This window comes from Pseudomonas berkeleyensis, assembly GCF_014109765.1.
Classification (GTDB): Bacteria; Pseudomonadota; Gammaproteobacteria; order Pseudomonadales; family Pseudomonadaceae; genus Aquipseudomonas; species Aquipseudomonas berkeleyensis.
Genome location: NZ_CP059139.1, coordinates 56,833 through 281,741, shown reverse-complemented (window position 1 = coordinate 281,741; position 224,909 = coordinate 56,833). Strand labels below are relative to the sequence as shown.

Below are 224,909 nucleotides of genomic sequence, written 5' to 3'. Positions count from 1 at the left end.
ACAGGGCTCATCGTGTTGCCTCGTAGATATCACGGGGCAGCATGACAGTATCGACGACGAAGTCCACGGGCATCGAATAAACCGTCAACACCGGGCAGGCTATCGATGCCCAGCACCAGAGCGTGGTCGGAAAGTACCCGCGATTGTTTTCATCGGCGCCGAACAGAAGGCCAAAGTTGTACGCAGTGCCTGAGTAATATTCTGGCCCGTAATAGCCGCCTGAAGATCGCCCGAACAGGGTGCCGCAACCAGCCAGTGCACTCGCCAGAACGGCCAGCGCGAAGAGTCGATAAATGCGTTTGAGCATGAAAAAGTCCTTTTCCGTTTGAGGCCGTCCTGGCCGCGGCACAGAGTACGCATCCAAGCGCCAGCTCACAACGTCAGCTCGCTCTCCAATAGCGCAGATGCGGCACAGGTCACCCTGCTAACGGGAAAAGGCAAAAATCAAATCACCCCCAACGTCAGCGCCTTCAAGGTCGCCGCTGCGCGCGTCGAACACTGCAGTTTGCGGAACACGCTTTCGACGTGGGTGCGAACCGTGCTCGGGCTGATGCCCAGGTCGCGCGCTACTTCCTTGTTGCTGGCCCCGGTGCTGATGCGTTGGAGAATTTCCGCCTCACGCTCGCTGAGCAGGCCGTTGCCAGGCTTGCTGGGCAGCGGCGCCTGTTCGCCATGCGCGGCACTGATCACGGCCTGGCAGGCACGAGGATCGAAACGACCTTGCTCGGCCTCGGCCTGCAACAGCCGAGCGGCCTGTTCATCGCTGAAGGCGGCGCGCCACGGGCGTTCGCCGCGCAGTGCCAGCCAGGCCAGCGTGGCACTCAGCAGGCGATGCTCGGCGCTCAGCGCATCGCCGCTCAGCGAGCGAAAATAACCGCTGCCGTCCAGCCGCTCGTAGGCATGCGCGGCCAGTTGGCCGGCCTCGTGCAGGCCACCGATCTGGCTGCAGGCGCGATGCGTCCAGTACGGCACCAGGCGTACCGATTCGAGATCCCCCTCCAACAACGGGCCCGGCGTGCTCCAGATTCGATTGGGCACGGCCGCCCGGCCCATGCCGTGGATCAGCGCCGCCTTGGCCAGCAACTCGATGCGCGGCTCGGGCAAGCCCAGAAGCCGACCAGCATCACGCACCAGGCTGGCCGCCTGGCGTGAATAACCAGCCAACCAGGACAGCTTGAGATCGATCACGTCGCCGACCAGGGTCAGGGAAACCTCTGCCCCGGCAGCGGGCGGCATCACCTCTGGCGTGCGCAAGGCTTCCAGCCAATCCGCCGCATGGCGTATGAGCAGGTCAGCGAGCGCCGCGGGATAACGGCGATCACCCTGAGATCCGATCCACTGCAGCGCAGCCTCAAGACCATGCACGCGCGAGAGGATTTCCAGATCGCCTGCCAACACCACGTGATAAACCACGTCGGGAATATCGGGATGACGCAAGCCCTGTGGCCGGCCGCTGCCGTCGAAACATTCGAAGATATGCCGCAGGCCCATCTCGACCGCGGCCGGCAGAGCCAGCGTACGGGCGACCTCGCCCGCGACCTCACAATGCACCTGGGCCAGCGGCGTGGTGCGCAGCATGGCACGCTGGCCGGCGGCATCGAGGGTGTGCGCCAGCATGTCACGGCGGCCGCCCACGTCATCACCGAACAAGCGCATGAAGCCATCGGCGTTGGCGGTACAGCCGGACCAACGCAGCAGCGCCACCTGTCGGGCGGCATTCTCCTGCGCCTGATCGCCGCCACTGGCCTGTACCAGCCATTGCGCCAGGCGTGCAGTGCGCCGCGACTGGTCGATGGGCTGGCCCATGCTCAGGTCGCCGACCATGGCCAGCGCCAGCATGGCGTCTTCGAGCGCGACGGCGTCATTCACCTGCATTGCAGCTCTCCAGTTTTTCGCTGGCCTCGGATAAACGACCGATACCGGGATACCGCCGCATTATCGACACTGAACTCCCCCAAGCACAGGAGATTCAATCATGTTCAATACCAAGCCGCTTATCCTGGCACTCGCCATCGCCAGCCCCTTCTTCGCCACCAGCATCCAGGCTGCCGATGCCAAGCCGTCGGTGGTGATCGTCCACGGCGCCTTCGCCGACGGCTCCGACTGGGCCAAGGTCGTGCCACTGCTGCAGGACAAAGGCATCAAGGTCACCGTGGTACAGAACCCGCTGACCTCGCTGGCCGACGACGTCGCCGCCACCCAACGCGTGCTGAACAATCAGGAAGGCGACGTGGTACTGGTCGGCCACTCCTGGGGCGGCACGGTGATCAGCCAGGCCGGTGCCGACGAAAAAGTGCGTAGCCTGGTCTACGTCGCCGCCTTCGCGCCGAACGCGGGCCAGTCCAGCGGAGAGCTCTACGGTGGCTATCGCACCGCGCCGGGTTCGAGCCAGATTGCAGCCGACAAGAATGGCTTTCTGTACCTGACGCCGCAGGGCATGGCCACCGACTTCGCGCAGGATCTGCCAGCCGAGCAAACGGCGATCATGACGGCCACCCAGGGTCCGATCCGCGCGGCTGCCTTCGATGAGCGCACCAGCGTCGCGGCCTGGACGCAGAAGCCGTCCTGGTACCTCGTCGCCAGTGACGACCGCATGATCGTGCCAGAGATGCAGCGTGACTTCGCCAAGAAGATCGGCGCACAGACCACCGAGATCGCAGCCAGCCACGTGCCGCAGCAGTCGCGCCCGGGCGATGTGGCCAAGGTGATCATCCAGGCGGTGGAGAAGACGCAGGCAGCGCGTTGAACGAGGGAATGAGCGCAGGGCGAGCGGCTGCTCGCCCTGCCGCTCGTCTTACAGGATCGACAGCGGGTAGTTGATGATCAGACGGTTCTCGTGCAGATCCTGGCCCACATCACGGCGCACGTCGGAGTTGCGCCAGCGGATGCTCAGATTCTTCAGCGAACCTTCCTGGATGGTGTAGGCCAGCTCGGACTCGCGGCCCCACTCTTCGGCGTTGTCACGGTTGGCGGTCTTGATATTGTCGCCGCTGACGTAGCGGTTCATCAGGGTCAGACCGGGGATACCGAGGCCGGCGAAGTTGTAGTCATGGCGAACCTGCCAGGAGCGCTCTTCCGGGTTGTCGTAGCTGTTGGTGAAACCGTCGTTGACCAGAGTGCCGCCGCTGGTGCCGTCGATACGCATGAACTTGGTATCACCGCTGAGCTTCTGGTAAGCGACCATGAAGGTGTTGTTGCCGGTCTTGGCAGTGAACGCCCCCTGGTAGACCTTGTTATCCAGGTTACCGGCCTTGGCCGAGCCTTCTTCCTTGCCGGTGACGTAACCCAGGTTGGCGCCGAGCACCCAGTCACCGACCTGCTGGCTATGGGTCAGCTGTACATAGCTCTGCTGATAGACGTTTTCCAGGCGTGCATGCCAGGCACCGACCATGGTGTTGTTGCCGTTGAAGCGGTACTCACCACCGGCGAAGTTGAAGTCATCACCCTCGACGAGACCGGCAGGGGTGCCCGAGTTGAACGCCATTTCTTCGCGGCTGGCATCGTGACGCTGGCTGTTCTTCCAGAACTGGCCGCCGTACAGGGTCAGGCCGTCGATCTCGTTGGAAGTCAGCTGGGCGCCCTGGAAGGTTTGCGGCAGCGAGCGGCCATCGTCGGCACGCAGGATTGGCAGAACGGCGAACCACTCACCGACCTTCAGCTCGGTCTTGGACAGCTTGGCCTTGGCGGCTACGGCAGTACGGCCAAAGTCATCAGCGGCCTGGCCGTCGTCGTGGATCGGCAGCAGTTGGGTGTTGGCGGCGCCACGGTTGCCGTCCAGCTTGATGCTGTACAGGCCCAGCACGTCGAGGCCGAAGCCGACGGTGCCTTGGGTGTAGCCGGAGCGGGCATCAAGGATGAAGCTCTGCGTCCAGCCTTCGGCCTGTCCCTGGCGCTCGCGATTGGTTGCCGGGCCGATCATCGGATCGGTGCCGTTCAGGTAGTTGCGGTTGAAGTAGTAGTTGCGCAGGCCGAGGGTGACCTTGGCATCTTCGACGAAGCCGGCGGCGTGGACACTGCCAAAAGGCAGAGCAGCGATGGCGCTGACCAAGCTACAGGCGGCAAACAGTGGGGTACGGCAGAAAGTAGGTGTCATATCTTGTTGTTGTCTTCGACAGGTTAAAAAAAGCGGTGCCAAAGCACCGCGAGGGATAACGCTGCGCCGGGACGGGCGCAGCATCATGGGGTCGAGCTGAAAGACTCAGCTCAGGGCATCACGGGTGTGCACACCGTCAACCAGGCGCTGGATGCCCAGCGGGTTGGCGTTCTGCAGCGCCTCGGGCAGTACTTCGTCCGGGTAGTTCTGGTAGCAGACCGGGCGCAGGAAGCGGTTGATCGCCAGGGTGCCGACCGAGGTACCACGAGCATCGGAGGTCGCCGGGTACGGGCCGCCGTGAACCATGGTGTCGGACACTTCGACGCCGGTCGGATAGCCGTTGAGCAGCACGCGGCCGGCCTTCACTTCCAGCAGCGGCAGCAGGTCGCGGAAGGCCAGCAGGTCGTCACGCTCGGCAATCAGGGTCGCGGTCAGCTGGCCGTGCATGCTTTGCAGCGCGCGGGTCAGCTCGTCACGATCAGCGACTTCGACGACGATGGTGGTCGGGCCGAAGACTTCTTCCTGCAGCAGGTGGTCGCCTTCGAGCAGCATGCTCACGTCAGCCTTGAACAGCTGCGGCTGAGCCTGGTTGCCGGACTGCTCGTTACCGGCCAGGTGAGTGACCTTGGCATGGGCGTTGAGCTGAGCCAGGCCACCCGCGTAGCTGCGCAGGGTGCCGGCGTTGAGCATGGTCTGCGCCGGTTGAGCGGCGATGGCATCGGCCAGGCCAGCGACGAAGTCATTGAACTCGGCACCACGGATACCGATGACCAGGCCCGGGTTGGTGCAGAACTGACCGCAACCCAGCACCACGGAACCAGCCAGATCCTTGGCGATGGTGGCGCCACGGGCCTGCAGGGCGCCCGGCAGAATGACCACCGGGTTGACGCTGGACATCTCGGCGAACACCGGAATCGGCTGCGGACGGGCAGCGGCCAGGTCGCACAGGGCACGGCCGCCTTTCAGCGAACCGGTGAAGCCCACGCCCTGGATGGCCGGATGCTTGACCAGCGCTTCGCCGACGCCGGAACCGAAGATCATGTTGAACACGCCTTTCGGCATGCCGGTTTTCTCGGCGGCGCGGATGATAGCGTCAGCCACGCACTCGGCAGTGGCCATGTGGCCGCTGTGCGCCTTGAACACCACCGGGCAACCGGCAGCGAGGGCAGAAGCGGTATCGCCACCAGCGGTGGAGAAGGCCAGCGGGAAGTTGCTGGCGCCGAACACGGCGATCGGGCCTACGCCGATCTGGTACTGGCGCAGATCCGGACGCGGCAGCGGCTGGCGATCCGGCAGGGCGCGGTCGATACGCGCGCCGTAGAAGTCACCACGACGCAGCACCTTGGCGAACAGGCGCATCTGGCCACTTGTACGACCACGTTCACCCTGGATGCGGCCGGCAGGCAGCGCAGTTTCGCGGGTGACCAGGGCGACGAACTCATCACCGAGGGCATCGAGTTCGTCAGCGATGGCGTCGAGGAATTCGGCGCGGCGCTCGGCCGACAGGTTGCGGTAAATCGGGTAAGCGGCAGCGGCAGCCTGGGCAGCAGCGTCGACTTCTTCGGCTGTGGCCTGGATGAAGGTGTAGGGCAGCGCTTCACCGCTGCTGGCGTCGAGGCTCTTGTGCACGACGGTGCCGGCGGCGCGGCGCTCACCGCCGATGTAATTGTGGCCAGTCAGACTCAGCATGGCGTTCTCCTGTCAGGTGGGGCGACGGGGTCGCCGCCAGGGACAATGAAAATGAATGAGGCCCCGGCTTTTTGGGCCAGGGATTGGCAACTGGCAATGCAGTTGTCAGACGTATGATAAGTGATAACTCCGGCATTCGTCCCCTTGTGAGGGCGTAATCCGAATCCGCCGAGCGGAATTTCGACCCGACAGCAAGGCTGCCGGGCCTGGCAGATACTTACAGCTGGCGAACACCACCGACCTTTACAGCAGGTGTGTGAACGCTGATACCGTTGCGCAGCGGCTCGCCCAGAGCATCGAGGCTGACCTCGAAAGTGTCGCCCGGCTGCGCCTTGATGCCGTCGGCGAACGACAGGGTGGCGGTGCCGAAGAAGTGCACATGCACATCGCCCGGACGCAGGAACTGGCGGTACTTGAAGTGGTGGTATTCGAGGTTTTCCAGGGTGTGGCACATGTTGTCCTCCCCGGAGAGGAACTCCTTCTCCCACAGCACCTGGTCACCGCGACGGATGCGGCTGACACCGGACAGGTGACGCGGCAGCTCGCCGATCAGCATTTCCGGGCCGAAGGAGCAGAAGCGCAGCTTCGAGTGAGCCAGGTACAGGTAGTTCTTGCGCTCGACCACGTGGTCGGAGAATTCGTTGCCCAGGGCGAAGCCGATGCGATACGGCTGGCCATCGTCGCCAACCACGTACAGGCCGGTCAGCTCGGGCTCCTCGCCGAAGTCTTCGGCGAAGTCCGGTACCGGGAAGTCGGCGCCGGGGCGTACCACGATGCTGCCGTCACCTTTGTAGAACCACTCCGGCTGCGCGCCTTCGCTGCCAGCCGCCGGGCGACCGCCGGCCATGCCCCACTGGAACATCTGCATGGTGTCGGTGAGCTTGCCTTCGGCCTGCTGTGCTTCAACCTGCTGGTGCATCTTGTCACGGGTGGAGGCGCTGCCCAGGTGGGTCAGGCCGGTGCCGGATACCAGGCAGTGAGCCGGGTCGGTGTGATCCAGCGGCGCCAGCACGCGGTTCTGTTCGATCAGTTCGGCGTAGACCGGGCCCTGCTCGACACCCAGGCGCTCGATCTCGGCGATCAGGCCATGGCCGTTGCGGATCGCCTGCAACGCCAGCTCGCGGGTAGTGGCAACGCCCTTGACCACGCTGATGCGCGCGTCACCGACGACGCCAACCTGGCGCTGGCCCTGTTCGTTCTCAAACTGAATCAACCGCATTGCGCTACTCCTGTTGTTCTTGTTCCGCCGCCATTGCGGCGTTGCTTGGCCAGCACTTTAAAAATTGCCCGCAGTGCTGCCTAATGAAAGCTTCTGATTAGGTGATAACTTTTCGTCATCCCCATGCTGCAGCCACTGACCCATATCGTTTCCCGCCTGCGCATCCGCCAGTTGCGGTTGCTGATCGCCCTCGACGAACTGGGCACGCTGCACCGTGCCGCCGAGCGCATCGCCATCAGCCAGCCGGGGGCGACCAAGGCGCTGCACGAGATCGAGACGACCTTCGGTACACCGCTGTTCATCCGCACGGCGCAGGGCCTGCAGGCCAACGACATGGGGCGCTGCGTGATCCGCTACGCACGCCTTATCCACAACGACCTGGCGCACCTGCATGACGAGATGCAGGGCATCCTTCAGGGCCATGGCGGTCACCTGGCCGTGGGCACCATCGCCGGCTCGGTACCGCTGGTGCTGCGCGCCCTGACCGGCTTGCGTCAGGCGCAGCCGGACATTTCCGTGCAGATCGTCGAAGACATCAGCCCGCGCCTGCTCAAGCTGCTCGATGAAGGCCGCCTGGATCTGGCCATCGCCCGCACCAGCGGCAGCCAGCATCCGGACGCCTACGAGTGTCTGAGCCTGCACGCCGAGCGCCTGGCACTGGTGGCCGCCCCGCAGCATCCGCAACAGGGCAATCCCGCGCTGAGCCTGGCCGACCTGAGCGACTGCAGCTGGGTGGTCTACCCCACCGGCACGCCGATGCGCACGGTGCTGGAGCGCGAATTCGGCGAGGCCGGCCTGGAGTTTCCCCGCTACCCGCTGGAAACCTCGTCGACCTTCACCATGCTCAGCCTGCTGCAGGAAGACCCGCAGCTGGTGGCGGTGATGCCCTACTCCATCGCCTGCTCCAGCGAAGGCTTCGGCCTGCTGCGTCGCCTGCCGCTGGAACTGCAGTCGCGCAACGAGCCATGCTCGATCATCCATCGTCGCGGCAGCAGCCTGTCACCGCTGGCGAGCCTGCTGCTGGAACACCTGCGCAACGAACAGGACGCCCTCTACGAAGGCGCCTAAGCCGCCACTCACATGGACTGGCGCAGCAACTCGGCGTAGTCCTCGGCACTCGCCACGCGTGGGTTGGTCTTGTGGCTATGGTCAGCCAGCGCCCCTTCGATGATCGCCGGGAACATCGACTCGTCCACGCCCATTTCAGCCAGGCCCGCCGGCATGCCGAGGCGGCGATTCATCTCGCGGATCGCCGGGATGATTTCCTCGGTGCTACCCAAGCCCATGGCCTGCGCGATGCGCTGCAGCTTCTGCTCGTCGCGTACCGAGTCGGACTGAGCGTTGAAGGCGATCACCGCCGGCAGGAATACCGCGTTGAGGGTGCCGTGGTGCAGCCTCGGGTTGATGCCGCCGAGGGAGTGGCTGAGGCTGTGCACGCAACCCAGGCCCTTCTGGAAGGCCAGGGCGCCCTGCATCGAGGCGCTCATCATGTTCAGCCGCGCCTCCCGATCACCAGGGGTGCGGGTGGCACGCTCGATATGTCGCCAGGCGCGCCACAGGCCATCCAGCGCAATACCGTCGGCTGGCGGGTTGAACGCCGGCGCCATGAAGGTTTCCAGGCAGTGGGCGATGGCATCCATGCCCGTGGCAGCGGTCAGTTGCGCGGGCAGGCCGAGGGTCAGCTCGGGGTCGCAGATGGCCGAGCGCGGAATCAGATAGGGCGAGATGACGCCGACCTTGCGCCCGTCATCGAGAATCAGGATGGCGCCGCGACCGACTTCGCTGCCGGTACCGGCCGTGGTGGGGATGGCGATCACCGGTGCAGTGGCCGCGGTGATACGGGTCAGGCCACCTTCGATCACGGCGAACTGTTTCAGCGGGCCTTCATGGGTGCCGCACACGGCAACGCCCTTGGCCAGGTCGATGGAAGAACCGCCACCGACCGCGATGATGCCGTCGAAACCGCCATCGCGATAACGCGCAGCGGCGGCGCGCACCACGCCTTCGTTCGGGTTGGGCGGCGTCTGGTCGAAAACCTCCGCGACAGCCGGGTCACTCAGCTGCCCCAGCACCTTGTCGACGATACCTGCGGCACGCACCCCCGTATCGGTGACGATAAAGGGCCGGGTGATACCAATGCGCTGACACTCGGCGGCCAACTGGCCGAGGGCGTCATAACCGAACTGGACTTGTGTGAGGTAGTTGATCAGTGCCATGGGGGAGCCTCTGCTTGTTTTTGTAATAGCAGGCAGCGGAAAACGTCGAGTAAGATCACTCGGACATTCTCACGGATAGCCTTGCCGCCCAGGCAAACTATGGGATCGAGGCGCCCCTGACTAATGAGAGGCGCTGATACTGCTATAAGGGAAAGCTATACATGCTGCCATCCGTCTCCTCCATCTTTTCCCGCCTGCGCTTCCGGCAACTGCGCCTGCTGATCGCTCTTGGCGAGCAAGGTTCGTTGATCAAGGCCGCGGAACAGGTGTCGATCAGCCAGCCGGGGGCGACCAAGGCGCTGCAGGAAATCGAGACCACCCTGGGCGCGCCGTTGTTCGTGCGTACCAATCGCGGCCTGGAAGCCAACGAGCTGGGACACTGCGCGATTCGCTACGCCAAGCTGATCCAGACCGACCTGACCCATCTGCGCGAAGAAATGCTCGGCATTCTCCAGGGCCACGGCGGACGCCTGTCCATCGGCGTGATCATGGGCGCGGTGCCGTTCATGAGCGATGCCCTGACGCGCCTGCTGGAGGCGCACCCGGATCTGTCGGTGGAAATCGTCGAGGACACCAGCGCGCGCCTGCTCAGCCTGCTCGACCAGGGGCGCCTGGATCTGGCGATCTGCCGCACCAGCATCAGCCGCCAGCCGGAGCAGTACGACTGCATCGATGTTCGTGACGAAACCCTAGCCGTGGTCGCCAACCGCAACCACCCGCTGGCGGGCAGCGCGCAGCTGGAACTGGCCGACCTGGCCGACAGCCGCTGGGTCGTCTACTCGGCCAACATGCCGATGAGGCTCTCGCTGGAACACGAATTCCAGCAGGCAGGGCTGCGCTTCCCCTTGCACCTGCTGGAGACCACCTCGGCTTTCACCACGCTGTCGCTGCTGCAGAAGAATGTCGACCTGGTGGCCTTGCTATCGACCGATGTGGCGCGCTTCTGCACGGGCTTCGGCATGACCTGCATCCTGCCGCTGAGCCTGAAGAGCCGCAGCGAGCCCTACCAGTTGATCACCCGCCGCGGCGTGAGCCTGTCCTCGATCAGTCGCCTGTTCATGGCGCAGCTCACGTCGGCGCAGGACGAGCACTGATTGCAGCAACGAAGGCCTGGGTCAGCGACGCAGAAGACGAATCGACAGCCGCCTCGCTCGTGGCGCGTCGCGTAACCCACCAGGCTGTAGGCCGCATAGCGCCTATGGTGGGTTACGCCGCCACAGTGGTCGTGTAACGACTGAGCTGCGTGGCAGGCGGCTAACCCACCCTACGCCTAGCCGACCTTACGCCTGTTAGAGCAGGCCGCGCGCCGCCAGGCTGCTCATCAGGGCATTGAGGCCGAACTGCCAGACCGGTGCCTTGTCGCTGTGGTTGACGCGGTTGTGCAAGGCACCCAGCTGTTCGCTGCTGATGATCACGCGATCCGCCAGCTTGTGGGTGAAGCCGGCACCCGGGGCATCGCGGTCTTCGGTCGGGGCGAACAGGGTGCCGAGGAACAACAGGAAGCCATCCGGGTACTGGTGATTGCGGTTGAGCGCCTGCTCCACCAGATCCAATGGATCGCGGCTGATCTTGTCCATCGAGCTGCTGCCCTGCAGCACATAACCGTCGTCCCCCTCGACCCGCAGGCGAACCACGGTGTTGCGTACATCGTCGATGTCGAACGTGTCATCGAACAGGCGGATGAACGGACCGATGGCGCAGGACGCATTGTTGTCCTTGGCCTTGCTCAGCAGCAGTGCACTGCGGCCTTCGAAGTCGCGCAGGTTGACGTCGTTGCCCAGCGTCGCGCCCAGTACTTCGCCATGACTGTTGACGGCCAGCACCACTTCCGGCTCCGGGTTGTTCCACACCGAACCGGGATGGATGCCAATCTCCGCGCCACTGCCCACGGCGGCCAGCACAGGCGCCTTGGTGAAGATTTCGGCGTCCGGGCCGATGCCCACTTCCAGATACTGCGACCACAGGTCTTGCTCCTGCAGCAGCGCCTTGACCTGCTGGGCCTTCTCCGAGCCCGGCTTGATGCTGGCGAAATCTTCGCCGAGTACATCGCGAACCTTGGCCCGAACGCCTTCGGCCAGGCTGGCATCACCACCGGCACGCTCTTCGATCACGCGCTCGATCATGCTCGAAGCAAAGGTCACCCCCGCCGCCTTGAGCACCTGCAGGTCGGCAGGCGCCAGCAGGCTCGGCAACTCGGAATTGAAGTCGGCACCACTGTTGCCCAACAAGGCCTCGACACTGCACAGCGGCGTGCCACGCAGGCTCTGCAACCTGGGCAGCAGGCCCTCCTGCTCGAACAGCCCGCTCAGGGTCGGCGCCAGTGTGGACAGGTCATAGACACCGTCCTCACGCAGCAGGATCGGCGCCGGGCCGGCGTGCTCTCCGGGCAACCAGGCCCGGCCGACGAGGGTTCCGCGCAAGCCATCGGTAGGCAGGGTATTGCTGGGTGTGAGGCTGAGAGCGTAAGGCATGGCGGAGTCCTTCTTCTTATGCGAATGGAAATGCCTGCAAGGCACCCTGGGTGCGCTCAGGCCGGCCGACCTTATCTCTCCATTCGCGATAACCACCAATGACTATTAGTCAGTCCGCGATATGATCCGGTTATCGAGTATTCCTGAGCACTGCGGCCATGAACCAAACCGGCAATCTCCCGACCCTTCACAACTGGCTACGCTTCCGCCACCTGGCGCTGATAGACAGCCTGGCGCGCACCGGCAACATGCACAGCAGCGCGCAGCAGCTGGGGCTGAGCCAGCCAGCAGTGAGCAAGATGCTGCGCGACATCGAGAACCAGTTCGGCTTCACCCTGTTCGAGCGCCTCAACCGTGAGCTGCCAGCCACCGAGCTGGGCGCCGAGGTGGTTGCCTATGCGCAGCGCGCGCTGAATGACTGCCAGACCTTCAGTTATCGCCTGGAGAGTCTGCGCCAGGGCGGCCATGGCTATCTCAAGGTCGGCGCGATCTTCGCCGCCACCGCCCACGCCCTGCCCGAAACGCTGCTGCGCCTGAAAGGCCGGCGACCGCTGCTGACCATCGAGCTGCTGGAGGACACCAGCGATCACCTGCTCAAGCTGCTGGAGCACAAGCAGCTGGATCTGGTGGTCGGTCGCTTCACCGACCATCCGCAGCGCCAGCGTTTCGACTTCACCGCGCTGGCCGAGGAACCCTTCATCCTCATCGCCCGCGCCGAACACCCGCTGTGCAATCGCCAGCAGGTCTCACCCTCGCAGCTGACCGAATGGCCCTGGGTGCTCTACCCGCTCAACACCCCGCTGCGTCAGTCGCTGGAACAATCGTTCAGCGACGCGGGGGTGAATCCGCCGGCCAACGCCATCGAGACGACCTCCGTGCAAACCACGCTGAAGATGCTCTGCAACAGCGACACCCTGGCACTGCTGCCAGAGGCGGTGGTACGGCAGAACCTGCTCGATGGCAGCCTGAAACAGATCCAGACGAGCCTGGCCCCCTCTCCGCTGGCCTATGGCGTGCTGCTGCGCAAGGACGAGCCCATCTCCTCCGCAGCCCGCGACTTCATTGACGCCCTGCGCACCGTCATCCGCGATGAATCCTCAGCGAATAACCCCTAGTTATGACTCGATGAAAAAGCCTCATTAGACACCTCCCCGAGAGTTGCCTAGCTTCGGCCAGGCTTTGATTCCACGCCGTGCCGTCTGCCTGGCCGACTCGTTCAAGCGGAACCTAGCTGCACCTCACTCAAAATAACTTCAATAGGTGAACCTTCATGACCAAGCTAAGCACGCTGCTTCGCCCGCTCAGCCTCGCCCTCGGCCTTTCCCTGCTGGGCGCCCCGGTGGCCGCCATGGCCGAATACCCGAACAAGCCCATCCAACTGATCGTGCCCTGGGCCGCCGGCGGCGGCAGCGACTCGGCTGCACGCGGCATCGCCACCGCACTGGAGAAGGAACTGGGCGTCACCATCAACGTGGTCAACCGCCCAGGTGGCGGCAGCGTGGTGGGTCACACGGTGATGGCCAGCGCCAAGCCCGATGGCTACACCCTGGGCTTCGTGACCGGTGAGCTGAACATGATGCACTGGCAGGGTCTGACCAAGATCACTCACGAAGACTTCACCCCCCTGGCCATGACCAACTATGACTACCCAGGCGTACAGGTCAGCGCCGATGCACCGTACAACAACGTCGAAGAACTGCTGAAAGACATCGACGAGAAGCCTCAAGGCACCTTCAAGGCTTCCGGCACCGGCATGGGCGGCATCTGGCACGTAGCCTTCGCCGGCCTGTTGATGGATCGCGGCATCGAGCCCAACAAAGTCACCTGGATTCCCAGCCAGGGCGCCGCACCGGCCATGGTCGAACTGGCGGCTGGCAGCATCGAACTCGTGCCGTCGTCGGTACCCGAAGCGCGCTCGATGATCGACGCGGGCAAGGCCAAGGGCCTGGCGATTCTCTCGCCTGAACGCAACCCGGCCTTCCCGGATATCCCGACCCTCAAGGAAAGCATCGGCAGCGACTACTCGCTGGGCGAATGGCGCGGCGTAGCCGGCCCCAAAGGCATGGATCCAGCCGTGGTGGCCAAACTCGAAGATGCTCTGGAGAAGGCCTACAACAGCGAGTTCTACCAGGACTTCATGAAGCGCCAGGGCTTTGGCGTGGAGTGGCATAAAGGTGCGGACTTCAAGCAATTCCTCGTCGAGAACAACGCCTATATGGGCGGCATCATCGAAAAGATCGGCCTGAAGAAGTAAGCCGGCCTCCTACAGGCGACGCACCGAAAGGGCGTCGCCTGTCTCCGTTCTGCGGTAAGAGAACTCCCCCATGAAAGACCTAATCCTCGGTATCGTCTTTATCGCCCTGGGTATCACCGTCTGGGTACTGGCACAGGGTTTCCCGGCAGTTCCCGGCATGAAGTATGGCGCCAGCATGTTCCCCAGCATGATTGCAGGCGGCATGGTCATCGGCGGTGCTCTGCTGAGCTTCGTCACCGTGCGCAAGATGCGTCGCACAGCCAGCCCCAATGTCGGTAGCGGTGGCTTTGCCCTCCCCCACATCGGCGTGCTGGTGCCCTGCCTGATGGTGGTGGCCTACATCTATCTGAGCGAAGTGATTGGCGCAGCCCTGACCATGGTGCTGGTCATGCTGGTGCTGCTGTTCCAGGGCGGCGTGCGCTGGCTACCGGCAATACTGATCAGCGTCGTCTCCGCGGCTGTCATCAGCCTCTCCTTCGGGCACATGCTCAAAGTGCCGCTCCCTATCGGGCCTTTCGGTTTCTGAGGCGCAGTCCATGAACGAACTACTCGACGGCATTCTGCTGGTCTTCAATTTCCAGACGCTGCTGGTGATTCTCGCCGCGGCGATCTTCGGCGTCTTCGTCGGCGCCATTCCGGGTCTGTCCGCCACCATGGCCGTGGCCCTGCTGGTACCGGTCACCTTCGCCATGGAGCCGACCGCAGCCATCGCCGCGATCATCACCACCTCGGCGATGGCGATCTTCGCCGGCGACATTCCCGGCGCCTACCTGAACATTCCCGGCACACCGGCCTCGGCGGCCTACGTCAGTGACTGCGCTGCACTTGGCCGCCAAGGTCGTGCCCGCGAGTGCCTCGGCGTCAACGTCACCTGCTCGGTGATCGGCGGCCTGTTCGGCACCACGGTGCTGGTGCTGGTGGCGCCTTCGCTGGCCGAATTCGCCCTGAACTTCAGCTCCTTCGAATACTTCTGGCTGGCGGTGCTGGGCCTGAGCAGCGCGGTATTCATTTCCACCGGTTCGGCGATCAAGGGCTTCCTCTCGCTGATGGTCGGCCTGCTGCTGTCCACGGTCGGCCTCGACCTGGTCACCGGCGCGCCACGCTTCACTTTCGATGTGCCGGATCTGATGGCTGGGATCAACTTCATTCCGGTGATGATCGGCTTCTTCGCCATGTACGAAGTGATGAAGCTGTACAGCAGCCACGAGAAAGGTGACACCAACCAGACCATTCCCAAGCAGCACGGCGACGTCTTCAGCAAGGTGCCGATGCACCTCAAGCGCTACTGGAAGAGCGTGTTCCGTGGCAGCAGCGTCGGCGGTTTCATCGGCATCCTGCCGGGTGCCGGCGCCGATATCGCTGCGTGGATCGCCTACGCCATCAGCAAGAAGCGCTCGAAAGAGCCGGAGAAGTTCGGCACCGGTCACGTTGAGGGCCTGGTCGACGCCGGCTCGGCGAACAACTCGGCGGTCGCCGGTTCCTGGGTACCGGCGCTGGTGTTCGGTATCCCTGGCGACTCGATCACCGCCATCGTCATCGGCGTGTTGTACATGAAGGGCATGAACCCCGGCCCGACCATCTTCATGGACAACAGCGCCATGGCCTACGGCCTGTTCACCGCCTTCTTCGTCGCCAACCTGGTGCTGTTGCCGATCGGTTACCTGGCCATTCGCAGTGCCCACGTGTTCGCCGTGACGCCGCTGCGCGTGCTGATGCCGATCATCCTGTGCTTCTGCATCGTCGGCGCCTTCGCCATCAACAACAGCCTGACCGATGTGTGGATCATGCTGGCCTGCGGCGTCGTCGCCTACCTGATCGCCACCGCCGAAGTGCCGCTGGCACCGGCGATTCTCGGCCTGGTGCTGGGCAACATCCTGGAAACCAACTTCATGACCTCGATGCTCAAGGCCAACGGCAATCTGGGGGCCTTCATCGAACGCCCGATCAGTGCCTGCCTGGCCCTGTTCGTCGTGCTTATCGCGCTGTTCCCGCTGCTCGCCAAGCTGTGGCGCAAGCGCGGCAACGCCCCTCTGGCCCCGAAGGAAGTCATTGAATGAATCGTATCGCCCCGCAAGCGCTGGAGCGCTTCATCGAACAACTGTTCCTCGATGCCAAGGTCAGCCCCGACGTCGCCGCCGTGGTCAGCCGCGTGCTGGTCGAAGGTGACCTGCTTGGCCATCACACCCATGGCGTGAAGCTGGCTCAGGGCTACCTCAAGGATCTGCGCAGCGGCCAGGCCAAGGGCGATGCCGCAAGCCTGCAGATCGTCCGTCAGACACCAGCGGCACGGCTCTACGATGCCAGCTACCTGCTCGGCCCATACTGCGTCGAGCAAGCGCTGGACTTCACCGCCAAGGCCGCGCGTACCTTCGGTATCGGCGTGGCCACGATCCGTCGTTCACACCATATCGCCTGCCTGGCCGCATACCTGCAACGCTACACCGAGCAGAACCTGATCCCGCTGGTGCTGACCTCCGACCCGGCCGTGGCCTCGGTGGCGCCGCACGGCGGCCTCGACCCGGTGTATACGCCCAACCCACTGGGCATCGGCATTCCCACCGGCGAGAAGCCGATCCTCATCGACGTCAGCATGTCGACCATCACCAATGGCCTGGTCAACAAGACCCACCAGGCCGGCGGCCAGTTGGAGCATGCCGCGCTGATCGGCCCGGACGGCCAGCCAACCCGTGATACGGCGGCCTACTTCGGCACACCGCAGGGCGCGATCCTGCCGCTGGGCAGCCTGGAGTTCGGCCACAAGGGCTTCGCCCTCGGCACCATGGTCGAGGCGCTGACGGCAGGCCTGGGCGGTTTCGGCCGCAAGGATGGGGTCAAGCAATGGGGCGCGGCAGTGACCGTGCTGACGTTTGACCCGGCATTCTTTGGTGGCGTCGATGAGCTGAAAGCCGAGATGGATCACTTCGTCGGCGCGTGCCTGGAGAGCCGTCCGCGCCTGGCGCAAAGCCCGGTGCGCATGCCGGGTCACGCCGGTATCGCGCGCAAGGCAAAAGCCTATGAGCAAGGGCTGGAGTTGCCGGACGATGTGCTGGCAGCGCTGCGCGGTGCGGCCAGCGAAGGCGGCGTCGAATACCCGTTCTAAGGACGCCTGAAGCGCAATACCGCTCGGTCAAGAAAAACGCCGCGACTGCTTTGCAGGATCGCGGCGTTTTCTTGCTCGTTCGAAAAGTCGTGAGCCCGTAGCCCGGATGCAATCCGGGGATTTTGCGGCGAGGACTTCCCGGATTGCATCCGGGCTACAGTAGGGTGCGCCACACGCACCAACAGCTCATGCCGTGGGTGGAATCGGTGCGCACGGCGCACCCTACCGGGCTGGAATAAAAAACTGCCTCGCACCTGCGTCATTGGGGAGTGCGAGGCAGTGGGAAAACTAGCTGCGAATCCGTTCCGCCAGGGCGCGCCAGGGCGCTGCATGAATCAGGTCGGGCGTCAGCTCCTCCAGGCTGCTGCAACCGAGCAGGCCGAGAGTGCGGTCCAGCTCGCTGCGCAGAATGCCGATGGCATGCGCAGCGCCCGGGCCCTTGCCGGCCGCCAGGCCATACAGGCCAGCACGGCCGATCAGCACGCCGTTGGCACCCAGCAGCAGCGCCTTGGCGATATCGCTGCCACGGCGGAAACCGCCGTCGAGAAAGATCTCCATGCGCCCCTGATTGATGCGCGCCACTTCCGGCAGCGTCTCCAGCGCCGAGACCGCACCGTCGAGCTGACGGCCACCGTGATTGGACAGCACCACGCCGTCGACGCCGTACTGCAGCGCCAGGCGCGCGTCATCCGGGTGAATCATGCCCTTGACGATCAGCTTGCCATGCCAGATGTCGCGCAACCAGGCGATGTCATCCCAGCTCAGGGTCGGGTCGAGCTCGGCGGCCAAGGCGCTGGCGGCCCCTTTCACCGAGTCCTTGCCGGGCGGCAGCAAGTCACCGAGATTACGAAAGCGCGGCACGCCGTCGGGCACCAGCACGTCCCAGATCCACTCGGGATGGCAAAGCACGTCGAGGCGGTTGCGCAGGTCGAGTTGCAGTGGCTTGGCGTAGTTGCGCTTATCCCACTCGCGGTTGCCGAAGATGGCGCTGTCGGTGGTCACCACGATGGCTTCCAGGTTCAGGCGCTTGACCCGCTCCACCAGCTTGGCCACGTGATCGCGGGTGCGATACAGGTAGATCTGCATCCAGGCGCGGATGCCGTCGACGGCCGCGATGTCCTCGATCGAGGTGGTCGAGGCATTGCTCAGCACGAAGGGAATACCGGCATCCGCCGCGGCGCGCGCCAGGTGCAGATCGCCGTCACGGGTCAGCAGGCCGTTGAAACCGGTCGGGCCGATCATGAACGGCAACTGTGCGCTGCGGCCGAAGAAGCTGCGTTCCAGGCTGCGCTGGCCGACATCGCGCAAGGTGCGCGGTTGCAGGGTCACGCTCTCGAAGATCGTACGGTTGCGGCCCAGGGTGAACTCATCGTCCGCCCCGCCTTCGACGTACTCGAAGGAGAAGTTGGGCAGCCGGCGGCGGGCCATCTGGCGCAGCTCTTCGATGTTCTGCGCACGACGAAAATCGCGCCCCGGATATAGGCGTCGTTGCATGATTCATTCTCTATTCGCTAGATAAACGATCTGCTGCGCGTCGGCCCTACTGCGTTAAAAACAGGTTCGGAGTGCTCATGTACCAAAGTACATTCCGCCTCCTCACCTGTTTTTGCCTTGTATGGCTCTAGCTCGCGAGATCTTGCACAGGCTGTGCGTCGCATATCGCCCTGAAATCAACGGCTCCAGGCAACTACTTCCTGGCACTGCTCACCAAGCCCACTGATACTCAGACGCATGCGGTCGCCAGCCTTGAGGAACTGCGGCGGCTTCATCCCGGCGCCCACACCCGGTGGCGTGCCGGTGCAGATCACGTCGCCCGGGTTGAGCGTCATGAACTGGCTGATGTAGCTGACGATCTCGTCGATGGAAAAGATCATCGTGCGCGTGTTGCCCTGCTGCCGGGTCTCGCCGTTCACGCTCAGGTGCATGTCGAGATTGCGCAGGTCGGCGATCTCGTCGGCGGTCACCAGCCAGGGGCCGATCGGGGCGAAGGTGTCGCAACCCTTGCCCTTGTCCCAGGTGCCGCCCCTTTCGAGCTGGTAGGCACGCTCGGACACATCGTTGACGATGCAGTAGCCGGCAACATGCTCCAGCGCCTGCTCGCGCTCAACGTACTGCGCCTTGCGGCCGATGACGATGCCCAGCTCCACTTCCCAGTCGGTCTTCTCGGAGCCACGGGGAATGATCACGGCATCATTGGGGCCACAGATGGCACTGGTGGCCTTCATGAACAGTACCGGTTCGCTGGGCACCGGCAGGTTGGATTCCTTGGCGTGGTCGGCATAGTTCAACCCGACGCAGATCAGCTTGCCGATGTTGGCGATAGGCGTGCCGATGCGCACGCCTTCCTCGACCTTCGGCAGGCTGGCCGGGTCGAGCACGCGCAGCTCGTCGAGGGCCTTGGGATCGAGCACCCACGGACTGATATCGGGCACATGCACCGACAGGTCGCGCAGGCTGCCATCGGCGGCAACCAGTGCCGGTTTTTCCTGGCCCGGTGGGCCGTAGCGCAGCAGTTTCATGCCTTGTCCTCCTGACGGGCGCTGACCCGCACACCATTGATTTCGCCCAACACGTCGAACAGACGGGGTACGTACTTGTCGCCATGACCGAGCACCTTGGCCAGCATGAACGTCTGGTACACGGCGTCGGAGACGATGCCGGTGGTCGGCGTCAGCTTGGTCAGTTCGGTGTAATAACGCATGTCCTTCTCGCAGTTGCTCAAGGCGAACTGCTGCCCGGAATCATCGCCATTGAGCACGTAGGGAATGATCCGTTCGAAGGTGCGGCTGTAGCCGCCGCTCATGCTGCAAATCTCGGCGAAGGCAGCCAGGTCGATGCCGTTCTTCGCGGCCGTACAGAAGGCCTCGGCGAGAATGGTGGCGTTGCCCTGGGAGATGAAGTTGTGGATCACCTTGGCCTTGTGGCCCGAGCCCAAGGGGCCGAGGTGATGGATGGTCTCGGAGAAGCATTCGAGCACCGGACGTACCGTGTCGAGCACTGCGGCATCGCCACCGGCGAGGACGTTGAGGCGCCCGGACAGGGCATCCTTGGGCGTGCGATTGACCGGCGTGTCGAGGTAATGACCGCCGTGCGCGACCACCTGCGCCGCCAGCTCGGCGGTGCGATTCGGGTCACCGGTGCTGCAGTCGACGACGATCTGCCCTGGCCGCAGGCCGGCAAGAATACCGGTCTCACCCGCCAGGGTCTGGCTGACCTGCGCCGTACCCGGCAGGCATAGCAGCACCACGTCGACGGCGCGAGTCAGCTCGGCGGCATTGGCGTATTCGCGGGCGCCCTTGCTCACCAGATCCTCGACCGGCTGACGGTTGCGGTGCGCCATCACCCCGAGGGCGAAGCCCTGCTTCTGGATGTTGGCGGCCATGGCGTGGCCCATCAGCCCCAGGCCGATGAAACCGACAGTGATAGCTGTCATGAGAATTCCACCTTGCGTGCGAATGCAGCGGCCGCCGCGCCAGCGACGGCCAACTGCGGGGAGGGATTACTGGGCCTGGCGAACCTTGGCGATCTCGGCGTTCATTTCCGCCATCAGATCGGCACCGTATTCGGCGATCAGTTTCTCGGAGCTCGGACGCACCACTTCACGCATGCGCTCGATCTCTTCCGGGGCCACTTCGTTGATCTGCATGCCGTGCTTGGCCAGCGCCTCACGCGAGCTGACATCCATGTCGCGGGAGACCTTGCGCTCGTAGGCCTGGGCTTCCAGGGAAGCGCTGCGTACCAGCTCACGCTCGGTCTCGTTGAGCTTGTCCCAGGTGCGTTTGCTGAAGATCGCCACCAGCGGATCGTAGAAGTGGCCGGTCAGCGACAGGTACTTCTGCACTTCATAGAACTTCGAGGTTTCGATGGCCGCCAGCGGGTTTTCCTGGCCATCGACGGTGCGGGTTTCCATCGCGGTGTACAGCTCGGTGAACGACAGCGGCACCACGTTGGCGCCCAGCGCGCGGAAGGACTCGATGGCAGTCGGAATCTGCTGCAGGCGCAGCTTCAGGCCCTTGATGTCCTCGACCTTGGTCACCGGGTGCTTGCTGTTGGTGACGTGGCGGAAGCCATGATCCCAGTAGCCCAGACCGATGATGCCGTGCGGCTCCAGCTTGGTCAGCAGGTTCTGCCCCGCCGGGCCGTCGAGTACGGCGTCGACCTCGGCGGCGTTCTGGAACAGGAACGGCAGGCCGTACAGACCGAAGCCTTTCTCGATGCCCGAAAGCAGGCCCGGGGTGACCAGGGTCATGTCGACAGTGCCGCCCTGTACCGAGGAAATCACCTGCGCGTCACCGCCGAGGGTGCCGCTGGCGAAGACCATCACCTTCATCTTGCCGTCGCTCTTTTCCTTGATCAGCTCGGCGAACTTCTGCGCCCCCAGACCGTGCGGGTGATCCTTGGCCTGGACGAAGGCGATCTTGAAGTTGTGGCGGTTGATCTCGTCGGCCTGCACATGAGCGGTCGACAGCAGCATGGCGGATGCGCACAGCAGTGAGGCCAGGGCCTTGGGAATGAATGTCATGGTGAAGTCCTCTTGTTTTTATGCTTGCCGTTACCGGCATGGATTCAGGCTCTAAGGCCCCAGGCACCGGCCATCAGGCGATGGCCGGCACGATGTCTTTCGTCAGTACAACCATTGCGCCGGAACGATCAGCAGCTGCGGGAAGGCCAACAGCAGGCCGATGATCAACAGCTCCGCCAGCAGGAACGGCAGCACCCCGCGGACGATGCCGACGAAGCCGACCTTGGAAACCCCGGCCACCACGTTGAGCACCACACCAACCGGCGGGGTGAGCAGGCTGACCGCGCAGACCATCACGAAGATCACGCCGAAGTACACGGGGTCGATGCCGGCCGCGACCACCACCGGCATCATCACCGGGGCGAGGATCAGGATCAGCGGCGACATGTCCATGGCCATGCCGATCACGATGACGATGGTGACGATCAGCAGCATCAGCAGACGCGGGCTGTCCATCAGCGGCTCGAGCAGACCGACCACCGAGCTGGGCAGATCCGCCACGGTGATCATCCAGGCCGCGACCATCGCCGAGGCCACCAGGAACATCACCATCGAGGTGGTCATCACCGAAGCCACCAGTACCTGGTAGAGGGTCTTCCAGGTCAGCTCGCGATACACCAGCACCGACACCAGCAGGGCGTAGACAGCCGCCACCACACCGGCTTCGGTCGGGGTGAAGATACCGGCACGCAGGCCGACGAGAATGATCACCGGCAGCAGCAGCGCCCAGATGCCTTCCTTGAACGCCTTGAGCAGTTCACGCAACGGCGCGCGCTCGGTGGTGGTCAGGGTGCCGCGACGCGACACCAGGAACCAGGCCGCGCACAGCGACATGCCCATCAACAGACCCGGCACGATGCCGGCCAGGAACAGCTTGGTGATGGAGACGTTGGCGGCGACGCCGAACAGGATCAGGCCGATCGAAGGCGGCAGCACTGGCGCGATCACACCAGCGGAGGCCACCAGGCCGGCGGAGGTCTCCCGGCTGTGGCCGACCTTGACCATCATCGGCACCAGCAGCGCGGCCAGTGCCGCAGCATCGGCAGCCGCCGAGCCGGACAGGGCCGCCAGCACGCAGCCGGCGAGAATGGTCACGTAACCCAGGCCACCCTTGATATGGCCGACCAGGGCGATGGCCATGGCGACGATACGTTTGGACAGGCCGCCGGCATTCATCAGCTCGCCGGCCAGCATGAAGAACGGCACGGCCATCAGCGGAAAGCTGTCGGCGCCGTTGACCAAGCCCTGAGCGACGATCTGCGCGTCGAACAGGTCGAGGTGATACATCATGGCCAGCGCACAGAGGATCAGCGCGTAGGAAATCGGCACGCCAATCGCCATGGCGGCCAATAGAGAAATCACGAAAATTGCGATGACGATCATCACAGTACCCCGGTTCTTATCGTTATGAGAGGGCCGAGCGCAGCTGCGCTACGTACCCGTCGCAGCGGCTATTGGTGGATTTCGTCCAGCGGGTCGCGCAGCACCAGCTCACCACCCAGGCTCAGGCGCAGCGCCTCGTAGACGTGGATCACGCAGGCCGAGGCGCCGAAGAACACACCCGCACCGTAGAAGAAGCCCATCGACCAGCCAGACACCGGCGACGGTATGTGCATGTTGATCTGCACCTGCTGCCAGCTGCCCCACAGGAACAGCCCGGAGCAGCCGAGCATCAGCAGTTGGGAAAGGATCATGCAGCCGCGCTCGCTCCAGCTCGGCATGGCGCGCAGCGCCAGATCCACGGTCATGTGGCCGCGCTCGCGCAGCAGGATCACGGCACCGAGGAAGGTCAGCCAGACGAATGCCCAGCGCGACAGTTCCTCGGAGATCAGGATGCTTTCGTTGAAGCCGTAGCGCAGCACCACGTTGCCGAACACCAGCACCACCATGGTCACCAGGCAGATGACCGCAAGCAGCTTGAGCAGGTTGAAGTAGGCATCGACGAGCTTAGTCATGACGAGCTCCCTGCGGGCAGATGGCAGGGCTGTACAGGCAGGCGGTCGGCACGTAACCGACGCGCCCGAGCGGATGGGAACGATCCATCAGGAAAGCCTCACATTGTTGTTTTTGTGTGCTGGCTAGCAGCTGTGTGGCGCCGACACTAACACCGGAATTTATTGCGTGCAATGTTCATTTTTGTCAGTATCGTCGGCAGTCGATCACAACAACAATGAGAACGAGCCATGCAACTCATCACGAATACCCCGACCGTGGTTATCCTCAGCGATCAAGATTCCGTGGCCGTCGCACGCCGTGCTCTGGAACGCGGCAGCCATGTCGAAAGCCTTGCCCTAGACGCTCTGGACGACATTCCCGCCGGCCACAAGATCGCCCGCCGCGCCATCGCCAGTGGCGAAGCCGTGCTCAAGTACGGCCAGGTCATCGGCGTCGCCAGCCAGGACATCGCCGCTGGCGCCCACGTGCACACCCACAACGTGTCGATGCCGCAGAACCACGCCAACAACCAGCTGCCACCGCCCATCGAGCGCACACCGGTACTGCCACCGGAACAACGCCGCCGCTTCATGGGTTATCGCCGTCCGGATGGCCGCGTCGGCACGCGCAACTACATCGGTATCCTGTCGACGGTGAACTGCTCGGCGACCGTATCGCGCGCCGTGGCCGCGCACTTCAACGGTTCGGAACTACTCAAGCGCTACAACATCGACGGCGTGGTCGCGCTCACCCACGGCAGCGGCTGCGCGATCAACACCGAGTCGGAAGGCTTCAAGTTCCTCGAACGCAGCATCTGGGGCTACGCCTGCAACCCCAACATCGCCGGCGCGCTGGTGATCGGCCTGGGTTGCGAGACCAACCAGATTTCCTCGCTGATGAAGCGCTACAACATCAGCGAAGGGCCGAACTTCCGCGTCTTCAACATCCAGAACGCCGGCGGCACCCGCGCCAGCATCCAGCGCGCCATCGAGCAGGTGACCGAAATGCTCGACGCCATCGGCCGCCTGGAGCGCACCTCGGAAAGCGTCGAACACATCATGGTCGGCATGCAGTGCGGCGGCTCGGACGGCTATTCCGGCATCACGGCCAACCCGGCGCTGGGCTATGCCGCCGACCTGCTGGCCCAGCACGGCGGCACCGCGATTCTCAGCGAAACGCCGGAAATCTACGGCGCCGAGCACCTGCTGATCGCCCGTGCGATCAGCCATGAAGTCGGCCAGAAGCTGCTCGACCGCCTGACCTGGTGGGAGGAGTACACGCGCATCAACGGCGCCGAGCTGAACAACAACCCCTCGCCGGGCAACAAGGCCGGCGGCCTCACCACCATCCTGGAGAAATCCCTCGGCGCGGCGGCCAAGGGCGGCACCAGCTCGCTCAATGGCGTTTACGAATGGGGCGAGCCGATCACCGAGCGCGGCTTCGTGTTCATGGACAGCCCCGGCTATGACCCGGTGTCGGTGACCGGCCAGGTCGCCTCCGGCGCCAACATGATCTGCTTCACCACCGGGCGTGGCTCGGTGTCCGGCTTCAAGCCAGCGCCCTGCATCAAGCTGGCGACCAACACCGAGATGTTCCGCAAGCTGGAAGAGGACATGGACATCAACTGCGGCGGTATCGTCGACGGTGAGCTGAGCATCGCCGAAGCCGGGCAGAAGATCTTCGACATCCTGATAGAGATCGCCTCGGGCGAACCCTCGAAGAGCGAGCTGTACAACTACGGCGACAACGAGTTCGTGCCGTGGCAGGTGGGCGCGGTGACCTGATCGTCAGGCGCTGAATGAAAAACGGCCGGGTAATCCCGGCCGTTTTCGTTTAGCTGGACAAGCCTCAGCGAAGCACGCCCAACGGTAGGGTGCGCCGCGCGCACCACAAGCGCCGCAATCACAACGCCCCTATGCACGCGTAGCCCGGATGCAATCCGGGAAATCGCTTGCACGACTTGAGGAGTCGGTGCGCACGGCGCACCCTACACCGGGTAGGGCACGCCGTGAGCACCAGAACCGGACAGCCTAAGAACCTGTTCACGATCTACTGCGCGTCGGCCCTACTGCGTTAAAAACAGGCTCGGAATGCTCATTTACAGCTCGTAAATTCCGCGTCCTCGCCTGTTTTTGCCTTGTATGGCTCTAGCTCGCGAGATCGTGATCAGGTTCTAAGCCTCGATCCGCTCCAGATAAGGCACGGCCTGGATCACGTTCTGCTCGCGGAACTGGGCCAGGCGCTGCTTGACCTTGCGCTCGGCGATCACCAGGTGCTCCTCCATGCTCTGCGCGGCGAGATCGGGGCGACCGGCCTGCAGGTTCTCGAAGATGCTCAGGTGCTCGCGGAAGAACGGCTCCTCATCGGGGAAGTAACTCTTGTCCAGCAGGATGTGCTTACCCGACAGCAGCAGCGAGTGGGTACGCCGCAGTATCTGCAGCATCTGCCGGTTCGGGCAGCGGCCGAGGGTTTCGATGTGCAGGTCGCTTTCCAGGTCATCGAACTGGCGACTGTCCATGTCCGGATAGAGATCCATGGCCTGGTGCAGGCGCTCGATATAGCCCTCGATCTGCTCGGGCTCGATGAACTCCGCCGCACGCACCAGCACATAGGGCTCCAGTCGCCGGCGCACTTCATACAACTCGCCAAGTCGCTCCTCGTCCCACTGCCCGAGCTGCCAGCGCGAGCGCTCGTCGCGCTCGACCAGGCCCATCAGCGACAGACGCGTGAGCACCTGGCTGGAGACCGTGCGGCTGATGCCGTAGTGACGTGACAACTCCAGCTCGTTGATGCGATAGGTGCCGAACAGCGACTGGTGCAGCAGGTCACGCTCGATCTGGTCATAAACCGCCTTCCAGCTCTCGGTCTTGCGTGGCGCCTGGGCGTCGTCCTCGGCCAACTGGAAATCGGCGGGCTCCAGCTGACGGCGCAGCACCTTGCCCGGCTGCGCGCCGACCAGGTAACCACGACCGTCGAAGGTGCAGATCAACCCCGCCTGGTTCAGGTTGAGCAGCGCCTGGCGTACCGGAGAGCGGCTGACGCCGAACAGCTCCGCCAAAGGCCCTTCCAACAGCAGGGTGCCTGCTTTCAGACGCTTCTTCCGGATACTCGTGGCGATGATTTCGAATAACTGATCGTTCAGATGTTTTTTCATCATTATTGTTTTCGAACTGGTCACCTTGTCGGTGTTACGGGCACGGGTGTTGCGATTGGGCCGAGTACAATCAGCCAATCCTTTATTTTAACTTTGCGCGCAATGTACCTTAATAGCGTCATTTCATGGACGCGAAGCGGCGGTCAATTGTAATGGCTTGTCACAGCCGTGGAAGAAACCGCATTCATGGATACGGCCATTGACGATAGCTGAAACTCAGGAAGCCCCGCCGCTATCGGCATGCGTCAACCGGTACTGATTGGGCGAGATACCGAACCAGCGCACACAGGCCTTGTGGAAGCTGCTCTGATCACGAAACCCCAGTTGCGCCGAAATGTACTTGAGGCTGCGTCCGGTGTTGCGCAGAAAGCTCGCGGCCTGGCGTTGACGCGCCTGGTCGAGCAACAGGGTGAAGTTCGCCTCGTCACGCACCAGACCATGCTGCAGACTGCGGCGACTCATGCCGAGCAGGTCGGCCACGTCGCTCAGGCCGGGGCTGATACCCTGGCTCAGTTGCTCCGCGAGGATGCGCCGTACCCTGGCCTCCAGCGAACCATCCACCTGCTCGCTCATTTGCGCCTGGGCGTATTCGACGTGCAGCGTGTGCAGCGCGGCGGCGGCGGTGGGCAATTCGATCGCGCCGTCGTCCAGGCTGAATGTCATGCAATTGCGCCGCGCGGAAAAGTACAGGTTGTTGCCGAACAGGCGGCGCAACTGGCGAGTGTCCAGCGGCTCTGGGTAGGTCAGCTCCAGCATCAGCGGCATCGGCCTTTGAAAGGGCGTCAACCAGTGCACGATGGCGAAGACCAGCGCCGCGCCGGCATCGATGAACGCACGGGGCGCCCGCTGAGCGACGGTGGCGTTCTCCACGCCCACCAGCTTGAGGCGGTCGACATGCCGCTCCAGAAACATGTGCGAACCATCACTGGTCATCGGGTGATAGTCCGCCAGACGTTGCAGGGCCTGCGCCAGCGTCGGGCTGGACATCAGCGCATAGCTCTTCACACCGAGCACGCATGGATGAAAGTGTTCGTAGGCACGCAGGCCGATATCCGCATCACCGCTTTCACTGACCAGGGCGTTCAACAGCCGATACACCTGTATGACCCGAATCGGCCCACCCTCGGCGAGCATCTGATCGAGCCCTGGGAGATGCTTGCCGAGACTGCACCCCTCACTTGCAAATGCCTTGGCCATGATCTGGAAACAGGCACTTGTAATCGTATGCATCTAATAATCCTGAGCATTAACTAATTCATTTCCTCCAAATACCACGCAATAAAAGATGACCGGCTCCTGGGACATACGATTGGTATCCGGGAACACTTCTCACGACATAAAACAGGTGGGAGGATATTAGTGGCGGGGTGCCGGCATCTTCAGATGCCCTTATAAAAATCCGGGAAATTCATCTCCCGATAAAAATCGTTTCGTCAGCAAGACGTTTTTTCATCCCGCTCAAGTGCTGTGATCAATAAGGGCCACTGGCGAATGCTCTGACATTTGCCCAGTTGCCGCCACCATCCGACGCCGCAGCGCGAATTAAGTATTCGATTAGTGATTGCACACCGCCGTATACGGCCGGTGAAGGCATCTCTTTTTTCACTGCCAGTGACCCCACCAGAGGGACAGAGAACGATGTACAGCCCATGGAACCTCGACATCGCCTGGAAGGCCATCACATGAGCATTCACGAGCCATACCTGCGCTCTGTCACCAGCAACCCGCTAAACGACCTGCAACGCGCTCATCTGTTCTATGACGAGTTGCAACGCGGCCGATTCCACCTGGCGTTCCAGCCTGTCGTTGCCACCCATGAGCCGGAGCGGGTGCTGTATCGCGAAAGCCTGCTGCGCCATGAAGGCGACGGCCTTGGTTTCAATCCCTTTCCGCTGCTGGAGCGTCTGCACGTCATACGCCCGCTGGATCACCGCGTGATCGGCACGGTGATGGTGTTGTTGCGAGACAACCCGAACCTGACCCTGGGCTGCAACATTTCCGCACTCAGCACCTTGCTGGACGCGGACTGGGATCAGATGCTCGACCACTTGGCGGCCGACCGCAGCCTGGCCAGCCGCCTGATCATCGAAATCACCGAAAGCGCCGTACCGCCGAGCACCCGCGGCGCGGTGGATCTGGTGCACCGCCTGCGCCATGCCGGCTGCCGGGTAGCTGTCGACGACTTCGGCTCGGGCTTCGGCACACTGGCATTCATCCAGCAAAGCCAGCCAGACATCATCAAGATCGACCAGAGCTATATACAGCGCGCGCGCGATAGTGCCACCGGTGAAAAAACCCTCAAATATCTGCTCGAACTGTGCAAGACCCTGGCGCCCTGCGTAATCGTCGAAGGCATCGAAACTTCCGTTGATCTGCAGTTGGCCGCCAGCCTGGGAAGTACCTGGGTACAAGGTTATTTCTTCGGGCGACCAACCTGTGAACTTGAACATCTTCAAGGTTCATCGCGAATAACCAATTAGCCATCACTCCCCACTACTTGAAAATTGATCGCTCAATCAACTTTCAAGTAGCCCGCCGACTTATTCCGCTGCTGGTAAACGAGGTAGTCATGTTGCTGAGAAAGATGAAAATTGGTTGGCGTGCGGCGGCAAGCTTTGCCGTATTGGCGCTATTGGTATTGCTATTGGGCTGGATCACCATGGCGCAGATGTCGCGCATGGACAATATGTCCGACGCGATCGAAGCCAAGTGGTTTCCTTCCGTGCTGGCCCTGGATGAAATGAACCTGAGCGCCGCTCGAATCCGCGCGCTCACCTTGCGCATTCACATCACCCAGGATGCGCAGAGCCGCAGTACCGACCTGGCCACATTGGATCAGGCCAAGAAAGACCTGGTACGTGTCGAACAGACCTATGTGCAGTTCATCGAGTCCGCTGAGGAGCAGATGGCCTACGATGCGTTCCGCGGTAGCCTGGATCGCTACATGGCCAGCCAGTCCCAGGTAATGGAGGCGATTCTGGCCGGCAACGATGCCCAGGTCAGGCAACTGGTCGGTGGCGTGCTGAGCGAAACGGCCGATGCGTTGACCGCGTCGATGCGGGTACTGATGCAACTCAACAAGACCGGTGCTGCAAACGCCTCGACGCAGAGCGAGGAGGCGTATGACAGCGCCCGGTATATTGTCCAGGCAGCCATCATCGTGGCGATTCTGCTGACGGTCGCACTCGCATTTCTGTTCACTCGCAGCGTAGTCGTCCCCCTGAGCAAGGCGCTGGGCCTGGCCGAGGATATCGCCGCCGGCGACCTCAGCCGTGACGTCACCGACGACGGCCAGGATGAGCCGGCGCAGTTGCTGGCGGCACTCGCCACCATGCGGCGTAGCTTGCGCGACACCATCCAGCAGATCGCCGACTCGTCCAGCCAGCTGGCTTCTGCTTCCGAAGAGCTGCATGCGGTGACCGAAGACAGCACGCGTGGCCTGCATCAGCAGAACAACGAGATCGAACAGGCCGCCACCGCCGTCAACCAGATGACCGCCGCCGTGGAAGAGGTCGCGCGCAACGCCGTCAGCACGTCAGAGGCCTCCCGCGAGACCGACCACACCGCCCGCCAGGGTCAGAGCCAGGTGGGCCAGACGGTCGAATCGATCGGCCTGCTGACGCAGGACATCTCCACCACCAGCGAAGAGATCCGCCGTCTGGCCGACAACGTGCGCAACATCGGTCAGGTGGTCACGGTGATCCGCGCCATCGCCGAACAGACCAATCTGCTGGCGCTCAATGCTGCCATCGAGGCCGCGCGAGCCGGCGAGCAGGGACGAGGCTTCGCCGTGGTAGCCGACGAGGTTCGCGCCCTCGCCCATCGCACCCAACAATCGACCGGCGAAGTCGAGCAGATGATCGATCTTATCCAGAAAGAGACCGAACAGGCCGTGCAGGCGATGGACACCAGCATGCAGCGCGCCGGCTCGACACTCGGCCTGGCTCAATCCGCCGGCCAGGCGCTGGAGGAAATCACCCGCTCGATCGGCTCCATCAACGAACGCAACCTGGTGATCGCCAGCGCCTCGGAACAGCAGGCGCAGGTGGCGCGCGAGGTGGATCGCAACCTGGTCAACATCCGCGACCTGTCACTGCAAAGCTCGGCCGGCGCCGATCAGACCACTGCCGCCAGCCAGGAGCTGTCGATCCTGGCCGTCGGCCTCAATCAGCTGGTGACACGCTTTCGTCTCTGAGCCGGCGGCTCACACCGGCGCGCTGGCTTGCATCGAGGCGCGCTGGGCGAAGGCCTGCTGGAAAGCGGCCAGGCCCGGATGCGCGGCTCGCCAGTCGAGGTCGGCAAAGCGGAAGTCCAGATAGCCCAGAGCGCAGGCAACGCCGATCTGCGCCAGGTCGAGCGGCCCCTGCAGCTGCCCGACCTGGCGCTCCAACTCCGCCAATGCCCGCTGGATCTTGCCCAGCTGCCCCTCCAGCCAGGCAGGCCATTGCAGCTCGGCCGGGCGCGCAGCGCGCTCGTATCGCGCCAACAGCGCAGCATCCATCAGGCCATCGGCCAATGCGGCCAGGCGCAACACCTGCCAGCGCGCGGCACCGTCCGGTAGCAGCTTCGTACCTTGATGCAGGGTGTCGAGGTATTCGCAGATCACCCGGCTGTCGTACAGCGCCTGGCCGTCGTCGGTCAGCAGTACCGGAATCTTGCCCAACGGGTTGAGCGCATTGACCCGCTCGTTCAGCGTGGTCGGCAGCACGGCGGTATCGAACAGCTCGATGCGTTCCAGCAGGCCGGTTTCCGCAGCCAGTACGCGAACCTTGCGGGCGAAGGGTGAGGCGGCGGCGTAGATCAGTTGCATCTGCATGTTCCTGTGTCGTGTTGTGATGAAGCGGGTGGAGGCCTTAGAGTCAGCTCACGATCTCGCGAGCTAGAGCGATACAAGGCAAAAACAAGCGAGGAAGCGCAGTTTACGAGTGGTAAATGAGCATCCGAGCTTGTTTTTAACGCAGTAGCGCCGACGCGCAGCAGATCGTGAACAGGCTCTTAGGCTTGTGCCCACCTCAACCGGCGTAAATATCCCATGGTCATCGAGAAGAAGATCAACACGGCGTCCGTGAACTTGAAGTCGCTGGATCCGCTCGACCATAGCCTCGAGCTGCTGCATTTCGGTTTCCGCGGCCTGACGGTGGAGGCCGACCGTTTTCTGGAGGCGCGCGGGCTGTCCCGTGTGCACCACCGCATTCTGTATGTGATCGCCCGCGCCGATGCAATCAGCATCGGAGAACTGGCCAGCACCCTGGGCGTCAGCAACCAGGCGCTGCATCGTCCGCTGTCGCACCTGTTCGAGCAGACGCTGGTGCAGTACACCCGCGAGCCAGGCAGGCATCGTTTCAAGCTGCTGGCACTGAGTGAAGCAGGTACGGCGCTGGAGGCCGAGGCCACCGAGCTGGAGCGGCGCACCCTGCGCGACGCCTTCGCCACCACCGACACCGACGGTCAGGACGCCTGGTGCCGGGTGATGCTGGCGCTTGCCGAACGCCTCAACTGAGCACGCTCAGGTAATCCGCTCGCGCACCACGATGCATTTGGTCAGCGGCTGAATCAGCGCCTGCGGCGCATCCTCGCAGCCCACCACCTGCGGATTGACCAGCAGCGGATCGCAGCCGCCGCTGTGCACCAGATCCAGCACCCTGGGGATATGTTGCTGCACGCTGCAGGCACCGACCGAGAAGGTGACGTCGCGCAGATACATGTCGAATAGCGGAATCTTCGGGTCATCGAAGATGATGCCGATGCACGAGCAATGCCCGCCGGGCGCCAGCGCCAGCAGCCCACGGCGCAGCACCTGATGATCGCGAGTGGCAGAGATCACCAGGTCATAGCTGCGGTCGAGATCACGCCCCGCCAGGTCGACACCGGCGCCACTGCGTGCGGCAAGCTGCTGGCGCAGCGGATGCTCGTCGAGGTAGTCCACGCTGCCCGCACCGGCCGCCCGTGCCATCTGCACCGCCAGCACGCCGAGGCTTTCCGTGCCGCCGACCACCAATACCCGGGCATCCTGGCGTGTGGCCAGCGGCCGGCTGGCTGCCACCCAGGCATCGGTAAGGTTGTCGCTGGCGCTGGACACGGCCACAGGGTCGAGCCCCGCCGGCAAAGGCACCAACATGGCGTCGGCGAACGGCACCAGCACCATTTCCGAGAACAATCCGCCCCAGTGACCTCCCGCCGGCACACCGTAAGCGGCCATGCGCGGCACTGCGGTACACGCACTGGAGCGCCCGGCCAGACACTGGGCACAGGCGCCGCAGGCGATCTTCCAGGGCACCGAAACCAGATCGCCACGGCGCAGGTTACGCACGGCCGACCCCACCTCCAGCACCTCGGCCACACATTCATGGCCCAGCGCGAACGGCGGCTTGAACGGCGTGGTGCCGGCGATCAGACGCCGATCCAGGTCACAGGAAGCCGAGGCGATGGGCCTGACCAACGCACTGGCCGGGGTGGTGAGCTGTGGATCGGGTGCCTCGACCCAGGCCAGTTGGCCAGGGCTCTGAACGATAAGCTCCTTCATGCCTTGGCCGCTCCGATGACGAAGGTGGTGGTGGCCTTGGCGCACAGCTTGCCCTGCGCGTCGAGGATGTGCGCGTCGCAGATCGCCAGGCTGCGGGTGCGCTCGACCACCCAGCCGCGCACCTGATAGACCTCGCCGGGGCGCAGCGGACGCACGTACTTGACGTTGAGATCCACCGTCGAGTGCGGCACGTCTGCCTCCAGGGTGGAGAACAGCGCCAGCGCCGCGGCGCCGTCCAGGCAGGTGGCGGCGAAACCGCCATGCACGGCGCCGGCCGGGTTGAGATGACGCTGATCCGGACGCCCTTCCAGGGTGATGCTGCCCGGTTCGACCTGCAGCGCATGGATGCCCATGGTCTCGCCGATGGAAGGCGCCGGCAGATCGCCGCGGATCAGCGCTTGCAGGGCCTTCAGGCCGGATGTTGCGGGCAGCGAAGCGAAGTCGTTCATGGCGGTACTCCTCAGACAGGGACGGAACTTGGCGCAGGCGCGGGCCTGTATCGGTGCAGGACTGCTCGTACGGTAGTCCCTGCCCAGCACTCATATCAACATTATTGAAATGACAAACAAGGGGGCATTCCAGACATCGCCGCCTGCCACCAAAGTCGCAGCCACTGTTCACCGCTGCCCCTCGCGGATGCGGCACAATCAGCCATCGCTGGAAAAGGACAACAGGCCGATGCTGATCGATGAAGAACTGACCCTGAAAAAGCTGGAGGTCTTTCTCGCCTTCATGCGCAGTGGCAACCTGGCGCGCGCGGCCAGCGAGCTGCAGACCAGCAACGTCAGCGTGCACCGCGCCATCCACTCGCTGGAAAGCGCACTGCGCTGCCCGCTGTTCAAGCATGAGGGGCGCAACCTGATTCCACTGGAAAGCGCCTACGTGCTGGAAGAGAAGGCGCAGAAGCTAATTCAGGACGCCCAGGAGATGGTGCGCCTGACCCGCGAGGCAGCGGGCTTCGGCGCCGAACGCTTCAAGCTCGGTGCGCTCTACTCGCTGACGGTGAAGACCGTGCCGCAATTGATCATGGGCCTGAAGCTGCGCCGCAGCGAGCTGAACATCGACCTGGTGCTCGGCTCCAACGTCGACCTGCTGTACAAGCTGAAGAACATGGAGCTGGACGCCATCCTCATCGCCCTCGACGACAGCGTCAGCGACCCGGACTGCGAGCAACTGGCGCTATTCTCCGACGACATCTTTCTCGCCGCACCCAACGACTCGCCCTTCGCCGAACATGCCGAGATCGACCTGGCCGACCTACGCGACTCGACCTTCATCACCCTGACCCAGGGCTACGCCACCTTCCGCGATGGCGCGCGAGTATTCCAACAGGCCGGTTTCGAGCCGAAGGTGGCGATGCAGGTGAAGGACATCTTCACCCTGCTCAGCATGGTCAGTTCCGGCGTTGGCTATGCCCTGCTGCCGGGGCGCGTGGCGGCGGTGTACGAGAACCGAGTGAAGCTGATTCCGCTGCAGGCCAAGTACCACCTGCAACAGCATATCGGCGTGGTCTTTCTCAAGGCCAAGGAACGCGACCCGAACCTCCTGGCGCTGCTGGCCGAATGCCGGATGTACAGCCGCCAGTCGTAGAGCACGCGGGGCCGCCCAGGCCGTGCGCACCGAGGCAGGCCACTTATACGCGGTCATTCTGGTGCGCACAGCGCACCCTGCCCATTCGCCGATATCGCCCATACGCCAGCCGTCGCAGGATGGCGCGGGGCCTGAATAAAAAAGCCCGCCATGAAGGCGGGCAAAGGACTCAGCCCAACAAACCTCGCATGATGAAATAGAGCAGTGACGGGCCGAGCAGGCAGCCGAGTGCGGTGTAGAAAGCGGCGGTCAGACAGCCATAGGGCACCAGCTTCGGATCGGTCGCTGCCAGGCCACCGGCCACACCGCTGGACGTGCCCATCAGGCCACCGAAGATCACCGCGCTGCGCGGATTGTTCAGGCCGATATAGGGGGCGACGAAGGGCGTTGCGACCATCACCAGGATTGCCTTGATCAGACCGGCCGCAATGGACAGGGCCATGACGTCGGAGCTGGCACCGATCGCCGCGCCCGTCACCGGACCGACGATGTAGGTCACCGCACCGGCGCCGATGGTGGTCAGGCTGACCACGTCGGTGTAGCCGAAGGCCATGGCTACCGCCACGCCGGCGATGAAGGACGTACCGACGCCGACGAACAGCGCCAGCACCCCGGCGAAACCAGCGCGCTTGAGTTCCTCGACACTGACACCGAAGGCCGTGGCGACGATGGCGAAGTCACGCAGCATGGCGCCACCCAGCAACCCCAGGCCGGCGAACAGCGGAATGTCGACCAGTCCCTTCTGGCCACCGGTGTAGACCCCGCCGATGTACGACAGCACCAGGCCGAGCAGGATGGCGATGGCCGAGCCGTGCAAACGGCCCTTGGTGAACTTGTCGGAGATCCAGTACGACAGCCACATGGTGACACCGATGATGGCGAAACCGCTGAGCATCCCGTAGCCAGAAATGACCTTCATGATGGATTCGTACATGGCAGTCACCGTGGCGCTTTAGTCAGGGAAGGGGCGATTTCGCTGTCGGACTTCTTTTGTCCGATCCGGCTCAGTGCAGGCACCAGAGCGAAACCGATAACGACCGCGGCAGTGCCGGCGAGAATCGCCATGGGGCCGCCGCTGAGGGCGCCGTAGACGTTCTGCTGGGCGGCCATGGCGACCACGATGGGGATGTAGATGGCGCTCCAGAACTCCACGCCCTGTTCCGACTTGCCAGTGAACAGGCCGCGCTTGCTCAGGTAACTGCCCAGGAAGATCAGCAGGATCATGGCGATGCCGACACCGCCGACGTTGGCGGGCACGCCGATGAGTTTACCCAGCAGCTCTCCGATGAAGATGCCGGCCAGGGTGCAGATCGCCAGAAAGGCGACACCGTAGATGATCATTATTGTTGTCCTCGTTGTACGTATCGAAGTTGTTGTTCTTGTGCTTCGGTAAACGCTACGGCTCAGCGGTCGCGGCTTACCTCCTGACGCAACATGGCGTCGAGTGTATCCAGACGGGCACCGCTGAAGGCGATGGCTTGGCCAGGTTCGAAGACGCGCCGGGCCAGGCCAGTCAGCACGCCGCCTGGAGGCAGTTCCAGGTGCAGGCGCACGCCGCGTTCATAGGCGGTGACGAGCGTGGCCTGCCAGTCGACGACGCGACTCATGTTGTAAGCCAGGTCGTCGCAAAGGGTTTCGGGATCACGAATCAGGCGCGCCGAGCTGCTGCTCAGGTAGCGCACCTGCGGTGTAAGTAATTCGATGTCGGCAAAGGCCGCCGCCAACTCGCGCGCCGGGCCGTCGAGTAGCGCACAGTGTGACGGCACGCTCATGGCCAGGCGTTTGGCCATGCCGGCACCGAGGGCGCGAGCGCGCTCGACCACGGCGGCCATGGCCGCGTCGCTGCCGGAGATCACCAACTGAGTCTCGGAGTTGATATTGCCCAGGTACACCGGGCCGTCGGCCTCGCCCAGCAGCCGTTCGACGCTGGCCTGGTCGAGACCGAGGATGGCGGTCATGCCATAGCCGCTGGGGTAGGCGCGCTGCATCAGTTCGCCGCGCAGGGCGACCAGGCGCACGGCATCGGCAAACTCCAGCGCGCCGGCCACAACAGCCGCGGCATAAGCACCGATGGACAAGCCGGCGACATAGTCCGGGCGATGCCCGCGCTCGCCGAGCAGGCGCGCAGTGGCGACGCCGGCAATCAACAGACAGAGCTGCACGGCGCGCGTGCCTTGCAATGCCTCGGCCGAATCCAGCAGGCGCACGTCCTCGTCCAACTCAGCACTGGCTTGTTCCAGGCAGGCCAGTACCAGCGGCACGGCGGGCAATGCCTGGAGCATACCGGGCTGCTGCGCGCCCTGGCCGGGGAAGGCCCAGAGCGTGCTCACGCCGCCACCTGCTGTAACTGCCACGGATCGCGTATCAGCAGCGGGCCGCTCTGGGTTTTCAGCAACACGCGCGGCGCCTCGCTGGCCCACTCACGCAGTGCCACGGCGCCGTAAGGGGTTTCCAGCTGCAAGTCGATACGGCCGGGCGCCTCGTCCAGCACGGCACACAGCGCGCGCGCCCAGTCGCGTGGCAACTGATGAGGGGTTCGCAGTGACAGGTCGAGATCGCTGTCCGGGTGTGCGGCGCTGATGCCGCTGGCCAGTTCGAAGCCCAGGCTACCAGTTACGCCCCAGGCCATACCGAGGGTATCGAGATGCGGCCCCAGCTGGCTCAACGCACGCAACGCCAGCCACTGCGGCTGGGCATGACGGCGCCAGCGCCCGGCCCGCGCCACCGCCTGCGGGCTGACCAGACGACGGATCTCGCTCACACGCATCCAGGTGGCATGCCGCTGTTCACGGGCGGTGCCACGAATACCCACCGCGACCCAGCCGGGCTCGGCCGCCGCACGGCGCACCACCACCGGCACATGCCCGCCCAGGGCGGCACGAGCCCAGGCCGGCGCCTCCTGTGGCAGCTGCTCGGGGCAGAGGCCCCAGAGCAGATCATGTGGACGGGGTGTGGGGTGCATTGATGCGTTCTCTGTAGGGTGCGCCATGCGCACCGTTTCGATTAATGGTGCGCACGGCGCACCCTACGGTGGCCGTGCGCGACCTGTTCACCACTGCGCGCGCAAGGCCTCGCGCACCTGCGAGGAGGCCGCACGATTGGCGGCGCCCAGGCGGTTGCGCAGGTCACGCGGGCTGGCGGCGATATCGCTCAGGGCACGACTCAGGGCGTCCTGCACGCGGGCCAGGTCGGCAGCCGATGGCTGCGTCACCTGCTCCACGTCGAGCACCTCCGACAGCAGGCCGAGCGAGGCGTAGTTATCCAGGTCGTAGGCCATCGGCGGCACGCTGGCAGCCAGCACCTCCAGCTCGTCGACGCTGCGCAGGGTGATGCGCGCGGCGGCGGCCTTGCCCATGGCATGCACCATCACCCCGGCATCGCGCAGGGCGATCAAGCGGTTGGCCTGATAGCCGTGGGCGAGGAAGGCGCCGGACATGGCCTTGCCCACCAGCAGGCCGATCACTGCATGCCCGGCCAGACGAGCACGGGCGTAAGCGTCCACCGCGCCGGCCAGCGCCTGATGAATGCCGTAGGCTTCCTCGCGGCGACCATAGGCCTGGCTCGGCACATCGACGATGGCGATCAGTGCACGCTTGTGCGGGTTGTCGCGATCCGCCTCGATGGCCTCGTCGACCGCCTGTGCCAAACCCCAGCCTTCGAGCAGACCAACCTCGCCGTTGCGAGCGCGGGGAAAAGGATTGTTGGCGTCGGCGATCACGGCGAGATAACGCACCGCCTGGCCCGCCAGTTCGCCATCGGCCACCCGCAGCGAGGCAGGCAAACCTTGCAGCGACTGAGCATCGCCGGCCAGCGCCTGGAACCAGTGCAGGCCGCGTTGTTCCTGTGCAGTTGTCATGTTCATGCTCCCTGGTAGGCGCTGCGCACGGCAGCGGCATCGGCCTGGACGGCGGTGTCGACAGCGCGCAAGCGCTGCAGGAACCAGGCGTGGCGACGGCTGCGTTCCAACGCGGGTTTACCTTTGGCGAACAGGCCATGCAGCTCGCCGCGGATCGCCTCCACGTCGTCGCTGACATAGCCGTCGACCAGACCGCTGACATGGCGTTGCTCGCCGCCGGTCAGGCTCCAGATGAAGGGGCGGTCGCGCGAGTCGTATTCGTCCAGCCCGGCTTCCTGTTCGATCACCTGCGGTCCGTTGAGCCCCAGGCGTGCCTCACGGGTCACCAGCAGGTAGCTGCACAGCCCGGCAGCGATGGACATGCCGCCGAAGCAGCCGACCGGGCCGGCGACCAGGCCGATCACCGGCTGGTACTGGCGTAGATCGACGATGGCAGCCTGGATCTCGGCGATGACCGCCAGGCCCAGGTTGGCTTCCTGCAGGCGTACGCCACCGGTTTCCAGCAGCAACACGGCACGGGTCGGCGTGCCATTGCGGTTGTCTTCGGCGGCCAGCTCCAGGGCGCCGGCGATTTTCGCCCCGCCCACTTCACCCAGGCTGCCGCCCTGGAAGGCACCTTCGATGGCGATCACCACCGCAGGCTGACCATCGATCAGCCCCTTGGCGACCACCACGCCGTCATCGGCCTGGGGCACGATGCCCTGCTTGGGCAGCCAGGGCGACATCAGCCGGGCGAACGGATCGAGCAGCTCGCGGAAGCTGCCGGCATCGAGCAGTGCGCGGGCCCGCTCGCGGGCGCCGAGTTCGGTGAAGCTGCGCTGCGCCAGCAGGCGCGCAATGTTCTGATCAGCCATGGTTCAGTTCCTCCAGGCCCTGTTCCAGGCGCAGGCGCACCACACCCGGCGTGGCACCGAAATCATGAATGGCGATGTTCAACGCGGGCAGTTGCTGTTCGCGGAACATGCGCTCGAAGAGTTGTTGCCAACGCGGCGCGCTGCCGTTCACCGAGGTGACCACCTGGATCGCCAGGGTGCCGGCCTGGCCGGGTTCGAACAGCACTTCCAGGTCGCCGGAGCCGACGCAGCCCACCAGCGCGCGGCCCTGGGCCGGTTGCCCGGCGGGGAATTGAAAAGACAGGGTTTCCATTTCACAGACTCCCAAGCTGCGCCGGCAGGCCATGCTGCAGGCGGTCGAGGAACAGGGTGGCGGCGAGCAGATCGGCAGCGCCGCCAGGCGAGGCGCGTAGGCGCAGCATGTCGCGTTCGAGGTCGCGCAAATGGCGACGGCCGTCGAGGCTGGCGCAGCCGCCGGCAGCGAGCACCGCGCGGGCACCGCTCTGCATGCTGACCAGCCCGGCCATACCGGCGCGATAGAGCACGCAGGTGTCGGCCAGCTGGGTCATGATCGCCAGCAGCGCATCGAGGCGAGCGTTCTGCTCCCCTGCCCCGGCGGCGCGGCTGCGCGCCAGTTGCGGCAGCGCCTGCTGGATCACCGCAGGGAAGCCAAGCTGCGCCTCCTCGCGAGCGCCATGCACACCGTACAGACGGCAAACCTGCGCGCCATGGCTGTCGCCAGTCATGGGAGCAGCGCGGTCGTTGAGCAAGGCCAGGCGTGCGGCGCGCAGGGCGACCTGTGCCGGAGCCAACTCGCTGGCATCCAGCGCGGCAGCGGCGCTAAGCAGACCCAGCGCCCAGATCGCACCACGGTGAGTGTTGACACCACCGGTGACGCGCAACATCTCCACCTCACCTTCGCGGCCAATATGGCCGACCGCTTCACGCAGATGCAGGTCGATCGCGCCGCGTTGCTGCGCGGCCTCGGCCATGGCCTTGAAGCTGGGCCACAGCGCCAGCGCCGAGGCGTGCATCAGACCCAGGTGCAGGTCGGTGTGCGCGCCGCTGCCGCGACGGTCGACAAGCCCCGGCTTGGGCGACAGGTCGGCCTCGTCGATCAGGGCGTCAACGGCGAGGTCGGCCAGCCAATCCCCTAATGAAAGCTGGGGCTGAATTGCAGTCAGTGCATTCATCACCAGCTCCTGAATTTAGCGGGCGGGTTGTACAGGCCGCCCGACCACTCGACCAGCTCGGCGATGCTCTTGGCCGCGAGCAGTTCGCGACTGGCGTCGGTGCGACGGATACCGAGGTCTTCGGGCAGGGCGATCAGCCCTTCGCGGCGCATGCGCGCGGTTTCTTTCGGGTCATGACGCAGGCCGATGGCGGTGACGCCGGCGACCGCGGCGATCATCGCCTGACGCTCTTCCACCGTGCGCGCCTTGTACAGGTAGGCAATGCCTTCCTCGGTGAGCAGGTGGGTGACGTCGTCGCCGTAGATCATGATCGGTGCCAGCGGCATGCCGACCTTCTTCGCCACATCTACCGCATCGAGCTGCTCGACGAAGGTGGGTTTGCCGCCTTCCTGGAAGGTCTCGACCATCTGCACCACCAGTTTCTTGCCACGTTCGAGCAGCGGCGCTTCGCTGTCGCCAGGGCGCATGTCCAGCCAAGCGGGCGTCGAATGACGCCGGCCGCGCGGGTCATGGCCCATGTTCGGCGCGCCGCCGAAACCGGCCAGGCGGCCACGGGTGACGGTGGAAGAATGGCCATCGCCGTCCACTTGCAGCGTGGCGCCGATAAACAGGTCGACCGCGTACTGTCCGGCCAGCTGGCACATCATGCGGTTGGAGCGCATCGAGCCGTCGCGGCCGGTGAAGAACACGTCCGGGCGCTGGGCGATGTAGTTCTCCATGCCGAGTTCGGTGCCGAAGCAGTGCACGCTCTCGACCCAGCCGGTCTCGATGGCCGGGATCAGCGTCGGGTGCGGGTTGAGCGTCCAGTTGCGGCAGATCTTACCCTTCAGGCCCAGCGATTCACCGTAGGTCGGCAGGATCAGCTCGATGGCGGCGGTGTTGAAGCCGATGCCATGGTTAAGCGACTGCACGTTGTGTTTCTCGTAGATGCCGCGGATCGCCATCATCGCCATCAGCACGTGCACCGGCTTGATGTGGCGCGGGTCGCGGGTGAACAGCGGCTCGATGTAGAAGGGCTTGTCCGCCACCACCACGAAGTCGACCCAGGACGCGGGGATGTCCACGCGCGGCAGCTCGTCGACGATCTCGTTGACCTGGAAGATCACGATGCCGTCGCTGAACGCCGTGGGCTCGACCAGCGCCGGGGTGTCCTCGGTGCTCGGGCCGGTATAGATGTTGCCGTGGCGGTCGGCCTGGAAGCCGGCGACCAGTGCGACATTGGGGATCAGATCCACCAGCAGGCGCGAGTACAGCTCGATGTAGGTGTGAATGGCGCCGACTTCCATCTGCCCGTCTTCGAGCAACTGGCCGATGCGCAGGCTCTGCGGCCCGGCGAAGGAAAAGTCGAGCTTGCGCGCGATGCCACGCTCGAACAGGTCGAGGTGCTCGGCACGGCTGACGCTGGGCATGATCATGTGCAGGTCATGCAGGCGGCTTGGATCGGCCTGGGCCAGCGAGCGGGAGAGGAAGTCCGCCTGCTTCTGGTTGTTGCCCTCGAGCACCACACGATCACCGGGGGCGATCAGCGCTTCGAGCGCGTCGACGATCTTGTCGCTGGGCAGTACCACGCCATCGGCGAGGGTGCGCACCTGGTCGAGTCGCCGGGCTTTTTCAGCGCGACGACGCGACCACTGCGGCGGTGGGGATATTGTTGTTGTCATTGAAGACTCCACGAGTTCCGCTGTCGTGGAGGCACATTAGAAGCGTGACCCTCGGGTCATCAATCAAGCAGCTCGCGCTATCGTTACGCTCAGGTTAACGATTGCTCAAGCGCGGGCGTCAGCGGCATCATCCTGCGTCGAACGAGCGGGCGTCCTGGCCACCTCCAGCCGATCACGGCCGCGTTGCTTGGCCTGGTAGAGCAGCTTGTCGACGCTGTTGAGGAAGTCCAACGGGCGGTCGTGGGCACCCGGCACGATGGTGCCCACGCCCAGGCTGATGGTGAGCAGCGACGACACGGCGGAGCGCTCGTGAGGAATGCGCTGCTGGCGCACCTGCTGACGGCAGCGCTCGGCAATATGCAGGGCGGCGGCTTCGTCGGTCTCCGGCAGCACCAGCACGAATTCCTCGCCCCCGAAGCGGCCGACGAAATCCCGTGGCCGGCTGGCCGCGCGGCTCAGCGCCTGGCCGACACTCTTCAGGCAGTCATCACCCTGGATATGGCCGTAGTGGTCGTTGAACTGCTTGAAGTGGTCGATATCCAGCAGGATCAGCGACAGCGGCTGCTGGGTGCGCTGGGCATTGGCCCATTCGCTGGCCAGCACCGTGTCGAACATGCGCCGGTTGGCGACGCCGGTCAGGCCGTCCTTGTAGGAGTATTCCTCCAGCTGCTTCTGCAGGGTCAGCAACTGTTCCTCGGTCTTCTTGCGCTCGCTGATGTCGAACATGAAACCGATCAGCGAATCCACCTCGCCGTAGTCATCGCGTATCACATGCACCACATCGCGAATCCACACGTAATCGCCGGCAGCGGTCAGTGCGCGGTAGTCGGCTTCGTGATCGACGCCGTTCTGCGACTGCGAGATGCAGAATTCCACCACCTTCTCGCGGTCGTCCGGGTGCATACGCATCGCCCAGTCCTCGGCGCTGACCCAGCTCGCCTGCGACCAGCCCAGCAGGCTTTCGATCTGCGGGCCGATGTAGGCGAAGGTCATGGTCTTCCAGTCGATCTTCCAGGGAATCGCCCGGGTGGACTCCAGCAGGGTCTTGTACACCGCCTGATCAGTTACTTCGCTCATGCCCGCCACCTCTGCCCGACTTGCGCTTGGTTATAGCGCAAAAGCGGGCGATCAAGGTGGCGACCTGGCGAATGGCTATCAGGACTCGCTGGCTTTCAGACCGGCGTACAGGCGGGTCAGCTCGTTGAGCTGGCGGAACAGCGAGTCGGTGCTGACGGTGATCACGGTCGGCACGAAGTCCTGCGAGGCGTGCAGGTCGATACCCTTGAGGGTGAAGCCCCAGTGGGCGCGGGCGCGGCGTTGGGCGTTGGCGATCTCTTCGTTCGGCGTGCCGGCCGACTCCAGTTCCTTGAGGATGGTCTCGAAATCGCTCACCGACTTGTCCAGCTTGGCGTCCAGGTCAGGTGCCTGCACGCGCCAGGTCTTGGCCATGTAGAGCATGGCGATGCGCTGGGTCTGCACACGCGCCCAACCGGTGCGGTTGACGGACGCGCCCATGGCCCCCAGGTGGTTGGCCATCAGGTCGGTCACGTTCTGCGTCTGCTGCAGCAGTTGCTCGCTGGTGGCGAGCATTTCCGCGGCCTTGGCCTGCTCCGGCTTGGCTTCCAATTGCTGGCGGTAGGTCGCCCATGTGCCGTCGATCTTGCCCAGCGCCGCCTTGATCTCGGCATTGGGTGCGTAGGCGGTCAGCGCCTTGTGGCTGGCATCGAAACGCTCGATGGTTTCCTGCAGCTGACGCTGGGCGGTGTCCACACGCACGTCAGCACCGAGCATCAGGTAGTTCTTGGCCATGCGCTGGGTCAGCGAACGCTGCAGACCGGCCATGTTCATGGCTTCGGAATCGGACAGCTGCGCCAGGCTGGGCACGCTGACCAGCATGGTGCAGGCAAGCAGGAGGAGAGTCAGGTACTTCTTCAACACGTCGGTACTCCAAAATTCGAGAACAAGGCAATGCACCGGAGCGCGCGCTACCGGTAACGGGTTGAACCCTTGAATACGGGGTTTTTATTGGAATGCGGGGGGCAGATTCGAAGGGCGTGAGGCCCGGATGCTGCGGAAAAGGGCGCGATGATAGCTGCTAAAACGCCATCATTCTGTGCGACCAGTCATGAAGCGGACGACTGGTCGCCAGCGCGGCCCGAACCGAATAAAAAAGCCGCCAGTCGCCATGAAACAAGGGGGAGGGCGACTGACGGCTGAGGAGTCGAAATCTCAGCGATCAGGACAACAGGCTGACCACGCTGGAACGGCTGATATTGGCTTGCGCCACCACGGTCTGGGTCACCGCTGCATAGCTGCTGGGGCTGCGCTGCATCAGGTTGAATACCTCGCCGGCGAAGTCGCGCGCCCACTCGCGCTCGTTCTGCTCGGCATGGCGGGCAAGAAACTCGCGGATTTCTTCCTGGCGGTGGCTGAGCTGCTCGCGCAGCGCACCGATCTTGTCCAGCGCGGCCACCACCTCGTCCAGTGCCCGGCGCAGTTCACGGGCTCCGTCCAGGCGTGCCGCCTCGGGCAGGCGCAGCAGTTGCTCCTCCTGGCTGGCCAATGGTGCCGCATTCTTCTGCGCCAGCTTGCCCTCGCCCTGCACGCGCAGCTCGCCCTTGAGTTGCTGCCATTCGCTTTCACGGGCGCTGAACTTGAGCGCACCACCGTTATCGACCTCGGCACGAATACCTGCCGGGCCGAGGCCGGCATTAAAGCGGCGGAGAATCTGCTGCTCGCTCATGCCCTCGTCGAGCACTACGGCCAGCGGTTCGGCCAGCTTGCGTCCGGCGCTGAACAGCAGGGTTTCCTTGCCGGCCTGCTGTACCGCGGCGATGGAGTCCAGGCCCTGCAGGCTGAAGCGGCTGCGCACCGGCTCGTTGAGGCGCAGCTTGAAGCTGGCGTCCAGCGCCTCGCCGGAACGCTGGCCGCGCTCGGCGAGCAGCTTGCGCACCTGTTCCAGCTCACGCTTGAGACCGTCACGCTCGCCGGCCTGGGCATTGCTCAGCTCGCGGCCGAGGCTGAGCTTGAGCTGCCCCAGACGCCCGGCCAATTCGCCCAGGTAGCTGTCGGCGGCCTGCATCGAGGTCAGCTGCTGGTTGAGCTGCAGGTTGAAGGTGGCGCTCTTGCCGCACGCCTGAACCTGCGCCTGCTCATTGCTCGGCACCGACTTGCGCACACGCTGCGGCGCCTGCTCGCCCTGCACGGGGCGGCGCGCCTGGGGGTCGAGAACCGTAACGACCGGTAGCTGTTTATCGACCTTGATCACCAACGCCACTCCTTACAGCAGGCTGAACAACGACATCTGGTTGATCTTCAGATAGGTCTTCTGCGTCGCGCCCAGCGCCAGCTGGTAGTCGTTCAGGTCGATGGTGGCGCCAGCGTAGTCGAGGCGCGACAGCTCGCCTTCGATCTTCTGGTTGACCAGCGAAACGTCCTCGTTGCTGTCGTTCAGCAGGGTCAGGGCGTTCTGCCGCCCACCGAGCTCGGTAATCGAGCCGAGCACGCGACCGTGGGTCTCGTCGAGGGCATCGAGGGTTGTGGTGATCTGCTGGCGCACGGCCGGATCGGTGACGTCCAGCGCCGGGTCCTGCAGGGTGTTGATCAGGTCACGCAGCTGGTTGAGCATGCCCACGCCGGCACCGTAGACGCTGGCGGCGGTAACGTTCTCGTCGACCAGCACGCCGTTGGCCACGGCGGCCTGACGGTGCTTGTCGTTGCCGGTGAGGCTGTAGGTCTGGGTCGCGGCATCGAAGCTCAGCGCCGGGGTGTCGCTGAGGGTGCCGGAGAACAGGTAGCGGCCCTCTTCGTCGCGCACGTTGGCGAAGCTGAAGATGGTGTCTTCGATGATCGACAGCTCGCCGGCCATGGCGGACAGGTCTTCGCTGGTGTTGGAGCCGTTGGCCGCCCACAGCAGCAGATCGCGCACGTTGAGCATGGCGTCGGAGCTGGACTTGAGGTTGGCCTCCTGGGTCGACAGGCTGCCGGAGACGTTGGCGATGTTCTTGCGGAACTGCTCCAGGCTCGCTTCCTCACGTTGCACGCGCAGCACCCGTACGCTGGCGATGGGATCGTCCGACGGCAGCAGGATGCGCTTGCCGGTGGCCATCTGCTGCATCAGCTTGCCCAACTCGGCGGAACTGGCGCTCATCGAGTTGTGCATCATCGAGGTGATCTGCGAGTTGGTGATGCGCATCATGGCTGAATCTCTCTGAAACCGCGTCAGAACGCGGAAAGCATGTCGTCGAACAACTGGTTGGCGGTGCTGATCACTTTCATGTTGGCCTGGTAAGCCTGCTGATAGGTCATCAGGTTGACTGCCTCTTCATCCAGGCTGACGGCGCTGACGCTATCGCGCTGCGATTGGGCCTGCTGAGTCACGGCAGTGGCGGACTTGAGGTCGGCCTGGTTCTGCCGGCTGTCGCTGGCGACCTGGCCGAGCAGGCCGGCATAAGCGTCGTTGAGGGTGACCTGGCTGCCACCCAGGGTAATGGGCTGGTTCTTCAGGTCGAGCAGATCGAGCAGCACTTCGTTGTTGCCGGTCTCGCCCGCTGCCGAGGAAAACGCCAGTTGCTCGGCGCTCAACGGCTGCACGCGCAGCAGTGCGGTGGTACTGGTGGGGTCGTAGACGAACAGCGGTTGACCGGGGTTGCCAGCTAAGTCGAAGCCGGTGGCGAGCACATCGTTGACCATCTGCGCCAGCTGGCTGGCCATGTCGTGCAGGGCCTCCTGGTTCGGCCGCAGGCTGTTGTACTCGACGTCATAGAGGCCGCCGAAGGCGCCGCCAAAACCATCCTGACGCAGCGGGAAACTGGTACCGGCAAAGGCCAGGCTGACCTCCTGTTCACCGGTCGCGGTCATCGCCACCTTGAGTTGACCCGCTGTGGGACCAGCCACCAGCGGCTGGCCGTTGGACAGGGCGACACTGACCGAGCCATCCGGTACTTCGTTGATGCGCAGCTTGGCGAACTGGCTGAGCTGGCCGATCAGGCTTTCACGGTGATCGCGCAGCGCGGTGCTGTCACCCTTGACCGACTCGGTCTCGACGATCTTCTTGTTCAGCAGCGCGATGTTCTCGGTCAGGCCATTGATCTCGGTGGCCATGGCCGTGCGCTGCTCCTGCAGCGCCTTGACCTGCGCATCGATGTTGCTGCTCAGGCCGTTGAAGCGCTGCGCCAGGTTACCGGCCTCACTGATGATCTGCTGACGCAGGGCGATGGAGCCGGGCGTGGCGCTGGCTTCGCTGAGCGCGGCGAAGAACTGGTCGAGGCCGGCGCTGATGCTCGAACCGGTACCCGACATCAGCGCTTCCAGCGCGGTCAGGTACTGCTGCGAAGCACCGTAGAAGTTCTGCTCGGTGGTCGCGCGCCACAGCTGCTGGTTGTGGAATTCGTTGGTCATGCGGCGGATGCTGATTACCTCGACGCCGCCGCCGACGCTCAGGCCGCCCTGCCCGGCCAGCGACCCGGTGATGGTCTGCAGGCGGCTGAAGCCCGGTGTTTTGACGTTGGCGATGTTCTGCCCGGTGGTGGCCAGGCCCACCTGGCTGGCACGCACACCGCTGTAGGCGATCTGGTTGAGGATGCTCACGAATCAGGACTCCTGACGCTCGAAGCGCATGGGCTGAGCGAAGGCCGCCAGACGCGGGGTACGGGCGTCGTCGGCAGCGAATTGGGCTGTTACTGAAGACAGGGCGACGGAATCCTCGGCGGACTTAAATTCGTCACGCGCCAATACCTGTTTGCCTGCGACCGCACCGAGCAACAGGCCGCTGTCGGCACTCAGGGCGCTGGCCAGTTGCTGACGGGTCTGCGCGCTGAGCGAGGTCTGCTGCACCTCGTCCTTGGCCGGCGCTTCGCGGCTGGCCAGATCACCGAGAATCTTGCGCGTGTAATCGCGAGTTTCCTGGAAGGGAATGCGCTCGATCCAGGCACCCGTGCCGATCTCGCCGCTGCGCGGGTCGCCATTGACCTTCAGCCACTCGTCGACGCGCCCGGGGCCGGCGTTGTAGGCCGCCAGCGCCAGGGCCTGGTGGCCGTCGTAACGCTGCAGCATCTTGTCCAGGTAGGCGCTGCCGAGACGCTTGTTGTAGCTGGCATCGCTGGTCAGGCGCGCCTCATCGAACGGCAGACCGAGTTCGGCGGCCATCTCCCGCGCGGTGTCCGGCATCAGTTGCATCAGGCCACGGGCGCCCTTGGGCGACACGGCATCGACGCGCCCGGCCGACTCCTGCTGGATGACCTTGTCGACCAAGGCGAGAAAGCCCGCCGAGCCCTTGTCCCAGACCTTGCCCAGACCATCGACGCCACGCTGCCAGGTCGCCCGCAGCGGCTCCAGCAGGCTGCTGCCGGAGCGCTGCGGCAGCTCGGCCGACTGCGCAGCCAGCGCCGCGCCCTGCAGATCCGGCGCCTCACCCGCGCGCCCGGACAGCTGCTTGACCAGCATGTCGGCGATACCAGTCTGCTTGCGTCCGGCCAGGGTCTCGGCCAACACCTCGTCGTAGAAGTCGCGCATGGTGTCCATCTCACGACTGCGCATCGGGTTGCCTTCGGCGAGCACGTCGCTGGCCTTGCGCATCTGCTTGAGGATCTGCTGCAGGAACAAGGCCTCGAACTGCTCGGCCGCGGCCTGCAACTGCTGTTCGCGGGCGGTGCCGATGCCGTCGGCGCTGCCGCGGTGGCTGTTCATGTGTTGGGCGAGGGAAACGATGCTCATGGCTCAGATCACGATCAGTTCGGCATTGAGGGCACCGGCCTGCTCCAGCGCCTGGAGGATGCTCATGACATCGTCCGGGGTGGCGCCGAGGCTGTTCACGGTGTTGATGATGCTGTCCAGGCTGGCGCCATCGGGCCACTTGAACATGGCGTTCTTGTCCTGGCTGACGGCGACGTCGGAACGCGGCACCACAGCGGTCTGGCCACCGGAGAAGGCGTTAGGCTGGCTGACCTGCGGGTTCTCGCTGATGGTCACGGTAAGCGTGCCATGGGCCACCGCAGCGGCCTTCACACGCACGCCCTGACCGACCACCACGGTGCCGGTGCGGCTGTTGAATACCACGCGTGGCCGTTCGCGGCCCTCTTCCACCTCCAGGCCTTCGAGCATGGCCATGAAGCCGATGCGCTGGGTGCTGGTGATCGGCGCGCGAATGGAAATCTTGGTCGAGTTCAGGGCACTGGCGGTGCCGCTGCCGAAGCGGCCGTTGACCGCCTCTACCACCTTGGCAGCGGTCTGGAAGCTGGGCTGGCGCAGGTTGAGCATGACCTCGTCACGCGTACTGAAATCGCTGGGAATCATGCGCTCGACAGTGGCGCCATTGGGCACGCGGCCGCTGTTGGCGGAGTTGATCGCCACGCTGGAGCCGCTCTGCCCGGTGGCATTCAGGCCGCCAACGACGATGGCGCCCTGGGCCAGGGCATAGGTTTCACCGTCGACGCCTTGCAGCGGCGTCATCAGCAACTGGCCGCCGCGCAGGCTCTTGGCATCGCCCAACGACGCGACGGTGATGTCCACGGTCTGCCCCGGGCTGTAGGACGGCGGAATTTCCGCGGTCACGGTCACCGCCGCGACGTTCTTCAGCTTGGGGTCGACATTCGGCGGCAGGTTGATGCCAAACTGCTTGATCATGTTGGCCACCGACTGGCTGGTGAAGCGCACCTGGTTCTTGTCACCAGTGCCGTCCAGGCCAACCACCAGGCCATAGCCGATCAGCTGGTTGCCGCGAATGCCTTCGATATCCACCAGATCCATCAGCGGCACGGCCTTGGTCGACAGCGGCCAGGTCAGGAGCAGGGCGACGAGTGAGCGTTTGATCATGATCCAGGCCTCAGAGCGGGAACAGCGGGCTGGTGAAGAAGCGCGTCAGCCAACCCGCCGAGTTGCTGTCACTGAGCACACCGCGACCGGCGTAGGAAATCCGCGCGTTGGCCACGTTCTGCGAGGACACCTGATTGGCGCGGTTGATGTCGTCCATGCGCACCAAGCCGACCAGGCGGATGTACTCGTCACCCTGGTTCAGGCGCAGAGCCTTCTCGCCCTTGATCAGCAGGGTGCCGTTGGGCAGCACCTGGTGCACGGTCACGGCGATGGAGCCACGCAGGGTGTTCTGCTGCGAACTGCGCGCCGAACCGTTGAAGTCGCGCTCGGCCTCGGCGGAGCTTTCCAGACGGTCGTAGGTCTTGCCCAGCACGGTGGGGATGCCGATGGCGGCGCTGGAGGTCTTGCCGAAGCTGGTGCCGGCGCTCTTGCTCGACTGGGTCGACTCGTCGAGCACCACGGTGAGGATGTCGCCGACCCGCACCGCGCGCTTGTCGCCGATCAACGAGCCGCTGTAACCACTGCGAAACAGCCCGCCACCGGTGCTTGGCGGCACGCTGTAGTCAAGTTGCAAGGGTTCGTAATGACTCGAGTCTTCGTCGGGCAGCATCTCGTTGAAGCTGGCACAACCACCCAGAGTCAGCAGCAGAGCGAGCGGGATCAGGCGCTTCATGGCGGTCACACGGTCTGGTTGAGGAACTGCTGCATGCCCGACGCGGCGTCGAGCACCTTGGCGTTGGCCTCGTAGGCGCGCTGGATGGAGATCATCGCCACCATGGCCTCGACCACCTGCACGTTGGAGCCTTCCAGCACGCCCTGCTTGAGGTTGCCCAGGCCCTCTTCGCCCGGTACGCCTTCGACCGGCTCGCCGCTGGCCACGGTCTCGCGGTAGAGGTTGCCGCCAAGGGCTTCGAGGCCACCCGGGTTGGTGAAGTTGACCAGGGTGATCTGACCCAGCTCGGACGGCAGGCTGTCGCCAGCCAGCACGGCGGTGACGATGCCGTCGCTGCCCACGGTGAAGCGGCTGCTGCCGGCCGGCACTTCGATGGCCGGGGTCAGCGGCAGGCCCTGGGAATTGACGATCATGCCCTCGGCATTGAGCTGCAACTGGCCGTTCTCGGTGTAGTAGATGTCGCCGTTGGGCGCCTCTACCTGGAAGAAACCGGCGCCGACAATGGCCAGATCCATCGGCTGGCCGGTGGTCTGGATACTGCCTTCGGTGAACACCTTCTGCGTACCGGCCACGCGTACCCCGCTGCCGAGCTGGATGCCCGACGGCACGGTGTTGACCTCGTCAGCCTGCGCGCCCGGCTGTTTCTCGATGGCGTAGAACAGATCCTCGAACACCACGCGGTCGCTCTTGAAGCCGTTGGTGTTGACGTTGGCCAGATTGTTGGCCACGGCGCTCATGGCCTTGTCCTGGGCGGCCAGGCCGGTCTTGCTGACCCAAAGTGCGGAACTCATGTGCTGTCTCCTTGGTACTGGTAGCCCGGATGCAATCCGGGGAAATGGTTCCCGGATTACATCCGGGCTACTCGTCGTGTTCGGTCACCCGTAGGGTGGGCCGGGCGGCGATCCGCGCTGGTAGGTAGGGTGGGCTTCAGCCCACCATTTCAGAGCAACCAGGTGGGCTGAAGCCCACCCTACGTCCAGCCCCATCAACTACCGCGAATCATCCGGTTGCCGGCTTCGGACAGGTCCTCGGCGGCCTTCATCATCTTCACCTGGGTCTCGAACAGGCGGTTCAAGCTCATGGTCGCCACCAGCTGATCGATGGCGCCGACGTTGCTCGCCTCCAGGTAACCGGAGACCAGCACCGGTATTTCCATGTCCTCGGCCGGTTGCCCGTCGGTGCGCGTCAGCAGGCCGCTGGCGTCCTTGCTCAGATCGGCAGCATCGACATCCACCACGCGGATGCGATCGACCTCGGCGGTGACGAAATCGCCGCGCGGGATCACCGACACGGTGCCGTCACGGCCGATGTGCAGGCTGTCGTACTCGGGCAGCACGATGGGGCCACCCTCGCCCATCACGGCGCGACCGTTGAGGGTCAGGCGCAACTCGGCATCGACCTGCAGCGCACCGTTGCGGGTGTAGCGCTCGGCGCCGTCATCACCTTCGACAGCGAACAGTCCACGGCCCTGGATCGCCACGTCGAGGTCGCGACCGGTGGCCATCAGCTCGCCGGGCGCCAGGTTGACGCCGTTGTTCTTCACGCGCGCCAGGTGCCGGCTGTCGTAGCCGTAGCCTTCCACAGCGACGGCCTGGGCCTGCTCCAGATCGGCCCGGAAGCCGGGCGTGTTGACGTTGGCCAGGTTGTTGGCACGCACCGTGAGCGAGCTCATGGTGCGGCTGGCGGCGGTCATTGCGGTGTAGCCGAGACGGTCCATGGGTCAGCCTCAGATCGCGCCGAACAGCACTTGGGTGAGTTCTTTGTTGGTGGTCAGCACCTTGGTGTTGGCCTGGTAGTTGCGCTGGCCCTCCATCAGGCCGACCAGTTGTTGCGTCAGGTCGACGTTGGAGTTCTCCAGCGAGCCGGCCACCAGCGCGCCGAACGGGCCAACACCGGGCACACCGATCAGCGCGGCGCCGGAGTCGGCGGTCTCAACCCAGGCAGTACCGCTGATGTTCTTCAGGCCGCCGGCATTGGCGAAGGTGGCCAGCGCCACCTGGCCCTGAAGCATGCGCTGGCCGTTGCTGTAGTTGGCGTAAACCATGCCGTCCTTCTCCACCGACAGGCCGGTCTGCTCACCCGCCGCATAGCCGCTGGCACGATTGGTGGTGACGACGAAGTCGGAGCCGTACTGGCTGGAATTGCTGTAGTCGATGGCGATCGCCATCGGGTCGACACCCGGCAGGGCGAAGCCGACGTTGACCGGGCCGGCCGGCGTGGCCAGCGAGCCGTTGGTGCCGAAGGTCAGCGCCTGCGGGCCACCGACGGCGGTGTTGCCCTGGTAGTAGTAGGCATCCCAGGTGTTGTCGCCGGTCTTCACGAAGTACTGGGTGAGGGTGTGTTCCTTGCCCTGGGAGTCGAACACCTTGGTGGTGTAGGTGGAGTTGTAGGTGTTCACGTCCGCCGGGTCGAACGGCGCGGTGGCCGGTACGGTCTGGTTGGAATCCAGGTTCATGACGAAGGCCAGGGTGTCGGTGGCGCGCGCCGGCAGGTTGGCGTTCTGCAGTTGCAGATCGCCCATGGCGCCGACCAGCAGGTTGCCCGCCGCATCCACCGGGTAGCCCTGCAGGGTCTGCCCAGCCGCGTTGACGATGTTGTTGTTCTTGTCGGCGCCGAACACGCCGGCGCGGGTGTAGCTCAGGTCGCCATTGGTGTCGCGGGTGACGAAGAAGCCGCCGCCGGAGATGGCCAGATCCAGGCTACGCCCGGTAGTGACCAGAGAGCCGCCCTGGCTGATGCTCTGGGTGGTGGCCAGCACTTCCACGCCCATCGCCTGGCTATCGGCGTAGATGCTGCCGAACTCGGTACGCGAGGACTTGAAGCCGGTGGTGCCGGCGTTGGCGATGTTGTGGCTGATGGTGTTGAGCTGTTCGTTAACGGCGCTGAGGCCGGTCATGGCGATGTTGAAACTCATGGCGACTGGACCTTTGAATTGAGCGAAGGGGAAGGTTCAGAGCAGACCGGCGGTCTGCGTCTGGCCGAATTCGGTGATGTTGTAGAAGGGCACGGAGCCGACGCCGATGACTTCCAGCACCGGCCCCTCGGCGCTGACGCGCACCTGGGTGACGCGACCCGCCACCTCGACCTTGGGGTACTCGCCGCTGTCGCTCTTGACCTCGACCTTGTAACTGCCCGGTGCCAGCCCCAGCGCCTTAGGATCCAGTTCGAAAGGCACGCGACCCGGCGCCTGGGTGCCGAGGTCGATTTCCTTCTTCACACCGTTGCTGTCGGTGACCACCAACGCCAGCTTGCCGGCGGCATGCTCCAGGTTGATCTCGCCCTTGACCTTGTCCACGCCCAGCTCCAGCTGCTCGGTGGCGACCTTCACTTCCTGGCCGACCAAGCCGGCGGCGGTGAGGGTCTGCAGGTTGTCCAGCAGCACCAGATTGCTCTTGCTCAGCGAGGCCATGTTTTCCAGGCTCTTGACCTGGCTCATGGCGGCGAACTGATTGAGGAACTCGGTGCTGTCCACCGGCTTGGTCGGATCCTGGTTCTGGATCTGCGCGACCATCAGGGTGAGGAAGTTGTTTTCCAGCTGGGTCGCGTCACTGACGTTGACCGACTGCTTCACCGCCTCATCGATGCTGTAGGCGGAAGTGTTCTGGCTGTTGTTGCTGACCGCGGCCATCAGGATTCTCCGAGCTTGAGCAGACCTTGCTGCATGCTTTTCAGGCGGTTGAGCACTTCGACGCTGGTCTCGAAGCTGCGGGTGGCCGACATCATGTCGGTCATCTCTTCGATCTGGTCGATGTCGGCGTAGAACACGTAGCCCTGGTCGTCGGCCAGCGGGTTGTCCGGCTCGTAACGGCGCACCGGCTCGCGCCCGGCACTGACCACATCGAGCACCTGCACATGGGCACCGCCCATGCCGGCGCTGCGGGTCAGCTGGTCGTTGTTGTAGACGGCAGCGAACACCGGCTTGCGCGCCTGGTACACATCCTCGGCGCTGGCTGCGGCCGAGTCGGCGTTGGCCAGGTTGCTGGCCACGGTGTTGAGGCGCACGGTCTGCGCGTTCATCGACGAACCGGCGATGCGGTAGATGGAATCGAAAGCCATGATCAGCGTCCCTCGATGGCCTGTTTCAGGCCGCGGAATTTCATGCTGAGAAAGGTCAGGCTGGTCTGGAAGTCCATGCTGTTCTTGGAGAACGCGGCCTGCTCCACACTCAACTCGACACTGTTGCCGTCCTGCGACGGCTGGGTCGGTACGCGGTACTTGAGATCTGCCGTGCTGGCGGTCAAACCCTGCTGCGGATCGAGCCGCTGCATCTCGCCAGCGAAATCGATGTCGCGAGCGAGAAAGCCCGGCGTATCTTCGTTGGCCAGGTTGGCGGCGAGGATTTCGCTGCGTTGCATGCGCAGCTCCAGCGCTCGCGAATGCAGGCCCACCACGTCATCAATCCGTATACTCATTCACCGGTACCCTTCACCCAAGGTTGTGCCCAAGTGCCTTGAGCACAAAGCGTGCCCAACCTCAAAGAGAGCCGTATTGCATTGATTTATCAGGGATTTATCAGAATTATCCGGGCGCTTTACGTCGCCCTTTTTCCGCATCGCCCGGATCTCGGGAGGAAAAGCGGAAAGGCTTTTTCCGCCTGCGCGTCGCTGCTTTTCCTCCTCGCCGTGCTGTCATCGGTGAGCGCGCAGGCCGAGACGGATGCCGCCAGCCAGATCGACCAGGCCATCGCCGCGCACATGCAGCAGACGCTGGCCGAGGAAGCCAGGCGCCAGGCCTGGCAGGGCCAGCGCCACAGCCTCAACGTCACCTTGCTCAACAGCGCCGAACGCCTGCCAACCTGCACACAGGCGTTGAGCGTGACGGTCAGCAGTGACGATCCCTCCCCCCTCTCACGCCAGCGTCTGGACGTGAGCTGCGCCGATGCTTCCGGCTGGACCGTCACGGCGCTGGTGCAGGCCAGCGTATTCCTGCCAGTGGTACATGCCGCACGGGTGATCGAGCGTGGCCAGACCATCAGCCGCGAGCAGCTGCAAATGCAGGAAGTGAACATCGGCAAGGCGCCGCGGGGCTTCTACAACAGCGTCGACGAGGTACTCGGCCAGGGCGCCAAGCGCCGCGTACGCGCTGGCCAGCTGATCGCGCCGAACCTGCTCACCGCACCGCTGCTGATCCGCCGCGGTCAGCAGGTGACCATCGTCGCCAGCCAGGACGGCATCTCTGCCTCGGCCACCGGCGAGGCGCTGGCCAACGGCCGTGAGGGCGAAGTGATCCGCGTGCGCAACCTCGGCAGCCAGAAGGTGATCGAGGCGCAGGTGGTGGAAGACGGGGTGGTGACCAGCACCTTTCGCTAGAGAGCGCCGAAAGCTCGCAGTGTAGGGCGGGTGCAACCCGCCACCCATCATCAGGCGGGTTTCTCCCGCCCTACGCCCAGCCTTCCAAGCGCATGGTCGCGCGCACCAGGCGCTGCTCTTCCTGCTCGATCTCCTGCAGGTTGTCGCGGATGCTGTTGATGTGATCACGCGCCGCACGCTGTGCCTGCTCGGGCAGACGTTCGATCACGGCGTGGTACAGCCGCGAATGCTGACGGTCGATCTGCCGTTTCTGCGCGGGGCGGTGGTAGAGATTGTTCACCGAGGCGAACACGGTGCTGAGCATCAGGTCGGTCAGCGACTGCAGGGTGTGCACCAGCACCGGGTTGTGCGAAGCCTCGCAGATGGCCAGGTGGAACGCATGGTCGAGGCGCGCATGCTCGCGCGGATCGACCGGTGTCTGCTGGGCATGGGCGGCGAGCATTTCCTCGTAGCGCCGGGTGAGCAGGACGAAATCCGCATCGGTGCCACGCAGGGCGGCCAGGCGCGCCGACTCGCCTTCGAGCAGGCCACGCACCTCCAGCAGGTCATAGAGGGTGCGCGGCTGCGAGTTGAACAGGTGCATCAGCGGGCTGGCGTCACGCTCGCCGCTGAGCTTGGCCACTCGCGAATCACGCCCCTGCGCGGTCTCGATGATGCCGCGCCCACGCAGCACCTTGAGCCCCTCGCGCAAGGCCGAGCGGGAGATGCCCAACTTCTCGCACAGGCGCCGTTCCGACGGCAATGGCTGGCCCACCTTGAGAACACCGTCGACGATCAGCCGCTCGATGCGCTCGGCCACCACGTCGCTGACCTGTCGCCGTGCAGTTTCCGGATTAACCGCCATTTTGCCTCCTCCACCCACTGGTCGTACCAGTTCTTCAACTACCCCTCAGTTCGCCTGATCAAGGCAACTTAGGCCACAGAGCATAAGCCTTTCGGCTGAAATCGTGTGAAAGCCTGGCGAAAGAAACTGGTCATACCAGCACCGAATAGGGTGGACGCAGATGCGCGTGCAGCCCATGGTCGCAGCCTGAGTCTCCATAACAACAACACGAGCCATGAGCCTGCCATGAGCATTCTGTACGACGAGCGCGTCGACGGCGCGCTACCCGAGGTCGACAAGGCCGCCCTGCTGGCCGAGCTGCGCCAGCGCCTGCCCGACCTCGACATCCTGCACACCCAGGAAGACCTCAAGCCTTACGAGTGCGATGGCCTTTCCGCCTATCGCACCACACCGATGCTGGTGGTGCTGCCCGAGCGTATCGAGCAGGTGCAGCAGTTGCTCAAGCTCTGCCACGCCCGTGGCGTGCCGGTCGTGGCGCGTGGCGCCGGCACCGGCCTGTCCGGCGGCGCACTGCCACTGGAGAAAGGCATCCTGCTGGTGATGGCGCGCTTCAACCAGATTCTCGAGATCAACCGCGAAGGCCGCTTCGCCCGCGTCCAGCCCGGCGTGCGCAACCTGGCGATTTCCCAGGCCGCCGCGCCCTTCGACCTGTATTACGCCCCCGATCCGTCTTCGCAGATCGCCTGCTCCATCGGCGGCAACGTCGCCGAGAACGCCGGTGGCGTGCATTGCCTGAAGTACGGCCTGACCGTGCACAACCTGCTCAAGGTGGACATCCTCACCGTCGAGGGCGAGTTCATGACCCTCGGCAGCGACGCCCTGGACGCGCCAGGTTTCGACCTGCTGGCACTGTTCACCGGTTCCGAAGGCATGCTTGGCATCGTCACCGAGGTGACGGTCAAGCTGCTGCCCAAGCCGCAGGTGGCCAAGGTGCTGCTGGCGGCCTTCGACTCGGTGGAAAAGGCCGGTCGCGCCGTGGGCGACATCATCGCCGCCGGCATCATCCCCGGCGGCCTGGAGATGATGGACAATCTGGCTATCCGCGCGGCGGAGGACTTTATCCACGCCGGTTATCCGGTGGAGGCCGAAGCCATCCTGCTCTGCGAACTGGACGGCGTGGAAGCCGACGTCGCCGACGACTGCGAGCACGTGCGTGGCGTACTGGAAAAGGCCGGCGCCACCGAAGTGCGCCTGGCCCGCGACGAGGCCGAGCGGGTGAAATTCTGGGCCGGGCGCAAGAACGCCTTCCCCGCAGTCGGGCGCATCTCGCCGGACTACTACTGCATGGACGGCACCATCCCGCGCCGCGAGCTGCCCGGCGTGCTGCGCGGCATCGCCGAGCTGTCCGAGGAGTACGGCCTGCGCGTGGCCAATGTGTTCCACGCCGGCGACGGCAACATGCACCCACTGATTCTTTTCGATGCCAACTTACCCGGCGAGCTGGAGCGGGCCGAAGCCATCGGCGGCAAGATCCTCGAACTCTGCGTCAAGGTCGGCGGCAGCATCACCGGCGAGCACGGCGTGGGCCGCGAGAAGATCAACCAGATGTGCGCGCAGTTCAACAGCGACGAAATCAACCTGTTCCACGCGGTGAAGGCGGCGTTCGATCCGGCCGGCCTGCTCAACCCGGGCAAGAACATCCCCACCCTGCACCGCTGCGCCGAGTTCGGCGCCATGCACGTGCACCACGGCCAACTGCCCTTCCCGGAACTGGAGCGCTTCTGATGTCGCATGATTTCGATGCCAGCGCCGCGCTGCTGGAACAGGTCAACCACGCGCTGAATAGCGCCACCCCGCTGCGCATCCAGGGCAGCGGCAGCAAGGCCCACCTGGGCCGCGCCACCAGCGGCGAAGTGCTGGATACTCGCCAGCATCGCGGGATTGTCAGCTACGACCCCACCGAACTGGTACTCACTGCCCGCGCCGGCACGCCGCTGGCCGAGATCGAGGCCGCGCTGGAGGCCAACAACCAGATGTTGCCGTGCGAGCCGCCACACCTGGGCGACGGCGCCACCCTCGGCGGCATGGTCGCCGCCGGGCTATCCGGCCCGCGCCGCCCCTGGGCCGGCTCGGTGCGTGACCAGGTGCTCGGCACCCGCGTGATCACCGGCCAGGGCAAGCTGCTGCGCTTCGGCGGCGAGGTGATGAAGAACGTCGCCGGCTACGACCTGTCGCGCCTGATGGCCGGCAGCTTCGGCTGCCTCGGCCTGCTCGCCGAAGTCTCGCTCAAGGTGCTGCCCAAACCGCGCCAGGTGCTCAGCCTGCGCCTGGAAGTGGACGCCCTGTATGCCCTGAACAAGCTCGCCGAATGGGGCCAGCAGCCGCTGCCGATCAGCGCCGCCAGCCACGACGGTGCAGCTTTGCACCTGCGCCTGGAAGGTGGCGAGGGCTCGGTGCTGGCCGCGCGCCAGCGCCTGGGCGGCGAAGAGATCGACAACGCTTACTGGCATGAACTGCGCGAACAACGCCTGCCGTTCTTCAGCGCCAGCGGCACGCTGTGGCGCCTGTCGCTGCCGGCCAATAGCGGCCTGCTCGATGTACCCGGCCGCCAGTTGATCGACTGGGGCGGCGCGCAGCGCTGGCTGAAGACCGACGCCGACGGCGAGCTGATCCAGCGCGTGACGGCCAAGCTCGGCGGTCATGCAACCTGCTTCGCCGCCGGCCAGACGCAACCCTTCCAGCCGCTGGCAGCAATGCTGCTGCGCTACCAGCGCCAGCTGAAGAACCAGCTCGACCCCCAGGGTATTTTCAACCCTGGCCGCATGTACGCCGAGGTCTAAGACGTGCAGACCAATTTGAGTGAACAGGCCAAACTCCTGCCGCGCGCCGAGGAAGCCGAACGCATCCTGCGCTCCTGCGTGCACTGTGGCTTCTGTAATGCCACTTGCCCGACCTATCAGCTGCTCGGCGACGAGCTGGACGGCCCGCGCGGGCGTATCTACCTGATCAAGCAGATGCTCGAAGGCAACGAGGTCACGGCCAAGACCCAACAGCATCTGGATCGCTGCCTGACCTGCCGCAACTGCGAGACCACCTGCCCGTCCGGCGTGCAGTACCACAACCTGCTGGATATCGGCCGCGAAGTGGTCGAGCAGGCGGTGCCACGACCACTGAATGAACGCCTGTTGCGCCAGGGCCTGCGCGCCGTGGTACCGCGCCCGGCGCTGTTCAAGGCGCTGACGCAGACCGGCCTGGCCATGCGCCCGCTCTTGCCGGCCGCACTCAAGGCCAAGCTGCCGCGCGAAGTTCGCCCGGCCAAAGCGCGACCGACCACGCAACATGCGCGCCGCGTGCTGATGCTCGAAGGCTGCGTGCAGCCGGGGCTGTCGCCCAATACCAATGCCGCCACCGCGCGCGTGCTGGATCGCCTGGGCATCAGCGTCACGCCGATCCACGAAGCCGGCTGCTGCGGCGCCGTCGACTATCACCTCAACGCCCAGGAAGCGGGGCTGCAACGCGCGCGACAGAACATCGACGCCTGGTGGCCAGCTATCGAAGCCGGTACCGAAGCTATCGTGCAGACCGCCAGCGGCTGCGGCGCCTTCGTCAAGGACTATGGCCACCTGCTCGCAGGTGACCCGGCCTACGCGGCCAAGGCGGCGCGGGTCAGCGCCCTGGCCAAGGATCTGGTCGAGGTGTTGCAGGGCGAGGCGCTGGAACAGCTGCAGGTGCGCGCCGAACAGCGCCTGGCCTTCCATTGCCCTTGCACCCTGCAGCATGCGCAGAAGCTCGGCGGCGCGGTTGAAGGCGTCCTGACGCGCCTCGGCTTCGGCCTGACCGCCGTGCCGGATGGCCACCTGTGCTGCGGCTCGGCCGGCACCTATTCGCTGACCCAGCCGGAGCTGTCCAGGCAACTGCGCGACAACAAGCTCAATGCCCTGGAAAGCGGCAAACCCGACGCCATCGTCACCGCCAATATCGGCTGCCAGACCCATCTGGACGGCGCCGGACGTACGCCGGTGCGGCACTGGATCGAGATCGTCGAGGAGGCGATGGCGTAAAAGCCTGAACCCTCTCCCCCGGCCCCTCTCCCATGAATGGGAGAGGGGAGAAAACCAAGAACACGAGGTATGCCATGCAACACAAAGCCGTACTCAGCCAGAGCGAAGTCAGCCAGATCATCCAGGCGGCCCGTAGCGAAGCGCAGCAACAGGGCTGGGCCGTGGCCATCGCCGTGGTCGATGACGGCGGCCACCCACTGGCCCTGGAACGTCTCGACGGTTGCGCGCCCATCGGTGCCTACATCGCCACCGAGAAGGCCCGCAGCGCCGCCATCGGCCGCCGCGAAACCAAGGGCTACGAGGACATGGTCAACGGCGGTCGTACCGCCTTCGTCAGCGCGCCACTGCTGACCTCGCTGGAGGGCGGCGTACCGGTGCTGGTGGACGGCCAGGTGATCGGCGCCGTCGGCGTGTCCGGGGTCAAGGCCGACCAGGACGCGCAGGTGGCGAAAGCCGGGATAGCAGTGCTGTAAGCAGCGCGCATCGTTTTCTCCCCTCTCCCGCTTGCGGGAGAGGGGACTGATCGAGGCGAGACGAAATTCATAGGCATCCCAGGCAACCGGATGCAGACAGGAGAACAGAAAAATGACCGAACGCGTGCAATGTCAGCGCCTGCAGGTGGCCGCCGAACTCAAGCGCTTCATCGAAGACGAAGTGCTGCCCGGCAGCGGTATCGAGGCCAGCGCCTTCTGGAGCGGCTTCGACGCCTTGGTGCATGACCTGGCGCCGCGCAATCGCGACCTGCTGGCCGAGCGCGACCGCCTGCAGACCGAGCTGGATACCTGGCACCGCGCCCATCCCGGGCCGATCACCGATATGAACGCCTACCGCGCCTTCCTCGGCGCCATCGGTTATCTGCTGCCGCAACCGGAGAAGGTCAGCGCGACCACTGCCAACGTCGACAGCGAGATCACCAGCCAGGCCGGCCCGCAACTGGTGGTGCCGGTGATGAACGCACGCTACGCGCTGAACGCCGCCAACGCCCGCTGGGGCTCGCTGTACGACGCCCTGTACGGCACCGATGCGATCAGCGAAGCGGGTGGCGCCAGCAAAGGGCCGGGTTACAACGAGGTGCGCGGCGCCAAGGTGATCGCCTTCGCCCGCGCCTTCCTCGACCAGGCCGCGCCGCTGGCCAAAGGCTCGCACGCCGAGGCCAGCGCCTATGCGATCCGCGATGGCCGCTTGCAGGTCACCCTGCACGGCGGCGATGTCGTGGCCCTGGCGCAACCGGAAAAGCTCATCGGTTACCAGGGCAACGCCAGTGCTCCGTCGGCCGTGCTGCTGAAGAACAACGGCCTGCACTTCGAGATCCAGATCGACGCCAGCAGCCCCATCGGCCGCACCGACGCCGCCGGCGTGAAGGACGTACTGATGGAAGCGGCGCTGTCGACCATCATGGATTGCGAAGACTCCGTCGCTGCCGTCGACGCCGCCGACAAGGTGCTGATCTACCGCAACTGGCTGGGCCTGATGAAAGGCGACCTGGCCGAGGAACTGGACAAGGGCGGCAAGCGCATCACCCGCCGCCTCAACCCGGATCGTGCGTACACCGCCGCCGATGGCAGCGAACTGACCCTGCACGGGCGCTCGCTGCTGTTCGTGCGCAACGTCGGTCACCTGATGAGCAACCCGGCGATTCTCGATGGCGAAGGTCGTGAAATTCCCGAGGGCATTCTCGATGCAGTGGTCACCAGCCTGATCGCCCTGCACGACCTCAAGCGTCGCGGCAACTCGCGCACCGGCAGCGTCTATATCGTCAAACCGAAGATGCATGGCCCACTCGAAGTGGCCTTCGCCAACGAGCTGTTCGGCCGCGTCGAGCAACTGCTGGGCATGCCGGCCAATACCCTGAAAATGGGCATCATGGACGAGGAGCGGCGCACCAGCGTCAACCTCAAGGCCTGCATCGAGGCGGCCAGCGCGCGGGTGGCCTTCATCAACACGGGCTTTCTCGACCGCACTGGCGACGAGATGCACACCGCCATGGAAGCCGGCGCCATGCTGCGCAAGGGCGACATGAAATCCAGCGCCTGGATTCAGGCCTACGAGCGCAACAACGTGCTGGTCGGCCTGGCCTGCGGCCTGCGTGGCAAGGCACAGATCGGCAAGGGCATGTGGGCCATGCCGGATCTGATGGCGGCCATGCTTGAACAGAAGATCGGTCACCCGAAAGCCGGCGCCAACACCGCCTGGGTGCCGTCGCCAACTGCTGCCGTGCTGCATGCCCTGCACTACCACCAGGTCGACGTGCAGGCGGTGCAGAGCGAGCTGGAGCTGATCGACCTGGCCAGCCAGCGCGACAGCTTGCTCAATGACCTGCTCAGTGTGCCGGTCAGCGCCGAGCGGCCGTGGAGCGCCAGCGATATCCAGCAGGAGCTGGACAACAACTGCCAGGGCATCCTCGGTTACGTGGTGCGCTGGGTCGAGCAGGGCGTCGGCTGCTCCAAGGTGCCGGACATCCATAACGTCGGCCTGATGGAAGACCGCGCCACCCTGCGCATCTCGGCTCAACACATCGCCAACTGGCTGCACCACGGCGTGGTCAGCGAGGCCCAGGTGCGCGAGACGCTACAACGCATGGCACAGGTGGTCGACGGGCAGAACGCGGGCGATCCGGCCTACCGCCCGATGGCCCCTAACTTCGAGCGATCCCACGCCTTCCGCGCCGCCAGCGACCTGGTGTTCAAGGGCCGCGAGCAGCCGTCCGGCTATACCGAGCCACTACTGCATGCCTGGCGTTTGCGCTTCAAAGAGGAGGTTTGAACGACTGTGGGAGGGGCTTCAGCCGCGAGCTTTCTATCGCTTGCATGTCGCGGCTAAAGCGGGATGCCGCCCAGCCGCTCCCACACAAAGCGAGTTCGCAGCCGTGGATGGCCTGAAAGCCTCCACCGAGCAGTAACAAGCCCTGACGGTTTCTGGCCGTCGGGGCTTTCGGGCATGAGCGCGGCGGTGGGTGATCCCTGCCGCCGCTGCTCGCGGAAAGGTCAGTGCCGTGGCGCCCGGCCCTTCCAGATGCGTGGCGCCGGGTTATCCCCGGAAAATTCTGGTTCACAAGAAAAAGAAGGAACCAACCCATGAGTCAAACGCTGCTGTCCATCCTGGCCTTCGTGCCACTGGTGCTTGCGGGTGTGCTGCTGATCGGCTTTCGTTGGCCGGCCAAGTACGCGATGCCGCTGGTGTTCGTTCTCACCGCCCTGATCGGCCTGCTGGCCTGGGACATGTCGCTCAACCGGGTCATTGCCTCCAGCTTGCAGGGGCTGATCCTCACCGCCGCGATCCTGTGGATCATCTTCGGCGCCATTCTGTTGCTCAACACACTCAAGCATTCCGGCGGCATCACCGCGATTCGCCGGGGTTTCTCCAACATCAGTCCGGATCGGCGCGTGCAAGCGCTGATCGTCGCCTGGCTGTTCGGCTGCTTCATCGAGGGCGCCTCCGGTTTCGGTACCCCGGCTGCTGTGGCCGCGCCGTTGCTGGTAGCACTGGGCTTCCCGGCGCTGGCCGCCGTGGTGCTGGGCATGCTGGTGCAGTCGACACCGGTGTCCTTCGGCGCGGTCGGTACGCCGATTCTGGTGGGCGTCGGCGCCGGCCTGGACAAGAGCGGCATCACCGCACAACTGGCCGCAACCGGCGATACCTGGGACACCTTCTTCCATCTGATCTATTCGCGGGTGGCCATCACCCACGGCCTGATCGGCCTGCTGATGCCGCTGATCATGGTGATGATCATGACGCGCTTCTTCGGCAAGAATCAGAGCTGGAAGGAAGGCCTGGCCATCGCGCCGTTCGCCATTTTCACCGCCTTCGCCTTCTCCCTGCCGTACATGGCCGCTGGCGTATTCCTAGGCCCGGAATTCCCCTCGATGATCGGCGCCCTGGTTGGCCTGGCCATCGTCATCCCGGCTGCCAAGGCTGGCTTCCTGCTGCCCAAGGACACCTGGGATTTCGCCGACGCCAAGGACTGGCCGGCCGAATGGATGGGCAAGATCGAGATGAAACTCGACGAGGTGGCCGGCAAGGCGCCGATCTCGGTGCCCATGGCCTGGGCACCCTATCTGCTGCTGGCGATCTTCCTGGTGGTGTCGCGCACCTTCCCGGAGGTCAAGGCGGCGATGCTCGGCCTGAGCTTCGGCTGGAGCAACATCCTCGGTGAAACCGGCGTGTCCGGCACCATCGAGCCCCTGTACCTGCCCGGCGGCATCCTGTGCATCGTGGTGCTGATCACCTTCTTCCTGCATCGCATGCGCTTCTCCGAGCTCAAGGCCGCCGTCGGCGAGTCGAGCAAGACGTTGCTCGGTGCCGGCTTCGTGCTGATCTTCACCATTCCCATGGTGCGTATCCTGATCAACTCGGGGGTCAATGGCAGCGACCTGGTGTCGATGCCGGTGGCCATGGCGCAACTGGTGGCCGAGAGCGTCGGCAGCGTCTATCCCTTCTTCGCCCCGGCTGTGGGCGCGTTGGGTGCCTTCATTGCCGGCTCCAACACCGTGTCCAACCTGATGCTGTCGCAGTTCCAGCTCAACGCGGCGGAGCTGATCGGCGTCTCCGGGGCAATGATGGTCGCGGTGCAATCGGTCGGTGCGGCGGCGGGCAACATGATCGCCATCCACAACGTGGTGGCGGCCTCGGCCACGGTCGGCCTGCTCGGGCGTGAAGGCATCACCCTGCGCAAGACCCTCCTGCCGACCCTGTACTACCTGATCATGGCTGGTGGTATCGCGCTGCTGGCCATGTACGTAATGGGCGTCAGCGATCCGCTGATGAACGCTGGCTGACCCGACTTTGGTTGGCCCCTGGCGGGCGACGATCGTCGCCCGCCCGCTTGGCGCACCGGTTCAATTACGGTAGCGTTCGTCGCGCACTACCGTGAGATACGCCTGAGGGTTATATGAAGAAGTGGCAATGCGTGGTCTGTGGACTGATTTACGACGAGAGCCAGGGCTGGCCGGATGACGGCATCGCCCCGGGCACCCGCTGGGAAGACGTGCCAGAAGACTGGCTGTGCCCCGACTGTGGCGTTGGCAAGATGGATTTCGAGATGATCGAAATCGGCTGATCACGCTTCGTTTCCAGCAAAAACGGCGACCCTCGGGTCGCCGTTTTTGTTTGGCACGACGCCCGTGGGGTACGCCGCGCGCATCAGGAGTCGCCAGTACCACAGCCGGTGCACACAGCGCCCCTACGCACGGCAGTTCGTGCCATCGCCGCAGCTGCAGCAAAAAATTCTGCCAACGCCATTTAATCAGCGCCAGAAGCCGGTCGCCCTTCACTTACAGCAGGCAATCACAGCCAGCTTCACTCAACTGAAGGAATACCACCATGGCTCTGTCGATTCATACCAACTACTCCTCGCTGATCACTCAGACCAACCTGTCCAAGACCAACAACGCGCTGGGCACCAACCAGCAGCGCCTGGGCACTGGCTTCCGCATCAACTCCGCTGCCGACGACGCCGCTGGCCTGCAGATCGCTACCCGTCTGAACGCTCAATCGCGTGGTATGGACGTAGCCATCCGCAACACCGGTGATTCCATCTCCCTGCTGCAGACCGCCGAAGGCGCGCTGACCGAGATGACCGACATCGTCCAGCGCATGAAGGATCTGGCTACCCAGGCCGCCAACGCCACTGCCAGCGAGAAAGACCGCGACGCGCTGCAGTCCGAATACGACCAACTGGGTCAGGAACTGGGCAATATCATCAAGAACACCAAGTACGCTGGCGAGAACCTGTTCAGCGACGGCACCACCACCGACGGTTCCGCTGGCAAATTCGGCGCAGCCATGGACTTCCAGATCGGCGCCAGCGCCGCTGAAACCCTGACCCTGGACGTCAGCACCCCGCTGGGTGACCTGGCCACCGCCCTGGACGGCCTGTCCGCCCAGTACGCCACTCCGGACAGCACCACGCCGGGTACCGAGATCGCTGGCGCCGACGGTAGCGCGGCCAACGGCATGATCGACACCCTGAGCGACGCGCTGGACAGCATCGGCGAACTGCGTGCCCAGTTCGGTGCAAACATCAACCGCCTGAACCACACCGCCAACAACCTGAACAACATGAAGGACAACACCGACATGGCCAAAGGTCGCATCATGGATGCCGACTTCGCCAAGGAAAGCGCCAACATGAGCAAGAACTCCATGCTGATGCAGTCGGGCATCTCCATGCTCAAGCAAGCCGGCCAGATGCCGGGCATGGTCATGTCCCTGCTGGGCTGATCCCGCGTCATCCAGGCGCAATGGATTGCGCCACCCCCTCAACGTCCCGCCTCTGCGGGGCGTTTTGCATGGCCGCTCGGCCACCCCTCCCTGCATCGAACCGCTGATCAACCGTCATATTCACCACCCATGATCGGGCGGCTACGCTGATACTCACTGCACTCGTCAAAGTGCCATACAGAACGGCAAGTATCAGCCGATAGCACATTCGGCATCGTGACGAGAGCCGCGCTCCGCTGGCACAAGACTTGCCACTGAATTTCCCTGGCGCCAGAATGCCGACCACTTATCGCCCCGGAATGTTCCCCACGGGAATACCGTTCGTTTCAAGGATCGCATGAACTCCAGCCCCGATATGCCGCCCGCCGAGTCGGGAAGCAGCAACGCCTGTCCGGTCATCAAGACCGGGCGCAGCGACTGCTATGCGCACTTCTATCCGGCGCTGTATCAACTCACGCTGGTGAAGAACGGTATCGAGGAGAAGATCGACCTCGGCTACTCCGGCAGCCGTCTGCTCGAACGACTGCTGCAGAAACCCGGCGAGGTGGTGTCGCGGGAGGAACTGATGAGCCATGCCTGGGCTGATCGGGTCGTCGGCCAGGGCAGTCTGAATCAGCAGATCTACACCTTGCGCCAGGTGCTCGGAGACGAGAAGAACCGCGAGATCATCCAGACCCTGCCCCGCCGCGGCTACCTTCTCAACCCCAACCACCTGGTCTACCCGGCGAGCATCGACGACATCGATGACGTGACCGAGCAGGTCGAGTCGAGCGCTCCCCAACCAGCCTTCCTGCGCCGTCATGGTCGCCAACGTGCCTCCTGGGTCATCCTCCTCTCGCTGTTCAGCGTGATCGGCATCGTGCAGTTCTTCTTCCTGTACCAGATCAGCCAGCCGGAAGACCTGCACAGCAGCGAGATGAACCTGGGCACGCTCAACGTGCGCTACATCGACCAGCAGCCGCAACGACTGCAACAGCTGATCCTGCAAACACACGGCCTGACCAGCCGCCTGACAGCGCTGGCCGACAAGCCGGCCAACCTGGTACTCAGCCTGCGCGGTGATTTCTACGAGCTGCTGTGCCTGCAGAACAACGGCACGGTGCGTTCGCTGATGCTCCACGAAAGCCAGCTCAACCAGGTGGCGGACGCCCAACTGAGCAGGTGCCTGCCATGAGCCAGTGCATGCAAAACGGGCTCAGCCGGGGCTGGCTGCTGGCCGTCCTGGCCGCAGCCGTACTCATGCTGTTGAGCATGCTCGGGCTGTGGCTGAGCTTCCTCTCCAGCGCCGAACTCAACGGTCGTTATCAATCCAGCGGCCAGGTGCAGCTGAGCAACGGCCAGGTGCTGGATATCAGCCACAGCCTGCAGGTCAGCGACGGACGCTTCTACGCCATGACCCGCCAGGGCGCCAGCATTCTGGAAACCTCGGGCGTGGTGGATTACGGCTTTCTCGGCAACTACCGCCTGCGCGTCGAAAGCGGCCAGATCACCGGGTTGGCCAGCGAGACCGATGACGAACTGGTGTTCAACCTGCTCTATGGCCGGCACAAGGGCTCGACCATTCGCCTGACCCGTTTCGAAGGCTGCCTCTACGCCCTGGAAACCCGCCAGATCTACTGCCCCGCCCAAGGTTTGTAGGGCCGCCCTACGAATCCGGCGCATTGAACTTGGCACCTTCGGTTCGATATTCCACCCGCGCCTGCGCCTCACCGAACAGCTCGCGATACAGGCCCTCCGCCTGGCTGGTCAGCAGCAGCAGTTCAATACGGCGATTGGCACCGTTCTCCCGGTCATTCGGCAGCAGCGGCATGCCGTCGGCCTGCGCGGTGACCTGCAGCACGCTGTCGGTCGGCAGGCCGGCCTCGACGAGCACGTTGCGCGCACGCAGCGCACGGTCGCCCGACAGGTTCCAGTTGTTGTAGCCACCGACCACGCCGCGATAGGGCGTGGCATCGGTATGGCCGCTGATGATCAGGTGATTCTCGACCTTGGCCAGAATGCCCGCCAGGCGTTGCAGCAAGGTGGCGAAATGCGGATCGAGACGCGCACTGCCACGGCTGAACATGAAACGCTGGGCATCGTCCTTGATCAGGATGCGCAGCCCTTGCGGCACCACCTGCACCTCGATATTGGCCTCGGCATCGAGTTGCAGTGCCAGCTGTTCCATCAGCTTGGCCAGCTCCTGCATCTGCGCCGGCTCGGCATAGTGCGGTCGACGCGGCTCACCCGGCTGACCGTCGCCCAGCGTGGCGCCTGGGTCTTCCTGCGGGGTGCGCGCCTGGTTGATGCGATCCTGACGCGGGCTGACCTGCACCGGCACGCCATCGAGGTCCAGCGGCGTCTGGCTGGTGCCGTCGAAGATACCGGCACCACCATCGACCAGCGGATTGTTCATCATGTCGGCATTGGCGCGGCTGGCTTCCTGGGTCTGCGGCTGGATGATCCACAGCACCATGAACAGCGCCATCATGGCCATGGTGAAGTCAGCGAACGCCACCTTCCAGGCACCACCATGCTCGTCGTGACCGCCCTTCTTGCCACGCCGCTTGATGATGATCTCGTGGCCGTCACCGCCGCGCGGTCTCATGCCGCGTCCCTTTCGTCTTCGTAGCGGTTGACCCAGATTTCCAGCTGCTTGAACGCCGGTTTGACGTCCTGCTCGATCAGCTTGCGCCCGGCATCCACCGCCAGCAGCGTGGGCTTGCCGGCAACGTGAGCGACCAGGGTGGTGCGCACGCATTCGAGCGCCGACATCTCGGTCTTGATGCGCTGGCCCATGGCACTGGAAAGCGGCTCCATCACGCAGTAGCACATGAAGATGCCGAGGAATGTCCCCACCAGCGCCGCCGCCACGTGGGCACCGATCTCGGCCACCGAACCACCGATGTTGCCCATAGTGATGACGATGCCGAGGATCGCCGCGAGAATGCCGAAGCCCGGCATGGCTTCGCCGATCTTGTGCAGCGAGCGCGACGGCTGCAGCAGCACATGCTCCATGGCTTCGAGCTCCTGTTCGAGGAAGCCCTCCAGCTCATGTGCGCTGATCTTGCCCATGGCCATCAGACGGAAGTTGTCGGCGATGAACGCCATCAGGTTCTTTTCCTGACGGATCAGCGGGTACTTGGCAAACAACTCGCTCTGTTCCGGCTCCTCGATATGCGCATCGAGCACCTTGAGGCCACCGACGTCGACCATTTCCAGCAGCTCATAGAGCAGCATCAGCAGCTGGCGCTGGAACTCCTCGCCACGCTTCTTGTAGACGAACACCCCCTTGATCTGGTGAAGCATCTCGATCAGCACGTCCTTGGGGTTGGCGACGACCAGAGCGCCAAAACCCGCACCGACGATGATGATCACCTCGGCCGGCTGCCAGAGCATGGCCAGCTCGCCATGGGCCATGACATAGCCACCGAGCACGCAGGCCACGATGATCAATGCACCTAATAACTTCTGCACCCTAGCCTCTCTCGTTCAGGTAACGACTGGCCTTGGCGATCGCCTGCTTGCTCAACTGGCAGACGCGGGCGTCGCTCAGCTCCAGCACCAGGGCGATTTCCTTGAGGCTCAGCTCGTGTTGGTAGTAAAGGGTCAGCACCAGACGCTCGCGCTCGCTGAGCTTGCTCAGCGCCTGCGCCAACAGACGCTCCTTGAGCACGCGATCCTCGACGCCGCTGGCGCCACAGGCGAAGCCCTCGTGACCGTTTTGCAGCAGCTCGTCGAGGCTCTCGATGGCCTCGCAGGCGTCGGCCTGGAGGAACTCCTGGTAATCCTTGGCGCTGATCCCGGCCGCCTGAAGGATTTCCTCCTCCTGCGGCACGCGCCCCAGTTGCCGCGCCAGTTGGCGGATGGCATCGCGAATCTTGTGGGTCTGCTGACGCACCTGGCGCGGACGCCAGTCCTGGCGGCGCAGCTCGTCGAGGATGGCGCCACGTACCCGCAGCGCGGCGAAACGACCGAACTGCTCGTCCGGCGTGCCGTAGCGGCGCAGGCTGTCGAGCAGGCCCATCAGGCCGATCTGCTCCATGTCCTCGCGGTCGAGCACCTGATTGGCCTGCAACGCCAGCTGGCTGACGATGCGCTTGACCAGCGGCAGGTACTGCAACAGCCACTTCTGCTCGGCTCCGGGAGCGAACAGCGCGGCTCCGCCCTGTTCGGCGGCGTAGCGGTAGTCGATGGCGCAGGTGGCGTTCATGGGCAGGGTCTGCTCTCTACTGGACGATCAGCTTGCTGACCAGCACGTTGGCGAATGGCATCGCCAGCTTCTTGCTGGCGAAGTCATCGAACAGCGCGCTTTCCAGCGTGCTCTGCAACTCGGGGATGGGCATGCCGCGCAGCTTCTCGAAGGTCATCGCGGACAGGTGGGCGACCACCGAGTTGCGCACCATCGGGTCGATCTGTTCGAGCTTCTTCGGATCGGTTTCGAGCTCGGCCTGCAGCACCAGATCGAGCACGAAGTAATGCTCGCGGCTGTCGCCCTTGAGGCTGACGATGACCTTCTCGATGGGGAAGAAACGGTATTCGCTGGTGGCCTCTTCCTCCTCCTCGCCGGTGCTGGACAGGCCGAACAGCGGCTGTCCCGATTGCATCGAGCGCATCGTGGCGTAGTTGAAGACGGAGCTGCCGATCACCACCAGGGTGTTGAAGATAAGCAGTAGCAGGATGATCCGCGGCATTGTCATGAGGCTTCTCGATTCACTCGCAAGGGTTAGACGGTGACCAGCACGTCGCTGATCGAATCCGGGTTGTGGCGACCGTCATCGGCCCCATTGATATGCGCGGCCCGTACCGGCTCCTCGCCGAGCCAGGCCTGATGCTGCGCCTGCCCCTGCTGGCGGCCGCCCTGCGCATCGGCGGAAACCTGCACGTTGACCTGCACGAAGTTCTGCCCGACCAGCTCCTGGCGCAGGCGCTCGCTGGTCTGTTGCAGCAGGCGCACGACATCGGCGTTGGCTGCCGACAACTGCACGCTGAGACGGCCGGACTCGTGGCTCAGGTAGATTTCCAGGCTGCCCAGCTCAGGGGGATCGAGACGGATCGTGGCGTTCTGGATACGTTGATTGATCTGCAGGTCGACGTGCTCGCGCAGGCTCTGCAACATCTGCTCGCCCCACTGCGCCTGCGGCGCATGCAGCTTGAGGGGGCGCTCGGCGGCAAGCGGCTGCGTTGCCGTCTGCGGGCTGGCGGACGTGGCAGGCGCAACCTTGTCGCCCTCGGCAGCGCTTGCCGGCAGACGCTCGAGAAGCGTGGCTTCAGGCACATCGAGGGTTGGCAGAACCTGCGTCGACGCAGCGCGTTCCGGCTCCATCGGCAGGCTCAGGGAAGCGTTCTGCAGAGCGGCCACTGATGACATCTGGCGCGAGGCAGCTGGCAACTCCGCATCCAGTGCTGGCGAGCTGTTGCCGGCCGCTGGCGGGGTCACGACCGGCGGTGCCAACACCAGCTCGGCGTGCTCAGGCAAGACGATGGCCTCACCCTGCTCATCAAGCGGCTCCTGCTCCTCCTGCTGCGCAGCAACCTCGCGCGCCTCGACACGCACGGCCTGCTGGCCCAGCACGCTGGCCAGCCACTGCTCGGCGTCCGCCTCGGTGACGGTTACCTGAACCGGTGTGCTGCTCTGCGGCAACGGCTGTTGCGCCTCGGCGGCGGCAAAACCGCGCAGCGCCAGTTGCAGCTCGAACGCCGGCGTGTCGCCCTCGGCGCCCTGCGCCTGGGCGAAGCCGGCCGGCAAGGCTTCGGTGCCGGAACCCGTCAGGCTGGCCTGTGCGTTCGGATTGATCGCTTGCAGCATCCTTTATCTCCCACCCTGGTACAGGTCGACGCGCATATAGGCGCTGCGACCTTCGGCATATTCCAGATGCGTCAACAGCAGACGGCGCAGCCGCTCGCACTCCTCGGCACAGGCGATGCGCGCCTGCCCGTGCAACTGCTGCAGACGCCGCTTGGCCTCGCGCACCTCATCGCTGAGGCGAGGCAGCCCGGCCAGCAGTTGCAGGCACGAACGGATCACCGAGTCGATCTCGCCGATGCGCGCCCAGTCGCCCTGCTCCAGCGCTTCGGCCAACTGGCCATGCAGCTGCTGCAGGGCGCGCAGTTCACTTGCGCGTTGCATTCACGCCTTCCCAGCCTTCGCGCAGTACGCCAAGCAGGCCCACCACTTCGTCCAGGCCTTCCAGCGACAGGCTGACGCTGACGTCGGAGAGGCGGTAGATGCAGTAGTCGTAAAGCCGCGCCAGGCCCTGCACCAGCTCGCCACCGTTCTCGTAGTCGAGGGCGCCATTGAGGCCATTGAGGATGTTCAGGCACTTCTCCAGCGATTGGCCCTTCTGCTGGTAGCGCTTGGCCTCGATGTGGCCACGGGCACGCGCCAGCTCGTCGAGCAGACCATCGAACAGCACCAGCACCAGTTCGTAGGGCGAGGCGGCAGCGGCGCGCGCCTCGAGATCCACGGTGCGGTAACTGTCGTAACTTTCGTTGAGGTTGTAGGCACTCATCAGAACATTCCGTAGGTCTGCTCCATCGCCGCCATGGTCTGCATGAGACCGGTGTACTGACGGAGATAGCGGCTGTAGTAGGAGTCGTATTGCTTCTGGATGGTGTCGAACTGTTGGTCGACACGACGCAGCTGACTGTTGAGGGTGTCCTTGCGGTTGGTCAGCAGGCCACCGGCGCTGCTGGTGTAGACCGCCAGGTTCTTGTCCAGGGTGTCGAGCAGGTTGCCCTTGTCGGTGAACAGCTTCTCGAAGCCTTCCGGGTTGGCCGCCACGGCTTTCTCGAAACGGGCGTTGTCGATGGTCAGCTTGCCGTTGCGGTCGGCGACGATGCCGAACTCGGTCAGGCTCACCCCGCCGAACGAGGTACGCACCAGCTGATTGAGCATGCTCTCGATGGCCCGCACGCTGGCATCGCCAGCCAATACGCCACGCGTGCCACTCTCGCCACCACTGGCGGTAAGCGAGTCGAAGCTGGTCATCAGCGCGTTGAAGGCGCTGACGAAGGTCTGCGCTTTCTCCTTGGTGGCTTTCTGATCCTGGCCGATGTCGATGGTGACCGGGGCGTCGCCGCTCTTGTGGGCCTTGTTGAAGGTCAGGCTGACGCCGTCAATGACGTTGTCGAAGGTGTTGCTGCTACTAGTCAGCTCGATGCCGTTCTCACCGCCCAGACGCACGATGGCGTCGCGCGCCACGGACAATTCCTGGCGTCCGGCGACAGCACTCTCGAAGGCGGTATTGCCGCTGGCCGTCAGACTGATGGCCTGATCGGCGCCAGTCTTCTCGCTGGTCAGCACCAGGTTGACCTGGCCATTGCTGCGCACCAGGGTCGCCTTGACGCCCTTGTTGTCGCTGGCCCCGTTGATCGCCGCGGCCAACTCGTCGAGGGTGCTCACCGCGCCCAGGTCGACATTGAAGGAGTCGCTGCCCTGGCCGATGGTCAGGCTGCCACTGCCCAGGTCACTTCCCTGCAACCCTTGCAGGGCAAGTTGGCTCTTGCTGGCCAGTTGCTGAACGAAGAAATCGTAACTGCCGGGTACCGCCTTGCTGCCAACCGCGGCGCTGGCATAGCCCTCCTGGCTGAAGGTGGCGCTGTTGACCAGCATGCTGCTACCGGCGAGCTTGAGCCCGCTGGCAGCCGTCTTGAAAGTCTTCAGGGCGGTATCGAGCGCAGTCAGCGCCCCCAGCTGCGACTTGTAGGCAGCCTGGTTGCGATTGGCCTTGGCCAACTGGCCCTGCACTTCGTACTGGGCCAGTTGGGTCGCCATGCTTTGAACGTAATCTGAATCGATAGCCATAGTCGGACACCCGTTTTCCTGTGTGATAGCAATAGCGGTGCCAACAGCTGAAACCCTTGATTTAGAGGGCTTCCAGCAAACCGCCAGGTGAAAGATCCTTTCCGCTCGCGCGACTGCGGAAAGCAGGCGGAAGGGCGACTTCCGCCTGCGTCGCGCAGCAGGCGGACGTGCTCCTTACACAGGCGACATCAGGAAGGTCTGGCTTAAGGCACAGAGACGAAGATCGCGGTGCGCACAGCGCACCCTACGTATGGCCATCCCCGTAGGGTGCGCCATGCGCACCGATGACACCGCACCACGGCGAAAACGCGAACGGCGGGTGAACACGCGACTGGTTCAGGGCGAGATATTCAGGTGGGTGTTGGCAGCGAACTATTCGCCACCGACGGCGAAGTTGGGCAGGCTGTTGACCGGCTGGCGGAAGTTGAAAGGGATGGATTCCACCGCCAGCCCGACGTTGCGCTGCACCACGAAATGCAGGTGCGGGCCGGTGCTGTTGCCGGTGTTGCCCGAGCGCGCCAGCAGGCTGCCGGTTTCCACCCGCTGGCCTTCGCGCACGCCGACCGAGCCTTTCATCAGGTGCAGGTAGACGCCCATGGTGCCGTCGTCATGCAGGATGCGCACGAAGTTGCCGGCCGGGTTGTTGCCGCGCCCGCTCTGCTGGTTCTCGGTCTTCACCACCACCCCGGCGCGCGCGGCGACGATGGGCGTGCCTTCGGGCATGGCGATATCCACCGCGTAACGGCCCTTGGCGGTGAAGTGGCTGTAGGTGCCGTTGGCACCCTGGGTCTGACGGAATGGGCCGCCGCGCCAGGGCAGCGGATAACGGTGAATGCTCGGTTGCAGACGCGGATCGCCGAGGGCATAGCGCAGCCTGGGCTTGTAGCGCAGCGGCTTGGAAGCGTCCTGCGCGGTCAGGGTGGCCAGGCGGATATTGCTGCGCGGCGGCAGCACCCAGCGGATCGGCTTGTCCGGCGCGCCGATGGCGTTTTCCACCTGCTCCAGCTTCAGCTCGATTTCCACCGGGGCGAAGAGGTCGTTGCGGATCAGCAGGGTCTCGCCGGCTTCGTGCTTCTTGGTTTCCAGCTTCACCTGGTTGTCCAGGCGCTCGACCATGCGGTCGTTGAACACGAACACCTGCGCGCCAGGCGCGGCCTGGTCGCTATAGGTCACTACGCCGTTCTTGTCGACGTACTTGTAGATGGTCAGGGCAGCGGCTTGGCTACTGAGAACCAGCAGGCTGCAGAAGAAAATCAGACGCCCTAGCATAACGACTCGGATCTTATGGCTTTTCGATATCCGGGTTAGCAAGACTAGCAGCGCATCGCGGCGCCTGCGAGCGACCGACCGTCAGGCTGTGAACCGGCGCACCGCCATCGATCGGCCATCTGCTCTGTATTGGCCTGGCGAAGCGAGTGGCGTTAGGGTCAGGAGTAGGACGGCGTCTTGGCGCAGGGTGCCGTGGGGCCCGTGCACAGCCATAACAGCGGCGTCGATCTTCAGGTGCGCATGGCGCACCCTACCCCGGCATGTGATCCGCTACGCGCCGGGAACGAAGTGCTTCTGCGCAGTGCCCCGGGCGATCAGGCGCGACAGGTAGTCGAGCTTCTGCGGGTCGCGGTCGACGAAGCGGAACGTCAGTTGCAGCCACTCGCTGTCAGGCTTTGGTTCGAATGCCGCGACAGCATGCAGATAGCCATTGAGCCGCGCGGTTTCCGCAGCTTCGCCCTGCTCCAGGTCGAGCACCGCACTCTCCAACACCTGCGGCAACAGCTCGGTACGTTTGACCACCAGCAGCGCTTCCTTGAGGCTCAGCGCCTTGATCACGCAGGCCATGCTGCCAGCCGGTAGACGCAGCTGACCCTGACCACGGCCGGCCGGTGATTTGCTCGGCGCAGCCGGCGCCGCTGCAGCGCTGGGTGCCGCCTGAGCCACAGCTGCCGACGGCGGCGCACTGGGCTTTACCACCTCGGCCTTGCCACCGGTCAGCGCTGCCAGCGAGTCGTTGGCCAGGGCGCCTGTGCTGAGCATTTTCGGTGGCGCGCTGGCGGCCAGGGCCTGCAGTTTGCCGGCGCGACTCAAGGCTTTCTTCACCTTGGTCACCAGCTGTTCGTTGGAGAAGGGCTTGCCGATGTAGTCGGAGACGCCGGCCTGAATGGCCTGCACCACGTTCTCCTTGTCACCGCGGCTGGTGACCATGATGAAAGGCGTGGTTTTCAGGTCGTCCTGCTCGCGGCACCAGGTCAGCAGCTCGAGGCCAGACATCTCCGGCATTTCCCAATCGCAGAGGATCAGGTCGACCCCCTGGCGGCTCAGCATCTGCTGCGCCTTGCGGCCGTTGATCGCTTCTTCGATCTGTACGCCGGGAAAGTGATCGCGCAGCCCTTTCTTGACCAGATCACGGATAAAGGTCGCGTCGTCCACCACCAGCACACTGACTTTGCTCATCGGCCACTCCTGTACGAATGACGATAAGCATAGTCATGGCCAGTCGCCAAAGGCCAACGGAAAACGTCGGCAGCGCAACAAATCGCGCAAACGAAACGGCCCGGGAAATCCCGGGCCGTCGGCGCACAGCAGGCATCAGTCGTTGGACTTGCCCTCGACCTCTTCGCGCATACGCGTCAGGCCGATGTGGCGAACGTCGGTGCCACGTACCAGGTAGATCACCAGTTCGGCGATGTTGCGCGCATGATCGCCGATGCGCTCCAGCGAGCGCAGCGCCCAGATCACGTTGAGCACACGCGAGATCGAACGCGGGTCTTCCATCATGTAGGTGACCAGCTCGCGCAGCGCGGTCTTGTATTCGCGGTCGACGGTCTTGTCGTGCTGGGCCACGGCCAGGGCCAGGTCGGCGTCGAAGCGGGCGAAAGCGTCGAGGGCGTCCTGCACCATCTTGCGCACCTGGTCGCCGATGTGGCGGATCTCGACGTAGCCCTTGGGCGCCTCGCCTTCCTCGCTGAGGAGGATGGCGCGCTTGGCGATCTTGGTCGATTCGTCGCCGATGCGTTCCAGGTCGATCACCGACTTGGAGATGCTGATGATCAGGCGCAGGTCGGAAGCGGCCGGCTGGCGGCGGGCGAGGATGCGGATGCACTCCTCGTCGATGTTGCGCTCCATCTGGTTGATCTGGTCATCGATCTCGCGCACCTGCTGGGCCAGGCCGGAATCGGCCTCGATCAGCGCGGTCACCGAGTCGTTGACCTGCTTTTCCACCAGGCCGCCCATGGCCAGCAGGTGGCTGCGGACTTCTTCCAACTCGGCGTTGAACTGCTGGGAAATGTGATGGGTGAGGCTGTCTTTGTTGATCATTGCAATCGCTCCACAAATGCTGCCGGCTTGGGTGGCCATGGTGCGCACAGCGCACCCTACACGTTGAGTTTCAGCACGAAGGCCCTTGGAAAAGGCTCTCTGGCGCGAAGGGCGCGCGCTGACAGTACGGCGCCCGACAAAGCCAGGGAGTATTTGCCATGGCCTTAGCCGTAACGACCGGTGATGTAGTCTTCAGTCTGCTTCTTCTCCGGGTTGGTGAAGAGCGTGTCGGTATCGCCGAACTCGATCAGCTTGCCCATGTACATGAATGCGGTGTAGTCGGAGACACGCGCCGCCTGTTGCATGTTGTGGGTCACGATGACGATGGTGTATTTGGATTTCAGTTCGTAGATCAGCTCTTCGACCTTCAGCGTAGAGATCGGGTCGAGTGCCGAGCAGGGTTCGTCGAGCAGCAGCACTTCGGGCTGCACCGCCACGGTACGGGCGATCACCAGACGCTGCTGCTGGCCACCGGAGAGACCAAGGGCCGAATCGTGCAGACGGTCTTTCACTTCATCCCACAGTGCGGCGCTCTTCAGGCCCCACTCGACCGCCTCGTCGAGGATGCGCTTCTGGTTGATGCCCTGAATGCGCAGGCCATACACCACGTTCTCGTAGATGCTCTTGGGGAACGGGTTGGGCTTCTGGAACACCATGCCGACGCGGCGACGCAGCTCGGCCACATCCTCGCCCTTACGATAGATGTTGCGGCCGTCGATGTTGATCTCGCCTTCCACGCGGCAACCGTCAACCAGGTCGTTCATGCGGTTGAAGGTACGCAGCAGGGTTGACTTGCCGCAGCCGGACGGGCCGATGAACGCCGTCACGCGCTGCTTGGGGATGTTCATCTTGACGTCGTACAGCGCCTGCTTGTCGCCGTAGTACAGATTCAGACCCGGCACCTGGATGGCCACGGTTTCGTTGGCCAGGTTCAGGCTCTGCTTGTCACGGCCCAGGGCCGAGATGTCGATACCGTGGGTAGCGTTTTCGTGTTGCATATGCTCACTCCGTTCGCAGCGCCAGGCTGCAAGCTACAGGCCGCAAGCCCCATGTGAGGGGCTTGCCGCTCCAATCAATGATCCAGGGCCTTGTACTTCTCGCGCAGGCGGTTGCGCAGGTAGATGGCCGTCAGGTTGAGAATCGCGATCACCAGTACCAGCAGCAGCGCGGTGGCATACACCAGCGGCCGCGCGGCCTCGACGTTGGGGCTCTGGAAGCCGACGTCATAGATGTGGAAGCCCAGGTGCATGATCTTCTGATCCAGGTGCAGGTAAGGGTAGTTACCGTCGACTGGCAGGCTGGGCGCAAGTTTCACCACACCCACCAGCATCAGCGGCGCCACCTCACCTGCGGCACGGGCCACGGCGAGAATCAGACCAGTCATCATCGCCGGGCTGGCCATCGGCAGCACCACGCGCCACAAGGTCTCGACCTTGGTCGCACCGAGCGCCAGCGAGCCTTCACGCAGCGCCCGCGGGATACGCGCCAGGCCTTCCTCGGTGGCGACGATCACCACCGGTACGGCGAGCAGCGCCAGGGTCAGCGAGGCCCAGAGCAGGCCTGGCGTGCCGAAGGTCGGTGCGGGCGCAGCTTCCGGGAAGAACAAACGGTCGATCGAGCCACCCAGCACGTAGACGAAGAAGCCCAGACCGAACACGCCGTAAACGATGGCCGGAACGCCCGCCAGGTTGTTCACCGCGATGCGGATCACCCGGGTCAGCGGGCCCTGCTTGGCGTATTCGCGCAGGTAGATGGCGGCGATCACGCCGAACGGGGTGACGATCACCGCCATGATCAGGGTCATCATGATGGTGCCGAAGATCGCCGGGAAGATACCGCCTTCGGTGTTCGCCTCACGCGGGTCGTCGCTGACGAACTCCCACACCTTGCTGCCATAGAAACCGAGCTTGTCCAGGGTCGACATGGCGTTCGGGCGATACGCGCGCACCACCTTGCCAAGGCTGATCTGCTGCTCGCGGCCGTCGGCCGAACGCACAGTGATGCTGTCGCGGTTGAACTGCTCGTAACGCGAACTGAGTTCGGCTTCCAGCACCTTGTATTCGGCGTCCCACTGGGCGCGCTCGGCGGCCAGGTCGGCTTGCGCGGCGGCGCTCAGCTCACCGTTGAGTTCCAGCTTGCGGGTCTTCAGACGCACGCGCTCGAGGCCGGCGTTGATACGGCCGATGTCGGCCTTCTCGATCTTGACGATCTGCGTGTGCAGGTCATCCACCCGCGCCAGACGCTTCTGCAGCTCCGGCCAGGCCGCATCGCCCTCGGCGACCAGTTGGCCGTTTTCCTTGACGTTGACCAGGTAGCCGTAGAAGTTGCCCCACTCGCGGCGCTCGAAGGCGGTGATGTCCACTGGGCGATGCTGGTCGCTCAGCCACTCACCGACCACCCAGGTGAAGTCCGCGCCGTACAGGTCGCGGTTGCCCACCTTGATCAGCTCGCGGGTCATGAATTCGCCGCCCTCGACATCCACCGGCAAGCCGGAAGCCGCCAGACGGGCGCGCGGGATTTCCTCGATCTGCACCACGGCACCAGCCATCACCTTGGCTTCCTGGCCGGGCACCTGGTAGGTGGCTTCGATGATGTCGGCCGGCCAGAAGTGCGCCAGGCCGCGCACCGTGATCACCGCCAGCAGGCCAACGACCATGATGATGGCGATGGACACCGCACCGGCGTTCATCCAGATCCAGGGCGAACCGCTCTTGAACCAGGATTTCATGTTGTTCTGTTTCACGGACATAGTCTTGCAGTCCTCAGAGCGAAGCGTACTTGACGCGCAGGCGCTGACGCACCAGCTCGGCCAGGGTGTTCATGACGAAGGTGAAGGTCAGTAGCACCAGCGCCGAGAGGAACAGAATCCGGTAGTGCGTACCGCCCACTTCCGACTCCGGCATTTCCACCGCCACGTTGGCAGCCAGGGTGCGCAGGCCTTCGAAGATGTTCATGTCCATGATCGGCGTGTTGCCGGTGGCCATCAGCACGATCATGGTCTCGCCGACGGCGCGGCCCATGCCGATCATCACCGCCGAGAAGATGCCCGGGCTGGCGGTCAGGATCACCACGCGGGTCAGGGTCTGCCACGGCGTGGCGCCCAGAGCCAGGGAACCGAAGGTCAGGCTCTTGGGTACGCTGAACACGGCATCTTCGGCGATCGAGTAGATGTTCGGGATCACCGCGAAGCCCATGGCCAGGCCGACCACCAGGGCGTTGCGCTGGTCGAACGGAATGCCCAGGTCGTTGCTCAGCCACTGACGCATGTTGCCGTCGAACAGCCAGTTCTCCACATGCCCGCTCATGCTCAGGGAGATGAAGCCGACCAGCAGGATCACCGGGATCAGCAGCGCGGCTTCCCAGCCATCCGGCACGCGCAGGCGCACGGACTCCGGCAGACGGCTCCAGATGAAGCCGGCCAGGAGGATGCCGATGGGGGTGAAGATCAACAGGCTGAAGATGCCGGGTAGATGTCCCTCAACATAGGGCGCGAGGAACAGACCGGCGAAGAAGCCGAGGATCACCGTCGGCAGCGCTTCCATCAGCTCGATCACCGGCTTGACCTTGCCGCGCATGGCCGGGGCCATGAAGTAGGCGGTGTAGATCGCCGCGGCGATGGCCAGCGGAGCGGCCAGCAGCATGGCGTAGAACGCCGCTTTCAGGGTACCGAAGGCCAGCGGCGCGAGGCTCAGCTTGGGCTCGGCGTCGGTACTGGCGGAGGTGGACTGCCAGACGTACGCCGGCTTGTCGTAGTTTTCGTACCAGACCTTGCCCCACAGCGCACTGAAGGAAATCTCCGGGTGCGGGTTGTCGATCAGCAGGCGCTCGAGCTGGCCGTTGCTCTCCACCAGCACGCGGTTGGCGCGTGGCGACAGGGCGGCCATGGTGAAGCCTTCGGCAACCGGCTCGACCAACAGGGTGCGGTGCGCAGTGCTGTGGAAGATCCCCAGATTGCCGGCGCTATCCAGGGCGATGAAGCCCTTGCGGCGTTGCTCGGAGATGATCTGGGCAATCGGCTGGCCGGCCATCTTGAAGTCGCGCACCCGCTGCAGCGAAGCCTTGCCGTCTTCTTCACGCACCATGAACCACTGCGCGATGCCGCCCTTGCTGTCACCGATCAGCAGCGAGATGCCGCCGAGCAGCGAAGTGGCGTAGGTCACGTCGGTGGCGCCGTCGTTGAGCAGCTTGTAGCGGCCGTTGAGGGTGTTGCGCCGCAGGTCGAAAACGTCGGCGGTGGCACGACCGTTGATCACGTACAGCCACTGCTGGCGCGGATCGATGATCAGCTCCTTGATCGGCTCGGCGATCTGCGGCAGCGCCAGACGCTCCTCGTTGGTGCTGACCTCGCCGGTCATCAGGTTCTCTTCGCGGCTCAGGCTCACCGCGTGCAGCTCGCTGCCCACGGACGCAGCGACCAGCAGCGTACCGCTGGCGAGGCTGATGCCCATGTGCTCCAGCGGACGACCTTGCGGGTCGAGGGTCAGCGGCGCTTCACCGAAGGGGTAGGTGACCACCGGGGTGATGGTCTTGACGTCATTGGGGTAGGACACCCGGTAGCTGTGCTCGAACACCAGCACCTGACCATTGGAAAGCCCCAGGGCTACGCGGTTGCTACCCGGCTGATCCTCACCGACCGAAGTCACTTCGCTGCCGGCTGGCAGCGGCAGTGCCACCGCATTCATCGCTGCCATGCTCTTGGCATCGAAGAACTGAATATTGCCGGACTTGGACAGGCGCATACCGACCTGATTCTGCTCTTCCACTGCCATCAGTAGCGGCGCGCCAGCCTCAGCCAGCCAGGCCGGTTGCACCGGCTTGCGCTGTTGCAGATCGGCGCCCTGGAACATCGGCAGTACGACATAGGCCAGGTAGAAGAAAATCAGAGTGATGGCGCCGAGTACGGCAAGGCCACCGACGGATACGCCCCAGCGGGCCAGGCGATCCTTGAATGCGCGCAGGCGGCGTTTGCGTTGCAGAGCCGGAGTGTTGAAGTCCAGCCCGAGGGAATTGGGGGAGGCGGTCATGGTTTCACTAGCCAGGTCATTCATGATTGAGAGCGTCTCTGCGCGGCCATGAGCGCGCCGCATTTTTCGTCTATTTCACGAGCCCGGCCAATTTAGCGGTTTCGTATGACAGAAAAGTTACAGCACGGTGACGTAGCAAAGCCCGCCTCTACATGGAGAAGCGGGCTTCGTGTGTGCAGCCTGAAGCGGTCGTTACATGCCCAGTTCTTTCAGGGTCTTGTCGACGACTTTCTTCGGCAGCGGGATGTAGCCGTCCTTGACCACGACGTCCTGGCCTTGCTTGGACAGAACGAGTTTCAGGAACTCGGCATCCAGCGGGCTCAGCGGCTTGTTCGGCGCCTTGTTGACATAGACGTAGAAGAAGCGCGCCAGCGGGAACTTGCCAGCCAGGGCGTTGGCTTCGTTGGCGTCGAAGGCCTCACCGCCTTTCTTCGACAGCGGCACGGTCTTCACGCTGGAAGTCTTGTAGCCGATGCCCGAGTAACCGATGGCGTTCAGGGTGCTGGAGATCGACTGCACCACCGAAGCGGAACCCGGTTGCTCGTTGACGTTGGACTTGTAGTCGCCTTTGCACAGGGCTTCTTCCTTGAAGTAGCCATAGGTGCCGGACACCGAGTTACGACCGAACAGCTGGATCGGCTTGGAAGCCCACTCACCGGTCAGGCCCAGGTCACCCCAGGTCTTGATGTCCTTCTCGCCACCGCACAGGCGAGTGCTGGAGAAGATGGCGTCGACCTGAGCCATGTCCAGGCTCTTGATCGGGTTGTCCTTGTGCACGAACACCGCCAGGGCGTCGATGGCGACCGGAACGGCGGTCGGCTTGTAGCCGTACTTCTCTTCGAAGGCCTGGATTTCGCTGTCCTTCATCGGACGGCTCATCGGGCCAATGTTGGCGGTGCCTTCAGTCAGGGCGGGTGGAGCGGTAGAGGAACCGGCCGCCTGGATCTGAATGTTCACGTTCGGGTAGCTTTTCTTGAACTCTTCAGCCCAGAGGGTCATCAGGTTGGCCAGCGAATCGGAACCGACACTGGAGAGGTTGCCCGATACACCGGAAGTCTTCTCGTAGTTCGGCAGAGCCGGGTCGACGGCGGCAACCGCGGATACCGCGCTTACGCCAGCGGCGGCGAAAGTCAGGGCCGCCATCAAACGCTTCAGTTTCATGCCTTGCTCCTAGCAGGAATAGTGTTGGTGGAACGGGCCACAGTATCGATAGGCCACATGACCACTCTATGAAACGAATGTGACAGTTAAATGAACGCAGGCGACTTTCGGTTGCGGCAGAGAAAAGGCGCTTTGGATGGCTTGGGGAGAGCATGCGGGTGACGCCGGACTGACAAGTTTGTGTGTGCTGTGCGCAGCGCTATTTATTTCCGGGCCATGATCGTTAAGGTGTCGATCTCTCGTCCTGGTTTCGCCCCTCACGGGCGAGTCACTTTCTCTTGCTTGCCCAAGAGAAAGTAACCAAAGAGAAGGGCACCCCACCATCCGGCCCCGGCTACGCCGGGGTTCCCTCGTTCCATCATCGCTCCAGGGGCACGCCGTGAAGGGCCATCCCTGGCCCATCACGGCTCTCGCGGCATCCATGCCGCTCAACCCCTTCCACGCTGACTCCACTCGGCCTCCTGAAGGGGACTTGGGCGTCGTCTGTAACATCGCAGTTGAAGAGCAAAGACATAGACACCGCCAATTTCAATTTCGCGATACTTACAAAAGCTCGCGACCTGGCCCCGTCAGAAGGCCAAGTGGAGGTGTTGCATAGGGGGACGAGCCGCATGGATGCGGCGAGAGGCTTAATGGACCAGGGATGGCCCATGTAAGCCGGCCCCCGGAGCAACACCGGAGCGCGGGAAGTTTCGCGTAGCGAAACCCGGATGTCGGGGTGCCCTTCTTTGGCACACCTTTCTTGGGCAAGCAAGAAAAGTGTGGCGCCCGTAAGGGGCGCAACCCAAACGCTCAGCGCACGCGCTAACGGATAGTGCTAAGCCCGTAAGCGATACGCACACAAACTTGCCAATCCGTCCGCCCCTTCCCAATAAAAAGCCCCCGCACGCAATGCGTACAGGGGCTCGGGTGCCGCAGCTGGCGTTACTGCATGTTCTGCTTCAACGCCCGCATGCGGTCATGGCAAGCCCGCACCTTGGGCATTTCCATCGCCAGCAGCACGCGAACATCATTGTCGGCGCTTTCCAGGGCGTCCTCGAAGGCATGCAGGATGCGGTCTTCCGACTCTTCCAGCTGCGCGACGTAGGTGGCGTCTTCATCCTTGGCCAGGGTGGCACGGGTGTCGGCGTAAAACTGGCGCAGCTTGCCCAGCATAGTGCCGCCGGTGGCCGGCTCGCTCTGATTGGCGGCGACCTTGACGCTCAGTGCCTCGATCACCTCGGTCTTGGCACGCGCCATATCGCGGAACAGTGCCTGCAGGCGGATATCCTTGACCTCGTCATGGGCATGCTCGTAGAAGCGCTTGCCGTCACGAGTGATCTCGATCAGTTCGTTCAGTTGTGCGGTCTTGCTGCTCATGGAATGACTCCTTGACTCAGGGTGGTGAATGGCCGCGCTCCAGCGGCACGTGATCGGGCCGGCGGTCAGCTGCTGACGCGCAGGGCGTCGGCATCCACACCGCGCACGCCGCGGATGTTGCGGGCGATTTCTACCGCCAGGCGTTTCTCGGCATTGCTCAATACGCTGCCACGCAGGTTGACCAGGCCGTCATCGGTGGTCACGGCGATGTTCAGCGCATCGAGGTTGCGGCTGTAGAGGAAGCTGGCCTTGACCTTGCTGGTGATCCAGCCATCGCTGATGTTCTCGCGCGCCTCCTCCACCGCCGTCTGCACTTCGTTGCTACTGCTGTCGGCGGTGCTGATGCTGAGATGGTTGAACACCTCGCGAACGCCATCGGTGTTGGCTGCCAGCTGACCCGCCAGCTCTTTCGAGGCCGGCGTCTGAGCATGACCACTGAGGGTTACCGCACCATTCTCGGCACGCACGCGGATGTCCAGGCCTCGGGTGTTGCTGTTCCACAGCAATTTGGATTTCACCGTGGCCGCCAGGCTGGCGTCTTCCAGGCGCTGAACCAGGCCAGGTGGTTCGCCTTCGGCGGCCTCGCCAGTGACCTCGATGTGATTGTCCACCGACTCGATGCCATCTATGCTCAGGGCCACCTGCTCGGCCAGCTCCTTCTGCACCTCGCTTTCGACCTGACCGGCCAGGGTGGCCTCGCCATCTTCCACATCGATATCGAGCTTGAACGGGTTGAGGTGGCGGTTGAGGGCGAAGGCCGTCCAGATCGAGCCTTCCTGACGTGCAGCCTCCAATTGCGAGGCCAGCTGACCTTCGGCAGCATGACTGGCCAACGGCGTCAGCCCGAGCATCAACGCGGTACCGGCGGCCAGCAACAAGGGTTTGAACGGGGGCATGGGTTCACTCCTGTTCGTGAAACGATAAAAGGAATATCGCAAGCCCCGTGCCAGCTTCTTTTTTAAATAAACCCATTTAAAAACAATTGGTTATGATCAATGATGGCACCCTGACGCCATGCAGGCTGCAGCATTGACGCAGTCAGGCCGTGCAACTTGCACGGTTTTTCCCTGACTAACCTCCATCGACCAGTCAGACGGAGCACATTCATGGCAGATTCAGAGCAGACCAGCGGGCGCATTCTGCTGGTGGATGACGAAGCAGCAATCCTGCGTACCTTCCGTTACTGCCTGGAAGACGAGGGTTATGACGTCGCCGGTGCCAGCAGTGCGGCACAGGCAGAAGCGCTGCTGCATCGTCAGGTGTTCGATCTGTGCTTCCTCGACCTGCGCCTGGGCGAGGACAACGGCCTGGATCTGCTGGCGCAGATGCGCATCCAGGCCCCCTGGATGCGAGTGGTGATCGTCACCGCGCACTCGGCCGTGGACACCGCCGTCGATGCGATCCAGGCCGGCGCCGCCGATTACCTGGTCAAGCCCTGCTCACCGGATCAACTGCGCCTGGCCGCTGCCAAGCAGCTGGAAGTACGCACCCTGGCGGCACGCCTGGAAGCCCTGGAGGGCGAGGTGCGCAAGGCCAAGGACGGGCTCGACTCGCACAGCCCGGCGATGATGGCGATCCTGGAGACGGCCCGCCAGGTCGCCGCCACCGACGCCAACATCCTCATTCTCGGCGAGTCGGGCACCGGCAAGGGCGAGCTGGCCCGCGCGATTCACGGCTGGAGCCGCCGCGCCAAGCGCACCTGCGTGACCATCAACTGCCCCTCGCTAACCGCCGAACTGATGGAAAGCGAGCTGTTCGGCCATGCCCGCGGCTCCTTCACCGGCGCCAGCGAAAGCACCCAGGGCCGGGTCAGCCAGGCCGATGGCGGCACTCTGTTTCTCGACGAAATCGGCGACTTCCCGCTGGCATTGCAGCCCAAGCTGCTGCGCTTTATCCAGGACAAGGAATACGAGCGCGTGGGCGACCCGGTCACCCGCCGCGCCGACGTGCGCATCGTCGCCGCCACCAACCTGGATCTGGACGAGATGGTACGTGCGGGCCGCTTCCGCGAAGATCTGCTCTACCGCCTCAACGTCATCACCCTGAAATTGCCGCCACTGCGCGAACGCCACGAAGACGTGATGTCGCTGGCCGAACGCTTCCTCGCCCGCTTCGTCAGCGATTACGGCCGCCCCGCCTGCGGCTTCAGCCCTGAAGCCGCGGCAGCGCTGCAGGCTTATCACTGGCCGGGCAACATCCGCGAGCTGCGCAACGTCATCGAGCGCGCCAGCATCATCTGCCAGCAGGAGGCGGTGGAAATCGCCCACCTTGGCCTCGGCGGCAGCAGTGAAGCACCGACCAGCACCGTCCGGGTCGGCGCCCCCATGAGCCTCGAAGAACTGGAAAAAGCCCATATCGCCGCCGTCCTGGCCAGCAGCAGTACCCTGGACATGGCCGCCAAGACATTGGGCATCGACACCTCGACCCTGTATCGCAAACGCAAGCAATACAACCTCTGAACCGGGAATCCCCATGAAGCTGTCCATGAAGCTTCGCACCCGTCTGTTCCTCAGCATCTCCGCGTTGATCACCGTGGCGCTGCTGGGCTTGCTGCTCGGGCTATACAGCGTCACGCAGATGGCGCGCAGCCAGAGCGAACTGATCCAGCGCGGCTTCACCGCCGTGCAGATTGGCCAGAAGCTGCGCCAGCACCTTGGCGACGAGCTGATCGTGCTGATCGACCAGCAACCCGATCCACAGGCTCTGGACAAGGTTCGTGAAGAGTTTCGCGCGACCCTCGCCGAAGGCATCACAGCCAACCTGGGGGATCGCTATGTGAGCGGTCTCGAGCAAGCCGCGACGCTCTACGATCAGATGGAACAAGCCGCCGCCAGCGGCACGCCTGCCGGCCAGACACCGTACAACCTGGCCGCCTACAAACCGTTCACCGAGGCCTTCCAACGCCTGCGCAACCACTTGCTGGAAGAACAGGATGATATCGTCGCCCACGTCATCGCGGCCGAAGACGGCGCTGGCGAGCGTTCGCAACTGATCGCCGCGCTGCTCGCGTTCATCGGCCTGGCGGTTCTGGCCATCGGCGTGCTCACCGCCCACGGTATCGCCCGCCGCTTCGGCGCGCCCATCGACATGCTGGCACGCGCCGCCGATCAGCTCGGCCGCGGCCAATACGACGTCGTGCTGCCGGTTTCACCAGTGGAGGAACTGGCGGTACTCAGCCGTCGGTTCGGCCTGATGACCGAGGCCCTGCGCGAATATCACTCGAGCAATCTCAAGCAACTGCTCAACAGCGAGGGCCGTCTGAAAGCCGTGCTCGACAGCATCGACGACGGCCTGATCATCCTCGATCCCCAGGGCCGCATCGAACACGCCAACCCGGTGGCGCTGCGTCAGCTGTCGTGGGATCCCGATATCCTCGAGCAACCCATCGGCCCATTGCTGCCCGACCATGCAGTGGACGAAGCCCTGCACCTGGTGCTCGCCGGCGAGTTGCTGCGCGAGCCGCCAGCAGACCTGCAGATCGAACGCGATGGCGAAGTGCGCCTGCTGGCCTGGGCATTGACCCCGATCCAACTGCGCGAAGGCGGCAGCGTTGGCGCCGTGATGGTATTGCGCGATGTCACCAAGCAACGCGCCTTCGAGCGCGTACGCAACGAATTCGTCCTGCGCGCCTCGCACGAATTGCGCACACCGATCACTGGCATGCACATGGCATTCAGTCTGTTGCGCGAACGCATCAAGCTGCCGGCAGAGGGACGCGAACAGGACCTGATGCGCACCGTCGATGAGGAAATGCGCCGCCTGGTGCAACTGATCGACAACCTGCTGGACTTCTCGCGCTACCAGAACGGCCTGCAGACCCTGCAACGCAAGGCGTGCGACCTGGCCGCACTGGTCGAACGAGCCCAGGCGCGCTTCGCTGAGGAGGCAGCCGAGCGCGAAATAACCCTGACCAGCGAAGCACACGAGCCGCTACCGCAGCTCGCCGTCGACGCCGCCCAACTGGAACGCCTGCTCGACAACCTGATCAGCAACGCCCTGCGCCACAGCAATCCCGGCGGCCACGTGCGGCTGCAGGTACGGCGTCATGGCGAGCAGGTGATCTTCAATGTGCAGGACGACGGTGAAGGCATCCCCTTCGAGCAACAGGCCCGTATCTTCGAGCCGTTCGTGCAGATCAGTCGGCGCAAAGGCGGAGTCGGGCTTGGACTGGCGTTGGCACGGGAGATCGTGCAGTTGCACGGCGGCCGACTCGACGTCCAGTCACGCCCCGGCGACGGCGCCAACTTCTACTTCAACCTACCGGTGTGAGCAGAGTGAACGGGAAGTGGCAAAAGGGTAGAACGGCGATTGCCGCCGGGCGGGCTAAACCACCCTTCGGGGAATGCGGAACGTAGAGGAATGGGGCAAAGACTGCTGTAGGGTGGGCTTCAGCCCACCACTCAGATCAACATAGCTTCAGCGCAGTACCGGATCGAACTTGAAGCGGCGGCCGGCCATCAAGGCGCCAAGAAAGGCCAGGCCGAAGAAACCGCTGGCACACTTGAGCGCCAGGGCTGGGGTTCCTTCCAGGCCAGGATTGAGCCACAGGGCGGACAGGCTCAAGAGGGTCATGATCAACAGAAACACAGCACTTCTGGACATGGCAGGACTCCTTGTCGGTCAGAACACCCAGCGCGGGGTGCTGTCAGCGGGGCGCGGCTCACGGTTGCCGGTTTCGGTCTCGGCGGGGTCGGAGATGCGTACCCACTGCCCGTCGTCGTGAAGACCGCGAGAAGTCTGCTGGCGCAGCTCACCGGCCTCGCCCTGCAGGGTGCCGACGCGATAGTCCCGAACCTGCGGGGTGGAAACGGTGAATTCGGCGGTCTTGGCACTGGCACCGGCCGTATCCGAGAAATCTTTGGCGTAAGCCCCGTTGACCAGCAATGCAGCGGCGCAGAACAGGCTCAGTCGGACGATGTACATGGCGCTTCTCCATCAGCAGATCAGTCGGGGGCTTACGTGACTGTCTGTTGCAGCGCTCATGCCAATCTGAATGACTCTAAAAAATCCTTTTAAATCAATAAGTTGAACAAACCACGCACGAGGGTTCCCCATGCACTTTGCAAGATGCATGAATCCTGACACGTGCAATTTGCACGATCAGTCGTGACGGGGCAGAACCACACTGAAACAGGAGCCTTCGCCAAGCTGGCTGCTCAGCTCGATGCGGCCGCCATGGGCCTGGACGATCTGCTCGCTGATGAACAGGCCGAGCCCCAGCCCCTGGGACACATTGGACCCCGCCACCCGCTCGAACTGCTCGAACACCCGGCGCTGATCGGCCTCGGAAATGCCCATGCCCTGGTCGCGCACTTCGGCGCGCACCACGTCATCCTCTACCTTCACCCGTACCGACACCGGCTTGCCGCCGCCGTAGCGCAGGGCGTTGGTCAGCAGGTTGGCCAGCACCTGCTCGATGCGAAACTCGTCCATCATCACCGGCGCCGGGCCATCCACCTGCAGTTCGACATGACAGCCCTTGCTGGTGAACTGCGCGGCCAGGCTCTCCACCACGCTTCCCGCCAATACGCCGAGGTCACCCGGCTGCGGACGCACGGAGAGCTTGCCGGTGCGGATGCGCGAAACATCCAGCATGTCGTCGATCAGGCGACTCAGGCTGCGGATCTGGCGCTCGTCGCGAGCCACCATCTCGTGCAGCTTATCCGGCGTGAAGGCATCGTCACGGCCCTGTTCCAGGCGCAGCTTGCGCAGTTGCACATCGAGGATCAGGCCATTGAGCGGCGTGCGCAGTTCGTGCGAGGCGATGGACATGAACACATCGCGCATCTGCACCGCCTTCTGCAGCTCGCCCTGGGTCTCGCGCAACTCGGTGAGCAGCGCCTCCTGTTCGCGACGGGCCGCCTCCACCACTTCCAGTTGCATGCTCAGGGCCTTACGGTGGCGATACAGGTCGACGAACATCGCCACCTTGCTGCGCACCTCGAAGGGCGACAGTGGCTTGTGCAGGAAGTCCACCGCGCCGCTTTCATAGCCCCTGAAGGCGTAGTCCATGTCACGGCCAACGGCGCTGACGAAGATGATCGGGATGTGCTTGGTCTTGCCCGTACCGCGCATCAGCTCGGCCAGCTCGAAACCGTTCATGCCCGGCATCTTCACGTCGAGAATGGCCAGGGCGAATTCGTGTTCGAGCAACAGCGACAATGCTTCGTCAGCGCTGCTGGCCTCGAATACGGTGCGATCCTCGCATTGAATCAACGAACGCAGGGCCAGCAGGTTCTCTGGCAGGTCGTCGACGATCAACACCTTGGCTTCAATCTTCCTCAGCATGGCAGGGTATCCAGTTCGGTCAGTAGCGCGCGCATGGCGTCGATGGGCAGGAGAAAGTCCGGTTTCAGCAGCGCCAGCGCCGCCTCCGGCATGGTGGGCACCTGAGCGTCGGAAGGCTCCTGCACCAGAGTCAGACCACCAGCGCGCTGGATTGCCAGCAAGCCAGCCGCGCCATCCTCGTTGGCGCCGGTGAGCAGCGCACCGGCCAACCGCTCGCCATAGGCATCGGCAGCGGACTCGAAGAGGATGTCGATCGAGGGTCGTGAAAAATGCCGCGGCTCCTCGCGACTGAGCGAGAAACTGCGATCGGTTTCGATGGAAAGGTGATAACCGGCCGGCGCCACGTAGACCACGCCACCGCGCAGCCCCTCCTTGTCCTCGGCCTCCTTGGCCGGCAGGATCAGACGGCGCGCGAACAGGTCGGCGAGCAGGCTGTCGTTGCGATCCGGCACGTGCAGCAGGCACACCACTGGCAAGCGGTAGTCCAGCGGCAAGTCTTCGAGCAGCTGCAACATCGCCTCCACGCCACCAGCCGAGGCGCCGATCACCAGCGCCTCCAGCGGGACACGGTGGTGGCCGCGCAGGTTGATCCGTTGTTCGCTCATCGCTTGCGGAAGATCCGCTCGGGACGCGAGACAGCTTCGAACTGCTGCGCGTAGGCGGAGAAATCCAGGCTTTCCTTGCTGCCCAGGCCGAGGAAGCCCCGGTGGCAAAGCGAGTCGTGGAACAGACCGAGGGCGCGATCCTGCAGGTCACGGTTGAAATAGATCAGCACGTTGCGACAGGACACCAGGTGGGTCTCGGCGAACACGCTGTCAGTGGCCAGGCTGTGATCGGCGAAGGTCACGTTGGCGCGCAGCGACTTGTCGAACAACACCCGGTCATAGGCCGCCGAGTAATAGTCGGAGAACGCCCGCTTGCCGCCGGACAGCTGATAGTTCTGGGTATAGGTGCGCAGATTGTCGAGGGCGAAGATGCCCTGCTCGGCCTTCTCCAGCGAATGCGGATTGATGTCCGTGGCGTAGATCATGGTGCGTTCCAGCAGGCCTTCCTCATGCAACAGGATAGCCAGCGAATACACTTCTTCGCCGGTGCTGCAGCCGGCCACCCAGACCTTCAGCGACGGATAGGTATGCAGCAGCGGTACCACCTGCTCACGCAGCGCCAGGAAGTAACCGGGGTCGCGGAACATCTCGCTGACCGGGATGGTGAGGTACTGCAAGAGCTGCATGAAGGCCTTCGGCTCGTGCAGGATGCGCTCCTGCAGCGCCGAGATGGTCGGGCAGCCCAACTGGGTCTGCGCCTGCCGGATACGACGCTTCAGCGAAGCCTTCGAATAGTCGCGAAAGTCGTAGCTGTAACGCAGATAGATCGCTTCGATCAGCAGGCGCAGCTCGATTTCATCGGGCATCACAAGCGCTCCAGCTTGGGCATCCACACGCGGATCAGGGAGAACAGGCGATCCAGATCGATGGGTTTGGCCAGGTAATCGTTGGCGCCGACCTCACGGCAGCGCTCCTGATCATCCTTCATTGCCTTGGCCGTTACCGCAATGATCGGCAGGTTCTTCCAGCGATCCTCCAGACGAATCTGCCGGGTCGCCTCGTAACCGTCCATCTCCGGCATCATCACGTCCATCAGCACCAAGTCGATGTCCTCGTGCTCGCGCAGTTTTTCCAGCGCCTCGAAGCCATTGCGGGCGACCTCGACCACCGCGCCCTTCTGCTCCAGTGCGCTGGAGAGCGCGAAGATATTGCGCACGTCATCGTCCACCAGCAGCAGACGACGGCCTTCGAACAGCTTGTCGCGACTGCGCGCGGTCTTGAGCATGCGCTGATGTTCGCTGGACAGCTCGGCCTCGACCTTGTGCAGGAACAGGGTGACCTCGTCGAGCAGGCGTTCCGGCGAGCGCGCGCCCTTGATGATGATCGAGCGCGAGTACTTGAGCAGCTCGGCTTCCTCGTCACGGGTCAGGTTGCGCCCGGTGTAGACGATCACCGGTGGGAACGAGCAGATGTCCTCTTCGGCCATGCGCCGCAGCAGCTCGTTGCCGAGCATGTCGGGCAGCTTGAGGTCGATGATCATGCAGTCGTACACCGTGCTGCGCAGTTTCTCCAGCGCTTCGCCAGCCAACGCCACGGCGGTGATCTCGATGTCTTCGTCGCCGATCAGGCGGGCGACGCTATCGCGCTGCAGCGGGTCGTCCTCCACCAATAGCACGCGCTTGACCTGCTGGTTGAGCTTGGCCTCGAGCTTGCTGAAGACCTCCTTGAGCTGATCACGGCTGGTGGGTTTGAGCGCATAGCCGACCGCCCCCAGGTGCAGGGCCGCTTCGCTGTGATCCTCCACCGAGACCACGTGAACCGGAATATGGCGGGTCTGCGCATCGTCCTTCAGGCGCTGCAATACGCCGAGACCGGAACCGTCGGGCAAACGCATGTCGAGCAGGATGGCGTCCGGGCGGAACTGTCGTGCCAGTTCCAGGCCTTCATCGGCACAGGTAGCGACCAGGCAGGCGTAACCCAGTTCGTGGGCCAGGTCGAAGAGGATGCGCGCGAAGCGCACTTCATCCTCCACCACCAGCACGCGGCGCCCGCCACGCTCGCCCAGGTGCTCGCGGTCATCGGCGAAAGGCGCCGGCTGACGCGGCGCCGCTGGAGCGGCCACAGGGGTGATGGGTGCGGCAGGAACAGGGAGCGGAGCCGCCACGAACGGAGTTGGCTTGCTCTGGCTGCCAGCGTCCACCAGCCGCTCGGGCAACAGCAGGGTGAACGTGCTGCCTTCACCCGGCGTGCTGCTGACGTCGATGGCGCCACCGAGCAGTCCGGCCAGATCGCGCGAGATGGACAGGCCCAGGCCCGTGCCGCCGTAGCGGCGGTTGGTGGTGCCGTCGGCCTGGCGGAAGGCCTGGAAAATCGCCTCCTGCTGATCGGACGCGATGCCGATACCGCTGTCGCGTACGGCGAAGGCCAGGGCCTTTTCGTCGTGGCGCGAAACACTGAGGGTCACGCCGCCGCGGTCGGTGAACTTGAATGCGTTGGACAGCAGGTTGCGCAGAATCTGCTCGGCGCGCTGGCGATCGGTGAACAGTATCTCCGGCAGGTCGCCCTGCAACTGGATGTCGAAGCTCAGGCCACGCTCGCGAGCCAGCGGCTCGAATACGTCGCGCAGGCCTTCGATCATGCTGGCCAGCGGCGTGCGCTCGGGACGAACCTCGAGCTTGCCGGCCTCGACCTTGGCGATATCGAGGATGTCGTTGATCAGGTTGAGCAGATCGTTGCCGGCTGAATAGATCGACTCGGCGAACTTCACCTGCTCGTCGTCGAGGTTGCCCTTGGCGTTTTCCGCCAGCAGCTTGGCCAGGATCAGTGAGCTGTTCAGCGGCGTGCGCAACTCGTGGCTCATGTTGGCAAGGAACTCGGACTTGTAACGGCTGGCGCGCTGCAGCTCCTCGGCGCGCTCTTCCAGTTGCGCCTGGATACGCCCGAGGGTGGTGTTGCGCTGATTCAGCTCGTCACGCTGGTCAGCCAGCACCTGAGCCTGCTCGGACAGCTTCTCGTTGGTCTGCTCCAGCTCGGCCTGCTGGGTTTCCAGGTGCGCCTGCGACTCCTTGAGCACACGGGCCTGCTGCTCCAGTTCCTCGTTGGCCGCACGCAGCTCTTCCTGCTGGGTCTGCAATTCTTCGTTGAGTTGCTGGGTATTGCCCAGCACTTCCTGCAGACGCTGGCGATAGCGCGCTGCTTCCAGGGCATTGCCGACATTGCCAGAGATGGCTTCGAGGAACTCGCGCTCGCGCGGCTCCAGCACCCGCATGAATGCCAGCTCGATCACGCCGTTGACGCGGTCCTCCGACTGCAGCGGCACCAGGGCGACACTGACGGGCTGGCCTTCGCCAAGGCTGGACGCGACCTTGATGTAGTCCGCCGGCAGGTTGTCCAGACAGACCAGACGACGTCCTTGAGCCGCCTGCCCGACCAGGCCTTCGCCCTTGTAGAAATGCTCCTGCATGGCCTTATCGCCGCTAAAGCCATAGCCGGCCACACGCTGCAGGTTGCCGCTCTGGGCGTCACGCAGATACAGCGCCGCCACTACGCAATCGAGGTATTGGGCGAGAAACTCGAGGGAGCGATCCGCCAGCTCCTGCACCCGTGGCTGGCCCAACAAACGCTCCGCCAGCAGGGTCTGGCCACTGCCAAGCCAGGCGCGGCGGCGCTGCTCATCGGCGTAATCGGCCTGCTTGGCCATGGCCTGCGAATAGGTCTGCGAAAGGTTGAGCAGCTCGCGGCGACCGAACAGTGCCAGCAGCGCACTGAACAGGATAGTCACCACCAGGTAGGTACCGGCGCCCCAGGTCGTGGTGCTGCTGGCCTCGGCATTACGCTGCTGACGCAGCTCGCGCTCGCTGTTGATGAAGCTGTCCAGTTCGCGGCGCATACCGTCCGTGAGGTTCTTGCCGCGGCCACGGCCCACATCGTCGAGGAAGCTATCGCCATTGCGCCGACTGGTGATCACTTCCTGAGCGTACTGATCCCACTGTTCCTGCAGGGCCATCAGGCGATCGAGGCGCTGTATCTGCGGCGGGTTGTCCGCCACGGTCTCGATGAGCTGCTCGGTCAGTGGACGGAACTTGCCGCGGGCCAGCTCATAGGGCGCGAGGTACTCCTCTTTGCCACTGAGCAGGAAGCCGCGCATGCCGGTTTCCATATCGAGGGTCAGCTTGTAAACCTCACTGGCCCGGTTGAGTACCTGATCCGTGTGCTCCACCCAGCGCACCACATTGAGCAGGTAGCTGATCAGCACGGCAAAGATCAGGGCACCGACCAGTCCGAGGCCAAGCGGCAACCCGACGTTACGATTGAGAATTCGGCGAAAACCTTTCTCGTCCATGGCGGACTCATTCGACACTGGGACGTCCATTCGATGATTGTCTCGCTGTTCTTATCTAATAGAGGGAGGCGTGTGGCACACTGACAGCCCGCAGACGCCGAAGTTTGCCAAACATTTGCGTATTCTGCGCGCCGAAACAGAGAGCCCCATGACCGAGACCGACTCCAGCGCAGCAAAGACCATTCTGCTGGTCGAGGACGACGATGTCGTTCGCACGCTCACCGTGGAGGTGCTGCAGGAATTCGGCTACCGCGTCCATGCCCTGCGTGACGGTGCCAGCGCGCTGGAACTGCTGCGTAGCGACCAGCCGTTCGACCTGCTGATGAGCGACATCGGTCTGCCCGGCATGGACGGACGCGAACTGGTCGAAGCCGCACGCCAACTGCGACCCACCCTACCGGTACTGTTCGCCAGTGGCTACAACGAGCGCGAACTGCTCGAAGAGGTGCGCGCCCGCGACACCGCAGCCGCCACTGACAGCATCGTCAAACCCTACGATTTCAAGCTGCTGGCCCAGCGCCTGAGCGAACTGGCGGGCGCCCCGGGCGAGGTCTAGGCTGGAGAAGCCTCACCTGCACAGGAGCAAGGACGATGCGCTCGCTCTCTCTCGCCGCCAGCCTGAGTGCGGCCCTGCTGTTGTCTGGCTGCGCCAGCCAGACCACCCCACCGCAACAGTTCTCCGGCTACCTCACCGATTACTCGCAGTTGCAACCCGCCCGCTCGGCCAGCGGCACGCCGGTTCTACGCTGGATATCGCCAGACTTCCAGGCCGAGCGCTACCCGTCGCTGTATATCGAGAAGCCCTCGTTCTACCCCGAGCCCACGCCCAGCGAGCAGGTCAGTGCACAGACCCTGGAACAGGTGCGCGATTACCTGCACCAGGCCTTGATGCGTGAGATGCAGGGCGGTCAGATGAAGCTGGTCGACACCCCGAACCGGGACAGCCTGGTACTACGCAGTGCGATCACCGGCGTGACGGTGTCCACCGAGGGACTCAAGGCCTACGAGGTGATCCCCGTGGCGCTGCTGATCGCCGCCGCCAGCACGGCCGCCGGCACGCGAGACCGCAATACCGACATCTACATCGAGCTGGAAGCCGTCGACGCGCGCACCAGCGAACCCGTACTGCGCGTGGTACGCAAGGGGCACGGCCTGGCGCTGGAGAACAGTGCGACGCAACTCGGCCTGAACGATCTCAAGCCGGTGCTCGACTCCTGGGCGCGCGATGCGCGCGACTTTCACCCGGCGCTGCAGTGATCAGGCGCCCGCCTGCAGGTTGAGCACCAGCAGGCGCGCGGCGGTTTCGGCATCAGGCTGGCCGTCATAGTTGGCCGGGCGGTATTTCATCTGGAACGCGGCGATGACGTTGCGCGTCGCCTCGTCCAGCTCGCCATGCTGCGGCACGGTGTAGCCCTGGCGCGCCAGCTGCTCCTGGAACCACTGCACGCTCGGCAGGCTGGTGGCGAACAGCGCTTGCTGGCGCGCCACCGCCGCTTCGTTCGGCCATGGCACCAGGCCTTCGTCGGCCAGACGCTTCCAGGGAAACAGCGGGCCCGGATCGACCTTGCGCTGCGGCGCCACGTCGCTATGAGCAATGATCGAGCCCAGCGGCAGCTGATGGCGTTTGACGATGTCCTTGAGCAGCACGATCAGCGTATCGATCTGATCCGGTGAGAACGGCTGCCAGTAGCGACCGGCCGGGGTGTTGTAATAACCCTGGTTGACCAGCTCGATGCCGATCGTGGTGCTGTTGAGCCAGGTACGCCCCTTCCATTCGCTGACACCGACGTGCCAGGCCCGACGATTCTCGTCCACCAGGCGGTAGACGGTCGCCGGCGCATCGCCGATCAGGTAGTGGCTGCTCACCTCGGTCTGCGTCAGCAGGTTGAGCGAACGCTGTAAGTCGGCAGAGGTGTAGTGCAGCACGACATATTGCACGCGGCTGTTCTGGCCGGTGGCGGTGTAGCTGTCATCGATGCGCAGGCCACCGCTGCAACCGGCGAGCAGAACGAGAAAGAGGGCAAGGCAGATCGATTTCATGCGTGACCGAATACGCTTTGCAGGTTGTCGAGCAGCATGTCGACGCTGAGCATGATCAGCAGCATGCCCATCAGCCGCTCCACCGCCGTCAACCCGCGGGTTCCAAGAAAGCGCTGCAGGAACGATGCCTGCAGCAGGATGAATGCCGTCGCCGCCCAGGCCAGGATCAGCGCCAGATAAAGCTCCCAGAGCGGCCCGGTGTGGGTATTGCGCAGGGTCATCAGCACGGCCAGCGCCGAGGGCCCGGCCACTGCCGGGGTCGCCAGCGGCACCAGCATCGGCTCGCCATCCGGCACGTCGCCGAGCAGGCCCTGCGGGCTGGGGAAGATCAGGCGCATGGCGATGACGAACAGGATGATAGCGCCGGCAATCGCCGTTGCCTCCCGCGACAGACCCAGGCCGCTGAGGAATTTGTCACCAAAGGTGAGAAACAGCAGCAACAGAGCCAGGGCGAACAACAGTTCGCGCGCAGCGATCCACAGACGCCGGCGCGGTTCGACGTTCTTCAGCGCGGCGATATAGATGGCGATGTTGCCGAAGGGGTCGGTGACCAGAAAGATCAGCACGGCAATGCTGAAGATGTCCATGAAGCGGCTCCACGTGCGGGGCCCGCTAGTTTAACCGGGTTGGCCCGGCATATTCCTTGCGTTTCGATGCCATAAGCCGGATGCGGGCCAGGACGCAGGTCATATTCGGCATAAACAAGGGCAGGAAGGCTTTTCATGACCGAAATTCGTGCATTCGTTCAGCAGAGCGCCGCCTATCAAAATGTATACAAAGTAGTAGCCAAAATGCCAACAAAGTGTCTACATTGACCGCACAAGAACAACAGCGAGTAGATTCAGCATGACCTCTACCCCTACCACGTCACGCCCAGAGGATGAAAACCTCGGCACGGGCGCCAACCTGCTCTATGGCCTACAACACGTCCTGACCATGTACGGCGGCATCGTCGCTGTGCCTCTGATCGTCGGCCAGGCCGCTGGCCTGTCGTCCGCCGACATCGGCTTGCTGATTGCGGCATCCCTGTTCGTTGGTGGCGCGGCGACCCTGCTGCAGACGCTCGGCCTGCCATTTTTCGGCTGCCAGTTGCCGCTCGTGCAGGGCGTGTCCTTCGCCAGCGTGGCGACCATCGTCGCGATAGTCGGTGCCAATGGCGGTGAAGGGGGTCTACCGGTGGTGTTTGGCGCGGTGATAGGCGCCGCGCTGATCGGCCTGTTGATAACGCCGATATTCTCCAAGATCACCAAGTTCTTCCCGCCCTTGGTGACCGGCATCGTCATCACCACCATCGGCCTGACGCTGATGCCGGTGGCGGCACGCTGGGCCATGGGCGGCAACAGCAGCGCAGAAGATTTCGGCAGCATGGCCAATATCGGCCTGGCCGCCTTCACCCTGGCCACCGTGTTGCTGCTGAGCAAGGTCGGTAGCGCGACCATCTCGCGCCTGTCGATTCTGCTGGCGATGGTGATCGGCACCCTGGTCGCCCTGGCGTTCGGCATGGCCGACTTCTCGCGAATCGGCGAAGGCCCGGTGCTGGCCTTCCCCACGCCGCTGCATTTCGGCATGCCGGTGTTCGAGGCCGCCGCGATCATCTCGATGCTGATCGTGGTCATGGTGATTCTGGTGGAAACCTCGGCAGACATTCTCGCCGTCGGCGACATCATCGACACCAAGGTCGATTCCAAACGCCTGGGCAACGGCCTGCGCGCGGACATGATTTCCAGCCTGGTGGCACCGCTATTCGGTTCCTTCACCCAGAGCGCCTTCGCCCAGAACGTCGGCCTGGTAGCCGTCACCGGCGTCAAGAGTCGCTACGTGGTAGCAACCGGCGGCCTAATCCTGGTGACCCTTGGTCTGCTGCCGATCATGGGCCGCGTGATCGCGGCAGTACCGACCTCTGTGCTCGGCGGCGCCGGTATCGTGCTGTTCGGCACGGTGGCGGCCAGCGGCATTCGCACCCTGGCCAAGGTCGATTACCGCAACAACATGAATCTGGTGATCGTCGCCACCTCCATCGGCTTCGGCATGATTCCCATTGCCATGCCGAGCTTCTATCACCACTTCCCGGCCTGGTTCGAAACCATCTTCCACTCGGGCATCAGCTCGGCGGCGATCATGGCCATCCTGCTCAACCTGCTGTTCAACCATTTCACCGCCGGCAACTCGGATCAGCAGTCGGTATTCGTCGCCGGCACCGAGCGCAGCCTGCGTTATCGCGACATCGCCGCGTTGCATGACGGCGATCACTTCGTCGGGGGCAAGCTGTACGACGCCCAGGGCAACGAGGTGCCGTTGCAGGATGAGGACGATCACGCGCCCCAGTCACGAAGTAGCGCCGCGGGCAGCCCGAGCCCGGCGAAGGCCGTATCGTAGATTGGGTAGCCCCCGCCGCAGCGCACTGCCCTCACATGCAGTACAGATCGTAGGGCGTACCGGGCGGCGATCCGTTTGCGAAGCAGTACGCCGCTGGATTCGTGCGGCGCCCAAGACGGCGGACTGTTCGCTGGCGCTACGAGCGGCCGGCGTTCCGGATCGCCCTACGCTTGCTCGACCCTGTTACGGCCAGCACCCTTGGCGCGGTACAGCGCCTGATCGGCGAGTTCGAACACGGCATCACTGGTCACGCCATCGGTGAACTCGACGATGCCCGCCGAGAAGGTGATGGTCACCGGCTCACCCTTGAAGTGGAAGGGACACGCCTCGATTGCCGCACGCAACGCCTCGAGCAGTTGCAGCCCACTCTCCAGGGGCGTCTCGGGGATCAGCAGAACGAACTCCTCGCCGCCGAAACGCGCGATGAAATCGGTCTTGCGCAGGCGCTTCTGCAGCTCGCCGGCGATGATTTTCAATACACGATCACCGGCCAGATGACCGTAGCCATCGTTGATGCGCTTGAAGTGATCGATGTCCAGCACCGCCAGCAGCAACTGCCCGCCATAGCGCTGGCGGCGCGCAACCTCCAGGTCCAGGCGCTCAGCCCAGGCCGCGCGATTGGGTAGTCCGGTCAGCGGGTCGAGCAGGGACTTCTGCCGCTGCTCCTCGATATGATCGCGAAACTGCTGCGCTTCGCGCTCCATGTCAGCCACGCGCTGCACCAGTCCCTGCAGGCGCTCACCCACTTCTTCCTCGCGCAGGTCACGCTGGCGCTGGTGAGCGCTGACGCTCTGCAGGAGACCATCGAGGCGTTGCTCCAGCGCCTGCTTGAGCGTTTCCAGATCCACGGCCTCCTGCACGCTGGACTGCAGGTCGGTGACCTGCTCGCGCAGCTCCTGATTGAAGCTTCGAGCACGCTCGACAGACTCGCTATGGCCCTCGCTGGCTGCGCTGAGGGTGTCGATGAATGCGGCCAGGCGCTCGTTGAGCTGCTTGAGATAACCGGCAAATTCGCGCTGGCCGCTGTCGGTCACGGCCAACACCAGCACCGCGAGGTCATCCAGCACGGGCACCAGCTCGTACCAGTTCAGTGGCCCGAGCAGGCGCTCCAGCAAGGCGTCGCCTTGCGGCTGATGACGCGGCGGCAGTTCCAGTTCGGCCAGCAGAAGGCGCAGGCTTTCGGCGATGTGCGGCGCGACGGTGCTATAACCGGGCTCGCGATCCGGCAGGGCGAACGCCGCATCGGCACTCGCTTCGTCACCGCCGAGCAGACCAGGCGGTAGCGGCAAGCTGTCGAGTAGCGCGGCCGGTTTCGCGGCGGCAACAGGGCTGGCGGGTGCTGATGTAGCAACCGCGACCGCAGCGGCCGGTTCCAGCGGGGTAAGGGTTGAGACAAGGGCTGGGGCTGGGGCTGGGGCTGGGGCTGGGGAAACCTGCAACGATTCATCCCGTACCGGCAACACTGGCGTCTGCTCAGGCACACCGGCAGGCTCGCTGGCCGCTGCTGGCTCGGCAACAGGAGCCGCAGCGGCATCACTGCGTGTACCGAACAGACGTTGCAACAAGCCGGGTTGCTCCGGCGACGCCGAACGCAACTGATCGAGGGTCTGCCCCTGCAGCTGGCTCAGCTGGCTGAGTACCGCAGGCAACTTGTGAATATGGCTGACGGCTTCTTCCATCTGCCGGCTCAGGGTCTTGAGCGCCTTGCGTACTTCGCGCGGCGGCTCCAGCCGCTGGAGTTGCGCAACCATCTGCTGCAACGCGTTCAGCGCTTCCCCAGCGCGCTGCTGGCGGCGCTGCTCGGAATCCAGCACGGCCTTTTCCAGGCGCGGAATGAGCTCGCCCAGGGGCGCATCCATATCGTCGCGCCGGAGGATTTCGCGCATTTCCTTCATGCACTGATCCACGGCCTTGTCGGTGCCCTCGGCGGCCAGGCTGCTGCGCACCAGGCCACGGCGCAACAGATCCAGGCGCAGATCCCAGCGTCGCTCAAGCTTTTCCTGGTGCTCCAGGCCGCTCAGGTACTTGTCTTTCCAACGTTGGGCTGCGTCGCTCATGCGGCTTATCCGAGAGAAGGCGGGTTCGATATGGGCTTTTGGCCACTACTTTGAGCCTTCGGCAAACGGATTTCCACAGCCACCGGCAGGTGGTCGGAGATTGGTTGGCTCAGCACATCGACCCGTCCCAGTTCGAGCTCCGGGCTGAGCAGAATATGATCGAGGCAACGCTGCGGTCGCCAACTGGGAAAGGTGGCCTCGACCTGTGGCGCCATCAGGCCCAGATCGCGCAGCGGAGAGTTTTCCAACAGGTCGTTGGCGTGAGTATTCATGTCGCCCATCAACACCAGATGGCGAAACTCGCTGACCCGCTCGCGGATGTACGCCAGTTGCCGGGTACGGGTTCGTGCCCCCAGGGCCAGGTGCATCATCACCACACCGAGGGCATGCTCACCCTCACCCAGGCGCAGAAAAATCGCACCACGGCCTGGCGGGCCTGGTAATGGGTGGTCTTCCAGCAGGGTCGGTCGCAAACGGCTGAGCACGCCGTTGCTGTGCTGGGCGAAACGCCCGAGGTTGCGATTGAGCTGCTGATACCAGTAAGGAAAGGCACCTTGCTGGGCCAGGTATTCCACCTGGTTGATGAAGCCCGAACGCAGGCTGCCGCCATCGACTTCCTGCAGCGCCACCAGGTCGAAATCGGCGAGCAGGTCGCCAATACGTTGCAGGTTGCCGGCACGCCCGGCATGCGGCAACACGTGCTGCCAACTGCGCGTCAGGTAGTGATGGTAACGCTGGGTATTGATGCCGACCTGAACATTGAAACTGAGCAGACGCAGCAGGCCGTCAGCGGGCCAGTCGTCGCTCGGCGGGCAGTGCGGGTTGACCTGTGGATCACACAGGCCAACCGCACGGGTCTGTCGCCAGCGGCGCAGCATGTCTTGCGCCAACCGCCGCTTAGAGAGCGGCGCGCTCCTTGGCGATCAGATAATCAGCGACCTTGAGGGTCTGCTGCGGGCCACCGGCCGAACCGATATCGAAGCGATACTTACCGCCGACGATCATCACCGGTACGCCAGTGATCTGGTAGGCCATGGCCAGTTTCTTGGCCTTTTCCATCTGACCTTTGACGGCGAAGGAATTGAAGGTCTTGAGGAAGGCATCGCGATCAACGCCCTGGGTGGCGATGAAGTCGGCGAACTCTTCGGCAGAGGCCAGCTTCTTCTTCTCCTGGTGGATGGCGTTGAACACGGCGTCATGCACCTTGTGCTCGACCTTCATGGCTTCCAGGGTGAGGAATGCCTGACCGTGCACGTTCCAGACCCCGCCGAACAATGCCGGGACGCGAACGAAGTTGACGTCTTCCGGCAGCTTCTCGACCCAGGGGTTGAGTGTGGATTCGAACTGGTAGCAGTGCGGGCAGCCATACCAGAACAACTCGACCACTTCGACCTGGCCCGGCTTGGACACCGGCACCGGGCTATTGAGTTCGACATACTGCTGGCCGGCGACCGGTTCGGCATGGGCAGTGAGGCCGAACAGGCTGCTGATCGCCAGAGCGGCGCCGAAAATCAGGTTACGCATGGGGGTACTCCTTGACTGGATAAGCGTCGCCCTGGTGGCGATTCGAGACTATGACTCGCTACCACTGGGCCGGTTCCGCCCATTGTAGCCATGGCGCATACGAAAAAGGGCGGCCGAAGCCACCCTTTGTCTTGCCAAAAGCAACGGCGGTCTATCAGTGCAGACCCTGGATGAAGCTGGATACGGCTTCAATATCCTTGTTGCTCAGCTTGGCAGCGATGGCGCGCATGATCATAGCGTCGCCGTCGTTGGTGCGGTTACCTTCACGGAAATCGGTCAACTGCTTGGCCACGTACTGGGCGTGCTGGCCACCCAGGTGCGGGAAGCCGGCAGCGGCCAGGCCAGCGCCGTCAGGCGAATGGCAACCGGTGCAGGCGGGCATGCCTTCCTCCAGCTTGCCGCCGCGGAACAGCGCTTCACCGCGCTCGACCAACTTGGGATCGGCAGCACCGACGCTCATCTTCTGGCTGGAGAAGTACGCGGCGATGTCAGCCATGTCCTGCTCGCTGAGGTTGTCCAGCATGCCGGTCATTTCAACGACCTGGCGGTTACCGGACTTGATGTCGTGCAGTTGCTTGAGCAGGTAGCGCTCGCCCTGACCGGCCAGTTTGGGGAAGTTTGGCGCGGGGCTGTTGCCATCGGCGCCATGGCAGGCGCCACAGACAGCGACTTTGCCCTGACCGGCTTCGGCATCGCCAGCAGCCTGCGCCACGCCGGTGAGGCCCAGGGTCAACAGCAGACTCACGAGTACTTTGTTCATCAGCTAATCCAACTACGGCTAAGAGAGAAAGGGTTATCGGCCGGACTTACTCATTCGGTCATCAGCTTGATGACCGCCTGGTAATCCTCGGCCGTGCAGTCCATGCACAGGCCGCGCGGCGGCATGGCATTCAAACCATTGGTGACGCTCTGCACCAGTGTATCCATGCCCTTGGCCAGACGTGGTTCCCATGCGGCCTTGTCGCCTTTCTTGGGTGCCGTGGGAATCTGGCCGTTGTGACATACGCCACAGGCGCGGTCATACACCGCTTGCGGATCCTGAGCAGCATAGCCGTTGAAAGACAGCGTCATGACGGCAGCTGCAAGCAGCATTTTCTTCATCAGATCAACCTCATCAGGGTAGGGAACGTCCTGCTTTCTATCGAGCAGAGATGTAATCGCTCCCAACAATCGGGTTCCTGCGGGTGGGACAAAGCGCACACAAAATCTGCGGCATTATATACTGGCAATGCTGAAACGGAAACGACGCCGCTTGCCGCGCCACCTGGCGTGCAGCAGGTGCGCGGAAATGTCGCAAGCCCTCTCTGCGGATCGAGGCACCACCGGATACCCCCATGCTCCCGAAGAACCCCATCATCGGTCTGTGCCAGCAGGCCAGTTTCCTCATCAGTGCCGCCAAGGTCGATCAGTGCCCCGAGGACAGCGGTCTGGAGGTAGCCTTCGCCGGCCGCTCCAACGCCGGCAAGTCGAGCGCGCTCAATACCCTTACCCACGCCAGCCTGGCACGCACCTCGAAAACACCGGGACGCACACAACTGCTCAACTTCTTCCGCCTGGACGATGAGCGCCGCCTGGTCGACCTGCCCGGCTACGGCTATGCCAAGGTGCCGATCCCACTCAAACAACACTGGCAGAAGCACCTGGAGGCCTACCTGGGCAGCCGCGAGAGCCTGTGCGGCCTGGTACTGATGATGGACATCCGCCATCCACTGACCGAGTTCGACTGCATGATGCTGGACTGGTCGGTAGCCAGCGGCATGCCGCTGCACATCCTGCTGACCAAGGCGGACAAACTGGCCTTTGGCGCGGCGAAGAACGCGCTGCTCAAGGTGCGCCAGGACATTCACAAGCAGTGGGGCGAGGGCATCAGCATCCAGCTGTTCTCGGCGCCCAAGCGCATGGGCGTGGATGAAGCACAGATGGTGCTGGCCGGCTGGTTGGATCTGTTGCCGGAAGAGGATGAAGAAGACGCCGAGGAATGAGTCGTAGGGTGCGCCGCGCGCACCGAGATCGTAGGGAGTACTCGGTGCGCACGGCGCACCCTACGGAGCTGCAGTAATGAGCGCGTAAGCACCCTCTCCCAGAGGGAGAGGGTCATCAGAATGCCGCTCGCGGCAGCTTTTTTTGGGCAAAAAAAACCCCGAGCTTCGTATGGGGAGGGAGAAGTTCGGGGTTCAAGGTCTGAACCGCTAGGGCGGGGTTCAGATGTCTGCCAACACTTAACACAACAAAGGAGCATTGAAGGGCTTAACGGCCATTCATGAACTCTGACCGGGTGGATTTGCGGAAAGTTCAGCACCTTCTTAAAAACCATTTGCCATAAGAAAATGGTTTTTGATTCCCTGAAGCCCTAGAGCCAGAGCGGCCGCGGCTTTGCGCCGCGGCCAAGGCCGATTAGTGCGCCTCGTCCCAATTGGCGCCGACACCCACCTCCACCAGCAACGGCACATCGAGGTTGGCTGCGCCACTCATCAGGCTCTTGATCTTGGCACTGACCTCGTCGATCAGTTCCTCACGCACTTCCAGCACCAGTTCGTCATGCACCTGCAGGATGATGCGCGCATCGATGCCGCTGTCCTGCAACCAGCCGTCCACGGCGATCATGGCGCGCTTGATGATGTCCGCCGCAGTGCCCTGCATCGGCGCGTTGATCGCCGCGCGCTCGGCGCCCTTGCGCATGGCCTGGTTCTGCGCATGGATTTCCGGCAGGTACAGACGACGGCCATAGACCGTCTCCACATAGCCCTGCTCGGCGGCCTGGGCACGGGTGCTTTCCATGTAGGTCAGCACCCCCGGGTAGCGGGCGAAATAGCGGTCGATATAGGCCTGTGCCTCCTTGCGCTCGACGTCGATCTGCTTGGCCAGACCGAAAGCGCTCATGCCGTAGATCAGGCCGAAGTTGATGGCCTTGGCCTTGCGCCGCTGATCGCTGGTGACTTCGTTCAGCAGCACACCGAAGACTTCGGCGGCCGTGGCCTTGTGCACGTCCAGGTCATGGCGGAAGGCGTCCAGCAAACCTTCGTCCTTGGCCAGGTGAGCCATGATGCGCAGTTCGATCTGCGAGTAGTCCGCCGCCATCAGCCTGTAGCCTTTCGGCGCGACGAACGCCTGGCGGATACGTCGGCCTTCGGCGGTACGGATCGGGATGTTCTGCAGATTCGGGTCGCTGGAGGACAGGCGGCCAGTCGCAGCCACCGCCTGGTGGTAGCTGGTGTGGATGCGCCCGGTACGCGGGTTGATCTGCTCCGGCAGCTTGTCGGTGTAGGTGCTCTTGAGCTTGCTCAAGGAGCGGTACTGCATCAGCACCTTGGGCAGCTCGAAGTCCTGCTCGGCCAGTTCTGCCAGCACCGCTTCGGCGGTGGAGGGTTGGCCCTTGGCAGTCTTGCTGATCACCGGGTAGCCGAGTTTTTCGTAGAGGATAACGCCCAGTTGCTTGGGCGAAGCCAGGTTGAATTCTTCACCGGCGATCTCGAACGCCTTGCGCTCCAATTCCACCAGCTTTTCGCCCAGCTCGACGCTCTGCTCGCCGAGCAGCTTGGCGTCGACCAGGGCGCCGTTGCGCTCGATCCGCGCCAACACCGGCACCAGCGGAATCTCGATGTCGCGCAGCACCTTGGCCAGGGACGGCACAGCCTCAAGGCGACTCCACAGCTCCTGATGCAGACGCAAGGTCACGTCGGCGTCCTCGGCGGCGTACGGGCCGGCTTGCTCCAGGGCAATCTGGTCGAAGGTCAGCTGTTTGGCGCCCTTACCGGCGATGTCTTCGAAACGGATGGTGCTGTGGTTCAGGTACTTCAACGCCAGGCTGTCCATGTCGTGGCGGGTGGCGGTGGAATCCAGCACGTAAGATTCGAGCATGGTGTCGAAGGCCATGCCCTGTACCGCAATCGGTGTGCTGGCGTTGGCCAGGACGTTGATGTCGTACTTGGCGTGCTGGCCGACCTTGGCCTTGGCCGGGTCTTCGAGGATCGGCTTGAGCGCCTTGAGTACCGCATCGCGGTCGAGTTGCTGCGGCACGCCCATGTAGGAATGCGCCAGCGGGATATAGGCCGCTTCGCCCGCCTTGACCGCGAAGGACAGACCGACCAACTGCGCCTGCTGGGCGTCGATGCTGGTGGTTTCGCTGTCGAAGGCGATCAGTTCGGCCTGCTCCAGTTTCTTCAGCCAAGCATCGAACTGCGCTTGCTCCAGTACCAGCTGGTAATCACCGCTACTGGCTGGCGCTGGCTCGGCGGCTTCCTCAACGCTTTCACCTGTCGGCTCGGCGAACAGATCACCAGCCGGCGCAGCAGCCTTGGCTGCCAGCGCCTTATTCTGCCGCAACAGATCGTCCAGCCAGTTCTTGAACTCCAGTTCGCCGTACAGCTCGACCAGCGCAGCCTGATCCGGCTCGCCGGGATGCAGCGATTCAATTTCGATATTCAGCGGCACGTCGGTCTTGATGGTCGCCAGTTGATATGACAGGTAGGCCATCTCGCGGTGCTCCTCGAGCTTGGCCGGCAGGCCCTTGGCACCACGGATCGGCAGCTCGGGCACCTTGTCGAGGTTGGCGTAGATCACGTCGAGGCCACCGCCGACGCCAACCAGCAGGCCGAGGGCGGTTTTTTCGCCCACACCGGGTACGCCCGGAATGTTGTCGACCTTGTCGCCCATCAGCGCCAGGTAGTCGATGATCAGCTCAGGGCCGACACCGAATTTCTCTTTCACGCCATCGGCGTCATAGACACTACCGGTCATGGTGTTGACCAGCGTAACGTGCGGGCAGACCAGCTGTGCCATGTCCTTGTCGCCGGTGGAGATGATCACGTCGCGCTTTTCCCCGGCCGCCTGACGGGCCAGGGTGCCGATCACGTCATCGGCCTCTACGCCTTCGACGCACAGCAGCGGTAGACCGAGGGCGCGCACGCTGGCATGCAGCGGCTCGACCTGGACGCGCAACTCGTCCGGCATGGACGGGCGATTGGCCTTGTACTCGGCGAACAGCTCGTCACGGAAGGTGCCTCCCTTGGCGTCGAAGACCACTGCGAAGGGGCTGTTCGGGTACTGCTTGCGCAGGCTTTTGAGCATGTTCAGCACGCCCTTCACCGCTCCGGTGGGCATGCCCTTGGAAGTGGTCAGCGGCGGCAGGGCGTGGAAGGCGCGGTACAGGTACGAGGAACCGTCGACCAGAACGAGGGGGGCTTGGCTCATGCGCGGGATCAACCTTTTCGGCGGGTGCAGCGGTAGAATGGCTGCATCGGTGAAAAACAAAGGAGCAAGATTATCATGGGTACGCTGAATCGCCTGTTGCTGGTCAGCCTTATGGCCTGTCTTCCGCTTGCCGCTCAAGCCGAGGATCCGGTTTCCGCCGATCCCGACGTGACCATTCGCCAGGATGGCGACCGCACCATTCAGGAATACCGGGTCAATGGCTTCCTCTACGCCATCAAGGTGATTCCGAAGAACGGTAAACCCTATTTTCTCGTTCGCGCCGATGGCAGCGATGGCAACTTCGTACGTTCGGACGATCCGGACATGTTGATCCCGTCCTGGGAAATCTTTAGCTGGTAAGTCATTAAGGTCTGATATGTCGGTATTCACCCCCCTGGAGCGTCATGAGCTCGAAGTCTTCCTGTCGCCCTACGGGCTTGGCCGGTTGCGCGACTTCCAGGGCATTGCTGCGGGCAGCGAAAACAGTAATTTCTTCGTCAGCCTGGAGCAGGGCGAATACGTTCTGACCCTGGTCGAACGTGGCCCCGTGACCGACCTGCCGTTCTTCATCGAACTGCTCGACGTGCTGCATGATGCTGGCCTGCCGGTTCCCTATGCCCTGCGTACGCAGGATGGCGAGGCGCTGCGCAGCCTTGCCGAAAAGCCTGCGCTGCTGCAGCCACGGCTTTCCGGCAAGCACGTGCGCGAAGCCAACGCGCACCACTGCCAGGAAGTGGGCAGCCTGCTGGCCCGCATTCACCTGGCCACGCGTGACGCCCCAATCGAGCGCCGCAGTGACCGCGGGCTGGACTGGATGCTTGCCGAAGGCCCGAGTCAGGCGCTGAAACTGCCAGAGACGGAGTTGCCGCTGCTGCGCGACGCGCTGGCTGAAATCGCCGATCTGAAGCCACGCATCCTCGCCCTGCCACGGGCCAATCTGCATGCCGACCTGTTTCGCGACAACGTGCTGTTCGATGGCAATCACCTGGCCGGAGTCATCGACTTCTACAACGCCTGTTCCGGGCCGATGCTCTACGACCTGGCCATCACCCTGAACGACTGGTGTTCGCATGAAGACGGCAGCCTCGATGGCGCTCGTGCCCGTGCGCTGCTCGGTGCCTATGCTGCGCTGCGCCCGTTCACCGCTGCCGAAGCCGAGCTGTGGCCGGCCATGCTGCGGGTGGCTTGCGTGCGCTTCTGGCTGTCGCGACTGATCGCCGCCGAATCGTTCGCCGGGCAGGAAGTGCTGATTCATGATCCGGGTGAGTTCCAGCGACGCCTGGCGCAGCGCCAGCAGGTCAACCTGCCCCTGCCGTTCGCGCTGTAAAGCGACCGACGCAATTCGTAGGGCGGGTTAGCCGCCTGTCTGGCTTTTTCGAAATGCGCGCTGTACCTGCGGCGGCGTAACCCACCATCGGCACAACGCCATCTATCGCCTGGTGGGTTACGCGGCGCGCTGGCTGTATTTGCGCATATGCAATCGGCGCTTTGCGCCGCTAACCCACCCTACGGATCTGCGTGGCCGCGACATCCGTAGGGTGCGCCATGCGCACCAATAACTCTAGCTAGCCGGCGCGCCTTAAGAACCTGAAACCAACCCCGGCAGCTGCGCCGCCAGCTTGGCGTTGTTGATCGGCGCGCGGATGAAGCCACGCTGGGTGCCATCCGGGCCGATGATCACCAGATTGCCGCTGTGATCGACGGTGTAGTTTTCCTTGCTGGTATCAGCAGGGATGTAGGGAATGCTCACCGAGTTGGCGAATTTCTGCAGCGTCGCTTCCTCGCCGGTCAGGCCTTTGAAGCCCGCATCGAAGTAGTTCAGATACTTGCTCAGTTGCTCCGGCGTATCGCGATGCGGATCGACGCTCACCATCACCACGTTCAGTCGCGCACGCGTTTCCTCGGGCAATTGGCCCTGCAGTTGGCGCAACTGGGCGAGGGTTGCCGGGCAAATGTCCGGGCAGAAGGTGTAGCCGAAGAACAGCAGCGTCCAGTCGCCCTTGAGCTGATCCACCACGACTTCCTTGCCGTCCTGATCGATCAGACTCAGCGCTGGCAGGCTACGGTTCTGCGGCAACAGCACGATACCCGCGTCGAGCAACGCCGCCGGATCACCCTGGCCTTTGCTGCTGAGCACCTTGTTGACGGTAAGCCCCAGCACCAGGGCCACGATAGCGACAAGAACAAAAACCGTTGTGTGGGTGCGCGTCATGAGGGCCCTTAGCTAGATATTCAGCAGCAAGTAGTGATCCGCCAGCAAAGCGATGAACAGCAGGAACAGGTACCAGATACTGTACTTGAAGGTGTTGATCGCCGCGTGCGGTTTGCTGTCACGGTACAGCACCCAGGCCCAGTGCAGGAAGCGGCCGCCCAGCAACACGGCGCATACCAAGTAGAGCAGCCCACTCATGTGGATGGCGTAGGGCAGCAGGGTCACCGCGAACATCGCCAGGGTGTAGAGCAGGATATGCACCTTGGTGTAGTGCTCGCCATGGGTGACCGGCAGCATGGGAATGTCTGCCTTGGCGTATTCCTCTTTGCGATGGATGGCCAGCGCCCAGAAGTGCGGCGGCGTCCAGGCGAAGATGATCAGCACCAGCAGCAGAGGTTCGGCACTCAGGTGCCCGGTGACGGCGACCCAGCCCAGCAACGGCGGAGCAGCACCGGCCAGGCCACCGATCACGATGTTCTGCGGCGTGGCGCGCTTGAGAAAGCCGGTGTAGATCACCGCATAGCCGAGCAACGACGCCAGGGTCAGCCAGGCGGCCAGCTCGTTGGTGAACACCAGTAACAGGCTCATGCCGGCTACCGCGAGCAGCAAGGCGAAGGTCAGCGCCGCCACTGGCGAGATGCGCCCGGCGGTAACGGGGCGCTTGTGCGTACGAGCCATGATCGAATCGATACGCCGATCCACCACATGGTTGACCGCAGCCGCCGCGCCAGCGCACAGGCCGATGCCAAGATTGCCGAACAGCAACACCGTCCAGGGCACGCCAGCCCGGGTAGCGAGGAACATGCCGACCAGCGAGGTGATCAGCATCAACATCACCACACGAGGTTTGGTCAGCTCGAGATAGTCACGCCAGGTGGGGTGTTCGGAGTGAGCACGCAGCATGGTCGCCATGGCATTTCTCCTTGTTTCGTTATTTGCCGACCCGTGCCAACCCGGCAGGGGCAAGTTCCGCTCGCGAAACCTTTGCAAGCAGAGGTTCACTCACCGCACTCGCGCCTGCGGAAACTGCACGCAGCCGATAGTTGACCAACACCAGTGTCAGCAGCAGAGCTGCACCACCAGCGTTGTGCGCCACCGCTACCAGCAGTGGCAGATGGAAAATCACGTTGCTGATACCCAGGCTGACCTGAACCGCCAGCGCCAGCAGCACCAGCCCGCCCAGACGCGACAGACTGGCACGGTGCAGACGCCAACTGAGCAGCAACAGCGCCAGCGTGACGAGCAGCGCACCGATGCGGTGGCTCATATGGATGGCCGTACGCGCATCACTGTCGAGCTGGCCGCCCAGATAGTTAGGGCCGATGTGTTGAGTGAGGTGAAAGCCCTTGCCGAAATCCATGGCTGGCCACCATTCGCCATGACAGGTTGGCAGATCCACACAGGCCACCGCCGCATAGTTGGAGCTGACCCAGCCACCGAGCGCAATCTGCCCGATCACCAGCAGCAGGCAAGCTGCGGCCAGCGCACGTAGGCGTCCCGGCAACTGCAGTGGGGCGAAGCGTCCGGACAGGCGCAAGGTGAGCAAGGTCAGCAGGCTCAGCGTGGCGAAGCCACCGAGCAGGTGCGCCGTGACCACCTGCGGCCACAGCTGCAGGGTGACCGTCCACATACCGAATGCGCCCTGCAGGATCACCAGCGCGAGAATCGCCAGCGGCAGCTTCACCGGCTGGGTCGCGTCCTCACGGCGACGCACGGCCTGAATGGCGATGGCGAGGATAACCAGGCCCAGCGCGCCCGCGAAGTAGCGGTGGATCATCTCGTACCAGCCCTTGGCAACTTCCACCGGTGCCTCGGGGAAACGCGCCTCGGCAATGGCCTGCTTGTGTTCGCTCATCGGCACACCGAGAAAACCGTAACAGCCAGGCCAGTCCGGGCAGCCCAAGCCGGCATGGGTGAGACGGGTGTAGGCCCCCAGCAACACTACCACCACAGTCAGCAGGGTGGCGAACAGCGCTAGACGATAACCAGGCTTGTGCATGTCGACTCCTTGAGCACGGGGCATGGCGCCCTGTCGTTATGGACAGGGCAAAGCATCAACCGATCAGGGAAATTTTCAGCAGGTAGCGCAAATCATCGAGAATCGCCTTGCCATTGCTACCCGACGGGTAGCGCAGCACCAGGTTGCCATGCGGGTCGACCAGCCACAGTTGCGCGCCCGGCACGGCTTCAGCGGCCTTTTCATAGGCTTGCAGATCGAGCTGGTAACGGCCGAGCTGTGGGTACTCGCGCTTGAGCGTGGCGTCATAGCCGGCAGGCAGCGGTTCGGCCAGAGCCAGGCCGTGACTGGCGCGTGAAGTCTCGCGGTTGAGACCGATCTGGATCTGCCGCGCCAGGTAAACCAGCTGCTGGCAGTCGGCCTCGCACGCTCCCGGCGTCGTCACCAGAATCTGCCATAGCGGCTCCATCTCGCCCTGCACACCGAGATCGACCAGCGTGCGTCCATCACCGATCAGGACACCGTGGTAGCTGCGCGTTTCCGGCACCCAGAAACGCCACTGGTACATGGCACTGGCGAGGAACATCGGACCGATGGCGATGGCCAGAATGAGCAGAAACTGCAAGCGCCCACGCCCTTTGCGCGGTGTTTCAGGCATGGCGATGGCTGGGTTCATGGCGACCCTCCCGTGCATTGTGAATTCCGAGATAGATAAACAGGCCAAGCAATGCGGCCGCCAAGGCGAACCACTGCACCGCATAACCAAGATGTTTGCTGGGACTCATGGCCACGATTGGCCAGTCAACGCGATAACTGGCGGGCCCTGGCTCCAGACGCGCCTCGAAGGGCAGCCCACCGCGCCCCAGTTGGCGCCACAGGCCTTGCGCCTCGACTTCGGCGACTAGACGTGGCCAGCCCAGGGTTTCCCCGCCCTGCAGGTGCAAGCCACCACCAGGTGCGACATAGACCCAGGCCTGCAGTTGCAGGGCATCGTCAGGTGTCGTGAATTGTGGCGGGGTGCGGCGATCCGGCCAGGGCAGCCAGCCGCGATTGATCAAGACCCAAAGCCCGCTGCGCTGATCGTAGAAAGGTTGCAGCAACTCCACGCCCGCGCGCCCATCGCGGATGCGGTTGTCCAGCAGCAAGCTGTGTTCCGCATCGAAATGGCCCTGCAGCTGGATGCGTCGATAGGCAGGATCCTTACTGCGCTCGAGCTGATCGAGCCCGATGGGCGCAGCCTGGCGACGCGACTCGTAACTGCTCAGCAACGCCTGCTTCTCTTCACTGCGCTGCAGCTGCCAGAACCCCAGGCTCAACAGTCCAGGCAACAGCAGCAGCACCAGAACGCTGGGCAGCCAGCCAGGGCGGAAGCCGCTCATTGCGCGCCTCCGCGAACCGTATGCGGGCTGACTATACTGCGTTGCATCAACCACTCCCCCGGAGTCTCGCATGCTCAAGGCCGCGATCGTCCTCATGTTGCTGGCTACCGTCGCCAGTCTGTTCAGCGGCCTGTTCTTCCTGGTCAAGGACGACAGCCGCGGTACCCGTGTGGTCAACGCCCTGACGGTTCGGGTGGTATTGACCGCCATCACCGTCGCCCTGGTGGCATGGGGCTTCTACTCAGGGCAGATCGTTCCCCATGTCACCTGGTAGCTGGAGCTCATCATTCGTCACAACACGTAGACGAAGATGAACAGCCCCAGCCAGACCACGTCGACGAAGTGCCAGTACCAGGACGCCGCCTCGAAACCGAAGTGTTTCTCGGAGTCGAAATGCCCGCGCATGATGCGCACCAACATCACCGTCAGGATGATCGCGCCCATGGTCACGTGAGCGCCGTGAAAGCCGGTGAGCATGAAGAAGGTCGCGCCGTAGATTCCCGAACCCAGGGTCAAACCCAGTTCGGTATAGGCCTCGATGTACTCCTCGACCTGGAAGAACAGGAACGCCGCGCCGAGCAGAATGGTCGCCGCCAGCCAGGCCTTGAGCGGGCCGCGCTTGTCCTTCTTCAGCGCATGGTGGGCCAGAGTCACGGTGACGCTCGATGACACCAGCAGGATGGTATTGAGCAGTGGCAGGTGCCAGGGATCGATCACCCCGGACGGCGGTACGAATAACTTGGAGTCGGGGTTCTGCAGCAGCGGCCAGCTGTACTCGAATCCCTCCCAGAGCATGTTGCTGACGCCCTTGTCGCCTTCACCACCGAGCCATGGCCCAGCCCAGGTGCGGATGTAGAACAGCGCACCGAAGAAGGCGGCGAAGAACATCACCTCGGAGAAGATGAACCAGCTCATGCCCCAGCGGAACGAGCGATCCATTTGCGGACTGTAGAGGCCGCCACGGCTCTCCTTGATCACGTTGCCGAACCAGCCAAACAGCATGTAGGCGAGGATCAGGCCGCCGACGAAGAAAATCAGCGGGCCGTTGGATTCAGCACGATTGGCCGACAAGTCGTTGAACCAGGTACCCAACCCGAAGACGCTGACCAACAGGCCAAGGGTAGCGATGATCGGCCATTTGCTCTGGGCCGGAACGTAATAGTGCTCGTGACTCGACATTGTTGTTCTCCTTATGGAGCCTGTGCCACTGGCGGTTTGCTCGCAGTAACATCGAACAGCGTGTAGCCCAGCGTCAGGTGCTTCACGTCTTGCGGCAGGTCACGGTCGACGATGAAGCGCACTGGCATCTCGATGCGCTCGCCCGGCTGCAGCACCTGCTGGGTGAAACAGAAGCACTCGGTCTTGTGGAAGAAGGCCGCCGCCCGCGATGGCGAGACGCTGGGGATGGCCTGCGCCGTCATCGGGTGGTCGCTGGGGTTGTAGGCCACGAACAGCATGTCGCGCGGCTCGCCCGGGTGAACCACCATCTCGTCCGCTTTCGGGCCGAACTCCCAGACCATCTCGGCCGAGTTGGTGGCGAGAAACTGCACGCGCACCTCTCGAGCCACGTCGATCATCTGCTCGCCCTGATAGGCGCCTGCCGTCTTGCCATTGATGCCGAACACCCGACACATGGCGTCGTAGAACGGCGGCAGGACGAAGATGCCGAAGCAGAACATCACCACCACCACGATCAGCAGACGGGTAACCAGGCGACGAGTCGCGATGACCTCGCTCACGGCAGACCTCCTATTTCACTTCCGGTGGCGTACTGAAGGTGTGGTAGGGCGCCGGTGACGGCACCGTCCACTCCAGACCTTCGGCGCCATCCCAAGGTTTGGCCGGGGCGGGTTTGCCGCCACGGATGCACTTGATGACGATGAACAGGAACAGCAACTGGGTCGCGCCGAAGAGGAAAGCGCCGATGCTCGAGATCATGTTGAAGTTGGCGAACATCATGTTGTAGTCCGGGATGCGCCGCGGCATGCCGGCCAAGCCGACGAAGTGCATCGGAAAGAACGCCATGTTCATGCCGATGAAGCTCATCCAGAAATGCAGCTTGGCCAGGGTCTCGTCGTACATGTGGCCCGTCCACTTCGGCAGCCAGTAATAGGCCGAAGCGAAGATGCCGAAGATCGCACCGGGCACCAGCACGTAGTGGAAGTGCGCCACCACGAAGTAGGTATCGTGGTACTGGAAGTCCGCCGGGGCGATGGCCAGCATCAGCCCGGAGAAGCCACCGATGGTGAACAGGATGACGAAGGCCACCGAGAACAGCATCGGCGCCTCGAAGGTCATCGAGCCCTGCCACATGGTGCTGGCCCAGTTGAACACCTTCACTCCGGTAGGCACGGCGATGAGCATGGTGGCGTACATGAAGAACAGCTCGCCGGTCAGCGGAATGCCAACGGTGAACATGTGGTGCGCCCAGACGATGAACGAGAGGAAGGCGATGGCCGCGGTGGCGTAGACCATCGAGGTGTAGCCGAACAGCGGCTTGCGCGCGAAGGCCGGAATGATCGAGCTGACCGCGCCGAACGCGGGCAGGATCATGATGTACACCTCGGGGTGACCGAAAAACCAGAACACGTGCTGGAACAGCACCGGATCACCGCCGCCAGCAGCGTTGAAGAAGCTGGTGCCGAAGTGGATGTCCATCAGCATCATGGTCACGCAGCCAGCCAGTACCGGCATCACCGCGATCAGCAGGAAGGCAGTGATCAGCCAAGTCCAGACGAACAGCGGCATCTTCATCAGGGTCATGCCGGGGGCACGCAGGTTGAGGATGGTGGCGACCACGTTGATCGCCCCCATGATCGAACTGATGCCCATCAGGTGGATGGCGAAGATGAAGAAGGTCGTGCTCTCCGGCCCGTAGGTCGTCGACAACGGCGCATAGAAGGTCCAACCGAAGTTCGGCCCTCCGCCCTCCATGAACAAGGTACTGACCAGCAGGCCGAAGGCCGCCGGCAGCAGCCAGAAGCTGAAGTTGTTCATCCGCGGCAGAGCCATGTCCGGCGCGCCGATCATCAGCGGGATCATCCAGTTGGCCAGGCCGACGAAAGCTGGCATAACCGCGCCGAAGACCATGATCAGGCCGTGCATGGTGGTCATCTGGTTGAAGAATTCCGGCTGCACGATCTGCAGGCCCGGCTGGAACAGCTCGGCGCGAATCACCATCGCCATCGAGCCGCCGAGCAGGAACATGCAGAAGCTGAACCACAGGTACATCGTGCCGATGTCCTTGTGGTTGGTGGTCAGCACCCAGCGCATCAGGCCCTTGGCCGGGCCATGGTGGTGGTCAGTATGACCGTGGTCGATCACTGCACTCATGTCCTTACTCCTGAGCCTTCGAGAAGTCGAGAATGTCCTTGGGCGTGACCATGTCACCGACATTGTTGCCCCAGGCGTTGCGCTCGTAGGTGATGATGGCGGCCAGGTCTACCGGCGACAGTTGCTTGCCGAAGGCGGCCATCGAGGTACCCGGCTTGCCGTGGTAAACGATGTCGATATGTCCCTTGGCCGGCCCGGTGGCGATGGCCGAGCCCTTGAGCGCCGGGAACATCGGTGGCAGGCCTTCGCCATTGGCCTGGTGGCAGGCGACGCAGGTGGTGTTGTAGGCCTTCTCGCCGCGTGCCATGAGCTCTTCCTTGGTCCATTCCTTGCTGGTCAGCTCACGTTCGGCGGCTGCGGCCTGCTTGCGCTCGTCCATCCAGGCGGAGAAATCTTCCTTGGACTTGGCTTCGACCACGACAGGCATGAAGCCGTGATCCTTGCCGCACAGCTCGGTGCACTGGCCACGGTAGACGCCGGGCTCGTCGATACGCGTCCAGGATTCATTGATGAAACCGGGAATGGCATCCTTCTTCACTGCCAGGGCAGGTACCCACCAGGAGTGGATCACGTCGGCAGAAGTGATCAGGAAGCGCACCTTGGTGCCCACCGGCACCACCAGCGGTTGATCCACCTCCAGCAGGTAGTGCTCACCCTTGGCGGCGCGGTTGTTGATCTGGTCGCGCGGCGTGGTCAGGTTGCTGAAGAACTCGACATCCTGGCCCAGGTACTTGTAGTGCCACTTCCACTGGTAGCCGGTGACCTGGACATCCAGCTCGGACTCGGAGGTGTCGTAGATCTCGATCAGCGTCTTGGTCGCCGGAATCGCCATCACGATGAGGATGGCCAAGGGCACCACGGTCCAGAGAATCTCGACGGTGGTGCTCTCGTGGAAATGCGCGGGCTGCTGGCCGGTGGAGCGGCGGTGCATGATCATCGACCAGAACATCGCGCCGAACACCAGCACGCCGATCACGACGCAGATCCAGAAGATGGTCATGTGCAGGTCGAAGACGGAACGGCTGACCTCGGTGACACCGGGCGCCATGTTCACCGTCCACTGGGCATGCGCCGAGCTTAATGTCAGCCACAGCAGGAGGCCCATCCAGACTCGTGGATGTCGCATCATTGCGGGTTCCCCTTGATTGTTCTTGTTATCCCGCCGGCTGAGCCTGCGGCTAAGGGATCGACTGCCTACGGAGTTGGCTGCTGGCGCACGCTGCCTGCATGACCACCCCTGACTGCTGGCGACTACTGTCGAACCTTTCCGTGCCAAAGCTCGTCCGGTTCCATCAGGTACTGCCTTTCGAAATCGAGTATAGACGGCGACTTTCAGCCCGCAATGTGAGCACCACGCTGGCCGATCCGACTCGAGGCCTGCGCTAAACGCCCCGAGTGACGCGGGGTGTAGCCGTTCTGATACAGGTGGATATAGCGGACTCGCATAAGTATGAAAAAGTTATGACAATCGCGTCTTAGCCGGGCCAAAGTGCCGGCTAAGGTTCACGTCCATGTCCTGAAATGTAGGAGTAGTCATGAACACTGCCGCCCTTCGCCAATTGATTGCCCAGGCTCGTCAGCAGGAAACCGCCAAACACGCGCTTGCAATGTTTCTGCAGGATCAGCTCGAACGCCTGCATCCGTCGATCCGCCTGCCCGAGGATGATGCCCTTGGCGCGCTGACCGGCTTCGTCATCGCCTATATCGAAGAGGTGCCGGACGTGCTTGATGCCGCCGCCACCGTGGCGCGTGAAGCGGGTATCGAGAGCGCCATCAAGCCGGTGCTGAAGATCGCCGAGCACTTCTTCCTGCAACCACCCGAGCTGATGGCAGGCCATGAAGGTCTCGAAGGGTTGCTGGACGAGGCCTACCTGGCCCACCGCCTGGTGGAAGAGGTCAATGACCGCTATATCGCCCATCTCGGCCAGCCACTGATCCCACTGGACACCACGCGCGCCAACCTGATCGCGCATCAGTTGATCGGCGAGCCCTTCGCCAATCAACTCGACGAGGCGGTGCATCATGCGCTGGCCGGCATGCTCGATGACGCCAGCTTCGACCAGCCGTCGGTGCAGGCCTACCGCGAGCGCCTGGCAGCACCGGACACCGCATCGGCCTGGCGCCGCTGGCCATGCCTGTCGCAGCAGTTGGGCCTGGAGCTGCAACTCAAGGCGTGATCAGCAACAGGATCAGCGACAGGGTAAACAGCGAGCCTAGCGTGGAGAACAGGATCGCCCGGGACACCAGCGCCGCCTGGCGCTGGTAGTACTCGGCGAGCATGAACGGCCCGGTGCCGGTTGGCAGCGCACTGAGCAGCAGCGCGGCATGCGCCCAGAGCGGCGGCAGGTCGAGCAGCACGAAGGCGATGAACCAGGTAATCAGCGGTTGCAGCACCAGCTTGAGCGCCACCAGCGGCCAGACGCCCTGGCTCGGCCCGCTCTGTCGCTGCGCCAGAAACAGGCCCAGCGACACCAGTGCGCAGGGCACGGTCGCCGCACCCAGCAGATGCAGGAATTCATCCATCGCCGCAGGCATCTGCAGCCCACCCTGCGACCAGGCCGCGCCCAACAGCGGCGCCACCACCAGCGGGTTCTTCAGCAATGCAGTGACGACCTGAAGGATCGCGCCGCCCACTCCCTTCTTGCTCTGCAGGCCGACTTCGATGCACACCACGGCCAGGCCGAACAGCACGCAGACCACCATCAGCGAGGCGATCAACGCCGGCGCCATGCCGTCATCACCCAGCACCAGCACGCACAGCGGAATGCCGATGTAGCCACTGTTGGCGTAACCGGCACTGAGGCCATCGATGCTGGCGTCCACCAGGTTGCCAGTGGTCTTCCAGCGATACAGCAGGGTAATCAGGTATACAGCAAACATGCCGCCGGTGAAGGCCAGCAGGAAACCGGGCTGCCAGATCTGCGCCCAGTCGGCCTTGGCGGTCAGGCTGAACAACAACGCCGGCAAACCGAGCCAGACCACGAAACGGTTCATCTCCGAAGCGGCAGTCGGCCCCAGCCGGTTGGTACGTCGACAGATGTAGCCGATCAGAATCAGACCGAAGATTGGCAACAACACGTTGAGAACGGTGGACATCAGACTACGCCGTCGACGGGAAGAGGCCGAGACTAGAGGCGGGCGCCATGCAGAGCAAGTCATCGGCTGTGATTCGAAGGTTTCTGCTGGCGTCTAGCACAAACCTGTCGGGCAAATACCTGACGCCCTCGCGAGCCAGAGCATGCAAGCCCTGTTGAACGAAATTCTCGATGCAGCCCGTCCGTTGATCGGCCAGGGCAAGGTCGCCAATTACATTCCGGCACTCGCCGACGTATCGGCCAACCAGTTTGGCATCGCGGTGTATGGCAACGACGGCGAGCTGTTCACCGCCGGCGATGCGCGCATCCCGTTCTCGATCCAGAGTATCTCCAAGGTGTTCAGCCTGGTGCAGGCGATCCAGCATTCGGGCGAGGCGATCTGGGAACGGCTCGGCCACGAACCGTCCGGGCAACCGTTCAATTCGCTACTGCAGCTGGAGCTGGAGAACGGCCGGCCACGCAACCCCTTCATCAACGCCGGGGCGCTGGTGATCAGCGACATCAACCAGTCGCGCTTTGCCGCGCCAGCCCTGTCGATGCGCGATTTCGTCCGGCGTCTGTCAGGCAATGCCAATGTCGTGATCGACCGGCACATCGCCGACTCCGAGTACCAGCACCGTGCACGCAACGCGGCCATGGCCTACCTGATGCAGTCCTTCGGCAACTTCCACAACGACGTCGAATCGGTACTGCGCAACTACTTCAGCTACTGCGCCCTGAGCATGAACTGCGTCGACCTGGCCAAGGCCTTCTGCTTCCTGGCCAATGACGGTTTCTGCAAGCACAGCGGCGAGCAGATTCTCAGCGCCAGGCAGACCCAGCAGGTCAACTCGATCATGGCCACCAGCGGGCTGTACGACGAGGCGGGTAACTTCGCCTACCGCGTCGGCCTGCCGGGCAAGAGCGGCGTCGGGGGTGGCATCGTCGCCATCGTACCGGGGCAGTACACCATCTGCGTGTGGTCACCGGAGCTGAACAAGGCTGGCAACTCGCTGGCCGGCATGGCGGCGCTGGAGCTGCTCAGTGAGCGAATTGGCTGGTCGGTATTCTGATGCGATGAGGTATGGTCACTGAAGCCGTGCAACCGCACTGGCGTTCATCAGAGACCAGGAGTGCTCATGTCGATGCCCGAATACCACATGTTCGCCGGTGCGCCCGCACCGGTCGCGCCCTTTTCCCATGCCTGCGAAGCCGATGGCTGGGTGTTCATCACCGGCCAGTTGCCCATCGACCCGGGCAACGAATCGGCGCCACTGCCCGAAGGCATCGAGGCACAGACGCACAAGACCTTCGACAACCTGCTGATAGTGCTCGAAGGGCTCGGCCTTGGTCTGGAGAACGTGGTATCGGCGCGCGCCTTCCTCACCGATTTCTACGGTGATTACGAGCGCTTCAATGCGATCTACGCCAGCTACTTTGCCGAGGGCAAACGCCCGGCGCGCACCTGCATCGGCACCACCGGGCTGGCGCGCCACGCCCTGGTTGAGATCGATTTCATCGCCAGACGCCCGTGAGCACGTTGGGCCGGGTGCACCCGGCCCAACCGTTTTTCACAAGCCGCAGACGCTGCCGTCGCTACGCGGATCGGCGGCGCCTTCCAGTACGCCATTGGGCTGGCGCAGCAGCGCGCCGGCATGGCCCATGGTGTCGCTGAAGGGCTCGTCCAGCAGCTCGACGATATGCCCGGCCTGGCGCAGTTGCTCCACCAGTTCGGCCGGGAAGCGGCTTTCCAGTTTCAACGTGGTACTGACGTCGCCCCAGGTGCGCCCGAGCAGCCAGCGCGGCGCACTGACCGCCGCTTGCAGGTCGCTGCCCAGGCGGTAGCGACTGAGGATCGCCGCCTGGGTCTGCGGCTGGCCTTCGCCACCCATGGTGCCGTAGCTCAGGGTGCGGCCATCGTCGAACAGCGCCAGCGCCGGGTTGAGGGTGTGGAACGGCTTGCGCCCCGGTTCCAGGCTCTGCAGCGCGGCAGGATCGAGAGAGAAGCTGATGCCTCGGTTCTGCCAGGCCACGCCAGTGGAGGGCAGCACCACGCCGGAACCGAACTCCCAGTACACGCTCTGGATGAAACTCACCGCGCGCCCTTCGGCATCGATGCAGCCCATCCAGATGGTGTCGCCCGGCTGCGCCGGCTGTGGCCAGGCCAGCGCCTGCTGCGGATCGACATTGGCAGCCAGGCGTTGCAGATTGGCGTCGGCCAGCAGGCTCTGCGGGTCTTCCGGCACACGGGCCGGATCGGTCACCACACGGTCGCGAATCAGGAAAGCCTGCTTGGTCGACTCGACCAGCCCGTGAACATGGGCGAAGCCTTCGGCCTGTTCGATCCCGAGCTTTTCGAAGATGCCCAGGATCAGCAGCGAAGCCAAACCCTGAGTCGGCGGCGGCATGTTGTACAGTGTGGCATCGCTCAACCGTACGCTCAGCGGCTCGACCGCACGAGCGCGGTAGTTCTGCAGATCGGCCAGGCGCAGTGGGCTGCCCAGGCGTTCGAGATCGGCGGCCATGCGCGCCGCCAGCTCGCCACGGTAGAAGTCGTCCAGCCCGGCATCAGCCAGACGCTGCAGAGTTTCGGCCAGCGCCGGCTGGCGCAGCAGGTCGCCTTCGCGCGGCGGCTGGCCGCCGGGCAGGTAGACATCGGCGAAGCCCGGTACGTCCTGCAGTTCGGCCAGCTTGCTGCGGGTCAGCTGTGCCTGGCTGCGGCTGACCACGATGCCGCAGCGAGCGTGGCCGATGGCGTCGGCAAGCAGATCGGGCAAGGTCAGTTGCGGCTGCCAGTGCGCAGTTTGCGCCAGGGCTTCGGCCCAGCCACCGACGGTGCCCGCCACGGTCAATGCGGCCAGCGGGCCGCGGCTGGGAATCTGCGTATGACCGGCGTAGAAGTCGCGATCAGCCAGTGCAGCGCTGCTGCCGCAGGCATCGATGGCAATGGGGCGTTTGCCCGGCTCATGGATCAGCCAGAAGCCATCGCCGCCGATGGCGTTCATGTGCGGGTAGACCACGGCGATGCTGGCGGCAGCGGCGACCATCGCTTCCACGGCATTGCCGCCGGCCTTGAGTACATCGCGCCCGGCCTGCGCGGCCAGATGGTGCGGGGCGACGAACAGGCCGCCGGTGGCATGGGTAGTTTTCAGCATGACAGTTCCTTTCTTGTCGTGGCGATCACGCCGGTGAGGGCGTGGTCGCTGTGGTCATCACCAGCCGATCGCAGCCGGCAGCCAGGTGGCCAGTTGCGGGAAGCAGAACACCACCGCTACCGCGAGCATCTGCAGGAACACGTAGGGCAACGCGCCGATGTAGATGTCGCGGGTCGAGATACCCGGTGGCGCCACGCCCTTGAGGAAGAACAGCGCCCAGCCGAACGGCGGCGTGAGGAACGACATCTGCAGGTTCAGCGCGACCAGGATGCCCAGCCATACTAGGTTGGTGTCGTAGGCGATGAACACCGGCAGGAACATCGGCAAGGCGATGTAGGAAATCTCGATCCACTCCAGGAAGAAGCCGAGCACGAACAGCACCGCCATCAGGAACAGGATCGCCCCCAGCTCGCCGCCCGGCAGCATGGTGAACAGCTCATGCACCAGCGCCTCGCCACCCAGACCGCGGAAAGCCAGGGAGAACGGCTGCGAGCAGAGCAGGATGAGAAAGATCATCGCACTGATGGTCAGGGTGCCATGCAGGGTCGCCTTGAGAGTCTTCCAGTCCAGACGCCGTGCGCAGGCGGCGATGACCAGCGCACCGAGCGCGCCCATCGAAGCCGCCTCGGTCGGCGCGGCGACGCCACCGATGATCGAGCCGAGCACCGCCATCACCAGCAGCAGCGGCGGCAGCACGCTACGCGCCATGTCCTTGAGCAGTTGCTTGCGACTGGTCAGGGCGCGCTCTTCAGCCGGGATCGCCGGCACCCAGTCCGGGCGCAGCCAGCCGAGCAGCAGCATGTAGGCGACGTAGATCAGCGCCAGCACCAGGCTGGGGATGAACGCAGCGGCGAAGATCGAACCCACCGACTGACCGAGGATGTCGGCCAGCAGGATCAGCACCAGGCTCGGCGGAATGATCTGCCCCAGGGTGCCGGAGGCGCAGATGGTGCCGCAGGCCACGGTCTTGTTGTAGCCGCGGCGCAGCAGCGTGGGCAGGGTCAGCAGGCCAATGGTCACCACCGTGGCGCCAACGATGCCGGTGGAGGCGCCGAGCAGCACGCCGACCAGAATGATCGCCAGGCCCATGCCGCCGTTCAGCCCGCCCATGGCACGACCGATGGTATCGAGCATGTCCTCGGCGACCCGGGATTTCTCCAGCATCACCCCCATGAAGGTGAACAGCGGTATCGCCAACAGCGTGTAGTTGCTGACCACGCCGAACATGCGCGCCGGCAGCAGGGCGAAGAGCATCGGGCCGAAGCCGATCATGCCGGCGACGAAACCGGACACGGCCAGGGAAATGGCCACCGGCACGCCCACCATCATCATGGCGAAGAAGCCGATGACCATGCTGATGGCCAACCATTCATTGGGCGTCATGGACGGGCCTCCTGCAGTCGAGCCGGCAGCAGCAGGGTGCACAGCGCACGCAGGCTATCGGCCAGGCCCTGCAGGCCGAACAGGGCGAAGCCCAGCGGCAGGAAGGCCTTGATCAGGAAGCGATAGGGCAGCCCGCCCGGGTCGGGCGAGCCCTCGCCCATGTTGTAGGACTGCATCGTGTACTTGAACGCCAGGTGGGCGATGTAGAAGCCGATGGCGGCGGTGGCGATGCCACTGAACAGGTCGACCGCCGCCTTGGTCTTCACGCCGAACTTCTCGTAGAGGAAGTCCACGCGCACGTCCTGGCGATGCTTGAGGGTATAGGCGATGCCGAGCAGGGCGATCGGCGAGATCAGGTACCACTCCAGTTCCTGCAACGCCACAGGGCTGAAGTCGAACAGGTAGCGCATCAGCACATCGAACGACACCAGCAGCACCAGCAGCAGCACGCAGGCGCGTGCGAGCGCGCCCAGGGCTTCCACCAGTTGTTCGATTCGAGTGACGACGAACATCATGACTCGCCCATCCCGATTTCCATGAAGGCCTTCTCGCCCACCGAGGCCCAGGAGATGTACTGCTTGCGGAAGGCGAAGAAGTGCTCGTAGATCTTCTTGGTCGCGGGGTCGCTGGCCGCCATGCTCGACAGCGTGTCGTTGGTCACTTCATGCAGACGCTTGATGATGTCGGTCGGTAGCGGGCGGGCAATCACGCCCTGGTTGTTCACCAGATCCTGCATGGCCTCGGCGTTGACCGCGTCGCACCACGACCAGCTGTCGGTGTTGCAGGCCTGGGCGCAGAACCGCACGATGGCCTGCAGATCGGCCGGCAAGCTGTCCCAGGCCTGCTTGTTGATAATCAGCTCGGTAACGTTGGTCGGCTCGTGCCAGCCGGTGGTGTAGTAGTTCTTCGCCGCCTTGTGCAGGCCCATGCGGCGATCCTGATAAGGGCCGACGAATTCGGCGGCATCGATCACACCACGCTCCAGCGCTGGGAAGATTTCCCCCCCCGGCAGCAGGCGCACGGCCACGCCCAGCTCGCTGTAGACCTTGCCGGCCAGGCCGGCGATGCGCATCTTCAGGCCCTTGAGGCTGTCGACGTTTTCCAGCGGCTGACGGAACCAGCCAGTCATCTGCGTGCCGGTGTTGCCCATGGGCATGGGCACCAGACCGTGAGGTTCGTAGAGCTCTTCCCACAGCTTGAGGCCGCCGCCGTTGTACAGCCAGGCGTTCATGCCCTGGGTGTTCATGCCGAACGGCACGGCAGTGAAGAACTGCGCGGCGGGAATCTTGCCGGCCCAGAAGAAGGCGTTGGCGGCGTTCATCTCGACCATGCCGCTGGCCACCGCATCGAAGCCTTCCAGTGCCGGGATCAGCTCGCCAGCGGCGAAGTGCTGGATCTTCAGGCGGCCGCCGGACATTTCCTCGACGCGCTTGCAGAAATCGGTCGGGCTGCCCGGACCCTGCACGTAGAAGGGCGAGCCTGGCGCGTAGGCGTTGGTCATCTTCCAGTTGAAGGTCTTGCCGGTGTTGGCAGAGGCGATGCTCGAGGCACCCAGTGCCAGGCCGGCGCCTGCGGCAATGGCTCCGCTACTCAGGAATTTACGGCGGTTGAGGCTCATGGGGCGGTCTCCTGTTACACAGTGGCTCCAATCGGCGAGGCGGCCTATCGGATGTAAAGTGGTCAGAAAGCCCTAGAGCAACACGCATGCCAGCAGAAAAAACAAAATAAACTATTGATTTATAATAAATAAAATAAAATTCAAAGCATCCGAGGCGAAATGCCGCTGCACAAAAAACAAGCACCTTGGATGAGCGGGAGAAGACGAAACGGCAGGCAGACCCTCACATTCGATACATTTGTCATCAGCGCGTTGACATGTGCATCCAATCGGTCGAATCGACTCGTCCCTCACTGACGAATGGCTGCTATGCACCACGAGAACGCACAGAGCGCTTTTTTAAGGCGCAAAAATCCCGCCAATTGGCAAAATGACCATCTGTATCAACATGTTACAGGCGAGCACCGCCACGGCGGTGCTTGACCCGGGTCATCAGCGCCTTGCAATCGACCGTGAGGATTTCCGGATGATTGAAAATGTGCTGGCGGACGAAGGCGTCGAAGGTCTCGTAACTGTCGGTGAGCGTGTGGATATGCAGGCTCTTCAGGTCGCTCATGATGTACAGGCTGACCACCTCCACAGTGGCCGAAAGGCGCTCGGCGACGGACTCGATGGCATGCGGCGCAACGGTGAGATCGACGAAGGTGGAAATGCCCTTGCCGAGCTTCTCCGGATTCACCACGGCGGTGAATTTCTCGATGACACCGGTATCGACCAGCGCCTGCACCCGAGTGCGGGCATGCGCCCGGGAGATGTTGAGTTGGCGGGCGATATCGGCAAAGGAAGTACGCGAATCCTTGATCAGGATGTTCAGCAAAGCGTTGTCGAGCTTGTTCATGGGCGTGAGCTTGAAGGCGAGGGAGCATTGGCGGATGCGCGATGCATGCCAACCTCCCTCTCTCGACAGCGACGAATCGCTTATTAGCAGACCGTTGAAAAACGTAGGCGAGGCAGCCGATGCGAGGCAAAAACAGGCGAAAAAGCGGAGTTTACGTGCTGTAAATGAGCATTTTGAGCCTGTTTTTAACGAAGCAGCGGCAACGCAGGTAGTTTTTCAACGGCCTGTTAGAGGAGCTTGCGGTACTGCACAAAGCCCGAGCGCTCGCCGATGCGCTCGTACAGCAGCATGGCCTGGCTGTTGCTCTCGTGGGTCAACCAGTGCACGCGCGAGCAGCCGGCGGCGCGCGCCTGCTCGTAAGCGAACTGCAGCAGTTGCCGCCCCACGCCGCCACTGCGCTGGCCCTTGGCAACGAACAGATCCTGCAGGTAGCAGTAGTCGCCGGTCGTCCAGGTCGAACGATGGATGACCCAGTGCACCAGGCCGACGGCTTCGCCGTCACGCCAGGCCAGTGCAGCCCCCATCGGTTCGTTCGGTTCGAGGAAGCGCTGCCAGGTGACAGCGCTGGTTTCGGCAGGAATTTCGGTCATGTAGAAGCGCTGGTAGCCCTGCCACAAGGGCAGCCAGGCTGCATGATCGGCGGCTTCTACGGGGCGGATTTCGAGGGTCATCGATCCTTCCTCTGGGGCAGATGAGTCAGTCGCTCATCTCACCACAGAGATCGCGCGCCAACCAGTGTTCGACTTCGGCAGGCGTCAGACCGGCGCCCAGCAGGGCGAACAGCTTGCCCAGCGCCGCCTCGCGGGTCATGCCGCCGCAGGACACCAGCCCCACCTCGGCCAGGCGGCTCCCGGCCGCATAGACGCCGAACTCGACATGCCCCTGCGCGCACTGGCTGATCGCAGCCAGCACCACACCACGCACATGTGCTTCATGCAGCAGCGCCATCAACTCGCTGTCGCCGGCAGGACCGGTACCGCTGCCGTAGCACTCCAGCAGCACGCCTTTGACACCGCTGTCGAGCAAGGCCCGCAGATGGCTCGCCTGCAATGCCGGGTGCAAGGGCATGACCGCCAGGTTCACCGGCTGGCGTACCTGGCGATAGTCGATGCGCGCATTGAGCGCGACATGCTCGGCCTGGCGCTGACGCGGCAGCACCTGAAAGGCGTCGAAGGCATCGCTGCGCAACTTGGAACAACGCGCGCCATGCAGAAGCTGACCATTGAAGTACAGGTGCACGCCCACCGCGACACCGCGGTGCAGCGCACGCAAGGCGCCGAACAGATTGGGCCAGGCATCGCCGCCTGGCACGCCTGCCGGCTGCATGGAGCCCGTGAGCACTACCGGGACATTCAGACCAAGCAGCAGAAAGCTCAGCGCCGCCGCGCTGTAGGCCAGCGTATCGGTGCCGTGCAGCACCAGCACGGCATCGTGCCCATCACGTTCCACGGCCTGCACGATGACATCGCGCAGGGCCAGCCAGTGGCCGGGGTTCATGTTGGCGCTGTCGATCAGCGGCAGCAGTTCGCGAAACTGCCAGGCCGGCAGCGCCGGATCGTTCTCGATGGCCTGCTGTTCGCGCATGCGGGCTTCGAATCCGGAAGCCGGGGCCAGGCCGGACTCGCTCATCTGCATGCCGATGGTGCCGCCGGTGTAGAGCACCAGCGGGTTCTGGGAAGTCTTCATAAACGCGTCCGAACAGGTAAACGGCAGAGACCAGCGCCTGCGGTGCCGGTCAGCATGGTCGGAGTGTAAGGGCAAAAACGGGGGCGCATGGCCCCCGGAGTGCAACGAAATGCGGCGGTATCGCGCACCGAAGTGCGGACACCGTCATCAGCGCTGGTGGGCGCCGTGGATCAGTTCGACGCGCTCGTTCTCGGTAGCCGGCTGCGGATTCTTCGGCCAGGCGAGCGGATCGAGATCGAGGTCTTCGAAGTCCTTCGGATCGAATACCGGGTGCTTCACACCGGCAGCGCGCTGACGGTCATAGTCACGCATCAGGCGCAGGCCGACCTTGAACAGCATGAACACGGCAGCCAGGTTGACCAGCGCCAGCAGGGTCATGGTGATGTCGGCGAAGGCGAACACGGTGCCCAGGTTCTGCATCGAGCCCCAGAAGATCAGCGCCAGTACCAGACCGCGGTAGGTCAGCAGGGCAGCACGGCCACGACCGAAGAGGAACTGCAGGGCGTTCTCACCGAGGTAGTAGTTGTAGAGGATGCAGGTGAACACGAACAGGCTCAGCGCCACGCTGATGAATACCCGGCCCCACTCGCCGACCACGGCAGCCAGGGAGTTCTGGGTGAGGATGATGCCGTCACCTTCGAAGCCCGGGGTGTAGAAGCCCGACAGCAGGATCAGCAATGCGGTGCAGGTGCAGATGACAAAGGTGTCGAGGAACACGCTGAAAGCCTGTACCACACCCTGCGCGACCGGGTGACGCACGGCCGCCACGGCGGCGACGTTCGGCGCACTGCCCAGGCCCGCTTCGTTGGCGAATACGCCGCGCTTCACACCCATCACGATGGCGCTGCCAAGCAGGCCGGCGAAAGCTGGCTCCAGGCCGAAGGCGCTCTTGACGATGGTGGTCAGCATGTCCGGCACCAGGTCGATCTGGCTGACGATCACGTACATCGTCACGCCGATGTAGGCCAGGGTCTTGACGGGTACCAGCAGGTCGGACACCGAGGCGATGCGCTTGATGCCGCCGACGAATACCAGGCCCAGCAGCACGGCCAGGGCAAGGCCGCTGTACTGCACGGGAATGTCGAAAGCGTTCTGTAGCGAATGGGTCACGGTGAACGACTGCAGGCCGTTGAAGGCGAAGCCGTAGGTGACCAGCAGCAGCACGGCGAAGGTCATCGCCATCCAGCGCAGCTTCAGGCCGTGCTGGATGTAGTAGGCCGGGCCGCCGCGGTACAGACCGTCACCGTCGGCGCGCTTGTAGGCCTGAGCCAGGGAGCACTCGAAGAAGCTGCTGGACATGCCGACCAGCGCGGTCACCCACATCCAGAACACGGCACCGGGGCCGCCGAGGGTCACGGCCACGCCGACACCGGCGATGTTGCCCGCACCGACACGGCCGGCGAGGCTCAGCATCAGCGCCTGGAACGAGCTCAACTGGCCGCCCTGGCCGCGGATCGACTCCTTGAACACGCTGAACATGTGGCCGAAGTGGCGGAACTGGACGAAGCGCGAGCGCAGGGTGAAGTAGCTGCCCAGGCCGACGATCAGGGCGATCAGCAGCTTTCCGGACAGGAAATCGTTGAGCATTTCCAGCATGACGAGGTACCTCGATTCTTGTTGTTCGAGTGATGGGTAGAGACGGCAGGCAGGCCGAGGAGCGCATGGTTGGGGATGAAAGCTTTGGTAACAATTTCGCGGATCGCGTCTAAGTGACGCGACTTGATGCTAGAATCGCGACACTCGCATCACCTTCGGAACGCCATATGTCGGATCATTTCGGCAGTAACCTGAAACTGCTGTGCAGCCACTACCGCTCGATTGCCGAGGTCTGCCGCAAGCTTTCGCTCAACCGCGCGCAGTTCAATCGCTACCTCGCCGGACAGAGCCGACCCACCGCACACAACCTCAAACGCATCTGCGATTTCTTCGGCGTCGAGCCCTACGAACTGGAGATGCCGGGCGATCAGTTCGCCCGCCTGATCGGAGCGCGCAGCTCCAGCAGTCCGGTGCAGAGCGGCAACGACCCCCTGCTGGATCTGTTCGAACCGCTGCGCCAGCAGGCCAGCCCGATGGGCCGCTATTGCGGCTACTACTTCGAGTACGCCAACTGCATGTCGGTACCGGGGCACATCCTGCTGTCGCTGGTGCACCTGCGCGAAGAGCGCGGCAACTACCTGTTCGAACGCCAGGAACGCCAGGAGCGACAAGAGCGCACCCGTGGCGGCAGCGAAGACTGGGTGCGCTGTCGCTACCTGGGCGCTGCGTTCTTCCTGCAGGATCGGATGTTCCTGGTCGACTACGAGAGCCTCACTGGCAACGAGGTCAGCCAGACCATCCTGATCCCCAGCTTCAAGAGCCGTATCAACCGCCTCAACGGCATCAAGACCGGCGTTTCCAGCGGTGATCGGCGCACGCCAGCCTGTACCCGTGTGGTCTGGCACTACCTCGGCGATGAGATCAACCGGGTCAACGCCTACCGCCAGTTGATGCTCTACGCCCCGGACGATCCGCGCATCGACGACGACATCCGCGAGCGCCTGGCCGGCGCCAAGCTGCGTGAAGGCCTGTTCGAGATGGAGTGACCGTACAGGGCGGAAATACGGCTGCAAAAACCGCATTCATCAGGGAAAATACCCGCCTCGCAAACGAGAACATGGGTATTCCCTGTTAATTCCGTGCAAATAAGGATGTTTGTTGTCGTCCAGCAACCTGCCTGGACACAATCGCGCGCTTCGAAGTCGCCGCTCAGTCTGGCTGCCGACGATGACGATCCAGCCGCCCAACCGACCTGGCCATGGCGACTGCTGCAGTAACCCGATCCGGCATCAGCACCCTGCTGCCAGACTCGCACTCGGCCGTTATCCCGGCTGGGCGTCAGAACAACAAGGACAACACCAATGGATCAACTTCTCAGCATTCTCTCTGCCATCAGCGGCTTCATCTGGGGCCCCTTCCTGCTTATCCCGCTGCTTCTGCTCACCGGCCTGTACCTGACCATTCGCCTGCGCGGCTTGCAGTTCCGCGTGCTGGGCCATGCGTTCTGGCTGGCCTTCGTCAAGCGCTCGGAGAAGGGCAACGTGCCCGGCGACGTATCGCACTACCAGGCACTGGCCACCGCACTGGCCGCCACCATCGGCGTGGGTAACATCGCGGGCGTGGCGACCGCCATCGGCATCGGCGGCCCCGGCGCACTGTTCTGGATGTGGATGACCGGCCTGGTGGGCATGGCCACCAAATATTCCGAGGCCCTGCTGGGCGTGAAGTACCGCGTCACCGACGCCAAGGGCGAGCAGAGCGGCGGACCGATGTACTACCTGACCTACGGGGTCGGCGGCAGTCTGGGCAAGACTCTCGGCGTCGCCTTCGCCATCTTCGGTGCCATCGCCGCCTTCGGCATCGGCAACATGGTGCAGGCCAACACCGCCGCGCATCAGCTGTATGACACCTGGGAAATTTCGCCGACTGTCAGCGGCCTGTTCCTGGCAATCGCCACGGCGATCGTGATCATCGGCGGGATCAAGAGCATCGGTCGCTTCGCAGCCGGCATCGTGCCGATCATGATCGTGCTCTACATCATCAGTAACATCGCGGTGCTGGTGGTGTTCGCCGATCAGCTGCCGTCAGCCATCGCCCTGATCTTCACCGACGCCTTCAGCGGCAGCGCCGCGGCCGGTGGCTTCCTCGGCTCCAGCGTGATCCTCGCGGTGCAGATGGGCGTGGCCCGCGGCATCTTCTCCAACGAGTCGGGCCTGGGTACCGGCGCCATCGCGGCAGCGGCAGCCAAGACCGACAAACCGGTACGCCAGGCGATGGTGTCGATGACTCAGACCTTCCTCGATACCCTGGTCATGGTCACCTTCACCGCACTGGCCATCATCGTCACCGGCGCCTGGATGCAGGAAGGCCTGAAAGGCGCGCCGATGACCGCCTGGGCGCTGGAGCAGGGCCTCGGTGGCGGCTGGGGCATCTACACCGTGACCATCGGCGTGCTGGTCTACGCCTTCACCACCATCCTCGGCTGGTGCTATTACGGCGAGCGCTGCATGGTGCGCCTGTGCGGTCGTCCGGCGGTGATGCCTTATCGCCTGCTGTTCTCGATCATGGTGTTCGTCGGTGCCGTCACCTCGCTGGAAGTGGTGTGGACCTTCTCCGACATCGCCAATGGCCTGATGGCGCTGCCCAACCTGATCGGCCTGTTGCTCTTGTCCGGCATCGTGGTCAAGGAAACCCGCGACTACATGAGCCAGAAGGACTGGAAAACCCGCGACTGACACAGCTCGCGCAGCGTCAGAAACCCCGCAACGGCCCAGCCGGTGCGGGGTTTTTCATGCCTGACGGAAGGCCTCCAGCCGCTGCTTCTGCCGACCTGCCTCATCGAAGTTGTCAGCGCTCAGCCAACCCTCGAAAGCTTCCCGACGCGCCGGCCATTCCCCGTCGATGATCGAGAACCAGGCGGTGTCGCGGTTCCTGCCCTTGCGCACCATATGCTGGCGGAACAGCCCTTCGTGGCTGAAACCGAAACGCTCGGCGGCGCGCATGGAACGGGCATTGGCGGCATCGCATTTCCACTCCAGGCGGCGATAGCCCAGGTCGTCGAAGGCATGCCTCGCCAGCAGGTAAACCGCCTCCGTGGCGCCCGGCGTGCGCTGCATCGGCGCGCCGAAGGCAACGTGGCCGATCTCGATGCTGCCATCCTGCGCCGTGATGCGCAGGTAGCTGAACAGCCCCAGGGCGCGGCCACTGGCCAGATCGATCACCGCGTAGAACAGCGGATCGCGGCTGTCGGCATTGCCACCCAACCAGGCATCGAAGGCCGCACGCTCGGTAAAGGGGCCATAGGGCAGGTAATCCCACAGAGCCGGATCCGGCCCCTGCAAAGCCGCCCACAGGTCATCGCCGTGGCGCGCGACATCCAGCGCCTCCAGCCGCACGAAGCGCCCGGTCAGTGGACGTTGATCGGGCATGGGGCAGGGCTGCCAGTGGGTGAGATCAATGCTCATCAGAAAAGCTTCCTGTACTGGATGAAACCGGAGCGGTCAGCAATGCGGTCGTACAGCTGGCGCCCGGTGTAGTTGGTCTCCTGGGTCAGCCAGTGCGCGCGGCTGGCGCCGGCGTCGCGCGCCGCAGCGTAGACATACTCGATCAGTGCGCGACCGATGCCGGCACCCCGCGTGTTCTCGGCAACGTACAGATCCTGCAGGTAGCAGTAGTCGCCGGTCGTCCAGCAACTGCGGTGGTAGATGAAGTGCACCAGGCCGACCGCCACGCCGTCCTGCCAGGCCAGGGCGGCGTGCATCGGTTCGGCCGGATCGAGGAAACGCTGCCAGGTGACGGCACTGGTCTCGGCCGGGATCTCGGCCTGATAGAAGCGTAGATATCCCTGCCAGAGAGGCATCCAGACGGCATGGTCGGCAGCGGTGAGCGGACGGATTTCGAGCATGGGGGATTCCTTTCAGCAGTCAGTCGTTGAGATTCATGCACGCCGCCAGTTCGCGGTCGCGCGGGTTGACGGAGGCGGCCAGGCCGGCGCGCACGCCGTGCTGGTCCGCACTGGAACGGTTCTGGCCAAGCTTCCACTTGCCCTCGAGTCGGCGGATCGGCAGGGCGAAACCGACGATGGCACGCAGCATCGCGTCGATGTACTCGCCGGGCGCATCGCTGACCGACCAGGACCTGGCCTGGGAGCGCTCGTGCTGATCGCTCAGACGGCTGACCAGTTGCAGCAGGCGCTCGGGCTCGTCGAACACCTCGGCCTGGCCCCAGGCATGCACGGCGATGTAGTTCCAGGTCGGCACCACCTTGCCGTGCTCGGCCTTGGCCAGGTACCAGCCAGGGTGTACGTAGGCATCCGGGCCGCTGAACACCACCAGCGCCTCGGCGCCCTCGGCCAGGTCACGCCAATGCCCGTTGGCGCGGGCGAAGTGTCCGTAGAGCGTGCCGAACTCACCTTCGCCAGCTTCCAGCAGCAGCGGCAGGTGACTGGCTTGCAGCCCTTGGCTACCGGCCGTGCTGAGCAGTGCCAGGCCGCTGCCACGAATCTGCTGGTGAAGGGTTGGCAGGTCATCCTGACGAAAGGCGGCGGGGCAGTACATGGAGGCGACTCCTGATTCGATGGCCTCATGCTAGGCAGGATATTGGTTCGCTGTAAGATCCATTTACCAGCAATTTCATGGAGCCAATTGGAGGCCGCCATGTCCACCACACCACCCTTGCCGGTCGATCTGTCCGGGATTCGCCTGGGGCCTTCCGGCGGGCTGGCGCGCCAGCTCTATCAGGCGTTGCGCGAACGCATCCTCGACGGCCGCCTGGCAGGTAACACGCGACTGCCGGCCAGCCGCGACCTGGCGACGCTGCTCGGCGTCTCGCGCAATACGGTGACGCGCGCCTTCGACCAGTTGTATGCCGAGGGCTACATCGAGGGGCGGGTGGGCGACGGCACCTACGTCGCCGACCTGGCGCTGGCCCGACCGCAGACGGCGCCTGTGTCGACCACCACGGTGCAGGGCGTGGCGCAACAACGCCTGCGCCAGCACCACCTGCCAGCGCCGGTCAGCGGCGCACCGCGCGCCTTTCGCATCGGCGTGCCGGCGTTCGACCTGTTTCCCTTCGAGACTTGGGCACGCTTGCAGGCACGCTTCTGGCGCCGGCCATCACCCGCTCGCCTGGGCTACGGCGACCCGGCCGGCGAGCGCGTGCTGCGCGAACTGATCGCCGCCTACCTGCGCAGCAGCCGCGGCCTGAGCTGCGACCCGCAGCAGATCGTCATCACCTGCGGCGCACAACAGGCCATCAGCCTCTGCGCCCAGTTACTGGTGCAACCCGGCGACCGCGTGGCGGTGGAGAACCCCGGCTATCGCGCCGCCGCCCACGCCTTCGCCCTTGCAGGCGCAAGCCTGTGCGGCGTGCCGGTCGATGGCGACGGCATGGACACGACCCGCCTGGCGAGCCTCGAGGATTGCCGACTGGTCTACGTGACCCCGTCGCACCAGTACCCGACCGGCGTGACCCTGTCACTGGCACGGCGCCTGGAATTGCTGGAATGGGCCGAGCGCCAGGGCGGCTGGATCGTCGAGGACGACTACGATGGCGAATACCGCTACAGCGGTACGCCGCTGGCGCCGCTGGCCGCACTGGATCGCCAGCAGCGGGTGATCTACGTCGGCACCTTCGGCAAGCTGGCCTTCCCGGCCCTGCGCCTGGGCTATCTGGTGCTGCCAGCGACGTTGGCCGAACCCTTCGCCCAGCGCCGTGCCGTGGACATGCGTCACTCGGAGATCGGCACCCAGGCGGTGATGGCCGAATTCATCGCCGCCGGGCATTTCCAGCGTCACGTGCGGCGCATGCGTCAGGCGGCACGCCAACGCCGCGACACCCTGCTGCGTGAATGGCCACAGGCGATTGCCGGCTGTGCGCCGCTGCCGGCGGTCGAGGCCGGCCTGCACCTGTGCATACGGGTCGACAGCCTGGCGCGCGAGCGTGAGCTGATCACGGCGGCGCGCGGCGCCGGGGTGGAAATGAATGGCCTGAGCGATTACTGGCTGGAGGACAGCGAGGAGTCACAGGATTCCCGCGCCGGGCTGGTGCTGGGGTTCGCCGCCGTACCCGAGACGCAGATCGTCGAGGCGGTACAAACGCTGCGCCGGGCGTGGAGGCTGTAACGCCGGCCAGCCGGCGGTGCGCGCGGCGCACCCTACGGTAGCCATCCTTGAATGACAGGCAAAAAAAGGGATGGCCGAGGCCATCCCTGAGGGTTGAGGCTGGTGAAGGCCTCCTATGAAAGGGTTTTCAGCTGCGCGGGCGGGCTTGAGCCTGGCTCGCACCACTGTAGAAACCGCCCAGACCCGGCCAGAAGCGACGCGGCGGGTGCAGGGTACGGAACAGGAACCTGACGCTGGGAGCTGTGGACGGTTGCATGGTCGTTCTCCTTACTGCTGCAGGGGTACGAGGCGCGGCGCAATCATGTTCTCGGGGCGCAGGATGTCCGCCAGGGTGGCGTCGTCCAGCAGCTTCTCCTCACGCACCAGCTCCAGTACACCGCGGCCGCTTTCCAGCGCGGTCTTGGCGATGCGCGTGGCGTTCTCGTAGCCGATGTAGGGGTTGAGCGCGGTGATCAGGCCGATGGAGTTTTCCATCAGCTCGCGGCAGCGCGCTTCGTTGGCGGTGACGCCGTCGATGCACAGCTCGCGCAGCATGTCCATGGCGCGGGTCAGCAGGCGAATCGAGTCAAAGATCTTGTAGGCGATCAGCGGCTCCATCACGTTCAGCTGCAGCTGGCCACCTTCGGCGGCGAGGGTCAGCGCCAGGTCATTGCCGATCACTTCGAAGGCGACCATGTTCACCGCCTCCGGAATCACCGGGTTGACCTTGCCCGGCATGATCGAGCTGCCCGGCTGACGCGGCGGCAGGTTGATCTCGTTGATGCCGGTGCGCGGGCCGCTGGACAGCAGACGCAGGTCGTTACAGATCTTCGACAGCTTCACCGCGGTGCGCTTGAGCATGCCGGAGAACAGCACGAAGGCGCCCATGTCGCTGGTGGCCTCAATCAGGTCGGCCGCCGGCTTGACCGGATGACCGCTGATCACGCCCAGACGCTTGACCGCCAGGGCCTGGTATTTCGGGTCGGCGTTGATGCCGGTGCCGATGGCGGTGCCGCCCAGGTTCACTTCGGTGAGCAGCGCCGGGGCGAGCATCTTCAGGTGCTGCAGGTCTTCGCCCAGGGTGGTGGCGAAGGCATGGAATTCCTGGCCGAGGGTCATCGGCACGGCATCCTGCAGCTGGGTGCGGCCCATCTTCAGCACGTGGCCGAACTCCAGGCCCTTGGCGGCCAGCGACTGGATCAGCTTGTCCAGGGCATTGAGCAGGCTGTCGTGGCCCAGCAGCAGGCCGAGGCGGATGGCGGTCGGGTAGGCGTCGTTGGTCGACTGCGCCATGTTCACGTCGTTGTTCGGGTGCAGGTACTGGTACTCGCCCTTCTCATGGCCCATGGCTTCGAGCGCGATGTTGGCGATGACTTCGTTGGCGTTCATGTTGGTCGAGGTGCCGGCGCCACCCTGGATCATGTCGACCACGAACTGGTCGTGGAACTCGCCCTGGATGATGCGCGCACAGGCAGTGCTGATCGCCGTGTGCTTGGCCGCGCTGAGGTGACCCAACTCGCGGTTGGCATCAGCCGAGGCCTGCTTGACCATCGCCAGGCCGACCACCAGCTTCGGGTAGTGCGACAGCGGTACACCGGACAGACGGAAGTTCTGCACGGCGCGCAGGGTCTGGATGCCGTAATAGGCATCGGCAGGGACTTCGAGGGTGCCAAGCAGGTCTTTTTCGACGCGGGATGATGCAGCAGCGGACATGATGGAGATGACTCTCGGGAAGAACGGCGAGTGCCGCGATGCCTATAGATTAAGGACTTCAGCGCAGCGGTGGCCAATGCTGTTGTTTGCTGCCCTATGCACAATCGGCATAATGCGGATGTGACCGCACGAATGCACCAAACGTGTGCATCGCACCGAGCCGAGCGGAGGACGCCCCGTGAACCTGGAAACCAAATGGCTGGAAGACTTCGTCACCCTGGCCGCCACCCGCAGCTTCTCCCAGGCGGCGCAGAAGCGCTTCGTCACCCAGCCCGCGTTCAGCCGGCGCATCCGCAGCCTCGAGGCGGCGCTGGGGCTGACCCTGGTCAATCGCGCACGCACACCGGTAGAGCTGACCGAGTCCGGCCAACTGTTCCTGCTCACCGCGCGCAGCATGGTCGAGCAACTGGGCGAGGTGGTGCGTCACCTGCATCACCTCGAAGGCCAACAGGGCGAGGCGCTGCAGATCGCCGCCGCCCACTCGCTGGTGTTCGGCTTCTTTCCCGAATGGATCGCCCGTCTGCGCCGCGACGGCCTGCCGCTGACCACCCGCCTGGTGGCGACCAACGTCGGCGAAGCGGTGCACTCGCTGCGCGAAGGCACTTGCGACCTGATCCTCGCCTACCACGACCAGGATGCCGCCGTGCAGCTGGCGCCGGACATGTTCCCGTCGCTGCACCTGGGCTACAGCGAGATGCTGCCGGTCTGCGCCGTGGACGAAAACGGCGCGCCGCTGTTCGACCTGGACTCTGGACAGAGCGTGCCGCTGCTGGCGTACAGCGCCGGCACCTTTCTCGGCCGTTCGGTGAATCTGTTGCTGCGCCAGCGCGCCCTGCGCTCGACCACCGTGCACGAAACCGCCATGGCCGACAGCCTCAAGGCCATGGCCCTGCAAGGCCTGGGCGTGGCCTGGGTACCGCGCCTGTCGATGAGCCCCGAGCTGGCCCGCGGTGAGCTGGTGATATGCGGCAAGGAACACTGGCATATCCCGCTGGAGATTCGCCTGTACCGTTGGGGCATGTCGCGCAAGGCGGCCGTGCGTCTGCTGTGGCGCAAGCTGGAGACGGGCGAGGTGGGTGGCTGAGTGAAACCGGGTAGGGTGCGCTGTGCGCACCGATATTCGCGCGGTGCGCACGGCGCACCCTACGGGTAAAGCAATCGCGGCTGAAGCCGCTCCTACGGGGTATGTGATTCTCTGTAGGAGCGGCTTCAGCCGCAAAATTCTAAGGTCGAGTCAAATCACAGAGCCTTACTTGCCCGACTTGATCGAAGTCCACGCCCGCGTGCGCACCCGCTCGATCTTCTGCGGCAGCGGCTGCACCACGTACAACGACTTCTGCAGCTCCGGCGTCGGCGTCAGGTCGTGGTCGTCGGCGATATCCTTGCCCACCAGTTGCATGCCCGGCACGTTGGGGTTGGGGTAGCCGAGGAAGTCGCTGATCGGCGCGATCACCTTGGGTTCGAGCAGGTGGTTGATGAAGGCATGGGCTTCGTCGACGTTCTGCGCGCTCTTGGGGATAGCCCAGGTGTCGAACCAGATCGGCGCACCTTCCTTGGGCAGACGCCAGTTGATCTTCACGCCGTTGCCGGCTTCCTTGGCGCGGTTGGCGAACTGGTAGAAGCTGCCCGAATAGCCGATGGCCACGCAGATGTCACCGTTGGCGATATCGGTCATGTATTTGGCGGAGTGGAAGTAGGCCACGTACGGACGCACTTTCAGCAGCAGCTCGGTGACCTTGTCATAGTCGGCCGGATTGGCGCTGTTGGGGTCGAGACCCAGGTAGTGCAGGGCGATGGGGATGATCTCGGTGGGCGAGTCGAGCATGGCCACGCCGCAGGATTTCAGCTTTTCCATGTACTCGGGCTTGAACACCAGATCCCAGCTGTTGACCGGCGCATCGTCGCCGAGCGCGGCCTTGACCTTGTCCGGGTTGTAGCCGATCAGCACCGTGCCGTACATGTAAGGCACGCCGTACTGGTTGCCCGGGTCGTTCTTCTCCAGCAGTTTGAGCAGCACCGGGTCGAGGTTCTTCCAGTTGGGGATCTTCGACTTGTCCAGCTTGGCGAAGACGCCGGCCTTGATCTGGGTTTCGAGGAACTGGTTGGAGGGGATCACCAGGTCATAGCCGGAGTTGCCGGTGAGCAGCTTGGCTTCCAGCGCCTCGTTGGTCTCGAAGGTGTCCCAGGTGATCTGGATGCCGGACTCCTTCTGGAAGTCCTTGGGTACCGACGGCAGGATATAGTCCGCCCAGTTGTAAACGCGCAGTTCCTTGGCCTGCACCGCGCCGCTAAGCAAGGTGGCGCCGCACAGGGCGGCGCCAAGCATCTGTTTGATGGCTTTCATCGTTTCTCACCCCTGAAGTGTCATTGCTCTTGTTTGGCAGTTTCCTGATCACTGAAGAAGGCGCCTCTCAGGCGCCCTCGAACCCTTCCAGTACGTTGACCGCGTTGACGCCGATGGCCTCCACCGCGTAGCCGCCTTCCATGATGAACAGCGTCGGCAGGCCCAGCGCGGCGATGCGTCGGCCCATGGCCAGATAGTCCGGGCTGTCGAGCTTGAACTGCGAGATCGGGTCTTCCATGTAGGTGTCCACGCCCAGCGACACCACCACAACCTCAGCGCCGTACTCGGCGATGCGCTGGCAGGCCTGCTCCAGCGCCGCGCTCCAGGTCTCCCAGGAGCTGCCCATGGGCAACGGGTAATTGAAGTTGTAACCCTCGCCGGCGCCCTCACCCAGTTCATCGGCATAACCGAGGAAGAACGGGAACTCTTCGGCCGGGTCGCCATGGATGGAGGCGAACAGCACGTCGCTGCGCTGGTAGAAGATGTCCTGGGTGCCGTTGCCGTGGTGGTAGTCGACATCGAGGATGGCAACTTTCTTGCGGCCCTGATCGAGGAAGGCCTGGGCGGCGATGGCGGCGTTGTTCAGGTAGCAGTAACCGCCCATCACATCGCCGGCTGCATGGTGGCCTGGCGGACGGCACAGGGCGAAGGCACTGTGGGCGCCATTGGCGATCTCCTGCTGGGCGCTGAGCGCCACCTGCGCGGCGCTGTAGGCGGCCTGCCAGGTACCGGCGGTGATCGGCGCGCCACCATCGAAACTGTAGTAGCCAAGCTGACCATGCAGGTCATTGGGGATCATCCGCCGCAGGGTGCGCGCCGGCCAGGTGAACGGCAGCAGGTCGCCCTTGCCGCCCTGCTCCTGCCAGCGCGCCCAGGCACTCTTGAAGAACTCCAGGTAAGCCTTGCTGTGAATGCGCTCGATGGGCGCCAGGCCAAAGTCCTTGGGTGCGCGAACCTCGCCGAGCTGGCGATTGTTCACGCGGGCGAGGATGTGGTCGGCGCGTTGCGGCTTCTCGAAGCAGGGCATCAGTTGCCCGTCGATCAGCTCGCATTTGCCGTGGTGCAGGTGGTGGTCGTCGCTGTAGTAGGTGAGCATGCAAAGCGCTCCAGGCTCGTTGTTGTGCCTGCATTGTTCGCTCGCCTCGCCTTGCGGGAGAACGCTGGCAACGGCCAAAAGGGGATCGAAATGGCCAAATTGCGCTGCCACCCGGATGCTCGCCGGCAAGATGTAACGAGGTATGAGCCTTAAGTTTTCGTTAAGCCAGCGCGCCGAAGGTGGCGGCTCCGAATCCCATCAGGAGTCTCACCATGCGTCGTCTACTGCTCGTTTCCGCCCTGCTGGCCTGCGCCGCGCCGGCCTTCGCCAAGACCGAGTGCACCACGGCCGACCGTTCCACCTGGCAAGACCCCGACCAGTTCCAGGCCAAACTGGTGGCCGATGGCTACAAGATCAACAAATTCAAGGTCACCGACGGCAACTGCTACGAGATCTACGGCTTCGACAAGGAAGGCCGCAAGGTCGAGATCTACCACGACCCGGTCAGCGGCAAGGCCGTGAAAACCGAGATCGACGACTGATCGCAGCCCGGCGCTGGCCCTGGTGGCCGGCGCCTCGTGACGAGAGCCCCGCCATGCCCCTTTTAGCCCGCACTGTACTGGGCGGCCTGCTGTTGCTCGGCGCCACGCCGCTGCTGGCCGACACCGATTGTGCACGCCCCGACCGCAGCGCCTGGATGCCCGAGTCGCAGTTCCGCGAGCAGATGAAGCGCCAGGGCGTGCAGATCACCAAGTTCCGTATCACCCCCGGCCACTGCTACGAGATCTATGGCTTCGACCGTGACGGTCGCAAGCTGGAGGTCTACTACGACCCGGTCGACGCCCGCCCGGTAGAAGAAGTCGCCAGCTCGTACCTGGCGCCTCCCAGCCATCCCTGAACCCGCGACCATGACCTCGACCTTCAAGACCTGCGCCCTGCTGCTGGGCGCAGCCACGGTGTTCGCCTGCGCCTGGCTCGGCGCCACGCCCCATGTGCTGACGCCTTTCGCCAGCCAGCCGGCGGCGCCCGCAGCCGACGCGATACCGGCCCTGGCCGCGCACTTCGCCTCCTCCGATCTGGAGGATTTCGTTCACTCCGCCTCCATCACCGGCCTGCCCGGCGGCGATCTGATGGCGGCCTGGTTCGCCGGCAGCCGCGAAGGCGCCGCCGATGTGCAGATCCGCGCCGCACGCTTCGATGCCGCCAGCGGCCAATGGAGCGCCGAGCGCGTGCTGGCCAGCCGCGAGTCGACCCAGCGCGCGGTCGGCAAACACATCCGCAAGCTGGGCAACCCGGTGATCAGCCTGGCGCCGGACAATCGCCTGTGGCTGTTCTACGTCTCGGTGTCGCTCGGCGGCTGGGCTGGCAGCGCGGTCAACGCCATGGTGTCCGACGACCTTGGGGAAACCTGGTCGGTACCACGCCAGCTGGTCACCAGCCCCTTTCTCAATATCAGCACCCTGGTACGCGCCGCGCCGGTATTCCACACCGACGGCAGCATCGGCCTGCCGGTGTACCACGAGTTTCTCGGCAAGTTTCCCGAGTACCTGCACCTGAGCGCGAACGGCGAGGTGCTGGGCAAGTACCGCATCGGCAAGGGCCGCTACTCCCTGCAACCGACCGTGGTGGCGCTGGACGAGCGCCGCGCCGTGGCACTGCTGCGCTATGCCGGCGAAGCGCATCACCGCGTGCTGGCCAGCTACAGCGAAGACGCCGGGCGTAGCTGGAGCCGGCCAGAGCCGGTGGAGCCGAGCAACCCCAACTCATCACTGGCGGCAGTCGGTCGCCCCGATGGCAGCCTGCTGGTGGCGATGAATGACCTGGAGGACGGCCGCTTCCGCCTGACGCTCTATGCCACCGACGCCAAGCTGGGCAACTGGCGCACCCTCGGCGAGCTGGACGAGACGCCCAACCCCTGGGGCGAGCCAATTCCACGCGATGAATTCCCCGCCGTGGTCAGCGCGAAATACCGCGCCAGCGGCGGCAGGCCCGAGCAGCAGGCGCGCTTTCTCGAACAGGTAACGGCGCGCATGTGCAGCGCCGAAGGCTGCACCTTCGACTACGAGTATCCCTACTTCACCCGCGACCGCGAGGGCACCTACCACCTCGTCTATTCGTGGAACGACATGTTCATCAAGCACCTGGCCTTCAACGAGGCCTGGTTATCGGAGCGCCGCCCGCATGACTGACTTCTGGCTGCCGCACCTGGCCTTTGCCCTGCTGGTTTTCCTGATCCTCACACGACTGACGCGCAATACGACACAACGCGGCATCCTGCTGGCGGGCTGCCTGCTGCTCAGCCTGGTGCCAGTGCAGGGCATCAGCCTGGCGCTGCAGCTGCGCACCTATATCGGCGACCTGTCGGTGGCCAGCCTGGCGCTGCTTGGCTGGGCGACCCTGAGCCGCTTTGGCTTTACGCCTGCCGCCGCCCATGATCGCCTGGCCAGCCTCGCGCTGTTCGCCGGCCTGGCCGTGCTGCTCTACCCGGCGGCGCTGGGCCTGAGTTATGCCGACCCCTACCAACTGGGCTTCGAACCGCGGCCGATGCTAATGGTGCTGGGCCTGCTATGCGCGGTGCTGATCATCCAGCGCAGCTGGCTCGGCGCCCTGGCGCTGGTACTGGCGACCCTGGCCTTCGCCCTGCGCCTGGGCGCATCGGAAAACTACTGGGACTACCTGATCGACCCCTACCTGGCCCTCTATAGCCTCGGCGCCCTGCTGATCGCAGGCGGACGCTGGCTGCTGATTAGACTCTCGACTCGAACAAGGAACCTCGCATGAGCTGGCTGAAATCCCGCCGCCTGCATTACCTGGCAGGCCTGACAGCGCTGCTGTTCATGCTCTTCGCCGCCCTGCGCGGGCTGTTTCTGCTGGGCTTCTCCGCCGTCGACAGCATCAGCGAACCGGACGTACTGCGCACCCTCGGCATCGGCCTGCGCTTCGACCTGCGCCTGGCGCTGTTGCTGATGTTGCCGGTGGGCATCCTGATGGCGCTGCCCAAGCTGCGCCTGGCGCGTTTTCGCGCCGTGCGCTGGCTGCTGCGTGGCTATCTGGTGTTGGCTGTGGCAGCGCTGGGCCTGCTGTACATCATCGACTTCGGCCACTACGCCTACCTGGGCGTGCGCCTCAACGCCACGGTGTTGCGCTTTGCCGGCGATGCGCAGATCTCCGCCGGCATGCTCTGGCAGACCTACCCAGTGCTGTGGATAACCCTGGCCTGGCTGGCCGGCGTCGCGCTGTGGGCCTGGGCGCTGCTGCGACTGGAGCGCGCCACTCTGGATCGCCCCGCCAGCGGCAAGGTCGGCGTGCTGCCGGCTCTTGGCGGCGCGGTGGTGGTTGGCGTGCTGGTGTTCTTCGGCCTGCTCGGCCGCGCCAGCGCGCTGAATCTGGAAAACCCGGTGCCACTGCGCTGGAGCGATGCCTTCTACAGCGGCAACAGCCAGATCGGCGCGCTCGGCCTCAACCCGGCGCTGTTTCTCTTCGACACCCTCAAGCTCGAACCCGCCGCCTTCGACGAGACGGCCACGCGCGAACACTACGAGGTGGTGGCCGATTACCTGGGCATCAGCGAACGTGATGCCCAGGGGCTGAACTTCTTCCGTCATCAGCCGGTTCAGGCGCATCGCATCCAGGCCGGGCGCCAGCCCAACGTGGTTTTCGTCATGCTCGAATCCCTCGGCACCAGCGCCGTCGGCGCCTACGGCAACCCGCTGAACCCGACGCCGAATCTGGATCGTCTGGCCCAGCAAAGCTGGTTCTTCCGCCACTTCTACGTGCCGGTGACCGGCACCGCCAAAACGGTGTGGGCGAGCATCACTGGCATCCCCGACGTCTCGCGCCAGGAGACCGCCACGCGCAACCCGCTGATAGCCCGTCAGCGCACGCTGATCAATGCGCTCGACGGCTATGAGAAGTTCTACATGATCGGCGGCAACGCCGGCTGGGCCAACATCAATGCGCTGATCCGCCAGAGCATCGACGGCGTGAAGCTCTACGAGGAGCGTCACTGGCAGTCGCCACAGGTGGACGTGTGGGGCATCTCCGATCTGGATTTCTTCAAGGAAAGCACGCGCATCCTCGGCGTCCTGCCCAAGGACAAGCCGTTCTTCGCCTACCTGCAGACCTCCGGCAACCACCGCCCTTTCACCATCCCCAGGGACAACGACGGCTTCGAGCCACTCGACCTGCCGCTGGAACAGGTGCAGCAGGCCGGCTCGCGCAGCGTCGAGCAGTACAACGCGGTGCGTCTGCTGGACTTCAATATCGGTCGCCTGATGGAGCTGGCCAAGGAACAGGGCTTCTACGACGACACCATTTTCGTCTTCTTCGGCGACCACAACACCCGCATCAGCCAGATCCCGCACATGGCGCCGGCCTTCGAGCAACTGGGGCTGGAGAGCAACAACGTGCCGCTGCTGATCCACGCACCGAAATGGCTGGCGCCGCGCGAGTTCGACGCAGCAGTGGGTCTGGCCGACCTGCTGCCGACCGTGGCCGGGCTGGTGGGCGTGCCCTTCGACAACGGCGGTCTCGGTCGCGACCTGCAACTGCCCGCCCCGGAAGGCGAGCGCGTGGTGCCGCTGGTGCTGCAGGAAGGCACCTTCCCGGTGATCGGTGCGGTGACCCGTGATTTCCTCGTGCAGATGCAACACGACGGCAGCTCACCGACCCTGCACGACCTGCGCTCGCCGACCCCGCGTGACAATGTGGCCGAGCAGCACCCGCAAGAGTTCCAGCGACTGCTGGCGCTGGGCCGTGGCTTGCATGAAGCCGCGCGGTTGCAGATGTATCGCAACGTGCAGGAGGAATGAGCACACATGTGGGAGGCGCTTCAGCGGCGAGCCTTTATCGCGGCTGAAGCCGCTCCAACGGTGATCGCCCGTAGCCCGTATGCAATCCGGGAAAAAAGTACCGGATGCGCTGCAGGTGTACCGCAACGTACAAGCAGAGAAATGAGCCCGACCTGTAGGAGGCGCTTTAGCGGCGAGCTTTTATCGCGGCTGAAGCCCTCCCACGGGAAGTGTGAACGGCCACTCCTGTAGAAGCGGCTGGGCGGCATTCCGCTTCAGCCGCGCATGCCATCGCTCGTCTCAGGCGCGAAAGCGACTCGGCGGCACGCCGCTCCAGCGCTGGAAGGCATGACGGAAGCTGGCGGTTTCGCTGAAGCCGAGCACTTCGGCGATGCGGTACACCGGCCATTGCTCGTCGCTGAGCAGCGCCTTAGCGCGCTCGAAGCGCAACTCGTCAAGCAGCCCCTGGTAGCTGGTGCCCAGCTCCTGCAGGTGGCGGCGCAGGGTGCGCGGCGAGCAGTGCATCTGCTGCGCCAGGTTCTCCAGTCCCGGCGGCTCGGCCAACTGTGCGGCGAGCAACTGGCGCACCCGTTCCAGCCAGGCCTGGCGGCTGCTGAACTCAGCGTTCAGCCGCCGGCAGCGCTCCACCATGTCGCCGTGGGTGACGCTGTCGGCCAGCGGCAAGCGGCGCTCCAGCAATGCGGCAGGAAAGGCGAAGGCATTACGTTGCGCCTCGAAGCGCAACGGGCAGGGAAAACTCTTTGCATAGCGCTTCATATAGCGCGGCTGGGCATAGGTGAACTCGGCCCCCTCCAGCGGCATCGGCTGGCGCAGCAGCTCGTCGCCGATCAGCTTCAGCGAAGCCAGGCACATCTCCACGTTGAACACTTCCAGCGCCTCGGTATCGCGGTAGCCGCTGGCGCAGATCCAGGCCAGTTCGCCTTCCACCTGCATATCGAGACGAAAATAGGTGCCGAGCAGCGCCGGGTATTGCAACAGCAGGCGCCAGGCGTCACCAAAGGTGGCAGCCGAGAGTGCGGCGTAACCCAACAGCCCATAGGAGGAAACATGCAGACTGCGCCCCAACTCCAGCCCCATGTCGGCACGCAGGGCCAGGGCATTGGCACAGACTTGCAGCTCCTGCACCCGGGTGATGCGCGCGTCGGCATTGTCCAGATCAGCCGCACCAATACCGCTCCCGGCCAGCAATTGCGGGCGCAGCTCGGGCTGGTCGGCGAAGCGTTGCAGGATCAGGGAAACCACGTGCAGGGTGGTCAGCGAGGCGTGCAGCATGATGCGTTCCGTGTGCGCAGGTGGGCAAAGGAACGCAAGAAACATGCCGCGAGTGGCGGGCCGTGGCCCGCCACCGAGGGTCAGCGATTGCGCAGAATGGCGTTGATGAAATCGCCCTGGTTGGCTTCATCCGGATGGGTGGTGAACAGCAACTGGCCGTCTTTCTCGTTCAGTTTCAGGCCATCGCCGAAGCGGCAGTCGACACCCTTGAGAGTCTTGGCGTCGGCCTTGTAGCGATCATCCTTGCCGCACAGGTAGGCCATCTGGTTGACCACCTCGCCGCAGTAGCTCGGCACGCTGAGACCGATCAGCTGTTCGTCGCTGATGGCGCTCCAGTCCACCTTGGTCGTCAGCGGAGCGCCACACGCCTTGCTGGCTTCGCCGTCCATCTCCTGCAGGCTGGCGCTGTAGTCCGCCACGCGCTTCTTGCGATCGAAGGCGGCGAGACGTGCTTGCAGGCCGTCTTTCTCCTGCTTCTGATACACCGCCAGGAGGTCGCCTGACTTGAGTGCCGCGGTCTTCTGCTCGTTGTAGCTGAGCTCGAAGCCCTGAGTATTCGGCAGGTTGAGCTGGTAGCTCTCGCCACTCCAGGCGCGGCGCTTGTTCAGCAGGTTGTAGTCGCGACCATCGAGGCGAATGCCGTAGTCGCGCTGCTCGTTGCCCAGCTCGCGGACGTCGGTAAGAAATACCACCTCATCGAGCGGGTGATTGATGCCACGCACCTGCACCAGAGCCTGCTTGCCATCGGCGGATGGTGCCAGCGCCAGGCTGACGCCCTGACCGGCATCGAATACCTGCGGATGCTTGGCCAACTCCAGCGCAGCCACTTGCAGAGAAAACAGGGAGAGGGCGAATAACGAAACGTACTGTTTCATGACGAGACGTCCTTGTACGGATGAAGGGCGCGCAGTATAGACCGCAGCCTGAGCTGCGGTCTGTGAGGCGCTCTACACCACATGCTGTAGGAAAACAGCCAAGGCCAACAGGCTGTTGAAAAACAGCGCGCTAGAACTGCAGCACCACCCGTCCCTCGATCTGTCCGCCGCGCATCTGGTCGAAGATGCCATTGATATTGTCGAGCGTGTCGCTGTGCACCGTGGCCTTGACCAGGCCCTCGCCGGCAAAGTCCAGCGCCTCCTGCAGATCGGCGCGGGTGCCGACGATGGAGCCGGTGATGCTGATGGCCTTGAGCACCACGTCGAAGATCGGCGTGGGGAAGTCGCCTGGCGGCAAACCGACCAGCGCCACCGTGCCATGTCGACGCGCCATGCCGATGGCCTGGCCGAAGGCAGTATTGGACACGGCGGTAACCAGTACGCCGTGAGCGCCGCCAATATCGCGTTGCACCACCTCGGCCGGGCTCTCCTTGCGCGCGTTGATGGTCAGGCTGGCGCCGAGCTTGCGTGCCAGCTCCAGCTTGGCGTCGTCGACGTCTACCGCGACCACGTGCAGGCCCATGGCACGGGCGTACTGCACGGCGACATGGCCGAGGCCACCGATACCGGAGATCGCCACCCACTGACCGGGGCGCGCCTTGGTCTCCTTGAGCCCCTTGTACACCGTCACGCCAGCGCAAAGAATCGGTGCAATTTCCAGGAAATCGACGCTCTTCGGCAGGATACCCACGTAGTTGGGGTCGGCCAGCACATACTCGGCATAGCCGCCGTTGATCGAGTAGCCGGTGTTCTGCTGGCTCTCGCAGAGGGTTTCCCAGCCGGTCAGGCAGTGCTCGCAGCAACCGCAGGCGGTGTACAACCAGGGCACCCCGACACGATCACCCTCCTTCACCCGGGTCACGCCACTGCCGACCGCCGCGACATAACCCACGCCTTCGTGGCCCGGAATGAACGGCAAGCTCGGTTTCACCGGCCAGTCGCCCTCGGCGGCGTGCAAGTCGGTGTGGCAGACGCCCGAGGCTTCGATCTTCACCAGGATCTGCCCGGGGCCAGGCAGCGGAGTCTTCACCTCCTCGATACGCAGGGGTTCGCCAAAGGCGTGGACGACTGCGGCTTTCATGGTCTGGTTCATGCGCTGTTGCTCCTCCATGCGAGTGTTTGACCAGTGTGCGCGCGCAGCCCACACCGGCATTGCTCCAGAGCAAGGTTTAGGCGGTTTTCCCCCGCTGCCATACCTTGTATGACAAACGGTCGTCGCCACTGCCCGCCAGCAGTGGCTTTGCGTTATACTCCGCGGCCTTCGGCCGGCAGCACCCGGCCAACGAATCATGACAAGCCACGCTGGCCCGCCCGCGTGGCTTGTTGGTTTTTGACGCGCCGCGAGGCGCCCAAGAGAAGAGGCACGACGATGAGCGCACTGGTTGGCGTGATCATGGGCTCCAAGTCCGATTGGTCCACCCTTAGCCACACCGCCGAGATGCTGGACAAGCTGGGCATTCCCCACGAGGTCAAGGTGGTCTCCGCCCACCGCACCCCGGATCTGCTGTTCCAGTACGCCGAAGAGGCAGAAGCACGCGGCATTCAGGTGATCATCGCCGGTGCCGGCGGCGCCGCCCACCTGCCGGGCATGTGCGCAGCCAAGACCCACCTGCCGGTGCTCGGCGTACCGGTGCAGTCGTCCATGCTCTCGGGCGTCGACTCGCTGCTGTCGATCGTGCAGATGCCGGCCGGTATCCCGGTCGCCACCCTGGCCATCGGCAAGGCCGGCGCGGTCAACGCCGCCCTGCTGGCCGCCAGCATCCTCGGTCACCAACACCCGCAGTTCCACGCGGCGCTGAAGCAGTTCCGCCAGGAACAGACCGATACCGTGCTGAGCAACCCGGATCCGCGCGAGGCCTGAAGCCCATTCCATCAGGGGCTGCGACACGGCGCATTTGAACGCTGTGCGCTGCTCGGAATGCTCATTTACCGGCGTAAACTCCGCTTCCTGCGCTGCGGGCAACGTTCAACTGCTTGGTTCGCCACCTGCTGAAAAGGGGCTTTGTTATGAAAATCGGTGTAATCGGTGGCGGCCAGCTGGGCCGCATGATGGCGCTGGCGGGCACCCCGCTGGGCATGAACTTCGCCTTCCTCGATCCGGCGCCGGATGCCTGCGCCCAGGCCCTCGGCGAGCATATCCGCGCTGACTACGGCGACCAGGATCACCTGCGCCAGCTGGCCGACGAAGTCGACCTGGTCACCTTCGAGTTCGAGAGCGTGCCGGCGGAAACCGTGGCCTTCCTCTCGCAGTTCGTGCCGGTCTACCCGAACGCGGAAGCACTGCGCATCGCCCGTGACCGTTGGTTCGAGAAATCCATGTTCCGCGAGCTGGGTATTCCTACTCCCGAGTTCGCCGACATCCAGTCGCAGGCCGACCTGGACGCTGCGGTGGCCAGCATCGGCCTGCCAGCGGTGATGAAGACCCGTACCCTGGGCTATGACGGCAAGGGCCAGAAGGTACTGCGCAAGCCGGAAGACGTCACCGGCGCCTTCGCCGAGCTGGGCAGCGTGCCGTGCATCCTCGAAGGCTTCGTGCCCTTCACCGGCGAAGTGTCACTGATCGCCGTGCGTGCACGCGATGGCGAAACCCGCTTCTATCCGCTGGTGCACAACACCCATGACAGCGGCATCCTCGCCCTGTCCATCGCCAGCACCGAGCACCCGTTGCAAGCGCTGGCCGAAGACTATGTCGGCCGTGTGCTGGACAAGCTCGATTACGTCGGCGTGCTGGCCTTCGAATTCTTCGAAGTCGACGGCGGCCTCAAGGCCAACGAGATCGCCCCGCGTGTGCATAACTCCGGGCACTGGACCATCGAAGGCGCCGAGTGCAGCCAGTTCGAGAACCACCTTCGCGCCGTTGCCGGTCTGCCGCTGGGCTCCACCGCCAAGCTGGGCGAAAGCGCCATGCTCAACTTCATCGGTGAAGTACCGCCGGTGGCTGCGGTGATCAGCATCGCCGATTGCCATCTGCACCACTACGGCAAGGCCTTCAAGGCCGGACGCAAGGTGGGTCACGCCACCGTACGCAGCGCCGATCGGGCTGGCCTCGACACAGCTATCGCAGCAGTCCAGGCGCTGATCGCCAAGGGCTGATACGGCGATTTGCAGCTAAGCTCTTGGACGACGGTGGTCGTCCAAGAGCCCCCTCATGAAACGCCTGCTTGCGTTACTGCCTCTGCTCTTCAGCCTGACCTGCGCCAGCGCCGAAGACGTGCTGCGGGTGGACTTTCGCGAGCGCCCTCCCGAGATGCGCGCCGTCGATGGCATTCCCAGCGGCCCACTGATCAGCGTGCTGGAAACCGCCGCACAGCGCCTTGGCATACGCCTGCATTGGCGCCTGACGCCCTTCCTGCGCAGCCTCGACGACCTGCGCTCCGGTCGAGTCGACCTGGTGCCACGGGTACTGCTCACCGAACAGCGCCGCGAGTACATCCACTTCCTACCCAGCATCGGCAACCAGCAGTTGAACGTGCGCTTCATCGTCCACCCAGGGTATGAAGTCGAACTGAGTCGCTACGGCGATCTCTATACGCTGGCCGTAGGCGTCAAACGCGGCACCGCCTATTTCGAACCCTTCGACAGCGATGTCCTGCTGCAACGGGCCTACGCCAGCGACGACGCACAGCTGGCGGCGATGTTTCGTGCAGGCCGCCTAGACGCCATCGCCGTGCTCGACGTCATGCCGATGGAAGCGCAATTCGCCGCACTGGGTTTCACGGGATTCACTTATGGCCACTACGTGCATCGCCAGGTTCTGGGCAATCACTTTGGCGCATCACTCAAGCGCTACCGAAGTGATCGTCGTGCGCTCTACGACAGCCTGGCCGCGGAACTCGAGCGCATGCGCGCGCAAGGAGAAATCGCGCTGATCTACCATCGCTATGGCGTTCCGCCACCGGATGAAGCGAACCGATAGCCATCACAACCTGTCTCAAGCAAAGCCTGCCGCATACGCGGCACTCAACAAGGAGATACGCCAATGGGCATTATCGGCACCATTTTCATCGGCCTGATCGTTGGCCTCATCGCACGCTTCCTCAAACCGGGTGATGACAGCATGGGCTGGATCATGACCATCCTGCTCGGTATCGGGGGCTCCATCGCGGCCACTTACGGTGGCCAGGCCCTGGGCATCTACGAAGCCGGACAAGCTGCCGGTTTCATCGGCGCAGTGATCGGCGCCATCGTTCTGCTGGTAATCTACGGCGCGATCAAGAAGGACTAGATATCCTTCGTCGGGAGCCGGCATGCCAACCATGCCGGCTCCCGATTCCCGCTGCCACGAGACGTCCTACACCATGCGCCACCTGCTGCTCGCCTTGCTGCTGCTCTCCGGTCTGGCTCGCGCCGAACTGCCGGAAACCGACTGGCTCGACCTGATGCCCCCCGAAGACCGCAAGGCTCTCGAGGAAATGCCCGACATCAGCCATGACACCCCCGAAGGCGACAGCACCTTCTACAGCGAAGGCGGCCTGCGCCAACAGGACAAGGATCTGCCCGCGGTGATGTACTCCGCCAAGACCGTCGCCGCACTCGACGGCAAGGCCATCCGCCTGGGTGGCTACCCGGTACCGCTGGAAAGCGACGAGAAAGGCAATAGCACCCTGTTCTTCCTGGTGCCCTATCCGGGCGCCTGCATCCACGTACCGCCACCGCCACCCAACCAACTGGTACTGGTGCGCTACCCGAAAGGTATCCCGCTCGACGACATCTACGCCCCGCTGTGGGTCAGCGGCGAGCTGAAGGTGGAACAGGTCAGCAACGACCTGGCCGACGCCGCCTACGCCATGGATGCCGGCGAAGTGCGTCTGGTGACCGACGAAGACCTCTAATCCCCTGCTATCCCTGCTAGGAGTTCCAGCATGAAAGCTGCTGCCCTGCTGTTGCTGTGCCTGCTGTCCACCGCTGCACTGGCCGTGGAGCCCGGCGAACGCCTGGCGCCCTGGACACTGCTGGATCAGTTCGACGCGCCCTACACCCTGAACGATCAGACCCGAATCCTCCTGGTCGCCCACGACATGGACGGCGCCAAACTGGTCAACGCTGCACTGGAAGACAAGCCCAAGGGTTATCTGGACGAGCGCCAGGCAGTCTTCCTCGCCGACATCAGCCGCATGCCCAGCGTCATCGCCACCCTCTTCGCCCTACCGAAGATGCGCGACTACAACTACCGCATCCTCCTCGACCGCGACGCCCGAATCGCTCCGCGCTATCAGGCTGGTGAAAGCGAGGTGCTGTGGTTGCAGTTGGAGGATGGGAAGTTGGTGCAGCAGAAAGTGTTCAAGGAGGCGGGGGCGTTGAAGAGTGCTCTAGAGGCAGTAGAGCCGTAAGCAGGAAAGGGCAGCAGCGCAGGTATGCGCCGCTGCCCTTTGCTTCTAGCCAGTGAACTCCTTGGCCATGCCTTTAGCCTGATCCAGCCAACCGGGAGGTTGCAGTCCAGGCGTGGGGGCACCCTTATCCATCATGTCCATCGCCTGCCCCAACAAGCCGCCCATATCGCCCGAATCATTGGCCGCCTTGACCGCCTTCACCGCCTCAGCAGCTTTGAAGACGGCTTGCAGCTCTGGCGTAGTAGCGGTTTGTTCGGTGAGAGGTACGGGCAAAGGCATAGCGTTGAGCATGGCCACCACGTCACCAGGCTTTTGAGTAAAGGCTCGTACGGCTTCCATGCCCTGCATCATCGGCAGTGCAATACCGGTTAAAGGATCGAATGCGCTGATTTCCGGTAAAGTCGGTAATCCTGGCCTGCCCGTCAGCACAGGCGTCGCCAACGAGGGCAGGAAAAGGCCGAGCAAATAGCGCGGATTACGCTTCTTGATTGAGAGCCCGATACTAGCCAAGGCGATACCCATTCCAACCACGCGGCCCGCATTGGCCAGTACCGACAGGCTCTTGTTCGACTCATTGTCGAAATGCACCAGGCGATAGCGGAAGTAATCGGTGAAAAGCTCGCGCTCGCCCAAAAAAGAAGAGTTCATGAACCAGGCCCGCGAATCGTGCACGTGATCATCGAAAAGCGCGACCAAATCCTGCTGCCCACTCGCGATGACGCCCGGCCCGGCGAACAGCTGGCCATGGCGCTGCGTTCCATTCTGGTAAAGCTCGGCATACTCCTGGGCTTCGTCTTCTTCGTTAATCAGGTAGACAGTGCCGCCAAGTAATAGATTAAGTATTCCACCCCATTCGAAAGTATCCTCAAGAACTCCCCAATTACGGTCGTAATCACGCTTAAACTCAGCGGCGGCACGGCGCAGTTGCCGGTGATCTAACGCTGGTTCGAATGTCTTGCTGGTATTGATGCGCGCATAAACCTCGCTTCCGCCAACCAACTCGAGATCCGCCTCGCGTTGTTGCTGCTCTTTCGCACTGAGCACAGGCGGTTCCTTACCCTGCGCCGCTGCAGCGTTTTCCGCCAGCTTGTGGGCATGCAGGCGCTTCAGAGCATCCCACTCCTCATCGCTCATGTCCTGATCTTTTACATGGCTGTAAAAGCCCTGCTTGTCGATGCCGCCGGCATAACGATCGATACGCCAGGCCGTGATCAGCGCCTGTTCTCGCTCGATCACATCCTCAAGGGGCTCGGGCTTGGCCTGTTTCTGCCAGGCATTGAAGCGGGCAACGAGTTGTGGAGTAAAGTCGAACTCCTCAAGAGTCGACTCCCCCATTTTTCGCCAGCTCTCATTTTCATCAAGAAGCTGTTCTGGTACTTGCAATGGCGCGCCCGCAGCAAAGGCCGAACGGTACATATGGTGCAGGGGAATCTGTGACAGCAGCTCTCCTTGGCCACCACGAGCCTTGCCTTGATCGCCTGGCGGATATCCACCACCCACATCGGTGTGCATACCCGGATAGACGTATTCCCAGGTGTCCTTGCGATAGGTGGAAGGGCGTGAGTCATCACGCGTCCCGTCGGCTGTTTTTTCGCGGCGTCGAATGGAGTCCAGTGGAAAGCTGGCGCGCTGTTCATGAGCGGAAACCAGATGTACGCAGCGCTTGAGAAAGAGGCAATCTTCAGGCAGCCCAGTTGGCATGCAGGCTTGCACCTGGCTTTCGTCCGGCAGGCGCATGGTGCCGCTGGCCCAATCCATATGACCGGCAGCGAAAGGCACACTGTCAGCCAGGCCCACGGCGGCCACGGTATCGAACAGGCCGAGGAACTCGATGGAAATGGGTAGCCCGGCGAAACGGTATTCGCTAGTCTCGCCGTTTTGCTGCCGCGTCAGCTCCATCAACCAGTTGGTGAAAGCGCGGGCCTGAGCGGCCCCACGGGAAAAGCCGTAGACATAGAGGCGCAAGGCAAGGATTTCCGGTTTTTCACCATTGTTTCGCCGCTGCTCCAGCAGACTGGCTAGCTCATCCTCGTAGGGCTGCAGCGCTGCCTTGCGCTTGCGGGCGCCATTTTCCAGTATTCCTCCGCTCAATACGGAGGCAGTCCAGTTAGTGCCCATGGCCTCGACCAAGGCTTGGGTCTTATCAAGTAACAATGGTTTTTGCGTCAGTGTAGTTTGTAAAGCATCGATTATCCGAGTAAGCCCCCAATTGATGCGGTCTTCACCACCACTCGCGCCGATCAGACCAGTCTGGCTGGGCAGATACTCTTTGATTTCCTCGAAAACAGTGCCCACGCCAGGACTGTAGTATCGAAAAAAACCTTTTTCCGTTTTCTCGATACTGGCGTGGTACAGGCGCGCCACATTGCTCGCGCATATCGGATCAGCGATGGAGTCCGAAGGCTCATGATTATTGGTGCCATCAAAATAAAGGCTGATATGCAGGGTCTTGCAGCAAGGTTCGGGTACATCTTCACCCTGTTTTGCCGCGGCGCTTATTGCTCGGCTCCAGACTTTTTTCTCGTCTTTTTCCTGCCCACGAATATTAACGAGAACTTCCCATGAGTTTATTGGTAGGCCCGTGCGTTCGAAAGGACGTGCAATTAGCACACTGGCAGGCGGTGGGCTCAAGGTTTGGGACATTCCGTATCCTCCATCTTGCGTGGAAAGTTATAGGGGTAGCTAGGGTGGCTAGGTAGTACGCCAGCGGCTGTCACTCTGACTTGGTCGCATGGAAGAAAGTGCACTTTAAGAGGGCCAGGACGGTCATACTGGGGTATAGCCACAACGACCCGGTGATGGGTGTAATTAGCTGCGTGTTTCTTATATGCCTCTCGCCATCCATCCGTGCCATGAGGTGGCCATCCAACAGAGGCGCCTGGATTAGGATCCTTCTCCCACTCCACAATGGCTCTAAGCCCTGGTCGCCAATGGCGCGGCACAGAGCCACAACAAACCTGTCCGCCCCCGCCACCATAAGGGCCTAGGTTAGGGCCTCCAGCGCCGTTGACAGTGAAACGGTTGATGGCAGCGGACGTATGGTTATAGCCCTCCACAGGAGCACCGAGCATCTCGGACTCCTTGGCCATGCAACCGCTGGCCAGTAACAGCACCAGTGATAAACCCGCGAATGGGGATCGGCCTATCAGATTGCGAGCTAACCAAGAGCTCAAAGAGTGGGACATTCCGTATCCTCCATCTTGCGGGGAAAGTTATAGGGGTAGCCGGTGACCCCAAAAAAAATATTGTCCGCCGAAACTCTCACCTGATCGCAGGGCAAAAAGTGCACCTTTAATGTTCCAGCTTCTTGGTATTTAGGTATCTCCACCACTACCCGGTGACGAGTGTAATGACTGCGATGTTCGTCCATGCGTTTGTTCCAAGCATCCGAATATGGTCGCTCCGGCCAACTACCGTATCCGCGAGGACTAGGATCCTTCTCCCACTCCACAATGGCTCTAAGCCCTGGTCGCCAATGACGCGGCACAGAGCCACAACAAACCTGTCCGCCCCCGCCACCATAAGGCCCTAGATTAGGGCCTCCAGCACCATTGATAGTGAAACGGTTGATGGCTGCGGACGTGTGGTTATAGCCCTCGACAGGCGCACCAAGCATCTCGGAGTCCTTGGCCATACAGCCACTCAGCAATAGAACCACCAGAAGGCAGGCCAAGGCCCTGTGAGTCATACCCATACCTCAGCAGTCTCTTCAGGCGGCGCAACAGGCGAGTTCTTGGCCAACCAGCTACGGATGAAGGTGTCTCGCTGGTCAAAGTCATACAGCCCCTCGCGGTTTGCCGCCAACTGCCCATGCATCAGATGACGCATCAAGGGTTCCTGCTGGGCCATGCCGTAGTCCTGTGGTTGCACCCCCCAACTGCGCCGATAGTCCTCGGCAGCGCTCCAGGCCAGCAGGCTGGACATCTGTGCTCTCGTCAGCCGCAAGACCGGTAGCGGTGAAGGTAATTCCGCTGAACGCATAAAATTGCCAGGCAAACTACGTTGCTGCCGATCACGATCCCGCCAGTGCCAGGTGATTACCGGGGCGTGGAACCATATCTGTTGTGGATCCAGCGCTTCACTGGTGGGCACCAGCATGCGTGGGTCATAGAAACGCAGCAGGCCACTGCTCCGGCCATCGTTCCACTCGACCTGGGTGCAGTGGCGCAAGTGGCTAGCAAGCAGAGCAAAAGGCCAAGGACTGAGCAACGCCAGAAGATGCTGGTGCGCATTCTTGCTGGCGAGCAATTCGTCGAGCCAGGGCTGTTGTTCGAGTTGGTCGAGGCCCACACGGATCAACAGAGGCCCCTTGGCTGCGATGGTCTCTTCTGGCGTGCCTTCCAGAAGCATTGCAATTTCCGGGGACTGCTCAAGTTCATCGAGGCGTGAAAGCAGCGGATAGTGCAGGTTGCTGGCATCGACCAGCAGATCGAAATACTGCAAGCGTTCTTGCTCCGCATGCTCGCGGAGCAGATTCAGCCAGATATGAGTCAAGGATTTCATAGCGTTCCGGTACCTCTCAACGTGCGACTAGCACTTGGGCTTTGCTTTGCGCACGGAGCAGGCATTCTTCACATACCGCTTGCTGCGGCTTGTCCACGCAGTTGCTGACTACTTGCTCCAGTACATCACCCGCCTTGTCACTATCCGCCGCGCCCGGCAGCACGGGCGGCTTGATGCCGATGCCCGAGCCCTTGCCCGGTGAGCCGCCAGCGTTGAGGCGGGCCAACGGGCCGCTGATGGTGATGCCGCCGGGGTCGAGTTTGATAAAGCTGCCGCCGGCCTTGATGGTCAGTTCGATGCCGGCTTCGATGACCATTTTTTGGCCGGTTTTCAGGTGGATCTCGCGGCCGGCCTTGGTCAGTTGTGCGGTGCCGAGTTTGATGTGTTGGTCGGTGGCCACCGTCAGGTGATCCTGCGGTTTGACTTCGACCTTGCGGTCGGCGGTGACGGTGAGGTGTTCCTCGGCCATCAGCTCGGTGTAGCTGTTCTTCTCCACGGTGTCGTGGCGCTCGTTGCCGACACGGATCTTCTGGTCGTGCTCGATGTTCTCGTCCCAGTCGCGCTGGGCATGGATGTAGATCTGCTCGGCTCCCTTGCGATCCTCGATGCGCAGTTCGTTGTAGCCGCCACCGCCGGGGCTGCTGAGGGTTTTGAACACGCTGCGGGTCTTGTTCGCCGGCAGCTCGTAGGGCACCACGTGTTCGGCGTGGTACAGGCAGCCGGTGACCAGGGGCTGGTCGGGGTCGCCTTCGAGGAAGGTGACCAGCACTTCCATGCCGATACGCGGGATGGTGATGGCGCCGTAGCGGTCACCGGCCCAGCTGGAGCTGACGCGTAACCAGCAACTGGTTTTTTCATCCGCCTGGCCCTCGCGATCCCAGAAGAACTGCACCTTCACCCGGCCGTATTGGTCGCAATGGATCTCTTCGCCAGCCGGGCCGGTGACTACGGCGCTCTGGCTGCCGAGGATGCGCGGTTTCGGGTGGGCCAGGGATGGGCGATAGGGCACGTCCCAGGGAGTTGCGAGGAAGCGGTTGCGGTAACCCTGGCGGAAATCATCGTCGACGCTGGCGTCCGCCTGGCCGGTGACGCTACTTAGCAGGGCGGAGAGCCCCTTGCCCAGCACCGAATCACTGGTGACCGACTCTTCCAGCACCTGCGGTTGCTTGCCTTCGTGCAGCACTTCGGTGAGCAGCCAGAGGTCGTTCCAGTCGCTGCGCGGGTGCTCGGAAATCTCCAGCAGATGCCCGGTGACCAGACGCGGCTGGTCACTCTGACCGTCGAGCTGACGATAGTCGGCGCGGTGACGCTCCAGAGCACGTTTGGCCAGGTGCTTGCCGCGCGTGCGGTCGGTGTAGCGGCCAGGGTAGTCGTAGTCTTCCAGATCGGGCAGACCGTCGTTCTCACCGGCCTGCTCGCCCTGGTAAGCCGCCTCCAGCAGCAGGCGCGGCTGCTCGAAGTCGTAGTCGCGGCGGGTGGTGCGGCGGGTGCGGGTTTCCAGGCGCAGGGCCAGGCGCTTGATCACCGGGTCATCGGCGGTCATGCCGCTGTCCTGGATATAGGGAGTGGGCTGGCCGAGCTTGGCGAAGGCGGTCTGGTCGTCGCCGAACATCAATACGTGGCCGCTTTCGCTGTGCTGGAAGTGGTAGTGGATGCCTTCTTCTTCGCACAAACGCTGGACGAAGTGCAGGTCGCTCTCATCGTACTGCACGCAGTAGTCGCGCTCGGGGTAGACGGTGGGGCCGAGCTGGAACTGGTAGCCACCTTCGACGATGCCGTGCTCTTCGAGCACCTGAGCGACGATCTGCGGCACGGTGAGATGCTGGAAGATGCGCTGGTTGGTGCGGTGCGCCAGGTACGCCAGCTGCGGCACGATGGCCAAGCGGTAGCGGGTCAGGCGCTTGCCGGACTCGCCCTGTTCGACGCGATGGATCAGCCCATGGATACCGTCGCCATTGGGGCTGAAGGCGAGGAAGGCACGCTGGTGCAACAGGCTCGTCAAGTCGAGATCCGGACGTTCGCTGATCAGCTCGACGTCGAAGCGGTAGGGCTGGCTGATGGCCTCGCGGCCGTTGAACTCGAGCACCTGCAGGTCATGCTCGACGCCCTCGATGCTCAGGCTGAAATGGGTTTCATTGGCCGGGTTGAACATATGCGTATCCTTTCGAAAGAGTCCTTTTCAACAGCCTGTCACGCCTTGCCCAGCCAGCGTTGCAGGCGCGAAGCCGGGGGCCGGCGAAATGCGTCGAGCAGCTCGCTGCAGTCGATCAGCCGCTGGCTTTCCTCAAAGGCCAGCGCCGTACGCAGGGCCTGCCAGCAGTGCAGCGGCACCTGCGCCGGGCGTTGCAGTTGCTTGTCCAGTTCCATGCTCTTGGCCTGCTTGGCACTGAGGCGACGGAACGGGTGTTGCCCACTGGCCAGCTCGACCAGCACGCAGGCCACTGCATAGACATCGGCAGCGACCGACAGCGCAGCGCCTTCGAGCAGCTCCAGCGCGGCGTAACGCGGCGTCCAGGCGGCGATACGGTTGCGACACAAGCGCGGCAGGCCTGGCAGCAGACCTTCCACGGGCTGGCCCAGACCATAGTCGAACAGGCGCAGGCCGTCGTCGGCCAACATCACATTGCTGGGCTTCAGGTCGCCATGCAGCACACCGAGTTCATGGGAATAGGCGAGGGCATCGAGCAAGGGGATGGCGATGGCACGCAACTCCTCCCAGGACAGCCCTTCCGGGCGTTCGCAGAGCAGCTGATCCAGGGTCAGGCCGCGCATCAACTCCAGGGTGATGAAGGCGCGCTCACAGGCGGTGTCGACCTCGAAGCCGAACAGGCGCACCACATGCCGGTGGTTGAGCCGCGAAGTGAGGGCGAACTCGCTGTAGAGCAGGGCGTTGGCGTCCGGGTATTCGGCGAAGTCGTCGCTCAGGGTCTTCAGCGCGACATAGGGTTCGGGGTCACCGAACTGTTCGCGCAGCAGGTCACGCGCACGGTACACCGCGCCCATGCCGCCAACACCGAGCAGGCGCTCGATCTTGTAGCGACCACCGAGCACGTCCGGCAGCTCGCCCGGCGCCTGACGCGGCGTTTCACGCATAGGCTCCTTGGCCGCGGTGGCAGCCAGGGCGAAGTAGGTGAGGTCACTGGCTTCGGCGGTTTCGGTCATCGGCGGATTACCACGGCGCTGAGGTTGTCACGCGCCGGGCCATCGAGCGCGCGCTGGAACAGGCGCTCCACGGCCAGGTGCGGCGAAGGCAGATTGAGGCAGGCACCCAGCTCGTCGGCCGGCACGCCCTGGTAGAGCCCGTCGCTGCACAGCAGGAAGACATCGCCAGGCAGCACGTCGAGTTCAAGAATGTCGAGTTGCAGGGTTTCGCTGGCACCGATGGCACGGGTCAGGGCATGCGCCGCCGGATGGCGCGCGGCCTCCTGCGGTGCCAGACCCTGCTCGTCGATCAGTTGCTGCACCAGCGAGTGGTCGCGGCTCAGTTGGTACAGCCGTGAGGCGCGCCACAGGTAACAGCGGCTGTCACCGGCCCAGACGCAGACGGCGCGCTCGCCTTCGAGCAACAGGGCCACCACGGTGCTGCCGATCACCGTGTCGGTGCGCTCGGCAGTGACCGTCAGCTCCTGGCCGAGGCGATGGTTGAGCCGGTGCAAGCACTGACGCAACTCCGCGAGGCGCTGCTCGAAGCTACCCTCCGGCAACTCGGCCAGATGCTCGACGATCAGGCGGCTGGCCAGAGCGCCGTTCTGGTGCCCGCCCATGCCGTCGGCCACCACCCACAGGCCCTGCTCAGGCAGTGCCAGGAAGGCGTCCTCGTTGCGCGCACGCACCTTGCCGGTGTCAGTGCGCGCAGCACTGCGCCAAGCGTTGGCGACTGCCGTCATCAGAGCGTCGCCGGCAGCTTGAAGCTGCGCAGCAGGCCGATGTCGAACGGGTTCGGCGAGCGCTGGCTGTGCAGCAGGTAGTTGGCGTGCAGACCACCGAGATTGGCCTTGAGGATCAGCACGTCACGACCGCTGTGGTAGTCCACGTCCATCAGGTCGAGCAGGCGGAACAGCGACCAGGGGCCGGTGTTCTTCTCGATACCGACGCGGCGACCACCCAGTTCCTCGACCACCAGGCTGGTGCGGTCTTCCTCGCTCGCTGCCGGCCAGCGGAAGGCGGTGGCGACGATCGGCCCGTGGCGGTATTCCAGTTGCTGCTTGCCGAAGCGGAAGTCGGCACGGCTCAGGCTGGAGTCCAGCGAGTAGGGTTCGAGCTTGAACAGCACCTGCGGCTCGGCCGGGTTTTCGGCGAAGAAGCTGCGGCGGATCACCTGGGCGCGGCTCATCTGCAGGAGGAACTCGCGCGACAGCGGCAGGCCACGGCCATCGACGCGACGCAGGCGGTATTCGTCGGCGCTGCCGCTGACGAAGGGACGCAGGTAGCTGTCGAAGAAGCGTTCGGCGATGCCCTGAGCCTTGAAGAACTCGCGGAAGTCGGCCACCGCCACATCGCTTTCGCTGTGCGCGGTGAACGGATAACGCTGCTTCAGCGAGTTGTCGTAGGCGGCGTACAGCTCGCTCTGGTAGCGCTGGTTGAGGAAGTGGTAAGCGTCATTGAGCACCAGCGTCCAGCTATCCTCGGCCAGCAGCGCCAGCCAGTTGCCCACCGGTTGCGGCAAGCGCGCAGCGGCGCTGCGCACCTGGTTGATCGCATCGCGCTTGCCGCCCATGCGCGCCTTGGCCATCTCGAACGCGGCCTGATCGCTGGCGCCGGCGTTGGCCAAACTGGCCAGCTGGCGTTGCAACTCGTCCAGCGCCTGCAGGCCGGCGGCCAGTTCGACACCGGCACCGCCGTTATCGTCGAGCAGCTTGTGCAGGCTCTCGAAGCGACGCTCCAGCGTCTTGCGCGCGGTGTCCGGGGTGTTCTTGGCCAGAGCCTGTTGCGCTTGTTCGGCAGCGGCGCTGGCCAGCTTGGCGGCCTTGCCCAACTTGCCCTTGGTGCCTTCCAGCGCGGCAGCGGCGGCACCGGCGTCGTCAGCAGCCTCGGCCAGTCCCTTGAAGCGGGTGTTGTCGCGCACTTCCACCAGCAGTTGCAGCAGCGGCGAGTTGGCGGCAGTCAGACCACCCAGCAGGCTGGCACCACGCCCAGCGCTGCCGATCGGCTCCAGGCTGAGCTGGGCGATGGCTTCGCCCCAGTAGTTGCCGTAGTCACGGAAGTACAGTTGCTCCAGCTCCACCATCAGGCGACCGAGGTCACCGGCGCTGAGGGTTTCGCCTTCGCCCAGCACCCAGTTGTCACGCAGGATCTCACGCACCAGGTTGCCGCCCTGAGCAGTGAAGGTCTTGCTGTAACCGCTCTGGGTGTAGAAGCCTGGGATGGCGTAGTCGCTGCCATTGATCAGACCGGCCTGCGGGCCGAGCTTCTGGCTCAGGCGGTAGTCCGGCAGGCTACGCGCCTGCTCACGCAGCATGCGGTAGACGACGTTGGCCAGCGACTCGCTGCGCAGCACCTGACGCGCCTGGGCGACCAGCTGGGTGTTGAGCGCATAGGGCGCGAACGACTCATCGAGCAGGCGCGCGAAGTGCGTGTTCAGGCCATGCTGTGCCGGGCTGTTGCCGGCGTAGCGCAGCGACCAGTCGGCAGCGACCCACTCCTTGAGAAAGTCGGCGTCGCGGCGCTCTTCGAGGTTGAGCATCAGGTAGGCGCGCAGGCTGCCGAGCAGGCGTTCGCGGTCGCTGAGGTTGGCGCGGATCTGCGCTTCCAGCTGGCGCGCCACGCGTGGCAGCAAGAGGTTTTCCAACTCGGCGCGGTAGGTCGAGTGCAACGACGGATTGACCGCTTCGCCCTGGAACAGACCGGTACGCTGCAGGTAGGACACGTCGCCCTTGGGTGGGAACACCAAGGTCGCGGCGTAGCTGCTGTCCAGTGCCTTGAGCACCTGCTGGGCATCGTCCTGCGGGTTGATCGCACCGTGCTCGCGGGTGAGCTTCTGGGCGATTTCGCGCAGTTCTTCCAGACGCCCGTGGTTGGCCGAGAAGCCGGTGGCCCAGAGCACACCGAACAGCGCCAGCACGGCGAAGGCGGTGGCGTACATGGCGCGCTGGCCCCAATCGATGCGGCGCACTTCCTTCTGATCCAGACCGGCCAGCTCCGCCTCGGGGAAAATCACCTGGCTGAGCAGGTGGTGGATGAAGCGTGCACGACCACTGCGGAAGGTCGGCAGCGCACTGCCGGCCAGGCCGAGGTTGCGGCCGATGCCGGCTGTCAGCGGGTCAAGCTGCTCATTGAGTTGCGGCGCGCTGGTCAGGTAGAAGCCGCGCAGCTTGCTGGCACGCTGGTAGCGGTTGCCGGCGAAGGCCAGTTCGATGAACAGGCACAGGCGCTCGCCGATCTGGCCGAGCTGGTGCGGGAAGTCGAGGATGCGACCACGGCGCTGGGTATCGCGCTCCTGGTGCATACGCAGGATCACCTGGCTGTTGAGACGGCGCAGCAGCTCTTCGAACTCCTGACGCACGACGCTTACATCGCTGGCGTTCTGCTCCTTGCGGAAGCTGGCGCCGAGCACCTGCTCGCTTTCCTCACGCGACAGCTGATCGAAGAACTCGTCGAAGCCCAGCACCTTGTCGGCCTTGCTCAGCACCAGGTAGACCGGCACGTCGGCGCCCAGGCGCTGATGAATCTCGTGCAGGCGCTGACGGGTCTGACGGGCCAGGGTTTCCAGCTCCACTTCGCTGCCGCCCTGCAGCTGCTCGACCGGAATGCTCACCAGCACACCATTGAGCGGGCGCGCACGGCGCTGGCGTAGCAGACCCAACAAGGTGCCCCAGGCGCGGCCATCGACCTGAGCGTCAGGCTGGGTCAGGTAACGGCCGGCGGTGTCGATCAGCACGGCGTGGTCGGCGAAGTACCAGTCGGCGTAACGGGTGCCGGACACGTCCTTGGTCAGACGCTGGTTGTCGCCACGGTTGAGCGGAAAGTCCAGTCCGGAGAAGTCCAGCAAACTGGTCTTGCCGCTGCCCTGCGGGCCGAGCAGCAGGTACCAGGGCAGGTCGTTGCGCCATTTCTCGCTGCGACCACGGTACAGGGTGGAGCGCTTGAGGGTGCGCAGAGCGTCCTTGAAGCGATGGCGCAGTTCGTTCTGCTCCTCGCTGATCTGCTCCTCACGGCGCAGGCGTTCCTGCGCATCGGCATCGTTCTCTTCGGCCTTCTTGCGCGCAGTGGAGCGCCAGCTGGCGAATACCATGCCCAGCCCCCAGAGCAGGAATAGCAGGCTGATGGTCAGCAGACGGCTGGTGGCCGACTCCCAGAATTTGTAGTCACTGACCGCCAGCAGCGGGCCGACGAACCACACCAGCAGCGCAAGGATCAGAACCAGCAACAGACTCCAGACCCAGGTCTTGCGGAAAAAGGCGCCAAGTTTGGCGAAGAAGCTCTTCATTTCATGTCATCCATGCTGACACCCGAGGCCGGGTCGAGTTGCTGGTACGGCTTGAGAACGGTGTCGCGCTGCTCGCCGAGCACCCAGGCGAAGCCGGCGTACATCATCACCAGGCACATCAGGGTGAACAGCGCCACCAGCCACCACGGCACGATGCGCACCAGACGCCGACGGGTGTCCTTCAGGCCCTGCCAGTGCGGTGAGACTTCGCGCGGCACGTCGCCGCGCAGCTGGCGAATCTGCCTGTAGAGGCTGTCGCGCACCGCTTCCAGTTCGAGCATGCCGCGCTGCAGCACGCGGTACTTGCCTTCGAAACCGAGCGACAGGCACAGGTACATCAGCTCCAGCATCGGCAGGTGCTTGACCGGGTTGCGCGACAGGCGCTCGAGCAACTGGAAGAACTTCTCGCCGCCGAAGGTCTCGTTGTGGAACGAGGACAGCAGACTCATCTGCGACCACTGGCTCTCGTTGCCCCAGGGCGTGGTCACCACCGCCTCGTCGACCACGGTGCACAGCACGTAGCGGGCGGCCATCACCTGGCTGCTCTCGGCGCCGTCGTGCAGGGCGCGGTGCTCGAACAGCTTGATCTCACGGGTCAGGCGCTGATTGAGGGCATCCAGATCCTCGCTCTCGAAGCTGTGCTTGAGGCGCACCACTTCCGAGAGCAGCGAGGACGCCGCTGCCACCAGCGGGTTGAGGCTGATGTTGAAGCTCTCTGCCGGGCGCAGGCGCGCGGCGAAGATCATGCGTTCTTCCAACTGCTCGAATTTCGGCGGCGCGCTGAAGTCGGTCAGCGGGCTTTCTGCGCGCGATTCACCCTTGCGGTTGAGGATGACCGTCTTGTCATCCTGGCCGTATTCCATTTCCTTGGTTGTCATGGTCAGTTCCTGATCGCCCAGAATTTCAGCTCAAGCCCGGAGAACTCGCCGGACACGTGGAAGGCGAAGCCGCCGGAGCGTTCCAGCTGCGCCAGTTCCTCGGAGCTGAGCTCCAAGGCGAAGTAGGTCTTGCCCGAGTGGAAGGGAATCTGCCGTGGCGCCACCGGCAGCGGTTTGACCTTGATCCCCGGCAGGTGCAGGTTGACCAGCTGACGAATGCGCTCCACCGGACCGACCTTGAGGTGCGCCGGCAGGCGCTGGCGCAGCTCCTCGGAGTCGCACTGGGCGCTGGCTGCGAGCACGAAACTGGAGGTGCCGAGCAGCTTGTGGTCGTGCAGCGGCGACACCTGGATGCCGTACTGGCGCTGCTGCAGGAGCATCTCGATGGCGTGCTGTTCGAGCACCATCGACAGCACCTGGCGGATGGCGTCCATCAGCTTGCGAAAGCTCAGGCCCTGGTCGCTGTGCAGGTAGCGGCCTTCCAGGCGCGGGCGCTTGGTCTCGCTGGAGAAAGTGGCCAATTCGCCGAGCAGGCCGACCAGCTCACGGTAGATCTGCTCCGGGTGCACCTGCTCGACGCCCAGGTGATGACGCAGGATCGGCTCGTAGCGGTTGATCAGTTGCAGCATCATGAAGTCGCCGACCTCGGCGCCACCCACCTTGCCGGTGGCGCGAATGCGCTCGGCGAGGATGTCGCCACGGTGGGCGAGCATGCTGATCACTTCCTTGAGGCAGCTCAGCAGGTAGCCGGAGGCCTGGAAGTTGACGTAGGTCGGGCTGAATTCCGGGTCGAGGCTGATCACCCCGTCCGGCGTGGTGTCGAGCACGTCGCACAGCTTGAGCTTCACATAGGCCTGGTCGCTCTGCTGCTCGCCGAGCAGCAGGCGGAAGTCCGGGCGACCAGTGCTGACCTGACTGACACTGCTGTCGCCGGCGTTGCAGTCAGCCACTTCCTCGTCGAAGGCGACATAGCGCGCCAGCACGTCACGCTGCTCCGGGCGGCGGCTCTCGATGTGGTTGCCGGTAACCAGCGGTAGCGCCAGGTAGACCGGGGTGTTGCCGGTGTTCGGCGGCACGTCCAGGCCCAGCGGCTCGCGCTCGGCGCCAAGGTCGAAGAGGCTGCCGTCGGGCAGCACGCCGCTGGCCTTGCTCACCACCAGCTTGCCCATGTTGAGGAACTGGCGGTCGATCTCCAGTTCGAAGAAGCCCCAGGCATAGCTGTCCAGCTTCTGCGTACGCACCTTGAGCTGGTGATCGAAGTAACGATCGTTCTGCTGGAAGTGCTGCGGGCGCAGCAGCATGCCTTCCTGCCAGATGACTTTATGCTGGCTCATCGGCTGCGCTCCTGCGGGTCATCCAGGTTGCGAATGCCGCGCTCGTCGAGGCGTAGGTTGGCGACGTTGCGCTGCTGCTCGTTGATCGCGATCACGTAGCGCCAGTTGGCTTCCGGCAGGTCGCGATAGGCGGCGAGCACAGCGACGTAGCGGCTGCCTTCCTGCACCGAAACCTTCAACTCACGGGTTTCACCCGGGCGCAGCTCGAGTTCTTCCAGGGTCACCAGATCAGGCGCCAGGGCTTCCTTGGGCCGCTGGTAGAGGGAGAAGAAATCGGCGTTCTCGAAGGCCACCGGGTGCTTGAGTTCGATCAGCCGCAGCACGATGGGCGAGGGGCGACCGTGCAGATCCGGGTTGAGCTGATCACTGCCGGTGAGGCTCAGATCCAGCTTGGTCATGGTCGAGTAAGGCGACATCGCGGCGCAGCCGGCGAGTGTCAGCAGCACGGCGCACAGGGCCAGGGAAAGCAGGCGAGGCATGGTGTTCATCCTTGAAGGTCGGTATTGAGGGTGGCGATCAGGCGAACCTGCTCTTCGTAGGCACTGGCGAAATCACGGGCGAACAGGCGATCGCTCCAGTCGTCGTTCTGCTCCAGCGAGGCATGCAGGCGGCGGTAGGCGCGCCAGCGGCCGCCATCGGTCGGCAGCAACGGCTTGCGACCGTTACGCTCGAAACGCATGGTCAGTTGCTCCGGGGCGAACTGTTCGAACATGCCCTGAACGGCTGCGCGGCTGGCCGCGAGCAGCGCCACCTGGTGCGCCTGCAGGTCGCGGAAGCTGCGGTTGATGGCTTGCTCGGCCGGTAGTTGGCCAGGCTTGCCGCCACGCAGCAGCGCGGTCAGCGTCTCGCTGGTATCCAGGCCATGCTTGAGCGGGTTGTTGCCAGCGCTCTGCACCGTGGTCAGCGCCAGACGCAGTTCGTTCTTCAGCTCGCTGCGGGTACGCAGCGCCTGCTGCAGGCTGCCGACGCTCTGCTTGAGCAGCTTGGCGGCATTCAGCGCCAGCGCTTCGCGGGCATCGTCATCAAGGTCGTCGACACGCACGCCGAGGGCATCGGAGAACTTCTCCCAGAAGGTCGGCGGCAGGCGTTCGGGTTCCGGGGCGACTTTCGGTTGCGGCGCAGGTGTCGGCATCACCAGCTCGGGCACCAGCAGGTTTTCCTCGTCGATCTGCGCGTAGTCGCGCTGCTGCGCCTGTGCGGTGCTGGGGCGCAGCACGGCGGTGAGGTCGTCCACCTCGGCGTACACGCGCTCCTGCTGATCCAGCGCGGTGAGCGGATCGAGGTCGAGGAAAGCATCATCCGGGATGATGCTGCCGGCGGCCTGCGGCAGACCGATATCCCCTTCGAACATGGCCGGATCCTGAACCAGCCGTGCGCGAATTTCGAAGTCGCCCAGGCAATACACGCTGCCATGCTCGATCCGCTGCGGGCTGCCCTTGGCCAGGCTGGCACCGCTGTCCTTGAGCTGGATGCCATTGCTGCTGGTGTCGGTCAGGTAGAAGGCGCCATCGCGATAGCTGACTTCCGCATGCCGACTGGAGAGGATGCGCTTGCGATCGGGAATCACCCAGTCGCACTCGTCGGCACGACCGATCACGCCGCCGGCCTGTTTGAAGGTTTTGGTGGTCAACAGACCTGGCACGAACTGCTGCGCGCTGACCACATCGAATACCAGTTCCATGGTGAACCTACTCCTTGCGGTCAGTGGCCGCGTTTCTCGGCTTGCGGGTCGCCCAGCGGGCGGTATTGGTCGTCGCTGAACTTGTAATTGCCAGTGCAGCCGGCCAGGGCGATGGCCAGGGCCAGCAGGGCGGCCGTCCGATAGCGATGCAGCATGGAATGCGCTCCTTGGGTGACAGTGGGTAGAAGATGGGCAGGCATGCTCAGACCTCGCTCGGGCTGATCTTCAGCCGCTGCATGCGGTACAGCAGGGTGCGTCGAGGCAGACCCAGCTCGTTGGCGGCGTTGGTCTGGTTGCCGCGGTTCTTGCGCAGGCAGTCGAGCAGCAGGTTGCGTTCGAGCCGATCCATGCGCTCGCGCAGGCTCAGCGGCGCGTTATCGGTGCTCTGGGTCTGCTCCAGGTTGAAGTGCTCAGGCAGCAGCTCACCGCCCTCGCAGAGCAGCACCGCGCGCTCGACCAGACCCTTGAGCTCGCGCACGTTGCCGGGGAAGGCATAACCGGCCAGGTGTTCCAGCGCGGCATCGCTCCAACGGCAGGCGTCACGCTGCAGCAGGCCGCTGGCGGTGCTGGCGAAGTGCCGGGCGAGCAGCAGGATGTCCTCGTCGCGCTCACGCAGCGCCGGCAGCTCGATGGGGAAGTGCGACAGGCGATAGAACAGGTCTTCGCGGAAGCTCCCTTCCTCGACACGCTTGCGCAGCTCCTGGTGAGTCGCGGCGACGATGCGCACGTCGACCTTGTGCGTCTCGCTGCTGCCCAGCGGGCGCACTTCGCCTTCCTGCAGCACACGCAGCAGCTTGGCCTGCAGCGTCAGCGGCATATCGCCGATCTCGTCGAGGAACAGCGTGCCGCCATCGGCCGCATCGAACAGGCCCGGTTTGTCGCGGTCAGCGCCAGTGAAAGCGCCCTTGCGATAGCCGAACAGTTCGCTCTCCAGCAGGTTTTCCGGCAGCGCTGCGCAGTTCTGCACGATGAACGCCTTGCTGCGCCGCGCACCGCAATCATGGATGGCGCGGGCGACCAGTTCCTTGCCGGTGCCGGTCTCGCCGGTCAGCAACACGCTGACCGGGCTGTGCAGCACCTTGCCGATCAACTGATAGACGCGGCGCATGGCCTGGCTCTGGCCGAGCAAGCCGTAGCCGCTGGCGCAGGGTGTGCCAGGGGCAGGGGAGACGGTTTCGCTGCTGGTTTCACCGTCGACGGCCGGTGCGCGCAGACGCTGCAACAGGTGCAGCTGAGCCAGGGCGAAACGCCCGAGCTGGGCGAAAGAAGCGGCGAAACCCTGCAGGATGCGCCGCTCGTGGCTGGCCACCAGCAGCAGGCCACGGGTATGGCCAGCGCCGTCATGCAGCGGCAGGCACAGCAGGCTGCGCCAGGCTCGCCCACCCTCCGGCAGACAGGCGACGCTGTGCAGGCCGCCATCGAGCTCATCGATGCACAGCACCTGGTTCTGGCACAGGCAGTACTGCAGCAATTGCTCGCCGTCGTAGTCACTGGGCAGGCTGGCTGCCTCGCGCGGTTGCAGCAGGCCGTCGAGCCACTCGGCAGAGAGAGTCAGGCGGGTGTTGGTGTGATCCAGCAGGTACAGCTGGCCCAAGGCGCAGTCAGCCAGTTCGGCGGCGGCACGCACCAGGTTGGCGAGCAGGCGCTCGCTGCTGGCAGCGCCAGCCAGCTCGGCGTAGCGACCGAGCAAGGCTTCGGCGTAGCGCAGTGGTTGTGGGACTTCGGCGAACATCGGCGGCACCTCAGGCGAACTCACAGGTCACGGCGGAATCGGCATCCAGCGTGGCATGCACGCGCTGCAGGCTTTCACCGGCAGCCATGGCATCAAGCAGGCGATCGACCACCAGCGGTTGCAGGTGCTGGTCGATCAGGTGATCGATCAAACGCGCACCGCTGTCGCCATGGGTGCAGCGTTCAGCCAGATGCTCGACCAGGCCGTCGCAATGGCTGAAGGCGAGCTGGCGACGCGCCAGGCGCTCGCCGAAACGGGCCAGCTTGAGGCCGACCAGCTGGCGCAGCAGGTCGCTGTCCATGGGGTAGTAGGGCACCACGCGCATGCGCCCGAGCAGGGCCGGCTTGAAGTGCTGGGTCAGTTGCGGGCGGATGGCCAGTTCCAGATCCTCGGTGGCCGGACGTTCACCGCCGGCACACAGGCTGGCGATACGCTCGCTGGCCAGGTTGCTGGTCATCAGGATCAGGGTGTTGCGGAAGTTGATCTCGCGCCCTTCACCGTCGTTGGCCACGCCCTTGTCGAAGATCTGGTAGAAGACGTTCATCACGTCCGGGTCGGCTTTTTCGACTTCGTCGAGCAGGATCACCGAGTAGGGCTTCTGCCGCACGGCCTCGGTGAGCATGCCGCCTTCGCCGTAACCGACGTAGCCGGGCGGCGCGCCGATCAGGCGGGAGACGGTGTGCTTCTCCTGGAATTCGGACATGTTGATCACGGTGAGGAAACGCTCGCCGCCATACAGCAGGTCGGCCAGTGCCAGGGCGGTCTCGGTCTTGCCGACGCCGCTGGGGCCGACCAATAGGAACACGCCCACCGGTGCATCGGGCTTGTTCAAACCTGCAGCGGTGGCGCGCATGGCCTTGTCCAGCGCCTGGATCGCCTGCTCCTGGCCGCGCACGCGCTGGCGCAGGTCGTCGGCGAAGGTGATGACCTTGGTGTTGTGCTCACGCGCCAGCTGGCTCAGCGGCACGCCCGTCCAGTGGCTGATCACTTCGGCCACCAGGCGCGGGCAGACCTCGAAGCTGACCAGGCGCTCGCTGGCCTGGGCAGCGGCCAGCTCGGCCTGGATGGCGCGTAGCTCGGCTTCCAGTTCTTCCAGGCTCGGGCGCGACTCATCGCTGCTGCCGTCGTCGTTACCGAGACGGGCGGCGGCGCATTGCTTGCGCTGCTCCAGCAGACGCTCGGCCAGATCTCGCTGTACGGCCCAGCGGGTCTCGACCTGCTCCAGTTCGGCACGGGCGGCGACCAGACGGCTATCCAGTGCGTCCAATGCTTCACCATCGATGGCCAGGCCGGCATCCAGGTCGCGGCGCATGGCTTCACCCTGGCGCTCGCCCTCGGCGATCTCGCCGCGCAGGCGCTCCAGTGCTTCGGGCGCGGCGGCCAGGCTGATACGCACGCGGGCGCAGGCGGTGTCGAGCACGTCCACGGCCTTGTCCGGCAGCTGGCGGCCGGCCAGGTAGCGCGCCGACAGTTCAGCAGCAGCGACCACCGCATCATCGCGCAGGTAGATACCGTGGCTCTTCTCGTACACTGGCGCCAGACCGCGCAGGATGGTGACCGCCTCGTCGACAGTGGGCTCGTGCAGTTGCACCGGCTGGAAGCGGCGGGCCAGGGCCGGATCCTTCTCGAAGTACTTCTTGTATTCGCTCCAGGTGGTGGCAGCGATGGTGCGCAGCTCGCCACGGGCCAGCGCCGGTTTGAGCAGGTTGGCGGCGTCGCCGCTGCCGGCCTGGCCACCGGCGCCGATCAGGGTGTGGGCTTCGTCGATGAACAGGATGATCGGCTTGGGCGAGGCCTTCACTTCGTCGATCACGCCCTGCAGGCGGCGCTCGAACTCACCCTTGACGCTGGCGCCGGCCTGCAGCAGGCCGAGATCCAGGCACAGCAGCTCGACGCCCTTGAGCACCTGCGGCACCTCGCCAGTGGCGATGCGCAGGGCCAGGCCCTCGACGATGGCGGTCTTGCCGACGCCAGCCTCACCGACCACGATGGGGTTGTTCTTGCGGCGGCGGGCGAGGATATCGATCATCTGGCGGATCACGCCGTCACGGCACAGCACCGGGTCGAGCTTGCCGTCGCGGGCCTGCTGGGTGAAGTTGTGGGTGAAGCGCGCCAGGTTGGATTCGCCGCCGGCTGCCGGCTTGCCGGCACTGCCTTGCGGCTGCTGGCTGAGGGCGAAGTCGCGCAGGCGCTCGGCGTTGAGCTTGCCCAGCAGCGCCTGGTAACGGCTGCCGGCGTAGCGCATGGGGTTGCGCAGCAGGGCGAGGATCAGCGCGGCCTGATCGATCTGGCTGGCGCCCAGCTCCAGGTTGGCGACCAGCAGGGCATCCTGCAGCCATTGCACCAGTTCGGCAGAAAACACCGGGTTGCGCGACTCGCTGTGTTCGCCGCGCGGCTGCAGCGCCTGGGCCAGCTCACCGGCATCGATCTCGGCGTCCTGCAGGGCGCGCGCCAGCAGGCTTTCCGGGCGCTCCAGCAAGCCCAGCAGCAGGTCTTCGACGAGGATCTTGTTGCCGCCGCGCACCACGCAGCGTTCGGCGGCCATTTCCAGGTCGCGCTTGCTCGCGGCATCCAGGGCTTGAACCAGTTGTTGCAGATCGACGTTGATCATTTCATCTGTCCTTAATGAATCTTGCTGCCCAGAGTGACCAGGCCATCGGCGTTCTCGCGGCCGAGCCAGGTCGTCCAGCCGAGCAGGCAGGGGTTTTCTTCGCCGATGCGCAGGTCGCGGATTTCGTCCTGACGCAGTTCCAGGCGGATGTCGTAGTCCAGCGGATCGCGCAGGGTGAAGCGCACCAGCGCACAGAGCGGCTGGTAGCCCGTACCGATCGGCAGGAATTCGTGAAAGCGCGTCCAGCCCAGCTGGCGCACGTGGATACGAAACTTGCCGCCACGGTCGCGCACGCGCTCGCCGAGCACGGCGTCTTCACCGAGCAGGCTGTTGGCGCGGCCGAGGCGGTTGCGCTGCTCCTCCAGCACCGTCACCTGGCGCTCCAGGCACTGCTCGATGAACAGCTCGGCGTGCTTGAAGTAGTAACGCAGTACCGACTCGATAAGTGCCGCCGAGTGAGCGCGCAGACTGAGCAAGCCGAGGTAAGGCAGCAGGCGCTTCCAGTTCAGCTCCTGGGCCTGGCGAATCTGCTCGCTGCCCAGGCCGATCAGGGCGAACAGATGCGCCGAGAAGGCGTCCATGGCCCCACTCTGGAAGCTGGCGCGGTAGCGGTACTTCTTCCAGATCGGCAGCAACAGGCGTTGCAGGCGGTTGTTGAACAGATCGAGGAAATCGCGGGTCGGGTTGCCATCCTCGCTGTCGCCCAGGGCCTGTTCGCTGTAGAAGGCCGGTAGCGGCGAACCTCCGCCGAACAGGCCGACCAGGTTGACGCGCATGCGGGCACGCAGCTCGCCATCCTCCTCGAAGAACTGCACGCGATCGATATCGCTGCCAGGAAAACCCAGGCTCGGGTTGGCCTGGAACTCCAGGTACTCGTAGAGGCGCTCCTCATCCAGATGCGGATGCGCAGCACCCAAGCGCTCCAGCACCAGCTGTACGGCCTGGAACAGGCTGTACTCGCGGATGCCCCGGCTGAGCCGATTCAGAGCAGGGGCTGCTGCCCCATGCGTGGCGTCCATTTGTACAACTCTCCCTGTGTGCTCTGTACGTGCAGCTCGTGGTAGGAATTCAAGCTGGCGTACAAGGCGAAAAATTCATTGAGTACCGAGGCGAACAGAAACAAATCGCCCTCACCCAGATAACCTTCCGGGTTCATGGTCAGTTCGGTGCGCACCCCGCGTACTGGCAGGCCGCGGTGCAGGCGGTCGACATGACGGTGGCCGATGTTCTTGAGGCCGCCGAGCAGGCGCTTGCTGACGCGCTCGGCGTGCTGGTCGTAGTAGCGCGGCAGGTCGTAGGTCTCGAGGATCACCTTGAGCGCCTCGACGTTGGCCAACGACAGGTAGTTCAGCGACATGTTGGAAATCAGCTTCCACAGGAAGTCGCGGTGCAGCGGCGGCGCGTAGCACGGTGTGACCGCGCTGATATTGCGGAAGCTGAGGAAATCCGGGGTGTCCTCGCTGGGCAGGCAGATATCGCCCAGGCGCAACTGACGCGGCAGGTTCTGGTTGGTGCAGGTCAGCTCGATGGACAGCGTCTCGTGCTGATCGAGGTTGCGCAGGCCAAAACTGAGCCAGGTCTCCAGACCGTCGCCGAGCATCGAAGGCTGCTGGCGCACGCTGTAGTGCGGGCGCGCCACCGGCACGTCGAAGCTGGGGTCGTGCTCGAACGACTCGAACGGCACATACTCTTCGTACCCCATGCCGCCCGGCTTCCAACCGGTGACACGATCGACCGAGAACACACCGCAATGCTGCGAATCGAACTCGGCCGGCAACAGCAGGTATTGATCCTGCTTGCCATCGAGGCGGATCGGAATGGCGTCGTGCTGGAACAGATTGACCACCGGCGTGCAGTACAGGCGCACATTCTCCAGGGTCGGACGGATGCGCTGCACGCCGGCCTTGTGGATATCGAAACGCAGTTCCAGGCCACGCGCCTGCTTGAGCAGGTCTTCGGGCAGGCTGTGGATGGCATCCAGACCGAGCAGGTCGACGAACAGGAATTTCTCCTGGAAGGCGAAGTATTCCTGCAGATAGCGATAGCCGCGGAAGGTGTTCAGCGGGTAGGGGATCAGCGCCTCGTCCTCGGCGAAGCCTACCGGTTGCACCTGTTCGGGCTTGAGCTGCAGGGTGCCGAGCGTCTGGCCGAAGGCATCCTGCAGCGGCTTGCCGGCCTGGTCGAGCAGCACCAGCTGGATGCTGCCGAGGTTGCGCAGCAGCGCCAGGTAAAGCATCTGGCCGATATAACGTTCGCCCGCCAGGTGCAGGCGCAGCTTATTCAGGCCGATCTCACCGATATGCCCATCGGCGCTCATGGCCAGACGCAGGCTGAGCAGTGCGCCGTCGCCCTTGACCGAGTAATCCAGGCCGTTCAACGCCAGCGGCAGCACTTCGGTGGGGAAGCAGGTGCGAAAACGGCAGGTGACACCCTCGATGGCCTTGGCCTCCACCGGCGTACCACGACTGACCGGCAGCGCCGGGCCGGGCCGGGTCAGCGGGTCGAACTGAAGCATGCTGAAGGCCGGTAGCGGGCGCATGTAGTTCGGCCACAGCAAGTGCATCAGCGAATGGGTCAGCTCCGGCAACTCGTCGTCGAGCTTCTGCCGCAGACGCCCGGTGAGGAAGGCGAAGCCTTCGAGCAGACGCTCGACGTCCGGGTCGCGCCCCGCCTGGCCGAGGAACGGCGCCAGCGCCGGGCTGCGCTCGGCGAAGCGCTTGCCCAGTTGGCGCAGGGCGGTGAGTTCGCTCTGGTAGTAGTGGTTGAAAGACATCTCAGCGGCTCGTCCATGTGGCAGAGTCGACACAGTCGCTGGCATTGGCCAGCAAGGCATCGGCGCGGTGGTCATTCCATTGCGCGGGAATCAGTTTCAGATCACCTATCGGTGGAGTCTGAGTCGGGCAACCATTACGGGACGTCCAGACGCAGTGCCGCGGCTGAAAACCCTGAGCCTCAGCCGTCAAGACAACGATGCACATCGGCGCATCGGCGAGCACCGTGAAGAGTCGCCAGTCGTCACGGGCAGCAAAAGCAAATCGCCCCTGACTGTCGCTGTGCATCTCATAGCTGTGCGAGCGGTCGCTGGCGACCTCGAGAACGAGTGCCGCACCTTGCACGGGCTGCCCGCTCTCGGCAGAAACCAGACGCCCACCGATGGCCGGATTGATCGGCGCCGCATGTGGTGCCAACACGCAGCCCTGCAACGCAAGCACAGCGAGCAGACCGCTCCATCGAGTCGAATAGCGCAGGAGGCGATTCATCACGAGCAACTCAACCGCCAATCAACACGGTGCCGGAGCCAGCCACCACGGCATTGCCATGGCTGCCCACGCTACCCACCACCGCCGCTGGCTTTCCGTTGATCAGCACGGTAGGAATCACCGCGCCGGCCATGGCGCCGCCACAGGCGGAGGCATCGCCCAAGCGCGCGGCCGGCAGGCTGTCGAACAGCACGTCAGGCGAGCCGGCGGCAATGGGGTTGGTACCGTGACCGGGGATCGGGCAAGCGGTGGGATCGCTCAGGCGGGCGGCGGGTTTACCGGACATGTGACGCTCCTGGGTTGACGTTGACCTGACCGCTGCCATCCAGGCTCGCGGAGAAACTGACCTGACGCCTGATGCCGTCCATTTCCAGCATCGCGTCGATGGCGAAGGCCTGACGCAATGGGTCATGGGTACGCGGCAGGGAAATCACGCGTACCTGGGTCAGTCGTGGTTCGTACGCTTCGATAAAGCGTTCGATGGCGATACGCGCCTGCTGCAACGAGTCGTGCAGCGACAGGCGCATATCGTTCAAATCGGGCAACCCGTAGTCGGGCAGCGTTTGCACGCTGCCCGCACGGGTGCTGAGCATCTTGGCCAGATGGGCAGCCACCGAGGCCATGGCGGCGACCTCGCGGCTCCAGCCGGCACGTTGGCCGACCTCGCCACCGAGGCGCTCGAACAGGCTGCCGTAGGCCATGCGTGCTTACTCCTTGTCCAGCTTGCCGACCAGCGACAAGGTGAAGTCGGCACCCATGTATTTGAAGTGCGGGCGCACGTTCAGGCTGACGCGGTACCAGCCCGGCTCGCCTTCGACATCGCTGACGATGACCTGGGCGGCACGCAGCGGACGGCGGCTACGCACTTCGGAGCTCGGGTTCTCCTGGTCGGCCACGTACTGGCGAATCCACTTGTTCAGCTCCAGCTCGAGGTCGGTACGCTCTTTCCAGGCACCGATCTGCTCGCGCTGCAGCACTTTCAGGTAGTGAGCCAGGCGGTTGACGATGAACATGTACGGCAGCTGGGTGCCCAGCTTGTAGTTCAGCTCGGCGTTCTTGCCTTCTTCGCTGATGCCGAAGAACTTCGGCTTCTGCGCCGAGTTGGCGGAGAAGAATGCGGCGTTGTCGCTGCCCTTGCGCATGGTCAGGGCGATGAAGCCTTCCTCGGCCAGCTCGTATTCGCGGCGGTCGGACACCAGCACTTCGGTCGGGATCTTAGTCTCGATCTCGCCCATGCTCTCGAAGTGGTGCAGCGGCAGGTCTTCAACCGCGCCACCGCTCTGCGGGCCGATGATGTTCGGGCACCAGCGGAACTTGGCGAAGCTGTCGGTCAGACGGCTGGCGAAGGCATAGGCGGTGTTGCCCCACAGGTAGTGCTCGTGACTGTTGGCCACGTTTTCCTTGTAGACGAAGGTCTTCACTGGGTTGTCTTCCGGGTCGTACGGGTTGCGCAGCAGGAAGCGCGGTACGGTCAGGCCGACGTAACGGGCGTCTTCCTGCTCGCGGAAGCTTTGCCACTTGGTGAATTGCGGGCCTTCGAAGTGGTCTTTCAGATCCTTCAGATCCGGCAGGCCGGTGAAGGTCTCCAGGCCGAAGAATTTCGGGCCGGCGGCGGCGATGAACGGCGCGTGGGACATGCAGGCCACCGAGGCGACGTACTGCAGGGTCTTGACGTCCGGAGCGCTCGGGTCGAAGAAGTAGTTGGCGATCAGGGCGCCGACCGGCTGGCCACCGAACTGGCCGTACTCGGCGGTGTAGATGTGCTTGTACAGGCCGGACTGAACGATTTCCGGGCTGTCTTCGAAGTCATCGAGCAGATCCTGCTTGGAGGCGTTGAGGATCTCCAGCTTGATGTTCTCGCGGAAGTTGGTGCGATCCACCAGCAGCTTGAGGCCGCGCCAGGAGGATTCCAGGGCCTGGAACTGCTCGTGGTGGAGGATTTCGTCCATCTGCCGGCTGAGCTTGGCGTCGATCTCCGCGATCATGCGGTCGACCATGGCCTTCTTCACCGGCTCGTTTTCGTTCTGCGGCTTGAGCAGCTCTTCGATGAAGGCCGACACGCCACGCTTGGCGATGTCGTAGGCTTCGTCGTCCGGAGTCAGCTTGGTTTCCGCGATGATGCGGTCGAGGATGCCGAGTTCAGCGGCGCTACGGCCGCCTTCTACTGCTGCGCTAGTCGTGCTCATGAATATGCGTCCTTGTCAGTGAAAATCAGGAATCGAGCTTGTCTTGTGCGGCCAGACCCAGCTCGCCGAGCACGCGGTCGCGCGAGTCGTCGTCGGAGAGCACGCTCTCGATGGCTTTGCGGAAGGCTGGGGCGTTGCCCAGCGGGCCTTTCAGGGCGACCAGAGCGTCGCGCAGTTCCATCAGTTTCTTCAGCTCCGGCACCTGGTCGACCAGGTTGGCCGGGTTGAAGTCCTTCATGGAGTTGATCTTCAACTGCACGGCCAGCTCGTCGTCGGTTTGCTCGTCCTGCAGGCGGTTCGGCACGGCGAAGGTCAGGTTCAGCTCCTGCTTGGCCAGCACTTCATCGAAGCTGTTCTTGTCGATGCTGATGGGCTTGCGGTCTTCGATCTTGCGATCGTCGGCACGCTGGGTGAAATCGCCGAGCACCATGAGTTTCAGGGGCAGTTCGATTTCTTCCTGAGCGCCGCCGGTGGCGGGTTTGAAGGTGACGTTGATGCGTTCCTTGGGGGCTACCGAGCCTTCTTTGGCCATGGGTGTTCTCCTTTGCGTTGATGGCCCGGAGGCCTTGATTGGCGTGTTGGCGCCTTACTCCAGCACCACCTCGAGGTCGAGGTGGCACAACCTGCGATAGATCTCGTCCTTGCTGTCGCGCACCGCATGGTTCTGCGGCAGGAGCTCGCAGCAGTTGTGCAGCAGACGCAGCACATCCAGAGCGAGATCGGGTTCCCACTCGCCGAGGCCGGAGGCCTGCAGCGTCTGGTCGAGCGATTCGAGTTGGGTCTTGGCCAGGTCGTACTTCTTCGCGGCGAAGCACAGACGGGCCAGGGTCAGTTGCCAGAAGAAACGCTCACGACCGCCACGGGCGCGCGACATGCCCTGCTTGAGCTGTTGCACAGCGGCCTTCAGGCCGTCCTTGCGCAGGCCGGGGAGCACCTGCTGCAACGCTTCTTCCCAGGCTGGCGTGGCGCCCTGTTCACTGGCGGCGGGCTTCTTCTCCACCTCCGGCGCCTGCAGGTGCGGCAGCACGTGGGCACCGATCCACACGCGGGTTTCGGCGTCGGCGAAGGGCACACCGTCGTGGAAGCGCAGTTCGTCGAGACCCGGCACCCGCTGCAGAAACAAGGCGAACTGGATTTCCACCTCGCGCATGGCCTGCTCGGCCTTGAGCTCCTGCAGGCACTCCCAGACCAGGCGCTGGCCGTCGAGCCAGAACGGCGCACGGGCGATGCTGGCTTCGAGGTCGGCGAGCAAATCGGCATAGGCACCCTGAGCGAAGCGTTCCTTGTAGGAGGCCAGCTTGTCGGCCGGCAGGCCGCGCAGGGCAGTGATGTGTTCGGCGTTGCGCTCGGGCAGCGACTCGATGGGCAGCCACAGCAGGGTGCGCGACAGACGCAACGGCTTGAGATCGGTGGCCTTGTTCTTCAGCCACCAGGCGCACAACGGACGAGCCGCATCCTGCTGGGTACGCAGAGCCTTGTGCGCGTCCTTCTCGTTCTCGATGGGGCCGGTGCCGGTGATGATCTGGGTAGCGACCTGCTTGACCTGGGCGATGGCCGCACCCACGGCGCCGGGCTCGGCCTGGCCCTGGCTGGCGCGCTTGATCTGCTCGTCGAGACGACGGCACAGCGGCAGCAGCAGCGGCGAGTCTTCGCCGAGATGGCTCGACAGGCTGGCCTCGAGGCCATGCAGGTGTTCGGCCAAGCGGCGGAACAGCGGTAGTTGCTCGCTGATCGGCACGTGCTCGGCCAGCGCCTGCTCCAGCCGAGGCAAAAGCCAGTTGAGGGCAGCGGCACGGGTGCGCGGTTTGCGCGGATGCAATTCGTGCCAGTGGTGCTCGCAGAGGTAGTGCAGAAGGTTCAGACCGGCCTGCAGGCCAGCGAAAGATTCGCGCTGGAAAAGCCCCCAGGTCAGCCAGGTGGCAGCGCGCAGATCCTTGGATTGAGTGGTCAGCAGGTTCTCGCTGCCTTCCCTCACCTTCTGCCAGTCGATGGCTGCGGTTTCATGCAGGGACGAGGCCTTGCCCAGCTCGGTTTCCAGCATCTCGTATTCGCTGGAATAGCGTACATCCTCACCGGCGAAGTTCCCCTCATTAATAGGAGACTTGGCCAAATTGAGATAATGCGCGGTCAGCTTGCTGGAGTACGTCATTCCATGACTCGACTATTAAAGAGGGCAACTTCCGTGACAGTAAACCGAACCATCCAGCCCAGTTAAAACATCAAACTGCGCAACTTTTTGCGCACTTTCTTGTGCAACAAATTGCGCAAGAGCCTTATAGGACGGGCATCCTAGCCCCATGATCGAAGGTGAGCAACCGCCCGAAGTGTGAAATACCTAACATTCAAAGAGATCTTTCAAATTATTACCAGAACATCAGTCACGATAATTCATAATGCACTTTCAACAAGTTGCTATCGGGATTTTTCCATTCGGACAAGTTCTCCGATAGTTGTAGGAAATTACTTACTAGCAAATTAGTGGCACGTCACAATTGATGGCCAACTGACATTATTTTTTGTGATGCTGAGCGCGGTTACTGCCCTGGCTTTTATGCCAGGGCACTTGAAACACAGGTAGGGATTCAGGGACGCAAGATGTCGCTGGAAAGGCGCAGTTCGAGCCGGTGCCGTTCGTCGGACTGCAGCTGCACGATGTCCTCCATCAGGTTGGCCGTCTCGATACACAGCATGTCCTGCCAGGCATCGTCGGGGAACTGCGACAACCGCTGCGCCTTGTCGACCCAGGGGTTCCACAGCACCGCCGAACGCGAGCCGCGGGCATCCAGATGAATACGCCGCTTCCAGCCAGGATCGACGATACTCAAGCGCGCCGGCGTGTCGAGATAGATACGATCCGTCTCCGCGTCAAAGGTCGGCTCGCCCTGCTGGCGCAGTTCCTGCCAGCCTTGCAGGGTATCGAGATAGCGACAGCCCTCCAGCCCTTCGACGCTGACCTGGCGCACATCGCTGACGGCGAAATAGGTGTGCAGCGCCTGGCTAAGAACCAGAGGCGTATCGCTGCGGTTGTGGGTTTCCAGGCTCATGCTGAGATCCTGCGCCAAGCGCACGACGAAGCTCAGACCGGCATCGCGGGGCCATCCCGCCAATGGCTGGTCACGCGTGTCGTAGGCAAAACGCAGGGTCACCGCATCGTCTTCCTCGTCGATCCCCAGCAGCTCCCAATCCAGCGCGCGCACCAGCCCGTGGGCAGGCGCCTCGTCCTTCTGGTAGTGCGTCTGCACGGCCTGTGGATTGCGCCGCAGGTCGCCGAACCAGGGCCAGCAGATCGGCACGCCGCCGCGTACGCTCTGGCCACCTTTATAGGCAGCATCCGGGCTCAGCCAGATCAACGGCGGCTGCTCACCCTGCTGGTAGCTGAGAATCTGCGCGCCCTGCTGAGCCACCAGCAATTCGCTGTCGGCTACACGAATTCGCCAGCAGGTCAGTTGATCCAGTTCCACGCATTCGACTTGGGCGGCGCTCATGACGACCTCTCGTAGGGATAGATGAAAGACAGTGAAACCTCTGACAACGCACAAAGCAAAACGCCCATCACAAGGATGGGCGTTTCGTCGTAACCGCTACAGACTCACTTACCGTAAATCTGTTCCGGCAGCCAGGTGATGATGCCTGGGAACAGGTAGGCGATCACCAGCATCAGCAACTGGATGCCGATGAAGGGAATCACGCCACGGTACATGGTGCCGGTACTCACCGAGCGGGGTGTGACACCGCGCAGGTAGAACAGCGAGAAGCCCAGCGGCGGAGTGAGGAACGAGGTCTGCAAGTTCAGCGCGATCATCACGCCCAGCCAGATCGGATCCAACCCCATGGCCAGCAGCACCGGACCTACAATCGGCACCACCACGAAGATGATTTCGATGAAGTCGAGGATGAAGCCGAGCAGGAAGATCACCAGCATCACCAGGAAGAATGCACCCAGCACGCCGCCTGGCAGCGACTGGAACACTTCCTCGATCAGGTGCTCGCCACCGAAGCCACGGAAGATCAGGGAGAACAGCGAAGCGCCGATCAGGATCAGGAACACCATGCAGGTGATATCGGTGGTGCCGTGCGCCACGCTGCGCATCTGGCTGATGTTCAGTTGGCCCTTGAACAGCGCCAGCAGCGTCGCGCCTACCGCACCGATGGCCGCGGCCTCGGTCGGCGTAGCGAAACCGGCGAGGATCGAACCGAGCACGATGACGATCAGCGCCAGAGGCGGCACCAGCGCACCGAGCAGCTTGCCCCACTCGACCTCGCCCAGCTCCTCCTGGGGAATGGCAGGCATCTTCTCCGGTTTGATGAAGATCATCGCCACGAGATAGAGCACGTACAGGCCGACCAGCATCAGGCCCGGAATCAGCGCGCCCATGAACAGGTCACCGACCGACACGGTCTTCGGCGAGAAGATGCCCATCTTCAGCTGCGCCTGCTGGTAGGCGCTGGACATCACGTCACCCAGCAGCACCAGCACGATCGACGGCGGAATGATCTGCCCCAGGGTGCCAGTGGCCGCCAGCGTACCGGTGGCGATGCCTGGATCGTAACCGCGCTTGAGCAGGGTCGGCAGGGCCAGCAGGCCCATGGTCACCACGGTAGCACCGACGATACCGGTCGAAGCGGCGAGCAGGGCGCCCACCACACAGACCGAGATGATCAGGCCGCCACGCAGGCTGCCGAACAGACGCGACATGGATTCCAGCAGGTCTTCGGCGACCTTGGACTTCTCCAGCATCACGCCCATGAACACGAACAGCGGCACAGCCAGCATGGTCTGGTTATTCATGATGCCGAACAGGCGGTTCGGCAGAGCGCTCAGGTAGCCCGGGTCGAAGGTGCCAGTCAGCACACCGATGCCTGCGAAGATCAGGGAAACACCGGCCAGCGTGAACGCCACCGGATAGCCCGCCATCAGCACCACGCAGATGCTGATGAACAACAGAATCGCCATGAACTCAGCCATGTTTCACCTCCGGCGCCGGGATGCGGCCAGCGATGACATACGCAGCCTTGATCAGGTTGGACAGGCCTTGCAGGCTCATGCCCACTGCCAATAGCAGGATGATGCTCTTTTGCAGGTAGACGAACCGCAGCCCGCCGGTTTCATTGGAAATTTCCTTGGTTGCCCAAGAGTTGGTCACGTAATCCCAACTGGCCCAGCCCAGGTACAGGCACACCGGCAGCAGCAGGAACAGACTGCCAAGCAGCTCCACCACTGCCTGACGACGACCGCTGAATTTCTGGAAGAAGATGTCCACACGCACGTGGCCGTTACGCTGCAGAACCCAGGCAGCAGCGCCCATGAACACCAGCGCGTGAGCGTAGAGCACGCCTTCCTGCAGAGCGGTAGCACCAATGCCGAAGCCATAGCGCAGCACCACGACCACAGCCGTGCCGAGGACGAGAAACAGGGTGAACCAAGCGATTATTCTGCCGAGCCAGCCATTAAGGCCGTCAATGAGGTATGCAAGCTTGAGGGGGATTGAAGGCTTGTCGGACATAAGGAGTCCTTATCATTATGGTTTAGGGACATGACGACGAGCCTGTTGGCCTGCCATCGCGCCGCGCGCATCCTTGTGGGCTGCGGCCGGCGATTTTATGCAGGCCAGGCGGGGATCAGCAATGCCACTACAACTTTAGTCGCACTTCTGTAGCTTGAGGGTGTCGCCACCTTATGTTACTCAGGACGGGTTTGACGCCGGCGATCCCGTGGTCAGACCAATACAACAAAAAAGGAGCATTGAATGAAACGTCGCGACATACTCGCCGCAGCGGGTGTAGGCCTTGCAGCAACCGCCCTCGCTGGTTGCAAAGAAGACTCGAAAAGCGCCGCCGCGCCTCAAGAGGGCTCGAGTTCTCAAACCTTCACCTGGAAAATGGTCACCTCCTGGCCGAAGAACTTCCCTGGCGTGGGCGTAGGCGCAGAACGCTTCGCCAAGCTGGTCGATGAAATGAGTAATGGTCGCCTGAAGGTTCGCATCTATGCGGCTGGCGAACTGGTTCCGGCGCTGGAAGTCTTCGACGCCGTTTCCCGCGGTACCGCCGAACTGGGGCACGGCGCACCGTACTACTGGAAGGGCAAGGTACCGGCGGCACAGTTCTTCTGCGCCCTGCCGTTCGGCCCCAACGCTCAGGAAATGAACGCCTGGCTGCACCACGGCGGCGGCATCAAGCTGTGGGAAGAGGTGTACAAACCGTTTGGCGTACTGCCAATGGCGTGCGGCAACACCGGCGTACAGACCGCCGGCTGGTTCAACAAGGAAATCAATTCAGTCGACGATTTCAAAGGCCTGAAGATGCGTACCCCGGGCCTGGGCGGCGAAGTGCTGACCAAGATGGGCGGCACCGTGGTCAACATGCCGGCAGGTGAAATCTTCACTGCCCTGCAGACTGGCGCCATCGACGCCACCGAGTGGATCGGCCCGTACAACGACCTGGCTCTGGGCCTGCACAAGGCTGCCAAACACTACTACACCCCGGGCTGGCAGGAGCCGAGCGTACTGTTCGAGCTGGACGTCAACCTGAAGGCCTGGGAAACCCTGCCGCCGGATCTGCAAGCCATCGTTCGCGCCGCTGCCCGCGACGTCAACGGCGACATGCTCGACGACTACAACGCCAAGAACATGGAAGCCATGGAACAGCTCAAGTCCGAGGGCGTCGATGTCCGTCGCCTGCCTGACGAAGTGCTGGCCCGCCTGAAGGAAGTGGCTGCCGAAGTGGTCGAGACCTCGGCCAACGCCGATCCGGCCGCGAAAAAAGTCTGGGAACACCAGAAAGCCTATCTGCAGCGTCTGTACGACTATGCAGAAAGCAACGAGAAAGACATCTACAACATCCGCGGCTGATCCCCAACGGGTTTCAGACACACGGAAAAACGCCGGCCTCAGGGCCGGCGTTTTCGTTACAGGATATTGCCGAAGGCCATCTGCTCGGCTCAGCCGCGCCGTGGCGGTACCGGTCGGGTACGGCCGCTGCCATCGATGGCGACGAAAACGAACACCGCCTCGGTGACCTTGCGCCATTCATTGGACAACGGATCGTCGCTCCACACCTCGACCATCATCTGGATCGAGCTACGTCCCACTTCCAGCGCCTGCGTGTAGAACGACAGCTGCGCTCCCACGGCAACCGGTACCAGAAAGGCCATGCGATCGATGGCCACCGTGGCCACGCGACCACCGGCGATCTTGCTGGCCATGGCGGTGCCGGCCAGATCCATCTGCGATACCAGCCAGCCACCGTAGATATCCCCGAAACCATTGGTCTCACGCGGCAAGGCGGTGATCTGCAGGGCAAGGTCGCCCTGGGGGATCGGATCTTCCTGTTCGTAGTCGTTCATCGGCTCGAGACTCGCGGCGCGGTTGTTGTTCTGGGCGCGGAACCCGCATAGCAGGTGGGCTGGGCGAGTATACCGACTGAACAGTCGCCGAGCGACCACTGTAGATAGCGCTGCAGGCGGCGTCGTAGCTGGCTTATCGGGCAAAACGCACGACCCGCAAAGGGCCAGTCGGGCAGGATGCCCGCCGTCGTTATTTCCACATAAAACTAACCTACTGATTTTCAATGATTTTATTTGAAAGAACAGGCTGGCACGGGCAGTGCAATGACTATTGCAAAGGATCAATAGGCACCGATCTCGAAACTGGAGACAGGCAGCGCAGACACCTTACGTGTGATCGCACCGCCGTCACCCCGACAGGAGAACCGCCATGTGGATAGTCGCCCTGCTGCTTGCCAGCCTGCTGCTACTGCTCGGCCTGACGCTCGCCAGCGTCATGCTGGTTGGCCAGACCCTGTGCGCAAGCCGCAATACCGCCGAGCTGGAGCTGCCCGATGGCAATACCCCCCAGCCACAGGCGCAACCGAGCAACACGCAAGACCCCTGGCCTACCTGGGCCATTACTCACTGATCCACCGAGGAGAAACGCCATGCTGAGCTGGGCAATTACCTTCCTGATCATCGCCATTGTCGCTGCCGTACTGGGCTTCGGTGGTATCGCCGGCACCGCTACCGGGATCGCCAAGATTCTGTTCGTGGTCTTCCTGGTGCTGTTCGTCATCTCGTTCATCATGGGCCGTCGCCCACGCTTGTAAGGAGAGGTTGATGCAGTCCATCCACGCCATTGCCGCCGCCCTGTTGCTGGGCGGCGCCCTGGCGGCCCAGGCCGCCGACCGTGATGCCACTTTCCACCCTGCCGAGTTGCTGACCAGCAATGCCGAGTACCGCGAGGCCTGGCAGGACGTGGTGAAGAACGAGGAACGCCTGCCGGACTGGCTGATGAACCTCAGCGGCCTGTCGACCCCGATGCAGTCGGTGGAAGCCGACGGTGATCGCTATCTGGTCGGCCAGGTCTGCGAGGCGCAGAACTGCTTCAGCCAGCGCGTTTACGTCGCCTTCGAATGGAATGATGACGACGCCTATGCACTTTACGTGCAGGTGCCTCAGGGCCTGCCGGAAGACCGTGCACCCAGTGAACATGCCAGCCTGCGCTGGCTAGGTGAGCCGGACGAGGAAGTCCAGCAGATGCTGATAGAACAGCTGCGCAGCGACCCCAACTGGTACTAGGGTTCGCTCACACATCCGTCGTGCCAGACCGCGATGAGGTGTCAACCTCCCTAAGAACCTGTTCAAAGTCTGCTGCGCGTCGACACTGCGGCGTTAAAAACAGGCTCGGACTGCTCATTTACAGCTCGTAAAGTCGAGCGCGACTCCGACCGCTCCTCGCCTGTTTTTGCGGGGCCGCCATCGGTATTGCATTGCTCTAGCTCGCGAGACTTTGAACAGGCTCTGAGTAACGGCAGTTTGCCGGCCGTCCCATAGAGGCGGCCGGCGCGTTATCATCCCCCGCCAGAACGACGAGGGGGTGCGGCATGCTCAATGGCCTGTGGCTGAGCTTTTTTCTGGTGGCAGCAGTCGCGGGCTTTTCCCGCTGGCTGATCGGCGATGACCCGACGGTGTTCGGTGCCATGGTCGAAAGCCTGTTCGCCATGGCCAAGCTGTCGGTAGAAGTGATGGTGTTGCTGTTCGGCACCATGACCCTGTGGCTCGGCCTGCTGAGGATCGCCGAGCAAGCCGGCCTGGTGGATGCCCTGGCGCGCGTACTGGGCCCGCTGTTCGCCCGCCTGATGCCGGAAGTGCCGCGCGGCCATCCCGCGCTCGGGCTGATCACCATGAACTTCGCCGCCAATGGCCTGGGCCTGGACAACGCCGCCACGCCCATCGGCCTCAAGGCCATGCGCAGCCTGCAGGAGCTCAATCCGGACAAGCTCACGGCCAGCAACGCGCAGATTCTCTTTCTGGTGCTCAACGCCTCGTCGCTCACCGTGCTGCCGGTATCGATCTTCATGTACCGCGTGCAGCAGGGCGCGGAAGACCCGACCCTGGTGTTCCTGCCAATCCTTCTGGCGACCAGCGCCTCGACCCTGGTCGGCCTGCTGTCGGTGGCCCTGATGCAGCGCCTGCGCCTGTGGGATCCGGTGGTGCTGGCCTATCTGATTCCCGGTGCGCTGCTGCTCGGCGGCTTCATGGCACTGCTGGCCGGCCTGAGCGCCACGGCACTGGCGGCGCTGTCATCGCTGCTCGGCAACCTGACGCTGTTTGGGGTGATCCTGGCCTTCCTGGTGGTCGGTGCGCTGCGCAAGGTCAAGGTCTACGAGCAGTTCATCGAAGGCGCGCGCGAAGGCTTCGACATCGCCAAGAGCCTGCTGCCGTACCTGGTGGCGATGCTCTGCGCCATCGGTGTGCTGCGCGCCTCGGGCGCCCTGGAGTTCGGCCTCGACGGCATCCGCTGGATGGTCGAGGCCTTCGGCTGGGATACCCGCTTCGTCGAGGCGCTGCCCACCGCGCTGGTCAAGCCGTTCTCCGGCAGTGCGGCACGCGCCATGCTGATCGAGACCATGCAAAGCCATGGTGTGGACAGCTTCCCGGCGCTGGCCGCGGCGATCATCCAGGGCAGTACGGAAACCACCTTCTACGTGCTGGCGGTGTACTTCGGCGCGGTCGGCATCCAGCGTGCACGCCACGCCGTAGGCTGCGCCTTGCTGGCGGAGCTGGCCGGGGTGATCGCCGCGATCACCGTCACCTACTGGTTCTTCGGCTGATCGCAGGGGCCGGAGCGGTTCAGTCGGCGGCAAACCCCAGCTTGTCGCCGACCCAACTCAGCACCGGGTCGGCATGCTCGTATTCGCGCAAGGCCAGCAATTTGGGTTCGATGAACGCTTCGAAGTCGTCGGCGTGCTCGAAATACACGCCCGTGAAGATGGCGAACATCGATTTGTTGCCGACCGTGGCATAGAACAGGTTGCCCACCGGCTCACCATCCTGGGTCAGCAACCTGAGACTGGCGCGGGTCGCTAGCTGGGTGTCCAGTTCCAGCTCCTGTTGGGCCAGGCCACTGTCGCGCAGACCGAACGACGCACCGAAGGTCTCGGCATAACTGGTCATCAACGCATCAGCCGGCCGTGGGTAAAGCGAGACGCCGCTGTAGAGATAGAACCAGTCGCTGTCCTCGCTCTCGAAACTGAGGTCGATGCTGCGCGCCGCGTAGGTCACCAGCTTCTCGTAACGACCTTCGGCCGGCGCCTCATAGGCCGCGAAATCCTCGCCGCTGAGCAGCAGTCGCCGCTCTTCGGCCAGCGGTGTTTCGTGGTCGATGCAACCGGCGAGCGACAGCAGGCTGAGCAGCATCAGCACGTTCCTGAACATGGCATTCCTCCCTGAATGAGCGCGAGCAGCTTGCCCGATCCACGCACGCCTCGCCACTTGCAGCCATTACAGCTGTGCGCGACACCACACCATTCGTCCGCCTGGCGTGAATCGCCACCCTCACTGGCCGGCTGCGCCACTGCCCGCAGCGCAGCATCCGCCTAGCCTGAGCACGGGCTAGAACAACAATCACAAGGCCCGTTTATCGAAACGTCACGCACTGGTTTGCTAGGCGTTCGGCCGTTGAACGGGCACGCGGACGATGATCCGCCAGGAGCCTGCCATGCGTGTTCTGATTACCGGTGCAGCCGGTTTCATCGGCCATCAACTGCTTGAAGAGCTGGCCATCCAGCACCCCGAATGGACGCTGATCGCCGCCGACATTCGTCCTCTGGACAGCCGCGGACTGAAAGCCAATATCGAACCGGTGCTGATGGATATGGGCCGGCCCGCGCAAGTACGTGCTTGCATCAGCGGCTGGAAACCCGATGCCATCGTCCACCTGGCCACGGTGATCCGCCCGCCCCGTGAGATGAGCGAAGCGCACCTGCACGCCATCGAGGTCGGCGGCACCCAGTGCCTGCTGGACAGCGCCATCGCCAATGGCGTGCGCCAACTCATCGTCACCAGCTCAGGCGCCGCCTATGGCTACGACCCGGCAAACGCCGAGTGGATCGACGAGCACCATCCGCTACGCGGCCACCCGCGCTTCGCCTACGCCCGGCACAAGCTGGAGATCGAACAGTTGCTGGCGCGCAGTCGCACGGAGAACCCGCAACTGCGCCAGCTGGTACTACGCCCCGGCACCATCCTCGGCAAGCGGCTGAACAACCCGATCAGCGACCTGTTCAAGAAACGCGTCGTGCTCGGCGTACGCGGCCATGCCAGCCGCTTCGTGTTCATCTGGGAGCAGGATGTGGTCGGCATCATCCGCCAGGGTCTGGAAGAGAGCCGCGAAGGCATCTACAACCTGGCCGGCGACGGCGCACTGAGCCTGGCGGAAATCGCCGCGATTCTCGACAAGCCCTATCGTCCACTACCAGCCGCCTTGCTGGCTGGCGCACTGCGTCTGCTCAAACCATTGGGGCTGAGCCAGTACGGCCCGGAGCAACTGGACTTTCTGCGCTATCGGCCGGTGCTGGCCAACCAGCGGCTGAAGGAGGAGTTCGGCTACCAGCCACGCTACTCCAGCCGCGACGCCTTCATCGCCTTTCTCAAGGCACAGGGCATCAGCTACTGCTCAGGCGAAAACCGACCTTGAGCGTCACCTGATAGTGACCGACCTTGCCGTCCTCGATATGCCCGCGGGTGTCGACGACCTCGAACCAATCCATGTTGCGCACGCTCTTGGCACATTCGGCCAAAGCATTCTCGATGGCATCCTCGATGCTGGTGCGGGATGAACCGACGATCTCGATCTTCTTGTAGGTGTGATGGGTGGACATGATGGACTCCTGAGTCTTGAGGGTTCCCCCTTGAGACTAGCCGCCGCAACAGAAGTGTCATTTGCAGGCAACCCCGAGCCCCGTTTGAAACCCTGACGAACGTGAATGCACGAATGATCTATTCAAGCGTGCAGCGACCACTTGCAATCCCGGCAAATGCTTATATGCAACTCGATCATGGGGAGAGGCCGTTTCCACTCACTCGTCGCAGCAACCGCTAGATAGCCTCTACCGCAACTATCACGGTTGGTTGCAGGGCTGGCGGCGCCGTCGTCTGGGTGACCGCGAGCATGCCGCTGATGTCGCCATAGCAATCTTCCCCTCTAACGCCAGCGCGTCAGTGTCAGGTCGCAAGCAGAGTACGAGCATCGTCTATGCCCCCATTCACAACCCCCATCCTCCTGCGTATAGTTGCGACAAATTCTTATTCGCAATCTCTCAGCAGGAGGCTGGATGTCCACGCTGCTATCCGATACGGCCAACCATGCCCAGTTGGACGTGCTCTACCGCGAGCATCACAGCTGGCTGCGTGGCTGGCTGCGGCAACGCCTGAACAGCTCTGCCGATGCCGCCGACCTGGCCCAGGACACCTTCATCCGTGTGCTGCTCGCCCGCAGCGCTGGCAGCCTGCGTGAACCGCGCCATTACCTGGCGACCGTCGCCCGCGGTCTGGTGATCGATCTGTATCGTCGCCGCTCGCTGGAGCAGGCCTATCTCGAAGCCCTGGCCCTGCAGCCCGAGCGCTACGAGCCCTCCGCCGAAGCCCGCGCCCTGATCCTCGATAGCCTGCTGGCCATCGACCGCATGCTCGACGGCCTGGGCGAGCGCACCCGCGCAATCTTTCTCGCCGTGCAACTGGACGGCCTGAGCTACGAGAAGGCTGCCGAGCGGGTTGGAGTCTCCGTCACCACCGTCCGCAAACATCTGGCCAGCGCGCTGATGCACTGCCTGTTGCTGGACGAAGCATGAAGGTCGCCCTCAGCCAGGCCGTGGACTGGTACGTCTGCCTGCACGACAGCCAGGTCACCGATGCCCAGCGTGCCGCCTGGCAGGCCTGGCTCGCCGAGGATCCTCGCCACGCCCAAGCCTGGGCGCGCCTGGAAAACCTGCGCCAGCGCTTCGACCAGGCTCCACAGGGCATCGTTGCACAGGCCTTGGAGAATGCCCGGCACAGCCGCCGCAACGTGGTGAAGACGCTGGCCGTGCTGCTGGGTGTCGGACTGGTCGGCTGGCAGGGCTATCAGGTTTCGCCGTGGAGTGCCGATTACGTCACCCGCGTCGGCGAACGGCGACGTGTAACGCTGGCTGATGGCAGTCGCCTCGACCTCAATACCGACACCCGTGTGGATATCCGCTTCACGACCGGGCAGCGACTGATCCATCTACTGCACGGCGAGATTCTCGTCACCACCGCCAAAGACCCGCGCCCGCTGAGCGTGCAGACCGCCGAAGGGCACATCCTTGCGCTCGGCACCCGCTTTGGCGTGCACCAGACCAGCAGCCAGACACGGCTGACGGTCGAGGAGCATGCCGTGGAAATCAGCCCGAGCCTGGCCACCACTCAGGCGGTGCGAGTGGAAGCCGGCCAGGCATGCGATTTCACCAGCACCAGGGTCGGCGCCCTGCGTCCGGCAGCGGCCAGCGCCTCGGCCTGGACGCAGGGCATGCTGGTGGTGGTCGACTGGCGCCTGGACGAAGTGCTCGCCGAACTGTCGCGTCACCGTCACGGCTACCTGGGCTGTTCGCCACAGGTGGCGGCCATGCGTCTATCCGGAGCCTTCAACCTGAACGACAGCGAGGCCACGCTGGCCAGCCTGCTGGACGCCCTGCCGATCCAGATGCGCCGCATGACCCGTTACTGGATACATATCGAGGCGCGCGAGACATGACGGCGCCAGCCTGACTCCGAGGTGCCGCATGAAATGCGGGGGCATTCACAGCGGCGTAAATATTTTTATCGCAGGGGTAACAGATTTTCATTCCTATTTCGGCTCCATGTTCACGCCCATTGCCGCCTGCCCGCCCAGGCCACCTGAACAGGAGCCATTCGATGTCCGCATCCCCCTCTCCACTCGCTCGTAGTATTCGCCAGGCAGTCCTGGCCCTGAGCCTGTCCGGCTCACTGCTGGCTACCGCCAGCGCTTGGGCCGAACCGCTCAGCTACAGCATTCCCGCTGGCAGCCTGGCCGCCGCACTCAGTCAGTTCGCCGCCGCCAGCGGCGTGACCATCAGCTTCAGCAGTGAAGAAACGGCTGGGTTGAGTAGCAGCGGTCTGCATGGCAAGTACGAGGTGGATCAGGGCTTCGCCATATTGCTGCAAGGCAGTGGCCTGCAGGTGCAGCAGGCTGGCGACAAGCGCTACGTACTGGTTCGCCCGAGCCAGGAAGGCGCGCTGGAGCTGAGTGCGATGACCGTATCCGGTGCCCAGCTAGGCGCCACCACGGAAGGCACCGGCAGCTACACCACCGGTTCGACCAGCACCGCGACCGGGCTGAACCTGTCTATACGCGAGACGCCGCAGGCGGTCAGCGTGGTGACCCGCCAGCAGATCGAGGATCAGAACCTCACCGACATCGCCCAGGTACTCGAACAGACCCCGGGTGTGGTCGTCGACAGCATGGGCCCGGCCGGCAGCGACGCCAACCACATCTACGTGCGCGGCATGGAGATCGGCAACATTCAGGTCGACGGTATCAACCGCACCGACAGCTACGGCTTTCGTGACGACCTCGCCGACATGGTCACCTATGACCGGGTCGAAGTGGTACGCGGCGCGACCGGGCTGATGTCGGGCACCGGCGACCCCAGTGCCACCGTGAACCTGATCCGCAAGAAGCCGACCCTGGAGACGCAGCGCAAGCTGACCGTGCAGGCGGGCTCCTGGGACAGCTACCGCACCGACTTGGATGTATCGGGCAAGCTCTCGGAGAGCGGCCATGTACGCGGCCGCTTCGTCGCCTCGAAGAGTGACAGCAAGAGCCATGTCGACCGCCAGGAGCTGGAGAAACAGGTGGCCTATGGCGTACTGGAATGGGACATCAGCGATGCCACCATGCTGACCGTGGGTGCCGAATACCAGAAGATGGATAACGACGGAGCAGGCAACCACGGCTTCCCGATGTACAACGCCAACGGTACCCACTTCAAACCATCGCGCTCGTTCAACTCCGGCGCCGACTGGAGCTACCACAAGCGTGAGACCAAGACGCTGTTCACCACTCTTGAACACGCGCTAGGCAACGGCTGGCAAGTGAAATTCAACGCCGAGCATAGCCGCCGCAGCTATGACGATGCCTTCGCCACTGCCGCCAGCGGCAGGGTCAATCCCGATGGCAGCGGTATCTCCACCTGGACCGGCCGCTGGGCAGGCGAGCCACGCCAGACCTCGTTCGACCTCTCCGCGTCGGGCCCCTTCGAGCTGTTCTCCCGCGAACATGAATTGCACCTGGGCGCCAGCCACGCCAAGTCCTATTACCGCAGCTACGGCTACAACCTCTGGGGGTTCCAGAGCATCGACAACATCTTCACCTGGGACGGCTCGCTGCCGATACCCGACATCGTGCGTGACAAGTATTCGGAAGATGCGCTGGATGAAACACAGACGGGATGGGTCGCGGCGGCACGCTGGAGCCTGGCTGACAGTCTCTCGCTGATCACCGGCACACGGGTGATCGACTGGCAACGCGACAAGTCTTCACGCGTGCTGGCGACCGGCAATGTCACCTCCACCCGAGAACAGGAAAATGGCATCGTCACGCCTTACCTTGGCCTCATCTACGATTTCGCCGAAAACTGGTCTGCCTATGCCAGCTACACCACCATCTTCAACCCTCAGAATGTGCAGCAGGTCGGCGGCACCTATCTCGAGCCGAAGGAAGGCGAAAGCTATGAGCTGGGCCTCAAGAGCGAGTTCTGGGACAAGCGCCTGACGGCCGGCCTCAGCGTCTTCGAGGTACGCCAGGACAACCTGCCTGTGGCAGACCCTAACAACCCCGGCTACTCCATCCCCGAATCCGGCACCAAGACCCGTGGTTTCGAGGTGGAAATGGCGGGTGAGATCCTGCCGGACTGGCAGGTTGCTGCCAGCTATTCCTATGCGGTGATCAAGAACGCCGATGACCAGCGCATGCTCACCGAGGTGCCGCGCGACACCTTCAAGCTGTTCACCAGCTATCGCCTGCAATCCATTCCGCAGCTGAAAGTCGGCGGTGGCGTGCGCTGGCAGGGTGCGGAGTACTACAAGGGCGCCGGCCCCAACAACGCCACCTTCCACCAGGGTGCCTACAGCGTGGTGGATCTGATGGCGCAGTACGCCTTCACGCCTGAGACCAGCGTGTCATTGAACCTTAACAACGCCTTCGACGAGACCTACTACACCGCCATCGGCGCGCGCGGTTGGTATGGCACTCCGCGCAGCCTGACGGCAAGTCTGTCGCATTCGTTCTGAGAGATAGGGCGCTCAAGCCAGTCAGGCTTGAGCGCCCTCGCCCAGAAGCTTCGATAACGCATCAGGTAAGCCGACAAGCTCCGCGTCACCCACTCCGTCCCTCACAAAACTTCTCGCCAGATCGCCAATGCCGCTAAGGGCGACATTGGCGCTGTGCTCGAAGCCTCGATCAGAACTCCACCTGATAACCCAGCGTGAAGGTACGGCCGCGACCCTTGAAGTTGTAGTCGTTGGCGATGCGTGCCGACTGCGAGTAGTAGGTGAAGTAGTCCTCGTCGAGCAGGTTGTCGATACCCAGTGACAGGCTGCCCACCGGCAGGCGGCGGCTGACGCTGGCCGAGAGCAGGGCATAACCGTCGAACTCCAGGCGCGGGTCGTCGAAGCTGCGGCTGACGTAGTAGTTGTATTGCAGGTAGCTCGACCAGTCCTCGTTCCAGTTGGCCTGCCAGGCCAGGCTGTACTGATCCGGTGAGATGTTCAGGCCGGTCAGGCGCGTATCCACCTTGCCGTCATCATCGGTGTCGGACTTGCCCTGGCTGTGGGCATAGCTACCGCGCAGGCTGTGGCGGTCGTTCAAGTGCCAATTGCCGGTCAACTCATAGCCCTGGATCTCCACCCGCTCGCGGTTGGCGATGTAGTTGCCGTCGCTGTTGACCGACAGGCGCTCGCCGACGTTGGAGAAGGACTCGTAGTAGCTCAGCTCCATGTCCACTCGGTCGAAGTTCAGGCGCAGGCCCACCTCGCGCGAGCGGGTGACGATCGGCTCCAGCTCCAGCAGGCTTTCCACGTCCAGGCCCGGTTCGTCGAGCCCGCGCAGCACGCGGCCGATGTCGGGCATGCCGAAACCTTCCGAGTAGCCGCCGTAGAGCTGCGCCCAGTCGGTGGCCTGGTAGGTGAAACCGTAGTTGCTCAGGGTCTTGCCGAACGACACCTTGCCACCGGTGACGCTAACCCCACCGGCGTTGTTGGTGCCCCATACGGTGCGGAAGTCATCCACGTCCAGCTCGGAGTGCTCGCGGCGCACGCCGGCCATCAGGGTCAGCTTGTCGGTCAGGTGCAGGTCACCCTGGAGGAAGCCGGCCTGGTTGTCGTAGGTGGAAGGCGGCACGTAGCTGCGGTTGGTCTGCACCAGCACCTGTTCGCCCTTGTCACGCATCAGGTCGACGCCACCGGTCAGGTCGAGCAGGCCGTCGAACAGGCCGCTGCGGCGCAGGGTCAGCTTGCCGCCCCATTTCTCCGAGTCGCTGCGGCTCTGCTCCCACAACGTGCCGACCGGCGCGATGTTGGGATCCTGGAAGGCGGCCGACATCAACGCACCGAACTGGCCGCGGTAGCGCTGGTGATAGAGCTGCACGTCGAGCACGTTGCCGTACAGATCCTGGTTGCTGTAGCTGAAGGTGTACTGACGGTTTTCGTTGAACGCCGGATCGCCTTGCGGGTCGCCCTTGCGCGCGGTGGTGGGGATGCCCGCGGCGCGGTCACCGAGCACCGGCACGTAGTCGTTGTTGCCCTTGAGTTCGTAGTGGTTGGCGCTGAACTGCAGGTGCTGTACCTCGTCGATCCAGTAGCCGAGCTTGAACATCAGGTCATGGTCACGGGTGTCCTGGATCTCGCCAGGGTAGGCGACGCCGATCAGCTCATCGTTGGCGTCGTAGAATGCGCCGCGCTCCTGCCAGGTGGCGCCGAACAGGGTTTCCCAGTCGCCCTGCTGGGCGCTGACCCGGTAGTTCATCTTGTAGCTCAGGCCATCCTTGCTGAAGCGGTCATCGCTCTCCAGGCTGACGCCGGCGTGCTGATTGATGCCATCGCTCTCGGGGCGGCGACTGATGAAGTTGACGATACCGCCAGTGGCGCCGCCGCCATGCTCGGCCGAAGCTCCGTGGATCACCTCGATGCGCTCGATCTGCGCCAGATCGATGGTGTAGCTGCTGCGCCCGTCGTTACGGATCGAGCTGGCCTGCGGCACACCGTCGACGAGAAATTGCGGGGTACGGCCACGCAGCGTTTCACCGGCGTTGGACATCTTCTGCCGGCTTGGCGAATAGGACGGAATCAGGTTGCTCAGCACCTGCCCTGGGTCGCTGCTCAGCGCCAGCTGCTGTTCGATCTGCTGCCGATCGATCACGGTCACGCGCTGGCTGGTCTGGCCGACAGCGGTATCGCCACGCAGGGTGCTGACGGTGATCTGGGTGGCGTCCAGCTCCAGCACGTCGCTGTTCACCGGACGTTGCTGCGGCTGTGGTTCCAGGCCGTAGATGCCCTCGCCCTGGCGCACGGCGCGCAGACCGCTGTCTTGCAGCAGGCGGGCGAAACCTTCCTCGACCTCATAGGTACCTTGCAGACCCTGACTGCGCTGCCCCTGCAACGCAGTGGCATCGAACGACAGAGCGATGCCGGCTGCACTGGCATAGCGGTTCAACACCTCGGCCAGCGGGCCGCCAGCGATATCGAAAGACTGTGCCTGCACGGCAGACTCTGCTGGCGCGGCACTGAGCGTCGGCACCGTCAGTGCCAGGCCGGAGCAGAGCAGTGCGGCCTGAACGGCCACGGTCAGCGAATGCAGTTTGCAACGAGGTTGACGCATGAATTTCCCCTGAGAATGGAAGGCCTGTAGCCGGTATTTCAGGAGGGCCGAGCCAGTCGAGAAAAAAGTGCAAACGACAATCAATATTTTTTAAACGCTATACCTTCGGCACCAGCGTCACCCAGTAGTCGGTACGCCGCACCACCCGTACCGGGAAGCTGTGCTCCAGCGCGGCCAGGGCGCGATCGGTGTCGGCCAGGGGGAAACTGCCGGATACCTTCAGCCCGCCCAGGGCCGGATCGAGCCGCAGCACGCCATGGCGATAGCGCGCCAGCTCGGCGATCACCTCGCCCAGCGGCTGATCGAGAGCGATCAGGCTGCCCTGCGTCCAGGCCGCCGTGGCCGCATCGTTGGCAAGCGGTGACCCGAGCTGCCCGGCATCGAAGCGCAGGTGATGCCCGGCAGTCAGCGTCTGCATGGATTGCAGATGGCGCAGCGGCGCGACCTCCACGTGCTGTTCCAGCACGGCGACCTGGCTGCCTTGCTCATCGCTGCGCACGCAGAAACGCGCACCCTGGCTGCGTACCAGGCCATGGCGGGTTTCCACCAGCAGCGGGCGGGCCTCGCCGGGGCAGTGGATCAACGCTTCGCCACTCAACAAACGCAGCAGGCGCCGTTGTCCGTCGACATGCCACTGCGCCGCGCTGGCGGTGCCGAGCGTCAGCTCGCTGCCATCGCTCAGTTGCCACTGGCGACGCTCGCCTACGCCACTGCGGTAGTCGGCCAGCCAGTAACGCCGGGTGTCGCTTTGCCAGGCGAACCAGCCCAGCGGCGCGGCCAGACCGACCAGCGCCAGACTGCCGAGCAGGCGCCGTCTGCCGTGGTCGACGCCGCGTAGGGTCGACGAGGCGATGGGGCCAGGTAGCAGACCCAATTGCTCACGCAGCTTCTCGATCTGCTGCCAGGCCTGACGATGATGCGCATCGGCGTCATACCAGCGTTGCCAGGCCTGCTGCTCGCTGGCATCGCTGCTGCCAGAGCACAGCCGTGCGTACCAGCCGCTGGCAGCCTTGAGCGCGGCGCGCTGTGCCTCGTTCACGACTGCCAACCTGCCTGCAACAGGCAGCAATGTTCCACGGCGCGGGCCATGTAGTTGTTCACGCTACGCAGGGAGATACCCAGGCGCGCGGCAATCTGCGCGTAGGTAAGACCGTCGAGCTGAGACAGGATGAATACCTCGCGTACCGTGCGACCGAGACCGTCGAGCATACGGTCGACGTCCATCAGCGCTTCCAGCAGCAACGCCTGCTGCTCGGCGCTGGGTTGTTCTGCCTGCGGCTGGCTGGCCAGCACATCGAGGTAGGCCTGCTCCAGCGAGCGGCGGCGCAGGAAGTCGACCATCAGTCCGCGCGCCACGGTGGCCAGGTAATCGCGCGGCTCACGGATGCTCGCCGCATTGCCGGCACGCAGCAGGCGCACGAAGGTGTCCTGCGCCAGGTCGGCGGCATCGCAACGGTTGCCCAGGCGCCGTCGCAGCCAGCCTTGCAGCCAACTGTGATGATCACGGTAGAGGGTATCCAGCACCTGGACTTCGGCAGACATGGCGCGATTTCGTATCAAATGACAATGAATTGCATTGTCATCTTTGCCAGGCCAGCTTGGCAATATCCCAAGCGCCATGTCTGGCCTTGGAGGGCTGGCGTTCTCTAGCGCGACGATGCCTGGGGGCTGGCGGCAACGCTCAAACGGGCATTGATCCAGGTAACGCCATCCTCGACTCCACCGAAGGGATAGAGATGCCAGCCGATGCTGCCCAGTCGCCTGTCACCCAGCCCGGCCTGCAACTGATCCCAGTAACGTTCGGCGCCCACGCGCTGCATCAGGTTGGTCATCGACAATCCGTAACGCCGCAGGATGGAGGCAGAGGTCGCCACGCCGAACTGACGGGCGAAGCGCAGCAGCTTGCCAACATCGGCAGGCCCAGGCACGCCGATACGCACAGGCGTATCGATGCCTTGCTGGCGCAGTCGTTCGATCCAGCGCACCACCGCCTCAGCATCGAAGCCGAACTGCGTGGTGATCTCCACTCTGCAGCCAGCTTCACGCAGAAAGTCCAGTTTCCACTTCAGGGCGCGCATGAGTTCGCCGCTGTCGATCTTCGGGTGTCCTTCCGGATAACCGGTGATCACCACCTGATCGATGCCGTGGCGCTCCAGCACACCACTGGCCAGCAGCGCCAGGGAGTCCTGGTACGGCCCGGCGGGCGTGGCCGGGTCACCGCCGACGAACATGAAGCGCTTCGGCGCCGCCTGGGCCACCAGAGCGCCGATCAGCTCGTCACGATCAGCCTCGGAGCGCAGCCGGCGCGAGGAAATGATCGGCACCGGCTCGGCGCCACAGGCCCGGATGACCTTCGCCGCCTGGATGCGCTGGGCGTGATCTTCGTTGCCCAGAAAGGCAATGTTGATCGGTGTGCCGGCCGGTATCACCGCCCGCGCCTGCTCGACTTCTTGGATGCCCTTGCCGGTCACTTCCAGCGTATAGGGGGAGAAACCGGCTGAACTGCTGCAAAGGTTGGACATTGACACCTCGTCTGAGCCGGCCAGGCCGCTGAGCGAAAGGAAAGTCCGGCGATGCTAGCAACCGACTCCGCGCCCTACCTCGCTAGTAGCGTCGCGCTCTTCGACAGAGACGACGTGGCAGAGTCGTTGTGCTCAGGTCGTCAGCTCTTCGCGTAGCCAATGCGCCAGGCGCTCGCTACGCGGGTCGGCGCGACGCGTCCACAGCGCCAGGCAGCCACTGGTTTCAACGAAGCCCCAGGGCGCCACCAGACGACCGGCACGCAGGTCATCGGCGACCAGCGTCTGCGGCGCGATGGCCACGCCGAGCCCAGCAGCGGCAGCCTCCAGCAGATAGTAGAGATGCTCGAAACCCTGGCCTTGCTGCATGCGCTCTACCGCCAGGCCCTGCGCAGCCGCCCATTGTGGCCAGGCCTGGGGACGCGAGGTGGTGTGCAACAACGGCTCGGCGTACAGCGCCTCGGCAGTGGCTGCTGCCAGGCGTGCATGGTTGGCATAACGCGGGCTGAGCACCGGGCCGATACGCTCGGGCGCCAGCTCGAACACCTGCATATCGGCCGGCCATGGCGGGTCGGCGAACAGCAGGGTGGCGTCCACCTCTGCGCTGCGCGGATCCAGCTCGCCCTGGCTGGCCGAGAGTTGCAGGCGCAACTCCGGCAGCTCGCGTTGCAAACGATCCAGACGTGGGATGAACCAGCGCGCCAGCAGGCTGCCGGGGCAGCCGAGGACGAAGGGACGCTCTTCGGTTTCACGGCGCAGCGTGGCGCAGGTATCACGCAGGCGCTCGAAGGCCTCCGAAGTGGCATCGCGCAGGCGCAGGCCCGCGGTGGTGAGCTTGACGCCACGGCCGTCCTTGTCGAACAGGCCAAGGCCAAGCTGCTCTTCGAGCACACGAATCTGCCGGCTGACCGCGCCGTGCGTGACATGCAGCTCTTCGGCGGCACGACTGACGCTTTGCAGGCGGGCGGCCGCTTCGAAGGCGCGCAGGGCATTGAGTGGGGGCAGGTCGCGGCTCATGGGAGAGGTGATTTTTCCTGACGAGTCAGGGGCATCTAATCACGTTAACCGCCGGGCGCCAACCTGCCGCGCCGATCAATCCTGCGTGATGCGGTGTTCGACGCCGGTGGTCTCGATCTGCGGCTCGTCGCCACTCCAGGTCAGTTGCTGGTTGAGGCCATTGACCTCGATCTGCACCGGGCCGCTGAGATTGAGATCGAGCACGTTGCCTTCACCGTAAATGGCGATCTGTGCCGGCTGCTGGTCGTTGCCGCGCACCTCAGTGTCAATCTGGTGCTCGCTGCCACTGACTTCAAGGCCGGTGACACGCTCGGCCTCAATACGGTTCTTCACGCCAGTCACCACCAGACCGGCGGCCTTGCCGAAACTCACCTGCTGCTCGGAGCCGTTTACCTCGACCAGGCCGCAATCGCCGGTGAGACGAAACTGGTTGCCATTGCCGGTGACGATCACGTCGAGCCCCTTGCACGGCACATCGCGCGATACGCCGATGCCATGCAGATCCAGTGTTTGCGCCTGGGCCGTGCCCAGCGACACAGCGAGCATCGCGCCCGCTACCCATACCTTGTGCATTCGCTTTCTCCCTGGAAGAACGGCCCCATGGCCGTAGCTGCTGGGACTGGCCAGGCGCAGCCAAGTTCTACAGTGCCCGGCAGGGTGTGCCGGAATGTGTCGTGGAGCACAGGCAAACATGTGAGATTTTCTGACGAATCATCTCAATCAAATCGCTTTTCGCCGCGCCTCATGGGGATAGAATGGCCCCATCACTCACTCGCCCTGCCAGCCACACGCTGTCGACAAGGAGCACGCCATGACCTCATTTCGCACCGGCCCCGACGCTCGCGGCCTGTTCGGCCGCTTCGGCGGCCAGTTCGTCGCCGAAACCCTGATGCCGCTGATCAACTCGCTGGCCGCCGAATACGAGAAGGCCCAGAACGATCCGGCCTTCCTCGAAGAGCTGGCCTACTTCCAGCGTGACTACATCGGCCGCGCCAGCCCGCTGTACTACGCCGAGCGCCTCTCCGAGCACTTCGGCGGGGCGAAGATCTACCTCAAGCGCGAAGACCTGAACCACACCGGCGCGCACAAGATTAACAACTGCATCGGCCAGATCCTTCTGGCCAAGCGCATGGGCAAACAGCGCATCATCGCCGAGACCGGCGCGGGCATGCATGGCGTGGCCACCGCCACCGTGGCCGCGCGTTTCGGCATGCAGTGCGTGGTGTACATGGGCACCACCGACATCGACCGCCAGCAGGCCAACGTCTTCCGCATGAAGCTGCTCGGCGCTGAAGTGATTCCGGTCACCGCCGGCACCGGCACCCTCAAGGACGCCATGAACGAGGCCCTGCGCGACTGGGTGACCAACGTCCACAACACCTTCTACCTGATCGGCACTGCGGCTGGCCCGCATCCGTATCCGGCCATGGTGCGTGACTTCCAGTCGGTGATCGGCAACGAGGTACGCGAGCAGATCCTGGAGAAGGAAGGGCGCCTGCCCGACTCGCTGGTGGCCTGCATCGGCGGCGGCTCCAACGCCATCGGCCTGTTCCACCCGTTCCTCGACGACAGCGGCGTGCAGATCGTCGGCGTCGAGGCGGCCGGCCACGGCATCGACACCGGCAAGCATGCGGCGAGCATGGCCGGCGGCGCACCGGGCGTGCTGCACGGCAACCGCACCTTCCTGCTGCAGGACGAGGACGGCCAGATCACCGATGCCCACTCGATTTCCGCCGGCCTCGACTACCCCGGCGTCGGCCCGGAACACGCCTGGTTGCACGAGATCAAGCGCGTCGAATACGTGCCGATCAGCGATGACGAAGCCCTCGAAGCCTTCCACCACTGCTGCCGCCTGGAAGGCATCATCCCGGCCCTGGAGAGCGCCCACGCGCTGGCCGAAGCCTTCAAGCGCGCACCCAAGCTGCCCAAGGATCACCTGATGGTGATCAACCTGTCCGGTCGTGGCGACAAGGACATGCAGACCGTGATGCACCACATGCAGGACAACCAGGAGAAGCACGCATGAGCCGCCTGCAGAACCGTTTCGCCGAACTGAAAGCGGAAAACCGCGCCGCGCTGGTCACCTTCATCACCGCCGGTGACCCCGACTACGCCACCTCGCTGAGCATCCTCAAGGGCCTGCCGGACGCCGGTGCCGACGTGATCGAGCTGGGCATGCCCTTCACCGACCCGATGGCCGACGGCCCGGCCATCCAGCTCGCCAACATCCGTGCACTGGCCGGTAAGCAGGGCATGCAGCAGACGCTGCAGATGGTTCGCGAATTCCGCCAAGGCAACCAGAGCACGCCGCTGGTGCTGATGGGCTACTACAACCCGATCTTCGTCTACGGCGTCGAGCGCTTCATCAGTGACGCCAAAGAGGCCGGCGTCGACGGCCTGATCGTGGTCGACCTGCCGCCGGAACACAACGACGAGCTGTGCGAGCCGGCGCAGAGCGCGGGCATCGACTTCATCCGCCTGACCACCCCGACCACCGACGATGACCGCCTGCCCACCGTGCTGGCCGGCAGCTCCGGCTTCGTCTACTACGTGTCGGTGGCCGGCGTTACCGGCGCCGGCGCGGCGACCATGGATCACGTCGAGGAAGCCGTGGCGCGCCTGCGTCGCCACACCGACCTGCCGCTGTGCATCGGCTTCGGCATCCGCACCCCGCAGCACGCCGCTGAAGTGGCCAAGCGTGCCGAAGGCGCGGTGGTTGGCTCGGCACTGATCGACAAGATCGCCGAGGCGAAGAACCCGCAGCAGGCCATCGACGGCGTGCTCGGCCTGTGCCGCGAACTGGCCGAGGGCGTGCGTGGCGCCCGTCGCTGATCGACACGCCTCGACCCAAAAAGAAAAACCGCTGCGACAGCAGCGGTTTTTTATGCCTGAACGCTTTTTCGCTCAGTTCTTCAGCGCCCTCACCGCCGCATCGCCGTAGGTCTCGGCGCGGGTGACATGGTCGCTGCCATCCCAGCATTCGATGTTCTTCAGATCCGGCATCTCGTCACGGTGGAACACCGGCTCCACGCCCTGGCGACGCTGATCCCGGTAATGCTTGAGCAACCGCGCAACGATGCCCGCCAGCGGCAGGATGGCGATCAGATTGGTCAGCGCCAGCAACGGCATGAACACATCCGCCATGGCCCATACCACCGAGACCTTGGCCACCGAGCCGATCAGCACGAAAGCCAGCACCAGCACACGGAACAGCTGCAGCCACAGCTTGCCGCCAAACATGTACTGGATGTTCGACTCGCCGTAGTAGTAGTTGCCGATCACCGAAGTGAAGGCAAAGAGCAGGATGGCGAAGGTCAGGAAGTGGATCGCCCAGTTGCCCAGTTGCTCGGCCAGCGCCCATTGCGTGAGGCTGGCACCGAGGGTCTGGTCGCCATAGGCGTGACTGGGGTCGGCCAGCAGGATGATCACCGCCGTCATGGTGCAGATCACCAGCGTGTCGAAATACACCCCAAGGGTCTGCACCAGACCTTGCTTGACCGGGTGCGAGACGGAGGCCGTGGCACTGGCATTGGGCACCGAGCCCATGCCCGCCTCGTTGGAGAACAGGCCGCGGCGCACGCCCATCATGATCGCCGCACCGACGCCGCCACTGGCGATTTCACGCCAGCCGAAGGCATGCGCGAAGATCTCGCCGAACATCGCCGGCACGCGGTCGATGTTGAGCAGGATGACCAGCGCGCCGATGCCCAGATACAGCACGGCCATCACCGGCACCACGGTCACCGATACCTTGGAGATGGTCTGTACGCCGCCGAAGATGATCAGGCCGGTGAGAATCGTCAGGGCGATGCCGACGCCCCAGGCCAGTGTCTCGCTGCCGCCTTCGCCACCGAACGAGGTCTGCATGGCGTCGACGATGGAGTTGGCCTGCACCGAGTTGAACACCAGGCCGTAGGTGATGCTGATCATCACCGCGAACACCACCGCCAGCCAGCGCCAGCCCAGCGCGCGCTGGATGTAATAGGCCGGCCCACCGTGGTAACGGTACTGCTGCTCGGACTTGTACAACTGGCCCAGGGTCGACTCGACGAACGAAGTGGCGCCACCGACCAGCGCCACCATCCACATCCAGAACACCGCACCCGGCCCGCCCAGGGCGATGGCCGTGGCCACCCCGGCGATATTGCCGGTACCGACCCGTGAGGCGGCGGAAATGGTGAAGGCCTTGAACGAGGAGATCGCCTCCTTGTCGCCATGATTGCGCTCGGTGATGACCCGGAACATTTCCGGGATCAGGCGAATCTGCACACCCCGGCAGATATAGGTCAGGTACACCCCGCTGAGCAGCAGCATGGGAATGGCGAGGTAGCTCCAGAGCCAGCCGGAAAAGGCTTCGAGAAGTGCAGACACGGGTATCGTCCTATGGTCGCGTTTTCGAAAGGGGCGCGAGGATAGGGCAAAGCACCCCGAATCCCCAAACCCGATTCCGCAGCCGGCAGTCTTGTTCCTTTTGCCAGCGAGGATAGTGCTTAGGGTGGGCTCTCATGCGATGGTTCCGAGAAGTGCATCAATCCGGCCACCCCCATCAGTCGCCTCAACAGACCAGGAGCAGGTAACGAACATGAGCATACGCAAGCTGACCGAAAGCGATCTCGAGGCCGTCAGTGCGCTGTGCATCTCTGCGTTCATGGCAGCAGTGGCACCGTCGTTGTCGCCGCAGGGCGTGGCGACCTTTACCCAGATAGCGGCGCCTGACAGCTTTGCCAAACGCATGGCTGGCGACAACCTGATACTGGTGTTCGTCCAGGAGAATCAGGTGCGGGGCGTCATCGAACTGAAGGAAGGCCGGCATGTGGCCATGCTCTTCGTCGACCCGCAACAGCAGAGCAGGGGCATTGGTCGGCAACTGGTCGCAGCAGCCTTGGCGCATGCGCGTAGCGAGGTGGTCACGGTCAGTGCCTCGCTGACCTCGGTTGCCGCCTACGAGCGCTACGGCTTCAGTCGTGCGGGCGAGATCAGCGAGTCCGCAGGACTGGTCTACCAGCCCATGACCATCACGCTCAGCGCATGAGGCTCGTCCTCATTCGCTGGTGTCGGCACGCCTGAGTAACTGCTTGCAGCGTTCGGACAGGTGCACCACGCGCAGGTGCTTGCCTGCTCGCTCGTAGCGCTCGCGCAGGGTCTTCAGCGCGGCAATGGCCGAGTAGTCGACGAAGCTCAGATGGCGGCAGTCCAGAGTCACCTGCTGCGGATCGTCGGCCGGCTCGAACTGGGCGAGAAAGGTGGTGCAGGAAGCGAAGAACAATGTGCCGTGCATGCGATAGAGCTTGCTGCCGTCGGCCTGAATATCGCTGTCGGCGTACAGCTCGCGGGCGTGCTGCCAGGCGAAGTTGAGCGCGGCGATGACGATGCCGCAGAGCACCGCGGTGGCGAGGTCGGTGGCGACGGTGATGGCAGTCACCGCGACTATCACCAGTACATCGTTGGCCGGTACCTTGCCGGCGACTCGCAGCGAGCCCCAGGCGAAGGTCTGCTGCGCGACCACGAACATCACGCCCACCAGCGCCGCCAGCGGGATGCGCTCGATCAGCGGCGAGAGGAACAATACGAAGAGCAGGATCATCACCCCGGCGACCACGCCGGACAAGCGCCCGCGCCCGCCAGAACCAAGGTTGATCACGGTCTGGCCGATCATCGCGCAGCCGCCCATGCCGCCGAACAGGCCCGAGGTCATGTTGGCAACGCCGAGCGCCACGCACTCGCGATCCGGATGGCCACGGCTGGCGGTGATCTCGTCGGTGAGGTTCAGGGTCAGCAGGGTTTCCAGCAGGCCGACCAGCGCCATCAGCACGCCGTAAGGGGCGATGATGAACAGGGTCTCCAGCGTCCAGGGAATATCCGGCAGCACCAGGCTCGGCAAACCGCCGGCGATCTGCGCCATGTCGCCGAGGGTATGGGTCGGTAGATCCAGCAGGTAGACCAGCACGCCGATGCCGAGGATCGCCACCAGCGCTGGCGGTACGGCGCGGGTCAGGCGCGGCAGCAGGTAGACGATGGACATGGTCAGCGCCACCAGACCGAGCATCAGGTACAGCGAGGTGCCCTGCAGCCACTGACCGTCATGCTGGAAGTGCTCGAACTGGGCCAGGGCGATGATGATCGCCAGACCGTTGACGAAGCCCAGCATCACCGGGTGCGGCACCATGCGGATCAGCTTGCCCAGGCGCAGCAGGCCGAACAGCAGCATGATCAGACCGCCAAGCAACACGGTGGCGAGCAGATACTGCACGCCGTGCTGGATCACCAGGGCGACGATCACCACGGCCATCGAGCCGGCCGCGCCGGAGATCATCCCCGGCCGACCACCGAACAACGCGGTGATGGTGCAGATGATGAACGCACCGTACAGCCCCATCAGCGGATTGAGCTGCGCCACCAAGGCGAAGGCGATGCACTCGGGCACCAGAGCGAAGGACGAGGTCAGGCCGGCCAGCAGGTCGGCGCGCAAGCGTGCGGGTTTCATGGCGGAGAGCAGGGCGCGGGAAAAGGGCACGCATGGTAGCGTCCAGGTGTTACGCCGTCATGCGTCCTGCAATCGACGCTGGCAATTGCAGACGGACGCCGTGCCGTGTCGTTGCTGGCAAGGGCGCGATCGGTTCACCGCGCCCTGGTGATCAGGAGGATCATTGCGCGCAGAGCGACTCGATCTTGTCGCGCTTGAGGTAGGAGAACTGCAGTTGATGGCCTTCGATCTCCATGCCCAATTGCATGGCGGCCAGCGCGAAGCTCAGCACCTGCAGGTCGAAGCTCTGGTAGGGCGAGGTGATCTGGATGGTCTTGCCGTCCTCGCTGATGCGGTAGTCGGAGACTTCCACTTCCGGCTGGCTTGGGCTGGGCTCTTCGCAATTGAAGGGGTGCAGGTTGCTCTTGCCGTCAGCGGTGAACTCCACCACGTTGGCGATGCCGTTGTTCAATGGCTTCATGGCCCAGATACCGACGAGCTGGTCTTTGTCGACCGAGGCAGCGAAAGCGCTGGCGCTGGACAGGACAACGGCCAGGGATACGAACAACAGTTTTTTCATGGTGATCTCCTTATCGGGTCAGGATGCGCTCGCTGGCGAACGCGAGAGGCGCCGATGGTACCGCAGCATGTCCGCCCTGCGTTGCGCACGGCCCGATTTGTGGCATGCCTCACCAACCCGGCAGTGCTCTACTGCGCGGTTTTCGACAAAAGAAATCGGCACAAAAAAGCCGCTGGCGGATCGCTCCGCCAGCGGCTTGGGTCATCCCGGCTGTCAGTGACCGTGAGCCGGTTTGTGGCTCTCGGCTTCGGCCGGGGCGAACTTGGACAGGATATGGTTCTTCATACCGCGTGCCAGTTCTTCCTCGTCGAAGAACACCTCGCCGATACCGTCACGACGGAAGATCTGCACGGCATCCGGGCTGTGGGTGCGGATCACCACTTCGATGTCCGGGTTCAGCGTGCGGGCGATTTCCACCATGCGCTGCACGTTCATCGGATCCGGCGTGGCGATGACCAGCATCGAGGCCTTGGCGATGTGCGCCTGGATCAACGTACCCGGATCACCGGAGTCACCGCTGACCGCTGCCAGGCCTTCGGCACGAATCTGCTCGACGCGCTCGCGGTTCTGCTCGACCACCACAAACGGGATATGCCGCTCGCCCAGCGCCTTGACGATGCGCCGGCCCACGCGACCGTAGCCAACCACCACCACCTGGCCTTCGAGGAATTTCTTCTCGGTGCTCATCGGCAGCACGGCCAGCGGGTCGGCGCGATGCTCCAGACGCCGCGCCAGGGCAGAGCGCTTGAGCACCAGCGCCTTGAACGGCTGGATCATGCCGAACACCAGCGGATTGAGCGCGATGGAAATCAGCGCACCGGCCAGCACCAGGCTCATGCCCTCCTGCGGCAGCAAGCCCAGCGCCATGCCGAGGCCGGCGAGGATGAAGGAGAACTCGCCGATCTGCGCCAGACTCGCCGCCACGGTCAGCGCCGTGTTCAGCGGATAGCGGAAGGCCAATACCAGGAACACGGCCGCCAGACCCTTGCCGATGATGACGATGGCCACTACCGCGACCACACGCAGCGGCTCGGCCAGCAGCACGGTGGGGTCGAACAGCATGCCCACCGAAACGAAGAACAGCACGGAGAAGGCATCACGCAGCGGCAGCGATTCCTCGGCGGCGCGGTGCGACAGATCCGACTCGCGCATCACGGTGCCGGCGAAGAACGCGCCGAGGGCGAAGGAAACGTGGAACAGCACCGCAGCACCGTAGGCGATACCGATGGCTGCCGCCACCACGGACAGGGTGAAGAGTTCGCGCGAGCCGGTCTTGGCGATCTGCATCAGCATCCACGGCAGCACGCGGCGGCCCACCAGCAGCATCAGCGCGATGAAGCCGGCGACCTGTAGCAGGGTCACACCGAGCACGTACCACAGCGGTGAACTGGCATCACCGGCAGCCGGGCTGTTGCCGCCCAGCACGCCCGCCAATGGCGGCAGCAATACCAATACCAGCACAGTGGCGAGATCCTCGACCACCAGCCAGCCGACAGCGATGCGGCCGTTCATCGAATCGAGGATGCCGCGTGTTTCCAGCGCCTTGAGCAGCACCACGGTACTGGCGCAGGACAGCGACAGGCCGAGCAGCAGGCTCTCACCGAAGGTCCAGCCCCACCAGCTGGCGACGCCCAGGCCAAGCACGGTGGCCAGGCCCATCTGCACCACGGCACCGGGCAGGGCGATCTTCTTTACCGCGAGCAGATCCTTGAGGGAAAAGTGCAGGCCGACACCGAACATCAGCAGCATCACGCCGATTTCCAGCAGCTGCGGCGCCAGTTCCATATCCGCCACGAAGCCAGGAGTGGCCGGGCCCATGATGATGCCGGCAAACAGATAGCCGACCAATGCTGGCAGGCGGATCTTCTCGGCGATGAAGCCGAAAATCAGCGCAAGGCCGAAGCCCCCTGCCAGCATTGTGATGAGTGAGACGTTGTGTTCCATCGCGGCTCCTTAGGTCAGCCCCCAGGCTGATGACTGCAGCGGAGGGGATGGGTCGGTCAAAAACTGTGCACGCCTCCGGCAAACCCGGAACATGAGACAAACCCTTGGTTTTCTAGCAAAAATTGCGCCTCCAGATAAAGCGGCGCAAGAAAATCCAGCCATCTTCCCACCCTTGCCCGATGCGGGCGGAGCGGCTGTTGGCTGTGCGGCACATGCCGGGACAGGCTCAAGCATCGCCTATCCTGGGCTGCGACGCACAAAGTGCCACATCCAGACACACAACTATCGAAAATGATCGTTTCAGGTGCAATTTGCACCATATTGAACAGGCAAATTGCACCAATTAGGTGCGAAAAATGAAACCTCTCAACATCGCCACGGACTGACCTGCCTCAATGGCGCGGCGAGCATCGGGAACTAGATTCCAACCATTGGATATCTCCCGGAGAAACGCCATGCCCGTCATCGCTCAAACCAGTGCCCCACGCGTTCCATGGGGACTGTTGCTCGCACTGCTGGCGCTGGTCGGCATCATCCTGCTGCCTGAGCAGACCGGCCTGCCGCTCGCTGGACAGCGCATGCTGGCGATCCTGGCTTTCGCCGTGATCGTCTGGATCAGCGAATCGGTCAGCTATGAAGTCAGCGCCATCATGATCCTGGCGCTGATGGCCTTCCTCCTTGGCAGCGCGCCGACGTTGAGCGACCCGGACAAGCTGATCGGCACCAAGGACGCCTTGAGCATGGCGCTCGGCGGCTTCGCCAACTCGGCATTGGCACTGGTGGCCTCGGCCCTGTTCATCGCCGCCGCGATGACCCAGACCGGGCTGGACAAGCGCATCGCCCTGCTGACCCTGTCGAAGGTCGGCGCCAGTACCCACCGCGTGCTGCTGGGCGCCATCGTGGTGACCATATTGCTCAGCTTCATCGTGCCCAGCGCGACAGCGCGAGTGGCCTGCGTGGTACCGATCATGATGGGTGTGATCGCTGCCTTCGGCGTCGACAAACGCTCGGCACTCGCGGGCGGCATCATGATCCTGGTCGCCCAGGCCACCAGCATCTGGAACGTCGGCATCCAGACCTCGGCAGCGCAGAACCTGCTCACCGCCGGTTTCATGCATAAGCTGCTCGGCGAATCGGTGACCTGGACCGACTGGCTGATCGCCGGCGCGCCCTGGAGCCTGCTGATGTCGGCGGTGCTGTACTGGGTGATCCTGCGCGTGATGCCACCGGAGACCGACCGCATCGAAGGCGGCAAGGAAGCGGTGCGCAAGGCACTGGCCGAGCTCGGCCCGATGACCTTCGACGAGCGCAAGCTGCTGATCACCGTCCTCACCCTGCTCGGCTTCTGGGCCACCGAAGGCAAGCTGCACAGCTTCGACACGGCCTCCACCACCCTGGTGGGTCTTGCCGTTCTGCTGATGCCCGGTCTCGGCGTGATGAGCTGGAAGCAGGCGCAACCGCGCATTCCATGGGGCACGGTGATCGTCTTTGGCGTGGGTATCAGCCTCGGCAGCGCAGTGCTGACCACCGGCGCCGGCACCTGGCTGGCCAAGCTGCTGGTGACCTACCTCGGCATGGAAGGGCTGTCGCCATTCTGGGTATTCGCCGTGCTCGGTCTGTTCCTGATCCTCATCCACCTGGGTTTCGCCAGCGCCACGGCGCTGACCTCGGCGATGCTGCCGATCATGATCGCCCTGCTGCTGCAGCTCGGCGGCGACATCAACCCGCTGGGCATGAGCATGCTGCTCGGCTACGTGGTCAGCTTCGGCTTCCTGCTGCCGATCAACGCGCCGCAGAATATGGTCTGCATCGGCACGGAAACCTTCACCGCGCGGCAGTTCCTGCGTACCGGCATCTGGCTGACGCTGGTCGGCTACCTCCTGATGCTGGTGTTCGCGCTGACCTGGTGGCGCTGGCTAGGCTGGATCTGAACAGGCACTCTTGGGCCTTCACGACAAGGAGCCTGCCCATGAGCAAGAACCTGCTGATCACCGGTGCCAGCCGTGGCATCGGTCGCGCTACCGCACTGCTGGCCGCCACCCAGGGTTGGACGGTGGGTGTGAATTACCGAAGCGACCGCAGCGCCGCCGACGAAGTGGTGAAGCAGATTCTCGCAGCGGGCGGCCAGGCCGTCGCCCTGCAGGGCGACGTGGCCGACGAAGACGACGTGCAGCGTCTGTTCGAAGCCATGGACAAGCTTGGCACCCTGCATGGCCTGGTGGTCAACGCCGGTATCGTCGCCCCACCCATGCCGTTGCTGGACATGAGTGGCGAACGCCTGCGGCGCATGTTCGACGTCAATGTGCTGGGCAGCTACCTAACCGCGCGCGAAGGCGCTCGACGCATGGCGCGCAGCCGTGGCGGCGAAGGTGGCTCGATGGTGCTGGTATCGTCGGTAGCCGCCAGCCTCGGCTCGCCATTCGAGTACGTCGACTATGCCGGCGCCAAAGGCGCAATGGACGTGCTGACCCGCGGGCTGGCCAAGGAACTGGGCGGCGAAGGCGTGCGGGTCAATGCCGTGAGGCCAGGGCTGATCGACACCGAAATCCACGCCAGCGGCGGTCAACCGGGCCGCGCCGAGCGCCTGGGCAAGGCCACACCACTAGGCCGCGCCGGACGTGCCGAAGAGGTCGCCGAAGCCATCGTCTGGCTGCTCGACGACAAGGCCAGCTACACCACTGGCGCGCTGATCGATATCGCCGGCGGCCGCTAAGGCACGACCCATATCCCTTCGTGTCCGCTGCGCGCGTCCAGCGCCAGGTAGGGTGCGCCATGCGCACCGCTGGCAAGCCAGGCGACTTTCCGTGGGCTCAATCCCAGCGCGGCGCGAAACCGGGATTGGCGACCCGCTCGCCACGCTCCAGAGTGGCGATGGCGGCCATGTCGGCGGCGCTCAGGCGCAGCTCGGCGGCGGCCAGGTTGGCCGCCAGGTTCTCGCGTTTGGTCGAGGACGGAATCACCGCATAACCCTGTTGCAGTGACCAGGCCAGGGCCACCTGCGCCGGGCTGGCGCCATGGGCGGCGGCGATGCGCTGAATCGCCGGCTCGGCCAGCACCTTGCCGTAGGCCAGCGGCATGTAGGCGGTCAGGTGGATGCCCTGCTGACGGGCGAAATCCACCAACTGGCGGTTCTGCAGCAACGGATGGATCTCCACCTGGTTGGTGGCAATCTCGTCGACGCCCACGGCATCGATGGCCTGGCGTAGATGGGCGATGGTGAAGTTGGACACGCCAATCGCTGCCGTCAGCCCCTGGCGCTTGGCCTCCAGCAGTTCGCTCAGATACTGCGCCACAGGGATTTCATCGTTCGGCGACGGCCAGTGGATCAACGTCAGATCGACCCGTTCCAGGCCCAGGCGCTGCAGGCTCTCCTGCAGGCTGGCAAGCACCCGGCCGCTGCCGAGGTTTTCAGTCCAGATCTTGGTGGTGACGAACAACTCATCACGCGCCACGCTGCTGGCAGCGATGGCCTGGCCAATCGCGGTCTCGTTGCCGTAGATCTGCGCGGTGTCGATATGCCGGTAGCCCAACTCCAGACCCGTGCGTACCGAGTCGATGGCAACCTGATCCTTGAGACGGAAAGTGCCAAGGCCGAATGGGGGAATGAATTTCATGCAGTTCTCCTTGATCGATGCCAGAGCCGCGCCGGCGGCCCTATGGCCACGGACAAGCCCGAAGGCAGTTGATGGCGCACAGTATCCGGGCCAGACTCATGCGGAAAAAGCCGATAGCCCAGCAAACACCTTTGACTGAAGATCAACAATGAAGATCAGCCTGGAAGAAATGCTCGCCTTCGTCAGCGTGGTCGACAGCGGCTCCATCAGTGCCGCCGCCGAGCAACTGGATCAGACCGCATCCGGCGTCAGCCGTGCACTGAGTCGCCTGGAGGAAAAGCTCGCGGTCACCCTGCTACGCCGAACCACGCGGCGTCTGGAGCTGACCGAGGAGGGTGAGGTGTTCCTGACCCAGGCGCGGCGCATCCTGGCCAGCGTCGAGGAGGCCGAGGAACAGATGACGCTGCGCCGCCAGGCACCAGCCGGGCGCCTGCGCATCAATACCGCCTCGCCGTTCATGCTGCATGTGATCGTGCCGCTGATCGGCGACTTTCGCGCACGTTATCCACAGATAGAGCTGGAATTGAACAGCGATGACCGCATCATCGACCTGCTGGAGCGACGTACCGACCTGGCCATTCGCATCGGCCACTTGCCGGACTCCAGCCTGCATGCCCGGCCGTTGTGCCATAGCCGCCGCCGCGTTCTGGCCAGCCCCGCGTACCTGGCGCGCCACGGCACGCCGATACGTACCGAAGACCTCGCGCAGCACAGCCTGATCGGCTTCACCGAGCCCGAGAGCCTCAATGAATGGCCGCTGCGCCACGCCCTCGGCGAACGCTGGCGCATCACCCCGAGCCTGCGCGCCTCCAGCGGCGACACCATGCTCGAACTGGCGCTGATCGGTGAAGGCCTGGTGTGCCTGTCGGACTTCATGACCGATAGCGCTCGCGCCAGCGGTGCATTGGTGGAAGTGCTGGCGGAGCAGCGCGTGGAGGTGCGCCAACCGGTCAATGCGGTGTACTACCGCAACACCGCACTGGCCTCACGCATCACCTGCTTCCTCGATTACCTCAGCGAGCGACTGGGCTGCCCGAGCTGAGGTACAAAGAGAAAGGGCGACTCAATGAGTCGCCCTTTTCGTCAGCAACGGATCACTGCGCGGCCTGCATGCTCCACTCGGCGAGCTTCTGCTGCTTGTAGCTGAGCGCGGCGGCTGGCACCGGGGTGACCTTGCCGGTCTCCATCCAGCGCTTGAGGCGGTTGGCGTCGGCCATGTGGGTGTACTTGCCGAAGGCGCCGAGCACGACGAACGCTACCGGACGATTGGCGATGGTGGTGGCCATCACCAGGCAGCGACCGGCGGCATTGGTGAAGCCGGTCTTGCTCAGGTTGATGTTCCAATCCGCCTTGCGCACCAGGGCATTGGTGTTGCGAAAGCCCAGGGTGTAGTTGGGCTTGCGAAAGGCCACGGTGGCTTCCGAGTCGGTGCTGAACTGGTGGATCAACGGGTACTGGCTGGCGGCCTTGACCATCAATGCCAGGTCACGGGCGGTGGCGACGTTCTGCTCTGACAGGCCGGTCGGCTCGACGAAGTGGCTGTTGCGCATACCCAGCGCCTTGGCCTTGGCATTCATGGCCGCGACGAAGGCGCCATGGCCACCCGGGTAATGGTGGGCGAGGCTGGCGGCGGCGCGGTTTTCCGAGGACATCAGCGCCAGGTGCAGCATCTCGCGACGGGTGATCTCGCTACCCACCCGCACACGGGAGAATACGCCCTGCATTTCCTGGGTATCGCGGATGGTGATCGGCAGTACCTCGTCCAGAGGCAGCTTGGCGTCGAGCACTACCATGGCGGTCATTAGCTTGGTGACCGAAGCGACCGGCAGGCGCAGATCCGGATTACTGGAATACAACTCCTGGCCAGTTTTCAGATCGATCAGCAATGCGCTACCAGCGGCCAGCTCCTGCTTTGGCTGGGCCGGCGCGGCCTGGAGGTTCGAAACAACAAGGCTACCGCACAGCAGCAGGCCCAAAATCGAATGACGGAGTTTCACGGTTCACTTCACCGGTTGGAGTGTGGGGGCCGCTGGCAGGCGATGAAAAACAACCGGCGAGCAGGCCGTTGAAAAACGTCGACGAGGCAGCCAGTGCAAGGCAAAAACAGGCGAAAAAGCGCAGTTTACGTGTTGTAAATGAGCATTTGACCGGGCTGGCGCTCCAGCCTGTTTTTAACGCAGCAATGGCAACGCAGGCAGTTTTTCAACAGCCTGCTAGAGCGGCGGCGACCAGTATAGAGACTCACGCTTGGCTATTGCAGTATGGCCCGGTCAAACGGTTGTTGCTGGCGAATCCAGCTCGGCCTGCAGCCAGTCGACGAAACGCTCGGTCAGGCGCTGGCGGCGCTTGCGCTCGGGCAGCACCAGGTAATAGCCGAGCGCCGAATGCGCCTCGGCATCACCCAGACGACAGAGCAGCCCCTGGGCCAGCAGTTCATCCACCAGATGCCGCCAGCCGATGGCCACGCCTTGCCCGGCAATTGCCGCCTGGATCAGCAGGGTGTAGTTGTCGAAGCGCAGCGCTCCTGGCGTCGGCAGGCTGGCGATACCCAGCGCACGAAACAGGCCGTCCCAGTCGAACCAGCGCGAACGATGCTCGGGGCGCAGGTGCAGCAACGGCAGCTCGGCCAGTACCGCGACCGGCAGCGGTGGCTGACGTTCGCCGAGCAGACGCGGGCTGCACACCGGAAATACCTCTTCGCGAAACAGCAGGTGCGCTTCGCCATGCTTGAAGCGGCCATCGCCAAAACGGATCGCCACGTCGATATCGCTGGGCACCGTGGCCGGGTCGCGCTCGCTGGTGATCAAACTGACGTCGACTTCCGGATACAGGCGATTGAAGCGCTGCAGGCGCGGCATCAGCCAGTAGGCGGCGAACGCAAAGTCGGTAGCCACTTGCAGCACTTCATGCTGCTGACGCGCGGTAACCGCCGCCAGTCCGGCATCGAGATTGGCCAGGCCTTCCTGCACATGAACGAGTAACAGCTCGCCAGCCTCGGTCAGCACGATGCCGCGATAGACCCGATCGAACAGACGCGTAGCCAGCTGTTGCTCGAGGCGCTTGATCTGCTGGCTGATGGCCGGCTGGCTGCTACCCAGCTCGTTCGCCGCCGCAGTGAAGCTGAGCTGGCGCGCAGCCGACTCGAATACCCGCAGCGCGTCGAGCGACAACCCATCGATAGCTTTAAACATAAGCTCTGCTTATCCGAGGCATGTTCTCCAGCCGGGTTTACCCTGCCGCCGTTCTACCGGAATCATGGTGCCAGCACTGTCGCATAAACCAACAGTATGGAATACCCGCCACCATGAAGCGTCCGAACATCCTCTTCATCATGGTCGATCAGATGGCCGCGCCGATCCTGCCGCTGCACGATGCTGCCTCGCCGATCCAGTTGCCCAACCTGATGAAGCTGGCCGAGCAGGCCGTGGTGTTCGACTCCGCCTACTGCAACAGCCCGCTCTGTGCGCCGTCGCGCTTCACCTTGGTCAGCGGCCGGCTGCCGTCGAAGATCGGCGCCTACGACAATGCCGCCGATTTCCCCGCCGACGTACCGACCTACGCCCATTACCTGCGTCGCCTTGGCTACCGCACCGCACTATCGGGCAAGATGCACTTCTGCGGGCCGGATCAGTTGCACGGCTACGAGGAACGCCTGACCAGCGACATCTACCCGGCCGACTACGGCTGGGCGGTGAACTGGGACGAACCGGACGTGCGCGCCAGCTGGTACCACAACATGTCCTCGGTGCTGCAGGCCGGCCCGTGCGTGCGCAGCAACCAGCTCGACTTCGACGAGGAGGTGGTGTTCAAGGCCCGCCAGTACCTCTACGACCACGTGCGCATGAGTCCGGATCAGCCTTTCTGCCTGACCGTATCGATGACCCACCCGCACGACCCCTACACCATCCCGCGCGAGTACTGGGATCGCTACGAGGGCGTGGACATTCCCATGCCGCGCCAGCACATCGACCAAGCCGAACAGGATCCGCACTCGCAGCGTCTGCTCAAGGTCATCGACCTGTGGGACAAGCCGTTGCCCGAGGACAAGATCCGCGACGCCCGCCGCGCCTACTTCGGCGCCTGCAGCTATATCGACGACAACATCGGCAAGCTGCTGAAGACCCTGGAAGAGTGCGGCCTGGCCGACGACACCCTGATCGTCTTCTCCGGCGACCACGGCGACATGCTTGGCGAGCGCGGCCTCTGGTACAAGATGCACTGGTTCGAGATGTCCGCCCGCGTGCCGCTGCTGGTGCATGCGCCGAAACGCTTCGCCGCGCACCGGGTGAGCCAGTCGGTTTCGACCCTCGATCTCCTGCCGACCCTGGTAGAACTGGCTGGCGGCAAGGTCGACGACGGTCTTGAGTTGGAGGGCCACTCGCTGCTGCCGCATCTGCAAGGCAAGGGCGGCCACGATGAAGTGCTCGGCGAATACATGGCCGAGGGCACCGTCAGCCCACTGATGATGATTCGCCGTGGCCCGTGGAAGTTCGTCTATTCCGAGCAGGATCCCCTGCTGCTGTTCGACCTGGACAGCGACCCGCTCGAACGTCAGAACCTGGCCGAGTCCAGCGAGCATCGCGGCATCCTCGCCGGTTTCGTCGCCGAGGCGCGCGAGCGCTGGGACATCCCGGCCATCCACGCCGCCACCCTCGCCAGCCAGCGCCGCCGCCGTCTGGTGGCCGAGGCGTTGAGCCAGGGCAAGCTGACCAGCTGGGATCACCAGCCCTGGGTCGATGCCAGCCAGCAATACATGCGCAACCACATCGACCTCGACGATCTGGAGCGCCGCGCCCGTTTCCCTCAAGCATGAACCTTTGCCGACTGCCGCCCCCAAACCAGAAGAAAAAAGGAGAGACGCCATGAACCGATTCAGCGTGCTACTACTCGCCGCAGCGCTCACCAGCGCCGGCAATGTCTGGGCCGAAGACGCCGCCTGCGGCACGGTCAAACTGGGTGACCCGGGCTGGAGCGACATTGCCGTGACCAACGGCATTGCCCGCTTCCTGCTCGACGGCCTCGGCTATCAAACGCAGAGCCAGACCCTGGCGGTGCCGATCATTTTCGCCGGGCTGCAGAAGGGGCAGATCGACGTCTTCCTCGGCAACTGGATGCCGGCGCAACAGAGCAACTACGACAAGTTCGTCGCCAGCGGCGAGGTCGACAAACTGGCGCAGAACCTCGAAGGCACCGAGTACACCCTGGCCGTACCGACCTATGCCTATGAAGCCGGGGTGAAGACCTTCGCCGACCTCGACAAGCACGCCGACAAGTTCGGCAAGAAGATCTACGGCATCGCCTCCGGCTCGCCGGCCAACGAGTCGATCAAGCAGATGATCGCCGGCGATGAGTTCGGCCTGGGCGACTGGCAACTGGTGGAGTCCAGCGAGCAGGCGATGCTGGTGCAGGTCGGCCGCGCGGTGCGACGCGACCAGTACGTGGTGTTCCTCGGCTGGACGCCGCACCCGATGAACGTGCAGTACGACATGCAGTACCTCAAGGGCGGAGAGAAGTACTTCGGCGAAAGCGGCCAGGTCAACACCCTGGCGCGCAAGGGCTATGCCGCGCAGTGCCCGAACGTCGGCAAACTGCTCACCAACCTCAAGTTCACCCAGGACATGGAGAACGCCATCATGGATCAGGTGCTGAGCAAGGAGGCCAGCAACGATGCCGCGATCAAGGCCTGGATCAGCGCCAACCCGCAGGTGCTTGATGGCTGGCTGGACGGCGTCACCACCCGCGACGGCGGCGACGGCCTGGCTGCCGTGAAGACCCGCCTGTAACGCCCTCCCGATCACGGGCAGCCGTTGGTTGCCCGTGCGAGTTTCGCCATGCCGCTACCTGACAAACAGGCGCTGCTGCCGTTTCTACGCTGGCTGCCAGGCATCGACCGCCGCACTCTCGGCAACGACGCGCTGGCGGGCCTGACCGGCGCCATCCTGGCATTGCCGCAATCGCTGGCCTATGCGCTGATCGCTGGTCTGCCGGCCGAGTACGGCCTCTACGCCGCCATCGTGCCGGTGCTCATTGCCTGCCTGTGGGGCTCGTCCTGGCACCTGATCTGCGGGCCGACGGCTGCCATATCGATCGTCCTGTTCACCAGCGTCAGCCCCATGGCCAAGGCGGGCAGCGAGCACTTCATCGCCCTGATCCTGCTGCTGACCTTTCTTGCCGGACTGTTCCAGTGGCTGCTCGGCCTGCTGCGCTTCGGCGCACTGGTGAATTTCGTCTCGCAGTCGGTGGTGCTCGGTTTCACCCTCGGCGCCGCGCTGGTGATCGCCATCGGCCAGGTGCCCAACCTGCTCGGCGTCGAGCTGCCAAGCCAGGCGACGGCACTGGCCAGCCTGCTGCAGATCGGTCAGCACCTGCCCGACGTGCATTGGCCAAGTCTGGCCGTGGCAGGCATCACGTTGCTGGCGAGCCTGGCAATACGCCGACTCTGGCCACGGGCACCGGCGTTGCTCCTCGGCTTGCTGCTCGGCAGCCTGCTGGTGGCGTTGCTGCCGGCACGCTACAGCGGTGAGATCGCCCTGGTCGCGTCTTTTGCCGGCAGCCTGCCACCCTTCACCACGCTCGATTTCAATCTCAACGCTGTGCTGCAACTGCTGCCCGCGGCGGTGGCCTGCGGCATGCTCGGGCTGGTCACCAGCCTGTCCATCGCTCGCGCCCTGGCGGTGAAATCGCACCAGTTCCTCGATGCCAACCAGGAAGTGCGCGCTCAGGGCCTGTCGAACATGCTCGGGCCTTGGTTTTCCGGCTCGCTATCGGCCGGCTCCTTCACCCGTTCGGCGCTGAACCTGCAGGCCGGGGCGCGCACGCCACTGGCCGGGATTTTCTCCGCGCTGCTGGTGGCGCTATTCGCCCTGTTCGGCGCGTCGCTGCTGGCACACATTCCGCTGCCGGTGATGGCGGCCGGTATTCTCCTGATCTGCTGGGGCCTCGTGGATCTAGCGGCGATTCGCGCGTTGCGCCGGGTCAGCCACGCCGAGTTCGTGGTAATGCTGCTGACCTTCGCCGCCACCCTGGTGCTGGAGTTGCAGACGGCGATCTACGCCGGCGTGCTGGCCTCGCTGTTCTTCTACCTCAAGCGCACCTCGCAGCCACGCGTGCGCCTCTGGCAGGACGGCGATGACGAGGTGCTGCGCATCGAAGGCTCGATCTTCTTCGGCGCCTGCCAGTACATCCAGCAACTGCTGCAGAACAGCCATGCACCGCGCCTGGTGATCGACGCCCGACATATCAACTTCATCGACTACGCCGGGGTAGAGATGCTGCATCAGGAGGCGCGCCGCCTGCAGGTGCTGCAACGCCAGCTGGTGCTGCGCCAGGCACGCCCGCAGGTGGTGGAGGAAATCCTCAAGCTGGAAGGCCGAGAAGGCTGCCCGTTGCACTTCGAGGAGTGAGCGGTGCGCGCGGCGCACCCTACACACCACGTATGAGCCTTACCGTAGGGTGCGCCATGCGCACCGATGACACTCCACCAATTACGGGGTGAGCGTACTCAGATCCAGAGGGCGTACCTGGCCGAGCCACAGCGGCCAGTCACGGTGATCACGCAGCTCATCGTCGGTGATCGGGTGCACCAGCACGTTGAGGCCGTTGCGCCGCTGCATCAACCAGGGCACCAGGTCGCCGAACAGCTCGGGACGAAAGGCCAGTTGGCAACTCCAGTCCGGGTGCGGGCCAACCGGACGTTGGTGCATGCGCCCCATCTTCAGCGGGAAGCACCGTGCAGCCTCTTCGCACAATATGCGGGCCTGCTCGAGGGTGGCCGCGTCGAAATAGACGTGAGCGTGGTAGCCCTTGATCCGCAGCAGCCCCTCGTCGTTCATCACGTTCAGCCCGCTAGTTGACGGCGCAGCTCGGCCAGTACCGGTGCGGTGTCCGGACGCACGCCGCGCCACAGCGCGAAGGCTTCAGCAGCCTGCTCGACCAGCATGCCGAGGCCATCGAGGCAACGTGCCGCGCCGTGTTCGGCGGCCCAGCGATTGAAGGCAGTCGCTTCGCGGCTGTACATCATGTCGTAACAGACGGTGTGGCCAGGCTGGATCAGACTCGGGGCAATCGGTGGCAACTCACCGCCGAGACTGGCC

At 63.8% G+C, this 224,909-nt stretch carries 215 protein-coding genes and 2 pseudogenes (2 of these 217 only partly in view); 71 read left to right on the top strand and 146 right to left on the bottom strand.

Annotated features, from left to right (window positions below; genetic code table 11):
* From HS968_RS01320 to HS968_RS01310, 3 genes are all read right to left on the bottom strand, one after another.
* Positions 1–11, bottom strand: partial view of a hypothetical protein gene (locus tag HS968_RS01320; protein ID WP_182369826.1) — the 5' end (the start) only. It extends 265 nt beyond the left edge of the window; the window shows 11 of its 276 coding nt (coding positions 1–11); the start codon lies at positions 9–11; its stop codon lies beyond the left edge, outside the window.
* A complete protein-coding gene (locus HS968_RS01315) occupies positions 8–307 on the bottom strand; it encodes a YceK/YidQ family lipoprotein (protein WP_182369825.1) in 300 nt (99 codons plus the stop codon). The genes HS968_RS01320 and HS968_RS01315 overlap by 4 nt, the downstream gene beginning before the upstream one ends.
* Positions 308–444: 137 nt before the next feature.
* Entirely contained in the window at positions 445–1,875 is a 1,431-nt protein-coding gene (locus HS968_RS01310; RefSeq protein ID WP_170965155.1) for an HD domain-containing phosphohydrolase, read from the bottom strand.
* Between the two features lie 100 nt (positions 1,876–1,975).
* On the opposite strand from HS968_RS01310, the gene HS968_RS01305 reads away from it, so the two are divergent.
* A complete protein-coding gene (locus HS968_RS01305; RefSeq protein WP_182369824.1) occupies positions 1,976–2,746 on the top strand; it encodes an alpha/beta fold hydrolase in 771 nt (256 codons plus the stop codon).
* Between the two features lie 48 nt (positions 2,747–2,794).
* Here HS968_RS01305 and HS968_RS01300 read toward each other — a convergent pair whose 3' ends face one another.
* The 3 genes from HS968_RS01300 to araD1 form a co-directional block, all read right to left on the bottom strand.
* Positions 2,795–4,093, bottom strand: coding sequence for an OprD family porin (locus HS968_RS01300; RefSeq protein WP_182369823.1), 1,299 nt, complete (start codon positions 4,091–4,093; stop codon positions 2,795–2,797).
* A 105-nt stretch (positions 4,094–4,198) separates the two neighbouring features.
* Positions 4,199–5,782, bottom strand: coding sequence for an aldehyde dehydrogenase (NADP(+)) (locus HS968_RS01295; protein WP_106737708.1), 1,584 nt, complete (start codon positions 5,780–5,782; stop codon positions 4,199–4,201).
* A 217-nt stretch (positions 5,783–5,999) separates the two neighbouring features.
* Entirely contained in the window at positions 6,000–7,001 is a 1,002-nt protein-coding gene (gene araD1, locus HS968_RS01290) for an AraD1 family protein (RefSeq protein ID WP_182369821.1), read from the bottom strand.
* Between the two features lie 123 nt (positions 7,002–7,124).
* On the opposite strand from araD1, the gene HS968_RS01285 reads away from it, so the two are divergent.
* Entirely contained in the window at positions 7,125–8,069 is a 945-nt protein-coding gene (locus HS968_RS01285; protein ID WP_179623430.1) for a LysR family transcriptional regulator, read from the top strand.
* 8 nt (positions 8,070–8,077) lie between these two features.
* On the opposite strand, the gene HS968_RS01280 is transcribed toward HS968_RS01285, so the two are convergent.
* The gene (locus HS968_RS01280) at positions 8,078–9,217 is read right to left on the bottom strand and encodes an iron-containing alcohol dehydrogenase (RefSeq protein ID WP_119692389.1); all 1,140 of its coding nucleotides are present in this window, start codon (positions 9,215–9,217) and stop codon (positions 8,078–8,080) included.
* A 161-nt stretch (positions 9,218–9,378) separates the two neighbouring features.
* Here HS968_RS01280 and HS968_RS01275 point away from each other — a divergent pair, with 161 nt between their 5' ends.
* The gene (locus tag HS968_RS01275) at positions 9,379–10,311 is read left to right on the top strand and encodes a LysR family transcriptional regulator (protein WP_182369819.1); all 933 of its coding nucleotides are present in this window, start codon (positions 9,379–9,381) and stop codon (positions 10,309–10,311) included.
* 195 nt (positions 10,312–10,506) lie between these two features.
* Here the strand turns inward: HS968_RS01275 and HS968_RS01270 are convergent, their stop codons facing one another.
* Positions 10,507–11,688 carry a fumarylacetoacetate hydrolase family protein gene (locus HS968_RS01270; RefSeq protein ID WP_182369817.1) on the bottom strand — a complete coding sequence of 394 codons (1,182 nt, stop codon included), beginning with the start codon at positions 11,686–11,688 and terminating at the stop codon, positions 10,507–10,509.
* A 158-nt stretch (positions 11,689–11,846) separates the two neighbouring features.
* Between HS968_RS01270 and HS968_RS01265 the strand changes: the two genes are divergently transcribed.
* The 5 genes from HS968_RS01265 to HS968_RS01245 all read left to right on the top strand — a co-directional run bounded on the left by HS968_RS01265 (position 11,847) and on the right by HS968_RS01245 (position 17,042).
* A complete protein-coding gene (locus HS968_RS01265; protein WP_119692392.1) occupies positions 11,847–12,803 on the top strand; it encodes a LysR family transcriptional regulator in 957 nt (318 codons plus the stop codon).
* Positions 12,804–12,958: 155 nt separating this feature from the next.
* Positions 12,959–13,942 (top strand): tripartite tricarboxylate transporter substrate binding protein, encoded by a 984-nt coding sequence (locus HS968_RS01260; protein WP_179623426.1) that lies wholly within the window; start codon positions 12,959–12,961, stop codon positions 13,940–13,942.
* A gap of 70 nt (positions 13,943–14,012) precedes the next feature.
* On the top strand, positions 14,013–14,468 hold the full coding sequence (locus HS968_RS01255) for a tripartite tricarboxylate transporter TctB family protein (protein WP_182369815.1): 456 nt from the start codon (positions 14,013–14,015) through the stop codon (positions 14,466–14,468).
* 10 nt (positions 14,469–14,478) lie between these two features.
* Complete coding sequence (locus HS968_RS01250; RefSeq protein WP_119692395.1) at positions 14,479–15,999, top strand: tripartite tricarboxylate transporter permease; 1,521 nt, start codon at positions 14,479–14,481, stop codon at positions 15,997–15,999.
* On the top strand, positions 15,996–17,042 hold the full coding sequence (locus HS968_RS01245; protein ID WP_182369813.1) for an Ldh family oxidoreductase: 1,047 nt from the start codon (positions 15,996–15,998) through the stop codon (positions 17,040–17,042). Before HS968_RS01250 ends, HS968_RS01245 begins: the two co-directional genes overlap by 4 nt.
* Before the next feature lie 288 nt (positions 17,043–17,330).
* Here HS968_RS01245 and HS968_RS01240 read toward each other — a convergent pair whose 3' ends face one another.
* The 6 genes from HS968_RS01240 to HS968_RS01215 form a co-directional block, all read right to left on the bottom strand.
* On the bottom strand, positions 17,331–18,536 hold the full coding sequence (locus tag HS968_RS01240; protein ID WP_119692397.1) for an alpha-hydroxy acid oxidase: 1,206 nt from the start codon (positions 18,534–18,536) through the stop codon (positions 17,331–17,333).
* Between the two features lie 176 nt (positions 18,537–18,712).
* A complete protein-coding gene (locus HS968_RS01235; protein WP_182369805.1) occupies positions 18,713–19,561 on the bottom strand; it encodes a fumarylacetoacetate hydrolase family protein in 849 nt (282 codons plus the stop codon).
* The gene (locus tag HS968_RS01230; RefSeq protein WP_182369803.1) at positions 19,558–20,475 is read right to left on the bottom strand and encodes an NAD(P)-dependent oxidoreductase; all 918 of its coding nucleotides are present in this window, start codon (positions 20,473–20,475) and stop codon (positions 19,558–19,560) included. Before HS968_RS01230 ends, HS968_RS01235 begins: the two co-directional genes overlap by 4 nt.
* Positions 20,476–20,541: 66 nt before the next feature.
* On the bottom strand, positions 20,542–21,564 hold the full coding sequence (locus tag HS968_RS01225) for a TRAP transporter substrate-binding protein (RefSeq protein ID WP_106737722.1): 1,023 nt from the start codon (positions 21,562–21,564) through the stop codon (positions 20,542–20,544).
* 102 nt (positions 21,565–21,666) lie between these two features.
* Positions 21,667–22,944, bottom strand: coding sequence for a TRAP transporter large permease (locus HS968_RS01220; RefSeq protein ID WP_202884210.1), 1,278 nt, complete (start codon positions 22,942–22,944; stop codon positions 21,667–21,669).
* A gap of 71 nt (positions 22,945–23,015) precedes the next feature.
* Positions 23,016–23,519, bottom strand: coding sequence for a TRAP transporter small permease (locus tag HS968_RS01215; protein ID WP_179623419.1), 504 nt, complete (start codon positions 23,517–23,519; stop codon positions 23,016–23,018).
* 228 nt (positions 23,520–23,747) lie between these two features.
* Between HS968_RS01215 and HS968_RS01210 the strand changes: the two genes are divergently transcribed.
* Positions 23,748–25,283, top strand: a complete 1,536-nt coding sequence (locus tag HS968_RS01210; RefSeq protein ID WP_179623418.1) for a UxaA family hydrolase — start codon at positions 23,748–23,750, stop codon at positions 25,281–25,283.
* Positions 25,284–25,672: 389 nt separating this feature from the next.
* Here HS968_RS01210 and HS968_RS01205 read toward each other — a convergent pair whose 3' ends face one another.
* Both HS968_RS01205 and HS968_RS01200 read right to left on the bottom strand, forming a co-directional pair.
* Positions 25,673–26,653 (bottom strand): GntR family transcriptional regulator, encoded by a 981-nt coding sequence (locus HS968_RS01205; RefSeq protein WP_238338901.1) that lies wholly within the window; start codon positions 26,651–26,653, stop codon positions 25,673–25,675.
* Positions 26,654–26,869: 216 nt separating this feature from the next.
* On the bottom strand, positions 26,870–27,883 hold the full coding sequence (locus HS968_RS01200; protein WP_182369801.1) for an AraC family transcriptional regulator: 1,014 nt from the start codon (positions 27,881–27,883) through the stop codon (positions 26,870–26,872).
* A 419-nt stretch (positions 27,884–28,302) separates the two neighbouring features.
* Between HS968_RS01200 and HS968_RS01195 the strand changes: the two genes are divergently transcribed.
* The 3 genes and pseudogenes from HS968_RS01195 (at position 28,303) to HS968_RS01190 (ending at position 30,848) form a co-directional block, all read left to right on the top strand.
* Positions 28,303–29,133, top strand: coding sequence for an EAL domain-containing protein (locus HS968_RS01195; RefSeq protein WP_182369799.1), 831 nt, complete (start codon positions 28,303–28,305; stop codon positions 29,131–29,133).
* An 89-nt stretch (positions 29,134–29,222) separates the two neighbouring features.
* Positions 29,223–29,717 (top strand): annotated as a pseudogene (locus HS968_RS26885) (MCP four helix bundle domain-containing protein); the annotation flags it as partial.
* Entirely contained in the window at positions 29,709–30,848 is a 1,140-nt protein-coding gene (locus HS968_RS01190; RefSeq protein ID WP_456107221.1) for a methyl-accepting chemotaxis protein, read from the top strand. The pseudogene HS968_RS26885 and the gene HS968_RS01190, both read left to right, overlap by 9 nt.
* Positions 30,849–30,857: 9 nt before the next feature.
* On the opposite strand, the gene HS968_RS01185 is transcribed toward HS968_RS01190, so the two are convergent.
* Entirely contained in the window at positions 30,858–31,463 is a 606-nt protein-coding gene (locus HS968_RS01185) for a glutathione S-transferase (protein WP_182369795.1), read from the bottom strand.
* 222 nt (positions 31,464–31,685) lie between these two features.
* On the opposite strand from HS968_RS01185, the gene HS968_RS01180 reads away from it, so the two are divergent.
* Complete coding sequence (locus HS968_RS01180) at positions 31,686–32,153, top strand: MarR family winged helix-turn-helix transcriptional regulator (RefSeq protein WP_182369793.1); 468 nt, start codon at positions 31,686–31,688, stop codon at positions 32,151–32,153.
* 6 nt (positions 32,154–32,159) lie between these two features.
* Here the strand turns inward: HS968_RS01180 and HS968_RS01175 are convergent, their stop codons facing one another.
* The gene (locus tag HS968_RS01175) at positions 32,160–33,176 is read right to left on the bottom strand and encodes a zinc-dependent alcohol dehydrogenase (RefSeq protein ID WP_182369791.1); all 1,017 of its coding nucleotides are present in this window, start codon (positions 33,174–33,176) and stop codon (positions 32,160–32,162) included.
* Complete coding sequence (locus HS968_RS01170) at positions 33,173–33,625, bottom strand: PaaI family thioesterase (protein WP_119692411.1); 453 nt, start codon at positions 33,623–33,625, stop codon at positions 33,173–33,175. Before HS968_RS01170 ends, HS968_RS01175 begins: the two co-directional genes overlap by 4 nt.
* Before the next feature lie 229 nt (positions 33,626–33,854).
* Here HS968_RS01170 and HS968_RS01165 point away from each other — a divergent pair, with 229 nt between their 5' ends.
* On the top strand, positions 33,855–34,766 hold the full coding sequence (locus HS968_RS01165) for a LysR family transcriptional regulator (protein WP_182369789.1): 912 nt from the start codon (positions 33,855–33,857) through the stop codon (positions 34,764–34,766).
* 169 nt (positions 34,767–34,935) lie between these two features.
* Here HS968_RS01165 and madM read toward each other — a convergent pair whose 3' ends face one another.
* The 23 genes from madM to flgB form a co-directional block, all read right to left on the bottom strand.
* Complete coding sequence (madM, locus tag HS968_RS01160; protein ID WP_179623409.1) at positions 34,936–35,700, bottom strand: malonate transporter subunit MadM; 765 nt, start codon at positions 35,698–35,700, stop codon at positions 34,936–34,938.
* Positions 35,701–35,705: 5 nt separating this feature from the next.
* Positions 35,706–36,107: a malonate transporter subunit MadL gene (gene madL / locus HS968_RS01155; protein WP_179623408.1), complete on the bottom strand. Its 402-nt coding sequence runs from the start codon at positions 36,105–36,107 to the stop codon at positions 35,706–35,708.
* Between the two features lie 62 nt (positions 36,108–36,169).
* Positions 36,170–37,096, bottom strand: coding sequence for a malonate decarboxylase subunit epsilon (gene mdcH, locus HS968_RS01150; RefSeq protein ID WP_182369787.1), 927 nt, complete (start codon positions 37,094–37,096; stop codon positions 36,170–36,172).
* Positions 37,093–37,728 carry a malonate decarboxylase holo-ACP synthase gene (locus HS968_RS01145; protein ID WP_182369785.1) on the bottom strand — a complete coding sequence of 212 codons (636 nt, stop codon included), beginning with the start codon at positions 37,726–37,728 and terminating at the stop codon, positions 37,093–37,095. Before HS968_RS01145 ends, mdcH begins: the two co-directional genes overlap by 4 nt.
* Before the next feature lie 87 nt (positions 37,729–37,815).
* Entirely contained in the window at positions 37,816–38,622 is an 807-nt protein-coding gene (mdcE, locus tag HS968_RS01140) for a biotin-independent malonate decarboxylase subunit gamma (protein WP_182369783.1), read from the bottom strand.
* A 2-nt stretch (positions 38,623–38,624) separates the two neighbouring features.
* The gene (locus HS968_RS01135; RefSeq protein ID WP_182369781.1) at positions 38,625–39,476 is read right to left on the bottom strand and encodes a biotin-independent malonate decarboxylase subunit beta; all 852 of its coding nucleotides are present in this window, start codon (positions 39,474–39,476) and stop codon (positions 38,625–38,627) included.
* The gene (locus HS968_RS01130; RefSeq protein ID WP_119692419.1) at positions 39,469–39,768 is read right to left on the bottom strand and encodes a malonate decarboxylase subunit delta; all 300 of its coding nucleotides are present in this window, start codon (positions 39,766–39,768) and stop codon (positions 39,469–39,471) included. The genes HS968_RS01135 and HS968_RS01130 overlap by 8 nt, the downstream gene beginning before the upstream one ends.
* A 1-nt stretch (position 39,769) precedes the next feature.
* Positions 39,770–40,648 (bottom strand): triphosphoribosyl-dephospho-CoA synthase, encoded by an 879-nt coding sequence (locus HS968_RS01125; protein WP_182369779.1) that lies wholly within the window; start codon positions 40,646–40,648, stop codon positions 39,770–39,772.
* A complete protein-coding gene (mdcA, locus tag HS968_RS01120; RefSeq protein WP_182369777.1) occupies positions 40,648–42,309 on the bottom strand; it encodes a malonate decarboxylase subunit alpha in 1,662 nt (553 codons plus the stop codon). The genes HS968_RS01125 and mdcA overlap by 1 nt, the downstream gene beginning before the upstream one ends.
* Before the next feature lie 105 nt (positions 42,310–42,414).
* On the bottom strand, positions 42,415–43,386 hold the full coding sequence (locus HS968_RS01115) for a sensor domain-containing diguanylate cyclase (RefSeq protein WP_182369775.1): 972 nt from the start codon (positions 43,384–43,386) through the stop codon (positions 42,415–42,417).
* Between the two features lie 78 nt (positions 43,387–43,464).
* The gene (locus HS968_RS01110; RefSeq protein WP_182369773.1) at positions 43,465–44,247 is read right to left on the bottom strand and encodes a type IV pili methyl-accepting chemotaxis transducer N-terminal domain-containing protein; all 783 of its coding nucleotides are present in this window, start codon (positions 44,245–44,247) and stop codon (positions 43,465–43,467) included.
* Between the two features lie 298 nt (positions 44,248–44,545).
* Positions 44,546–45,574, bottom strand: a complete 1,029-nt coding sequence (locus HS968_RS01105) for a hypothetical protein (RefSeq protein ID WP_182371559.1) — start codon at positions 45,572–45,574, stop codon at positions 44,546–44,548.
* 15 nt (positions 45,575–45,589) lie between these two features.
* Positions 45,590–46,504, bottom strand: coding sequence for a flagellar hook-associated protein FlgL (gene flgL, locus HS968_RS01100; protein WP_182371558.1), 915 nt, complete (start codon positions 46,502–46,504; stop codon positions 45,590–45,592).
* A gap of 26 nt (positions 46,505–46,530) precedes the next feature.
* The gene (gene flgK, locus HS968_RS01095; protein ID WP_182369771.1) at positions 46,531–47,898 is read right to left on the bottom strand and encodes a flagellar hook-associated protein FlgK; all 1,368 of its coding nucleotides are present in this window, start codon (positions 47,896–47,898) and stop codon (positions 46,531–46,533) included.
* Between the two features lie 3 nt (positions 47,899–47,901).
* Entirely contained in the window at positions 47,902–49,023 is a 1,122-nt protein-coding gene (locus HS968_RS01090) for a lytic transglycosylase domain-containing protein (RefSeq protein ID WP_182369769.1), read from the bottom strand.
* 3 nt (positions 49,024–49,026) lie between these two features.
* On the bottom strand, positions 49,027–50,121 hold the full coding sequence (locus tag HS968_RS01085; RefSeq protein WP_106737750.1) for a flagellar basal body P-ring protein FlgI: 1,095 nt from the start codon (positions 50,119–50,121) through the stop codon (positions 49,027–49,029).
* A 10-nt stretch (positions 50,122–50,131) separates the two neighbouring features.
* Entirely contained in the window at positions 50,132–50,794 is a 663-nt protein-coding gene (gene flgH, locus HS968_RS01080; RefSeq protein ID WP_106737751.1) for a flagellar basal body L-ring protein FlgH, read from the bottom strand.
* A 5-nt stretch (positions 50,795–50,799) separates the two neighbouring features.
* Entirely contained in the window at positions 50,800–51,585 is a 786-nt protein-coding gene (gene flgG / locus HS968_RS01075; protein ID WP_119692428.1) for a flagellar basal-body rod protein FlgG, read from the bottom strand.
* Between the two features lie 194 nt (positions 51,586–51,779).
* Positions 51,780–52,511: a flagellar basal body rod protein FlgF gene (locus HS968_RS01070; RefSeq protein ID WP_182369767.1), complete on the bottom strand. Its 732-nt coding sequence runs from the start codon at positions 52,509–52,511 to the stop codon at positions 51,780–51,782.
* A 9-nt stretch (positions 52,512–52,520) separates the two neighbouring features.
* Positions 52,521–53,708, bottom strand: coding sequence for a flagellar hook protein FlgE (flgE, locus tag HS968_RS01065; RefSeq protein ID WP_119692429.1), 1,188 nt, complete (start codon positions 53,706–53,708; stop codon positions 52,521–52,523).
* A gap of 36 nt (positions 53,709–53,744) precedes the next feature.
* The gene (gene flgD, locus HS968_RS01060) at positions 53,745–54,422 is read right to left on the bottom strand and encodes a flagellar hook assembly protein FlgD (protein ID WP_119692430.1); all 678 of its coding nucleotides are present in this window, start codon (positions 54,420–54,422) and stop codon (positions 53,745–53,747) included.
* Positions 54,422–54,850 carry a flagellar basal body rod protein FlgC gene (gene flgC, locus HS968_RS01055; protein ID WP_106737756.1) on the bottom strand — a complete coding sequence of 143 codons (429 nt, stop codon included), beginning with the start codon at positions 54,848–54,850 and terminating at the stop codon, positions 54,422–54,424. The genes flgD and flgC overlap by 1 nt, the downstream gene beginning before the upstream one ends.
* A gap of 2 nt (positions 54,851–54,852) precedes the next feature.
* On the bottom strand, positions 54,853–55,206 hold the full coding sequence (gene flgB, locus HS968_RS01050; protein ID WP_106737757.1) for a flagellar basal body rod protein FlgB: 354 nt from the start codon (positions 55,204–55,206) through the stop codon (positions 54,853–54,855).
* Between the two features lie 282 nt (positions 55,207–55,488).
* Between flgB and flgA the strand changes: the two genes are divergently transcribed.
* Positions 55,489–56,103 carry a flagellar basal body P-ring formation chaperone FlgA gene (flgA, locus tag HS968_RS01045; protein WP_407681672.1) on the top strand — a complete coding sequence of 205 codons (615 nt, stop codon included), beginning with the start codon at positions 55,489–55,491 and terminating at the stop codon, positions 56,101–56,103.
* 70 nt (positions 56,104–56,173) lie between these two features.
* On the opposite strand, the gene glcC is transcribed toward flgA, so the two are convergent.
* Positions 56,174–56,947: a transcriptional regulator GlcC gene (glcC, locus tag HS968_RS01040; RefSeq protein WP_106737758.1), complete on the bottom strand. Its 774-nt coding sequence runs from the start codon at positions 56,945–56,947 to the stop codon at positions 56,174–56,176.
* Positions 56,948–57,172: 225 nt separating this feature from the next.
* Between glcC and glcD the strand changes: the two genes are divergently transcribed.
* The 10 genes from glcD to HS968_RS00990 all read left to right on the top strand — a co-directional run bounded on the left by glcD (position 57,173) and on the right by HS968_RS00990 (position 68,805).
* Positions 57,173–58,672 carry a glycolate oxidase subunit GlcD gene (gene glcD / locus HS968_RS01035; protein WP_182369765.1) on the top strand — a complete coding sequence of 500 codons (1,500 nt, stop codon included), beginning with the start codon at positions 57,173–57,175 and terminating at the stop codon, positions 58,670–58,672.
* Positions 58,672–59,727 (top strand): glycolate oxidase subunit GlcE, encoded by a 1,056-nt coding sequence (gene glcE / locus HS968_RS01030; RefSeq protein ID WP_182369763.1) that lies wholly within the window; start codon positions 58,672–58,674, stop codon positions 59,725–59,727. The genes glcD and glcE overlap by 1 nt, the downstream gene beginning before the upstream one ends.
* 3 nt (positions 59,728–59,730) lie before the next feature.
* Complete coding sequence (gene glcF, locus HS968_RS01025) at positions 59,731–60,948, top strand: glycolate oxidase subunit GlcF (protein WP_182369761.1); 1,218 nt, start codon at positions 59,731–59,733, stop codon at positions 60,946–60,948.
* A 74-nt stretch (positions 60,949–61,022) separates the two neighbouring features.
* Positions 61,023–61,421 (top strand): heme-binding protein, encoded by a 399-nt coding sequence (locus tag HS968_RS01020; RefSeq protein ID WP_182369759.1) that lies wholly within the window; start codon positions 61,023–61,025, stop codon positions 61,419–61,421.
* A gap of 112 nt (positions 61,422–61,533) precedes the next feature.
* Positions 61,534–63,711: a malate synthase G gene (locus tag HS968_RS01015; RefSeq protein ID WP_182369757.1), complete on the top strand. Its 2,178-nt coding sequence runs from the start codon at positions 61,534–61,536 to the stop codon at positions 63,709–63,711.
* Between the two features lie 311 nt (positions 63,712–64,022).
* Positions 64,023–65,723 (top strand): L-lactate permease, encoded by a 1,701-nt coding sequence (locus tag HS968_RS01010; protein ID WP_182369755.1) that lies wholly within the window; start codon positions 64,023–64,025, stop codon positions 65,721–65,723.
* Between the two features lie 113 nt (positions 65,724–65,836).
* On the top strand, positions 65,837–66,004 hold the full coding sequence (locus HS968_RS01005) for a rubredoxin (RefSeq protein WP_003242223.1): 168 nt from the start codon (positions 65,837–65,839) through the stop codon (positions 66,002–66,004).
* Positions 66,005–66,267: 263 nt separating this feature from the next.
* On the top strand, positions 66,268–67,167 hold the full coding sequence (gene lafA / locus HS968_RS01000; protein ID WP_179623390.1) for a lateral flagellin LafA: 900 nt from the start codon (positions 66,268–66,270) through the stop codon (positions 67,165–67,167).
* Between the two features lie 337 nt (positions 67,168–67,504).
* On the top strand, positions 67,505–68,341 hold the full coding sequence (locus HS968_RS00995; RefSeq protein ID WP_179623389.1) for a winged helix-turn-helix domain-containing protein: 837 nt from the start codon (positions 67,505–67,507) through the stop codon (positions 68,339–68,341).
* An 8-nt stretch (positions 68,342–68,349) separates the two neighbouring features.
* Positions 68,350–68,805, top strand: coding sequence for a hypothetical protein (locus tag HS968_RS00990; protein ID WP_238338899.1), 456 nt, complete (start codon positions 68,350–68,352; stop codon positions 68,803–68,805).
* Between the two features lie 7 nt (positions 68,806–68,812).
* Here the strand turns inward: HS968_RS00990 and HS968_RS00985 are convergent, their stop codons facing one another.
* The 17 genes from HS968_RS00985 to HS968_RS00905 form a co-directional block, all read right to left on the bottom strand.
* Positions 68,813–69,754, bottom strand: coding sequence for a flagellar motor protein MotB (locus tag HS968_RS00985; RefSeq protein ID WP_179623388.1), 942 nt, complete (start codon positions 69,752–69,754; stop codon positions 68,813–68,815).
* Positions 69,751–70,623 carry a flagellar motor stator protein MotA gene (motA, locus tag HS968_RS00980; RefSeq protein ID WP_179623387.1) on the bottom strand — a complete coding sequence of 291 codons (873 nt, stop codon included), beginning with the start codon at positions 70,621–70,623 and terminating at the stop codon, positions 69,751–69,753. The genes HS968_RS00985 and motA overlap by 4 nt, the downstream gene beginning before the upstream one ends.
* 1 nt (position 70,624) lies before the next feature.
* Positions 70,625–71,359, bottom strand: a complete 735-nt coding sequence (locus HS968_RS00975; protein WP_182369753.1) for a FliA/WhiG family RNA polymerase sigma factor — start codon at positions 71,357–71,359, stop codon at positions 70,625–70,627.
* Positions 71,360–71,375: 16 nt separating this feature from the next.
* Positions 71,376–71,846, bottom strand: a complete 471-nt coding sequence (locus tag HS968_RS00970; RefSeq protein WP_179623386.1) for a flagellar basal body-associated FliL family protein — start codon at positions 71,844–71,846, stop codon at positions 71,376–71,378.
* Between the two features lie 26 nt (positions 71,847–71,872).
* Complete coding sequence (locus HS968_RS00965) at positions 71,873–72,955, bottom strand: flagellar hook-length control protein FliK (RefSeq protein WP_182369751.1); 1,083 nt, start codon at positions 72,953–72,955, stop codon at positions 71,873–71,875.
* 3 nt (positions 72,956–72,958) lie between these two features.
* Positions 72,959–73,276 carry a hypothetical protein gene (locus tag HS968_RS00960; protein WP_119692445.1) on the bottom strand — a complete coding sequence of 106 codons (318 nt, stop codon included), beginning with the start codon at positions 73,274–73,276 and terminating at the stop codon, positions 72,959–72,961.
* Positions 73,260–73,658 (bottom strand): flagellar export chaperone FliS, encoded by a 399-nt coding sequence (fliS, locus tag HS968_RS00955; protein ID WP_106737774.1) that lies wholly within the window; start codon positions 73,656–73,658, stop codon positions 73,260–73,262. Before fliS ends, HS968_RS00960 begins: the two co-directional genes overlap by 17 nt.
* Complete coding sequence (fliD, locus tag HS968_RS00950; protein ID WP_182369749.1) at positions 73,658–74,953, bottom strand: flagellar filament capping protein FliD; 1,296 nt, start codon at positions 74,951–74,953, stop codon at positions 73,658–73,660. Before fliD ends, fliS begins: the two co-directional genes overlap by 1 nt.
* Positions 74,954–75,325: 372 nt before the next feature.
* Complete coding sequence (locus tag HS968_RS00945) at positions 75,326–76,222, bottom strand: peptidoglycan DD-metalloendopeptidase family protein (RefSeq protein ID WP_106737776.1); 897 nt, start codon at positions 76,220–76,222, stop codon at positions 75,326–75,328.
* A gap of 270 nt (positions 76,223–76,492) precedes the next feature.
* Positions 76,493–77,401: a response regulator gene (locus HS968_RS00940; RefSeq protein WP_182369747.1), complete on the bottom strand. Its 909-nt coding sequence runs from the start codon at positions 77,399–77,401 to the stop codon at positions 76,493–76,495.
* A 135-nt stretch (positions 77,402–77,536) separates the two neighbouring features.
* Positions 77,537–78,265 carry a phosphate signaling complex protein PhoU gene (gene phoU / locus HS968_RS00935; RefSeq protein ID WP_106737778.1) on the bottom strand — a complete coding sequence of 243 codons (729 nt, stop codon included), beginning with the start codon at positions 78,263–78,265 and terminating at the stop codon, positions 77,537–77,539.
* Between the two features lie 164 nt (positions 78,266–78,429).
* Complete coding sequence (pstB, locus tag HS968_RS00930; protein ID WP_119692448.1) at positions 78,430–79,263, bottom strand: phosphate ABC transporter ATP-binding protein PstB; 834 nt, start codon at positions 79,261–79,263, stop codon at positions 78,430–78,432.
* A 74-nt stretch (positions 79,264–79,337) separates the two neighbouring features.
* On the bottom strand, positions 79,338–81,014 hold the full coding sequence (gene pstA / locus HS968_RS00925) for a phosphate ABC transporter permease PstA (protein ID WP_170965156.1): 1,677 nt from the start codon (positions 81,012–81,014) through the stop codon (positions 79,338–79,340).
* Between the two features lie 13 nt (positions 81,015–81,027).
* Positions 81,028–83,313 (bottom strand): ABC transporter permease subunit, encoded by a 2,286-nt coding sequence (locus HS968_RS00920; protein ID WP_182369745.1) that lies wholly within the window; start codon positions 83,311–83,313, stop codon positions 81,028–81,030.
* 168 nt (positions 83,314–83,481) lie between these two features.
* Complete coding sequence (locus tag HS968_RS00915) at positions 83,482–84,450, bottom strand: PstS family phosphate ABC transporter substrate-binding protein (protein WP_119692450.1); 969 nt, start codon at positions 84,448–84,450, stop codon at positions 83,482–83,484.
* 924 nt (positions 84,451–85,374) lie between these two features.
* Positions 85,375–85,809, bottom strand: coding sequence for a ferritin-like domain-containing protein (locus HS968_RS00910; RefSeq protein WP_119692451.1), 435 nt, complete (start codon positions 85,807–85,809; stop codon positions 85,375–85,377).
* 65 nt (positions 85,810–85,874) lie between these two features.
* Positions 85,875–86,705, bottom strand: coding sequence for a BON domain-containing protein (locus HS968_RS00905; protein ID WP_119692452.1), 831 nt, complete (start codon positions 86,703–86,705; stop codon positions 85,875–85,877).
* Between the two features lie 210 nt (positions 86,706–86,915).
* On the opposite strand from HS968_RS00905, the gene algB reads away from it, so the two are divergent.
* Together algB and HS968_RS00895 are read left to right on the top strand one after the other, a co-directional pair.
* Positions 86,916–88,268: a sigma-54-dependent response regulator transcription factor AlgB gene (gene algB / locus HS968_RS00900; RefSeq protein WP_119692453.1), complete on the top strand. Its 1,353-nt coding sequence runs from the start codon at positions 86,916–86,918 to the stop codon at positions 88,266–88,268.
* A gap of 13 nt (positions 88,269–88,281) precedes the next feature.
* Positions 88,282–90,078, top strand: coding sequence for an ATP-binding protein (locus HS968_RS00895; protein ID WP_182369743.1), 1,797 nt, complete (start codon positions 88,282–88,284; stop codon positions 90,076–90,078).
* Between the two features lie 147 nt (positions 90,079–90,225).
* Here HS968_RS00895 and HS968_RS00890 read toward each other — a convergent pair whose 3' ends face one another.
* The 6 genes from HS968_RS00890 to HS968_RS00865 all read right to left on the bottom strand — a co-directional run bounded on the left by HS968_RS00890 (position 90,226) and on the right by HS968_RS00865 (position 96,984).
* The gene (locus HS968_RS00890) at positions 90,226–90,411 is read right to left on the bottom strand and encodes a PA3371 family protein (RefSeq protein ID WP_179623377.1); all 186 of its coding nucleotides are present in this window, start codon (positions 90,409–90,411) and stop codon (positions 90,226–90,228) included.
* An 18-nt stretch (positions 90,412–90,429) separates the two neighbouring features.
* Positions 90,430–90,732, bottom strand: a complete 303-nt coding sequence (locus tag HS968_RS00885) for a hypothetical protein (RefSeq protein ID WP_106737787.1) — start codon at positions 90,730–90,732, stop codon at positions 90,430–90,432.
* Between the two features lie 177 nt (positions 90,733–90,909).
* Positions 90,910–92,097 (bottom strand): hybrid sensor histidine kinase/response regulator, encoded by a 1,188-nt coding sequence (locus HS968_RS00880; protein ID WP_182369741.1) that lies wholly within the window; start codon positions 92,095–92,097, stop codon positions 90,910–90,912.
* On the bottom strand, positions 92,091–92,702 hold the full coding sequence (locus HS968_RS00875) for a chemotaxis protein CheB (protein ID WP_182369740.1): 612 nt from the start codon (positions 92,700–92,702) through the stop codon (positions 92,091–92,093). The genes HS968_RS00880 and HS968_RS00875 overlap by 7 nt, the downstream gene beginning before the upstream one ends.
* Positions 92,699–93,508, bottom strand: a complete 810-nt coding sequence (locus HS968_RS00870) for a CheR family methyltransferase (protein WP_182369738.1) — start codon at positions 93,506–93,508, stop codon at positions 92,699–92,701. The genes HS968_RS00875 and HS968_RS00870 overlap by 4 nt, the downstream gene beginning before the upstream one ends.
* Positions 93,508–96,984, bottom strand: a complete 3,477-nt coding sequence (locus HS968_RS00865) for a response regulator (protein ID WP_182369736.1) — start codon at positions 96,982–96,984, stop codon at positions 93,508–93,510. The genes HS968_RS00870 and HS968_RS00865 overlap by 1 nt, the downstream gene beginning before the upstream one ends.
* 148 nt (positions 96,985–97,132) lie before the next feature.
* On the opposite strand from HS968_RS00865, the gene HS968_RS00860 reads away from it, so the two are divergent.
* Positions 97,133–97,540 carry a response regulator gene (locus tag HS968_RS00860; protein ID WP_182369734.1) on the top strand — a complete coding sequence of 136 codons (408 nt, stop codon included), beginning with the start codon at positions 97,133–97,135 and terminating at the stop codon, positions 97,538–97,540.
* Between the two features lie 35 nt (positions 97,541–97,575).
* A complete protein-coding gene (locus HS968_RS00855; protein ID WP_182369732.1) occupies positions 97,576–98,241 on the top strand; it encodes a DUF3313 domain-containing protein in 666 nt (221 codons plus the stop codon).
* On the opposite strand, the gene HS968_RS00850 is transcribed toward HS968_RS00855, so the two are convergent.
* Both HS968_RS00850 and HS968_RS00845 read right to left on the bottom strand, forming a co-directional pair.
* The gene (locus tag HS968_RS00850) at positions 98,242–99,024 is read right to left on the bottom strand and encodes an N-acetylmuramoyl-L-alanine amidase (RefSeq protein ID WP_182369730.1); all 783 of its coding nucleotides are present in this window, start codon (positions 99,022–99,024) and stop codon (positions 98,242–98,244) included.
* Complete coding sequence (locus HS968_RS00845) at positions 99,021–99,611, bottom strand: MarC family protein (protein WP_106737793.1); 591 nt, start codon at positions 99,609–99,611, stop codon at positions 99,021–99,023. The genes HS968_RS00850 and HS968_RS00845 overlap by 4 nt, the downstream gene beginning before the upstream one ends.
* A 259-nt stretch (positions 99,612–99,870) precedes the next feature.
* Here HS968_RS00845 and HS968_RS00840 point away from each other — a divergent pair, with 259 nt between their 5' ends.
* Entirely contained in the window at positions 99,871–101,400 is a 1,530-nt protein-coding gene (locus HS968_RS00840) for a nucleobase:cation symporter-2 family protein (protein WP_182369728.1), read from the top strand.
* Positions 101,401–101,564: 164 nt separating this feature from the next.
* Here the strand turns inward: HS968_RS00840 and HS968_RS00835 are convergent, their stop codons facing one another.
* The 5 genes from HS968_RS00835 to HS968_RS00815 form a co-directional block, all read right to left on the bottom strand.
* Entirely contained in the window at positions 101,565–103,457 is a 1,893-nt protein-coding gene (locus HS968_RS00835) for a GGDEF domain-containing protein (protein ID WP_182369726.1), read from the bottom strand.
* A gap of 5 nt (positions 103,458–103,462) precedes the next feature.
* Positions 103,463–104,335 (bottom strand): endonuclease/exonuclease/phosphatase family protein, encoded by an 873-nt coding sequence (locus HS968_RS00830; RefSeq protein WP_182369724.1) that lies wholly within the window; start codon positions 104,333–104,335, stop codon positions 103,463–103,465.
* Positions 104,336–104,354: 19 nt separating this feature from the next.
* Positions 104,355–104,981, bottom strand: a complete 627-nt coding sequence (locus HS968_RS00825; RefSeq protein WP_182369722.1) for a thiol:disulfide interchange protein DsbA/DsbL — start codon at positions 104,979–104,981, stop codon at positions 104,355–104,357.
* Positions 104,982–105,135: 154 nt separating this feature from the next.
* Positions 105,136–105,741, bottom strand: a complete 606-nt coding sequence (locus HS968_RS00820) for a c-type cytochrome (protein WP_182369720.1) — start codon at positions 105,739–105,741, stop codon at positions 105,136–105,138.
* Between the two features lie 50 nt (positions 105,742–105,791).
* Complete coding sequence (locus HS968_RS00815; protein ID WP_182369718.1) at positions 105,792–106,082, bottom strand: c-type cytochrome; 291 nt, start codon at positions 106,080–106,082, stop codon at positions 105,792–105,794.
* A 233-nt stretch (positions 106,083–106,315) separates the two neighbouring features.
* On the opposite strand from HS968_RS00815, the gene yihA reads away from it, so the two are divergent.
* The gene (yihA, locus tag HS968_RS00810; protein ID WP_182369716.1) at positions 106,316–106,963 is read left to right on the top strand and encodes a ribosome biogenesis GTP-binding protein YihA/YsxC; all 648 of its coding nucleotides are present in this window, start codon (positions 106,316–106,318) and stop codon (positions 106,961–106,963) included.
* Between the two features lie 412 nt (positions 106,964–107,375).
* Here the strand turns inward: yihA and polA are convergent, their stop codons facing one another.
* Positions 107,376–110,171: a DNA polymerase I gene (gene polA, locus HS968_RS00805; RefSeq protein WP_182369714.1), complete on the bottom strand. Its 2,796-nt coding sequence runs from the start codon at positions 110,169–110,171 to the stop codon at positions 107,376–107,378.
* 75 nt (positions 110,172–110,246) lie between these two features.
* Between polA and HS968_RS00800 the strand changes: the two genes are divergently transcribed.
* Together HS968_RS00800 and HS968_RS00795 are read left to right on the top strand one after the other, a co-directional pair.
* The gene (locus HS968_RS00800; RefSeq protein ID WP_182369712.1) at positions 110,247–110,531 is read left to right on the top strand and encodes a DUF2782 domain-containing protein; all 285 of its coding nucleotides are present in this window, start codon (positions 110,247–110,249) and stop codon (positions 110,529–110,531) included.
* A gap of 16 nt (positions 110,532–110,547) precedes the next feature.
* Positions 110,548–111,498, top strand: a complete 951-nt coding sequence (locus HS968_RS00795) for a homoserine kinase (RefSeq protein WP_182369710.1) — start codon at positions 110,548–110,550, stop codon at positions 111,496–111,498.
* Positions 111,499–111,750: 252 nt separating this feature from the next.
* Here the strand turns inward: HS968_RS00795 and HS968_RS00790 are convergent, their stop codons facing one another.
* The 5 genes from HS968_RS00790 to HS968_RS00770 are packed head-to-tail and all read right to left on the bottom strand — an operon-like array spanning position 111,751 to position 115,719.
* Entirely contained in the window at positions 111,751–112,383 is a 633-nt protein-coding gene (locus tag HS968_RS00790; protein WP_106737803.1) for an SCO family protein, read from the bottom strand.
* Positions 112,384–112,395: 12 nt separating this feature from the next.
* Positions 112,396–113,295: a heme o synthase gene (gene cyoE, locus HS968_RS00785; RefSeq protein WP_182369708.1), complete on the bottom strand. Its 900-nt coding sequence runs from the start codon at positions 113,293–113,295 to the stop codon at positions 112,396–112,398.
* A gap of 19 nt (positions 113,296–113,314) precedes the next feature.
* Positions 113,315–114,382: a COX15/CtaA family protein gene (locus HS968_RS00780; protein ID WP_182369706.1), complete on the bottom strand. Its 1,068-nt coding sequence runs from the start codon at positions 114,380–114,382 to the stop codon at positions 113,315–113,317.
* Between the two features lie 55 nt (positions 114,383–114,437).
* Positions 114,438–115,016: a hypothetical protein gene (locus tag HS968_RS00775; protein ID WP_182369705.1), complete on the bottom strand. Its 579-nt coding sequence runs from the start codon at positions 115,014–115,016 to the stop codon at positions 114,438–114,440.
* A complete protein-coding gene (locus HS968_RS00770; RefSeq protein ID WP_182369703.1) occupies positions 114,991–115,719 on the bottom strand; it encodes an SURF1 family protein in 729 nt (242 codons plus the stop codon). The genes HS968_RS00775 and HS968_RS00770 overlap by 26 nt, the downstream gene beginning before the upstream one ends.
* A gap of 70 nt (positions 115,720–115,789) precedes the next feature.
* Here HS968_RS00770 and HS968_RS00765 point away from each other — a divergent pair, with 70 nt between their 5' ends.
* The gene (locus HS968_RS00765; RefSeq protein WP_119692476.1) at positions 115,790–115,993 is read left to right on the top strand and encodes a twin transmembrane helix small protein; all 204 of its coding nucleotides are present in this window, start codon (positions 115,790–115,792) and stop codon (positions 115,991–115,993) included.
* Positions 115,994–116,010: 17 nt separating this feature from the next.
* Here HS968_RS00765 and HS968_RS00760 read toward each other — a convergent pair whose 3' ends face one another.
* The 4 genes from HS968_RS00760 to coxB are packed head-to-tail and all read right to left on the bottom strand — an operon-like array spanning position 116,011 to position 120,181.
* Positions 116,011–116,898, bottom strand: coding sequence for a cytochrome c oxidase subunit 3 (locus tag HS968_RS00760; RefSeq protein WP_182369701.1), 888 nt, complete (start codon positions 116,896–116,898; stop codon positions 116,011–116,013).
* Positions 116,899–116,909: 11 nt separating this feature from the next.
* Positions 116,910–117,458 (bottom strand): cytochrome c oxidase assembly protein, encoded by a 549-nt coding sequence (locus HS968_RS00755; RefSeq protein WP_182369700.1) that lies wholly within the window; start codon positions 117,456–117,458, stop codon positions 116,910–116,912.
* 10 nt (positions 117,459–117,468) lie between these two features.
* Entirely contained in the window at positions 117,469–119,052 is a 1,584-nt protein-coding gene (gene ctaD, locus HS968_RS00750; protein WP_106737811.1) for a cytochrome c oxidase subunit I, read from the bottom strand.
* 4 nt (positions 119,053–119,056) lie between these two features.
* A complete protein-coding gene (gene coxB / locus HS968_RS00745) occupies positions 119,057–120,181 on the bottom strand; it encodes a cytochrome c oxidase subunit II (protein ID WP_119692479.1) in 1,125 nt (374 codons plus the stop codon).
* A 406-nt stretch (positions 120,182–120,587) separates the two neighbouring features.
* On the opposite strand from coxB, the gene HS968_RS00740 reads away from it, so the two are divergent.
* Entirely contained in the window at positions 120,588–121,229 is a 642-nt protein-coding gene (locus HS968_RS00740) for a hypothetical protein (RefSeq protein ID WP_182369698.1), read from the top strand.
* On the opposite strand, the gene HS968_RS00735 is transcribed toward HS968_RS00740, so the two are convergent.
* The gene (locus HS968_RS00735; RefSeq protein ID WP_182369696.1) at positions 121,219–122,148 is read right to left on the bottom strand and encodes an AEC family transporter; all 930 of its coding nucleotides are present in this window, start codon (positions 122,146–122,148) and stop codon (positions 121,219–121,221) included. The two genes, HS968_RS00740 and HS968_RS00735, sit on opposite strands and share 11 nt — an antisense overlap.
* Before the next feature lie 142 nt (positions 122,149–122,290).
* Here HS968_RS00735 and glsB point away from each other — a divergent pair, with 142 nt between their 5' ends.
* Both glsB and HS968_RS00725 read left to right on the top strand, forming a co-directional pair.
* Positions 122,291–123,199, top strand: coding sequence for a glutaminase B (gene glsB / locus HS968_RS00730; protein WP_119692482.1), 909 nt, complete (start codon positions 122,291–122,293; stop codon positions 123,197–123,199).
* Positions 123,200–123,265: 66 nt separating this feature from the next.
* Entirely contained in the window at positions 123,266–123,661 is a 396-nt protein-coding gene (locus HS968_RS00725; protein ID WP_182369694.1) for a RidA family protein, read from the top strand.
* Positions 123,662–123,697: 36 nt separating this feature from the next.
* On the opposite strand, the gene HS968_RS00720 is transcribed toward HS968_RS00725, so the two are convergent.
* From HS968_RS00720 to HS968_RS00685, 8 genes are all read right to left on the bottom strand, one after another.
* Positions 123,698–125,281 (bottom strand): gamma-glutamyltransferase family protein, encoded by a 1,584-nt coding sequence (locus tag HS968_RS00720; protein WP_182369692.1) that lies wholly within the window; start codon positions 125,279–125,281, stop codon positions 123,698–123,700.
* Positions 125,282–125,338: 57 nt separating this feature from the next.
* On the bottom strand, positions 125,339–126,664 hold the full coding sequence (locus HS968_RS00715) for a TRAP transporter large permease (protein WP_106737818.1): 1,326 nt from the start codon (positions 126,662–126,664) through the stop codon (positions 125,339–125,341).
* On the bottom strand, positions 126,661–127,179 hold the full coding sequence (locus tag HS968_RS00710) for a TRAP transporter small permease subunit (RefSeq protein WP_106737819.1): 519 nt from the start codon (positions 127,177–127,179) through the stop codon (positions 126,661–126,663). Before HS968_RS00710 ends, HS968_RS00715 begins: the two co-directional genes overlap by 4 nt.
* A complete protein-coding gene (locus HS968_RS00705) occupies positions 127,176–128,282 on the bottom strand; it encodes a TRAP transporter substrate-binding protein (RefSeq protein WP_119692486.1) in 1,107 nt (368 codons plus the stop codon). The genes HS968_RS00710 and HS968_RS00705 overlap by 4 nt, the downstream gene beginning before the upstream one ends.
* 391 nt (positions 128,283–128,673) lie before the next feature.
* On the bottom strand, positions 128,674–129,120 hold the full coding sequence (locus HS968_RS00700) for an Lrp/AsnC family transcriptional regulator (RefSeq protein WP_106737821.1): 447 nt from the start codon (positions 129,118–129,120) through the stop codon (positions 128,674–128,676).
* Positions 129,121–129,347: 227 nt separating this feature from the next.
* Positions 129,348–129,791, bottom strand: a complete 444-nt coding sequence (locus HS968_RS00695; RefSeq protein ID WP_179623349.1) for a GNAT family N-acetyltransferase — start codon at positions 129,789–129,791, stop codon at positions 129,348–129,350.
* Between the two features lie 25 nt (positions 129,792–129,816).
* Entirely contained in the window at positions 129,817–130,806 is a 990-nt protein-coding gene (locus HS968_RS00690; protein WP_119692488.1) for an asparaginase, read from the bottom strand.
* Between the two features lie 147 nt (positions 130,807–130,953).
* Positions 130,954–132,402 carry an alanine/glycine:cation symporter family protein gene (locus HS968_RS00685; protein ID WP_182369690.1) on the bottom strand — a complete coding sequence of 483 codons (1,449 nt, stop codon included), beginning with the start codon at positions 132,400–132,402 and terminating at the stop codon, positions 130,954–130,956.
* 167 nt (positions 132,403–132,569) lie between these two features.
* Here HS968_RS00685 and HS968_RS00680 point away from each other — a divergent pair, with 167 nt between their 5' ends.
* Positions 132,570–133,388, top strand: a complete 819-nt coding sequence (locus HS968_RS00680; protein WP_106737825.1) for a helix-turn-helix domain-containing protein — start codon at positions 132,570–132,572, stop codon at positions 133,386–133,388.
* Positions 133,389–133,703: 315 nt separating this feature from the next.
* A complete protein-coding gene (locus tag HS968_RS00675) occupies positions 133,704–135,077 on the top strand; it encodes an alanine/glycine:cation symporter family protein (RefSeq protein WP_182369688.1) in 1,374 nt (457 codons plus the stop codon).
* A gap of 54 nt (positions 135,078–135,131) precedes the next feature.
* On the opposite strand, the gene HS968_RS00670 is transcribed toward HS968_RS00675, so the two are convergent.
* Genes HS968_RS00670 through HS968_RS00660 form a run of 3 tightly spaced genes read right to left on the bottom strand, consistent with a single transcriptional unit; the run spans position 135,132 to position 136,898 of the window.
* A complete protein-coding gene (locus tag HS968_RS00670) occupies positions 135,132–135,806 on the bottom strand; it encodes a GNAT family N-acetyltransferase (protein ID WP_182369686.1) in 675 nt (224 codons plus the stop codon).
* Positions 135,806–136,246, bottom strand: coding sequence for a GNAT family N-acetyltransferase (locus HS968_RS00665; RefSeq protein ID WP_182369684.1), 441 nt, complete (start codon positions 136,244–136,246; stop codon positions 135,806–135,808). Before HS968_RS00665 ends, HS968_RS00670 begins: the two co-directional genes overlap by 1 nt.
* Positions 136,247–136,265: 19 nt before the next feature.
* Positions 136,266–136,898, bottom strand: coding sequence for an FMN-binding negative transcriptional regulator (locus HS968_RS00660; RefSeq protein WP_182369682.1), 633 nt, complete (start codon positions 136,896–136,898; stop codon positions 136,266–136,268).
* A gap of 99 nt (positions 136,899–136,997) precedes the next feature.
* Between HS968_RS00660 and pdxR the strand changes: the two genes are divergently transcribed.
* Complete coding sequence (gene pdxR, locus HS968_RS00655) at positions 136,998–138,464, top strand: MocR-like pyridoxine biosynthesis transcription factor PdxR (protein ID WP_182369680.1); 1,467 nt, start codon at positions 136,998–137,000, stop codon at positions 138,462–138,464.
* 127 nt (positions 138,465–138,591) lie between these two features.
* Here the strand turns inward: pdxR and HS968_RS26480 are convergent, their stop codons facing one another.
* Both HS968_RS26480 and HS968_RS00650 read right to left on the bottom strand, forming a co-directional pair.
* Entirely contained in the window at positions 138,592–138,720 is a 129-nt protein-coding gene (locus tag HS968_RS26480) for a hypothetical protein (protein ID WP_267895736.1), read from the bottom strand.
* Positions 138,721–138,731: 11 nt separating this feature from the next.
* Positions 138,732–140,156 carry an aspartate ammonia-lyase gene (locus HS968_RS00650; RefSeq protein ID WP_182369678.1) on the bottom strand — a complete coding sequence of 475 codons (1,425 nt, stop codon included), beginning with the start codon at positions 140,154–140,156 and terminating at the stop codon, positions 138,732–138,734.
* A 178-nt stretch (positions 140,157–140,334) separates the two neighbouring features.
* On the opposite strand from HS968_RS00650, the gene HS968_RS00645 reads away from it, so the two are divergent.
* Positions 140,335–141,240 carry a LysR substrate-binding domain-containing protein gene (locus tag HS968_RS00645; RefSeq protein WP_106737830.1) on the top strand — a complete coding sequence of 302 codons (906 nt, stop codon included), beginning with the start codon at positions 140,335–140,337 and terminating at the stop codon, positions 141,238–141,240.
* Positions 141,241–141,405: 165 nt separating this feature from the next.
* Here the strand turns inward: HS968_RS00645 and HS968_RS00640 are convergent, their stop codons facing one another.
* Both HS968_RS00640 and HS968_RS00635 read right to left on the bottom strand, forming a co-directional pair.
* Positions 141,406–142,500, bottom strand: a complete 1,095-nt coding sequence (locus HS968_RS00640; RefSeq protein WP_182369676.1) for a polyamine ABC transporter substrate-binding protein — start codon at positions 142,498–142,500, stop codon at positions 141,406–141,408.
* A gap of 67 nt (positions 142,501–142,567) precedes the next feature.
* A complete protein-coding gene (locus HS968_RS00635) occupies positions 142,568–143,596 on the bottom strand; it encodes a histone deacetylase family protein (RefSeq protein WP_182369674.1) in 1,029 nt (342 codons plus the stop codon).
* Positions 143,597–143,808: 212 nt separating this feature from the next.
* Here HS968_RS00635 and HS968_RS00630 point away from each other — a divergent pair, with 212 nt between their 5' ends.
* Genes HS968_RS00630 through HS968_RS00610 form a run of 5 tightly spaced genes read left to right on the top strand, consistent with a single transcriptional unit; the run spans position 143,809 to position 148,347 of the window.
* Entirely contained in the window at positions 143,809–144,078 is a 270-nt protein-coding gene (locus HS968_RS00630) for a PepSY domain-containing protein (protein WP_143501125.1), read from the top strand.
* 53 nt (positions 144,079–144,131) lie between these two features.
* Positions 144,132–144,434, top strand: a complete 303-nt coding sequence (locus HS968_RS00625) for a PepSY domain-containing protein (RefSeq protein WP_182369672.1) — start codon at positions 144,132–144,134, stop codon at positions 144,432–144,434.
* Between the two features lie 10 nt (positions 144,435–144,444).
* Positions 144,445–145,725: a sialidase family protein gene (locus HS968_RS00620; RefSeq protein ID WP_182369670.1), complete on the top strand. Its 1,281-nt coding sequence runs from the start codon at positions 144,445–144,447 to the stop codon at positions 145,723–145,725.
* On the top strand, positions 145,718–146,317 hold the full coding sequence (locus HS968_RS00615) for a hypothetical protein (protein ID WP_182369668.1): 600 nt from the start codon (positions 145,718–145,720) through the stop codon (positions 146,315–146,317). Before HS968_RS00620 ends, HS968_RS00615 begins: the two co-directional genes overlap by 8 nt.
* The gene (locus HS968_RS00610) at positions 146,314–148,347 is read left to right on the top strand and encodes an LTA synthase family protein (RefSeq protein WP_182369666.1); all 2,034 of its coding nucleotides are present in this window, start codon (positions 146,314–146,316) and stop codon (positions 148,345–148,347) included. The genes HS968_RS00615 and HS968_RS00610 overlap by 4 nt, the downstream gene beginning before the upstream one ends.
* A gap of 279 nt (positions 148,348–148,626) precedes the next feature.
* On the opposite strand, the gene HS968_RS00605 is transcribed toward HS968_RS00610, so the two are convergent.
* The 3 genes from HS968_RS00605 to adhP form a co-directional block, all read right to left on the bottom strand.
* Complete coding sequence (locus HS968_RS00605) at positions 148,627–149,619, bottom strand: AraC family transcriptional regulator (RefSeq protein WP_182369664.1); 993 nt, start codon at positions 149,617–149,619, stop codon at positions 148,627–148,629.
* 80 nt (positions 149,620–149,699) lie between these two features.
* Positions 149,700–150,494: a hypothetical protein gene (locus HS968_RS00600; RefSeq protein WP_182369662.1), complete on the bottom strand. Its 795-nt coding sequence runs from the start codon at positions 150,492–150,494 to the stop codon at positions 149,700–149,702.
* A gap of 130 nt (positions 150,495–150,624) precedes the next feature.
* A complete protein-coding gene (adhP, locus tag HS968_RS00595) occupies positions 150,625–151,647 on the bottom strand; it encodes an alcohol dehydrogenase AdhP (RefSeq protein WP_182369660.1) in 1,023 nt (340 codons plus the stop codon).
* Between the two features lie 276 nt (positions 151,648–151,923).
* Between adhP and purE the strand changes: the two genes are divergently transcribed.
* The 6 genes from purE (at position 151,924) to HS968_RS00565 (ending at position 155,884) form a co-directional block, all read left to right on the top strand.
* The gene (gene purE / locus HS968_RS00590; RefSeq protein WP_003242109.1) at positions 151,924–152,415 is read left to right on the top strand and encodes a 5-(carboxyamino)imidazole ribonucleotide mutase; all 492 of its coding nucleotides are present in this window, start codon (positions 151,924–151,926) and stop codon (positions 152,413–152,415) included.
* A 146-nt stretch (positions 152,416–152,561) separates the two neighbouring features.
* The gene (locus tag HS968_RS00585; protein ID WP_182369658.1) at positions 152,562–153,647 is read left to right on the top strand and encodes a 5-(carboxyamino)imidazole ribonucleotide synthase; all 1,086 of its coding nucleotides are present in this window, start codon (positions 152,562–152,564) and stop codon (positions 153,645–153,647) included.
* A gap of 55 nt (positions 153,648–153,702) precedes the next feature.
* On the top strand, positions 153,703–154,470 hold the full coding sequence (locus HS968_RS00580; protein ID WP_182369657.1) for a substrate-binding periplasmic protein: 768 nt from the start codon (positions 153,703–153,705) through the stop codon (positions 154,468–154,470).
* Between the two features lie 63 nt (positions 154,471–154,533).
* Entirely contained in the window at positions 154,534–154,779 is a 246-nt protein-coding gene (locus HS968_RS00575) for a GlsB/YeaQ/YmgE family stress response membrane protein (protein WP_106737843.1), read from the top strand.
* 73 nt (positions 154,780–154,852) lie between these two features.
* A complete protein-coding gene (locus HS968_RS00570; protein ID WP_182371556.1) occupies positions 154,853–155,386 on the top strand; it encodes a DUF3299 domain-containing protein in 534 nt (177 codons plus the stop codon).
* 30 nt (positions 155,387–155,416) lie between these two features.
* Positions 155,417–155,884: an FAD/FMN-containing dehydrogenase gene (locus HS968_RS00565; RefSeq protein ID WP_182369655.1), complete on the top strand. Its 468-nt coding sequence runs from the start codon at positions 155,417–155,419 to the stop codon at positions 155,882–155,884.
* Between the two features lie 45 nt (positions 155,885–155,929).
* Here the strand turns inward: HS968_RS00565 and HS968_RS00560 are convergent, their stop codons facing one another.
* The 26 genes from HS968_RS00560 to HS968_RS00435 form a co-directional block, all read right to left on the bottom strand.
* Positions 155,930–158,527, bottom strand: coding sequence for a T6SS phospholipase effector Tle1-like catalytic domain-containing protein (locus HS968_RS00560; protein WP_182369653.1), 2,598 nt, complete (start codon positions 158,525–158,527; stop codon positions 155,930–155,932).
* The gene (locus HS968_RS00555) at positions 158,512–158,973 is read right to left on the bottom strand and encodes a DUF3304 domain-containing protein (RefSeq protein ID WP_238338983.1); all 462 of its coding nucleotides are present in this window, start codon (positions 158,971–158,973) and stop codon (positions 158,512–158,514) included. Before HS968_RS00555 ends, HS968_RS00560 begins: the two co-directional genes overlap by 16 nt.
* A gap of 80 nt (positions 158,974–159,053) precedes the next feature.
* Positions 159,054–159,572 (bottom strand): DUF3304 domain-containing protein, encoded by a 519-nt coding sequence (locus HS968_RS00550; RefSeq protein WP_182371555.1) that lies wholly within the window; start codon positions 159,570–159,572, stop codon positions 159,054–159,056.
* Positions 159,569–160,387, bottom strand: a complete 819-nt coding sequence (locus HS968_RS00545) for a DUF4123 domain-containing protein (RefSeq protein WP_182369649.1) — start codon at positions 160,385–160,387, stop codon at positions 159,569–159,571. The genes HS968_RS00550 and HS968_RS00545 overlap by 4 nt, the downstream gene beginning before the upstream one ends.
* A 16-nt stretch (positions 160,388–160,403) precedes the next feature.
* On the bottom strand, positions 160,404–162,539 hold the full coding sequence (gene tssI, locus HS968_RS00540; RefSeq protein ID WP_182369647.1) for a type VI secretion system Vgr family protein: 2,136 nt from the start codon (positions 162,537–162,539) through the stop codon (positions 160,404–160,406).
* Positions 162,540–162,577: 38 nt separating this feature from the next.
* Positions 162,578–163,549, bottom strand: coding sequence for a serine/threonine-protein kinase (locus tag HS968_RS00535; protein WP_182369645.1), 972 nt, complete (start codon positions 163,547–163,549; stop codon positions 162,578–162,580).
* A complete protein-coding gene (locus tag HS968_RS00530) occupies positions 163,546–164,274 on the bottom strand; it encodes a PP2C family protein-serine/threonine phosphatase (protein WP_182369643.1) in 729 nt (242 codons plus the stop codon). Before HS968_RS00530 ends, HS968_RS00535 begins: the two co-directional genes overlap by 4 nt.
* A complete protein-coding gene (tssM, locus tag HS968_RS00525) occupies positions 164,274–167,813 on the bottom strand; it encodes a type VI secretion system membrane subunit TssM (protein ID WP_119692514.1) in 3,540 nt (1,179 codons plus the stop codon). The genes HS968_RS00530 and tssM overlap by 1 nt, the downstream gene beginning before the upstream one ends.
* A complete protein-coding gene (gene icmH, locus HS968_RS00520) occupies positions 167,810–168,691 on the bottom strand; it encodes a type IVB secretion system protein IcmH/DotU (protein ID WP_182369641.1) in 882 nt (293 codons plus the stop codon). Before icmH ends, tssM begins: the two co-directional genes overlap by 4 nt.
* 2 nt (positions 168,692–168,693) lie before the next feature.
* Positions 168,694–170,025, bottom strand: coding sequence for a type VI secretion system baseplate subunit TssK (gene tssK / locus HS968_RS00515; protein WP_106737854.1), 1,332 nt, complete (start codon positions 170,023–170,025; stop codon positions 168,694–168,696).
* Complete coding sequence (gene tssJ / locus HS968_RS00510; protein ID WP_179623324.1) at positions 170,022–170,504, bottom strand: type VI secretion system lipoprotein TssJ; 483 nt, start codon at positions 170,502–170,504, stop codon at positions 170,022–170,024. The genes tssK and tssJ overlap by 4 nt, the downstream gene beginning before the upstream one ends.
* Positions 170,505–170,509: 5 nt before the next feature.
* Positions 170,510–171,706 carry a type VI secretion system-associated FHA domain protein TagH gene (tagH, locus tag HS968_RS00505; protein ID WP_106737856.1) on the bottom strand — a complete coding sequence of 399 codons (1,197 nt, stop codon included), beginning with the start codon at positions 171,704–171,706 and terminating at the stop codon, positions 170,510–170,512.
* A 20-nt stretch (positions 171,707–171,726) separates the two neighbouring features.
* Positions 171,727–171,861, bottom strand: a complete 135-nt coding sequence (locus HS968_RS00500; RefSeq protein WP_017676356.1) for a hypothetical protein — start codon at positions 171,859–171,861, stop codon at positions 171,727–171,729.
* Between the two features lie 47 nt (positions 171,862–171,908).
* On the bottom strand, positions 171,909–173,438 hold the full coding sequence (locus HS968_RS00495; RefSeq protein WP_119692517.1) for a sigma-54-dependent Fis family transcriptional regulator: 1,530 nt from the start codon (positions 173,436–173,438) through the stop codon (positions 171,909–171,911).
* Between the two features lie 10 nt (positions 173,439–173,448).
* Entirely contained in the window at positions 173,449–176,049 is a 2,601-nt protein-coding gene (tssH, locus tag HS968_RS00490; protein WP_179623322.1) for a type VI secretion system ATPase TssH, read from the bottom strand.
* A gap of 11 nt (positions 176,050–176,060) precedes the next feature.
* Positions 176,061–177,068 carry a type VI secretion system baseplate subunit TssG gene (gene tssG / locus HS968_RS00485; RefSeq protein WP_182369639.1) on the bottom strand — a complete coding sequence of 336 codons (1,008 nt, stop codon included), beginning with the start codon at positions 177,066–177,068 and terminating at the stop codon, positions 176,061–176,063.
* Positions 177,032–178,822: a type VI secretion system baseplate subunit TssF gene (gene tssF / locus HS968_RS00480; protein ID WP_182369637.1), complete on the bottom strand. Its 1,791-nt coding sequence runs from the start codon at positions 178,820–178,822 to the stop codon at positions 177,032–177,034. Before tssF ends, tssG begins: the two co-directional genes overlap by 37 nt.
* 1 nt (position 178,823) lies before the next feature.
* The gene (locus HS968_RS00475) at positions 178,824–179,309 is read right to left on the bottom strand and encodes a carboxypeptidase-like regulatory domain-containing protein (RefSeq protein ID WP_238338897.1); all 486 of its coding nucleotides are present in this window, start codon (positions 179,307–179,309) and stop codon (positions 178,824–178,826) included.
* 10 nt (positions 179,310–179,319) lie between these two features.
* Positions 179,320–179,595 carry a PAAR domain-containing protein gene (locus HS968_RS00470; RefSeq protein WP_182369635.1) on the bottom strand — a complete coding sequence of 92 codons (276 nt, stop codon included), beginning with the start codon at positions 179,593–179,595 and terminating at the stop codon, positions 179,320–179,322.
* Positions 179,585–180,010, bottom strand: coding sequence for a type VI secretion system baseplate subunit TssE (tssE, locus tag HS968_RS00465; protein WP_017676349.1), 426 nt, complete (start codon positions 180,008–180,010; stop codon positions 179,585–179,587). The genes HS968_RS00470 and tssE overlap by 11 nt, the downstream gene beginning before the upstream one ends.
* Positions 180,011–180,016: 6 nt before the next feature.
* Positions 180,017–181,495: a type VI secretion system contractile sheath large subunit gene (tssC, locus tag HS968_RS00460; RefSeq protein ID WP_119692522.1), complete on the bottom strand. Its 1,479-nt coding sequence runs from the start codon at positions 181,493–181,495 to the stop codon at positions 180,017–180,019.
* Positions 181,496–181,520: 25 nt separating this feature from the next.
* Positions 181,521–182,027 (bottom strand): type VI secretion system contractile sheath small subunit, encoded by a 507-nt coding sequence (gene tssB, locus HS968_RS00455; protein WP_099524981.1) that lies wholly within the window; start codon positions 182,025–182,027, stop codon positions 181,521–181,523.
* A 54-nt stretch (positions 182,028–182,081) separates the two neighbouring features.
* Positions 182,082–183,644: a type VI secretion system protein TssA gene (gene tssA / locus HS968_RS00450; protein WP_182369633.1), complete on the bottom strand. Its 1,563-nt coding sequence runs from the start codon at positions 183,642–183,644 to the stop codon at positions 182,082–182,084.
* A 433-nt stretch (positions 183,645–184,077) separates the two neighbouring features.
* A complete protein-coding gene (locus tag HS968_RS00445) occupies positions 184,078–184,980 on the bottom strand; it encodes a D-hexose-6-phosphate mutarotase (protein WP_182369632.1) in 903 nt (300 codons plus the stop codon).
* 104 nt (positions 184,981–185,084) lie between these two features.
* The gene (locus HS968_RS00440) at positions 185,085–186,461 is read right to left on the bottom strand and encodes a TRAP transporter large permease (protein WP_119692525.1); all 1,377 of its coding nucleotides are present in this window, start codon (positions 186,459–186,461) and stop codon (positions 185,085–185,087) included.
* The gene (locus HS968_RS00435) at positions 186,454–186,999 is read right to left on the bottom strand and encodes a TRAP transporter small permease subunit (RefSeq protein WP_106737866.1); all 546 of its coding nucleotides are present in this window, start codon (positions 186,997–186,999) and stop codon (positions 186,454–186,456) included. The genes HS968_RS00440 and HS968_RS00435 overlap by 8 nt, the downstream gene beginning before the upstream one ends.
* Positions 187,000–187,242: 243 nt before the next feature.
* On the opposite strand from HS968_RS00435, the gene HS968_RS00430 reads away from it, so the two are divergent.
* Complete coding sequence (locus tag HS968_RS00430) at positions 187,243–188,343, top strand: TRAP transporter substrate-binding protein (protein WP_179623317.1); 1,101 nt, start codon at positions 187,243–187,245, stop codon at positions 188,341–188,343.
* Positions 188,344–188,432: 89 nt separating this feature from the next.
* On the opposite strand, the gene HS968_RS00425 is transcribed toward HS968_RS00430, so the two are convergent.
* Complete coding sequence (locus HS968_RS00425) at positions 188,433–188,837, bottom strand: acyl-CoA thioesterase (protein WP_106737868.1); 405 nt, start codon at positions 188,835–188,837, stop codon at positions 188,433–188,435.
* 370 nt (positions 188,838–189,207) lie between these two features.
* On the opposite strand from HS968_RS00425, the gene HS968_RS00420 reads away from it, so the two are divergent.
* The 4 genes from HS968_RS00420 to HS968_RS00405 all read left to right on the top strand — a co-directional run bounded on the left by HS968_RS00420 (position 189,208) and on the right by HS968_RS00405 (position 191,599).
* Positions 189,208–189,408 (top strand): hypothetical protein, encoded by a 201-nt coding sequence (locus HS968_RS00420; protein WP_179623316.1) that lies wholly within the window; start codon positions 189,208–189,210, stop codon positions 189,406–189,408.
* Positions 189,409–189,427: 19 nt separating this feature from the next.
* Positions 189,428–189,592, top strand: coding sequence for a DUF1328 domain-containing protein (locus HS968_RS00415; RefSeq protein WP_106737870.1), 165 nt, complete (start codon positions 189,428–189,430; stop codon positions 189,590–189,592).
* Between the two features lie 10 nt (positions 189,593–189,602).
* A complete protein-coding gene (locus HS968_RS00410) occupies positions 189,603–190,064 on the top strand; it encodes an inhibitor of vertebrate lysozyme family protein (protein ID WP_182369630.1) in 462 nt (153 codons plus the stop codon).
* Positions 190,065–190,369: 305 nt separating this feature from the next.
* Positions 190,370–191,599: a nucleoside recognition domain-containing protein gene (locus HS968_RS00405; protein ID WP_106737872.1), complete on the top strand. Its 1,230-nt coding sequence runs from the start codon at positions 190,370–190,372 to the stop codon at positions 191,597–191,599.
* A gap of 19 nt (positions 191,600–191,618) precedes the next feature.
* On the opposite strand, the gene HS968_RS00400 is transcribed toward HS968_RS00405, so the two are convergent.
* Positions 191,619–192,203, bottom strand: coding sequence for a hypothetical protein (locus tag HS968_RS00400; protein WP_182369628.1), 585 nt, complete (start codon positions 192,201–192,203; stop codon positions 191,619–191,621).
* A 283-nt stretch (positions 192,204–192,486) separates the two neighbouring features.
* On the opposite strand from HS968_RS00400, the gene HS968_RS00395 reads away from it, so the two are divergent.
* Positions 192,487–193,464, top strand: coding sequence for an NAD-dependent epimerase/dehydratase family protein (locus tag HS968_RS00395; protein WP_182369626.1), 978 nt, complete (start codon positions 192,487–192,489; stop codon positions 193,462–193,464).
* Here HS968_RS00395 and HS968_RS00390 read toward each other — a convergent pair.
* Complete coding sequence (locus HS968_RS00390; protein ID WP_182369624.1) at positions 193,433–193,648, bottom strand: dodecin; 216 nt, start codon at positions 193,646–193,648, stop codon at positions 193,433–193,435. The two genes, HS968_RS00395 and HS968_RS00390, sit on opposite strands and share 32 nt — an antisense overlap.
* 208 nt (positions 193,649–193,856) lie before the next feature.
* Here HS968_RS00390 and HS968_RS26290 point away from each other — a divergent pair.
* The 4 genes and pseudogenes from HS968_RS26290 to HS968_RS00375 all read left to right on the top strand — a co-directional run.
* Positions 193,857–193,952, top strand: a pseudogene (locus HS968_RS26290) (RNA polymerase subunit sigma); the annotation flags it as partial.
* Between the two features lie 149 nt (positions 193,953–194,101).
* A complete protein-coding gene (locus tag HS968_RS00385; protein ID WP_182369622.1) occupies positions 194,102–194,617 on the top strand; it encodes a sigma-70 family RNA polymerase sigma factor in 516 nt (171 codons plus the stop codon).
* Complete coding sequence (locus HS968_RS00380; RefSeq protein WP_182369621.1) at positions 194,614–195,537, top strand: FecR domain-containing protein; 924 nt, start codon at positions 194,614–194,616, stop codon at positions 195,535–195,537. Before HS968_RS00385 ends, HS968_RS00380 begins: the two co-directional genes overlap by 4 nt.
* A gap of 161 nt (positions 195,538–195,698) precedes the next feature.
* The gene (locus tag HS968_RS00375) at positions 195,699–198,095 is read left to right on the top strand and encodes a TonB-dependent siderophore receptor (protein WP_182369619.1); all 2,397 of its coding nucleotides are present in this window, start codon (positions 195,699–195,701) and stop codon (positions 198,093–198,095) included.
* A 169-nt stretch (positions 198,096–198,264) separates the two neighbouring features.
* Here HS968_RS00375 and HS968_RS00370 read toward each other — a convergent pair whose 3' ends face one another.
* From HS968_RS00370 to HS968_RS00345, 6 genes are all read right to left on the bottom strand, one after another.
* The gene (locus HS968_RS00370) at positions 198,265–200,679 is read right to left on the bottom strand and encodes a TonB-dependent receptor (protein ID WP_106737884.1); all 2,415 of its coding nucleotides are present in this window, start codon (positions 200,677–200,679) and stop codon (positions 198,265–198,267) included.
* 97 nt (positions 200,680–200,776) lie between these two features.
* Positions 200,777–201,718 (bottom strand): FecR domain-containing protein, encoded by a 942-nt coding sequence (locus HS968_RS00365; RefSeq protein WP_182369617.1) that lies wholly within the window; start codon positions 201,716–201,718, stop codon positions 200,777–200,779.
* The gene (locus HS968_RS00360; RefSeq protein ID WP_182369614.1) at positions 201,715–202,221 is read right to left on the bottom strand and encodes a sigma-70 family RNA polymerase sigma factor; all 507 of its coding nucleotides are present in this window, start codon (positions 202,219–202,221) and stop codon (positions 201,715–201,717) included. Before HS968_RS00360 ends, HS968_RS00365 begins: the two co-directional genes overlap by 4 nt.
* Before the next feature lie 104 nt (positions 202,222–202,325).
* Positions 202,326–203,201, bottom strand: a complete 876-nt coding sequence (locus tag HS968_RS00355) for a methylenetetrahydrofolate reductase (RefSeq protein WP_182369612.1) — start codon at positions 203,199–203,201, stop codon at positions 202,326–202,328.
* A 132-nt stretch (positions 203,202–203,333) separates the two neighbouring features.
* Positions 203,334–204,215, bottom strand: coding sequence for a LysR family transcriptional regulator (locus tag HS968_RS00350; RefSeq protein ID WP_182369610.1), 882 nt, complete (start codon positions 204,213–204,215; stop codon positions 203,334–203,336).
* Positions 204,216–204,290: 75 nt separating this feature from the next.
* A complete protein-coding gene (locus HS968_RS00345) occupies positions 204,291–204,788 on the bottom strand; it encodes a DUF3060 domain-containing protein (protein WP_182369608.1) in 498 nt (165 codons plus the stop codon).
* A 238-nt stretch (positions 204,789–205,026) separates the two neighbouring features.
* Here HS968_RS00345 and trpB point away from each other — a divergent pair, with 238 nt between their 5' ends.
* Both trpB and trpA read left to right on the top strand, forming a co-directional pair.
* Positions 205,027–206,241: a tryptophan synthase subunit beta gene (trpB, locus tag HS968_RS00340; RefSeq protein ID WP_182369606.1), complete on the top strand. Its 1,215-nt coding sequence runs from the start codon at positions 205,027–205,029 to the stop codon at positions 206,239–206,241.
* Entirely contained in the window at positions 206,238–207,047 is an 810-nt protein-coding gene (trpA, locus tag HS968_RS00335) for a tryptophan synthase subunit alpha (protein ID WP_182369603.1), read from the top strand. The genes trpB and trpA overlap by 4 nt, the downstream gene beginning before the upstream one ends.
* A gap of 72 nt (positions 207,048–207,119) precedes the next feature.
* Here trpA and HS968_RS00330 read toward each other — a convergent pair whose 3' ends face one another.
* Positions 207,120–208,586: an alanine/glycine:cation symporter family protein gene (locus HS968_RS00330; protein WP_182369602.1), complete on the bottom strand. Its 1,467-nt coding sequence runs from the start codon at positions 208,584–208,586 to the stop codon at positions 207,120–207,122.
* A 211-nt stretch (positions 208,587–208,797) separates the two neighbouring features.
* Between HS968_RS00330 and HS968_RS00325 the strand changes: the two genes are divergently transcribed.
* On the top strand, positions 208,798–209,247 hold the full coding sequence (locus HS968_RS00325) for a GNAT family N-acetyltransferase (protein ID WP_182369599.1): 450 nt from the start codon (positions 208,798–208,800) through the stop codon (positions 209,245–209,247).
* 9 nt (positions 209,248–209,256) lie between these two features.
* On the opposite strand, the gene HS968_RS00320 is transcribed toward HS968_RS00325, so the two are convergent.
* From HS968_RS00320 to ybaL, 3 genes are all read right to left on the bottom strand, one after another.
* Positions 209,257–210,699: a SulP family inorganic anion transporter gene (locus HS968_RS00320; RefSeq protein WP_182371553.1), complete on the bottom strand. Its 1,443-nt coding sequence runs from the start codon at positions 210,697–210,699 to the stop codon at positions 209,257–209,259.
* A 160-nt stretch (positions 210,700–210,859) separates the two neighbouring features.
* On the bottom strand, positions 210,860–211,258 hold the full coding sequence (locus HS968_RS00315) for a hypothetical protein (RefSeq protein ID WP_182369597.1): 399 nt from the start codon (positions 211,256–211,258) through the stop codon (positions 210,860–210,862).
* A gap of 213 nt (positions 211,259–211,471) precedes the next feature.
* Complete coding sequence (ybaL, locus tag HS968_RS00310; protein ID WP_119692545.1) at positions 211,472–213,202, bottom strand: YbaL family putative K(+) efflux transporter; 1,731 nt, start codon at positions 213,200–213,202, stop codon at positions 211,472–211,474.
* A gap of 455 nt (positions 213,203–213,657) precedes the next feature.
* On the opposite strand from ybaL, the gene HS968_RS00305 reads away from it, so the two are divergent.
* The gene (locus tag HS968_RS00305) at positions 213,658–215,133 is read left to right on the top strand and encodes a DASS family sodium-coupled anion symporter (RefSeq protein ID WP_182369595.1); all 1,476 of its coding nucleotides are present in this window, start codon (positions 213,658–213,660) and stop codon (positions 215,131–215,133) included.
* 38 nt (positions 215,134–215,171) lie between these two features.
* The gene (locus tag HS968_RS00300; RefSeq protein ID WP_182369593.1) at positions 215,172–215,915 is read left to right on the top strand and encodes an SDR family oxidoreductase; all 744 of its coding nucleotides are present in this window, start codon (positions 215,172–215,174) and stop codon (positions 215,913–215,915) included.
* Positions 215,916–216,012: 97 nt separating this feature from the next.
* Here HS968_RS00300 and dkgB read toward each other — a convergent pair whose 3' ends face one another.
* Entirely contained in the window at positions 216,013–216,816 is an 804-nt protein-coding gene (dkgB, locus tag HS968_RS00295; protein ID WP_182369591.1) for a 2,5-didehydrogluconate reductase DkgB, read from the bottom strand.
* Positions 216,817–216,964: 148 nt separating this feature from the next.
* Here dkgB and HS968_RS00290 point away from each other — a divergent pair, with 148 nt between their 5' ends.
* Complete coding sequence (locus tag HS968_RS00290) at positions 216,965–217,858, top strand: LysR substrate-binding domain-containing protein (protein WP_182369589.1); 894 nt, start codon at positions 216,965–216,967, stop codon at positions 217,856–217,858.
* Between the two features lie 52 nt (positions 217,859–217,910).
* Here HS968_RS00290 and pbpG read toward each other — a convergent pair whose 3' ends face one another.
* Together pbpG and HS968_RS00280 are read right to left on the bottom strand one after the other, a co-directional pair.
* Complete coding sequence (gene pbpG, locus HS968_RS00285) at positions 217,911–218,813, bottom strand: D-alanyl-D-alanine endopeptidase (protein ID WP_182369587.1); 903 nt, start codon at positions 218,811–218,813, stop codon at positions 217,911–217,913.
* A 273-nt stretch (positions 218,814–219,086) separates the two neighbouring features.
* Entirely contained in the window at positions 219,087–220,007 is a 921-nt protein-coding gene (locus HS968_RS00280) for a choline sulfate utilization transcriptional regulator (RefSeq protein WP_182369585.1), read from the bottom strand.
* Between the two features lie 113 nt (positions 220,008–220,120).
* Between HS968_RS00280 and betC the strand changes: the two genes are divergently transcribed.
* From betC to HS968_RS00265, 3 genes are read left to right on the top strand one after another with little or no spacing between them, the layout of a single operon-like run.
* Positions 220,121–221,629: a choline-sulfatase gene (gene betC / locus HS968_RS00275; RefSeq protein ID WP_182369583.1), complete on the top strand. Its 1,509-nt coding sequence runs from the start codon at positions 220,121–220,123 to the stop codon at positions 221,627–221,629.
* Positions 221,630–221,678: 49 nt separating this feature from the next.
* A complete protein-coding gene (gene choX / locus HS968_RS00270) occupies positions 221,679–222,599 on the top strand; it encodes a choline ABC transporter substrate-binding protein (RefSeq protein WP_119692553.1) in 921 nt (306 codons plus the stop codon).
* A 48-nt stretch (positions 222,600–222,647) separates the two neighbouring features.
* Complete coding sequence (locus HS968_RS00265; RefSeq protein WP_182369581.1) at positions 222,648–224,219, top strand: SulP family inorganic anion transporter; 1,572 nt, start codon at positions 222,648–222,650, stop codon at positions 224,217–224,219.
* A gap of 81 nt (positions 224,220–224,300) precedes the next feature.
* Here the strand turns inward: HS968_RS00265 and HS968_RS00260 are convergent, their stop codons facing one another.
* Both HS968_RS00260 and aroE read right to left on the bottom strand, forming a co-directional pair.
* On the bottom strand, positions 224,301–224,648 hold the full coding sequence (locus tag HS968_RS00260) for a DOPA 4,5-dioxygenase family protein (RefSeq protein WP_182369579.1): 348 nt from the start codon (positions 224,646–224,648) through the stop codon (positions 224,301–224,303).
* 5 nt (positions 224,649–224,653) lie between these two features.
* Positions 224,654–224,909: the 3' end of a shikimate dehydrogenase gene (gene aroE, locus HS968_RS00255; RefSeq protein WP_182369577.1), read on the bottom strand. Its footprint extends 566 nt past the window's final position; 256 of the gene's 822 nt are visible here — the last part of the coding sequence; its start codon lies beyond the right edge, outside the window; its stop codon occupies positions 224,654–224,656.

What these genes read in the sequence shown, in the direction of transcription:
- HS968_RS01315 (WP_182369825.1), bottom strand. Translation starts at nt 307, where the DNA reads ATGCTCAAACGCATTTATCGACTCTTCGCGCTGGCCGTTCTGGCGAGT.
- HS968_RS01310 (WP_170965155.1), bottom strand. Translation starts at nt 1,875, where the DNA reads ATGCAGGTGAATGACGCCGTCGCGCTCGAAGACGCCATGCTGGCGCTG.
- HS968_RS01305 (WP_182369824.1), top strand. Translation starts at nt 1,976, where the DNA reads ATGTTCAATACCAAGCCGCTTATCCTGGCACTCGCCATCGCCAGCCCC.
- HS968_RS01300 (WP_182369823.1), bottom strand. Translation starts at nt 4,093, where the DNA reads ATGACACCTACTTTCTGCCGTACCCCACTGTTTGCCGCCTGTAGCTTG.
- HS968_RS01295 (WP_106737708.1), bottom strand. Translation starts at nt 5,782, where the DNA reads ATGCTGAGTCTGACTGGCCACAATTACATCGGCGGTGAGCGCCGCGCC.
- araD1 (WP_182369821.1), bottom strand. Translation starts at nt 7,001, where the DNA reads ATGCGGTTGATTCAGTTTGAGAACGAACAGGGCCAGCGCCAGGTTGGC.
- HS968_RS01285 (WP_179623430.1), top strand. Translation starts at nt 7,125, where the DNA reads ATGCTGCAGCCACTGACCCATATCGTTTCCCGCCTGCGCATCCGCCAG.
- HS968_RS01280 (WP_119692389.1), bottom strand. Translation starts at nt 9,217, where the DNA reads ATGGCACTGATCAACTACCTCACACAAGTCCAGTTCGGTTATGACGCC.
- HS968_RS01275 (WP_182369819.1), top strand. Translation starts at nt 9,379, where the DNA reads ATGCTGCCATCCGTCTCCTCCATCTTTTCCCGCCTGCGCTTCCGGCAA.
- HS968_RS01270 (WP_182369817.1), bottom strand. Translation starts at nt 11,688, where the DNA reads ATGCCTTACGCTCTCAGCCTCACACCCAGCAATACCCTGCCTACCGAT.
- HS968_RS01265 (WP_119692392.1), top strand. Translation starts at nt 11,847, where the DNA reads ATGAACCAAACCGGCAATCTCCCGACCCTTCACAACTGGCTACGCTTC.
- HS968_RS01260 (WP_179623426.1), top strand. Translation starts at nt 12,959, where the DNA reads ATGACCAAGCTAAGCACGCTGCTTCGCCCGCTCAGCCTCGCCCTCGGC.
- HS968_RS01255 (WP_182369815.1), top strand. Translation starts at nt 14,013, where the DNA reads ATGAAAGACCTAATCCTCGGTATCGTCTTTATCGCCCTGGGTATCACC.
- HS968_RS01250 (WP_119692395.1), top strand. Translation starts at nt 14,479, where the DNA reads ATGAACGAACTACTCGACGGCATTCTGCTGGTCTTCAATTTCCAGACG.
- HS968_RS01245 (WP_182369813.1), top strand. Translation starts at nt 15,996, where the DNA reads ATGAATCGTATCGCCCCGCAAGCGCTGGAGCGCTTCATCGAACAACTG.
- HS968_RS01240 (WP_119692397.1), bottom strand. Translation starts at nt 18,536, where the DNA reads ATGCAACGACGCCTATATCCGGGGCGCGATTTTCGTCGTGCGCAGAAC.
- HS968_RS01235 (WP_182369805.1), bottom strand. Translation starts at nt 19,561, where the DNA reads ATGAAACTGCTGCGCTACGGCCCACCGGGCCAGGAAAAACCGGCACTG.
- HS968_RS01230 (WP_182369803.1), bottom strand. Translation starts at nt 20,475, where the DNA reads ATGACAGCTATCACTGTCGGTTTCATCGGCCTGGGGCTGATGGGCCAC.
- HS968_RS01225 (WP_106737722.1), bottom strand. Translation starts at nt 21,564, where the DNA reads ATGACATTCATTCCCAAGGCCCTGGCCTCACTGCTGTGCGCATCCGCC.
- HS968_RS01215 (WP_179623419.1), bottom strand. Translation starts at nt 23,519, where the DNA reads ATGACTAAGCTCGTCGATGCCTACTTCAACCTGCTCAAGCTGCTTGCG.
- HS968_RS01210 (WP_179623418.1), top strand. Translation starts at nt 23,748, where the DNA reads ATGCAACTCATCACGAATACCCCGACCGTGGTTATCCTCAGCGATCAA.
- HS968_RS01205 (WP_238338901.1), bottom strand. Translation starts at nt 26,653, where the DNA reads ATGAAAAAACATCTGAACGATCAGTTATTCGAAATCATCGCCACGAGT.
- HS968_RS01200 (WP_182369801.1), bottom strand. Translation starts at nt 27,883, where the DNA reads ATGCATACGATTACAAGTGCCTGTTTCCAGATCATGGCCAAGGCATTT.
- HS968_RS01195 (WP_182369799.1), top strand. Translation starts at nt 28,303, where the DNA reads ATGGAACCTCGACATCGCCTGGAAGGCCATCACATGAGCATTCACGAG.
- HS968_RS01190 (WP_456107221.1), top strand. Translation starts at nt 29,709, where the DNA reads ATGCGGGTACTGATGCAACTCAACAAGACCGGTGCTGCAAACGCCTCG.
- HS968_RS01185 (WP_182369795.1), bottom strand. Translation starts at nt 31,463, where the DNA reads ATGCAACTGATCTACGCCGCCGCCTCACCCTTCGCCCGCAAGGTTCGC.
- HS968_RS01180 (WP_182369793.1), top strand. Translation starts at nt 31,686, where the DNA reads ATGGTCATCGAGAAGAAGATCAACACGGCGTCCGTGAACTTGAAGTCG.
- HS968_RS01175 (WP_182369791.1), bottom strand. Translation starts at nt 33,176, where the DNA reads ATGAAGGAGCTTATCGTTCAGAGCCCTGGCCAACTGGCCTGGGTCGAG.
- HS968_RS01170 (WP_119692411.1), bottom strand. Translation starts at nt 33,625, where the DNA reads ATGAACGACTTCGCTTCGCTGCCCGCAACATCCGGCCTGAAGGCCCTG.
- HS968_RS01165 (WP_182369789.1), top strand. Translation starts at nt 33,855, where the DNA reads ATGCTGATCGATGAAGAACTGACCCTGAAAAAGCTGGAGGTCTTTCTC.
- madM (WP_179623409.1), bottom strand. Translation starts at nt 35,700, where the DNA reads ATGTACGAATCCATCATGAAGGTCATTTCTGGCTACGGGATGCTCAGC.
- madL (WP_179623408.1), bottom strand. Translation starts at nt 36,107, where the DNA reads ATGATCATCTACGGTGTCGCCTTTCTGGCGATCTGCACCCTGGCCGGC.
- HS968_RS01145 (WP_182369785.1), bottom strand. Translation starts at nt 37,728, where the DNA reads ATGCACCCCACACCCCGTCCACATGATCTGCTCTGGGGCCTCTGCCCC.
- mdcE (WP_182369783.1), bottom strand. Translation starts at nt 38,622, where the DNA reads ATGACAACTGCACAGGAACAACGCGGCCTGCACTGGTTCCAGGCGCTG.
- HS968_RS01135 (WP_182369781.1), bottom strand. Translation starts at nt 39,476, where the DNA reads ATGGCTGATCAGAACATTGCGCGCCTGCTGGCGCAGCGCAGCTTCACC.
- HS968_RS01130 (WP_119692419.1), bottom strand. Translation starts at nt 39,768, where the DNA reads ATGGAAACCCTGTCTTTTCAATTCCCCGCCGGGCAACCGGCCCAGGGC.
- HS968_RS01125 (WP_182369779.1), bottom strand. Translation starts at nt 40,648, where the DNA reads ATGAATGCACTGACTGCAATTCAGCCCCAGCTTTCATTAGGGGATTGG.
- mdcA (WP_182369777.1), bottom strand. Translation starts at nt 42,309, where the DNA reads ATGACAACAACAATATCCCCACCGCCGCAGTGGTCGCGTCGTCGCGCT.
- HS968_RS01115 (WP_182369775.1), bottom strand. Translation starts at nt 43,386, where the DNA reads ATGAGCGAAGTAACTGATCAGGCGGTGTACAAGACCCTGCTGGAGTCC.
- flgL (WP_182371558.1), bottom strand. Translation starts at nt 46,504, where the DNA reads ATGCGCATCACCAACTCGCAGATCACCTCGATGATGCACAACTCGATG.
- HS968_RS01090 (WP_182369769.1), bottom strand. Translation starts at nt 49,023, where the DNA reads ATGAGCATCGTTTCCCTCGCCCAACACATGAACAGCCACCGCGGCAGC.
- HS968_RS01085 (WP_106737750.1), bottom strand. Translation starts at nt 50,121, where the DNA reads ATGATCAAACGCTCACTCGTCGCCCTGCTCCTGACCTGGCCGCTGTCG.
- flgH (WP_106737751.1), bottom strand. Translation starts at nt 50,794, where the DNA reads ATGAAGCGCCTGATCCCGCTCGCTCTGCTGCTGACTCTGGGTGGTTGT.
- flgG (WP_119692428.1), bottom strand. Translation starts at nt 51,585, where the DNA reads ATGAGTTCCGCACTTTGGGTCAGCAAGACCGGCCTGGCCGCCCAGGAC.
- HS968_RS01070 (WP_182369767.1), bottom strand. Translation starts at nt 52,511, where the DNA reads ATGGACCGTCTCGGCTACACCGCAATGACCGCCGCCAGCCGCACCATG.
- flgE (WP_119692429.1), bottom strand. Translation starts at nt 53,708, where the DNA reads ATGAGTTTCAACATCGCCATGACCGGCCTCAGCGCCGTTAACGAACAG.
- flgD (WP_119692430.1), bottom strand. Translation starts at nt 54,422, where the DNA reads ATGGCCGCGGTCAGCAACAACAGCCAGAACACTTCCGCCTACAGCATC.
- flgC (WP_106737756.1), bottom strand. Translation starts at nt 54,850, where the DNA reads ATGGCTTTCGATTCCATCTACCGCATCGCCGGTTCGTCGATGAACGCG.
- flgB (WP_106737757.1), bottom strand. Translation starts at nt 55,206, where the DNA reads ATGAGTATACGGATTGATGACGTGGTGGGCCTGCATTCGCGAGCGCTG.
- flgA (WP_407681672.1), top strand. Translation starts at nt 55,489, where the DNA reads ATGCAGCAGACGCTGGCCGAGGAAGCCAGGCGCCAGGCCTGGCAGGGC.
- glcC (WP_106737758.1), bottom strand. Translation starts at nt 56,947, where the DNA reads ATGGCGGTTAATCCGGAAACTGCACGGCGACAGGTCAGCGACGTGGTG.
- glcD (WP_182369765.1), top strand. Translation starts at nt 57,173, where the DNA reads ATGAGCATTCTGTACGACGAGCGCGTCGACGGCGCGCTACCCGAGGTC.
- glcE (WP_182369763.1), top strand. Translation starts at nt 58,672, where the DNA reads ATGTCGCATGATTTCGATGCCAGCGCCGCGCTGCTGGAACAGGTCAAC.
- HS968_RS01020 (WP_182369759.1), top strand. Translation starts at nt 61,023, where the DNA reads ATGCAACACAAAGCCGTACTCAGCCAGAGCGAAGTCAGCCAGATCATC.
- HS968_RS01015 (WP_182369757.1), top strand. Translation starts at nt 61,534, where the DNA reads ATGACCGAACGCGTGCAATGTCAGCGCCTGCAGGTGGCCGCCGAACTC.
- HS968_RS01010 (WP_182369755.1), top strand. Translation starts at nt 64,023, where the DNA reads ATGAGTCAAACGCTGCTGTCCATCCTGGCCTTCGTGCCACTGGTGCTT.
- HS968_RS01005 (WP_003242223.1), top strand. Translation starts at nt 65,837, where the DNA reads ATGAAGAAGTGGCAATGCGTGGTCTGTGGACTGATTTACGACGAGAGC.
- lafA (WP_179623390.1), top strand. Translation starts at nt 66,268, where the DNA reads ATGGCTCTGTCGATTCATACCAACTACTCCTCGCTGATCACTCAGACC.
- HS968_RS00995 (WP_179623389.1), top strand. Translation starts at nt 67,505, where the DNA reads ATGAACTCCAGCCCCGATATGCCGCCCGCCGAGTCGGGAAGCAGCAAC.
- HS968_RS00990 (WP_238338899.1), top strand. Translation starts at nt 68,350, where the DNA reads ATGCAAAACGGGCTCAGCCGGGGCTGGCTGCTGGCCGTCCTGGCCGCA.
- HS968_RS00985 (WP_179623388.1), bottom strand. Translation starts at nt 69,754, where the DNA reads ATGAGACCGCGCGGCGGTGACGGCCACGAGATCATCATCAAGCGGCGT.
- HS968_RS00975 (WP_182369753.1), bottom strand. Translation starts at nt 71,359, where the DNA reads ATGAACGCCACCTGCGCCATCGACTACCGCTACGCCGCCGAACAGGGC.
- HS968_RS00970 (WP_179623386.1), bottom strand. Translation starts at nt 71,846, where the DNA reads ATGACAATGCCGCGGATCATCCTGCTACTGCTTATCTTCAACACCCTG.
- HS968_RS00965 (WP_182369751.1), bottom strand. Translation starts at nt 72,955, where the DNA reads ATGCTGCAAGCGATCAATCCGAACGCACAGGCCAGCCTGACGGGTTCC.
- HS968_RS00960 (WP_119692445.1), bottom strand. Translation starts at nt 73,276, where the DNA reads ATGCAACGCGCAAGTGAACTGCGCGCCCTGCAGCAGCTGCATGGCCAG.
- fliS (WP_106737774.1), bottom strand. Translation starts at nt 73,658, where the DNA reads ATGAGTGCCTACAACCTCAACGAAAGTTACGACAGTTACCGCACCGTG.
- fliD (WP_182369749.1), bottom strand. Translation starts at nt 74,953, where the DNA reads ATGGCTATCGATTCAGATTACGTTCAAAGCATGGCGACCCAACTGGCC.
- HS968_RS00945 (WP_106737776.1), bottom strand. Translation starts at nt 76,222, where the DNA reads ATGCTAGGGCGTCTGATTTTCTTCTGCAGCCTGCTGGTTCTCAGTAGC.
- HS968_RS00940 (WP_182369747.1), bottom strand. Translation starts at nt 77,401, where the DNA reads ATGAGCAAAGTCAGTGTGCTGGTGGTGGACGACGCGACCTTTATCCGT.
- phoU (WP_106737778.1), bottom strand. Translation starts at nt 78,265, where the DNA reads ATGATCAACAAAGACAGCCTCACCCATCACATTTCCCAGCAGTTCAAC.
- pstB (WP_119692448.1), bottom strand. Translation starts at nt 79,263, where the DNA reads ATGCAACACGAAAACGCTACCCACGGTATCGACATCTCGGCCCTGGGC.
- pstA (WP_170965156.1), bottom strand. Translation starts at nt 81,014, where the DNA reads ATGTCCGTGAAACAGAACAACATGAAATCCTGGTTCAAGAGCGGTTCG.
- HS968_RS00920 (WP_182369745.1), bottom strand. Translation starts at nt 83,313, where the DNA reads ATGAATGACCTGGCTAGTGAAACCATGACCGCCTCCCCCAATTCCCTC.
- HS968_RS00915 (WP_119692450.1), bottom strand. Translation starts at nt 84,450, where the DNA reads ATGAAACTGAAGCGTTTGATGGCGGCCCTGACTTTCGCCGCCGCTGGC.
- HS968_RS00910 (WP_119692451.1), bottom strand. Translation starts at nt 85,809, where the DNA reads ATGAGCAGCAAGACCGCACAACTGAACGAACTGATCGAGATCACTCGT.
- HS968_RS00905 (WP_119692452.1), bottom strand. Translation starts at nt 86,705, where the DNA reads ATGCCCCCGTTCAAACCCTTGTTGCTGGCCGCCGGTACCGCGTTGATG.
- algB (WP_119692453.1), top strand. Translation starts at nt 86,916, where the DNA reads ATGGCAGATTCAGAGCAGACCAGCGGGCGCATTCTGCTGGTGGATGAC.
- HS968_RS00895 (WP_182369743.1), top strand. Translation starts at nt 88,282, where the DNA reads ATGAAGCTGTCCATGAAGCTTCGCACCCGTCTGTTCCTCAGCATCTCC.
- HS968_RS00890 (WP_179623377.1), bottom strand. Translation starts at nt 90,411, where the DNA reads ATGTCCAGAAGTGCTGTGTTTCTGTTGATCATGACCCTCTTGAGCCTG.
- HS968_RS00885 (WP_106737787.1), bottom strand. Translation starts at nt 90,732, where the DNA reads ATGTACATCGTCCGACTGAGCCTGTTCTGCGCCGCTGCATTGCTGGTC.
- HS968_RS00880 (WP_182369741.1), bottom strand. Translation starts at nt 92,097, where the DNA reads ATGCTGAGGAAGATTGAAGCCAAGGTGTTGATCGTCGACGACCTGCCA.
- HS968_RS00875 (WP_182369740.1), bottom strand. Translation starts at nt 92,702, where the DNA reads ATGAGCGAACAACGGATCAACCTGCGCGGCCACCACCGTGTCCCGCTG.
- HS968_RS00870 (WP_182369738.1), bottom strand. Translation starts at nt 93,508, where the DNA reads ATGCCCGATGAAATCGAGCTGCGCCTGCTGATCGAAGCGATCTATCTG.
- HS968_RS00865 (WP_182369736.1), bottom strand. Translation starts at nt 96,984, where the DNA reads ATGGACGAGAAAGGTTTTCGCCGAATTCTCAATCGTAACGTCGGGTTG.
- HS968_RS00860 (WP_182369734.1), top strand. Translation starts at nt 97,133, where the DNA reads ATGACCGAGACCGACTCCAGCGCAGCAAAGACCATTCTGCTGGTCGAG.
- HS968_RS00855 (WP_182369732.1), top strand. Translation starts at nt 97,576, where the DNA reads ATGCGCTCGCTCTCTCTCGCCGCCAGCCTGAGTGCGGCCCTGCTGTTG.
- HS968_RS00850 (WP_182369730.1), bottom strand. Translation starts at nt 99,024, where the DNA reads ATGAAATCGATCTGCCTTGCCCTCTTTCTCGTTCTGCTCGCCGGTTGC.
- HS968_RS00845 (WP_106737793.1), bottom strand. Translation starts at nt 99,611, where the DNA reads ATGGACATCTTCAGCATTGCCGTGCTGATCTTTCTGGTCACCGACCCC.
- HS968_RS00840 (WP_182369728.1), top strand. Translation starts at nt 99,871, where the DNA reads ATGACCTCTACCCCTACCACGTCACGCCCAGAGGATGAAAACCTCGGC.
- HS968_RS00835 (WP_182369726.1), bottom strand. Translation starts at nt 103,457, where the DNA reads ATGAGCGACGCAGCCCAACGTTGGAAAGACAAGTACCTGAGCGGCCTG.
- HS968_RS00830 (WP_182369724.1), bottom strand. Translation starts at nt 104,335, where the DNA reads ATGCTGCGCCGCTGGCGACAGACCCGTGCGGTTGGCCTGTGTGATCCA.
- HS968_RS00825 (WP_182369722.1), bottom strand. Translation starts at nt 104,981, where the DNA reads ATGCGTAACCTGATTTTCGGCGCCGCTCTGGCGATCAGCAGCCTGTTC.
- HS968_RS00820 (WP_182369720.1), bottom strand. Translation starts at nt 105,741, where the DNA reads ATGAACAAAGTACTCGTGAGTCTGCTGTTGACCCTGGGCCTCACCGGC.
- HS968_RS00815 (WP_182369718.1), bottom strand. Translation starts at nt 106,082, where the DNA reads ATGAAGAAAATGCTGCTTGCAGCTGCCGTCATGACGCTGTCTTTCAAC.
- yihA (WP_182369716.1), top strand. Translation starts at nt 106,316, where the DNA reads ATGCTCCCGAAGAACCCCATCATCGGTCTGTGCCAGCAGGCCAGTTTC.
- polA (WP_182369714.1), bottom strand. Translation starts at nt 110,171, where the DNA reads ATGAGCCAAGCCCCCCTCGTTCTGGTCGACGGTTCCTCGTACCTGTAC.
- HS968_RS00800 (WP_182369712.1), top strand. Translation starts at nt 110,247, where the DNA reads ATGGGTACGCTGAATCGCCTGTTGCTGGTCAGCCTTATGGCCTGTCTT.
- HS968_RS00795 (WP_182369710.1), top strand. Translation starts at nt 110,548, where the DNA reads ATGTCGGTATTCACCCCCCTGGAGCGTCATGAGCTCGAAGTCTTCCTG.
- HS968_RS00790 (WP_106737803.1), bottom strand. Translation starts at nt 112,383, where the DNA reads ATGACGCGCACCCACACAACGGTTTTTGTTCTTGTCGCTATCGTGGCC.
- cyoE (WP_182369708.1), bottom strand. Translation starts at nt 113,295, where the DNA reads ATGGCGACCATGCTGCGTGCTCACTCCGAACACCCCACCTGGCGTGAC.
- HS968_RS00780 (WP_182369706.1), bottom strand. Translation starts at nt 114,382, where the DNA reads ATGCACAAGCCTGGTTATCGTCTAGCGCTGTTCGCCACCCTGCTGACT.
- HS968_RS00775 (WP_182369705.1), bottom strand. Translation starts at nt 115,016, where the DNA reads ATGAACCCAGCCATCGCCATGCCTGAAACACCGCGCAAAGGGCGTGGG.
- HS968_RS00770 (WP_182369703.1), bottom strand. Translation starts at nt 115,719, where the DNA reads ATGAGCGGCTTCCGCCCTGGCTGGCTGCCCAGCGTTCTGGTGCTGCTG.
- HS968_RS00765 (WP_119692476.1), top strand. Translation starts at nt 115,790, where the DNA reads ATGCTCAAGGCCGCGATCGTCCTCATGTTGCTGGCTACCGTCGCCAGT.
- HS968_RS00760 (WP_182369701.1), bottom strand. Translation starts at nt 116,898, where the DNA reads ATGTCGAGTCACGAGCACTATTACGTTCCGGCCCAGAGCAAATGGCCG.
- ctaD (WP_106737811.1), bottom strand. Translation starts at nt 119,052, where the DNA reads ATGAGTGCAGTGATCGACCACGGTCATACTGACCACCACCATGGCCCG.
- coxB (WP_119692479.1), bottom strand. Translation starts at nt 120,181, where the DNA reads ATGATGCGACATCCACGAGTCTGGATGGGCCTCCTGCTGTGGCTGACA.
- HS968_RS00740 (WP_182369698.1), top strand. Translation starts at nt 120,588, where the DNA reads ATGAACACTGCCGCCCTTCGCCAATTGATTGCCCAGGCTCGTCAGCAG.
- HS968_RS00735 (WP_182369696.1), bottom strand. Translation starts at nt 122,148, where the DNA reads ATGTCCACCGTTCTCAACGTGTTGTTGCCAATCTTCGGTCTGATTCTG.
- glsB (WP_119692482.1), top strand. Translation starts at nt 122,291, where the DNA reads ATGCAAGCCCTGTTGAACGAAATTCTCGATGCAGCCCGTCCGTTGATC.
- HS968_RS00725 (WP_182369694.1), top strand. Translation starts at nt 123,266, where the DNA reads ATGTCGATGCCCGAATACCACATGTTCGCCGGTGCGCCCGCACCGGTC.
- HS968_RS00720 (WP_182369692.1), bottom strand. Translation starts at nt 125,281, where the DNA reads ATGCTGAAAACTACCCATGCCACCGGCGGCCTGTTCGTCGCCCCGCAC.
- HS968_RS00715 (WP_106737818.1), bottom strand. Translation starts at nt 126,664, where the DNA reads ATGACGCCCAATGAATGGTTGGCCATCAGCATGGTCATCGGCTTCTTC.
- HS968_RS00710 (WP_106737819.1), bottom strand. Translation starts at nt 127,179, where the DNA reads ATGATGTTCGTCGTCACTCGAATCGAACAACTGGTGGAAGCCCTGGGC.
- HS968_RS00705 (WP_119692486.1), bottom strand. Translation starts at nt 128,282, where the DNA reads ATGAGCCTCAACCGCCGTAAATTCCTGAGTAGCGGAGCCATTGCCGCA.
- HS968_RS00700 (WP_106737821.1), bottom strand. Translation starts at nt 129,120, where the DNA reads ATGAACAAGCTCGACAACGCTTTGCTGAACATCCTGATCAAGGATTCG.
- HS968_RS00695 (WP_179623349.1), bottom strand. Translation starts at nt 129,791, where the DNA reads ATGACCCTCGAAATCCGCCCCGTAGAAGCCGCCGATCATGCAGCCTGG.
- HS968_RS00690 (WP_119692488.1), bottom strand. Translation starts at nt 130,806, where the DNA reads ATGAAGACTTCCCAGAACCCGCTGGTGCTCTACACCGGCGGCACCATC.
- HS968_RS00685 (WP_182369690.1), bottom strand. Translation starts at nt 132,402, where the DNA reads ATGCTGGAAATGCTCAACGATTTCCTGTCCGGAAAGCTGCTGATCGCC.
- HS968_RS00680 (WP_106737825.1), top strand. Translation starts at nt 132,570, where the DNA reads ATGTCGGATCATTTCGGCAGTAACCTGAAACTGCTGTGCAGCCACTAC.
- HS968_RS00675 (WP_182369688.1), top strand. Translation starts at nt 133,704, where the DNA reads ATGGATCAACTTCTCAGCATTCTCTCTGCCATCAGCGGCTTCATCTGG.
- HS968_RS00670 (WP_182369686.1), bottom strand. Translation starts at nt 135,806, where the DNA reads ATGAGCATTGATCTCACCCACTGGCAGCCCTGCCCCATGCCCGATCAA.
- HS968_RS00665 (WP_182369684.1), bottom strand. Translation starts at nt 136,246, where the DNA reads ATGCTCGAAATCCGTCCGCTCACCGCTGCCGACCATGCCGTCTGGATG.
- HS968_RS00660 (WP_182369682.1), bottom strand. Translation starts at nt 136,898, where the DNA reads ATGTACTGCCCCGCCGCCTTTCGTCAGGATGACCTGCCAACCCTTCAC.
- pdxR (WP_182369680.1), top strand. Translation starts at nt 136,998, where the DNA reads ATGTCCACCACACCACCCTTGCCGGTCGATCTGTCCGGGATTCGCCTG.
- HS968_RS26480 (WP_267895736.1), bottom strand. Translation starts at nt 138,720, where the DNA reads ATGCAACCGTCCACAGCTCCCAGCGTCAGGTTCCTGTTCCGTACCCTG.
- HS968_RS00650 (WP_182369678.1), bottom strand. Translation starts at nt 140,156, where the DNA reads ATGTCCGCTGCTGCATCATCCCGCGTCGAAAAAGACCTGCTTGGCACC.
- HS968_RS00640 (WP_182369676.1), bottom strand. Translation starts at nt 142,500, where the DNA reads ATGAAAGCCATCAAACAGATGCTTGGCGCCGCCCTGTGCGGCGCCACC.
- HS968_RS00635 (WP_182369674.1), bottom strand. Translation starts at nt 143,596, where the DNA reads ATGCTCACCTACTACAGCGACGACCACCACCTGCACCACGGCAAATGC.
- HS968_RS00630 (WP_143501125.1), top strand. Translation starts at nt 143,809, where the DNA reads ATGCGTCGTCTACTGCTCGTTTCCGCCCTGCTGGCCTGCGCCGCGCCG.
- HS968_RS00625 (WP_182369672.1), top strand. Translation starts at nt 144,132, where the DNA reads ATGCCCCTTTTAGCCCGCACTGTACTGGGCGGCCTGCTGTTGCTCGGC.
- HS968_RS00620 (WP_182369670.1), top strand. Translation starts at nt 144,445, where the DNA reads ATGACCTCGACCTTCAAGACCTGCGCCCTGCTGCTGGGCGCAGCCACG.
- HS968_RS00615 (WP_182369668.1), top strand. Translation starts at nt 145,718, where the DNA reads ATGACTGACTTCTGGCTGCCGCACCTGGCCTTTGCCCTGCTGGTTTTC.
- HS968_RS00610 (WP_182369666.1), top strand. Translation starts at nt 146,314, where the DNA reads ATGAGCTGGCTGAAATCCCGCCGCCTGCATTACCTGGCAGGCCTGACA.
- HS968_RS00605 (WP_182369664.1), bottom strand. Translation starts at nt 149,619, where the DNA reads ATGCTGCACGCCTCGCTGACCACCCTGCACGTGGTTTCCCTGATCCTG.
- HS968_RS00600 (WP_182369662.1), bottom strand. Translation starts at nt 150,494, where the DNA reads ATGAAACAGTACGTTTCGTTATTCGCCCTCTCCCTGTTTTCTCTGCAA.
- adhP (WP_182369660.1), bottom strand. Translation starts at nt 151,647, where the DNA reads ATGAACCAGACCATGAAAGCCGCAGTCGTCCACGCCTTTGGCGAACCC.
- purE (WP_003242109.1), top strand. Translation starts at nt 151,924, where the DNA reads ATGAGCGCACTGGTTGGCGTGATCATGGGCTCCAAGTCCGATTGGTCC.
- HS968_RS00585 (WP_182369658.1), top strand. Translation starts at nt 152,562, where the DNA reads ATGAAAATCGGTGTAATCGGTGGCGGCCAGCTGGGCCGCATGATGGCG.
- HS968_RS00580 (WP_182369657.1), top strand. Translation starts at nt 153,703, where the DNA reads ATGAAACGCCTGCTTGCGTTACTGCCTCTGCTCTTCAGCCTGACCTGC.
- HS968_RS00575 (WP_106737843.1), top strand. Translation starts at nt 154,534, where the DNA reads ATGGGCATTATCGGCACCATTTTCATCGGCCTGATCGTTGGCCTCATC.
- HS968_RS00570 (WP_182371556.1), top strand. Translation starts at nt 154,853, where the DNA reads ATGCGCCACCTGCTGCTCGCCTTGCTGCTGCTCTCCGGTCTGGCTCGC.
- HS968_RS00565 (WP_182369655.1), top strand. Translation starts at nt 155,417, where the DNA reads ATGAAAGCTGCTGCCCTGCTGTTGCTGTGCCTGCTGTCCACCGCTGCA.
- HS968_RS00560 (WP_182369653.1), bottom strand. Translation starts at nt 158,527, where the DNA reads ATGTCCCAAACCTTGAGCCCACCGCCTGCCAGTGTGCTAATTGCACGT.
- HS968_RS00555 (WP_238338983.1), bottom strand. Translation starts at nt 158,973, where the DNA reads ATGGCCAAGGAGTCCGAGATGCTCGGTGCTCCTGTGGAGGGCTATAAC.
- HS968_RS00550 (WP_182371555.1), bottom strand. Translation starts at nt 159,572, where the DNA reads ATGACTCACAGGGCCTTGGCCTGCCTTCTGGTGGTTCTATTGCTGAGT.
- HS968_RS00545 (WP_182369649.1), bottom strand. Translation starts at nt 160,387, where the DNA reads ATGAAATCCTTGACTCATATCTGGCTGAATCTGCTCCGCGAGCATGCG.
- tssI (WP_182369647.1), bottom strand. Translation starts at nt 162,539, where the DNA reads ATGTTCAACCCGGCCAATGAAACCCATTTCAGCCTGAGCATCGAGGGC.
- HS968_RS00535 (WP_182369645.1), bottom strand. Translation starts at nt 163,549, where the DNA reads ATGACCGAAACCGCCGAAGCCAGTGACCTCACCTACTTCGCCCTGGCT.
- HS968_RS00530 (WP_182369643.1), bottom strand. Translation starts at nt 164,274, where the DNA reads ATGACGGCAGTCGCCAACGCTTGGCGCAGTGCTGCGCGCACTGACACC.
- tssM (WP_119692514.1), bottom strand. Translation starts at nt 167,813, where the DNA reads ATGAAGAGCTTCTTCGCCAAACTTGGCGCCTTTTTCCGCAAGACCTGG.
- icmH (WP_182369641.1), bottom strand. Translation starts at nt 168,691, where the DNA reads ATGACAACCAAGGAAATGGAATACGGCCAGGATGACAAGACGGTCATC.
- tssK (WP_106737854.1), bottom strand. Translation starts at nt 170,025, where the DNA reads ATGAGCCAGCATAAAGTCATCTGGCAGGAAGGCATGCTGCTGCGCCCG.
- tssJ (WP_179623324.1), bottom strand. Translation starts at nt 170,504, where the DNA reads ATGCCTCGCCTGCTTTCCCTGGCCCTGTGCGCCGTGCTGCTGACACTC.
- tagH (WP_106737856.1), bottom strand. Translation starts at nt 171,706, where the DNA reads ATGGAACTGGTATTCGATGTGGTCAGCGCGCAGCAGTTCGTGCCAGGT.
- HS968_RS00500 (WP_017676356.1), bottom strand. Translation starts at nt 171,861, where the DNA reads ATGCTGCATCGCTATCGGACGGCCGCCCTGCTGGCCCTGGCCATCGCC.
- HS968_RS00495 (WP_119692517.1), bottom strand. Translation starts at nt 173,438, where the DNA reads ATGTTCGCCGAAGTCCCACAACCACTGCGCTACGCCGAAGCCTTGCTC.
- tssH (WP_179623322.1), bottom strand. Translation starts at nt 176,049, where the DNA reads ATGATCAACGTCGATCTGCAACAACTGGTTCAAGCCCTGGATGCCGCG.
- tssG (WP_182369639.1), bottom strand. Translation starts at nt 177,068, where the DNA reads ATGGACGCCACGCATGGGGCAGCAGCCCCTGCTCTGAATCGGCTCAGC.
- tssF (WP_182369637.1), bottom strand. Translation starts at nt 178,822, where the DNA reads ATGTCTTTCAACCACTACTACCAGAGCGAACTCACCGCCCTGCGCCAA.
- HS968_RS00475 (WP_238338897.1), bottom strand. Translation starts at nt 179,309, where the DNA reads ATGAATCGCCTCCTGCGCTATTCGACTCGATGGAGCGGTCTGCTCGCT.
- HS968_RS00470 (WP_182369635.1), bottom strand. Translation starts at nt 179,595, where the DNA reads ATGTCCGGTAAACCCGCCGCCCGCCTGAGCGATCCCACCGCTTGCCCG.
- tssE (WP_017676349.1), bottom strand. Translation starts at nt 180,010, where the DNA reads ATGGCCTACGGCAGCCTGTTCGAGCGCCTCGGTGGCGAGGTCGGCCAA.
- tssC (WP_119692522.1), bottom strand. Translation starts at nt 181,495, where the DNA reads ATGAGCACGACTAGCGCAGCAGTAGAAGGCGGCCGTAGCGCCGCTGAA.
- tssB (WP_099524981.1), bottom strand. Translation starts at nt 182,027, where the DNA reads ATGGCCAAAGAAGGCTCGGTAGCCCCCAAGGAACGCATCAACGTCACC.
- tssA (WP_182369633.1), bottom strand. Translation starts at nt 183,644, where the DNA reads ATGACGTACTCCAGCAAGCTGACCGCGCATTATCTCAATTTGGCCAAG.
- HS968_RS00445 (WP_182369632.1), bottom strand. Translation starts at nt 184,980, where the DNA reads ATGAGCGCCGCCCAAGTCGAATGCGTGGAACTGGATCAACTGACCTGC.
- HS968_RS00440 (WP_119692525.1), bottom strand. Translation starts at nt 186,461, where the DNA reads ATGGCTGAGTTCATGGCGATTCTGTTGTTCATCAGCATCTGCGTGGTG.
- HS968_RS00435 (WP_106737866.1), bottom strand. Translation starts at nt 186,999, where the DNA reads ATGTCCGACAAGCCTTCAATCCCCCTCAAGCTTGCATACCTCATTGAC.
- HS968_RS00430 (WP_179623317.1), top strand. Translation starts at nt 187,243, where the DNA reads ATGAAACGTCGCGACATACTCGCCGCAGCGGGTGTAGGCCTTGCAGCA.
- HS968_RS00425 (WP_106737868.1), bottom strand. Translation starts at nt 188,837, where the DNA reads ATGAACGACTACGAACAGGAAGATCCGATCCCCCAGGGCGACCTTGCC.
- HS968_RS00420 (WP_179623316.1), top strand. Translation starts at nt 189,208, where the DNA reads ATGTGGATAGTCGCCCTGCTGCTTGCCAGCCTGCTGCTACTGCTCGGC.
- HS968_RS00415 (WP_106737870.1), top strand. Translation starts at nt 189,428, where the DNA reads ATGCTGAGCTGGGCAATTACCTTCCTGATCATCGCCATTGTCGCTGCC.
- HS968_RS00410 (WP_182369630.1), top strand. Translation starts at nt 189,603, where the DNA reads ATGCAGTCCATCCACGCCATTGCCGCCGCCCTGTTGCTGGGCGGCGCC.
- HS968_RS00405 (WP_106737872.1), top strand. Translation starts at nt 190,370, where the DNA reads ATGCTCAATGGCCTGTGGCTGAGCTTTTTTCTGGTGGCAGCAGTCGCG.
- HS968_RS00400 (WP_182369628.1), bottom strand. Translation starts at nt 192,203, where the DNA reads ATGTTCAGGAACGTGCTGATGCTGCTCAGCCTGCTGTCGCTCGCCGGT.
- HS968_RS00395 (WP_182369626.1), top strand. Translation starts at nt 192,487, where the DNA reads ATGCGTGTTCTGATTACCGGTGCAGCCGGTTTCATCGGCCATCAACTG.
- HS968_RS00390 (WP_182369624.1), bottom strand. Translation starts at nt 193,648, where the DNA reads ATGTCCACCCATCACACCTACAAGAAGATCGAGATCGTCGGTTCATCC.
- HS968_RS00385 (WP_182369622.1), top strand. Translation starts at nt 194,102, where the DNA reads ATGTCCACGCTGCTATCCGATACGGCCAACCATGCCCAGTTGGACGTG.
- HS968_RS00380 (WP_182369621.1), top strand. Translation starts at nt 194,614, where the DNA reads ATGAAGGTCGCCCTCAGCCAGGCCGTGGACTGGTACGTCTGCCTGCAC.
- HS968_RS00375 (WP_182369619.1), top strand. Translation starts at nt 195,699, where the DNA reads ATGTCCGCATCCCCCTCTCCACTCGCTCGTAGTATTCGCCAGGCAGTC.
- HS968_RS00370 (WP_106737884.1), bottom strand. Translation starts at nt 200,679, where the DNA reads ATGCGTCAACCTCGTTGCAAACTGCATTCGCTGACCGTGGCCGTTCAG.
- HS968_RS00360 (WP_182369614.1), bottom strand. Translation starts at nt 202,221, where the DNA reads ATGTCTGCCGAAGTCCAGGTGCTGGATACCCTCTACCGTGATCATCAC.
- HS968_RS00355 (WP_182369612.1), bottom strand. Translation starts at nt 203,201, where the DNA reads ATGTCCAACCTTTGCAGCAGTTCAGCCGGTTTCTCCCCCTATACGCTG.
- HS968_RS00350 (WP_182369610.1), bottom strand. Translation starts at nt 204,215, where the DNA reads ATGAGCCGCGACCTGCCCCCACTCAATGCCCTGCGCGCCTTCGAAGCG.
- HS968_RS00345 (WP_182369608.1), bottom strand. Translation starts at nt 204,788, where the DNA reads ATGCACAAGGTATGGGTAGCGGGCGCGATGCTCGCTGTGTCGCTGGGC.
- trpB (WP_182369606.1), top strand. Translation starts at nt 205,027, where the DNA reads ATGACCTCATTTCGCACCGGCCCCGACGCTCGCGGCCTGTTCGGCCGC.
- trpA (WP_182369603.1), top strand. Translation starts at nt 206,238, where the DNA reads ATGAGCCGCCTGCAGAACCGTTTCGCCGAACTGAAAGCGGAAAACCGC.
- HS968_RS00325 (WP_182369599.1), top strand. Translation starts at nt 208,798, where the DNA reads ATGAGCATACGCAAGCTGACCGAAAGCGATCTCGAGGCCGTCAGTGCG.
- HS968_RS00320 (WP_182371553.1), bottom strand. Translation starts at nt 210,699, where the DNA reads ATGAAACCCGCACGCTTGCGCGCCGACCTGCTGGCCGGCCTGACCTCG.
- HS968_RS00315 (WP_182369597.1), bottom strand. Translation starts at nt 211,258, where the DNA reads ATGAAAAAACTGTTGTTCGTATCCCTGGCCGTTGTCCTGTCCAGCGCC.
- ybaL (WP_119692545.1), bottom strand. Translation starts at nt 213,202, where the DNA reads ATGGAACACAACGTCTCACTCATCACAATGCTGGCAGGGGGCTTCGGC.
- HS968_RS00305 (WP_182369595.1), top strand. Translation starts at nt 213,658, where the DNA reads ATGCCCGTCATCGCTCAAACCAGTGCCCCACGCGTTCCATGGGGACTG.
- HS968_RS00300 (WP_182369593.1), top strand. Translation starts at nt 215,172, where the DNA reads ATGAGCAAGAACCTGCTGATCACCGGTGCCAGCCGTGGCATCGGTCGC.
- dkgB (WP_182369591.1), bottom strand. Translation starts at nt 216,816, where the DNA reads ATGAAATTCATTCCCCCATTCGGCCTTGGCACTTTCCGTCTCAAGGAT.
- HS968_RS00290 (WP_182369589.1), top strand. Translation starts at nt 216,965, where the DNA reads ATGAAGATCAGCCTGGAAGAAATGCTCGCCTTCGTCAGCGTGGTCGAC.
- HS968_RS00280 (WP_182369585.1), bottom strand. Translation starts at nt 220,007, where the DNA reads ATGTTTAAAGCTATCGATGGGTTGTCGCTCGACGCGCTGCGGGTATTC.
- betC (WP_182369583.1), top strand. Translation starts at nt 220,121, where the DNA reads ATGAAGCGTCCGAACATCCTCTTCATCATGGTCGATCAGATGGCCGCG.
- choX (WP_119692553.1), top strand. Translation starts at nt 221,679, where the DNA reads ATGAACCGATTCAGCGTGCTACTACTCGCCGCAGCGCTCACCAGCGCC.
- HS968_RS00265 (WP_182369581.1), top strand. Translation starts at nt 222,648, where the DNA reads ATGCCGCTACCTGACAAACAGGCGCTGCTGCCGTTTCTACGCTGGCTG.
- HS968_RS00260 (WP_182369579.1), bottom strand. Translation starts at nt 224,648, where the DNA reads ATGAACGACGAGGGGCTGCTGCGGATCAAGGGCTACCACGCTCACGTC.